Raw genomic sequence first — 172,083 nt, 5'->3', positions numbered from 1 at the left:
GCGGACGCCGTTCAGGGCGCCGAAGTAGTGGTCGAAGCTGCGGTTCTCCTGCATCAGCACCACGACGTGCTTGACGTCGGCGATGCTGCCGGTGGGCCGGTCGGCGGCCGGAGCGGCGCTCGCGGACGCGCCCGGCAGGCCGACCACGGCGGCGGCGCCGGCGGCCGCGGTGGCGCCGACGAAGGAACGACGGGAGAGATCGGACATGGCGAACTGGCCTCTCGGGGCGGTGGGAGGGAGCGGGGCGGGGCGCGAGGCCGTCAGAGCTGGAAGGTGGCGACCGCGGCGGCGCTGTCGGAGGGCCACTGGTTGGCGGCGACGGCGGCCGGGTCGGCGCCGGTGGCGGGCCAGTCGGCCACCAGGGTGTGGGCCTCGACCAGCTTCAGCGGGCCGGCGTACAGCACGTAGTCGATCCGGTCCTGCGGCTCCGGCTTGCTGCCGCGCTGCTTGCGGACCGGTGACCAGGTGGCCCCGGGCGCCTTGACCGGGTTCCGGTTCTCCTCACGGAAGCTGTCGGTCAGGCCGGCGCCCTGGAGGGCCACCGTGACCGGCCAGTCGAGCGCGCCGACGCCGCTGTGCTGTGCGGCGGTGGCAGCCGTCCAGTCCAGGTGCGACGGCGAGGCGAGCGCCCCGGCGAGGACCACCGCGGTGCGCCCGGCGGTGTCCGCCCGGACGGCGGTGGCGAGGGCCCTGGCCTGCTGGAGGCGGACGGAGGCGTTCTCGGTGGCCGTGATCTGCGCGGCGCTCCGGCCGTCCTGGGCGGCGTACGGGCCGTAGTCCGCCTCGTCCAGGTGGGCGGCCCAGACGCGGACGCTCCGGCCCCCGGGGAGCTGGAGGGTGGCCCCGGCGGCGGGCAGCGCGGCCGTGACCGGGGTGACGGCGGTGAGCGGGTAGCGGCTGAGGATGCCGACGCTGCCCGCGCTCTGATAGGCGTACCAGCCCAGTGCGGTGGCCAGGCTCTGGGCGGCCGTCCCGGCCGTCTCCTGGAGGGCCAGCACGTCCAGGCCCTGGGTCAGCACCACGCGCAGCTGCTTCTCCAGGGCGTCGGTGAACGCGGCACCCGCCTCGGCGAGGTTCCAGCTCGCCACCTTCAGCCGGAGCGGGCCGGCCGGGTCGGTCACCGGTATCTGCACGGTGACGGTGTCGGTGGCGCCCGCGCCGTCCTTGACACCGACGACGACCACCTCCGGGTTCTTCGGCGCGGTGGCGGGCGCGGTACCGGTGAGCGTGCCGTCGGAGCCTACGGAGGCCCAGGCCGGGCCGCTGATCTTGCGGAAGACGGCGGTGCCCGCCGGATTGCCGGCCGGGCGGGACCAGAGGCCGCCGAGCTTGACCGAGACGGCGCCGCCGGGCGCCACGGCCGCGGTGGTCAGCGCGTCGACGGCGCTGTGCGGGCGGACCACGGCGGGCTTGGGCCGGAAGGTGAAGGGCGCGGACTGCGCCAGGACGCCGTAGCCGTCCTTGGCGAGCAGATAGGCGGTGTAGGGGCCGCCGGTGAGCGCCGAGGTGTCGAGCTGCACGTCACCGGCGGCGGCCGCGGTGTACTTCCAGACCAGCGAGCTGCCGGTGCCGGGCTTCCTGCTGCCGTCGTAGATGCCGACCCAGTTCTTGGCGTCGGGGGCGTCGGTGCTCCATTGGAAGGTGAGCCTGTCGCCTTCGACCGGGTTGGCGGATGAGCTGAGCGTCAGGGCGCTGCCTGCGGCCACGGTGGTCCTGTCCGCCGCGCTCGGGAGGCCGGTCCGCCGGGGGGCGCGGCCGGGTCCGTCCGCGGCTGGTCACGGAGGTTGGAATGAGGGGGCCGACAGTTGGCTGTACAACTGTGGGCGGCCCCCATTCATCCCAAGGTCGGCGACCGTGACGTGAACGACGCATGACGCGATGTCGGGCGCTACGGGAACTCCGGCCCGGGTCGGCCCGGCGGAGCGGATCGGATCGGACCGACTGGCGGGCGGCCGGCGGTGGTCAGGCCGCCCGGGGCGCGCCCGGGGGGCCGCCGTGGGTCGCTTCGACGAACTCCTTGAAGTCGTGCAGGTCGTCGATGACCTGACGGTCGACGAAGCCGAGCGCCTCCCCGATCCGCTCCAGCAGACCCTGCGGTTCGACGTCCAGCTGGAGCATGATCCGCGTGCTGTCCTCGCCGAGGCGGTGGAAGGTCACCACGCCCGCCTGCCGGACCTCGCCGGCCACCGCGGCCCAGGCCACCCGCTCGTCCGGCACCACCTCGGTCGTCCTGGCGTCGAACTCGCGGTGCGCCCCGGCCACACCGACCACCCAGTGCGTGAGCTCCCCGGCCCGCCGCTCGATGCTGACCACACCGCGCATGAAGAGCGGGAAGTCCTCGACCTTCCGCCACTGTTCGTACGCCACCGCGAGCGGCACGTCGACCAGGATCGACTCCTCGATCTGCGTCATCACGTTTCCCTTCTCCGCCGAGCTCCCGACCGCCGGGCCGGCGGCCGGTCGCCGGGGCGCCTGCCCCGACCGCGCCCGGGTATGCCCCGATCCGGACGATCCGTCAGGACACCACGCGCCCGGCCCCACCCCACGTGCCGGGCGGTTCCCCACGGGGGCGGGGCGCGGGAGGAGCCGGCGCGGCCGGGCGGGTGTGGACGGCGGGGTCGGCGGGCAGACGGAGCCCGCCCCGCGGACCGCCCCCGCCGGGCACCGCCCGAAGAAGGGATCCGCACCGTGGGGTGGAGCCTCGTCCGCCTGATCGTCGTCGCCGCGTCGGCCGCCGTCGCCGCGTTCGTCCTGAACCTGCTCTCGGAAGCCGTCGCACGGTTCCTCGCCGCGCGGGGGCGCACCGGCGCCACACCGTCCCTGCTGCGCGGCTGCCGTCCACCGCTGCTGGCGGCCACCGCCTGCGGGCTGATGCTCGCCGGGGAGCCGTGGGCCCGCGCCGCCCCGGCCGTGCACGGCGCCGTCCGGCACCTGCTGGTGCTCGCGACCATCGCCTCCTGCGCCTGGCTGGCAGCACGGCTGATCGCCCTGCTGACGAGCGGAGCGATGCAGCTCGCCGGCCGGCGCCGCGACCCCGCCTGGGCCGGCCGGGCCCGGACCCAGGCCGGCCTGCTCGGCCGGATCTGTCAGGCCGCCGTCGCCGTGGTCGCTCTGGGGGCGATGCTGATGACGTTCCCCGCCGTCCGGGGGCTGGGGACCAGCCTGCTCGCCTCCGCCGGGCTGGTCGGCGTGGTGGCCGGGATCGCGGCGCAGAGCACGCTCGCCAACCTGTTCGCGGGCATCCAGATGGCCTTCGGCGACCTGATCCGGATCGGCGACGTCGTGGTGGTCGCCGGCGAGTGGGGGACGGTCGAGGAGATCACGCTCACCTCGGTGGTGATCGCCACCTGGGACCAGCGGCGGCTGGTCATGCCGATGTCCTACTTCGCGGGCCGCCCGTTCGAGAACTGGTCGCGGCGCACCAGCAAGATCACCGGGACGGCGCTGTTCCACCTGGACCACCGCACACCGATGCCCGAACTGCGGGCGGAGTTCGAGGCGTTCCTGGCCAAGAGCTCGCTGTGGGACGGCGAGGGCAGCGCCCTCCAGGTGGTCGACACCACACCGACCACCATCGTGGTGCGGGCCCTGATGACCGCGCCGGACGCCGACGCCGCGTTCGAGCTGCGCTGCCAGGTCCGCGAGCACCTCGTCGGCTACCTGTGCGAGGCCCACCCCCACGCCTTGCCCCGGGTGCCGGTCGCCCCCGCCGCGGAACGGGACGAATCCCACCCGCAGGACCCGACCGGATAGGACCCGGCCGCACAGGCCCTGGCCGTGCAGGAGCCGGCCGCACAGGAGTCGTCACGTCTTCTTCGCACAATCACCACACGCCGGAGGGGCATCGGCCCGGCGATCCCGGGTACAGGGGGACGGACCGTCGCGGAACCGATGAAAGGACCGACATGGCTCCGTCCAGTGATGCTCTCCTCGCCCCCGCGTACCCCTCCGTCCAGGGCCAGGCCCGACCGAGCGCCGTACGGACGGGAGCCGCACCCGCCGCTCCCGCAACGCCCGGTCTCCCCGGTCCGTCCGTGACCGCAGAGATCACCGAGAGCACCGCCATCCCCGAGATCGCCGAGCCCAGCGAGGTCCCTCCGGCCGACGCGCGCGAACTGACCCGGACCCTGCTGGCCCGCCTCGACGAGCTGGAGGAGGGCACCCGGGAGTACTCCTACGTCCGGGCCACGCTGATCGAGCTGAACATCTCCCTGGTCCGCTACGCCGCCCGGCGCTTCAACTCCAGCCGCGAGCCGCAGGAGGACCTCGTCCAGGCGGGCGTCGTCGGCCTGATCAAGGCGATCGACCGGTTCGACTCCCGGCACGGCGTGGAGTTCACCACCTTCGCGGTGCCGACCGTGCTCGGGGAGATCCGCCGCCACTTCCGCGACACCACCTGGGCCGTCCACGTGCCGCGCCGGCTCCAGGAACTGCGGCTGGCCCTGGCCAGGGCCCAGGAGCAGCTCACCCAGCGGCTCGACCGGGCACCGACCGTCGCCGAGCTGGCCGCGCACCTGTCGCTCTCCCCGGAGGAGGTGACCGAGGGGCTCGCCGCCGCCAACGGCCACACCGTGGGCTCGCTCGACCTGGGCGCCGACTCCTCGGAGGACGATTCCAGGGGCGCCCTGGTCGACCGGCTCGGGCGGGAGGACGGCCGGCTGGAGAAGGTCGAGAGCCTCGTCTCCCTGAAGCCCCTGATCGCCGCCCTCCCCGAGCGCGACCGGCTCATCCTCTCGATGCGGTTCACCGAGGAGCTCACGCAGTCCGAGATCGGCGCCCGGCTGGGCGTCTCCCAGATGCACGTCTCCCGGCTGCTCGGTCGGATCCTCGGCCGGCTCCGCGCCGGCCTGGACCAGGACTGATCCGAGCACCCCCGGTGGCCGGGGCGTCAGCCCTCCTGCAGGGCGTGCGCCTTGGCCGCGGGCTTTCCCCCGCGTATGGTCGAAGGGCACTCTCTGGAGGGGAAAGACAACCACGATGCCAGTCGAGGACGAGCAGTACCGGATCGCGGCGGCCGCGAGCACCATGCCGCACGCGCTGACCGTGGACATACGGCGGACCGACGCCGAGGCAGCGGTCTGCGCGGTGGCGGGTGATCTCGACATCGACAGCCTCTCCCCCGCCGAGAAGGCGCTGACCTCCCTGGTCGACCAGCGCACGCCCCTGGTCGTGGTCGACCTGGAGGGGGTCGGGTTCTGCGACTCCTCGGGCCTGAACCTGTTGCTGAAGACCCGCCTGGCCGCCTCGGCCGCAGGCGTCGAGTTCCGCCTCGCGGCGGTCGCCGCGCCGGTCGCCCGCGTCCTGGAGCTGACCGGAGCCGGCGCCGTGTTCTCCATCCACGATTCGGTCGGCGCGGCTCTCGTCCGTTGAGCCCGACCGTGCGCACCGGCCCGCTCCGCCCGCCTACGACCACGGGCGGGCAGTCGAACAGCCGTCACAGGAATAACCCGGCGCTGTCCGGGAATCCGATCGGACGATGTGCCACAGCAACCGCACGAAGGGGTGAACCGCATATGACGAGGGGCCGGGGCACCCTGGACGACAACCGGTCCGGCGCCACGCTGCCGGAGGCCGGCCAGCGCCGGCGACTGCGGCTGGCCGGCCTGCCCAAGCCGGTGGCCCGCTCCCGCGCCTTCACCCAGCAGGCGCTCGCCGACTGGGCGTGGCTGACCCCGGAGAGCGGCGCGGACCCTGACGTGGCCGACGACGTCGTGCTGCTCGTCGCGGAGCTGGTGGCCAACGCGATGATGCACGGGGGCGGCCCGCTCGAACTCGTCCTGGACGCGTCCGCGGACCGGCTCCGGGTCGAGGTGAGCGACGGCGAGTCCGCGCTCCCCGAACCCCGCCTGCCGCACCGGCCCGGCCTGCCCGGCGGCCACGGTCTGTTCATCATCCAGCGGGCCGCCGACCGCTGGGGCGCCGAGCGCCATGAGCAGGGCAAGGCGGTCTGGGTCGAGATCGACGCCCGCCGGCTCGCCCCCGGGCGCTGATCGGCTCGGCGGACCACGACCACGGCCCGGGCGGTCTCTCCGCCCGGGCCGTGGTGTTCCTCGTGGAGCTCTTGGTGGAGCTCTTGGTGGAGCTCTTGGTGGAGCTCTTGGTGGAGTGCGCACCGGAGTGTTCGCGCCGGTGCCTGTTCGCCTGCGCTCAGCCGGCCTCGTCCACCAGGCCGGCCACCGTGTCGGGCCAGCTGAGCAGGTGGTGCTCCGTCCCCGGGGCGACCACCTCGTACGTCCGGCGGAGGAAGTGCACGAGATCCCGGGAGGACAGCACCAGGACCGCGCAGCCCTCGTCCCCGTGGAACTCGACGGCGACCACCCCGGGCGCCCACGGCCGAACACGCAGATCCCCCAGACCGGACGGCTTGCGCAGCCCGCCGCCGAACAGCTCGCGAGCCGCCGTCCAGGACAGTGAACTCTCCAGTCCGAGCGAGGCATTGGCCCCGAAACCGAGCGACAGCGCGAACGGGTCGGCCGGGTCGTAGCGCAGCCCCATCAGCACCGGCCGGGGCTCCTGGCCGACGAGACAGGCCTCGATGACGTCCTCGACGATCTGGGGCACCGTACGTCCCCCCTCTCTTGGCGGCAGTGGTGCCCGCCCGGCTACCCGCAACCGCGGGGACCATGCGTGGCCGGACCGGTGGGAATGCCTGGGACGAATGGAGTTGACGGTCGGTCGGATCCCATCGCGGGTGGTGCCCACCACCGCCGCTTCGAGTGTCGGCCGACCGACCGACGCCCTGACGAACGGCCGGTAGAGACCTCCGGTCAGTCGAGGCCCCGGGCGTGGCGGAGCCGGACGGAGATCGCGTCAGGGTCGACGATCGGCGGCGGGTAGTCGGCCGGTGGCCGCTCCAGCCGCCACGGGCGGTGCACGGAGCGACCGGGGAGACCCGCCAACTCGGGCACCCAGCGCCGGACATAGGCGCCGTCCGGATCGAGCCGGTCCGCCTGGGCGAGCGGGTTGAGCACCCGGTTGGGCCGGGTGTCCGTACCGGTCCCGGCCACCCACTGCCAGTTGAGCTGGTTGTTCGCCAAGTCGCCGTCGACCAGCAGGCGCAGGAAGTGGCGGGCGCCCGTGCGCCAGTCCTTGTAGAGGGTCTTGGTCAGGAACGAGGCCGTCACCAGTCGGGCCCGGTTGTGCATCCAGCCCTCCTGGGCGAGTTGGCGCATGCCCGCGTCCACCAGCGGAAAGCCGGTACGGCCCCGGCGCCAGGCCTCGGACTCCGCGTCGTCGGGCAGCCAGCGGTCCCCCTTGGACCGGTAGTCGCCGTGGGCCGCGTCCGGGCGGGCGGCCAGCACCTGGTGGTGGAAGTCCCGCCAGGCCAGCTGCCGGACGAACGCCTCGGCGCCGCTGCCGCCCCGCCGTTCGGCGGACGCCACCAGTTCGATGGCGGAGACGCAGCCGAAGTGCAGGTAGGGCGAGAGGCGCGAGGTACCGTCGGCGGCGAGGTCGTCGTGCAGTGCCTCGTAGCGCTCCAGGGCGTAGCCCTGCCAGAGCTTGCGGCCGGGGCGCTCGCCGCCCGGCGGCAGCCCCGGTGAGTCCGGCGTGACGGCGGGCACGGGCTCGCTCGCGACGCCCTCGGGCGTGCGCAGCACCCGGGGAGCGCGGTGCACCGTCCGGCGCGGGGCCTGCTGCCAGGCGCGGAAGTACGGTGTGAAGACGGCGTAGTGGTCCTTGCCAGCCGGGCTGACGGCGCCGGGTACGGCCACGGTCAGCACGCCGTCGTGGACGTGCAGGCGGGGGCCGAGGAGTTCGCGCAGGGCCTGCTCGCGGCGGTGGGCGAAGGCGCTCACGCCGGCGGCGACGTGCACCGAGACGGCGTCCACCTCGGCGGCCAGCCGGGCGGTCTCGGCCGCGGCCGCGCCCCGGCGCAGCACCAGTCGGCCGCCGAGGGGGCGCAGCGCGGCATCGAGGTCGGTGAGGCAGTCGGCGAGGAAGGCCGTCCGGTTGGGCACGGCGAAGCCGGCGGCGGCGATGTCGGGGTCGAGGACGAAGAGCGGCACGACCTCGTCGGCGGCTTCGGCGGCGGCGCGGAGCACGGGGTTGTCGTGCAGGCGCAGGTCCTGGGTGAGCAGGGCGATGGAGACGGTCATGAGTGGTGGTCCGGTGATCGTGGTGGTGGGTCTGGACTGGGTCGGCGGGTCGGTGGCCGGGGGTCGGCGGGTCGGCCGGCCCCGGCGGGACAGGTGAGCCTCCCACCCCGGCGCTCCGCGCGGGGCGCGGCGCGCCGCGTGCGCGCGGTCCGGCCGGCGCCGGATTCGCCTCCGGCGCCCGGGAGCACCGGGCCTCGGGCCTCGGGCCTCGGACGACCACCGGACGGGTCCGCCTTCTCGGGGGTGGGCCGGGGCCGCGCCGCCGGGGTTGCCTTCAGACAGCGGGATGCCACTCCACCAGGACGATCGTGGCGTCGTCGGAAAGCCGGTGGTCCTGGCGCTCCAGCAGCGCGTGGACCAGCCGTCGAAGGGCCTCCGGGGCGGCCTCCCCGGCCGCCGTGGCCTGGACGATCATGTCCGTCAGCCGTTCCTCGCCGAACAGCTCACCGGTGGCGGAGCGCGCTTCGGTGACACCGTCGGTGTGGATGAGCACGCGGTCCCCGGGCTCCAGCCGGACCTCGTGGACGGTGCCGGGCGTCCGCTCGTGGCCGGCGAGCCCGAGCGGGAGGTCGGCGGGCCGTTCGAGCGCGGCCGGCACCACGCGCTGACGGCGGATCAGCAGGGGTGCCGGGTGCCCGCGGTTCACCCAGGTCAGCCGACCGTCGGAGGTGTCGAGTTCGGCGAAGACGCCGGTGAGCAGCCGCTCCGGGAACCACCGGTCCAACTCCCGGTCGATCACGGCGGCGATCTCCGCGAGCCCGCCACCGGCCCGGCGGACCGTCCGACCGGCCGCGATCGCCAGCGCCGACGACCCGCCCGAGGCGAGGTCGTGGCCCATCGCGTCGACGACGGCGATCCGCAGCCGGTCCCCGCTGAAGCTGTGGTCGAACGCGTCGCCGCCGATCTCGTAGGCGGGCTCCAGCACCGCGGTCGACGTCACGTGCCGGGTGCCGACCGTACGCGGCGGCATGAAGGCCCAGGCCAGCTCGGCCTGGAGGGTCATCGGAACGACGCGCACGGTGTCGACCAGGTCATCCACGAAGGGCAGCCTGGCCACCACGATCAGGCCGACCAGCGAGGCGAGCGCCAGGCAGTGCCCGAGGTCGACGCTCCCGCCCGGGGGTACCTCGACGCGGAGCACGCCGATCCGCTCGGCACCGTCGAGTATCGGCAGCCACAGCAGCCGGCCGGGCCCGTCGTCGGCCGGCGCGGACTGTACCGCCCCCGTGCGGTACGCGCGGCCCGCCGGGCTCCCCTCCAACGGGAGCGCCCCGCTCACCGGCCCTCCGACGGCCGAGGGATCGGAGTGCCGGCGCGGACCGGGGTGGGTCGGGGCGTCGGCGACCGGCCCGGCGGCGGTCGCGGCGTCGGCGGTCGCGGCGTCGGCGGTCGCGGCGTCGGCGGTCGCGGCGTCGGCGGTCGGACCGGCGGGAGCACCGACGCCGTCGGCCGCCGGAGGGCTCAACGGCGCGAGGTGCACCTGTCGTACATCGGCCAGCAGGACCACCGCGTCGGTGAGCCCCATCGTGCGGGCCGCGTCACGGACGGCTGTCGCGAGCTCACCGGGGCCGATCCGGTGGGAGGCCTCCAGCAGGCCGGCCATCGCCCGGCCGAAACCGATGTCGTCCATGGCCGCCGCCTTCCGCCGAGACCGTTCTGCCCCCGACCCCCGGCACCCGCCCCCCGGCACCCGCCCCCCGGCGCCGGTCGGTGTCCGGTCGCCTGCCGTCAGGCGAGGGCCAGGAAGAGCTTCTCCAGCTCCGCCTCGCTCATCGGCGGGGCGTCCCCGTCGGCGACGGCCATGCACTGGCGCATGCCGCCGGCCACGATCTTGAACCCGGCCCGGTCCAGGGCCCGTGAGACGGCCGCCAGCTGGGTGACGACGTCCTTGCAGTCCCGGCCCGCCTCGATCATCGCGATCACACCGGCCAGCTGGCCCTGGGCCCGGCGGAGCCGGTTCAGGACGGCACCGACCGCTTCCTCGTCCACCTGCATCTCAGGGCCGCCTTCCGCTGTCACGACGAGCTTCCAGCGTACCCCGTGGGGTATGGCGGCCGACGGGCCCGATCTTCCGGCGGCGGGGCAGGACCCTCAGCGCCTGGCCAGTCGGCGCTCGCCGCCGGCACCGGGGGCGTAGGCGAGTTCGTAGTGCGCGAAGACCGCCGGTTCGTCCTCGGCGGGCAGGATGTCGTCCGTCCCGATCGAGGGCGCCTGCTTGACCACGCCCTTGGCGAACGCGACCCGCACGTACCCGGGCCCGACCACGGCGCCGTCGAGCGGGACGAACACCAGCCGCCGGCGGGACGGCAGGCCGACCGTGACGGTGGCGAAGAACGGCTGGTCGCTGGCCGTCTCCACGTACACCGACTCCAGCGTGCCGATCCGGTGGTCCTTCTCGTCGACCACGGCGTGGCCGCGCCACTCCCTGATGTCAGCCGTTCCGATCACCACAGCCTCCCGTTGTCGCCGGTTCCGTCCTCGGACGCCCGGGATCTCCCCTCGGACGCCCGGGATCTCCATCCTGCGCCGGGACGGCCCGAGCCGCCCGGCGAGGACGGCGGCGCCCGACCGGCCGGAGGAGGGGTACGCGGCGGTGCGCGGCGAGCGGGCGGCCGGTGGCCGGCCCGAACGTCCACCCGCCGCTCCGGGTCGGCCCCGGCCGGTCACCCCCGCTGTCCCGCGCCCGGCGCCGTCAGGCTCTCGTTCCAGCTGGTCCGGACGGCAGGCGCCGGATCATTGCTGAGCCGGGTCCTGGTCCGCCCGGAGGCCGAGGGTGCGCCAGCCGTGGGTGATCTCGTCGCGGAGCGCACCCGCGTCGGGCTCGGTGCTGCCCGGGCCGTACCGCGCCGTCAGCAGGTCCAGCAGCGCGCCGCCGTCGCCGGGCCGGGCCTGCGGGTCCGCGGTCAGCGCGCGGCCGACCACGGCCGCGAGGGCCGGGTCGAGCGCCGCGAGGGCCGCCAGGGCCGTCGGCTCCGGGCCGGTGTCGACGATCCGGCGGATCACGGCCCCCGTACTGGCACCCGCGAACGGACTCCCCCCGTGCGCCGCGCACACCACGCAGCACGCCCAGGCCCAGACGTCCGCCGCCGGGCCGACCGGCCCGTCGCCGAACTGCTCGGGCGCCATGTAGGTCAGCGTCCCCGGGCCACCACCGGTGCGGGTCAGCCGGGTGCCGTCGACGATGGCCGCGATGCCGAAGTCGAGCAGCCGCGGCCCGGCCGTCGTCATCATGATGTTGGCCGGCTTGAGGTCCCGGTGCACCAGCCCCAGCCGGTGCACTCCGCGCAGGGCCACGGCCAGCGCGAGCGCCAGCGCCCGCAGCGCCTCGGGCGAGCGGATCGGCCCCTGCTCGCGCAGGTGGACGTCGAGCGGGCGGCCGTCCAGCAACTCCATGGCCAGGTAGGGGCGCCCGGAGTCCACACCGGCGTCGAGCACCCGGGCGGTGTAGGCGCCGGACACCATCGCCAGCACCTCCGCCTCGCGCTCGAAGCGCCGCAACAGCTCGGCTTCGCCGAGGAGTTCCGGGTTGATCGTCTTCAACGCGACCTGGGTGGCCGAGCCCTCGCGGCGGGCCAGGTAGACCGTCCCCATGCCACCGGACCCGATCCGACCGAGCAGCTGGTACCCGCCGATCGTCCGCGGCTCGTACGGGTACAGCTCCTGGTGGGCGATGTGCCCGACCGGTGGGGTGTGCCCGACCGGTGGGGTGTGCCCGGCAGGTGCGACGCGCCCGACCGCCACGGCCGGCGCGACCTGCGGCGCCGGAGGGGCCGGCACGGACCAGGGCGCGTCGACCGGGGCGGCCGGCATCGGCACGAAGGGCGCGGGCCGACCGACGGGCGGAGCACCGGGCGCGAGGTGAGCCGTCGAGCCGGCGCCGAGGGCCCAGGGGCGCCTACTGGTCACGAACGCGATGATCTGGAACATCAGCGCACCCTCGACGACTCCGATCGGCAGCACCAGCGCACCGGCGGCCACGCGCAGGACGAACCCGCCGATCAGCCGGACGGTACTGCCGGGGGACGTCCCGACCCCCGGGGGCATGCCGATGGTCAGCAGGTTGCGCTGCGTCAGGATCCAGAGGAACACCCAGCAGAGCAGGGCGGCCACCGCCGGAATGAGGAAGACCGGCTGCTCGATGAGGTAGTAGACGTCGAAGAACTGGGCGAGGGCCAGCGGGCTCTCCGAGACGATCGACGGCATCATGTACCGGAAGTTGTTGTCGCCGACCGTCGAGTTCAGCAGGACCACCAGGCCGACCGCGCCCAGGAGGACGAGCACCTGCTCGCCGACCGCCGCCGCCGTCAGTCCCGCCGGCACCGCCGGCCGCCCGGCCGGGCGGCCGAGAGGACCGACCGCACGGTAACGGGTGGCCTGCTGAGCGCGTAGCAGGAGCGGGATCGACACCACCCGCAGAGCCAGCGTCACGCCGCCCAGGATCAGGATGATCAGGCCCAGCGGAGTCTCCGTGTAGCTCTCCATGAACGCCCCCCGTTGTGCCGTTCGTCGGTCAAGCAGACCGAGTATAGGCCGCGTTGCGATCACGTCGACCGAGCTGCGCGAACGGCACGGGCGGGTCGGGCGGGGTGGGCGGGCGGGGTGGGCGACCGCGACGGGGGCGGCCGCCCGGTTCACCGGCTGACCCCGGCTCGTCCGGCCCTCGTCTCAGCCCCCCATGGTGCGCACGTCGAGCAGCGGCGGATCGAGCGGCCAGGGCAGCGCCGCACCGGTCACGCTCGCCGCCAGTCGCAGCGCGCCGAGCAGCGGCGGGCCGTCGGGGTGGTGCGGTCGGGCCGCCGGGAGACGGTCGTTCAGGGCTGCCAGCGCCGCCTGGCGCAGGCGGGTCAGGGCGAACAGGCCTCCCGTCAGGGCCACCTGCGGCGCCGACAGAGCGGCGGACCGCGCGGCAGCGGCCGCCGCGTCGGCGAGCTCCTCCCCCGCCCGCCGTACGATCGCGCCCGCGACCCCGGTCCACGGTGCTCCTTCGCTCGACGGTGCGCGTGTGCCGCCAGGATCCGGTGCGGGCACACTCGGCCTCCCCACGGTGTCACCCCGTGGTGTGTCCGAAGTGTGCCACCGCCACTCCCGAAAAGCGTGCCTCGTTCGTGGACGGCGGGACGGGCGGAGCCGGGGGCTGCTGCCGGTCCGCTCGACGGACGGTCCCGCTGATCGCCGTTGCCGCCTGAAGGCTCAGACGTTCGAGTCCGGATCGAGGCAGGCCTCCACCTTGAGGCAGGCCTCCAGCCTCGCCCGCCGGTGCCGGGACAGGTGGTCACCGAGTGGGGTCTGCCGCGGGCTGTGTTCGCCGTCGCAGATCCAGCTCCGCTCGTCCGTGTCGAACGACCAGGGGTGGGCACGCCACAGCGGGTGGCCCCCGAGCAGGCGCCGGGCCAGCGGCCCGCACCCGTCAGGGGCGCCTTGGGCGATCAGCGCCTCGGCGACGGCGTCCAGGGCCTCGGCGGGGACTGCGGAGTCGCCCAGCACCGGCAGGAGCAGCAACAGCCGGGCGTGTGGATCGGTCACCCCGACCGCTCCGTTCGGGGCGGGGAGGATCGCGGCGAGCTCCGGCCAGCACAGGCCCGGGCCGGTGTGGTCCTGATCCGTGCTGGCCAGGACCACATCGGGGCTGCCCGGGTGGACCAGGAAGCAGTCCGTGCTCGTGTACTCCTCGCCGCTGTTGTAGTGCACGACGATCGAGAAGCCGTTCTCCAGCGGGACCGTGAACATCGGCCAGGCCGACCTGTCGTGCAGCTGCTCCAGCACGGCACCGGCATCGGCGGCGTCCACGCCGAAGGCCTCCGGCGACTCGCCCTCGCACAGGTCGACCAGATGCGCGGCCCAGAACCCGGGTTCGCCCAGCAGCGGGAGACCATCCACCACGGGAGCCGAGGAGTACAGGTGCCGCGCCATCGCCATGCCCCGATTCTGACGCACGGCGATCCGACACGACCACGGGCGCCTGACGCACCCCGGCGCGCGGGCCCGGAACCCGCCGCCGTCCGCTCCCCCGGGTCGGGGCTCGGACGGCGGCGACGCACCACCGGCGGGGCGTTCAGGCGCAGCAGCGGGCGGTTCAGCCGCGCTTGACGGCCACGCCGCCGTACATCGCGATGTCCTGGTCGCGCACCGGCGCGGCGTCCGCGTCCGGCCGCCAGTGGTGGACCAGGGTCACCCCCGGGTCGAGCAGCTCGAAGCCGTCGAAGAAGGCGAGCGTCTCCTTCTTGTCCCGGATCTGCAGGGGGATGCCGCGCGCGTTGTATTCGCGGCCGACGCCGCCCACGCCCACCGGGTCGGTGTCCCCCGTGAAGACGGTCAGGGCCAGGAAGCTTCCCGGGGCCAGCTCGTCCATGAAGCGGCGCACGATGCCCTGCGGGTCGTCCTGGTCGAGGACGAAGTGCACGATCGCGATCAGGGAGAGCGCCACCGGCTGCGACAGGTCGAGCACCTCGCGCAGCTGGGGGGCGCCCATGATCGAGTCGACGTCGCGGAAGTCGGCGTCGATGTAGGAGGTGCGGCCCTCCTCGGTGCTCGACATCAGGGCGCGGGCGTGGGTCAGCACGATCGGGTCGTTGTCGACGTAGGCGACGCGGGCCTCCGGTGCGATGCCCTGGGCGATCTCGTGCACGTTGGGCGAGGTCGGGATCCCGGTGCCGATGTCCAGGAACTGGCGGACCTTGTGCTCCTCGGCGAGGTGGCGGACCACGCGCTGCATGAAGGTGCGGGTGGTGCGCATCGAGATCGGCAGGGCCGGCCACGCCTTGACGGACGCATGGGCCGCGGTCCGGTCCGCCTCGAAGTTGGTCTTGCCGCCGATGAGGTAGTCGTACACCCGGGCCGAGTGCGGGACGTCCATCCGCAGGTCCACCCCCGGCCAGCGCTCCCCCTGCCGATTCCCTGACATCCACCCCATGCCTGACATCCTCGCCCCTCCCGCTCCCCGTTCACCTGGGGAAACAGCTCCGGCCGCCCCGCTGGCGGGCCTTGGTGCGCATGGTAACGGTGCCGGCGGAACAGCACGGTTGCCGGGGGCCGGACAGAGCTCCGTCGGCGGGGGCCAACGCCCGGCGGCCGCACCCTCGGTGGTGCCCCGTCAGCCTGTGGCGGCCGACCCGGGGCACTGTGGGTGCCCCGGTGCTGCCCCGACGGTGCCCCGGTGCTACCCCGGCGCTGCCCGGTGCGAGGCACGGCCGCTGCCCGGTCGGACGGGCGGTGTTGCCCGGCCGAGGCGCCCGGCGGGGCGGCCTCAGCGGGAGCGAACGCAGCGAGGGCGAACGCAGCGAGGGCGAACGCAGCGAGGCGGACTCAGCGGGGCGGGCGGGCGACCGGGACCAGCCCGGACTGGTAGGCGATGGCGACCAGTTGGGCCCGGTCGCGGGCGTCGAGCTTGGACATCGCACGGTGGACATGGGTCCGGACCGTGAACGGGCTGACGTACATCCGCTCGGCGATCTCCTCGTTGGCCAGGCCGGTGGCGGCCATCGCCATCACCTCGCGCTCGCGGGCGGTGAGCGCCGACAGCCGCTCGGGGTCGACCGCGCCGACGCCGACGGACCCGGGCTGGGCGAGGAACTGGTCGATCACCGCGCGGGTGGCGGCGGGCGAGAGCAGGGCGTCCCCGGCGGCCACCGTGCGCAGGGCGGCGAGCAGTTCCTTCGGGTCCGCGCCCTTGCCCAGGAAGCCGCCGGCGCCCGCCCGCAGTGCCTGGGCGACGTACTCGTCGATCTCGAAGGTGGTGAGGATGAGCACCCGGGTGCCGGTGAGCTCCTCGTCGGCGCAGATCGCGGCCGTCGCGGAGAGGCCGTCCACGCCGGGCATCCGGATGTCCATCAGGACGACGTCGGGCCGGGTGGCGCGGGCGAGCTCCACCGCCTCGCGGCCGTCGGCGGCCTCCCCCACCACCTCCATGTCCTCGGCCGCGTCGATGAGCACCCGGAAGGCGCCGCGCAGCAGTGCCTGGTCGTCGGCGAGCAGTACGCGAATGGTCATGCGTGGTCCTTGTCGTCTCGGGCGCCGGTGCGCAGGGGGAGTTCGGCGGAGACCAGGAAGCCGCCGTCCGGTCGGCGGTCGGCCCGGAGCCGGCCGCCCACGGCGCCGGCGCGTTCGCGCATGCCGATGAGCCCGTAGCCGGCGGCGCCGGCCACCGCCGGGGCGAGGCGGGGCCCGCTCGGCACGGGCCCGCTCCTGGCCGGCGTGGCGTTGGCGACGGTGAGTGCGACCCGACTGCCGGAGTACGCGAGGGTGACGTCGGCGCCGGCGCCCCGGGCGTGCTTGGCCACATTGGTCAGGGACTCCTGGACGATCCGGTAGGCCGTCAGATCGACTCCAGGGGAGAGCGGACGCGGCTCGCCCTCGACGGCGAGGCGGACCGCCAGGCCGGCGCGTTCGAAGGAGTTGATCAGGTCGGGCAACTGGCCGAGCCCGGGGGCCGGCTCCAGCGGGGCCTCCGGATCCTCGGCGCGGCGCAGCAGCCCGACGGTGGCCTTGAGCTCCTGGAGCGCGGAGCCGGTGGCGTCGGTGAGGTGGCTGAGCATCTCGCGGGCCTCGGCGGGGTGGGTGTCCATCAGGTGCACGGCGATGCCGGCCTGGGCGTTGGCCAGGGCGATGTGGTGGGCGACGACGTCGTGCAGGTCGCGGGCGATCCGGATCCGCTCGTCGGCGACCCGGCGGCGGGCCTCCTCCTCCCTGGTCCGCTCGGCCCGTTCGGCACGCTCCTCGATCGCGGCCAGGTGGGCGCGCCGGTTGCGGATCGAGTCGCCGACGGCGCCGGGCAGCACGACCCAGGTCGCGACGCCGATCTTCTCGGCCAGTGGCGCGTCGGAGTCGATGACCAGGGCGGTGCCGGTGAGCGCGACCGCCGAGACGGCCGTGGCGACACGGGCGGTCAGCCGGTCGGTTCGTACGGCGAGGAAGTAGAGCGCGGCCAGGAGCGGCAGGATCAGGGCGGGACTCGGCTTGACCGCGGTCAGCTCGATCAGGACCCCGCTGCCGAGCGTCACCGCGGCCACCGTGCGCGGGTGGCGCCGGTGGGCGAAGAGCACGGCGCTGGAGAGGGCCGCCAGGGCCAGCGGCAGCGGTTCGGGGTGGCCGTAGCGGCCCGTCCCGTCGACCGTGGTGCCGGCGGCGGTCAGGAGGAAGAGGGTGAGCCCGGCCACCGCGTCCAACAGGCGGGGGTGGTGGCGGGCGTGGCGCCGCAGCCAGGTGTCGGTCATCTCGTGTTCTCTGGATCCGGGGGTGGTGGCGGCGCCCCCGGGCGGGCTCCTGCCGACTGCGGCCACCCGCCCCTGCCGGGCGGCGGGGGTGGGCGGTCGGGGCCGCCGTCGCGGACGACGGGGGCCCCGACCAGGTCGAACGAATCAGACGCCCACGAAGTGCCTGGCCGGCTCCGGCTCCGGTGCCCGGGTCTGCAGCCGGGCGCCCTCGACGTCGATGTCGGGCAGGATCCGGTCCAGCGGGCGCGGCAGCCACCACGCCCGGCGGCCGAGCAGTGCCAGGGCGGCCGGGATGATGGCCATCCGGACCACGAAGGCGTCGAAGGCGACGGCTGCGGCAAGGCCGAGCCCCATCATCTTGACCATCGGCTCGGCCATGCCGATGAAGCCGGCGAAGACGCTGATCATGATGAACGCGGCGGCCGTGACGACCCGGGCGTTGTGCCGGAACCCGGTGACCACGGCCTCGCCCGGCTCCTCCCCGTGGACGTAGGCCTCGCGTATCCGGGTGACCAGGAAGACCTCGTAGTCCATGGCCAGGCCGAAGACCACCCCGACCATGAAGATCGGCATGACGCTCATCACCGGGCCGGTCTGCTCCACGCCGATCAGATCGGCGAGCCAGCCCCACTGGAAGACCGCGACGACGGCGCCGAGGGCGGCGGCCACCGAGAGCAGGAACCCGAGCGCTGCCTTGAGCGGCACGAGGACGGAGCGGAAGACCACCAGCAGCAGGACGACCGCCAGGCCGACGACGACGGCGAGGTAGGGCACCAGCGCGTCGCTGAGCTTCTGCGAGACGTCGATGTTCATCGCGGTCGCGCCGCTCACCAGGACGGTGGCGCCGGTGGCGGACTTCAGGCCGGCCGAGCGGTCGCGGATGGTGTGGACGAGCTCCTCCGTCTCGGCGGCGCTCGGTCCGGTGGACGGCACCGCGTTGATCAGCGCCGTGTCGCCGGCCTTGTTGAACACCGGCGGCGACACCGACACCACGCCCGGCAGGCCGGCCACCTCCTGACCGACCCGCTCGGCGGCGGCCTTCGGGTCGGCGGCGCCCTTGGCGTCCACCAGCACGGTGAGCGGGCCGTTGAAGCCGGGGCCGAAGCCCTCGGAGAGGTGGTCGTAGGCCCGGCGCTGGGTGGTGGACGTCGGCTGGGACTCCTCGCCCGGCAGACCGAGCCGCAGGTCGAGGGCGGGCAGGGCGAAGATGCCGAGGCCGATGACACCGCTCAGTAGCACCGCCACGGGGCGGCGCAGCACCAGGCGGGCCCAGCGGGTGCCGCCGTTGGCCGGCCGCTCCCCGGCGGGGACGGCCTCGACGAGGACGGGGCCGGCCGGTGCCCGGCGGGAGCGGCCCCGGCGGGCGGCGGTGCGCCGGGCACGGCGCGGCAGTACCCGGCCGCCGAGGAATCCGAGCAGGGCCGGGACCAGGGTGAGGGCGACCAGCACCGCGATCACCACCGTGCCGGCGGCCGCCATGCCCATCTTGGCGAGGATCGGGATCCCCACCACGGAGAGCCCGGCCAGCGCGATCACGACGGTGAGCCCGGCGAAGACCACGGCGGAGCCGGCCGTGCCGACGGCCCGACCGGCCGCCTCCCGGGGCTCGTACCCGTCCAGGAGCTCGGCGCGGTAGCGGGAGACGATGAAGACGGCGTAGTCGATCCCGACCGCGAGGCCGAGCATCATCGCCAGCGTGCTGGTCGTGGTGGACAGGCCGAGGGTGCTGCCGAGGGCGGTGATGGCGGCGATGCCGAGGCCGACGCCGACCAGTGCGGTCAGCAGCGGCAGCCCGGCGGCTGCCAGCGATCCGAAGGTGATCACCAGGACGACCGCGGAGAGCGCCATGCCGACGGCCTCCGTCGTGCCGCCCGCCTCCCCGCCGCCCAGCAGTGCGGAGCCGCCGATCTCGACCGTGAGACCGGCGTCCCGCCCGTGCTGCGCCGCCTGCTGGAGGGCGTCCGTGGCGGCCGTGGTCAGCGAGCCCGGCTTCGCGTCGTAGCTGACCGTCGCGTAGGCGGTCGAGCCGTCCTTGGAGACGGCGCCCGCCTGGAACGGGCTGACCGCGCCGGTGACCTGCTCGCCGTGGGCGAGCTCGGCGACCGTCCGCTCCACGGCCTGCTGGTTGCTACCGGCGGTGATCTTCTGCCCGGAGGGGGCGACGAAGACCAGGCGGGCCGACGCGCCCTCGGCGGTGCTGCCGGGGAAGCGCTCGTCCATCAGGTCGAAGGCCTGCTGTGCTTCCGTGCCCGGCATCGCGAAGCCGTCGTCGGGTGCCGCCGGTGCCTTGGCGGCCAGAACTCCGGCGGTCGCCAGCAGGGCGACCCAGAGCAGGGCCATCAGGCGGCGCCTGAGGAAGGCCCATCGGCCCAGGCGGTACAGGAATGTGGCCACGGGAGAGCAGACTCCTTCGGATGACGTGCACGGGTGCGGCCCGGGCACGGGGCCGCGGCACGGCCCGGGTCGCCCGGAGCATGGCCATCCTCGGTCGGCGGGGGCCGCCGCGTCGTCATCGCTGTGCAGGCCGTTCACGTAGTCCGTGCGCAGTAGCGCACTACCCGGACGGCGGAGTCGCGGTCCGCTGTGGGGAGCAGCGGTCGGGCCTCCCGGGCCCTTCCGGCCGCCCGGTTGGGGGCGGCGGCGCCCGCCGGGCCTGCCCTGGCCGACGGGCCGGTGACCGCGCGGTCACCCGGGCGGGCGGTGACGACGGGCCGGGAGCGGGCGGGCGAAGTAGCGTGATGTGCCTGGCCCGACCGTCATGTCCGGTCCGGCCGGAACCGACCCGTCCGATGACCTGTTCATCCTGCTGCCGGAGGTGGCCCCATGGGCGTTCCAGCCGCTCGCATCGTGTTCGACGAGAGCGACCGCACGGCCGTCGCGGACGCGGTGACGGAGATCCTCGCCACCGGCGCGCTGACCCTCGGCCCGTGGACCGAGCGGTTCGAGCAGGCCTTCGCGGCCGAGCACGGCGCCTCGCACGCCGTCGCCGTCGCCAGTGGCACCGCCGCGCTGGAGATCATCCTGCGCACCGTCGACGTCCGGGACCGCGACGTCGTCGTCCCGGCGGTCACCTTCTACGCGACCGCCGCCGCCATCGTGCACGCCGGCGGGCGCCCCGTCATCGCCGACGTGGACCCGATGACGTTCGCGCTCTCCCCCGACACGCTGGAGGCGGCCCTCACCCCGGACACCGCCGCCGTGGTGCTGGTGCACATCGGCGGTCTGATCACCCCCGAGGTGGACGACCTGCGCGCGATCTGCGACCGCCGGGGCATCCCGCTGGTCGAGGACGCCGCCCACGCGCACGGCAGCGGCTACGGCGGGCGCGCGGCCGGCTCGTTCGGCCTGGCCGGCGCCTTCTCGTTCTACCCGACCAAGGTCACCACCAGCGGCGAGGGCGGCATGATCCTCACCGAGTCGCCCGAGCTGCGCGACGAGGCGCGGATCCACCGGGACCAGGGCAAGGGGTCGTTCACCACCAACCACCACGTCCGGTTCGGCGCCTCCTGGCGGCTGAGCGAGCTGAACGCCGCCGTCGGCGCGGTGCACCTGCGCCGGCTCAAGGAGTTCGTGGAGACCAGGCGCCGGGTGGCCCAGCGCTACGACGCGGCGCTCGCCGGGCTGGACGGCCTCCGGCCGACGGTCGAGCCGGTCGGCTGCCGCGGCAACTACTACAAGTACGTCGCGCTGCTCCCGGCCGGCGTCGACCGCGCGGCGTTCAAGCGGGCGGTGGCCGAGGAGTACGGGGTGCGGCTCTCCGGCGAGGTGTACGACCTGCCGCTGCACCTCCAGCCGGTGCTGGCCCCCTACCGGCGCGGGCCGCTGCCGGTCGCCGAGGACCTCTGCGCGCGGCAGATCTGCCTGCCCGTGCACTCCGACATGACCGAGGACGAGACCGACCAGGTGATCGAGGCGGTCTCGGCCGTCCACCACCGGTTCGCGGGATGACCGGGACGACCGGAACGACCGCGACGACCGCGACGACCGCGACGACCGCGACGACCAGCGTGCCCGGCACGACCGGAGCCACCGGGACGTCCCCGGAGCGGCCCCGCCCCGCCCCGTCCACCCGCACCGCCCAGAGAGTCCCCGCCGCCCGGCCGGCCAGCCCGGCCCGGACGGCGCGGGAGAAGGCCGGACAAGGAGAGAGAACGTGCGCGTAGCCGTCACCGGGGGATGCGGATTCATCGGCTCACACGTCGTGGACCGGCTGCTCGCAGCCGGCCACGAGGTGCTGGCGGTGGACACCACCGACAAGTACCTCAACACCGACGCCGAGCACGCCCGCATCGACATCCTCGACCTGCCCGCCCTCACCGCCGCCCTGGACGGCTGCGAGGTGGTCTTCCACCTCGCAGCGATGGCCGATGTCGAGCACGTCGCCGCCGACCCGGTCCGGGCCGTGCGGATCAACATCGACGGCACCGAGAGCGTCCTGGAGGCGGCCCGGCGCAGCGGTCTCAGCCGCACCGTGCTGGCGAGCACCGTCTGGGTCTACGGCGCCGCCCTCACCGACGACCAGCTGGACAGCGGCGAGCAGGAGCTGGACGAGCACGTGCCCATCGAGCTGGAGCACAGCGGGCACCTGTACGTCGCCACCAAGCTGGCCGCCGAGATGCTGGTGCACAGCTACCGGGAGCTGTACGGGCAGCACTTCACCATCCTGCGCTACGGCATCCCGTACGGGCCGCGGATGCGGGACGAGCTGGTGGTCGCCCGGTTCGTGCAGGCCGCGCTGGCCGGACGGCCGATCACCATCGCGGGCGACGGCCGGCAGAGCCGCAACTTCGTCTACGTCGAGGACCTCGCGGACGCGCACGTGCGTGCCCTCTCCCCCGCCGCCGAGGACCAGACCTTCGCGCTGGAGGGATCCACCGCCGTCTCCGTCCGGGACATCGCCGACACCGTCGACGAGTTGCTCGGCCCGGTCACCATCTCGCACATCGAGGCCCGGACCGCCGACTACGCCGGGCGCCGCATCTCGGCCGCCCAGGCGAAGCGGCTGCTCGGCTGGTCGCCGCGGACCAACTTCGCGGACGGCCTGCGGCGGTACGCGGACTGGTACCGCGGCGAGGGCGGCCCCGCCGCCGGCGCCTCCTGAGGCGGCGCCCCGGTGCCGCACGCCCTGCTGGTCTCCGGCTCGCTCGGGCAGGGCCACGACGTGATGGCCCAGGCCTGCGCCGACTCGCTGCGGGCCCGCGGCTGGACCACGGCCACGGTGGACGCGATGGCGCTGCTCGGGCAGCGCGCGGGCGCGACCGGCGAGGCGGTCTTCCGCCGGCTGCTCGACCTGCCCGGGGTCTACGACGCCTTCCACTTCGCGGCGCTGCGGCCCGGCGCCCGCCTCGCCCTGCTGGCCGACGCCGCGGCCCGGACCCGGCTGGTCCCGGCCCTGCGGGAGCTGGTCGCGCAGCAGCGGCCGGAGCTCGTGGTGTCGGTGTTCGCCACCGCGACCTCGGCGGTGAACCGGCTGCCCCGGCGGGCCGGCGGGCCGGCGTTCCGGCACCTGGTGCTCTGTACCGACGTCACGCCGCACCGGCTCTGGGTGCAGGAGGGCACCGACCTCTTCCTGGTCACCTCCGAGGTCGCGGCGTGCGCGGTGCGGCGCTACCGGCCCGAGGCCGGGATCGCCGTGCTGCCGGCGCCGCTGCGGGCGCCGTTCTACCACCCGCCGACCCGTACGGCGGCGCGGCGCGAGTTCGGGGTGCCGCCGGACGCGCGGTGCGTGCTGCTGATGTCCGGCTCCTGGGGGCTGGGCCCGCTCGCCCGCACCGCCGCCGACCTGGCCGACGCCGGACCGCACGTGCTCGCCGTGGCCGGGCGCAACGGCGAGCTGGAGCGCCGGCTGCGCCACGCCGCCGGCCGCCGCCCGCACCTGCACCCGTTCGGCTACACCGAGCGGATCCCGGCGCTGATGGCCGCCGCCGACCTGGTGGTGACCAGCTCCGGCGACACCTGCAGCGAGGCCCGGGCGCTCGGCCGCCGGCTGCTCCTGCTGGACGTCGTCCAGGGCCACGGCCGGGACAACCTCCAGCACGAGCTGGAGCTCGGCCACGCCGACGTCACCTCGGCCCGCCCGGCCGACGTGGTCCGCACCGCGCTCGCCGCACTGGACCGCCCGGCGCCGCCGCCGTCCGCCGGCGCCTCCCCGGCGGGCTGGCGGACGGGGTTCGGGGCCGCCCTGGCCCGGGTCGGGCTGGCGTAGCCGCCCGGCGGGGCGGTCACCGCACCCGGTGCCGGTCCGCCGCGCGGCCCGGCACTCCGTGGTCGCGCAGGGGGCCGAGGGCGAGCCCGTGGTCCCGGCAGTGGACGGCGAGGAGGGGGAGGGCGGCGAGCGTGGCGCGCCAGGAGTCGGGGGCGGAGGTGCAGTCGGAGTCGTGCAGCAGGAGGGTGGCGCCGGCGACGAGGCCCGGGCGGGCGGTCGCGTGGACGGAGGCGGCGGTGGCGTGGTCGGTCCAGTCCCGGCCCCAGGCCGTCCAGAGCACGGTCCGCAGGCCGAGCCGGCGGGCGGCCAGCGCCGGGCCGGCCGTCAGGACGCCGTAGGGCGGGCGGTACCAGAGCGGGCGGGCGGCGCAGAGGTCGGTGACCGCCTCCGTGGCGCGGCGCAGCTCGCGCAGGTCACGGGCGGGGGCCGGGTACCACTGGGGGCGGTGGTACCAGCCGTGCACGGCCACCTCGTGACCGCGGGCCACCAGCTCGCGGCCGAGCTCCGGGGCCCGCTCCAGCATCGTGCCGAGCAGGAAGAAGGTGGCCCGGACACCGAGCCCGTCCAGGGCGTCGAGGACGTACGGGGTGCTGCGCCGGTCCGGGCCGTCGTCGAAGGTCAGCGCGACGTGCCGGGGGGTGTCGCCGTACCCGGCCGTGCGGCGGGCGAGCGTCCGGCGGACGGGCGGCAGGCGGACGGCGGACGGGGCGAGGTGGAGCAGCTCGGCGCCCGCCGCGGCGAGGACCGCCCGGCGGGCCGTTCGCGCCCCGTCCATCCGTGCCGCCCCGGTCAGCCGAACCTGGACGCCATGCGCCGGAACACCCCCGGAGCGGCGCCGTGGACGCGTGCGGCGAAGCCGAGCCAGCGCGGGACGAAGGGCCGGTCGCAGGACGTGGTGATCGTCCCGATCACGGCGTCGGCGACCCGTTCGGGGCTCACCGGGCGGGGCCGTTCACGCTGGTAGGGGGTGCCGCGGCGGGCGAAGAAGGGGGTGTCCACCGGGCCCGGCAGGACGATCCGGACGCCGACGCCGGTGCCGCGCAGCTCGTACCAGAGGCTCTCGGCGAACATCGCCAGCGCGGCCTTGGTGGCCGCGTAGGCGGCCTCGTCCCGCACGCCGACCTCCCCGGCCATCGAGCCGAGCAGCACGATCCGGCCGCGCCGGCGCTCCAGCATGCCGGGGAGCAGCAGACGGACCAGTCGCAGCGGAGCGGCCAGGTTGACCTCGATCATCCGGTCCAGGGTGTCGGTGGGGGTCCGGGCGAAGGGCCCGCGCCAGCCGAGGCCGGCACTGGCGACCAGGACGTCGACCCGGCCGGCGGCGGCCAGCGCCGCCTCGGTGAGGCGTTGCGGGCCGTCCGGTTTGGAGAGGTCCTCGGGCAGGGCCCGGCCGCCGGTGCGGGCGGCGATGCCGTCCAGCCGGGTGCGGTCGGTGCCGGAGAGCAGCAGCTGCCAGCCGGACGGTGCCAGCCGGACGGCGGTGGCCGCGCCGATGCCGGAGGAGGCGCCGGTGATCAGCGCCACCGGCGGCTCGGCCGCGGGCCTCCGGAGCCGGTCGGGCCGCCGGGGCCGGTGATGGCCTTCGTCCACCATGGCTGCTCCCGTCCACTGCACACCTGGCCGTCCGTTTTGTCCGGCAAGTCACCTTCGCACGGGGGCGCCGTCCGGGCTACCGGGGTGGCAGCGCCGCCTCCTCGGCCCGGCCCTCGGCCCCCGCCGCGGTCGGCCCCAGCTCGGCCTCCACCTCGCCGAACCGGGAGAGCACGAAGGTGCCGCCGACCGCCACCGCGAAGCCGGCCAGCGCGCACCAGGCGTAGCCCGGGCGCGCCGCGTCGCCCAGGGCGACCACTCCGACCAGCGCCGGGCCGAAGGTCTCGGTCACCGTTCCGGCCGCCGTCGCCGCCGTCACCGTGCCGCGCTGCAGCGCGAGCGCGTACGCCAGGTAGCCGCCGAGGCCGCCGAGGGCCAGCCCGTACGCCGCCGGGTCGGTGAGGACGCCGGCCACCCCGTCGACGTCGAGGACCCGGACGGCCAGGCTGGTCACCCCGAAGCCGATGCCCGCGAGCAGGCCGAGACCGGCCGCCGCGACGTTGCCGTCCCGGCGGGCCAGCACCAGGGTGAGCAGGAGCATCAGGACCGTGGTGGCGAGCAGGGCCCAGTGGAAGGCCGGCGCGGCGTACTCGCGGCCCTCGCGCCCGGAGCCCAGGGCCAGCAGGGTGAGTCCGACCACCACCGCGACGATCCCGGCCACGTCGCCGCGCCGCAGCCGGGCGCCGAGCAGCCAGACGGCGGCGAGCGCCGTCACCGCGAGGCCCGCGTTGGTGACCGCCTGGACCAGGAAGAGCGGCAGGCTGCGCAGCGCGACGACGCTCAGCGCGAAGCCCCCGATGTCCAGCGCCGTCCCCAGCAGGAACTGCCAGGAGCGGACGAGAGCGGCCAGCAGCCCGACCCGCACCCGGTCCGCCCGCGGCGCCGATCGCGCGCCGCGCGCCTGGAAGACCGAGCCGAAGCCGAAGCAGACGGTCGCGACCAGGGCGGTGGTGAGTCCGAGCAGCATGACTCTCCTCGGGGCAGGCTCCACGACCAGTCTGGGCCGACCCGCGCCCGTCCGCACCGGGGGTGGGAGGCGCGGGGAGCCCGCCGCCGGGCCGCTACGGCTTGACGGCCACGGCCGCGTAGCCGGACGCCTCGACGTCGGTGACGGCGATGTCGTCGGGGTCGGCCGGCCGCCACCGCGGGACGGGGACCAGACCGGGGGCGAGGACCGTCCAGCCGGCGAGGAACCCGGCGAGTTCCTGGTGGGTGCGGGCCTGGAGCGGCGTGCCCGCGGAGTGGTAGATGCCGGTCACGCGGGCGATCTCCTCGGGCGCGAGGTCGGCGGTGAGATGGGAGATCACGAGGGCGCTGCCGGGCGCGAGGGCGGCCTTCAGGTGGTCGACGATCGCATGGGCGCGGCGGGCGCCGGAGCCGTCGGGCGCACCGGGGCCGTCGGGGATGAAGTGCAGGACGGCGTTGAGGGAGAGGGCGACGGGGCGGGCGAGGTCGATCGCATCGCGCAGACTCGGCGCGGCGAGCAGGGCCGCCGGGTCCGCGAGATCGGCCTCGACGTAGGCGGTGCGGCCCTCGCGGGCGCCGGTGAGCAGGGCCTGGGCGTGCGAGAGCACGATCGGGTCGTTGTCGACGTAGACGATCCGGGCCCGCGGATTCACCGCCTGGGCGATCTCGTGCAGGTTCGGCGAGGTGGGGATGCCGGTGCCGATGTCGAGGAACTGGTCGAGACCGGCCTCGGCGAGGACCCGCGTCGAGCGGTGCACGAAGGCCCGGTTGGCGCGCGCGGCGGAACGCACCCAGGGGAGGACGGCGAGCGCCCGCCCGGCCGCCTCGCGATCGGCGGCGAAGTTGGTGAAGCCGCCGAGGAAGTAGTCGTACATCCGCGCCGAGTGCGGCACGTTCAGTCGTAGGTCGACCCCGTCGTAAAGGCTCATCGCTCTCCCCCGCCGCAGGACTCACCGATTGCTGCCCACGCTACCCGGCGGCCAATCACCGCCCCGTCCGGTCGAGTTCGGCGGGGCCGATGATCCGCACATCGGACGTGATGACAGTCGGTGCTCGCAGTGCAGCCCGGAGTGACGGAACTGATGGAATGAGCGCGGCAGGCACGGAGTCCGCACCCTCAGGCGGCCGGCGATCGGTCGGCGACCGCGGAAGGCAGGTTCGATGACGATCGACAGGAGTGTCCGCACGCTCGGGCACCGGGGAGGTCCCGCACCGGCGGGCACCGGTGCGGGCGGCGGCCGGGGGGACGGTCCGGACCCCGGCCGCGAGGACGTCGGAGGTGACGGGTACACCGGCCCGGAGAACGCCAACATCCGCCTGGAGCTGGCCTACTCGGCGTTCTGCGAGACCCACGAGCCGGCCTGGCGGGCCCTCGCCCTGACCCGGATAGGCAACCGTGCGGACGCGGCGCTGATCGTCGAGGCGGTGAAGGAGGACCTCGCCCGGTACTGGGCCCAGGTCCTGCGGTTCGAGGAGCCGGCCGCCTACGCGTGGCGGCTGGCGAACCAGCACGTCGCCGACTGGGTGGCCGGCGAACAGCAGGTCGAGGTGGAGGCCGCCACCTTCGCGGCGGTGATCGGTGCCTTCAAGGACGTCGCGAACGGACTGTTGCACAGCGAGGCCGACGAAGTCCGGCTGTACGCGGCGATCCTCGAACTCCCGGACCGGCAGCGGGACGTGGTCGTCCTGCGCTACCTGCTCGGCCTGCACGTCAAGGTGATCGGCGCCTACCTGGGCCGGCCCGTCGCGACCGTCCACTCCAACCTCCGGCACGCCCGGGAACGGCTGGCCAAACGGCTCGGTGTGCGCGAACTGCCGGACCGCGGAGGCGAGCAGTGATCCCCCGGCACGGCGCCGAGGCGCCCGGCGCACCGGCCGGCCCGACGGGCGCCGGCCCGCCCGCCACCGGCCCGACGGCCGCACTGCGCGTCCCCCGGCCCGAACGGGCGCACGCCGAACGGATCGCCGTGCTGCGCCAGGCCAGGCTGACGGCGGCCCCCGCACATCTGCCGTCCGAGCACGAGCAGGCCGCCTTCGAGCTGGGGCTGGTGGTCGCCCTGGTGCTGGGCGCCCCGAACGCGTCCCGTGGCCTGGATCTGCTGGTCAACGCGCGGCGGATCCAGCCGGAGGGGGCCGAGGTGTTCGCCGCGCTGCTCTACGCCACCGGCCGCGAGGAGGGCGCCGAGTACTGGTGGCGCTTCGCGGCCGGGTCAGGCAGCGGCACGGCGGCGTACTGCCTGCACCTCTACCACCTCCGGTTCGGCGAGACGGACGACGCCGACTACTGGCGGGCCTGGTCGGACCAGCTCGCCACCGCCGAGGGCCCGCCACGGCCGCGCCCGCTGCCGGCCGGCCGGGCGCCGCTGCGCGCGGACCGGCCGCTGCTGCCGGACGCCGTGCGGCGCGACATCCTCTCGCGCTGCCACCGCGGGCTGGCGCCGCAACTGCCGCCGGCGCTGGTCGAGGTGGTCGACCGCCTGCCGCTGCAGACCGACCCGGAGGAACCGGGCGACGTGCCCAGCCCGTGGGGGCTGACCTCGGGAGCGACGTCCGTCTGCTCCTGGGACGGCGCGCAGGAGTGAACCGCGCGGTGGACGCGCCACCCCCGTTCGGGTGAGTCGCTCAGGGTCGCGCTCCGTCCACCGGGGCTCCCGGTGGACGGAGCGCGCCGCCGCGGTGGGGCCGCGTCGCTTCCGGGCGCTCAGCCGGGCGGCGCGAGCCGGCCCTCGACCTCCGGGGACCTGCCGGCGCCCTCGGCGACCACCGGCAGCTCGCCCCAGGGCGGCGGCCCGGCACGGTCGGCCGCGGCGGCGTGGACGACGTAGTGGTGCGGTGCCATCACGGTGTCGCGGCCGGGCAGGGCCCCGATCACCGTGCGGTGGGCGACGAGCGGGGTGAGCCCGGGGTCGGCGGTGGCGATCCGGGCGACCAGGCGGCCGTCGTCGAACTCGACCCGGGTGGCGGCGCCGAGGACGTCCGCGACCAGCGCCCGGACGGCGTCCAGGTCGACCCAGGAGCCCTCGATCCGCCGCCACTCGCCGGCCCGGACCGCGCCGCCCAGGCCGGTCAGGGCGGGCAGTTCGGCGAGCGGGACCGGTCCGCGCGCGGCGGCTTCGAGAACGGCGGGCACCGCGAGCGCGAAGCGGCCGGTCTGCTCGCGGTCGAGCACCTGCGGGCAGGCGACCAGCGCGAACTCCAGGCTGCCCGAGGTCCGCAGGATGTTGAACATCGCCCGGACCGCGACCGGCTGGTCGGGCAGCCAGGTCAGTTCGGGGTCGCTCGTCGGGGCCGGGCGGGCGTCGGACATCGCCTCGGGGATGGTCAGACTGAGGTCGTTGACCACGACCTGGCGGGCGAAGCGGGAACCGCGCAGGTGGGCGATGTCCTCGATCAGCTGCCAGACCTTGCCCGCCTGGAGGGTGCTGTGCCAGTAACCGGCCAGCGAGGCCGCCTTGGCGCGGCCGATCAGCTCGTCGAGGTCGCCCGCGTCGGTGTCCAGGGCGAGCAGGGCGTCCTGGGCGAGCGTGCCGATGTGGTCGGCCATCACGGCGCGCTGCCGGTTCGCGGAGAGCGCCGACAGGACGAGGTCGGTCCGGTCCGCCCGCCGGGCCACCAGGGCCGCGAAGACGGCGAGCAGGACGACGGAGGGGCTCGCGCCGGTGCGCCGCGAGGTGGCGGCCAGGTCGGCGGCGGCCGTCCTCGAACGCAGCACGACGGCGGCGACGCCGTTCGGCGGGCCGGTGATCCCGGAGTCGGCGAAGACGGCCTGCGGGGCGGTGGTCAGGACCTTCCGCCAGTGCCGGAGCGCGGCGGCGGCCTTGCGGCGGCCCTGGTCGCTCTGCTCCAGCGCCGCCACCTCCAGCGGGGTCCGGGCGGTGACGGGCGGGAGCTCCTTGCCCGCGGCGAGGTCGAGCCAGTCCTGGATGAGCAGGGCCGTCGCGGCGCCGTCCGCGCCGGCGTGGCAGACGACCACGACCAGCCGGAGCACCCGGTCGTGGTCGGTCAGCAGGGTGAACCGGAGCCGGGGCCCGGCCGCCAGGTCGAACGGGACGGCGACGTCGGCCCGGCCCACCTCGTCGGCGAACGCGTCGATCCCGGCGGGCCCGCCGGCGCCGTCGGCCGCCGGGCCGTCCACCGCGCGCACGGTGACGGTGAACTCGCCCTCGCCGCCCACCAGCTGGCGCTCCGGGAAGGCGTCCGGGCCCGGGCCCGGCGGGAAGGCCGTCCGCAGTGATTCGTGCCGCTCGACGAGTCGGCGCAGGGCGTCGAGCGCGCCCGGCAGGGTCGTGCCGTCGGGGACCGGCCAGACGGACTCCTTGTTGATCTGCTCGGGTCTGTCGCGCCGGATGCAGCGGATCATGTTGTCCTGGCCGAGGGTCAGCGGCCCGAAGCCACTGCTCGCGCCGGCGTACCGGACGGTGATCCGCCGGCTGGTCTCTGTCACGTCGTACGCGCCCTTCGGCCGGCCTGGGGTATCAGCGGAGTGCGGGTCGGGACGCTACCAGCGACCCGACGGGGTGGTACAGACCATGGGTCCGTAATGCCGACGGATCGTCAACTTCCTTGTCAGGCAATCTGATTGGCACATGACATGGCGCTCCACCGGTGCCTGCGGAGCCGGAACGGCCGGTCGCCGAGCAGCGCCACGGCGGCACGGAACGGCCCGGGCACCGGAGCGTCGTCGACCACACAGGGGGCCTCGCCGAGCGCACCCGGGCGGGCCAGGCGCAGCGGCGCCGGGCCCGCCAGCGGCAGCCCGAAACCCTGCACCAGCCGCCCGCCGTAGGCCTTGACGCAGGCCTCGCGGCGACACCACAGGGTGGTGAAGCGCTCGGCCAGCACGGCGGATGAGTCGGACCCGGCGAGGAACTCGGCCTCGGCGCCCGGGAAGTAGCGCTCGGCGACCCTGGTGGCCACCCGCGCGTCCCGGATCTCCTCGACGTCGACGCCGACCGGCCGGCCCCCGGTCAGGGCCAGGACGGCCAGGGCGCCGGAGCCGGAGTAGCTGACGCCGATCCGCTCGCACCCCGCCGCCGGTTCGGGCTTGCCGTGCGGGCCGTACCGCCAGACGAGTTCGGCGGGGCGCAGGCCGAGGCGCTCCGCGACCAGCAGCCGGACGACGCCGTGCACCACGGTGAAGCGGCGGCCGAGCACGGGGTCGCGGGCGGGGGCGCCGGCGCGGTCGTGGCCGGTGGCGCGGGCGAGTTCGGCAGGGTCCAGCAGGCCACGGAGCTCCCGGACGACCTCGTCCGGCTGGTCGGTGGGGATGACCCAGAGGTCGACCTGGTCGATCGCCGCCGGGGTGTCGGCCGGATCGGCGGTCACGGACCGGCCCGGAGGGTCAGCGTGCTCAGGACCCCCAACCTCGCATCGACGCCGACGGCGAGCACCGGCCGCCGCTGCGCCTGCCACGCGGGCAGCAGCTCGGCCAGCTCCGCCCAGAGGCCGGTGAACGGCCGGCCGGACGCAGCGGTGAGCACCGCGTCGCAGCCCTCGTCGACCGCCAGGCCGGAGTCCAGCAGCACGGCGGCGTCCGCCCCCAGCGCCGGCGCCCTCTCACGGACCACTTTGGCCACCATGTCGCCATCGACCGAAGACAGTTGACTGATCGTCAATTCCGCCCCGGCGGTCTCGTCGAGGACCAGGACGACGACGCTGTGCCGCTCGGGCAGCTCCACCGGCGCCGCGGCCCGGTAGTGCAGCGCGGTCTGCTCGGCCAGTACCACCACCGCGCGCCGACAGGCCCCGGTGCGCTGGTACTCGGCAGCCACCCGCAGCGCGCTGAAGGCCACCGCCGACCCCTGGTCGCAGAGCGCGAAGGCCAGCGGCGAGCCCGGGCAGGACCGGCTGAGCGCCAGGGAGCTGGGCGCCCCCGGGCGGACGTCCGGCGAGTCGAACGCCAGGATCAGCAGGTCCACCGGCACGCCGTCGGCGAGCGCCTCCCCCAGCAGGCCCTCGGCCAGCTCGGCATAGGAGTGGCCGACACCCTCGGCCAGGAGGTCCTCCCGCACCGGCAGGCCGTACGGCCGGACCAGGTCCGTGACGAACACCCGCAGGTCCGGGTCGAGCGAGGTCTCGGACCTGCCGTCGAAGGACCGGGCGAGGATCCGGGTGACGCCGAGGGCCGACGGAGGCGACGCGGAAGCGGCGGCCACCCGGTCAGTCCTCGGGGATGATGTGCCCGGCGACGTAGTCGGCCAGCCTGGTCACCGAGCGCAGGTCGTCCTCGCCGATCTGCTCGACGTCGACCTGGATGTCCAGCGTCTCCTCGACCTCCAGGATCAGCTCGATGGTGCCGGCCGAGGTGAGGCCGAGGTCGTCGAACAGGCAGGCGTCCTCCGGGATCTCGGGGAGGTCGCGCTTGAGGACGCGCGGCAGCAGCTCGCCGATGCTCCGCAGGATCCGGTCGCGCAGCTCGGTGTCAGTGGTCTGGACCGCGGGTTCTGACATGGATGTCCCGTCCCGTCGTGCATGAGAGGTGAATGGGTGCGGCGGGCGGAGGCGTGGTCGTCCTCGCCCTGCCGATGCGTCGCCGGGGCACGCCGAGCCGACGATGCGTCAGTGCTCGACGGCCATGGCGGAGAAGGTGGCTCCGACACCGGCGGCGGCGATCAGGTAGCGGTCGCCGCGGCGGAGCAGCCCCCGCGTGGTGGCGGTGTGGAGATTGATGAGGCTGTCTGCAGCGAAACTGTGCCCGACCGAGCGCACGTTGTCCAGCACCACCTTCTCCACCGGGAAGCCGATCCGCCGGCAGATCATCCGCCAGGAGGCCTGGTTGACGTTGTGCGGAAGCACCAGGGCGAGGTCGGAGAGGTCCAGACCTGCCTCGTCCAGGGCGGCCTCGATCGCCTCGATCATCACCACCGGGTACTCGCGCTGGTAGCGGGCCAGCAGGTCCGCGTCCTCGGCCAGACGGCCGTCGAACTCGGGCCGGTGGCGGACGGCGTAGGAGAGCACGCGGTTGCGCTCGCCCGTCGCCCTGACCAGGCAGGCGGCCGCCCCCTCGGCGAAGATCCCGGTCTCGGGCACCACTTGGGCGTCCTTGGTGAAGGTCTTCTCCCCGGCCAGCACCAGCGCCAGGGCCTCCGGGTCGGCCACCCCGGACAGCAGCCGGCCGGCCAGGTCGACGGCCAGCAGACCCACCGCACAGGCGTGGTGGGTCACGGTGAAGGCCGCGGCATGGGCGAGGCCGTAGCGGCCCAGCAGGTCGTGCAGCGGGTTGAGCGGATAGGGCACCGCCACCGGCATGCTGCGCGCGTGGATCACGAAGCGGACGTGCCGTTCGCGTCCGCGCAGCTCCGGTAAGGCCTCGACGGCGGCGCCGAGCAGGTCGGGCAGCTTCCCGTCCGGGTCCAGCCGCAGCTGGTCCAGGCCGTGGAAACGGCGGAAGAGTCGAAGTTGACGTGGGGTCAGGCCGATTCGCTCGCCCACTGCCTCAATGGGCACGGTGTGGTGGGGGAGGTGAACGGCCACTGCCTCCAGTGCGGTCACGCGGGCTAGTATTCCGACGCCCGACGGGTCGCACAAGTGATCTCGGGCCCTTCGCAGACTCATCCGCCCCCGTGCCGTCGAGCAGGTGGAGCCCCCCCATGACCGATCGTGAACCCCCCGATTCCGCCGCCCCGGTGCGCCCGGAGCTGATCGCCCTGCTGGTCGAGGCCGCCGGCGCGCCGCCCGAGTGGGCCGCGCTGGTCACCCCGGATGCCCGGCTGGACGCCGATCTGATGCTGGACGAGTACGAACTGACCGCGCTCGATGCCCTTCTGTGCGGGCACTTCGGGGCACCGTCCGGCCTCGCCGCACTGCGCGCCGGGCTGGACCTGGCCGGGCTCGAAGCCCTGACCGTCGCCGATGTGCAGCGACTGCTGCCCGCCGAGGAGCCCACCCGATGAGCCGATTCCTGCTGGTGGTGCCACCGTTGACGGGCCACGTCAACCCGGTCGTCGGAATCGCCGACGAGCTGGCCGCGCGCGGCCACGAGGTGGCGTGGACCGGCACCGAGTCGGTGCTGCGGCCACTGCTCGGGCCCGAGGCGGTCGTCCTGGGGACGGGCACCCGGGCGTTCCGGGCGCAGGGCGGGCACGGACTGGCCGCCCTGCGCTCGCTCTGGGAGGGCTTCATCGTCCCGTACGCGCGCTTCACCGCGAAGCCGCTGGACGCGGCGGTGCGGGAGTTCCGGCCGGACGCACTGCTGGTCGACCAGCACACACCGGCGGGGGCGCTGGTCGCGCACCGGCACGGCCTGCCCTGGGCCAGCCTGGCGCCGGGTGCGATGGAGCTGGGGCGCCCGTTCCGGGCGTTGCCGCAGGTCGAGGCCTGGATGACCGGGCTGCTCTCCGGGCTCTGGCGGCGGGCCGGGCTGCCGGAGGAGGAGTACACCGACCCGCGCTTCTCCCCCGCCCTGGTGCTGGCACCGACCGGGCCCGCGCTGACCGGTCCGACGCCCTTCCCGGCGCACTACGCGCTGGTCGGGCCGGTGCTCGCCGAGCGGCCGGCCGATCCGCACTTCCCCTGGGAACGGCTGGAGCCGGGCCGGCGGCGGGTGCTGGTCACCATGGGGACACTGGCCGGCGACCTCGGCGCGGACTTCCACGCCCGGGCCGTCCGGGCCCTGGAGCTGTGCGGTGGCGACGTCCAGCCGGTGATCGCCGCACCGGCCGCCCTGCTGCCCGAACTGCCCCGCCACGCGGTGGCCGTGGAGCGGGCGCCGGTGCTGGAGCTGATGGCGCGCGGCGCGCTGGACGCGGTGCTGTGCCACGGCGGGATGAACACCGTCGGCGAGGCGCTGGCGCACGGACTGCCGCTGGTGGCGGCGCCCATCCGGCACGACCAGCCCTTCGTCGCGGCGCAGGTCGCGGCGGCCGGCGTCGGGCTGCGGGTGCCGTTCGCCCGCGTCACGCCGCAGGGGCTGGCGGCCGCGCTGGGAAAGGTTCTTGACGCACCGGAGCACCGCGGGGCCGCCGCCCGGGTGGGCGCGGCGCTGCGGGCCGGCGGCGGGGCCGTGACGGCCGCCGACCGGCTGGAGGCGCTGGTCGGAGCCGGGGCAGAACCATCGAATCCATTGGTCTAGGCCATTGTATCCGGGGCGCCGCAGACCCTAGTGTGGCGCGAAGCACCGCTTCCCAGGTGCCCCGGCCACCCATCCCCGCACGGACCGTCCAGCCCTGTGTGCGCTGGCCGTCGTCGACGTGGCAACCCATCCCCGCACGGGAGTTCTGGTTGATCGAGACCAAGGGACTTCGCAAGTCCTATCCGTCCAAACAACGCGGCCAGGCCGCCGTCGACGCCGTTCGCGGCATCGATCTGGACGTGGCCGCAGGTGAGATATTCGGCTTCCTCGGGCCCAACGGCGCCGGCAAGACGACCACCTTGCGCATGCTCGCCACGCTCATCCGACCGGACGGCGGCGCGGCCCGGATCGCCGGCGCCGACCTGCTCTCCGACCCGGCCGGAGTCCGCCGACGGATCGGCTACGTCGCCCAGGGCGGCGGCACCGCCGACACCGTCACCGCCCGCGAGGAGCTGGTGCTGCAGGCCCGGATGCACGGCACCCGCAAGGCACGGGCCCAGCAGCTGGCCGAAGAGGCCCTGAAGGCCTTCGGGCTCACCGAGTTCGGTGACCGCGCGTGCCGCACCTACTCGGGCGGCCAGCGCCGCCGGCTGGACATCGCGCTGGGCGTCATCCACGCGCCCCAGGTGCTCTTCCTCGACGAGCCCACGGTCGGCCTCGACCCGGCCAGCCGGGGACAGGTGTGGGCCGAGATCCGGCGCCTGAAAGCCGAGGGCCTGACCGTCGTGGTGACGACGCACTACTTGGAGGAGGCCGACGCGCTCTGCGACCGGGTGGCGATCGTCGACCACGGCGGGATCGTCGCCGAGGGCACGCCCGAGACCCTGAAGCGGGAGATCTCCGGGGACGTCGTCCTGGTCGGCCTCGCGGCCGGCGAGACCGAACGCGCCACCAAGGCGCTGCGCGAGGAGCCGTACCTGCGCCGTCTGGAGGCGCAGGGCGACGACGGCCTGCGGCTCTACCTCGACGACGGCGCGGCCGCGATCCCGCGGCTGCTGCGCGCCCTGGACGGCGCGGGCGTCGTGCCCGGCACCGTGCAGCTGCAACGGCCCAGCCTGGACGACGTGTTCCTGGCCCGGACGGGCCGTTCCATCGAGCAGTCCTGAGCGCTGGGGCGTGTCTGACAATTCCCGCCGCGCGCGCGGCGTTGGGGCACGCACCTCGCTGCGTTGTCGTCGGTCGCCGATGGCCCCCAGCCTTCGGCCGGGAGGTGCCCCCACCGCGTCTACTCCCTCCTCCGCCTTGCGATGCACGCACCCCAACGCCGCGCGCTGATCCGACGCGAATTGTCAGACACGCCCTGATCCCCGAGAGGCCCTCATGAAGCTCGCCCGCGACACCTGGCTGGTCTTCCAGCGACAGCTGCTGCTCATGTGGCGAACCCCGATCTGGATCGCCGTCGGGCTGATCCAGCCCGTCTTCTATCTGCTGCTGTTCGCACCACTGCTCAAGAAGGTGCTGGCGCCGATGGGCGCGACCACCTACGCCGAGGCCTACCAGATCTACGTACCGGGCCTGTTGGCGGTGCTCTGCATCTTCGGCGGGCTGTACACCGGCTTCAGCCTGCTCGGCGAGCTGAAGGCCGGCATCATCGAGCGGTCCCGGGTGACCCCGGTCAGCCGGCTGGCCCTGCTGCTCGGCCGGGCGCTGCGCGAGACGGTGGCGCTGCTCGTCCAGGCCGTCCTGATCACGCTGATCGCGCTGCCGTTCGGGCTGCGGGTGGCACCGCTGGACCTGCTGCTGGCGTACCTGCTGCTCGGCCTGCTGGCCCTGATGACCTCGGCGATCTCCTACGGCATCGCCCTGGTGCTGCCGGCCGACGAGGCGATGGCCCCGGTGGTGAACACCCTCGCGCAGCCGATCGCGCTGCTGTCCGGCGTCCTGCTGCCACTGGCGCTGGCACCGGTGTGGCAGCAGACCATGGCCAAGTGGAACCCCTTCTACTGGGCGGTGGAGGGCATGCGGGCGCTCTTCTCCGGCCATGTCGGGGACAGCGTGGTCTGGCAGGGGCTGCTGGTCGTCGTCCTGATGACGGTGGCGTCCGTGTACTGCTCGGCCCGGCTCTTCTCCACCCGGGTGCGCTGAGTCCGCAGCACGGTGGGGGCGCGAGGGCGGGGCCGGGGCTTCTCCAAGCCCCGGCCCCGCCCTCGTGCCGTCGCTATCGCGCCCGGGCCGCCGTCGCCCGGGCCTCGGCGTGGATGAAGCGGGCCAGGTCCGCCACTCCGTCGACGATCTGACGCTCGGTCAGCGAACTGACGGAGAGCCGGAGCCGGCGCTCTCCCCCGCCCGCCGGGTAGAAGGGCGCCATCGGCGTCCAGAGCACGCCGTGGTCCCGGGCGCAGCGCTCCATGGCCGCCTCGTCGGCCGTGAAGGGGACGGTGAGTACGGCGAAGAAGCCACCCTCCGGCTCGTTCCAGGACAGGCCCAGCCTGCGGCGCTCGGCCGCGGGGAAGTGCCGCTCCAGCTCGGCCAGCAGCGCCGCCATGTTGGCCGCGTAGTAGGCCGTCGCGCGGGCGTTGGCGGCCCGCAGCCGGCAGTCGTGCCGCAGCAGCATGCCGCCGATGACGGCCTGGCTGAGCGCCGGTGTGTTGACCGTCGTCATGCTCTTCAGCTTCGCCAGCTCGTCCGCGAGCAGCGACCGCCGGCCACCGGGCCCGGCCACCTCCTGGTCCGCGACGACGTAGCCGAGCCGGGCGCCGGGGAAGCAGGTCTTGGCGAACGAGCCGAGGTAGACCACCTGGCGGCGCCGGTCCAGCGCCTTCAGGGTGGGCCGCTCACCGGGGTCGCGGGCGAAGAAGCCGTACGGGTTGTCCTCGACGACCAGCAGCCCCTCCTCGGCGGCGGCGTCCAGCAGCCTCGTCCGGGCCGGGACGGACATGCTGGTGCCCGAGGGGTTGGCGAAGTCGGGGACGACGTAGAGCGCCCGCGGGCGGCGGCCCCCGGCCCGGACGGCCCGGGCCGCGGCGCGGACGGCCTGCGGGTCGGGTCCGCCGTCGGGGCCCTCGGGGACGGGGACGGTGGTCAGGTCGAGCAGCCGGGCGGCGCCGGTGACGCCGACGTAGCAGGGGGAGCTGACCAGCAGGACGTCTTCGGGGCCGGCGCAGAGGGCGCGCAGCGTCAGCAGCATGCCCTCCTGGGCGCCGACGGTGAGCACCAGGGACTCGGGGGCTACGACCAGACCCTCGTCGTTGGCCAGGGTGCGGGCGACCAGGTCGGCGATGACGCCCTTGGTCGGGCCGTACTGGAACAGCGTGGTGCGCACGGCGTCCCGGTCGAGGCCCCGGGCGGCGAGGTGGTCCAGATAGGCGTCCAGGTGACCGTGGACGTCCTCGGGTTCGAAGAAGCCCTCGTAGGGGCGGCCGGGGGCGAAGGAGACGGCCCGGGGGTAGCGGGTGGTGACCTCGTTGAGGAAGGTCATCGCGTCCAGCAGCGGATCGGACAGCGAGGCGTGCAGCCCGGCCAGCGCGAGGGGTTCGACCACGGGGGCGGCGGGCTCGGCGAGCGCTCGGCCGGCCGTCACCGCAGGGCCTCGCGCAGCCGCTCGGCGGCGTACCGCTGGGCCTCCCCGGCCGCGTCCAGCACGCCCGTCATGGCGAAGAAGCCGTGCGGCATGCCCGCGTACCGGCGCGACTCGACCGGGACGCCGGCCGCCCGCAGCGCCTCCGCGTAGCGCTCCCCCTCGTCGCACAGCGGGTCGTACTCCGCGGTGATCACGGTGGCGGGCGGCAGCCCGGCCAGGCTCGGGGCGCGCAGCGGGGAGGCGAGCGGGTGGTCGCCGTCGGCGGGGTCGGCCAGGTAGTGCCCCCAGTACCACGCCACCGAACGGCGGTTGAAGAGCAGCGGGTCGTCGTGCTGCTCCCCCGCCGCCGCGGAGGCGGCCCGGTGGTCGGTGTTGGGGTAGACCAGCAGTTGGTGGCACAGGGCCGGGCCGCCCTCGTCGCGGGCGAGCAGGGTGAGGGCGGCGGCGAGGTTGCCCCCGGCGCTGTCGCCTCCGACGGCCAGCCGGGCCGGGTCCAAGCCGAGGCCTTCGGCGTTCCCGGCCAGCCAGCGGGCGGCGGCACGGCAGTCGTGGACGGCGGCGGGGAAGGGGTGCTCGGGGGCGAGGCGGTAGCCGACGGAGGCGGTGACGCAGCCGACGGCGTTGGTCAGCCGGCGGCAGATCGCGTCGCTGGTGTCGGGCGAGCCGAGCGTCCAGCCGCCGCCGAAGAGGTAGAGCAGCGCGGGGAGTTGCCGACCGGGCGGCTCGGGTCGGTAGAGCCGCAGGGCGAGTTCACCGCCGGGGCCGGGGATGCGGTGCTCCTCGACGGCCGCGACGGGCTCGGGGGTGCCGGCGGCGGCCCGGATGTCGGCGAGGTCGGCGGCGCGGGCCTGGGCCGGGGTGAGGCTGTAGAGCGGGGGCGTGCCGGCCCGTGCGCGGCGCTCGCGCAGGGCCTGGGCCTGGGGGTGCAGCGGCATGGTGATCCCATCGGACAGCGGGGGTCGGGCGATCCGGCTCAGCGGTCGGCCTCGACGTAGATCGTCTCGTCGGTGCGGAACGCGGTGTCGAGGTCGGCGACGTCGGCGCGGACGCCCTGCCGGTAGGCGCAGTGGCGGATCCGGTCGGCCTCGAAGCCGGCCAGGGTGAGGACGTGCCGCAGCTCGTCCAGGTCGTAGATCCACTGGTGGCCGTAGTGCCGGAAGATCTGGTTGACCAGGAAGGCCGGGCGCGGTGGCATCGGCGGGCCGAACCCCATGGTGGTGAGGCGCCGGCGGTGCTTCGCGAGGAAGCCGTCGTCGGTCGCGTAGCCGACCAGGTACCGGGCCAGGTCGGGGGTGGTGATCCGCAGGACGCCGCCGGGGCGCAGCACCCGCCGGACCTCGCGCAGCCAGCCGACCGCGACCGGCATGGTGACGTGCTCGATCAGGTGCTCGGCGTAGACCCAGTCGACGGCGGCGTCGGCGAAGGGCAGCGGCCGGCCGATGTCGAGCTGGGTGAACCAGCGGTCGCCGTCGACGCGGTAGAGGGTGCCGGGTTCGGTGGTGGCGTCGGGGCTGCGCAGCGCGGTCAGGTCGGTGCCGAGGCCCTCCGGGTGGGCCGTCCGGAATGCGGCGAACTCGACACCGGTGATGCCGAGTTCCCGCAGGCCCTGGTGGTCCTGCGGGAGCCCGCCGGCGGCCGGTTCGAGCTTCCGGCAGGTGGCGACGTCGGCGCTGACCGCGTCGAGGCGGACGGCGAGGTCGTCCGGGTCGTCCCAGTCCCAGCCGGGGAAGGCGTCCTGGTTCTTCATGTCGTGTCTCTCTGTCGTGCGGTGCGGAGCTTCGGGGCCTCGGCTTGGGGCTTCGGTGCGGGGGCACCTGCGCTCGAAGCGGCCGCGAGGCCCCGGCGGGGGGGGTCGCGGCGGGGGCGCGTCAGGCGGTGGGCCAGGGCGCGAGGGCGGTTCCGTCCAGGTCGGCGAGCGTGGGGCGGCCCAGAAGGGCCAGGGTGTGCTCCAGTTCGTCGCGGAGCAGGTCGAGCACGCGGAGCACGCCGGCCTCGCCCTCGGTGGCGAGCCCCCAGAGGACGGGGCGGCCGACCAGGACGGCACGGGCGCCGAGCGCGAGCGCGACGGCGATGTCGGTGCCGCTGCGGACGCCGCCGTCGAGCAGCGCCGGGACGGAGGGCGGGAGGGCGGCGACCACCTCGGGCAGCGCCGCGAGGGCGGGCAGCGCACCGTCCAGCTGGCGGCCGCCGTGGTTGGAGACCACCACGGCGTCCACCCCGTGCTCGACGGCGAGCCTGGCGTCCTCGGCGGTCAGGATGCCCTTGAGGACCAGCGGGAGGCGGCTGCGCTCCCGCAGCCAGGCCAGGTCGGACCAGGTCAGACTGGGGTCGAACTGCTCCAGCGCGTGGTCGGCGATGCCGGAGGAGCCCGCGTCGGCGCGGTGGCTGGCGGCCATCAGCGCGGGGTCGAGGTTGACGGCGCGGATCTGCGGCGGGACGGCGAAGCCGTTGCGCAGGTCGCGCAGCCGGCGGCCGATCCGGGGCGCGTCCACGGTCAACATCAATGCCGTGAAGCCGGCCTCCTCGGCCCGTTCGACCAGGGCGGCGAGCGCGTCGCGGCGGCGCAGCCAGTAGAGCTGCAGCCAGAGCGGGCCGGTGGCCGCGGCCGCGATCGACTCCAGGGTCCGGCTGGCGAAGATTCCGGCGACCAGCAGCGCGCCGGCCCGGCCCGCTGCCCGAGCGGTCGCGGTTTCCCCGTCCGAATGGACCAGTCGGTGGTAGGCCATCGGGGCAATTCCGACCGGCATCCGCAGCTCGGTTCCGAGCAGTGGGACGGCGGTCGAGCAGGTCGAGACGTCGACGAGCGTGCGGGGCCGCAGTGCATAGTGGCCGAACATTTCCCGGTTGCTCGCCAGGGTGCGTTCGGCTCCGCTGCCACCCTCGATGAAGTCCCATATTTCCGGTGGTAGTTGGTCGAGCGCCGTGCGCTCCAACCCGGCCAGCGTGAGTGGTCCCACGGGCATCCTCGTTCCCGGACGGCCGCGCTCGGACCAGTCCCGCTTCGGCAGCGTAGGAGGTGCGAGCCGGATTGGTATAGACCTTGATTTGACCAAACGTCTGTGCAAAGGTCTGGCAACGGAATTGACCGTATTGGTTGAGAACGGCGTCCATGTCAAATCTCCTCTGTGTGGAGTGGCGTTGACCGGCATTTCCCCCTCTTCACTTCCGCCCTCTTCACCGCCGCACGCCGACGCCCCGGACGACTGGGTGACCCGGTACCTGCTGGCCGGCCCGGAGGGCGAGGAGTGCCTGCGCTTCGGCACACCCGTCGACCGCGCCACCCTGCGCGCGCTGGTCGACGAGCAGGCCGCACGGCTGGCCGCGGCCGGCCTCGGCCCGGGCGGCACGGCGGCGTTGCGGCTGCCGCCCTCCCTGGGCTTCGTCGCCGTGCTGCTCGCCTGCTGGCAACTGCGCGCCCAAGTGGCCCTGCTGGACCACCGGCTGACCGACCACGAGGTCGACCTCGCGGTCGAACGGCTGGCCCCGCAGGTGCTGGTAGGGTCCGAACATCGGTCCTCGGCGGCGCTGCGCGGCTTCTCCGAGATCGAGCCGGTGGCCGTCCGGCTACCGGACGGGCGGCCTGCCCGGACCGGCCACGCGCTGGTCCAGCTCAGCTCCGGGTCCACCGGCCCGGCCAAGGTCATCGCCCGTACCGCCGGTGATCTGATCCGCGAACTCGGCTGCTACCAGCGGCTGGTGGACTTCCCCGGCGAGGGCGAGCGGGTGGTGCTGCTCTCCTCGGTGGTGCATGTGCTCGGGCTGGTCGGCGGACTGCTGAACAGCCTGCACGCCCACGCGCCACTGACCGTGCCGGAGCGGATGACGGCGGCGGGCATTCTGGCCGCCGTCGCCGAGGAGGACGAACGGCCCACCACCGTGATCGGCGTCCCCTTCCACGCCGAACTGCTGGCCGGTGCGGCCGCGCCCCCGGCGCTGCCGCGACTGCGCCGGATGGTGGTGGCCGGGGAACTGGTCCGCCCGGGCCTGCCGGCCGCCTTCACCGCCCGGTACGGCGTGCCGCTGGGGACCATGTACGGGATGACCGAGCTCGGTGTCATCGCCACCGACCTGGACGGCGCCCTGCACCCGGCGAAGCTGCCCGTGCACGGAATGGAACTTCGGCTGGTGGCAGGCGAGTTGCAACTGGGGACGGCCGCCTCGCCGTACCCGGGGCTGGACGACCCGACCCGCTGGTCCGACGGCTGGCTGCGCACCCGCGACGCCGCCGAGCTGGACCGGGCCACCGGACTGGTCACCGTCCTCGGCCGGCGGGACTCCCAGGTCTCGATCGGCGGACTGAAGGTGGACCTCACCGAGGTGGAACTGGCCCTGGCCGCACTGCCGCAGGTCCGCGAGGCCGTCGTGGTCTTCGACGAGGGCGCCATCGAGGCGTACCTCGCCGCCGACGAGGACGCCGACCACGCGCTGGTCCGGGACGGGCTGGCCCGGCGGCTCGCCGCCTACAAGCGGCCCCGCCGGCTGGCCTTCCTCCCACAACTCCCGCGCACCGCCACCGGAAAGCTGCTACGCGACCCGGCCGCCCTGCGGGCGACCGCCGCCGACACGAACCGCTGAACCGCACCGCCGCACCGACCCGCTGAACCGCTGAACCGCTGAACCCGACCCGACCGCCGCACCCGGACCGCCGCCTTCGAACCGACGTGTCCCCTCCTCCCCCGACGATCCGCGCGCCGCAGCGTGCGCGAGTACAGGAGCACACCATGCAGGACCGCATCCGCGAGTTCGTCCTCGCCGCGCTGACCGAGATGCAGTACGACGTCTCCGAGGTCACCGGCGACACCGACCTCGGCCCGGCCGGGCTCGACCTGGAGTCGCTCGCCCTGGCCGACCTCTCGGTGCAGGTCGAGGACGAGTTCGGGATCAAGTTCGACTTCGACGAGATGGAGAGCACCGCGCTGATGACGCTCGACGAGTTCACCGGTGACGTCGCCAAGCGCATCGCAGCCGCCACCACCACCGCGGGCAGCCCCGCGTGACCGAGCCCGTCCTCCCCGACCGGGCCGAGGTCCTGGCGATACTGGCGGCGTTCGGGCAGCGCGCCGCCGACACCGTCCCCGAGGAGCTCGGCTCCCTCGAACTCACGTGGCTGATCGCGGAGTTCGAGCAGCGCTACGGCATCGAGCCGGACCTCGACGACGAACGCTTCGAGGCGATCAGGACGGTGGACGACGCTGTCGACGTGCTCCGCGCGGCCGTCCTCGCGGCGACCGGTGCCCCCGGGGGCACCGCTGCGGCGCAGACCGCAGGGGCCGCGCAGTCATGACCGGCCACGCCCCGCCCGCCGTCCGGCCCGTGGTCACCGGCGTCGGCGTGCTCAGCGCCGCCGGCACCGGGCTCGACGCACTCGTCGACGCGGCCGCCCACGGCAAGACCGCCTTCACCACGGTGACCAGGTTCGACGTGTCCGCGCGCCGGACCACCCGGGCCGCGCTGCTGGCCGAGCCGGTGCCGCTCGCCGACGCCGTCCTCGCCGCCGTGGACCAGGCCTGCCGCCAGGCCGGCCTGCCCGCCGCCGAAACGGGCGGCGACCGCCGGGCGACCGGCCGGGGCAACCGACCCATGACCGAGCCGGACGGCATGCCCGTCCTGCTCGCCCTGCACAGTGATCTGAACACCCGGGCCGTCACCGCCGCCGTGACCGCCGGGGCGAGTGCCGACTGGGACGTCGCGGGCGTCACCCGCGTCTACACCGGCGCCTGCGTCGCCGCCGGCACCGCCGTGGCCGACGCCGCCGCGCTGGTGGCCACCGGCCGCCACCACCGGGTGCTGGTCGCCGCCGGCCACCTGGTGGAACCGGGCGTCTTCGCCGCCTTCGACGCCGGCCGGGCACTGGCCCGCGACGGCGAGCTGCGCCCGTTCAGTGCCGGACGGACCGGCACCCTGCTCGGCGACGCGGCCGCCGCCGTGATCGTCGAGGCCGAGCCGCAGGCCGAGCGGCGCGGCGCGCCGGTGCTCGCCCGGCTGGCCGGCTGGGGCCGGGCCGGCGACGCCCACCACGTCTGCCGCCCGGAGCCGACCGGCGACGGCGTGGCCCGGGCCGTCGGGGCCGCGCTCGCCCGGGGCGGTGTCGCGCCGACCGAGGTCGGCTACGTCAACGCCAACGGGACCGGCTCGCCGCTGGCCGACCGGGCCGAGGCGAGCGCGCTGCACCGGGTGTTCGGCGCCCACACCGGGCGGGTGCCGGTGAGCTCCAGCAAGGCCGTCCACGGGCATGCCCTGGAGGCCTCCGCACTGCTCGAACTCGCCGTCACCATCGGCGCGTTGCGCGACGGCCGACTGCCGGTGAACGCCGGCTGGCTCGGCCCGGACCCGGACGTCGGACTGGACCTCGTCCTGGACGGCCCACGCGCCGGGCGACCGCGCTACGCGCTGACGATCAACTCCGCCTTCGGCGGCGCCAACACCGCACTCCTGGTGGCGGCCCGATGACCGAGCTGCGCGTCCTCGCCGAAGCCCGCTGGCCGGAGCCGGGCCGCCACGACCCGCTCCCGCCGATCCCCGGCTTCACCGCCTCCTCCTTCAATCCCCTGGTGGCCGAGACCGCCGAGCGCTGCCTGCGCGCCCACCACGGCACCGCTCCGGCCCCCGGCCGGACCGCCCTGCTGCTGGCAAGCGCCGGCGGCGACCGGGCCACGGCACGCGCCATCGACGACGCCGCCGCCTCCGGGCAACGGGTGCCGCCGCTGCTCTTCTTCCAGTCCAACCCGAACGCCGTCCTCGGACACATCGCCGCCCGTTGGGGCCTGACCGGCCCGGTGGTGGCGATCAGCCCGGCCGACTCCGTACCGGGCCGGGTGCCGCAGGACGCGCTCGACCTGGCGGCGCTGCTCCTGGCGGACGGCGACGCGGACCAGGTCCTCGTCATCGCCGCCGAGCAGGCGGAGCCCGCCGGCGGCACGGACCGGGCCGCCGCCGTCCTGGTCACGGCCGGCTGACCCGCTCAGCCCGGCCACCCTTACCCACACACCACCGGCCCACCCCGTACGCCCCACCGCCTCCGCGTTCCCCGCACGCCGTGGAACGAGCACCGCCATCGAACGAGCACCGCCGTCGAGCGAGCGCCCGCCGTCGAGCGGGCGGCGCCACCCGCCGTGCCCCGCCGAAGTACGCCCAGCACCATGGGAGGGATTCACCACCGTGAGCATCCGCAGTATCCGCACCCTTCTCGCGGACGACCCCGAGGTCGGCGCCGGCAACGTCCTCACCAGCCGGCTGGCCCTCGGCCTCGGTCTGGACGAGCCGCTGCTGACCTTCGACACACCGGTGGACGACCACGCCGCCTGGCAGTCCTTCACCCTGCGCGAGCTCGACCGGGCCGTCCGGGCACGCGCCGCGGCCCTGCACGGCCTCGGCGTCACCCGCCGCGACCCGGTGGTGGTCTACGCGACGGACGCCGCCGACCACGTGCTCTCCTTCCTCGCGCTGGCCCGGCTCGGCGCGATCCCGGCGCTGCTGAACCCGAACGTGGACGGCGAGCGCGCCGCCCGCTACATCGCCCGGCTCGGCGCCGTCGGCATCCTCGCCGACGCCGCGCACCTGGCCGCCCTGGCCGGCCACGACCCCGGCGCCCCACTGTTCCCGGAGATCGGCACGCTCGGCTCGGGCGACCCGGACGCCGCCCCGGCGCCCTACCGGCACTGGTCCGGCGACCCGGTGGCGATCACCCACTCCTCCGGCACCACCGGGATGCCCAAGGCCGTGGTCCACTCGCACGCGAGCCTGTACGCGGCGATCCGGCACCGCCTGCGCCTGCCCCGCCCGCAGGGCCAGGACCGGATGCTCAGCGCGCTGCCCGCGCCGCACGCCGCCACCCTGATCGCCGTCAACCTCGCGCTCAGCTCGCACACCCGGCTCGACCTGCTCTCCCGGCAGTCCGGCGCCGGTGTGCTGGACGCCATCGAGAGCCGGCGGCCCACCGGGGTGATCGGCTTCGCCGCCACCTGGGCCGAGCTGGCCCACCACGACCTGGCCGAGCGGGAGTTGTCCTCCGTCGCGCTCTGGTGGAACACCGGGGACTGCGCGCACGAGGTGCACATCCGCCGGCTGATCGCCACCGGCAGCCGCGAGTCCGTCACCCGGGAGGGCCGGGTCCGGGTGCCCGGCTCGCTGTTCGTGGACGGTCTCGGCTCCACCGAGATGGGCCACTCGCACTTCTTCATCACGCACGGCCCGGGCACCGAGCGGTACGGCCGCTGCGTCGGCCGCCCGCACGCCTTCGTCGACTGCGAGGTGGTCGGCCCGGACGGCGAGCCGCTCGGCCCCGGCGAGGTCGGCGAACTCGCCACCTCCTCCCCCACCCTGGCACTCGGCTACTGGAACGACTCGGCGACCACCTTCCGCACCCGGATCCGCGGCCGCTTCCTCACCGGGGACTTGATGTACCGGGACGAGGAGGGCTACTACTACCACGTCGACCGGGCCGTCGACTCGGTCGAACTGGGCGACGGCAAGCGGCTGTTCACCGCGATGTCGGAGGAGCGGGTGCTGGCCGCCTGCCCCGACGTGGCGGACTGCACGGTCGTCGCCGTCCGGGACGGCGAGCGGGTGGTCACCGATGTCCTGCTGCTGCTGGCCGCCGACGCCGATCCGGCCGAGGACCGCACCAAGGCGGTCACGGCCGCCCTCGACGAGGCCGCGGCGGCCACCGTCCGCCAGGTCCTGGTGGTGAGCGGCGAGGACATCCCGCTCGGACCGACCGGCAAGGTCCGCAAGGTGCTGCTGCGTCAGCGCTACCTCGACTCGGTGGCCGCCCGATGAGCGCGGCCGCCGGCCGCCCGGGAGCGGTGGTCACCGGGATCGGCCTGGTCACACCGGTGGGCCAGAAGCCGGGAGAGGTCTTCGAGGCGCTCACCGCCGGCCGCTCCGGCATCCGCGCGCTGCCCGAGGGCCACGCCGCGCACGGCTGGCTGACCGCCGCCGGCCTGGCACCCGCCGTGGAGGGGCGCGAGGTGCTGCCGCCGACCGAGACCAGGTGCGTGGACCGGTTCGTCCTGCTCGCCCTCGCCGCCGCCGACGACGCCCTCGCCGACGCCGGCCTGGTGGTCGGGCGGGACGCCGACCCGCACCGCACCGCCGTCGTGCTGGCCACCGGCGGTGGCGGGCTGGAGACCTTCGAGCAGCAGTCGCACAAGCGGCTGGAGCGCGGCCGGCCCGGCGTCAGCCCGTATCTGCTGCCCGGCATGCTCTCCAACATGGCCACCGCCCGGATCGCCATCAAGCACGGGATCCGGGGCTTCAGTTCGGCGATCGTGACGGCCTGCGCGGCCGGCGCCCAAGCCGTGGCCGAGGGGCTGCGACTGATCCGGGCCGGCGACGCCGACGTGGTGGTCTGCGGCGGCAGCGAGTCCTCGCTGCACCCGACGATCGCCGCGGCCTTCACCAATGCCCGGGCCCTGGCCCAGGGTTGGGACGATCCGGCGCAGGCCAGCCGGCCGTTCGACGCCCGCCGCAACGGCTTCGTGCTCGGCGAGGGCAGCGCCGTCCTGGTACTGGAGCGGGCCGAGCACGCGGACGCCCGCGGCGCGGCCGGCTACGCCGACCTGACCGGCTGGGGCGCCTCCACCGACGCCCACCACCCGACCATGCCCCGCCCGGACGGCTCGGGCGCGGCCGACGCGATGCGCGCCGCGATCGCCAACGCCGGCCTGACACCGTCCGACATCGGCTACGTCAACGCGCACGGCACCGGTACCAGACTGGGCGACGTCGCCGAGAGCGCCGCCCTGCGCGCCGTCTTCGGCGAACAGGGGCCGGCGGTCAGCTCGACCAAGGGCGCGACCGGCCATCTCCTGGGAGCCGCAGGAGCGTTGGAGGCAGCGGTGACCGCACTCGCGGTGGCCCGGGGGACGCTGCCACCGACACTCAACCTGACCGATCCCGACCCGGCCTGTGCCCTGGACCACGTGCGCGGCGCGGCCCGGTCCGCACCGCTGGGCGCGGCGCTGAGCAACGCCTTCGCCTTCGGCGGCCACAACCTCAGCCTGGTCTTCGGCCCGGCGTCCACCCGGTCCGCCAAGTAGCGGCCGGCCGCCGGGGTCGCGCCCCGGCCCGCCGTGCGGCACCCCGCCGGAGCCGGCCCGGCCCGGTGGGTCGCCCGGGCCGGGCCGAGCCCCGGCCACCCATCATTCGCCACCCCCGGGGAGTACCCGTTGTCCATCCAGTCCATCACCCATGTCGAGTTCCACTGCGCGGACGCCGACAAGACCGCGGCCGGCCTCTGCGCCGACTTCGGCTTCGTCCCCGATGAACAGAGCCGCGCGGAACAGTCACCCGGTGCGCTCACCTCCGCCGGGCCCGCCGCCGACCTCGCCGCCGACCCGCACGGCGTGCGCACCGTCCCGCTGCGCCAGGGCGGCATCCGGCTGCGGCTCGTCTCCGCCGCCGACCCCGCCCACCCGGTCGCCCGGTTCGTGGCCGTGCACGGCGACGGCGTCGGAGTGATCGCGCTCGGCTGCACCGATCCGCAGGCCGCGCTGGAGCGCGCCGAGCGGCACGGCGCCCGCGTACTGGACCGGGCCGGCGGGCTGGTGGCCGGGTTCGGCGACGTCGCCCTGCGGTTCGTCCCCGACACCTCGGCGGACCCGGCACCCGCGCAGCCCGCCGCCGGCGCCCTGCTGGACGCCCTCGACCACGCCGCGATCTGCGTCCCGGCCGGGGAGCTCGCCCCCGCCGTCAAGTTCTGCGAGGCCGCGCTCGGTCTCCACCGGATCTTCGGCGAGTACATCGAGGTCGGCGAGCAGGCGATGGACTCCAGCGTGGTGCAGAGCGCCTCCGGCGAGGTCACCTTCACCCTCATCGAGCCCGACACCACCCGCCGGCCCGGCCAGATCGACACCTTCCTGGCCGACAACGCGGGCGCGGGCGTCCAGCACCTGGCCTTCCGCACCGGCGACATCGCCACCGCCGTACGCACCATCCGCGACCGCGGGGTGGAGTTCCTCAGCACCCCGGGCGCCTACTACGACGCGCTCGCCGAGCGCTTCGGCGGAACGGCCATCCCGGTCGACACACTGCGCGAACTCGACGTGCTGGTCGACCAGGACCACGGCGGGCAGCTGTTCCAGATCTTCCTCCGCTCGACCCACCCGCGCCGCACCTACTTCCTGGAGCTGATCGAGCGTCAGGGCGCGGGCACCTTCGGGACCGCCAACATCAAGGCCCTGTACGAGGCCGTCGAGCGGCAGAACTCCACCGCCTCCGTCTGAGCAACTCCCGCCCCGCAGAAGGAGGCCACCGCATGACCACCGCACCCGAGTTCCGACTGACCGACGCCGAGCGCGCACTGCTGCCCACCCCCGAGGAGGTGGCGGGCTACCTCGAACACGGCTGGTACCTCTCCCGCCGGCTGTTCAGCGACGAGGAACTGGACACCCTGCAGGACGCCACCGAGAAGTACTACGAGGGCCACCGGGACCGCGAACTGCCCGTCCGCCCGCCGAACCTCGCCGCCTGGGAGCCCGCGCACGGTCCGGTCCAGCGGCACAACGACTACGTGCACTACGAGAGCGACGCCATCGGCGCGATCCTGCGCAAGCCGCTGCTGGGCGCCGTCGCCGCGCTGCTCGCCGAGGCCGAGGAGATCCGGGTCTTCCAGGCGACGCTGATCTACAAGCCGCCGGTACCCGAGGAGCCGACCAACCAGGTGCCCTGGCACTTCGACAAGCACTACTGGCAGACGTCCAGCTCCGACCGGATGCTCACCGCCTTCCTCCCGTTCCACGACTGCCGGGAGGAGAACGGCACCATCACCATGATCGACGGCAGCCACCGCTGGCGCGAGCTGGACTCCGGCGAGGACTCCACCCGCCACTTCGCCCACCGCGACCGCTCCGAGCTGGAGTCGATCCTGACCGCCAACGCGCACCACAACGGGCAGCAGGTGCGCAAGGTCCCGATCGAGATCCCGCGCGGGCACGTCAGCTTCCACCACTGCCGCACCTACCACGGCAGCGGCGCCAACCTGTCCGACGCCCCGCGCCGCGCCGTCTCGCTCCACCTACAGGACGGGGCGAACGAGTACCGCCGCCACGTCCGAACGGACGGCGCCACCGTGGTCTACAACCACGACGTGGTGGTCCGCCGCACCGCCGACGACCGGCCGGACTACGCCGACCCGGAGATCTGCCCGACGCTGTGGCGGGGCACCCCGTGACGGCGGCGGCCGGCGCCGGCACGGACGACCCGGCGGCGCGGGGCGGCACCGGGACGGCCCCGCTCGGCACGCCCGCGCAGCGGTACCGGATGCTGCGGCTGATCCGTGGCTTCGAGGAGCTGGCGCTCGGCCTGGTGAAGTCCGGGGTGATCACCGGCGGCATCCACCCCTACATCGGCCAGGAGGCGGTCGCGGTCGGCGTCTGCGCCGCGCTGGGCCCGGGTGACCGCCTCACCTCCACCCACCGCGGGCACGGCCATGTGCTCGCCCGGGGCGTCGACCCCCGCCGCCTGCTCGCCGAACTGGCCGGCCGGGTCGACGGGTTGAACCGGGGCCGGGGCGGCTCGATGCACGCCGCCGACCTCTCGCTGGGCATCCTGGGCGCCAACGGCATCGTCGGCGCCGGTGCGCCGATCGCGGTCGGCGCCGCCTGGGCCGCCCGCCGGGCCGGCGACGGCCGGGTGGCGGTCTCCTTCTTCGGCGACGGCGCGCTCAACCAGGGCGTGCTGCTGGAGTCGCTCAACCTGGCCGCCATGTGGCGGCTGCCGGTGGTCTTCGTCTGCGAGAACAACGGCTACGCGACCACGCTGCCCGCCGCCACCGCCGTCGCGGGCACCGCCGTCGGCCGGGCGGCCGCCTTCGGCATCCCCGCCGTCACCGTCGACGGGATGGACACCGAGGCCGTCCGGGCCGCGGCCGAGGAGGCCGTCGCCCGGGCCCGGTCCGGCGGCGGCCCGGGCTTCCTGGAGTGCCGCACCTACCGTTTCGAGGGCCACCACACCATGGAGCGCCGGATGAAGCTGCGCTACCGCACCCCGGAGGAGGTCGACGAATGGCGGGCCCGCGACCCGCTGCCGCGCGCCGCCGCGGCGATCGGCGCGGCCCGCGCCGCCGAACTCGACGCGGCGGTGGCGACCGACCTGGCGGAGGCCGAACGATTCGCGCTCGCCTCTGAACTCCCGGACCCGGAGGGCGCGTTGGACTACCTCTACGCCGACGGACGGCTACCGCGGGCGGGGGCGACGCTGTGACCCGGCTCTCCTACACCAAGGCGCTCAACCGGGCCCTGGCCGACGAGTTGGCCGACGACCCCGCGGTCTGCGTGTTCGGCGAGGACATCGGCGCCGGCCTGGCCGGACCGACCCTCGGGCTGCTCGACCGGTTCGGGCCGGAGCGGATCGTCGACACCCCGCTCTCCGAACAGGCCTTCACCGCGATGGCGATCGGCGCGGCCCTGGCCGGGCGGCGGCCGGTGATCGAATTCCAGATCCCCTCCCTGCTGTTCCTCGTCTTCGAGCAACTCGTCAACCAGGCGCACAAGTTCTCCCTGATGACCGGCGGCCAGGCGGGTGTCCCGCTGACCTGCGTCGTCCCCGGCTCGGGCTCCCGGGACGGCTGGGCGGGCCAGCACTCCGACCACCCGTACAGCCTGTTCGCGCACGCCGGGGTGAAGACCGTGGTGCCCGCCACGCCGACCGACGCGTACGGCCTGCTGCGCTCCGCCGTGCGCGACCCGGATCCGGTGGTGGTGTTCGCACCGGCCGCCGCGCTGGCGGTGCGCGAGACCGTCACCTGGACGCTGGAGCCGGTCCCGCTCGGCTCGGCGCGCGTGCACCGGCCCGGCACCGACGTCACCCTGGTCGCCGTCGGCCACCTGGTGCACGACGCGCTGGCCGTCGCGGCGGAGCTCGCGGACGAGGTCTCGGTCGAGGTCCTGGACCCGCGCACGCTGTACCCCTTCGACTGGGCGGCGCTCGCCGCCTCGTTGGAGCGCACCGGCCGGCTGGTGGTGTTCGACGACTCCAACCGCAGCTGCGGCATCGGCGCCGAGGTGCTGGCGACCGCCGCGGAGGAGATGCGGCTGATCGCCCCGCCCCGCCGGATCACCCGCCCCGACGGCGCGGTCCTGCCGTTCGCCCCCGCCCTCGACCGCGCCCTCCAGCCCGGCCGGGAGCAGCTGCGGCACGCCCTGCGCGCCGTCATGAAGTAGGCCGTGTCCGGCCGCCACGAAAGCGGCCCGGTGACTGCGTGACCCCTGTCCGGCGCGCACACCTCGTGGCAGAATCCCGTTCCCCCCGTGAAGGAGCTTCACATGTCCAACAACCGTTACCACTGGGACCGTTCGCACCCCGGCCTGACCGGTCTGCAGGAGGCCATCGACCCGCTGCGCCGCGAGGTCGTCGGCCACACCGTCTACGGCGGCCTGACCAGCATCGGGCATGTGCGCACCTTCCTGGACCGGCACGTCTTCGCCGTCTGGGACTTCATGTCGCTGCTGAAGAGCCTGCAGCGCGAGCTGACCTGCGTCGACGTGCCCTGGGTCCCGAACGGGCCGACCGCCAGCCGCCGGCTGATCAACGACATCGTGCTGGTGGAGGAGAGCGACGAGCTCGGCGACGGCTTCACCAGCCACTTCGAGCTGTACGTCGAGGGCATGCGGCAGGCCGGCGCCGACCCGGCCCCGGTCGAGGCCTTCCTGGAGCTGCTGCGGGCGGGCACCCCGGTGCCCGAGGCGCTGAAGACCGCCGGGGTGCCGCAGGCCGCCGTCGACTTCACGGCGACCACCTGGGAGATCATCGAGAACGCGCCGGTGCACTGCCGCGCGGCCGCGTTCGCCTTCGGCCGCGAGGACCTCATCCCCGACATGTTCGCCCAGGTCATCAAGATCGATGACCCGGACGGCGCGCTCACCGTCTTCAAGGACTACCTGGCCCGGCACATCGAGGTGGACGGCGAGCAGCACACCCCGATGGCGATGCAGATGCTGATCGACCTCTGCGGCGAGGACGACGCCAAGTGGACCGCCTGCGCGGAGACCGTCCGGCTCGCGCTCAGGGCCCGGGTGCAGCTCTGGACGGCGATCGAGGAGGCCTTCCCGGCCTGACCGGTACCACCGCCCGATCAGGGGGAGACGGCCCGTCGGCCTCTCCCCCGTCGGCGTTGACCCGGTGTGGAAGCCGGTTCTTCAAGGGCCGGTGCCTCAGAGCACCTTCGGCACGGCGGCGACCAGCGCGGGCAGTACGTCGGCCGGGTCGCGGAAGCGGTGCAGCGCCGCCCGCCCCTGGGCGCCGCGCAGCCGGGCGGCCAGCCGGGCCGGGAGCACCGCCGTGGTGAGCGAGCCGACCCCGTGGAAACCCTCGACCGTCCAGGAGACCCACGGCAGCGGGTAGTTGGCGGCCGGGCTGAAGAACACCGGCCGGTGCCCCTGGAAGGAGATCTCGTACGCGCCGAACCGGCTCCAGTTGGAGAAGCTGAACCGGCGGTGCTCCGGGTCGAAGCCGAGCGGTACGCAGTCACGCAGCCGGGACCGCCCGATCGCCTCCAGGAAGCCGAGGTTGGAGCGGAGGTTGAGGTGCTGGTCGGCGAAGCCCTCCAGCGCCGTCCTGAGCGCGGCCGCCAGGGCCGGCGCCCCGTCCTGCGGCGCGTGCGGCAGGTGAACGTCGCCCAGCAGGTTGCCGACCAGGGTGGGCGGCAGGCCGAGCGGGCGGCGCGCGTTGACCGGGACGGTCAGCCAGCGGGTCTCGCCGTCCTCGTCCAACGCCCTGACGGTGCCGACGACATGGGCGCAGAGCACGTCGCCGGCGGAGAGTCTTCGGCCCGCCTGCGCACTGAACTCCGCCTGCATCCGCGCGATTTCGGCCTCGCCGAAGTACAGCTGGACGGTCCGGTTGGCGCGCGGACCGGCCGCCACCTCGCGGGCCAGCGCGGCGGCCTCGGCCGGGCCGGGCAGCCGGAACCCGGGCCGCCCGCAGTCCTCGGCGGGCAGCACCTTGTCCAACAGCGCGTCCTGGTCCTCGACCAGTTCGGCCTCGGGCAGTTCCTCGCCCTCCACCGCGGCGGACCAGGCCCGCATCAGCAGCATGAAGCTCTGGAGGTCCCCGATCGCGTGGTGCCAGGAACAGCCGAGCACCGTGCCGCCGGCCGAGGGCCGGGTGATCCGGACGGTGAGCAGCGGGACGCCGCCGGCCCGGGCGGCCGGGGCGTCCACCGGGTCGACCAGGGCGGCACCGGCCGAGGTGACCCGGCCCATCGCCTCGGCGAGCGTCCCGTCGACGTCGTAACTGTCCATCGGCACACCGGAGTCGTCGCAAACGGCGGTCAACTCGTCGCCGACGGTGCGCAGCCGGCCGGCGAAGACCGGGACCTGCGCCAGTGCCCGGGCGAGTCCGGCGGCGAGGCGGTCCTCGTCGAGGGTCTGCTCGAAGAAGAGGACCACCGAGACCGAGAGGTCGGCCAGCATGGTGTCCATCAGCCCGCAGCGCAGGAGGGTCCCCGGGGCCCGGCGGGCCCGGACGAGCCGGGAGTCGCGCAACTGCGGCCAGAGGCTCATCGGTCCATCCAGGGGCTCGCGGGGGCGGTCCGGATCGTTCCGGACGGCGGGGCAACCACTCCGGGCTGTGGGGCAACGGCTCCGGACGATGGGGCAAACGATAGGGCAGCGGCCCGGTCCGGATCCAGTGGTCCAGTCCACTTACCTGATCCGGTCCGTCGCCGGGCCGTACCGGAGGGCCGGGGCGCCCCGGCCGGGCTAGAATCCGAACCATGGGAGAGCGCGCAGGCGCGCCCGTCGCGCCGCCTCTGGTACTCGTCACCGACCGGGATTCGCAGCTGATCGATCCTGGCCGGTCGTACCACGTCGGCCGTGACCCGACCAGCGAGATCGTCCTCGACGACCCGCGGGTCTCCTGGCACCACGCGGTGCTGCACACCAGCGACGGCCACTGGCTGCTGGACGACGTCGGCAGCACCAACGGCACCTTCACCGACGGCCGCCGGATCGAGCACGAGGACATCGGCCCGGGTACCCGGCTGCGGTTCGGCAGCCCCGCCGACGGCCCGTCCGCGACCTTCGCCGGGCTGCCCGCGGCCGCCGGCGAACGGCCGTCGCTGATCGCCCCGCAGGCCTCCGGCGTGTTCCGGCAGCCCAGTGCGATCATCCGGCTGCCGGGCCGGACGATGCGGATCGGCCGGGCCGGCGACAACGACCTCGTCCTGGACGACCTGGTGGTCTCCCGCCACCACGCCGAGCTGCGCACCCTCCCCGACGGTGGCCACGAGATCGTCGACCTCGGCAGCCACAACGGCACCTACCTCAACGGCAGCCCGGTGCACCGGGCGCCGGTCGGCCCGGTCGACATCGTCGGCATCGGCCACTCCGCGTTCTGCCTGTCCGGCGACGAGCTGGTCGAGTACACCGACACCGGCGAGATCTCGCTCGACGTCCAGGACCTGGTCGTCCGGGTCGGCCCCGATCACCGGGTGCTGCTGGACGGCGTCGGCTTCCCGCTCGCCGAGAAGGCCCTGCTCGCGGTGGCCGGCCCGAGCGGCGCCGGCAAGTCGACCCTGCTCAACGCCCTCACCGGGCTGCGCCCCGCCGACGAGGGCACCGTCCTGTACGACGGGCGCGACCTCTACCGGGACTACGCCGAACTGCGCCGCCGGATCGGCCTGGTGCCCCAGGACGACATCCTGCACACCCAGCTCAGCGTCCGCCGCGCGCTCTCCTACGCGGCCGAACTGCGCTTCCCCGGCGACACCACCAAGGCGGAGCGCGAGGCCCGGGTCGACGAGGTGATCCACGAACTCGGCCTGGACAGCCGGGCCGACCTGGTGATCTCCAGTCTCTCCGGCGGCCAGCGCAAGCGCGTCAGCGTCGCCCTGGAACTGCTCACCAAGCCCTCGCTGCTCTTCCTGGACGAACCGACCTCCGGGCTGGACCCGGGCATGGAGCGCTCGGTGATGACGATGCTGCGCGGCCTGGCCGACGACGGCCGCACGGTCGTCGTGGTCACCCACAGCGTGCTGAGCCTGTCCGTCTGCGACCGGCTGCTGGTCCTGGCCCCGGGCGGCCGTACCGCCTACTACGGCCCGCCGGGCGAGGCACTGGACTTCTTCGGCTACACCGAGTGGCCGGAGGCCTTCGAGGCGTTCGAGAACGAGGACCACGCCGCCTGGCAGCGCCGGTTCCGCGAGTCCCCGCAGTACCAGCGGTACGTGGCGGCCGGTGCGGTGCAGGCCGTCCCGGCCGCGCGCCCGGCCGCGGCCGCCGGCAGCCCGTTCGGGCCGGAGAAGCCGCAGGGCTGGTTCTCCCAGCTGGCCACCCTGGTGCGCCGCTACACCGCCGTGCTGGCGGCCGACCGGCTGTTCCTCACCGTGATGATCGCCCTGCCGTTCATCATCGGTGTGATGTGCCGGGCGATGGCCGGCTCCCGGATCTCCCCCGACAACGCCATCAACGTGGTGCTCACCCTCTGCATCGGCGGCCTGCTCACCGGCTCCGCCAACGCGGTGCGCGAGATCGTCAAGGAACGCCCGATCTACCAGCGCGAACGGGTGGTCGGGCTCTCCAGATCGGCGTACCTGGTCTCCAAGGTGGTGGTGCTCGGCACGATCACGGTGGCCCAGGCGGCCGTGCTGACCACCGTCGGCCTGGCCGGGGTGGACCTCAGCCCGACGCTGCCCACCGGGCTGCAGGTGCACAGCGGAGTCGTGCTGCCACCGCTGGTCGAGCTGATCCTGGCCGTCGCGATGCTCTCCTTCTCGGCGATGATGCTCGGCCTGCTGGTCTCGGCACTGGTCCGCAAGGAGGAGGCCACCATGCCGATGCTGGTGCTCCTCTCGGTGGTGCAGATCGTCTTCAGCGGAGCCATGCTGAAGCTGCACGGCGTGCCCGGCCTGGAGCAGTTCGCCTGGCTGGTGCCGTCGCGCTGGGGTCTGGCCGCGATGGCCCAGACCGTCGACCTGCACGCGGTCTTCCCGACCGTCATCACCGCGGATCCGCTGTTCCGCCCCGGCCGCACCAGCTGGCTGCGCTGCCTGGGCATCCTGGTGGGCCTCTCGGTGGCGCTGGGCGGCGCCGTACTGGCACTGCTGCGCCGGCAGGAGCCGGCGATCATGCGGAAGTGATCACGTGGAAGTGATCCTGCGGAAGTGAACCGCCCCCCGATGGACGGAGCCCATGGACGAATTCGCGTTCCGCCCGACCCATGTGGCCCCGCCCGACGGGATGGCCACCTGGGCGGCCCCGGACCCGGCGCAGCCGGCGGCCCGGCTGGACCCGCTGCTGCCCGTCCGGCTGATCGGCCTGCAGGGCGACTGGGGGCACGTGCTCTGCTCCAACGGGTGGACCACCTGGGTGGACGGCCGGCTGCTGATCAACCTCCCCGACGCGCCGCCGGACGCCACCGGCCCGCCGGCCCGGACGGCCGACCCCAGGCCGGCGCTGGCCGAGGCCGAGGGCGCGCTGGCCCGCTACCGGGCGCTGCTGGAGGACCTCGCCGCCGGCAGCGCGGACCTGGAGACCTTCCGGGACCGGGCCCGCGGCCTGCGGATCGGACTGGTCGTCGACGGCGAGGCGCTCTGGCTGTTCGACCAGGTGCACGACCGCTGGTGCTACTGCGACGGCCTCCAGTTGCAGACGTACGCGGCCCCCGGACGGCCGCAGGCCACCCCCGGTGCGGCAGCCGGCCCGAAGCCCGGTGCGGCGCCCGGCCCGGCGGCCCCCGACCCGACCGGGAGCGAGTACGAGCCGACCCGGACGGGTGAGCCGTGATCCCCCCGGAACGGCCCGGCGGCGGGAAGCCCGCCGAGCAGCCGGCACTGCCCGACTCGCACACGACGGAGGCCCCGGGCCTGCCGTCCGGCATGGTCGGCCGGCGGGTGGCCGGCTACCGGCTGGAGGCGGAGATCGGCCGGGGCGGCATGGCCGTGGTCTACCGCGCGAAGGACCTGCGGCTGGGCCGGACGGTCGCGGTGAAGCTGCTGGCACCCGAGCTCGCCCGCAACGAGGTGTTCCGGCAGCGGTTCATCCACGAGTCGGAGGCCGCCGCCGCGATCGACCACCCGCACATCATCCCGGTCTTCGAGGCGGGCGAGGCCGACGGCATCCTGTTCATCGCGATGCGCTTCGTCGAGGGCGGCGACCTGCGCGACCTGATGAACCGGGGCGGCGCGTTCCCGGTCGAGCGGGCGGCCCGGCTGGCCCTGCAGATCGGCTCCGCGCTGGACGCCGCGCACGACCACGACCTGGTCCACCGGGACGTCAAGCCCGGCAACGTGCTGGTCGCCGCGGGGACGGACAGCGAACACCCGGAGCACCTGTACCTGGCCGACTTCGGCCTCACCAAGAAGTCGCTCTCGCTCAGCGGTCTGACCAACGTCGGCCAGATCGTCGGCACCCTGGACTACGCGGCGCCCGAGCAGATCTCCGGGCGGCCGCTGGACGGCCGCTGCGACCAGTACAGCCTGGGGTGCGTGGTCTTCGAGATGCTCGCCGGGACGCCGCCGTTCCGCCGGGAGAGTGATCTCGCCCTGCTCTGGGCCCACCTCAACGACCCGCCGCCGACGCTGCGCGACCACCGCCCCGACCTGTCCGCCGGGGTGGACGCCGTGGTGTCCCGGGCGCTCGCCAAGTCGCCCGAGCAGCGGTTCACCAGCTGCCTGCAGTTCGTGGCCGAGCTGCGCGCCGCCGGCTCCCGCACCCGCGGCCCCGCCGCCGCGTGGCAGGCGGACGGACCGCCCACCCAGGCGCTCCCGGCCGTCGGCCCGGGCTCGCCGGGCGCCTCGCCCGGCGTCCCCGAGCCGCCGCCCTGGGCGACCCCGGTCGTCTTCCCCCGGGCGCGGTGAGGCGCCGGTCGGCCCGGGGCTCGGCGGCCGGTCTCAGCCGCCGGTCTCAGCCGTCGTCCGCCGCGATCTCGCCGCGCCGGCCCCGACCGGCCGCCAGCAGTGCGCCCAGCAGGCCCGCGACCAGGCCCCAGCCGGCCGCCAGCGGCACCGCCGTCCAGAGCTGCGGGCTGAGCGCGAGCGATCCGCCGCCCAGGTCCGAGACCGGGTTGGTGTCGCCGAGGACGGAACCGAGGAGATCGCCCAGGCCGCCCTCGCCGACGCCGACGCCGAGCACCGAGAGGCCGTAGGCGGCGGAGACCCGTGACCAGACGCCCACCAGCAGCATGGTCACGGCCGCCGCCGCACCCAGCCGGACGGCGTGCTGCCAGAGCCGGACCCCGCGCGGCGAGCGGTAGGCGGCGACGAAGCCCGCCGCCAGCAGCAGGAGGGCCGCCAGCGGCAGCAGCCACCAGACGCGGGCGTCCTGCTCCGCGAGGGTGCCCAGATCGATGGTGGCCTCCTGCCCGTCCGGCGCGCGCATCACGTCGGCCAGCACCTGCGGGACGGGCAGGCCGAGCCCCCCTACCAGGTGGCCGTGCCACTCGGCGCCCAGCCCCAGCCCGAGGGCGAGCCAGACCAGGTTGGGCAGCGCCAGCAGGAGGACGGCCAGCGTCGCCTTGGCATTGCCGTGCACCACGGCGGTGAGCAGGCCCGCCACCAGTCCCAGCGCCACGCAGACGAGCAGGACCAGCAGCATCGCGAACGCGGCCGGCCGGACGGCCTGCTGGAACGGCACCAGGCCGCGCGGCAGCGGCGCCCGCCGGGAGACCGCGAAGGTGATGGCCAGCACCACCAGCAGCCAGAGCAGCCCGAGGCCGATGGTGGACCCCGCCTCCGCGTGGAAGCCGATCTCGGGCGTCAGCCCGAAGGCGCCACCGAGCTGCTCGGCGAGGTCGTTGCCGAGCGGGACGACGAAGGTGTGCCGGGCGGCGAGGGTGACGAACACCAGGGCCACCACCCAGACGGCGGCCGTCCGGGCCACCCGGCCGAGCAGCTCGGTGCCGCCGGCGACCGCCCGGAAGCGCAGCTGGCGCAGGAACACCTCCGCCATGACCAGGGCGCCGACCAGTCCGACGCTCAGCGGCATCGCGGTGATCCCCGCGTCCGCCTGGGCGAAGGCGCCCGCGCCGCCGTCGAGCTGCACGGAGCCGCCGACCGCGAGCGCCAGCGCGCCGGCCAGGACGGAGGGGAACCCACCGCCGGGAAGCCTGTCGACACCGGCGGCCCAGAGGCCGAACGCGGCCACCGCCGCCATCGCGGCGATCCCGGCGAGGACGACCGCGAGCGCGTCCAGCCAGCCGCGCAGTACGCCGGGCGGGCCGGGCGCCGTGGTGGTGGGCTCCTGAGGCATGCGGGCTCCTCGTCGACTCGGGTGCCCCCCTCGCGTCTGGGTCCAGCCTCACCCAGGACGGGGCGGCGCGCGCTGCGTACGCACGGCGACCCGGCGGCGGCGTGCTGTTGCGGCGGATGCCCGGCGGGGGCAGAAATGGAAGCCAGTGGCAGGAGCCATCTGTGCCGGCCGTTTCGCCGGCCGCCCGCGAAACGGAGCCTCGATGAGTTCCCAACCCCCCTCCGGGCCGCCGTTCGGACCGCCGTCCGGCCCCCCGTCCGGCCCGCTCTCCGGGCCTCCGTCGAGCGGCCCCCCGAGGCCGCCGTCCGTTCCCCCGTCCGGGCCTTCCGGGCCAGGGGGCTCATCGGGGGGCTCCTCCGGCGGTGCGCCGGGTGGGCCGTCCGGCGGGCGTCCGACGCCGTGGTGGCGCTCCGGCAAGAAGCTGGCGGTGGTCGCGGGCACGGCGGTGGTGGCCGTGGTGGCGACGGTGCTGATCGTCAGCAGCAACAGCGGCGGCGGCCCCGCGAGCGACGCCATCCCGGCCGCCAACGAGGTGGCGCTGCAGTCGCCGGGCGATTCGGGGCCGGCACCGTTCACCCAGTCGGTGGAGACCACCGCCGTCTCCGCTCCGGCGCCGACCTCCGCGGCCCCCGCCAAGCCGACCGGCACCACGAAGACCACCGCCCCCGGTCAGCCGACCGGTACCACCGCCCCGGCCTCGCCGGCCGGCATCCACAGCGTGCAGGGCTCGTCGGCCGGGCTCTACGCCGGGGCGATGTCCAAGCCGGCCTGCGACAAGGAACAGCTGGTCTCGATGACGTCGACCGGGGACTCCGGGCGTGCCTGGGCCTCCGCCCAGGGGATCGAGCAGTCCTCCACCCCCGGCTACATCCGCTCGCTGACCTCGGTCTATCTGCGGGTGGACACCCGGGTGACCAACCACGGGTACAAGGGCGGGGTGGCGGTCGCCTACCAGTCGGTGCTGCAGGCCGGCACCTCCGTCCTGGTGGACGCGCAGGGCGTGCCGCGGGTGCGCTGCGGCTGCGGGAACCCGCTGAAGCCACCGGCGCTGGTGTCCGACGCCAAGTACACCGGCAAGTCCTGGACAGGCTTCCAGCCGTCCTCGCTGGTCATCGTCGCGCCGGCGCCGAAGCCGGTGACCGCGTTCGTCCTGGTGAACATCTCCACCGGCGGCTGGTTCGCCCGGCTGACCGGGCAGATCACGGTGGAGGACCGGCCGGTCCAGCCGCCGAGGGAGCTGGCACCGGGCATTCCGCCGGCCGCGCCGATGCCGCCGGTCTCGCCGTCCGCATCCGTGTCGGGCTCCACCTCGGCCAGTACCTCGGGTTCGGCCTCGGCCTCGACCTCCGGTGCCAGTTCCGGCTCGACCTCCGGCTCGACCGGGCCGTCGACCGGGTCGGCCTCGTCCTCCAGCTCCTCCGGTTCGCCGTCCGGGCCGTCGTCCTCGGCGAGCACCGCGTCGGCCACGTCGTCGACCTCGTCGGCCGGCGCCTCCTCGTCCTCGCCCCCGGGCACCTCCGGACCGCCCTCGACGAGCGCGGCACCCTCCTCGGCGAGCGTGACGCCGTCCACGGCGACGACCACCGCGAACACGGCGACGGCGACGGCGACGGGCACCACGACCGCGGCATCACGGTCGGCGGCCGCGACGGCGACCTGTGCGACCCTCTCGCCCTCGACCCTCCCGCCCTGCGTCACTCCCTCGGGCGGCACCTCCAGCTGACCCGACGACTCCCCCACGGTGGCGGGGCGCCTCGGTCCATCGAGGCGACCCGCCGCCTTTCCGTGCCCACCGACCAGTAAAGTTGGATAATCAAACGCACCGACGCTAGGGTGAGTCGCGATGTCAAACCCACTGGCCCGCCAGCACCCTGGAGCCCTCGTGACCGCCCCCCGCCCCACGGCGACCCGCACCCCGGAGGTGCCCGATGCCGCGCACTGACCGCAGCGGGACCGTCCTGCTGGCCGCCTGCCTCGGCCTGTTCACCGTCTTCGTCCAGACCACCCAGACCATCGGCACCCTCGGCGCCGTCCGCACCGACCTCGGCCTCGACTCCGCCGACCTGGTCTGGATCCCGAGCGTGTACACCCTGGTGGTGGCGTCCGTCGTGCTCGGCGCCGGTGCCTTCGCCGACCGCTGGGGGCGGCGGCGGATCTTCCTGCTGGGCGCGCTCGCGATGGCCGCCGGCGGGGTGGTCCTGGTGTTCGCCGACAGCCTCGCCGGCGTCCTGGCCGGGCAGGCGGTCGCCGGCCTCGGCGGCGCGCTGATCACCCCCAGCTCGCTCGCCCTGGTCACCGGCGCCTTCCCGGACCCTCGCCGGCGGGCCGGTGCGATCTCCGCCTGGGCCGCCGCCTCCGGCCTCGGCCTCGCCCTCGGGCCGATCACGGCCGGGCTGGCGCTGCGCTGGTCGACCTGGCACACCGCGTTCTGGCTCGGCCCGGTGATCGCCGCGGTCGCCGTCGCCGCCGCCCTGTTCGGCGTCCCCGAATCCCGCGCCGAGGGCGTCCGGCTGGACTGGCCCGGCCAGCTCCTCGCCACCACCGGGCTCGCCCTGCTGATCTACTGGCTGATCGACGGCGGCCACCACAGCTACCTCGGCGGCGCCCCGCTGGCCGCCGCGATCGGCGCGACCGTCCTGCTCACCGCCTTCGCCGCGGTCGAGCTGCGCCGCGCCCACCCGCTGCTCGACCTGCGACTGATGCGCGACCCCTCGTACAGCGCCGCGCTGCTGCTGGCCGGCACCGTCCTGTTCGGCTTCGTCGGCCTCTCACTCCTCCAGGTGCTCTGGCTGCAGCAGGTGCGCGGGCTGACCGCACTCCAGGTGGGTGTCCAACTCCTCGCGGAGTTCGGCACGTTCATCCTCGCCTCGGTGGCCGCCGGAGTACTCGGGCCGCGCTTCGGAGCGGCCCGGCTGATCGTCACCGGACTGCTGCTGGCGGCCGCGGGCGCCGCCCTGTTCGCCACCGTCGGACCGGGCGACGGCTTCGGCGGCTACGCCCTGGCGCTGATGGTGTTCGGCTTCGGCTGCGGCCTGGCCAACGCGCCCTCGACCGCACTGGCGGTCGGCCACGTGCCCCCCGGCAAGGAGGGCGCGGCGGCCGGCACGGTCAACGCCGCCCGCCAGGTGGGCGCGGTGCTCGGCACCAGCATCCTCGGCACGCTGATGACCAGCCGCTTCGAGGAGCGACTCGCCACCCTCGGCCGCCCCCGGCCGCAGGACGTGGCCCAGGCCTTCACCGACGCCGTCGGCCGCGCCGCCTCGGTGGGCGCGGCCGTCCTCCTCGCCGGCGCCGTGGCGGGCGGCCTCCTGCTCACCCTCGCCCACCGGCGAAGGGCCGCCGTCGCGGTGGCGGTGCCCGCCCCCGCCCAGGGGGACATCGAGGCGGCCACCGGGCCCGTCGCAGGCATGCGAAGAATCTGATGGTTCGTCAATAATACGACTGACAGCGCCCGTTGACGCCCCACATTGGCCAGCGCCGGTCGCCCCCGCACCGTCGGGCGGCGACCGGTTCTCGCGGTTCGCCCCAGGGCTACCCCAGCCGGGCCGGGCGCAGGGTGCGCGACCAGGCGAGGAGGGCCAGCAGGCTGAAGGTCGCGCCGAGCAGGCAGACGGCGAGCCAGCCGGCCGCCGCGTACACCGCCGTGGAGGTGATCGCGCCGAGGGCGCTGCCGATCGAGTAGAACACCATGTAGCCGCCGATCAGCCGGCCGCCGGCGGTCGGATCCAGGGCCAGCACCGTGGTCTGGTTGGTGACGTGGACGGCCTGGACGGCGAAGTCCAGCAGGATCGCGCCGAGCGCGAGGGCCCAGAGCGACTGCCGGGTGAGTGCGAGCGGCAACCAGGAGAGTGCCAGCAGGGCGAGGCCGGCGCCGACCGCCCACCGGCCGAGCCCGCGGTCGTGCAGCCGGCCGGCCGGTGCCGCGGCCAGTGCGCCGGCCGCGCCGGCCAGGCCGAAGGCGCCGATGGCGGCGGGCGAGAGCGACAGCGGCGCCTCGCTCAGCGGGAGCGCGACGCAGCTCCACAGGGTGCTGAAAGCCGCGAACACCAGCAGGGTGATCAATCCCCGCTGCCGGAAGACGGGTTCACGCAAGGGCAGTCGGGCGAGCGAGCGGAGCGCCTGTCGGTAGCCGAGCGCCCCTGGCCGAGGGACGGTGCGGGGCAGGGCTCGGCGCAGTGCCGCGGCGATCAGCAGGGTGAGCACGGCGGACAGCGCGTACACGGCGCGCCACCCGGCGAGGCCGGCCAGCGTACCGGCGATGGTCCGGGCCAGCAGGATGCCGAGGACGACGCCGCCGGTCACCGTGCCGACCACCCGCCCGCGTTCGCCGTCCGGGGCGAGCACCGCGGCGAACGCGACCAGGGACTGGGTGAGCACCGCGAGCAGCCCCACCGCCATGAGCCCGGCCAGCAGGGCGGCCGCACTGCCCGCCGTGGCGACCGCGGCGAGTGCGAGCGCGAGCAGCAGGGCCTGCCCGGTGACCAGGCGGCGCCGCTCCAGCAGGTCGCCGAGCGGCACCAGCAGGATCAGGCCCAGCCCGTAGCCGATCTGCGTGCACGTCACCACCGCGCCGACGGCGGCCCGGCCGATGGCGAGTTCGTCGGCGATGGCGACCAGCAGGGGCTGGGCGGCGTACACGTTGGCCACGGCGGCCCCGCAGGCGAGGGCGAACAGCAGCGTGAGGGGGCGGGTCAGGACCCGCGACGGATTCTGGTTGCATGATGCTACCGACATGGCGGCACGGTAGCCCGCAGCGGTAGCATGTTGCAACCGGCTGCGGCGGCAGTCGGCGTCAAGGGGTCGAACAGGAGGCCGGAGATGGTGAAGCGGACCAGGTTCGACGAGAGCCCGTGCCCCGTCGCGCGCTCGGTGGACGCGATCGGCGACTGGTGGTCACTGCTGATCGTCCGCGACGCCTTCGACGGCAGCCGCCGGTTCGGCGAGTTCCAGCGCAGCCTCGGCGTCGCCAAGAACATCCTCAGTGCCCGCCTGCGCGCGCTGGTCGACGCCGGGATCCTCGCCGTCGAGCCCGCCTCCGACGGCAGCGCCTACCAGGCGTACGCGCTCACACCGAAGGGCGAGGACCTCTTCCCGGTGGTCGTGGCGCTGCGGCAGTGGGGCGAGCGGCACTTCTTCGACCCGGGCGAGCCGCACTCCGAGCTGCTCGACCGGCGCGACGACCGGCCGCTGCGCGACCTGGCCGTCCTGGCCGCCGACGGCCGACCGGTGCGACCGGCGGACACCGCCGTCCACAAGGTGCCATCCCCCGAGGAGGAATGACGAACGGTCAGGCGCCGCCGGGGCGGATCTTCGCCAGCCCGCGGTAGCGCTCCGGCTCGACGACGGCGGACAGGCCGTTGAGCAGCAGCCGGGTGCCGCCCCGGAGGTGGGCGGTGTCCTGGCCGCCGTCACCGCTCAACACCAGGTACGCGTACTGCTCCGTCCAGTCGAGCCGGGATCCGGCGCCCTCGGCGGCGAGTTCGACCGTCACCAGGGAGACCCAGCGGCGCAGGCCGTCCACATGGGCCTCGTAGACGTAGACGATGCGCCGGTCGGGCACGATGTCGTGGAACCGGGACCGGTACTCCAGCCGCTCCTCGATGTCCCCGGAGACGAACAGGTTGGCCGCCACCTCGCTGCCGCCGACCCGGAAGTCCAGCGCGTGGGTGGCGTTCTTCGAGGAACCGGGGAGGCGGAACCAGCGGGTGCGCAGCCCGGGGTCGGCGAACGCCGCGAAGACCTGCTCCGGCGACGCCGAGAAGCCGACCTGCAAGGCGAACGAGCCGTGCACGACCTGCGGTTCTCCGTCGGTCGGGGACGTGTCTTCGCTTGTGTGATCAAGGTGGCCAGAGCTCACGCGGCGACACTACCACGCAGGCCGATCACCACTCGGCCGGTCGGGCGGCGGCCTCGTCGTGTCGCCGCCCGAACGGCCTGAATGACCGTCAATTTCCGTTGTCCATACGGTCAGATCCAGCCGTCGAGGGACGTCAGGAAGCCGTCCAGGTCGTCCCGGTGGATGCAGTGGCCGGTGTCCGGCACGTACCGCACCTCGAAGCCGCTCGCGCGCAGGCTCGCGGCCAGCTCGTCCGGGACGAGGTGGTGGTCGCCGGCGCCCTGGACCAGCGACGGCACGATCGGCCGGGCGGGGACGTAGTCGTGGGTGCTCTCCAGCCAGTCGACGGCCCGGACGTCCCACCGCGCGTACCCGGCGAGCTCGGCGTCGAGGTCCTCGGGCGCCCAGCGGGGGAACATCGGGCGGATCGCGTCGGCGGTCGCCACCTTGGTGAACTGGGCGAACTCCCGGATCTCGGCCACCGACTTCTCGCTGAACCGCCAGGCCGGGTCGCTGTAGACCACCTTGGCCGGGCGCAGCCCCTCCACCGCCAGCGACAGCACCGACGCACCGAACGAGTGGCCGATCACGAGGTCGGCACCGGCCGGCAGCGACTCCACCAGGTCGGCGGCGAGCAGCTCCGGCGTGTACTCCTCGGCGTGCGGGCTGTCGCCGTGGCCGCGCAGGTCGGGCATGATCACCCGGTAGCCGCGGTCGGCCAGCCGGGGCGCCACCCGGCTCCAGGTGTCCGCCGACGAGATGATGCTGTGGACGAGCAGCGCGACCTTGTCGCCGTCGCCGACTTCGTGGAGCTTGAGCCTCATGGGCCGGATCTTCCTCTCAACGCACGGTCCGAACGGGCCGGATGGGTCGAACAACCGAACAGGCCGGGACGCCGCGTCAGCGGTCGGCGGCGGTCAGGTGCATCAGGGCCTGGGCCGCCAGGCGGTAGCCGAAGGCGCCTAGGCCGACCACCACGCCGCCGGCCAGCGGGGCGATCACCGACTCGTGCCGGAACTGCTCGCGCGCCCACACGTTGCTCAGGTGCACCTCGACCCAGGGCCGCGGATAGCTGGCCAGCGCGTCGCGCAGGCTCCACCCGGCGATCATCAGGGCGCCGGGGTTGACGACGGCGCCGACGCTGCTGAGGCGGTGCTCGTGGATGGCGCGCACGAGGTCGCCCTCCGAGTCGTGCTGGATGGAGCGGACCTCCCAGCCCCGGCCGCTCACCTCCTCGGCGACGGCCTTCTCGATGTCGGCCAATGTGTCGGTGCCGTAGATCTCCGGCTCGCGCTGGCCGAGGATGCCGAGGTTGGGGCCGTTCAGGAGAAGCATCGTGCTCATGAGTCACCTCGCTGGTCGGAGACGCGGATCCCACCGGGTGCCCGGCCGGGGGTCGGCGCCGGATCGGTGGTCCGTGCAGGATCGGTGGTCCCCGCCCGGCCGGCGGTCCGCGCCGGGCCGGCGTGCTTGTCGCCCAGGACGAGTTCGGCCTCGGCGACCTCCTCGGCACGGGTCATCGCGTACCGGAGGATGGGCGGCGCCATCAGCGAGGTCACGATCGCGACGAGGACGATGATGGTGTACGTCTCGGTGTTCAGGACGCCGAGCCGCAGGCCGGTCATCGCCACGATCACCTCGACGACGCCGCGGGAGTTCATGCCGGCACCGAGCGCCAGTGCCTCCCAGCGGTTGAGCCGGCTGAGCCTGGCCCCGATGAAGGCCCCCGCGAACTTGCCGAAGACCGCCACGGCGAGCACCGCGACCGCGGCGCCCAGGACGACCGGGCGGCCCAGCGCGGTGAGGTCCATCCGCAGGCCGGCGGTGGCGAAGAAGAGCGGGGCCAGGAAGGCCAGCACCGTGGTCCGCAGCGGGGCCAGCTTCTCCGTGTCCAGCTGGCCGCTGGTGCCGATCAGGACCCCGCAGACGAAGGCGCCGAAGATCGCCTCCAGGTGCATCGCCTGCGTCGCCGCCGCGCTGAACAGCACCATCACCACGGCGGTGGCGATCGTCGGCGCCGGGCTCTCCGAGCGCCCGGCCGCCCGCAGCGCCATGCCGACCAGCGGACGGCCGATCAGGAAGGCGAAGACCACCACCCCGATCGGGTACAGGATCGCGGTGGTGACGACACCGGCGGTCAGCCCGGCGGTGGCCATCGCCGAGACGACGGACAGCAGGAACCAGCCCACCACGTCGTCGACCACGCCCGCGGCCAGGATGAGCTGGCCGATGTCCCGGTGCAGGAGCTTCATGTCCAGCAGGGTCTTGGCGATCACCGGGATCGCGGTGACGCACATCGCCACGCCGAGGAAGAGCGCGAAGACCGCCGGGTTCGCGCCGCTCGGCAGGAACGAGCGCGGCAGCAGGTAGCCGGTGCCGATCCCGAGGCCCAGCGGCAGCAGCAGACCGGCGATGCTGACCCGGGCGGCGGTGAGACCGCGCCGCCGCACCAGGCCGAACTTCAGCTCCGCGCCGGTGACGCCGACCAGCAGCAGCACACCGAGCTGCCCGGCCGCGTCCAACAGGTGCATCTGGTCCGGCTTCTGCGGCAGCAGCCAGTCGGAGAAGCCGGGCAGCAGCGGTTCGAGGATGGAGGGCCCGAGGATCACCCCCGCGCACAGCTCGCCGGCGACGGCGGGCAGGTTGAAGCGCTGGGCCAGCCGTCCGAGGAGGAGCGCCAGCAGCAGCAGCGCGGCTATTTGGAGGAGGAACACCAGGAGCGAATGCTGGCCGATCGTCGGCACGGGTGCGGCGATGAGCATGTCGACCTATTCCGGGAGGTGGTTCAACGGTTGGTGGGGACGCCCTGCCCGGTCAGTCGCCGGGCCACGAGTTCGATCACCTGGGCGCTCCGGTCGGCGAGGAAGAAGTGGCCGCCCTGGAGGACCTCCAACTCGGACGCCCCGGTGGTGTGCTCCTCCCAGGCACGCGCCTCGTCGATCGACACCCGGGGGTCGGCGTCACCGGTGAGGACCGTCACCGGGCAGTCCAGCCCCTGGTCGGGGTCGTGCCGGTAGCGCTCGACGGCGGTGTAGTCGCTGCGGATCGCCGGCAGGATCATCGCCAGGACCTCCGGGTCGGCCAGCATGACCTGGCTGGTGCCGCTCAGCGCCTTGAGCTCGGCCACGACCTCCGCGTCCGACCCGGTGTGCACCCGCTCGTCGCGGTAGCGGGACGGCGCGCGCCGGCCGGAGGCGAACAGCCGTACCGGCGCGGGCAGTCCGGCCCGGCGCATGCGCAGCGCCACCTCGTAGGCGAGCACCGCGCCCATGCTGTGGCCGAACAGGGCCAGCGGCTTGTCGTCCAGGTGCCGCAGCGCCGCGAAGATCTGGTCCGCGAAGTCGGGGATGTTGTCGATGCCCGGCTCCTGGTGCCGGGTCTGGCGGCCCGGGTACTGGACGGCCAGCACCTCGATCCCCTTCGGGGCGAGCGCCCGCGACACCGGGAAGAAGAAGCTCGCCGACCCGCCGGCGTAGGGCAGACAGACGAGCCGCACGGCGCTGTTCGGCACCGGGTGGAAGACACTGACCCACTTCTCGTAATGGGCCGTCGCTTGAGCCATGCCGAAAGTTCCCTTCGGGCAACGGTCCGTGGCACGTTCCCCAGCACAGGCCGATCGGCGATGGTGGCGGACTCCGCACGGGTCCTCGGATTGTTCGGGACCTCGGCAGAATAGGCCCGTCCGGGCCCGTCGTGGTATCCCCCGACCTGATAGCCCGGGCCGGACGTTGACGCTTTCGGCGGGTCGCGATAGTAGTCTTCCGATGTTCCTGCCAGGGCTGTCGCGCCCCGTTGCCGCGCACAGCCGCCGCGGCGTCCGAGCCGAGCACCTCCCCCGCTTCTCCGCCGTGGTCCCACCGCCGTGCCCATCCGCCGTGCACCGGTCCGCACCGGTCCGCCGCCTCCCTGCGATGAGGGGTCCCTATGCCCAAGGTGTCACCGCACGAGCCCTCGACCGGCCCGACGGACGCGGACGTGGTCGTCGTCGGCAACGGACCGATCGGGGCCGCGCTGGCGGTCCTGCTCGCCCAGCGCGGCCGGCGGGTGACCGTGCTGGAGCGCCGGCGGCGCCCGTACACGCTGCCCCGGGCGACCAGCTTCGACGGGGAGACCGCCCGGCTGCTCGCCGCCTGCGGGATCGGCCCGGACCTGGGGCGGATCACCGAGCCGGCCTCCGGCTACCAGTGGCGGACGGCGAGCGGCGAGACCCTGCTGGACATCGAGTTCAGGCCGCAGGGCCCCTACGGGTGGCCGGATGCCAACACCATGCACCAGCCCGCCCTGGAGGAGTTGCTCGCCGCCCGGGCCGGGCTGCTGCCCGGGGTCACCGTGCTGCGCGGCCGGCAGGCCGTCGGCATCGCCGACCGGGGCGACCGGGTGGTGGTGACGGCCGAGGACGAGGACGGCGCGGTGCAGACGCTCTCGGCCCGCTGGGTGGTGGGCTGCGACGGCGCCAACAGCTTCGTCCGGGAGCACCTCGACGTCCCCGTGACCGACCTCGGATTCTCCTACGAGTGGCTGCTGTGCGACGTCGAACTGCGGGAACCGCAGGCCTTCGTGCCGACCAACGTGCAGATCTGCGACCCGGCCAGGCCCACCACCCTGGTCGGCAGCGGCCCCGGGCACCGGCGCTGGGAGTTCATGCGGCTGCCGGGCGAGCGGGCCGCCGAGCTGAACCGCGAGGAGACGGCGTGGCGGCTGCTGGCCCCGTTCGGGGTCACGCCCGACACCGCCACCCTGCTGCGCAGCACCACGTACATGTTCCAGGCCAGGTGGGCCGAGCGGTGGCGGGTGGGTCGGGTGCTGCTGGCCGGTGACGCGGCGCACCTGATGCCGCCGTTCGCCGGGCAGGGCATGTGCTCGGGCATCCGGGACGTGGTCAACCTGTCCTGGAAGCTGGACCTCGTCATGAGCGGCCTCGCCGAGGAGGCGGTGCTGGACACGTACACCGAGGAGCGACGGGCGCAGGTCCAGGAGTCGATCCTGGCCTCGGTCCAGCTGGGCCGGGTGATCTGCGTGACGGACCCGGCGGCCGCCGCCGAGCGGGACGCCACGGTGCTGGCCAACCGGCGCGGCCGGGGGCCGACCCGGCCCGAGCCCGCCAAGCCCCTCACCGAGGGCCTGCTGTACCGCGGGGGCGCGGAGGAGCCGGCCCGGCCGGCCGGCGAGGTCGTGCCGCAGGGGACGGTGGACGGCCCCGGCGGCAGCGGCCCGTTCGACGAGGTCGTCGGGCGCGGTTTCGTGCTGCTGCTCGCGGCCGGGGCGGACGCCGGGCTCGGTGCGGAGCGGCTCTCCTTCCTGGCCGGCCTGGAGGCGTTCGTGGTGCGGCTGCTGCCGGGTGGACAGGGCGGTGCCGGGAGCGACGCGGCGGCGGACCCGGGGGTGGTCGAGGTGGTGGACGTGGACGGCGTGTACGGGGCGTACCTGGCGCGGTACGGGGCGAGCGCGCTGATGGTGCGCCCGGACTACCACGTGTTCGGCGCGGCCGAAGGCCCGGAGGGTGCGGCCGCGCTGGTGGACGACCTGCGGGCCCGGCTGACGGCCCCCGTGCCGGCGGGTGCGGCGGGCCACCGGAGTTGACGTGACGGCGGCCCGTCCGGACCGAGCGGTCCGGACGGGTCGTCACTGCAGGTCGCCACCACGCCGCCGGAGCGGCCCTACTGCCGGCGGGCGAGCAGGACGGCACCGCGCAGCGAGGAGAGGCCGCCCAGCCGGGCCGGGGCGACCGGCAGCCGGGGCAGGCCGGGCCGGGCCAGCGCGGCGAGGTGCTCGGCCACCCGGTCGACGAGTTCGGGGACGCCGGCCGCGAAGCCGCCGCCGAGCACGGCGAGCCGGGGGTGGAGCAGCTCGGCGACGCCCACGGCGGCGACGGCCAGGGCGCGGCCGGTCCGGTCGAGCGCCGTGACGGCCCACGCCTGCCGGTCGCGCAGCCCCGCCCGCAGGTCGTCGAAGTCGACGGGCGCGCCGCGCAGGTGCGCGGCGCGCGCGAGGGTGGCCGGTCCGGAGGCGGTCGCCTGCAGGCACCCCCGGCGGCCGCAGACACAGACCGGGCCGTCCAGTTCGACGACCAGGTGGCCGAGTTCGAAGGAGCCGCGGTCCGGTCCCGGGCAGAGCCGGCCGCCCAGGACGAGGCCGCCGCCGATGCCGGTGCCGACACCCAGGTAGAGCAGGTCCTCGCAGCCCGCCGCCTCGGCCTCGGCGAGGGCCGCCAGGTCGCCGTCGTCCGCCCAGGCGACGGCCGCCCCGGGGAAGAGCGCGCGCAGGGCCGGGCCCAGTGGCAGACCGGTCCACTCCGGCCGGCTGGGCCAGGCGGTGACGCGCTCGTCCGGGCCGACGGTGGCGGGCATCGCGACGCCGACGGCCCGGAACGGCTCGCCCGTCCGGGCCGTCAGCGTGCCCACGCTCGCGGCGAGTCGGGCCAGGTCGTGCTCGGCGCCGCGGCCCGCGCCCCAGGCGAAGGCGGTCTCCTCGGCCGGGCCCGTCGCCGACTCCGCCCGGAGGGCGACCTTGGTGCCGCCGACGTCGATGCCGAGGTAGCGGGGCCCGCCGTCGGCGCGCCCCTCACCGGCCCGGTCGGTGCCGCGCTCCGGTGCGCTGTCGCGGGTCCGCATCGTGTGCCGCCTCCGGTGCGGTCGGGTCAGCGCCCGGTGAGGGCCGGGCAGAGGGCGAGGAGCTCGGCCGGGCGGCGCAGCACCACGTCGGGGCCGGCCGCGAGCAGCTCCGCCTCGTCCGGGCCGGCCCAGAGGGCGGCGGCGGAGGCGACGCCGGCGCCGCGGGCGCTGGCCAGGTCGGTCGGCGCGTCACCGATCATGATGGCCCGCTCGGCGGGCACGTCCAGCAGTTCCAGCGCGCGCAGCACGATGTCGGGGGCGGGCTTGGGCCGGGCCACCTCGTCGGAGCCGATCACGTGGGCGAAGTACGGGAGCAGGCCCAGGCCGTCGAGCAGGGAGCGGGCCCGGTCGCCGGCCTTGCCGGTGGCGATCGCCATCCGCAGCCCCCGGTCGCGCAGTTCCTGGAGCAGTTCGACGACGCCGTCGAAGACCTGCACCTGGTGCGCGAGCCGGTAGCTCTCGCGGACGAAGGGCGCCTCCATCTCCAGCGGCAGGCCCATGATCCGCATGATGTCGGGGAAGTAGCGGCCCTGGTGGCGCTGGTACTCCTCGAACGGCGCCGGGCCGTCCCCGACGACCTCGGCGTAGGCGATGGCGAAGGCCTGGCCCATCACCGCGAAGCTGTCGACGATGACCCCGTCCAGGTCGAAGACGACCGCCTGCCGGGGGTGTGCTGCAAGGTCCGTGGTCGTGGCGGACCCGGGTGCCGATGGTGCGGTCATGAGGTCCTCACCTCCTCGTGGGCGGCTGCGGGCCGGGCGGATCGCGCCCGGCCGGCAACGCGGGCCGACTCGTAGAAACTCTCGATGAGCTGGACGGTGCCGCGCGCCTGCGCGATGGCCCGGCCGCGGTTGGCGGGGTCGGCCAGCAGCGCCCCGAGGCCGTCCAGTTGGCGCCGGTACTCGGCCCCGATCGGCTCGGCGGGCACGGGGATCCGACGGGTGGCGCCCTCCTGCGTCAGGGTCAGGACCGGCTCGGGCTGCCGGTTGGGGCTGAAGCCGAACGTGCAGCTCAGCTCCGCGCTGCCGCCACTGCCCTCGACCAGGATCCGCGAGACGTCCAGGGCCTCGTGCGAGGCCCAACTGGCCCGCAGTGAAACGGAGATGCCGTCCTCGCGGACCAGGAAGCCGCGGGCGGTGTCCTCGACGTCGCCCGCGAGCGCGTCGGCGGGCCGGTCCTGGCGCCAGGCGGCGGACCACGCACCGACGTTGACGAAGTCGTCGGAGGTCGCGCCGACCACCTGGGCGAACTCCGCCGGGCCGATCAGGGAGGCCAGGGCGTCCAGCAGGTGCCAGCCGAGGTCGACCAGCACGCCGCCGCCGGACTTGCTGCGCTGGGTGAACCAGCCGCCGGCCTTCGGCACGCCGCGCGAGCGCACCCAGGCCAGGTCGACGTGGCGCACCCGCCCCAGGTCGGGGACGAGCCGGGCCAGTTCCCGGACGTCGGCGCGGTGGCGGGCGGCGCTGCCGGCCAGCAGCATGCCGCCGCCGCGCTCGGCCTGCGCCAGGGTGTCGGCCTCGGCGGTGGTCAGGCAGACCGGCTTCTCCAGGAAGACGGAGAGACCGCGCCGCAGCAGGGCCGCGGCCACCTCGGCGTGCAGGTGGTTGGGCACCGCGACGACGACGACGTCTACGTCGCGGGTGTCGAGGGCGTCCACCGCCGCGTGGGCGGGAATGCCCGTCGCCCCGCCGACCGCCGCCCGCAACGCCGGGTCGGGGTCGACGACGGCGACCACGTCGAAGTCCTCGTGCGTCCCGAGCCGCGGGAGCCAGAGCTCCCGGCCGGCCCAGCCGAGTCCGACGACGGCGGCGCGAAGCCTCACAGGGCTGCCACTGCGTCGGCGATGATCGCGGCCGTGGCGTGCAGGGCCTCCTCGGAGGCGAGCAGGACCCGGTGGTGCAGCCAGACGCAGTCCCGGCTGATGGCCTCGGTGTTGGGGCAGCGCTCGGCGACCGCCTCCGGGGTCTCGTCGGGGGCGGCGGTCTCCCAGAACGCGTCGGTGCGGTAGATCGCGCGGAACGCGGCGAAGGCCGGCAGGCCGGCCTCGACCAGGCGGTCCACGAGCTCGTTGCGGCCCTCCTCGGTGATGCCGGGGATGCGGAACATCGCCATGTAGTGCGAGTTGCGGTCGGCCCGCGGGTCGCTGCCCTGGGGGACGACGCCGTCGATCGCGCCGAGCAGGCCGGACAGCAGGGTCCAGCGCTGCTCGCGCAGCTCCGTCTGGGCGTCGAGGCGGCGCAGCTGGGCGCGGAGCACGGACGCCGAGAACTCGTTGAGCCGCATGTTGGTGCCGGCGATCTGGTGGAAGTACCGGCGGTCGGTGCGCGGGCGGCCGCAGCTGTGGCGCAGGAACGCGGCCTCGTACAGCTCCGATTCGGGGAACAGCAGGGCGCCGCCCTCGCCGGCGGTCATCAGCTTGCCGTTCTGGAAGCTGAAGGCGGCCACCGAGCCGAGCTCGCCGACCCGCTTGCCCTGCCAGCGCGCGCCGTGCGCGTGCGCGGCATCCTGGAGCAGCGGCACACCAGTGTCCTCGGAGAGCTTGCCCAGGGCGTCCATGTCGGCGATCAGCCCGGCCATGTGCACGGGCATGATCACCCGGGTGCGCGGGGTGACGGCGGCGGCCGTCGCCGCGACGTCGATGTTGTACGTCCCGGGGTCGACGTCGACGGGGACGGCGACCGCGCCGAGCCGCTGGGCGGCCTGGGAGGAGGAGATGAAGGTGAAGGCCGGCACGATGACCTCGGTGCCCGGACCGGCGCCCAGACACTGCAGCGCCAGCTCCAGGGCGTGCGTGCCGTTGGTGACCGCCAGGGCGTGCGGCGCGCCGTGGTACCCGGCGAACTCGCGCTCGAAGGAGTTCACCTCGTCCCCGCCCATGCGCCACCACTGGCCCTGCTCCAGAGCGCGTATCAGGCCGCTCCGCTCGTCGTCGTCGTACTGCGGCCAGGAGGGGAATTCCGGTGCCGGTCGCGCGTTCATGTCTCTCCAAATCTCCGCTACGAACTGGTCTCCGCTTTTGGACTGCCTGGCGGGATTAAGCGGGCGGGGCGCGTGGCCGACGGAACAGCGGAACAATGGCCCCTGGGATTTCACGCAAGGTATTGCGGCCTCACAGTAGGCGCCACCCTCGGCGCCCCGCATCCCTCGTTCTGGTAGTCGTCGGTCCCGACCTGCTGATCGACGGTCAGCGCAGCCCGAAGAATGCGCGGTACTCGTCCACTTGACCGTTCAGCATGTGGATTCCGTGGTGGACGTCGAGCCCCAGGGCGGCCGCCTGCCGCAGGAGCGGCGTCTCGCTCGGCTTCATGATGATGTCCGCCACCACGCCGCCGGGGGCGAGGGCGTCCGGCCGGAACGGCAGTGGGTCGCCCGGGCGCAGGCCCAGCGGGCTGGCGTTCACCGCGATGTCGCTGTCGCGCAGGGGCGGTTCGGCCGCGGCGCGGACCCGGCCGGGCCAGTGCTCGGCCAGCCGTGCGACGAGCGCGGCCAGCCGCGGCCCGTCCGGGTCGGTGACGGCGAGCCGCTGCGCGCCGGCCGCGAGCAGGGCGGCCGCGATGGCGCTGCCCGCCCCGCCGGCGCCGGCCAGCGCGACCCTGCGGCCGCGGACTTCGTGGCCGGCCCGCGCCAGGCCCGCCACGAAGCCGGAGCCGTCGAAGTTCTCCGCGAGCCAGCCGCCGTCCGGCTCGCGCCGCAGGACGTTGGCGGTGCCGGTGATCTCCACGGTGCGGCTGCGCCGGTCGGCGAGCCCGGCGGCGGCCGCCTTGTGCGGCACGGTGACGAACAGGCCGTCGAGGTTGCCGATGTGCTGCAGCCCGCGGACCACCGTCGCCAGGTCGCCCGGCCGGGCGTGCACGGGGACGAGCACCGCGTCGATGCCCAGCCGGGCGAACAGCGGGTTCAGCAGCCCGGGCGACTGGACCTGGGCGACCGGGTCGCCGAGCACGGCGTACAGGCGGGTGGCACCGCTGATGGGCGTGCCCTGTGGGGCGGCGGCCCGCGGAGTGTCGGTCATCGTGGCCTCTCGGGGCGGGGTTCGGTGCCCGGCGCGCACTGCTCGGCGAACCGTCCGGCGAGGAGCCCGGCGACGGTGAAGGCGAGTTCCATCGACTGCTCGGCGTTCAGGCGGGGGTCGCAGGCGGTCCGGTAGCGGCCGGGCAGGTCGTGCTCGGTGATCCCCCGGGCACCGCCGAGGCACTCGGTGACGTCCTCGCCGGTCGCCTCCAGGTGGAGGCCCCCGGGGTGGGTGCCGAGCCGCCGGTGGACGTCGAGGAAGCCGGCGATCTCCTCGACGACGTGGTCGAAGTGACGGGTCTTGTACCCGTTGTCCGCGGTGCGGGAGTTGCCGTGCATCGGGTCGCACTGCCAGACCACCTGGTGGCCGGAGGCGGTGACCTTCTCGACGATCGGCGGGAGCACCTCGCGCACCCGGGCGTGCCCCATCCGGCTGATCAGCGTCAGCCGTCCGGGGGTCCCGTGCGGGTCGAGCCGGCGCACGTACTCGACCGCCTGCTCGGGGGTGGTGCCCGGGCCGATCTTCAGCCCGATCGGATTGGCCAGCAGCTCCGCGAAGGCGATGTGCGCGTCCTCCGGGCCGCGGGTGCGCTCCCCGATCCAGAGGAAGTGCGCCAGCCCGCTGGAGAGCAGCGGCTCGGGCCCGTCGTCCGCCACCCGGAGCAGGGCGCTCTCGTAGTCCAGCAGCAGAGCCTCGTGACTGACGTAGATCTCGCTCTGCCGCGCCGTCCGCCCGCGGGCCCCGAGCCCGTCCAGGAGGCGCAGGCCGCGGCCGATCTCCTCGACCGCCGGCGCGTGGCGGCGGCCGGCGGGCGAGCTGCGGACGAAGCGGAGGTTCTCGGCGTGCAGGGCGTGCGGGTCGCCCAGGTCCTCCCGGCAGAGCCGGCGCGCGACGGCCATCGTCCGGGCGGCGTCGGCGTGGGCCAGCAGCATCCGCTCCGGGTCCGGGGTGCGGGCGGCGAGGGTGGGCTCGACGCCGTTGACGATGTCACCGCGGTAGACCGGCAGGCCCTGCGCGTCGACCTGCTGGGAGCGCGGTTTGGCGTACTGTCCGGCGGCCCGGGCGACCGGAACCACCGGCAGGCCGGTGGCGTGGGTGAACACCAGCGCCATCCGCTTCAGCAGGCCCAGGTTGGCGCGCAGGTGCGACTCGGTGTTGTCGGCGAAGGTCTCCGCGCAGTCCCCGCTCTGGAGCAGGAAGGCCTCGCCCCGGGCGACGGCCGCGAGCCGCTCGGACAGCCGCGCGGTCTCGGCGGGCGCCACGATCGGGGCGGCGTCGCGCAGCCGGCCGACCACCTCCCGCGCCCGGGCCCGGTCCGGCCAGCGGGGCTGCTGCGCCGCGGGTCTGGCCAGTGCGGCGGCGAGGCGGTCGGCGAGCAGCCGCTCCACCGGGCTCCCGGTCCGCTCCGGCGCCCGCTCGGCGGGCGGCCGCCGTGGTGAGTACCTCATGCCACCGCCGCTCCCGTCCCTGCGGGCCCGTCGGCGCCGTGCCCGACGAGCCGGGCGAGCGGTTGCCTCGGCATCCGCGCCAGCGCCTGTGCGACGGCCCGCTCGGGCACGTCGTGGACCAGTTCCGCCCCCGCGGGGCCGTCCAGGACGAAGGCGAGCCCGCTGAGGGCCTTCTTGTCCCGCCGCATCAGGCGGACCAGTTCGGCCGGCTCGACGCCCTCGGGCAGTGCGCCGGGCAGGCCGTAGGAGGCGACGACCTCCCGGTGCTCGTCCACCCGGGCCGGGTCGATCCGGTCCAGGACGCCCGCGAGCAGGCCCGCGAAGACCGTGCCGATGGCGACCGCCTCGCCGTGGCGCAGCGCGAAGTCGGTGGCCACCTCCAGGGCGTGGCCCAGGGTGTGGCCGTAGTTGAGCAGGTGCCGCAGGCCGGTGTCGCGCTCGTCGGCCGAGACGATGCCGGCCTTGAGGGTGACGCTGGCGGCGATCCGGTCGGCCAGCGCGAGGGGGCGCAGGTCCCCGGCGCCGATGAAGTGGCAGCGGGCGATCTCGCCGAGCCCGTTGAGCAGTTCGCGGCGCGGCAGGGTGGACAGGTAGTCGGTGTCGCAGAGCACCGCGGCGGGCTGCCAGTAGGCGCCCACCAGGTTCTTGCCGGACGGCAGGTTGACCGCCGTCTTGCCGCCGACGCTGGCGTCCACCTGCGCCAGCAGCGTGGTCGGCAGGTGCACGACGGGCACCCCGCGGTGGTAGAGCGCCGCCGCCAGGCCGACGACGTCGGTGGTCGTCCCGCCGCCGCAGGAGACCACGGCGTCGGAGCGGGTGAGCCCGAACCGCACGAACTCCGCGCAGAGCGCCTCGACGGTGGCGAGGTTCTTGTCCGGCTCACCGTCCCGGGCGGGCAGCAGCAGGGTCTCGACACCGGTGTCGGGCACCCACTCCGCGGGCCGCGCCGACACCACCGCCACCCGGCGGGCGCCGAGGCCGCGGATGACCTCGGCCAGCGAGGAGCGCACTCCCGGGCCGATGAGCACGTCGTACGAACGGTCGCCGATGCGCACCGGAACTTGTTCTCTCACGCCGCTTCAACCTGTTCTGTGGAACGTGGAACACCGACTTCTCGGTGCTGCGCCCGTGGTGGGCCGCGTGCCCGGGTGGTGCGCGCGCCCCGGGGTCCCGCCCGGGGTCCCGGCGGCGGTCGGCCGCCGGTACCCCGGGCGTGCGGGGGGCGCTGCGGCCGTTACTGGCCGGTGGTCACCCGCAGGATGCGGGCCTCGGCCCGCTCCTTGCGGTCGTGCTCGTCGAGCTGCGGGTAGGACGGGCAGCCGAACACCCGCTGGAACGGCGCGAAGGTGTCCCACTCCGGACGCCGGCGCATCTCCTGCGCGACCGCGTTGTGCTCGCTCCAGAAGTCGCCGCCGATCAGCCGGATCAGGTAGCGCTCCAGCGCGTCGCGCGAGGTGGTCCGCCCCGCGTCGGCGGCCACCGAGACCAGCTCGCCGTCGTAGAAGGCGTGGATGAGCCGGATGTAGGTGTCGTACCCGGTCTTGAAGTAGTTCGAGTACTCGTCGATCAGGCGGTCGGCGTCGGCCGGGGCCTTCAGCGCCGCGTCGATCGTCTCGGCGGCGCGGGTGGCGGTGGCCGTCGCGACGAGCACCCCGCCGGAGAACATCGGGTCGCCGAAGCAGCCCGCGTCGCCGACCATGACCCAGCCGGGACCGGTGACGGTGTCCGCGTGGTAGCAGTAGTCGGTCTCGATCTTGAGGTCCATGCTGGGCGTGGTGCCGGTCAGCCGCGCGGTGATCCGCGGCACCCGGTTGAGGTGCTCGTCGAACGCCGCCTCCGGCGTGCTCGCGCGGAACACGTCGCGCGGCATCACGGTGCCGACGCTGATGACCTCCTTGGAGATCGGGATCGCCCAGACCCAGCCGTCGTTGTGCGCGCCGACCTGGATGTCGCCCTCGGCACCGAGGTTGTGCTTCTCGTCGAGGCCCTCGTAGTGCCGGAACACCCCGACCATCCGGAGCTTCTCCAGCGTCTTGCGGAGCCCGAACTTGTTGGCGATGCGCCCGGCCCGGCCGCTGGCGTCGATCACGTACGACGCCCGGACCTCGTGCTCCTCGCCGTCCTTCTCGTACGTGACGCCGACCATCCGGTCGCCGTCCATCAGCAGCTCCTTGACGCCGGCGCCGAGGTGGACCTCGGCGCCCGCCTTGGCCGCCTCCTCGACGAGCATCGCGTCGAACCTGGCGCGCTCGACCTGGAAGGCGCGGTCGAAGCGACCCTCGCCCTGCTTGCTGAAGTCCGCGCGGAAGACGCCGGAGAAGAACTTCTTCTCCGTCGGGTCGATGAATTCGCCACCGAACTTCGGGACGTATCCCCTGGTCTCCAGCGCCTCACGCAGACCGATCCGGTCGAAAAGGCCCATCATGTAGGGCAGCAGGGACTCGCCTATGTGGAAGCGCGGAAACTCGTCGCGCTCCAGGAGCACCACGGAATGGCCCTGCTTGGCCAGGACAAAGGCGCTGACCGCGCCGGCCGGGCCGCCGCCGATGACAACCACATCGGCCGAGTTCTTCGCCATTGGATTCCCTTCGTGAATTCGTCGTACATCGCCTGCGAATGGTGTTCCTGCGGGTCAGGGGAGGTCCCCGGACACGATGGTGCCGACGAGCACGCGGTGCTCGTCGTCGTCGACGACGGTGCGCACCCGCTCCCGTCCGTCCCGGACCGTCAGGTGCCGCCGGCCCTTCAGGACGACCTGGCCGTCCTCGAACGCCCGGCCGTAGAGAACGCCCTGCATGTCCCCCTCGGGGGGCGGGGCCGGATTCCCCCGGGCACGGTCCTCCAGCTCCTTCCAGTCGCTCCACCGCCGGGGCAGCAGCTTGAAGGTGTAGACGACGCTCCAGCGGGTCACCCGCCCGCGCCGCTGCAACGCGAAATCGCCGTCGCCCTTGTCCACCAGCCGGTACTGGCAGCCGAACTGGGTCTGCACCGCGTCGGTGACGAGCAGTGGTTCGAGGTAGGACGGCCCCGGGTAGCCCACGTCGACCAGCCACTCGGCGCCGTCCAGTGCCACCCGGACGAACATGTGCTCGACCTCGGTGCCGAAGTTCTCCCTGCCCTCGGCGGTACTGGCCGCCATCAGGGAGACGTCGTAGCCCAGGGCGCCCAGCAGCCGGAAGAACAGCCGGTTCAGCTGGAAGCAGGTGCCGCCCCGCCCCTCGGCGACGGCCGTCTCGAACACGGCGTCCTCGTCGAGGTCGACGAGGTTGACGCCGTCGGTGAAGTCCTGGGCGGCGATGTTGTACGGGATCGCCATCAGATGCCGCTTGTGCAGCGTCCGCAGCGTCTCGATGTCCACGCCCGTCCGCCCGTCGCACCCGATGTGCCGGAGGTAGGCGTCCGCGTCGAACATGTCGTCAACTCCTCTCTTGTTCCCGGGCCGGACAGGGGCCGGATCAGGGTGGGTGGTGGGCGGCCACCGGGGCCGCCGGTCGGTCGTGACGGCTCAGAGCGAGATGGCCGCGACGCCCCCCGCGCCCTCGCCGAACATGCGTTCCTGCATGTGCGCGACAATCATCCCCGGCGTCGGATGATCGAAAACAAGTCCGGCCGAGAGCTTTCGTCCCATCAGTTCGCCCAGCCGGTTGCGCAGTTCGAGCGCGGTCAGCGAGTCGAAGCCGATCTCGAAGAGCCCCTGGTCCACGTCGATGTGGTGCGAGGCGCTGTACCCGAGGACGAGGGCCACCTGGGCACGGACGACGTCCAGCAGGACCGTCGTCCGCTCCGCCGTGGGCAGCCCGGCCAGCTGCTCGGCCAGCCGGCGCCGCTCGTCACCGGAGACCGCGGCCCGGGCCAGCTGCCGGCTCGCACGCACCAGCCCGCGCAGCAGCGGCGGAGCCTCGCGCCCGGCCGCGGCGTCGGCGCGCAGGGCCCGCAGGTCCAGCTTGGCCGGCACCAGCAGCGCCCGGTCACCGCGCAGCGCGGTGTCGAACAGCGCCATGCCCTCGGCCGGCGTCATCCCCAGCAGGCCGCCGCGCCGGTTCAGCCGGCTGCGGGTCAGGTCGTCGGTGTCGGCCGCCATGCCGGAGTCCTGCTCCCACAGGCCCCAGGCCAGCGACAGCGCCGGCAGACCGGCCGCCCGGCGCCGGGCCATCAACCCGTCCATGTAGGCGTTCGCCGCCGCGTAGGCACCCGTGCCCGCGCCCAGGAACACCGCCGACACCGAGGAGTAGACCACGAACGCCTCCAACTCCGGTGCCAGCTTGCGGGTCAGCTCGTCCAGGTGCTGCGTCGCGGTCACCTTCGCCGCGAACACGCGCTCCAGCCGCTCCCGGTCGACCTCCCCGATCACACCCGCGTCGAACAGGCCGGCGGCGTGCAGCACGGCGGTCAGCCGGCGACCGTCACGCTGGACGGCGGCCAGCAGCTCCGCCACCGCGTCCCGGTCGGTCACGTCGCAGGCCGGCACCGAGACCGATTCGGCACCCAGCTCGTACAGCTCGGCTACCAACTCCTCGGCCCCGGCGGCCGCCAGGCCGCGTCGGCTGGTCAGCACCAGATGACGGATGCCGTGGTCGGTGACCAGGTGCCGCGCCAGCACCGCGCCCAGCGACCCCGTACCACCGGTGATCAGCGCCGTCCCCGCCGGATCCAGCACCGGCTCCGCACCCCGCACGACAACCGCCCGGGCCAGGCGCGGCACGTACAGCGCCGCACCGCGCACCGCGACCTGCGGCTCCCCGACGGCCAGCACCGGGCCGAGCAGCGACTCGACGTCCACCGGGTCGGCGGCGTCGGTGTCCAGCAGGACGATCCGGTCCGGGTTCTCCGCCTGCGCCGCGCGGACCAGGCCCCAGACGGCGGCGCCGGCCGGGTCCGCCACCGTCGCGTCGCCGCCGGCGGGCACCGCGCCCCTGGTCACCACCACCAGCCGGGTCTCCTCCAGCCCGGCCCCGGCCAGCCAGGTCTGGACGACCTCCAGCACCCGGTCCGTCACATCCAGCGGGCTGTCCGCGTCACCGCCGGTGACCGCCTCCAGGATCGCCGTCTCCGGGACCTCCGCCCCGGACAGCGCGTCCTCCGCGAGCGTGGCCACCTCCTCGGCCGTGGACAGCCGCACCCAGGACGGCGACCCGGCGCTCCCGGCCCGCGGCACCTCCGTCCAGTCCACCCCGAACAGCGAGTCGCCGCCCGTGCGGCCCGCCGCCGCGCCCAACTGCTCGGCGGACACCGGACGGAACACCAGCGAGTCCGCCGTCAGGACCGCGCCACCGGACTCGTCGACCGCCTCCAGCGACAGGGCGTCCGGCGCCGGCTGGGCCACCCGCACCCGCAGCGACGAGGCTCCCGCCGCGTGCAGGGCCAGCCCGTTCCAGGCGAACGGCAGCATCGTGCGGTCGTCGCCCGTGCTGAGGAACGCCTTCGCGTGCAGGGCGGCGTCCAGCAGCGCCGGGTGGATGCCGAACCCGGCGGCGCTGCCCCGCTGGTCCTCCGGCAGGGCGATCTCGGCGAAGACCTCGTCGCCGCGCCGCCAGGCCGCCCGCAGGCCGCGGAACACCGGCCCGTAGACGTAGTCGTGCTCCAGCAGGCCGGCGTAGAACTCCTCCGGGCCGATCTCCACCCGCTCCGCGCCGGGCGGCGGCCAGGCGGTGAAGTCGAACCGGGAGCCGGCGGCCCTCGCCGTGGCGGTGAGGACACCGGTGGCGTGGCGGGTCCACGGCTCGCCGACGGCCTCCTCGCGGGTCGAGTAGACGGCCACCGTGCGGGAGCCGCTCTCGTCCGGGCCGCCGACGGTGACCTGGACCCGGACGCCGCCCTGCGCGGGCAGGATCAGCGGGGCCTCGATCACCAGCTCCTCCAGCGTGCCGCAGCCGACCTCGTCGCCGGCCCGCACCGCCAGCTCCACCAGACCGGTACCGGGCAGCAGGACGACGTCGCCGACGGCGTGGTCGGCCAGCCAGGGGTGGGTGCGCAGCGAGAGCCGGGAGGTGCAGAGCACCCCGCCCGTCTCCGGCACCTCCACCACCGCGCCCAACAACGGATGGTCGACACCCGCCAGGCCCAGGGAGGTCGCGTCGGTGGCCGCCGTCGTCCTTTCGAGCCAGTAGTGCTGGTGGTCGAAGGCGTAGGTCGGCAGGTCCACCTCGGCGGCGCCGGCGCCGGCCGGCAGGACGCCGGTCCAGTCCACGGCGACGCCCCGGACGAAGAGTTCGGCCATCGACGTCAGTAGCCGGCGCGGCCCGCCCTCCTCCCGGCGCAGCGAACCGGTGACCAGGGCCTCGGCCTGTGCCTCGTCGACGATCTCGTTGATCGGCTGGACGAGCACCGGGTGGGCGCTGGCCTCCACGAACACCGTGTGGCCCTCGCCCAGCAGCGCGGCCACCGCCGGCCCGAACCGCACCTGGCCGCGCAGGTTCCGGTACACGTAGCCGCCGTCGATGACGCCGGCCTCGCGGATCCACTCGCCGGTCACCGTGGAGAAGAACGGGATCCGCGGCGCCCGGCCGCGGATGTCCGCGAACGCCTCCGCCAGCGTCTGCTCCAGGGCCTCGGCGTGCCGGGTGTGGGAGGCGAAGTCCACCGCGACCCGGCGCACCCACACCCCCTCGGCGGTCAGCGCTTCGACGGCCTCGTCCAGCACGTCGAGATCACCGGCGACCACGACCGACCGGGGGCCATTGACCACCGCGACCTCCAGCCGGCCCGACCAGCGCTCCAGCCGGGCCGCGGCCTCCGCCTCGGAGAGCGCCACCGACGCCATGCCACCACGCCCGGCCAGCTGCCCGGCGATCACCTGGCTGCGCACCGCGACGATCCGCGCGGCGTCGTCCAGGGAGAGCGCGCCGGCCACGCAGGCCGCCGCGATCTCGCCCTGCGAGTGGCCGACCACCGCGTCCGGCACCACCCCGACGGACGCCCAGACGGCCGCCAGGCCGAGCATCACCGCGAAGCTCGCCGGCTGCACCACGTCGGCCCGGTCCAGGATCTCGGCGGGCGCCTCGCCGCGCAGCACCTCCTCCAGCGACCAGTCCACCCACGGGCTCAGGGCCCGGCCGCACTCCGCGATCCGCTCCGCGAACACCGGCGAGGAGTCCAGCAGTTCACGACCCATGCCGGCCCACTGCGCGCCCTGGCCGGGGAACACCAGCACCGTCCGGCCCGCGCCCGAGGACCCGGCGCCGCCGGTCACCACCGCCGGGCTGCCCTCGCCGCGCGCCAGCGCGGCCAGCGCGGCCGACGCCTCCTGCGAGGAGCCGGCCACCACCACCGCGCGCTCGGACAGCAGCGCCCGCCGGGAGAGCAGCGCACCGGCCAGCGCCGCCGGGTCGACCGCCCCCGCGAGGGCCGTCAGCCGCCCGGCCTGGCCCGCCAGCGAGACGTCGCTCTTCGCCGACACCACCAGCGGCACCACGGTGTCGGGCGCGGCGTCGGCCGCCGTCGCCACCTCGGCCTCGACCGGTGCCTGCTCCAGGATCACGTGCGCGTTCGTCCCGCTCAGGCCGAAGGAGGAGACCCCGGCCCGGCGCGGCCGGTCGGTCTCCGGCCACGCGCGGGCCTCGGTCAGCAGCTCGACGGCGCCCGCCGTCCAGTCCACCTGCGAGGACGGCGCGTCCACGTGCAGGGTCGCGGGCATCACGCCGTGCCGCAGCGCCTGCACCATCTTGATCACACCCGAGACGCCCGCCGCCGCCTGCGCGTGGCCGATGTTGGACTTCAGCGAGCCCAGCCAGAGCGGACGCTCCGGGTCGCGACCGCGGCCGTAGGTGGCCAGCAGTGCCTGCGCCTCGATCGGGTCGCCCAGCACCGTCCCGGTGCCGTGCCCCTCCACCAGGTCGACATCGGCGGTCGACAGGCCGGCCGCGGCCAGGGCCTTGCGGATCACCCGCTGCTGCGACGGGCCGTTGGGCGCGGTGAGGCCGTTGGACGCGCCGTCCTGGTTCACCGCCGACCCGCGCAGCACCGCGAGCACCCGGTGGCCGTTGCGCCGCGCCTCGGAGAGCCGCTCCAGCACCACCACGCCCGCACCCTCGGCCCAGCCCGTGCCGTCCGCCGCGTCCGCGTAGGACTTGCACCGGCCGTCCGTCGCCAGCGCCTTCTGCCGCGAGAACTCCATGAACATGCTCGGGCTGGACATCACCGTCGAGCCGCCGGCCAGGGCCAGCGAGCACTCCCCCTGGCGCAGCGCCTGGGCGGCCAGGTGGATCGCCACCAGGGAGGAGGAGCAGGCCGTGTCGACCGTCACCGCCGGGCCCTCGAACCCGAACACGTACGACACCCGGCCCGACGCCACGCTCGCGCCGGCGCCGGTCAGGGCGAAGCCGCCCAGCTCCGCCGGCACGTTGCCACCGGCGTAGTAGTCGACGCCCATGATGCCGTTGAACACCCCGACATCGGTACCCTTCAGCGAACCCGGATCGATGCCGGCCCGCTCCATGGCCTCCCACGAGGTCTCCAGCAGCAGCCGCTGCTGCGGGTCCATCGCGAGCGCCTCACGCGGCGAGATCCCGAAGAAGACCGGGTCGAACAGCGGCGCCTCGTGCAGGAAGCCGCCCTGGCTGACGTAGGAGGTGCCCTCGCTCTCCGGATCGGCGTCGAACAGTTCGTCCAGGCCCCAGCCGCGGTCGGAGGGGAACAGCGACACGCCGTCCCGCCCCTCGGTGACCAGCTGCCACAGGTCCTCCGGGGTGGCCACGCCGCCGGGGAGCCGGCAGGCCATGCCGACGATCGCCACCGGATCGGCCGGGTCGTGCACGGCCGCCACGGGGACGACCGGGCCCGCCGCGACCGCCGTCCCGTCGAACTCGCCGTCCAGGTAGCGGGCCAGGGCGAGCGGGGTGGGGTAGTCGAACACGGCCGTGGCGGGCAGGCTCAGGCCGGTGGCCTCGCGGAGGCGGTTGCGCAGTTCGACCGAGGTCAGCGAGTCGAAGCCGGCGTCCTTGAACGCCCGCTCCGCCGCGACGTTCGCCGCGCCCGCGTGGCCGAGCACCGACGCGACGTGCGTACGGACCAGCTCCAGCAGCAGCGCCTCGCGCTCGGCGACCGCCAGCCCGGCCAGCCGGGCGGCCAGCCCGCTGCCGCCGCCGGCCGCGGCGGACCGCGCCGACTGCCGGCCGGGACGGACCAGGCCCTGCAGCAGCGACGGCACCCCGGTACCGGCCGTGGCGGCCGCGCGCAGGGCCCGCAGGTCGAGCTTGACCGGCACGAGCAGCGCCCGGTCGCCGTACAGCGCGGTGTCGAAGAGCTCCATGCCCTCCGCCGCCGTCAGCGGCTGGGCGCCACCGCGCCGGTTCATCCGGCTCCGGGACAGCTCGTCCAGGTCGGCGCCCATGCCGTCGGCCTGCTCCCACGGGCCCCAGGCCAGCGACAGCGCCGGCAGACCGGCCGCCCGGCGCCGGGCCATCAGGCCGTCCATGTAGGCGTTCGCCGCCGCGTAGGCACCCGTGCCCGCGCCCAGGAACACCGCGGACACCGAGGAGTACGTGATGAACGCGTCGAGGTCCGGGGCGAGTTCGCGGGTCAGCTCGTCCAGGTGCCGCGTCGCGGTCACCTTCGGCGCGAACACGCGCTCCAGCCGCTCCGGGGCGACCTCGCCGATCACACCGCCGTCGAAGACACCCGCCGCGTGGACCACGGCGGTCAGCCGGCGACCGTCACGCCGGACGGCGGCCAGCAGCTCCGCCACCGCGTCCCGGTCGGTCACGTCGCAGGCCGGCACCGTCACCGACTCGGCGCCCAGCTCGTGCAGCTCGGCCACCAACTCCCGGGCACCCGACGCCTCCAGGCCGCGCCGGCTGGTCAGCACCAGATGACGGATGCCGTGGTCGGTGACCAGGTGCCGGGCCAGCACCGCGCCCAGCGACCCCGTGCCACCGGTGATCAGCGCCGTCCCCGCCGGATCCAGCACCGGCTCCGCACCCCGCACGACCGCCGCCCGGGCCAGGCGCGGCACGTACAGCGCCGCACCGCGCACCGCGACCTGCGGCTCCCCGACGGCCAGCACCGGGCCGAGCAGCGACTCGACGTCCACCGGGTCGGCGGCGTCGGTGTCCAGCAGGACGATCCGGTCCGGGTTCTCCGCCTGCGCCGCGCGGAGCAGACCCCAGACGGCGGCGCCGGCCGGGTCGGTCACCGCGGCGTCGCCGCCGGCGGGCACCGCGCCCCGGGTGGCCACCACCAGTCGGGAGCCCTCCGGACCGGCCCCGGCCAGCCACGCCTGGACGACCTCCAGCACCCGCCGGGTCAGCGCGAAGGGGGTGTCGTCGGCGCCGCCGGTGACGGCCTCCAGCCAGCCGGCCGCCGGCGCCCCGCCGGCCTCCGTGCCCGCGAACAGTGCCGCCACGTCCTCCGGGGTGGCGACCCCGACCGGGGCCGGGCCGGCTTGCGCCACGGGCGGAGCGGCGAGCTCGGCCCACTCCACCCGGAACAACGCATCGGTGCCCGGCGTACCGGCCGCCGCCTCCAACTGCTCGGCGGAGACGGCCCGCGAGACCAGCGAGTCCAGCGTCAGGACCAGCCCGCCGGCGTCGTCGACGGCCTCCAGCGACAGGGCGTCCGGCGCAGGCCGGGCCACCCGCACCCTGACCGAGGACGCGCCCGCCGCGTGCAGGACGAGCCCGTTCCAGGCGAACGGCAGCCGCACCACCGGCTCCTCGCCCGTCTCGGCGCCGCTCAGCGCGGCCGCCGCGTCCAGCATGCTGGAGTGCAGCGCGGCGTCGAGCAGACCGGGGTGGATGCCGAAGCGGGCGCCCTGCTCCCGCAGTTCCTCCGGCAGGGCGACCTCGGCGAAGATCTCGTCACCGCGCCGCCAGACCGCGCGCACGCACTGGAACGACCGGCCGTAGGCGTAACCCGCCCGGGCCAACAGGTCGTAGCCGCCGGTGAGGTCCACCGGCTGCGCGCCGGACGGGGGCCAGGCGGTGAAGTCGAACGCGGGCGTGGCGGTGCCGACCGTCGTCGGCAGCAGCGTGCCGGTGGCGTGGCGGACCCAGGCGTCCGTGGCGTTCTCGGCGTCCACCGCGTCCTCGCGAGCGGAGTACACCTCCACCGTGCGGGCGCCCCGGTCGTCCGGACCGCCGACGGCGACCTGGACCCGCAGGCCGCCGTGCTCGGGGACCACCAGCGGGGCCTCGATGACCAGTTCGTCCAGCGCACCGCAGCCGACCTCGTCGCCGGCCCGCACGGCCAGCTCCACCAGACCGGTGCCCGGCACCAGGACCACTCCCCCGACGGCGTGGTCGGCCAGCCAGGCGTGCGTCCGCAGGGAGAGCCGGGAGGTGAACACCAGCCCGTCGGACTGCGGGAGTTGGACGATCGCACCGAGCAGCGGGTGGTCGGCCTTGCCCTGGCCGAGCGAGGCCACGTCGGTGAGCGGGGTGGCCGGGAGCCAGTAGTGCTCGTGCTCGAACGCGTAGGTGGGCAGCTCCAGATGGGTGGCCGTGAAGCCGGCGGGCAGGGTCTTCGCCCAGTCCACCTCGACGCCCCGGACGAAGAGTTCGGCCACCGAGGCCAGCAGAGTGTGCGCCTCGGGGCGGCCGTCGCGCAGGGCGGCCACCGCCACCGCGCGGCCGTCGACCGTCTCGTCCACCACACCGCTGAGCGCGGCACCCGGGCCGAGCTCGACGAACAGCGCGTCACCGAGCTCGGCCGCCGCGGCGATGCCGTCGGCGAACCGGACCGGCCGGCGGACGTGCTCCACCCAGTAGGCCGGGTCGGCCAGTTGACCGGGCTCGGCCGGACGGCCGGTGACGTTCGAGATGATCGGGAACCGCGCCTCACCCCAGGTCACCTCGGCCAGGACGGCCGCGAACTCGGCCAGCATCGGCTCCATCAAGGCCGAGTGGAAGGCGTGCGAGACCGTCAGCCGCTTGACCTTGCGGCCCTGCGCCTTCAGGCTCTCGGCGGCCTTCAGCACGGCCGCCTCCTCGCCGGAGAGCACCACCGACGACGGCCCGTTCACCGCCGCCAAGTCGACGCCGTCACCGAGGAGTTCGGCGATCTCCGCCTCGGTGGCGGCCACCGCCACCATCGCACCGCCGGACGGCAGCGCCTGCATCAACCGGCCACGCGCGGCGACGACCGCCGCCGCATCCTTGAGCGAGAGGACCCCCGCCACGTGCGCGGCCGTCAGTTCGCCGATCGAGTGACCCAGCACCGCGTCCGGGCGAACGCCCCAGGACTCCACCAGCCGGAACAGCGCCGTCTCCACGGCGAACAGACCCGCCTGGGTGAACACCGTCTGATCCAGGGAGCCCGCCGTACCGAACACCACATCCTTGACCGAGTACTCCACCCAGCCCGCCAACTGCCCGTCCAGCGCCGCGCACGCCGCGTCGAACGCCTCCGCGAACACCGGGTACCGCTCCGCCAACTCCCGACCCATGCCCACCCGCTGGGAACCCTGCCCCGGGAAGACGAGGACCACCTTCCCCGGACCGCCGGACGGCGACGCGCTGCCGATCGCCCCGGTGGGCGCGGACTCGCCGCGCGCCAGTGCGGCCAGGCCCGCCAGCGTCTCCTCGCGCGAACCGGCCACCAGGACCGCGCGCTCGCCCAGCACCGCCCGCTGGGCGATCAGCGCACCCGCCACCGCGACCGGCGAGCCGGCCCCGGACGCCCCGACCCCGGACGCCTCGGCGCTCTCGACGAAGGCCGCCAGCCGCCCGGCCTGGCCGGCCAGAGCCGTCGCCGAGGCCGCCGACAGGACCAGCGGAACCACCGTGTCGGGCGCGGCCTCGACCGCGACCGGCTCCTCCTCGGGAGCCTGCTCCAGGATCAGGTGCGCGTTGGTGCCGCTGACACCGAACCCGGACACACCCGCCCGGCGGGGCCGACCGGTCTCCGGCCACTCCTGCGCCTCGGTCAGCAGCCGCACGGCACCGGCCGACCAGTCCACCTGCGAGGACGGCGCGTCCACGTGCAGCGTGGGCGGCATGACGCCGTGCCGCAGTGCCTGCACCATCTTGATCACGCCCGAGACGCCGGCGGCGGCCTGGGTGTGGCCGATGTTCGACTTCAGCGACCCGAGCCGCAACGGCCGCTCGGCGGGCCGGTCCTGACCGTAGGTGGCCAGCAGCGCCTGCGCCTCGATCGGGTCGCCCAGCACCGTGCCCGTGCCGTGCCCCTCCACCACGTCCACATCCGCAGTGGTCAGCCCCGCGTTGGCGAGGGCCTTGCGGATCACCCGCTGCTGCGACGGACCGTTCGGCGCCGTCAGACCGTTGGAGGCGCCGTCCTGGTTCACCGCGCTGCCGCGCACCACCGCGAGCACCCGGTGACCCTTGCGGCGCGCCTCGGAGAGCCGCTCCAGGACCACCACACCCGCGCCCTCGGCCCAGCCGGTGCCGTCCGCCGCCTCCGCGTACGCCTTGCAGCGGCCGTCCGAGGCCAGGCCGCGCTGGCGCGAGAAGTCGATGAAGAGACCGGGCGTGGCCATCACGGTCGCACCGCCGGCCAGCGCCATCGAGCACTCGCCGCGGCGCAGCGCCTGCGCGGCCAGGTGGATCGCCACCAGCGAGGACGAACAGGCGGTGTCGAGCGTGACCGCCGGGCCCTCGAAGCCGAACACGTACGAGATCCGGCCGGACGCGACACTGGCGGCCGCTCCCGTCCCCGTGAAGCCCTCCAGCTCGGGCGGCACGCTCCCGCCGGCGAAGTAGTCGACGCCCATGATGCCGTTGAACACCCCGACGTCGGTGCCCTTCAGCGTGGCCGGGTCGATACCGGCCCGCTCCAGCGCCTCCCACGAGGTCTCCAGCAGCAGCCGCTGCTGCGGGTCCATCGCCAGCGCCTCGCGCGGCGAGATCCCGAAGAAACCCCCGTCGAACAGCCCGGCCTGGTGCAGGAAGCCGCCCTGGTCCACATAGGAGGTGCCGCGGTTCTCCGGGTCCTCGTCGAACAGGCCGTCGAGGTCCCACCCCCGGTCGGTGGGGAAGGCCGAGACGCCGTCGCGGCCCTCACTGACCAGGTTCCAGAGCCCCTCGGGGCTGTCGACACCACCGGGCAGCCGGCACGCCATACCCACGATCGCCACGGGCTCACTGGAGGCGCTCACGAGTTGGCGGTTCCGCTTCTTCAGCGAGCCCACCTCTTCGAGCGACTTCCGTAGCGCCTCGACGAGCTTCTCGTATGAAGTACTCACTTCACTGCCCCCATCACGTTGTACCGCATCAGCTTTCGAGGCCCTCGTCGTCGTCGCCGCCGAGCGCCAGTTGAACGAGGTCGTCGACGTCCAGGTCGGCGAGAGTGCCCGGCCGGTCGTCCTCGTCCGGCTCGCCGGCCGCCGCCGCGCCGGTGTCGAGCGCGGCCAGCCTGACCAGGGCCTCCATCAGGCCCGCCTCTCGGAACCGGGCCATCGGGAGGGAGACCAGGGCGTGCCGCAGACGGTCCTCGTCCACTTCCGGCCCGCTCGCCGCACCGTCCGGGAGCAGTTCGCCGTGCACGTGGCGGGCCAGGGCGAGCGGGGTCGGGTAGTCGAAGACCACGGTGGCGGACAGGTTGAGGCTGGTCGCCTCGCGCAACCGGTTGCGCAGCTCGACCGAGGTGAGCGAGTCGAAGCCGGCGTCCTTGAACGACGTCCCGGCCACCACCCCGTCGGGCCCGGCATGCCCCAGGACCAGCGCGACCTGGGTCCGCAGGAGGTCCACGAGCACGGCCTCCTGTTCGGCCCGGGCGAGCCCGGCCAGCCGGCGGACCAGACCGTCACCGCCGTCACCCGACGCGGCCCGGGCCACCTGGCGGCCGGCGCGGACCTGACCGCGCAGCAGGGGCGGCACTCCCGCGCCCGTCGCGGCGTCGGCCCGGATCGCCCGGAGGTCCAGCTTGATCGGCACCAGCAGCGCCTCGTCCGCGTCCAGCGCGGCGTCGAACAGGGCGGTGCCCTCCTCCGGCCCGAGCGCGAGGATGCCGCCGCGGCGGTTCGTCCGGGTGCGGCCGGCCGCCTCGGCTCCGGTGGTCATCCCGGTGGCGCTCTGCTCCCACGGGCCCCAGGCCAGCGACAGCGCCGGCAGGCCGCCCGCCCGGCGCCGGGCCATCAGCCCGTCCAGGTAGGCGTTGGCGGCCGCGTAGTTGCCCTGCCCGGCCGAGCCGAACAGGCCGGAGGCGGAGGAGAAGACGACGAACGCGTCCAGATCGGGGGCGAGTTCGCGGGTCAGCTCGTCCAGGTGGCCGACGGCTGTCACCTTGGGCGCGAAGACGCTCGCCAGCCGTTCCGCGTTCAGCGCCCCGATCACACCGTCGTCCAGGACGCCCGCGGTGTGCACGACGGCCGTCAGCGGGCGTTCGCGGACCACCGCGGCGAGCAGCGCGGCCAGCGCGTCGCGGTCGGCGACGTCGCAGGCCGGCACGGACACCGATTCGGCGCCCAGCTCGCGCAGCTCGGCCACCAACTCCTCGGCCCCGGCGGCCGCCGGGCCGCGCCGGCTGGTCAGGACCAGGTGCCGCACGCCGTGCCGGGTGACCAGGTGCCGGGCCAGCAGGGCTCCCAGCGACCCCGTACCACCGGTGACCAGGACCGTGCCGTCCTGGCGGAACGCCGGCTCGCTGCCCCGTGCTTCGCCACCGGCGGCCCGGACCAGACGCGGTGCGGACAGCACCGTCCCGCGCACCGCGACCTGCGGCTCGCCGAGCGCGAGGACCGGGCCGAGCACGCCGGTGTCCGGTTCGCCCGCCGTGGCGGGGTCCAGGTCGAGCAGGACGATCCGGTCGGGGTTCTCCGCCTGGGCGGCCCGGACCAGACCCCAGACGGCGCTGCCGGCCGGGTCGGTCAGTGCGGCGTCGCCGCCGGCGGGCACCGCGCCCCGGGTGGCCACGACCAGCCGGGCGTCCGCCGGGCCGGGCACGACCAGCCAGGCCTGCAGGACGTCGAGCACCCGGGAGCCGAGCTCCAGCGCGTCGCCGCCGGTGGCCGTCAGCACGACCGCGTCGGGCACCCCGCCCCGCTCGGCCAGGGCGGCCACCTCGGCCTCGGTGGCGACGGACACCCGGCTCGGCGCCGGTGCGAGGGCCTGCGCCGCCGGGGGCAACGCCGTCCACTCCACCCGGAACAGCGAGTCGCCGCCCGGCGCACCGGCCGCAGCCTCCAACTGCTCGGCGGAGACGGCCCGGAACACCAACGAGTCCAGTGTCAGGACCGGCCCGCCGGTCTCGTCGGCGGCCTGGAGCGACACCGCGTCGGGGCCGGACGGTGCCACCCGCACCCGCAGCGCCGAGGCGCCGACGGCGTGCAGGACCAGCCCGTTCCACGCGAACGGCAGGACCGTCCGGGGCTCGTCCGCCCCCGAGGGGGCGCCGGCCGGCTGGACGAACCCGTTGGCGTGCAGGGCGGCGTCGAGCAGTGCGGGGTGAATGCCGAAGCGGTCCGCCTCCTCGCGGTGCCCGTCGGGCAGCGCGATCTCGGCGAAGACCTCCTCGCCGCGCCGCCAGACCGCCCGCAGGCCCTGGAACGCCGGGCCGTAGGTGTAGCCGAGCCGGATCAGGTCGGCGTAGAAGCCGTCGACATCGACCTCGACCGGTTGGGCGCCGGGCGGCGGCCAGACGGTGAGGTCGGCCTCCGGTGCGGCGGCGCCGGCCTTCGCCGGCGCCAGGGTGCCGGTGGCATGGCGGGTCCAGGCGTCCTCGGCGTCCTCGCGGGCCGAGTACACCTCGACGGTGCGCGTGCCGCTCTCGTCGGGGCCGCCGAGGGCGACCTGGACGCGGACGCCGCCGTGGTCGGGGACCACCAGCGGGGCCTCGATGACCAGTTCGTCGAGCGTGCCGCAGCCGGCCTCGTCGCCGGCCCGGACGGCCAGCTCCACCAGACCGGTGCCCGGCACCAGGACGACGCCGCCGACGGCGTGGTCGGCGAGCCACGGGTGCGTGCGCAGGGAGAGCCGGGAGGTGAAGACCAGCCCGTCGTTCTGCGGCAGGTGCATTACGGCGCCGAGCAGCGGGTGGTCGGTCCCGGTCAGGCCCAGGAAGGCGGCGTCGGTGGCCGGGGCGGTCTGCAACCAGTAGTGCCGGTGGTCGAAGGCGTAGGTCGGCAGCTCCAGGTGAGCGGTCGGGAGACCGGCTGGCAGGGTCTTCGCCCAGTCCACCTCGACGCCCCGGACGAAGAGTTCGGCAACCGCAGCCAGCACGGTCGCCGTCTCGGGGCGGCCGTCGCGCAGCGCCGAGACGCAGACCGCTTCCTCGCCGGCGGACTCCGCCACCACACCGCTGAGCGCGGCACCCGGGCCGAGCTCGACGAACAGCGCGTCACCGAACTCGGCCGCCGCCGCGATGCCGTCGGCGAACCGGACCGGCCGGCGGACGTGCTCCACCCAGTAGGCCGCGTCGGCCAGTTGACCCGGTTCGGCCGGTCGGCCGGAGAGGTTCGAGATCACCGTCAGCTTCGGCTCGCGCCAGGTCACCTCGGCCAGGACGGCCGCGAACTCGGCCAGCATCGGCTCCATGAGCGCCGAGTGGAAGGCGTGCGAGACCGTCAGCCGCTTGACCTTGCGGCCCTGCGCCTTCAGGCTCTCGGCGGCCTTCAGCACGGCCGCCTCCTCGCCGGAGAGCACCACCGACGACGGCCCGTTCACCGCCGCCAAGTCGACGCCGTCACCGAGGAGTTCGGCGATCTCCGCCTCGGTGGCGGCCACCGCCACCATCGCGCCACCGGCCGGCAGCGCCTGCATCAACCGGCCACGCGCGGCCACGACCGCCGCCGCGTCCTTGAGCGAGAGGACCCCCGCCACATGCGCGGCCGTGATCTCACCGATCGAATGACCCAGCACCGCGTCCGGCCGGACGCCCCAGGACTCCACCAGCCGGAACAACGCCGTCTCCACGGCGAACAGACCCGCCTGGGTGAACACCGTCTGGTCGAGAGAACCCGCCGTACCGAACACCACGTCCTTGACCGGGTGCTCCACCCAGCCCGCCAACCCCGCGTCCAGCTCCGCACACGCCGCGTCGAACGCCTCCGCGAACACCGGGTACCGCTCCGCCAACTCCCGACCCATGCCCACCCGCTGCGAACCCTGCCCCGGGAACACCAGCACTGTCCGGGCCGTGTCGGACGCCGTCCCGCTCACCAGCACGGGGCTGCTCTCACCCCGCGCCAGCGCGCTGAGCCCAGTCACCGCCTCGTCGGCGGACCCGGCCAGCACCACCGCACGCTCGGAGAGCAGCGCCCGCTGCGACAGCAGCGCCGCGGCGATGTCCGCCGCCCCGGCCCCGGCGGTCTCCACGAAGGGGGCCAGCCGGTCGGCCTGGCCGGTCAACGACCCCACGCTCTTCGCCGAGAGCACCAGCGGCACCACGCCCGCAGGCTCGACGGCAGGCCACTCCACCTCGGCCTCGGCCGGGGCCTGCTCCAGGATCAGGTGCGCGTTCGTGCCGCTGACACCGAATCCGGACACACCCACCCGGCGCGGCCGACCGGTCTCCGGCCACTCCCGCGCCTCGGTCAGCAGCTCCACCTCGCCGACCGACCAGTCCACCTGCGAGGACGGCGCGTCCACGTGCAGCGTGGGCGGCAGCACACCGTGGCGCAGCGCCTCCACCATCTTGATCACACCGGCGACACCGGCCGCCATCTGGGTGTGGCCGATGTTCGACTTCAGCGAGCCCAGCCAGAGCGGACGCCCCGGCTCCCGGTCCTGGCCGTAGGTGGCCAGCAGCGCCTGCGCCTCGATCGGGTCCCCCAGTACCGTGCCCGTGCCGTGTCCCTCCACCACGTCCACCTCGACCGGCGACAGCCCGGCGTTCGCCAGCGCCCTGCGGATCACCCGCTGCTGGGACAGGCCGTTCGGCGCCGTCAGACCGTTGGACGCACCGTCCTGGTTCACCGCCGATCCGCGCACCAGCGCGAGCACCCGGTGACCCTTGCGGCGCGCCTCGGACAGCCGCTCCAGCACCACCACGCCCGCGCCCTCGGCCCAGCCGGTGCCGTCCGCCGCGTCCGCGTAGGACTTGCACCGGCCGTCCGTCGCCAGGCCGCGCTGGCGCGAGAACTCCACGAAGGTGCCGGGGGTGGCCATCACGGTCGCGCCGCCGGCCAGCGCCATCGAGCACTCGCCCTGCCGCAGCGCCTGCGCGGCCAGGTGCATCGCGACCAGCGAGGAGGAACACGCCGTGTCCACGGTGACCGCCGGGCCCTCGAAGCCGAACACGTAGGCGACCCGGCCGGAGGCCACGCTGCCCATGCCGCCGGTACCGGTGAAGCCCTCCAGCTCGGCGGGCACCGTGCCGCCGGCACCGTAACCCTGGCCCATCACGCCGGAGAAGACGCCGACGTCCCGGCCCTTCAGGGAGAGCGGGTCGATGCCGGCCCGCTCCAGCGCCTCCCAGGACGTCTCCAGCAGCAGCCGCTGCTGCGGGTCCATCGCGAGCGCCTCGCGCGGCGAGATCCCGAAGAAGCCGGCGTCGAACTGCCCGGCCTCGTAGAGGAATCCGCCCTGGCTCACATAGGAGGTGCCGGCCTTTCCGGGGTCGGAGTCGAACAGGCCGTCCACGTCCCAGCCGCGGTCCTCCGGGAAGCCGGACATGGCGTCCCGGCCCTCGCTGACCAGCCGCCACAGGTCCGCCGGGCTGCCGACGCCACCGGGCAGCCGGCAGGCCATGCCCACGATGGCGATCGGCTCGTCCGGATCGGCGGGCGCGACCGTCGGCGCCGTCGCGGCGGTCTCGGCGGCCACATGACCGAACTCGGCGTGCAGGTAGCGGGCGAACGCGAGCGGGGTCGGGTGGTCGAAGACCACCGTCGCGGCCAGCTTCAGGCCGGTCGCCTCGCGCAGCCGGTTGCGCAGCTCGACCGAGGTCAGCGAGTCGAAGCCGGAGTCCCGGAACGCCGTCCCGCTCCGGATCGCCTCGGGCCCCGCGTGCCCGAGCACGGTCGCCGCGTGCGTGCGCACCAGCTCCAGCAGCAGCGTCTCCTGCTCGGCCGCCGCCAGCCCGGCCAGCCGGCCGGCCAGCCCGCCGCCGCCGTCGCCCGAGGCCGCCCGCACCAGCTGCCGCCCGGTCCGCACCAGGCCCCGCAGCAGGGTCGGGATGTCGCGGCCGGCCGCGGCGCCGGCGCGCAGCGCCCGCAGGTCCAGCTTGGCCGGGATCAGCAGCGCCTCGCCGGTGCGCAGCGCCGCGTCGAAGAGTTCCATGCCCTCCTCGGCCGTCATCGCCAGCACGCCGCCGCGCCGGTTCATCCGGCTCCGCGTGAGGTCGTCCATGCCGGCGGCCATACCGCCGGCGGTCTGGTTCCACAGGCCCCAGGCAAGCGAGGTCCCGGCCAGGCCGGCCGCCCGGCGCTGGTGGGCCAGCGCGTCGAGGAAGGCGTTGGCGGCCGCGTAGCTGCCGGTGCCCGCGCCGAGGAACACGGAGGAGACGGAGGAGAAGACGACGAACGCGTCCAGGTCGGGGGCCAGTTCGCGGGTCAGCGCGTCCAGGTGCTGCGCCGCGGTCACCTTCGGGGCGAAGACCTGGGCGACCCGCTCGGGGTCCAGGGTGCCGATGACGCCGGCGTCGGCGATGCCCGCGGTGTGCACGACGGCGGTCAGCCGGCGTCCGTCGCGCTGCACGGCGGCCAGCAGGGCCGCCACGGCCTCCCGGTCGGTCACGTCGCAGGACTCCACCGAGACCGCCGTCGCACCGAGCTCGGTCAGTTCGGCGACCAGCTCCGCCGCACCCTCCGCCGCCGGTCCGCGCCGGCTGACCAGCACCAGATGGCGGATGCCGTGCCGGGCGACCAGGTGCCGGGCGAGGATCCCGCCCAGCGAACCCGTGCCACCGGTGATCAGGACGGTGCCCTCGGGATCGAGGCCCGCCCAGGGCGCGGTGGCGCGCTCACCGCCATCGCCGGTCCCGGCGGCCGATGCCGCCCGGACGAGCCGGGGAACGGACAGCGTCGTTCCCCGCAGGGCCAGTTCGGGCTCCCCGGCGGCGAGCACCGCGCCCAGGACGGGGGCCGGGTCGTCACCGTGGGCGGCGGGGTCGGGATCGAGGTCGAGCAGGACGATCCGGTCGGGGTTCTCGGTCTGGGCGGCGCGGATCAGGCCCCACACCGCGCCGCCGGCCGGGTCGGTGACCGCGCCGTCCGCGCCGGCGCCCACCGCGCCCCGGGTGGCCACGACGAGCGGGACCGCCTCCAGGCCCGGAGCGGCCAACCAGGCCTGGACGGCCGCCAGCACCCGGTTCGTCAGGACGAGCGCGGCGTCGACGCCGTGACCGCCGTCCGCGAAGGCGTCCAGGACCACCAGGGCGGGGAGCTCCGGGGTGTCGGCCAGCGCGGTGATCTCGCCCGCTCCGGACACCGTCACCCAGGCCGGCGGCTCGGCCGCCGCCCCCGTGGACGGGAGCAGTTCGCTCCACTCGACCCGGAACAGCGCGTCGTCGCCCGCCGTGGCCGTCGCGGTCGTCAACTGCTCGGCGGTCAACGGCCGCAGCTCCACCGCGTCCGCCGTCAGGACCAGGCCGCCGGCCTGGTCGACCGCCTCCAGCGACACGGCGTCGCCGCCGTGCGGTGCGATCCGCACGCGCAGCACGGTGGCGCCGACGGCGTGCAGCGCGAGCCCCTGCCAGGCGAGCGGCTGCCAGACCCGGGCGCCGCTCGCGGCGCCGTCGGCCACGGCGGTGTCCCGCAGTGCCGGGTGCAGGGCGGCGTCGAGCAGGGCGGGGTGCAGGCCGAACCGGCCGGCCTCCTCGCGGCCGTCCTCGTCCACCGCGACCTCGGCGAACGTCTCCTCGCCGCGCTGCCAGAGTCCGCGCACGCCCCGGAAGACCGGGCCGTGCTCGTAGCCGTGCCGGCCGAGACCGGTGTAGAGGGCGTCGACGTCGACGGGCCGGGCCCCGGCGGGCGGCCAGACGGTGAAGTCGGCCTGCGGGCTGCCGGTCTTCGTCGTCGCGGTGAGCGTGCCGGTGGCGTGGCGGGTCCAGGTGTCGCTGCCGGTGTCGCCGGCGGCGTCCTCGCGGGTCGAGTAGACGGCGACGCTGCGGGCGCCGGTCTCGTCGGGGCCGCCGACGGTGACCTGGACCCGGACCCCGCCCTGTTCGGGCAGCAGCAGCGGGGCCTTGACGACCAGCTCGTCGAGGGTGCCGCAGCCGAGCTCGTCGCCGGCCCGGACCGCCAGTTCCACCAGGGCGCTGCCCGGGAGCAGGGCCGCTCCCCCGACCACGTGGTCGGCCAGCCAGGGGTGCGTCCGGAGCGACAGCCGCGAGGTGCCGAGCAGGCCGCCCGTCTCGGGGACCTCCACCACCGCGCCCATCAGCGGGTGGTCGGCGGCCGCCTGGCCGAGCGAGGCCGCGTCGGCGGCGGGGCCGAGCTGGAGCCAGTAGTGCCGGTGGTCGAAGGCGTAGGTCGGCAGCTCGACCCGGGTGGTGCCGGTGGGCAGGACGCCCGTCCAGTCCACGGCCACACCGCGCACGAAGAGTTCGGCCATCGAGGTCAGCAGCCGGCGCGGCCCGCCCTCCTCGCGGCGCAGTGTCCCGGTGACCAGGGCCTCGGCCTGCGCCTCGTCGACGATCTCGTTGATCGGCTGGACGAGCACCGGGTGGGCGCTGGACTCGACGAACACCGTGTAGCCCTGGCCGAGGAGTTCGGCGACGACGGGGCCGAAGCGGACCTGGCCGCGCAGGTTGCGGTACCAGTAGCCGCCGTCGAGCGCGCCGTCCTCGTCGACCCACGCGCCGGTGACGGTGGAGTAGAACGGGATCTGCGGGGCCTGACTGCGGATGTCCGCGAAGGCCTCGCCCAGCGTGTTCTCGATCGCCTCGACGTGTCGGGTGTGGGAGGCGTAGTCCACCGCGACCCGGCGTACTCGTACGCCGTCGGCCGCGAGGACGTCCAGGGCCTCGTCGAGGGCTTCGGCGTCACCGGCGACCACGACGGAGCTCGGGCCGTTGACGGCCGCCACCTCCACCCGGTCCGCCCAACGCTCCAACCTGGCCAGCGCCTCGGCCTCGGAGAGCGCCACCGAGGCCATCCCGCCACGCCCGGCCAGCTGCCCGGCGATCACCTGACTGCGCACCGCCACGATCCACGCCGCGTCCTCCAGGGAGAGCGCACCGGCCACGCAGGCCGCCGCGATCTCACCCTGGGAGTGACCGACCACCGCGTCCGGCACCACACCCACGGACGCCCAGACGGCGGCCAGACCGACCATCACCGCGAAGCTCGCCGGCTGCAGCACGTCCACCCGGTCCAGCAGCTCCGCCGGAGCCTCCCCGCGCAGCACCGCCTCCAGCGACCAGTCCACCCACGGGTCCAACGCGACCGCACACGCCGCCACCCGCTCCGCGAACACCGGCGAGGAGTCCAGCAGTTCACCGCCCATGCCGACCCACTGCGAACCCTGCCCCGGGAACACCAGGGCGAGCTTGCCCGCCCCGCCCGAGGTCCCCGTCACCAGCCCCGGAGCCGACTCGCCCCGCGCCAGCGCACCCAGCCCGGCCAGCGCCTCGTCCGTCGAACCCGCCACCACCACCGCACGCTCGCCGAGCACCGCCCGCCCGGTGGCCAACGCTGCGGCGACATCGTCCACCGCCGGTCCGTCGGCGCTCCCGAGGAACGCCGCCAGCCGCTCGGCCTGGCCCGCCAGCGAGCCGGCCGAGGCCGCCGAGACGACCAGCGGCAGCACGCCGCCGGGTGCGGCCCGGACCGCGTCCGGCTCGGTCGCCGGCTCGACGGGGGGCTCCTCCAGCACCACGTGCGCGTTCGTCCCGCTGACGCCGAAGGAGGAGACCCCGGCCCGGCGCGGCCGGCCGGTCTCCGGCCACTCGCGCGCCTCGGTCAGCAACTGCACCGCACCGGCCGACCAGTCCACCTCGGAGGAGGGCGCGTCCACGTGCAGGGTCGCGGGCATGACGCCGTGGCGCATCGCCTGCACCATCTTGATCACACCGGCGACACCGGCCGCGGCCTGGGTGTGGCCGATGTTGGACTTCAACGACCCGAGCCACAACGGGCGTCCGGGCTCGCGCTCCTGGCCGTAGGTGGCCAGCAGCGCCTGCGCCTCGATCGGGTCGCCCAGCACCGTCCCGGTGCCGTGCCCCTCCACCACGTCCACATCCGCCGGGGTGAGCCCGGCCGCCGCCAACGCCTTGCGGATCACCCGCTGCTGCGAGGGACCGTTCGGAGCCGTCAGGCCGTTGGACGCGCCGTCCTGGTTCACCGCCGACCCGCGCAGCACGGCCAGCACGTGGTGCCCGTTGGCCCGAGCGTCGGAGAGCCGCTCCAGCAGCACCATGCCCGCACCCTCGGCCCAGCCGGTGCCGTCCGCCGCGTCCGCGTAGGACTTGCACCGGCCGTCGGCCGCCAGCGCCCGCTGCCGGGAGAACTCCATGAACATGCCCGGCCCGGCCATGACCGTCGCCCCGCCGGCCAGCGCCAGCGAGCACTCCCCGCGCCGCAGCGCCTGAGCGGCCAGGTGCATCGCGACCAGCGAGGACGAGCAGGCCGTGTCCACCGTGACCGCCGGGCCCTCGAACCCGAACACGTACGAGATCCGGCCGGACGCCACACTGCCGGTGGTCCCCGTCCCGGTGAAGCCCTCCAGCTCCGGGGGGACCGGACCGCCGGTCGCGTAACCCTCGTTGATCACTCCGACGAAGACGCCGACGTCCGAGCCCTTCAACCCCGCCGCGTCGACGCCGGCCCGCTCCAGCGCCTCCCACGAGGTCTCCAGCAGCAGCCGCTGCTGCGGGTCCATGGCGACCGCCTCGCGCGGCGAGATCCCGAAGAAGCCCGCGTCGAAGAGCCCCGCCTCGTGGAGGAAGCCGCCCCGGCTCACGTACGAGGTGCCGCTCTTCGCCGGGTCCTCGTCGAACAGGCCGTCCAGGTCCCAGCCGCGGTCGGTCGGGAAGCCCGACACGCCGTCCCCGCGCTCGGCGACCAGCCGCCACAGGTCGTCCGGGCCCGCCACCGCGCCCGGCAGCCGGCAGGCCATGCCCACGATCGCGATCGGCTCCGACTTCTCGGCCTCCAGCTCCAGCACGCGTTGCTGGGAGCGGCGCGCCTCCGCGAGGACGCGCTTGAGGTAGTCGCGAAGCTTGCTTTCATCCGCCATCGAAGTTCGGCTCCTAGAGGGCTGTGGCGTCGGGTGTTCTGCGAGGTCGCGGGGTTTCCGGTGGCGGCTAGCTGCCGAACTCCGTGTCGATGAGGTCGAAGAGGTCGTCGTCGGAGGCGGTGTCGTAGTCGATCTGGTCCTCGGCGGGCCCGGCGGCGTTCGCCGTCGACCAGGTGGCCAGCAGGCCCTGGAGCCGGGTGGCGACCTGGGCGCGGGCCGAGTCGCCGGCCGGGGTCTCGGCCAGCATCGCCTCCAGCCGGCTCAGCTCGACCAGCAGCGGGTGCGAGGTGGCCGCGGCCTCGGCGGCCGGGTCCAGCCGGTCGTACAGGTAGTGCGCCAGCGCCAGCGGCGTCGGGTAGTCGAAGACCACCGTGGCCGGCAGGCCCAGCCCCGTCGCCTCCCGGAGCCGGTTGCGCAGTTCGACGGAGGTCAGCGAGTCGAAGCCGGCGTCCTTGAACGCCGTCTCCGGCCTGACCTGCTCCGCCCCGGCGTGGCCGAGGACGGTCGCCACCCGGCCCCGGACGAGGTCCAGCAGAAGCGCCTCCTGCTCGGCCGGCGCGAGCCCGGCCAGCCGGCGGGCCAGCCCGCCGCCACCGTCGCCGGCGGCCGCCCGGACGGCCTGTCGGCCTGTGCGGACCAGACCGCGCAGCAGCGGCGGGACACCACCGCCGAGCGCGGCGTCGGCGCGCAGCGCCCGCAGGTCCAGCTCGACCGGCACCAGCAGCGCCTCGCCGGCGCGCAGGGCCGCGTCGAACAGTTCCGTGCCCGCCTCGGCGGTCAGGGGCCGGACACCCCCGCGCCGGCCGCTCCGGTCCTGGCCGGGCCCGTCGGCGGAGCCGTCCGTGCCGGTCGCCTGCGCCCACACGCCCCAGGCCAGCGACGTGCCGGGCAGGCCCGCCGCGCGGCGCCGGTGCGCCACCGCGTCCAGGTAGGCGTTGGCCGCCGCGTAGCCGCCGGTGCCCGCGCCCAGGAAGACCGACGCGGCCGAGGACATCAGGACGAACGCGGCCAGCTCCGGGGCCAGTTCACGGCTGAGCTCGTCCAGGTGGCGGACGGCGGTGACCTTCGGCGCGAAGACCCGCGCCATCCGGTCCGGGTCGACCTCGCCGATCACTCCGGCGTCGAAGACCCGGGCGGCGTGGACGATGCCGGTCAGCGGGTGCTCGGCCGGGACGGCGGCCAGCAGGGCGGCGACCGCGTCCCGGTCGGTGACGTCGCACGCCACCACCGACACGGCCGCGCCCGCGGCCCCGAGGTCGGCGGCGAGCTGCGCCGCGCCGTCGGCGTCCGGCCCGCGCCGGCCCGCCAGGACGAGGTGGCGGACGCCGTGCCGCGCGACCAGGTGGCGGGCCACCAGGGCGCCGAGCGACCCGGTGCCGCCGGTGATCAGGACCGTGCCGTCCGGGTGGAACGCCGGCTCGCCGCCCGTCGCGTCGCCGCCGGTGGTCCGGGCCAGGCGCGGCACGTGCAGCGCCGTCCCGCGCACCGCGACCTGCGGTTCGCCGAGCGGAAGCACCGAGCCGAGCACGGCGTCCGGGTCGGCCGCCGTGGCGGGGTCCAGGTCGAGCAGGACGATCCGGTCGGGGCTCTCCGCCTGGGCCGCGCGGACCAGGCCCCAGACGGCGGCGCCGGCCGGGTCGGTCACCGCGGCGTCGCCGCCGGCGGGCACCGCGCCCCGGGTCTGCACCACCAGCCGGGAGTCCTCCAGGGACTCGTCGGCCAGCCAGGACTGCACCACCGCCAGCACCCGGGAGGCCAGGGAGAGGACGGCGCCCTCGCCCTCGCCGTCCGCGACGGCCGCCAGGAGCACCACGGGAGGGACGTCCCCCGCGGCCGTCAGGGCCGCGAGGTCCGCCGCCGTCGTCACGTCGGCGCGGCGCGGCGCCGTCCCGGCGCTCTGCAGCGGTGCCGGGGGCAGCACCGTCCAGTCCACCCGGAACAGCGCGTCGTCGCCCGCCGTGCCCGCCGCGGCTGCCAACTGCTCGGCGGCCAGCGGTCGCAGCGTCACCGAGGCCGCCGTCAGGACGGGGCCGCCGGCCTCGTCGACCGCCGCCAGCGCCAGCGTGTCGGGCCCCTGCGCGGTGATCCGCACCCGCAGCGCCGAGGCGCCGACGGCGTGCAGGGCCAGCCCGTGCCACTCCAGCGGCTGCCACGCCTGCTCGCGGTCCGCCGCGCCCGCGTCCCGCAGGGCGGGGTGCAGGGCGGCGTCGAGCAACGCGGGGTGCAGACCGAACCGGCCGGCACCGTCCCGCTGCGCCTCGGGCAGGGCGACCTCGGCGAACACTTCGTCGCCGCGCCGCCAGACCGCCCGAACGGCACGGAACGACGGCCCGTACTCGTGGCCGTGCCCGATGAGCTCGGTGTGGATGCCGTCGACGTCGACCGGCTCCGCACCGGCCGGGGGCCACGCGGCGGTGTCGAACGGCGAAGCAGCGCCCACCGTCGGCGCCACCGCGAGGGTGCCGGTGGCGTGGCGGGTCCACGACTCCGTGGCGTCCTCGGCGTCCTCACGGGCCGAGTACACCTCGACGGTGCGCGCGCCGCTCTCGTCGGGGCCGCCGACCGCGACCTGGACGCGGACGCCGCCGTGCTCGGGGACCACCAGCGGGGCCTCGACGACCAGTTCGTCGAGCGTGCCGCAGCCGACCTCGTCACCGGCCCGCACGGCCAGCTCCACCAGACCGGTGCCGGGCACCAGGACGACACCGCCGATGGCGTGGTCCGCCAGCCAGGCGTGCGTGCGCAGCGACAGCCGCGAGGTGAAGACCAGCCCGTCGTTCTGCGGCAGGTGGACCACCGCGCCCAGCAGCGGGTGGTCGGCCCGGCCCTGGCCGAGCGAGGCCGCATCGGTGGCGGGGGCGCTCCGGAGCCAGTAGTGCTCGTGGTCGAAGGCGTAGGTGGGCAGCTCCAGGTGGGTGGCCGGAAGGCCGGCTGGCAGGGTCTTCGCCCAGTCCACCTCGACGCCCCGGACGAAGAGTTCGGCGACCGAGGCCAGCAGGGTGTGCGCCTCGGGACGGCCGTCGCGCAGCGCCGCGACGCAGACCGCGTCCTCGCCGGCGGACTCCGCCACCACACCGCTGAGCGCGGCACCCGGGCCGAGCTCGACGAAGACCGCGTCACCGAGCTCGGCGGCCGCCGCGATGCCGTCGGCGAACCGGACCGGCCGGCGGACGTGCTCCACCCAGTAGGCCGGATCGGCCAGTTGACCGGTCTCGGCCAGGCGGCCGGTGACGTTCGAGACAATCGGGAACCGCGCCTCGCGCCAGGTCACCTCGGCCAGGACGGCCGCGAACTCGGCCAGCATCGGCTCCATGAGCGCCGAGTGGAAGGCGTGGGAGACCGTCAGCCGCTTGACCTTGCGGCCCCGCGCCTTCAGACTCTCGGCCACGTTCAGCACGGCCGCCTCCTCACCGGAGAGCACCACCGACGACGGCCCGTTCACCGCCGCCAAGTCCACTTCGTCACCGAGGAGTTCGGCGACCTCGGCCTCGGTGGCGGCCACCGCCACCATCGCACCACCCGAGGGCAACGCCTGCATCAACCGGCCACGCGCGGCCACGACCGCCGCCGCATCCGCCAGCGACAGCACCCCCGCCACATGCGCGGCCGTGATCTCACCGATCGAGTGGCCCAGCACCGCGTCCGGGCGAACGCCCCAGGACTCCACCAGCCGGAACAGCGCCGTCTCCGCCGCGAACAGACCCGCCTGGGTGAACACCGTCTGGTCGAGAGAACCCGCCGTACCGAACACGACATCCTTGACCGGGTGCTCCACCCAGCCCGCCAACTGCGCGTCCAGCTCCGCACACGCCGCGTCGAACGCCTCCGCGAACACCGGGTACCGCTCCGCCAACTCCCGGCCCATGCCCACCCGCTGCGAACCCTGCCCCGGGAAGACGAGCACCGTCCGGGCCGAGCCCGATCCGGTCACCACGCCGGAGGTCAACTCCCCGCCCGCCAGGGCCCGCAGGCCCGTGAGCGCCTCCTCGGAGGAGTCCGCCACCACGACCGCTCGCTCGTTCAGCAGCGCCCGCTGCGCCACCAGCGCGGCGGCGACACCCGGCGTCCCGACCCCGGCGGTCTCGACGAAGGCGGCCAGTCGCTCGGCCTGACCGGCCAGCGACCCCGCGCTCTTCGCCGACAGCACCAGCGGTACGGCACCCGTCGGCTCGACGGCAGGCCGCTCGGCCTCGGCCTCGGTCTCCTCCGGCACCTGCTCCAGGATCAGGTGCGCGTTCGTCCCGCTCAGCCCGAACGAGGAGACGCCCACCCGGCGCGGCCGACCGGTCTCCGGCCACTCCCGCGCCTCGGTCAGCAGCTCCACCGCACCGGCCTCCCAGTCCACCTGCGAGGACGGCGCGTCCACGTGCAGCGTGGGCGGCAGCACTCCGTGCCGCAGCGCCTGCACCATCTTGATCACCCCGGCCACGCCCGAAGCCGCCTGCGTGTGGCCGATGTTGGACTTCAGCGAGCCGAGCCAGAGCGGACGCTCCGGGTCACGGCCGCGACCGTAGGTGGCCAGCAGCGCCTGCGCCTCGATCGGGTCGCCCAGCACCGTGCCCGTGCCGTGGCCCTCGACCGCGTCGACATCCGCCGTGGTCAGGCCCGCGTTCGCCAGGGCCTTGCGGATCACCCGCTGCTGCGAGGGTCCATTGGGCGCCGTCAGACCGTTGGACGCGCCGTCCTGGTTCACGGCCGACCCGCGCACCACCGCCAGGATCCGGTGGCCGTTGCGGCGTGCCTCGGACAGCCGCTCCAGCACCACCACGCCCGCGCCCTCGGCCCAGCCCGTGCCGTCGGCGGCCTCCGCGTAGGACTTGCACCGGCCGTCCGAGGCCAGACCCCGCTGGCGCGAGAACTGCACGAAGGCGCCGGGGCCGGTCATGACGGCCGCGCCGCTGGCCAGGGCCAGCGAGCACTCGCCCGACCGCAGCGCCTGCGCGGCCAGGTGCATCGCCACCAGCGAGGACGAGCACGCCGTGTCGACCGTCACCGCCGGGCCCTCGAACCCGAACACGTAGGACACCCGGCCCGACGCCACACTGCTGCCGGCGCCGGTCGTGACGAAGCCCTCCAGCTCGGCGGGCACATCGCTGCCCGAGCCGTAGCCGGCGCCCATCAGGCCGGAGAAGACCCCGACGTCGGTGCCCTTCAGCGTGGCCGGGTCGATACCGGCCCGCTCCAGCGCCTCCCACGAGGTCTCCAGCAGCAGCCGCTGCTGCGGGTCCATCGCCAGCGCCTCGCGCGGCGAGATCCCGAAGAAACCCCCGTCGAACAGCCCGGCCTCGTGCAGGAAGCCGCCCTGGTCCACGTAGGAGGTGCCGGCCTTGTCCGGGTCGGCGTCGAACAGGCCGTCCAGGTCCCAGCCGCGATCGGACGGGAACCCGGACATGGCGTCCCGGCCCTCGCTGACCAGCCGCCAGAGGTCCTCCGGGCTCGCCACGCCGCCGGGCAGCCGGCAGGCCATGCCCACGATCGCGATCGGCTCGCCGGGATCGGCCACCGCCGCCGCCGGCACGGTCGCCGCTGCCGAGGCCCCGGTCCCCGTCGTCTCACCGAACTCGTCGTGCAGGTGGCGGGCGAGGGCGAGCGGGGTCGGGTGGTCGAACACGACCGTCGCGGGCAGCTTCAGGCCGGTCGCCTCGCGCAGCCGGTTGCGCAGCTCGACCGAGGTCAGCGAGTCGAAACCGGAGTCGCGGAACGCCGTGTCGGTCTTCACACCCTCCGGTCCGGCGTGCCCGAGCACGGTCGCCGCGTGCGTGCGGACCAGCTCCAGCAGCAGCGCCTCCTGCTCGGCCGCCGCCAGCCCGGCCAGTCGGCCGGCCAGCCCGCCCGTGCTGTCGCTCGCCGCGGCGGACCGCGCGGTCTGCCGGCTCACCCGGATCAGACCCCGCAGCAGGGGCTGCACCTCACGGCCCGCCGCCGCGTCGGCGCGCATGGACCGCAGGTCGAGCTTGATCGGGACGAGCAGCGCCTCGTCGGTGCGCAGCGCCGCGTCGAAGAGGTCCAGGCCTTCGTCCGACCCCAGCGAGCGGCTGCGGCTCCGGCTCGCCCGGGCCTCCTCCGCTGTGTCGAGGTGGGCGGTCATCGCGGTGGCCTGCTCCCAGAGGCCCCAGGCCAGGGAGACCGCCGGCAGGCCGTCGGCGCGGCGCCGGTGGGCGACCGCGTCCAGGTAGGCGTTGGCCGCCGCGTAGTTGCCCTGACCGGCCGAGCCGAAGACCCCGGCGGCGGACGAGAACAGCACGAACGACCGCAGCTCCGGCGCCAGTTCACGCGTCAGCTCGTCCAGGTGCCGCACCGCCGTCACCTTCGGAGCGAACACGTACGCCAACCGATCCGCCGTCAGCGCCCCGAACACACCGTCGTCCAGCACGCCCGCGGCGTGCACGACACCGGTCAGCGGGTGCTCGGCCGGCACCGCGGCCAGCAGCGCCGCCACCGAATCCCGGTCGGTCACGTCGCTCGCGACGACCGAGACGGCGGCCCCGAGTTCGGCCAGTTCGGCCACCAACTCCGGTGCACCCTCGGCCTCCGGACCGCGCCGGCTGACCAGCACCAGCTGCCGGACACCGTGCTCGATGACCAGTCGCCGCGTCAGCAGGCCGCCGAGGGTTCCGGTGCCGCCGGTGACGAGAACCGTGCCCGCCGGGTCGAAGGCCCCCTCCGTGACGACGGCCTCGGCGGCACGGACCAGGCGCGGCGCGAACAGCGTCGTCCCGCGCACGGCGACCTGCGGCTCACCGGCCGCCAGCACGGCGGCGAGCAGCGGCTCGACGTCCGTCCCGGGGGCGGTGTCGGTGTCGAGCAGCACGATCCGGTCCGGGTTCTCCGCCTGGGCGACCCGGATCAGCCCCCAGACCGCGGCACCCGCCGGGTCCGTCACCGCGCCGTCGCCACCGGCGGCCACGGCGCCCCGGGTGACCACGACCAGCTGCGCCGCGTCCAGTCCCCGGGTGGAGAGCCAGGCCTGCACGATCTCCAGCACCCGGCCGGTCAGCGCGAGGGCGTCGCCACCGGCCGCCTCCAGGACGACGACGGGCGGCACACCCGAGCCGTTGGTCAGCATGGCCACGTGGTCCGGGGAGGCCACCGGCACCCACGCCGGCGGCAGTTCCAGGCCCGGAGCGGTGGAGCCGGGGAGCTCCGTCCACTCCACCCGGAACAGTGCGTCCGGGCCCTCGTCGGCGCCCGCCGCGCCCAACTGGTCGGCGGACACGGCCCGCGAGACCAGCGAGCGGAGCGACAGGACGGGCCCGCCGGTCTCGTCGGCGGCCTCCAGGGAGAGGGTCCGCGCATCGGACTGCAGCAGACGCACCCGCAGGGCCGAGGCGCCGGCCGCGTGCAGCTGCAGCCCGTTCCAGCCGAACGGCAGGTGCACCTCGGACTCGTCGCCCGTCCGGTTCTCTCCCGCCGGGTCCCCGAGCGCCACGTCCAGCATGACGGGGTGCAGGGCCGCGTCGAGCAGTGCGGGGTGGATGCCGAACCGGGCGGCACCGTCCCGCTGGTCCTCGGGCAGCGCGATCTCGGCGAAGAGCTCCTCTCCGCGCCGCCAGACCGCCCGCACGCCCTGGAAGGTCGGCCCGTACCCGTAACCCGCCTGGGCCAGCAGGTCGTAGCCGCCGGTGACACCCACCTGCTGCGCGCCGGCGGGCGGCCAGGCCCTGAAGTCGAACGCCGGGCCGGCGTCGGACGCCGCCGTCAGCGTGCCGGTGGCGTGGCGCGTCCAGGTGTCGCCGCCGGTGTCGCCGGCGGCGTCCTCGCGGACGGAGTAGATGCCGACGCTGCGGGCGCCGTTCTCGTCGGAGCCGCCGACGGTGACCTGGACCCGGACGCCGCCCTGCGCGGGCAGCACCAGCGGCGCCTCGATCACCAGCTCGTCGAGCGTGCCGCAGCCCACCTCGTCGCCGGCCCGCACGGCCAGCTCCACCAGAGCGGTGCCGGGCACCAGCACGGCGCCGCCGACGGCGTGGTCGGCCAGCCAGGGGTGGCTGTGCAGGGAGATCCGGGAGGTGCAGAGCACGCCGCCCGTCTCGGGGACCTCCACCACCGCGCCGATCAGCGGGTGGTCGGCGGTGGACTGGCCGAGCGAGGCCGCGTCGGTGGCCGGGGCCGTCTGCAGCCAGTAGTGCTGCTGCTCGAAGGCGTAGGTCGGCAGGTCGACCCGGGCGGTGGCGGCAGCGGCGGGCAGGACGCCCGTCCAGTCCACGGCCACGCCGCGGACGTGGAGTTCGGCCATCGAGGTCAGCAGCCGGCGCGGCCCGCCCTCCTCGCGCCGCAGCGTCCCGGTGACCAGGGCCTCGGCCTGTGCCTCGTCGACGATCTCGTTGATCGGCTGGACGAGCACCGGGTGGGCGCTGGCCTCCACGAACACCGTGTGGCCCTCGCCCAGCAGCGCGGCGACGGCCGGACCGAAGCGGACCTGACCGCGCAGGTTGCGGTACCAGTACCCGCCGTCCAGCACGCCGGCCTCGCGCACCCACTCGTTCGTCACGGTGGAGTGGAACGGCACCAGCGGGGCCTGGCTGCGGATGTCCGCGAAGGCCTCGCCCAGGGTCTCCTCGATCGCCTCGACATGGCGGGTGTGGGAGGCGTAGTCCACCGCCACCCGACGCACTCGCACCCCGTCGGCCGCCAGCACCTCCAGCGCCTCGTCGAGGGCCTCGGCGTCACCGGCGACCACGACGGAGCTCGGGCCGTTGACGGCCGCCACCTCCACCCGGTCCGCCCAACGCTCCAACCTGGCCAGCGCCTCGGCCTCGGAGAGTGCCACCGAAGCCATCCCGCCACGCCCCGCGAGGCTGCCGGCGATCACCTGGCTGCGCACCGCCACGATCCGCGCGGCATCCTCCAGCGAGAGCGCACCCGACACGCAGGCCGCCGCGATCTCACCCTGGGAGTGACCGACCACCGCGTCCGGCACCACACCCACCGAGGCCCAGACGGCAGCCAGACCGACCATCACCGCGAAGCTCGCCGGCTGCAACACGTCCACCCGGTCCAGCAGCTCCGCCGGAGCCTCCCCCCGCAGCACCGCCTCCAGCGACCAGTCCACCCACGGGCTCAGGGCCCGGGCGCACTCCGCGATGCGCTCCGCGAACACCGGCGAGGAGTCCAGCAGTTCACGACCCATGCCGACCCACTGCGAACCCTGCCCCGGGAACACCAGCACCGTCCGGCCAGCGCTGGACACACTGCCCGTCACCAGCCCCGGAGCCGACTCGCCCCGCGCCAGCGCGCCCAGCCCCGCCAACGCCTCGGACCGCGAACCGGCCACCACCACCGCACGCTCGGCGAGCGCCGCCCGCCGGGTCGCGAGGACGCCGGCCACGGCGGCCTGCGACACCGGTCCGGACGCCTCGACGAAGGCCGCCAGCCGCTCGGCCTGACCGGCCAGCGAACCGGTCGACGCCGCCGACACCACCAGCGGCACCACGCCGTCGGGCGCGGCCTCGACCGCGACCGGCTCCTCCTCGGGCGCCTGCTCCAGGATCAGGTGCGCGTTCGTGCCGCTCAGCCCGAACGAGGAGACGCCCACCCGGCGCGGCCGGCCGGTCTCCGGCCACTCCCGCGCCTCGGTGATCAGTTCCACCGCGCCGACCGACCAGTCCACCTGCGGCGTCGGCTCCTCGACGTGCAGGGTGGGCGGCAGCACACCGTGCCGCAGCGCCTCCACCATCTTGATCACGCCCGCGACACCGGCCGCGGCCTGGGTGTGGCCGACGTTGGACTTGACCGAGCCCAGAAAGAGCGGAAGCTCGGCCGGGCGGCCGCGGCCGTAGGTGGCCAGCAGCGCCTGCGCCTCGATCGGGTCGCCCAGCGAGGTGCCCGTCCCGTGTGCCTCCACCGCATCCACGTCGGCGGTGGACAGGCCCGCGTTGGCCAGGGCCTTGCGGATCACCCGCTGCTGCGAGGGGCCGTTCGGCGCCGTCAGACCGTTGGAGGCGCCGTCCTGGTTCACCGCGCTGCCGCGCAGCACGGCGAGCACGTGGTGCCCGTTGCGCCGCGCCTCGGAGAGCCGCTCCAGGACCACCACGCCCGCGCCCTCGCCCCACCCCGTACCGTCCGCGGTCGAGGAGAACGCCTTGCACCGGCCGTCGGGGGCCAGCGCCTTCTGTCGCGAGAACTCCACGAAGGTGTGCGGCGTCGCCATGATCGTCGCGCCGCCGGCCAGCGCCAGCGAGCACTCGCCCGACCGCAGCGCCTGCGCGGCCAGGTGCATCGCCACCAGGGACGACGAGCACGCCGTGTCCACGGTGACCGCCGGGCCCTCGAAGCCGAACACGTAGGACACCCGGCCCGACGCCACGCTCATCGCGGAGCCGGTCGCGGTGAACCCGCTCAGCTCCGGCGGGATGACGCCGCCGATCCCGTAGCCCTGGGTCATCACGCCGGAGAACACGCCGACGTCCCGACCCTTCAGCGAGTCCGGGTCGACCCCGGCCCGCTCCAGCGCCTCCCAGGACATCTCCAGCAGCAGCCGCTGCTGGGGGTCCATGGCGAGCGCCTCACGCGGCGAGATCCCGAAGAAGCCCGCGTCGAAGAGCCCCGCGTCGTGCAGGAAGCCGCCCTGGTCGACGTAGGAGGTGCCGATGTTCTCCTGGTCCTCGTCGTAGAGGCCGCCCACGTCCCAGCCGCGGTCCACCGGGAAGCCGGACACCGCGTCGCGGCCCTCGCTGACCAGGCGCCACAGGTCCTCCGGGGTGACCACACCGCCGGGCAGCCGGCAGGCCATGCCGACGATCGCGATCGGCTCGTCGAGGTCGGCCGCGACCACCGTGGGGACGGCGGCGGCAGCAGCGGTGTCGCCGAGCTCCTCGCGCAGGAAGCGGGCGAGCGCCACCGGTGTCGGGTAGTCGTAGACGACGGTCGTGGGCAGGTTGAGCCCGGTCGACTCGCGGAGCCGGTTGCGCAGTTGGACGGAGGTGAGCGAGTCGAAGCCGGCGTCCTTGAACGCCTTCTCCGCCTTGACGTTCGCCGCACCGGCGTGCCCGAGCACGGTCGCGACGTGCGTACGGACCAGCTCCAGCAGCAGCGTCTCCTGCTCCGCCGCCGCCAGCCCGGCGAGCCGGTCGGCCAGCCCGGAGGCGCTCCGGACGGCCCGTCGGCCGACGGGCACCAGGCTCCGCAGCAGCGACAGGACCCCGCGCCCCGTCGCGGCCTCGGCGCGGACGGCCCGCAGGTCCAGCTTGATGGGCACGGTCACGGCCCGGTCGGCGCGCAGGGCCGCGTCGAAGAGCTCCAGCCCCTCCGCCGGGGCGATCGCCAGGAACCCGCCGCGGTTCACCCGGTTCTGGTCGGCCTCGGTGAGGTGCGCGGCCATGCCGCCGGCCTGCTCCCAGAGGCCCCAGGCCAGCGAAGCGGCCGGCAGGCCGTCGGCGCGGCGCCGGTGGGCGACCGCGTCCAGGTAGGCGTTGGCCGCCGCGTAGTTGCCCTGCCCGGCCGAACCGAAGACCCCGGCGGCGGACGAGAACAGCACGAACGACCGCAGCTCCGGCGCCAGTTCACGCGTCAGCTCGTCCAGGTGCCGCACCGCCGTCACCTTCGGAGCGAACACGTACGCCAAGCGCTCCGCCGTCAGTGCCCCGATCACACCGTCGTCCAGCACACCCGCGGTGTGCACGACGCCGGTCAGCGGACGCTCGGTCGGCACCGACGCCAACAGCGCCGCCACCGACGCCCGGTCGGTCACGTCGCAGGCGGTGACCGTCACCGCCGCACCGAGCCCGGTCAGCTCCGCGGCCAACTCCGGTGCGCCCTCGGCCTCCGGACCGCGCCGACTGGCCAGCAGCAGGTGCCGGACACCGTGCTCGGTGACCAGGTGCCGGGCCAGCAGCGCACCCAGCGAGCCGGTGCCGCCGGTGACCAGGACGGTGCCCTCGGGGTCGAAGGCCGCCTCCGTCGCGACGGCCTCGGCGGCGCGGACCAGGCGCGGCGCGGACAGCGTCGTCCCGCGCACGGCGACCTGCGGTTCACCGGTGGCCAGCACGGCGGGGAGGAAGGCGTCGACGTCGGTGTCACTGTCGACCAGCACGATCCGGTCCGGGTTCTCCGCCTGGGCGACCCGGATCAGCCCCCAGACCGCGGCACCCGCCGGGTCCGTCACCGCGCCGTCGCCACCGGCGGCCACGGCGCCCCGGGTGTGCACCACGAGGCGGGAGCCTTCGAGGTTCGGCGCGGCCAGCCAGGCCTGCGCGACCTCCAGGACCCGGCCGGTCAGCGCGAGGGCGTCGCCGCCTGCCGCCTCCAGGACGACGACGGAGGGCACCGGCGCACCGTCGGTCGGGGCGGTCAAGCCGGCCACCTCGGCCGCGTCGGCCAGGGCGGTCCACTCCACGGCGGCCGGGCCGGCGGCCGAGGGCAGCTCGGTCCACTCCACCCGGAACAGCGCGTCGCTTCCCGTCGCTCCCGCCGCGGCGGCCAACTGCTCGACGGCGACCGGACGGAGCGTCACCGAGTCCGCCGCCAGCACGGCGGCGCCGGTCTCGTCGGCGGCCTCGAACGACAGCGTGCCGGCTCCGAGCCGGGCGAGTCTGACCCGCAGCGCCGCCGCGCCGGTGGCGTGCAGCACGAGCCCGTTCCACCGCAGCGGCTGCCACGTCCGGTCTCCGTCGGCCGCCACGGTGTCCCGCAGGCCCGGGTGCAGGGCGGCGTCGAGCAGCGCGGGGTGGATGCCGAAGCGGTCGGCCTCGTCGTGCTGGTCCTCGGGCAGGGCGATCTCGGCGAACAGCTCCTCGCCGCGCCGCCAGAGCGCGCGCAGGCCCTGGAAGGCCGGACCGTAGGCGTAGCCGTGGGCGACCAGGTCGGGGTAGAGGTCGGCGATGTCGGCCGGCTGGGCGCCGGCCGGGGGCCAGGCGGTGAAGTCGAACGCCGGCTCGGGGTCGCCGGCCGTGGTCGGCGCCAGGGTGCCGGTGGCGTGGCGGGTCCAGGCGTCCGTGGCGTCCTCGCGGGCCGAGTACACCTCGACGGTGCGCGTACCGCTCTCGTCGGGGCCGCCGACCGCGACCTGGACCCGGACGCCGCCGTGCTCGGGGACCACCAGCGGGGCCTCGATGACCAGTTCGTCCAGCGTGCCGCAGCCGACCTCGTCGCCGGCCCGCACGGCCAGCTCCACCAGACCGGTGCCCGGCACGAGCACGGCGCCGCCGACGGCGTGGTCGGCCAGCCAGGCGTGCGTCCGCAGGGAGAGCCGGGAGGTGAACACCAGCCCGTCGGACTGCGGCAGTTGGACGACCGCGCCCAGCAGCGGGTGACCGGCGCCGGTCAGGCCCAGCGCCGCCGCATCCGTCACGGTGGCCATCATCCTGAGCCAGTAGTGCTCGTGGTCGAACGCGTAGGTGGGCAGCTCCACACGAGCGGCGCCGGCACCGACGGGCAGGGTCTTCACCCAGTCCACCTCGACGCCCCGGACGAAGAGTTCGGCCACCGAGGCCAACAGGGTGTGCGCCTCCGGGCGGCCGTCGCGCAGGGCGGCCACCGCCACCGCGCGGCCGTCGACCGTCTCGTCCACCACACCGCTGAGCGCGGCACCCGGGCCGAGCTCGACGAACAGCGCGTCACCGAGCTCGGCCGCCGCGGCGATGCCGTCGGCGAACCGGACCGGCCGGCGGACATGGTCCACCCAGTAGGCCGGGTCGGCCAGTTGACCGGTCTCGGCCGGACGGCCGGTGACGTTCGAGATGATCGGGAACCGCGCCTCGCCCCAGGAGACCTCGGCCAGGACAGCCGCGAACTCGGCCAGCATCGGCTCCATGAGCGCCGAGTGGAAGGCATGCGAGACCGTCAACCGCTTGACCTTGCGGCCCCGCGCCTTCAGACTCTCGGCCGCCTTCAGCACGGCCGCCTCCTCGCCGGAGAGCACCACCGACGACGGACCGTTCACCGCCGCCAAGTCCACTTCGTCACCGATAAGTTCGGCGACCTCGGCCTCGGTGGCGGCCACCGCCACCATCGCTCCGCCCGAGGGCAACGCCTGCATCAACCGGCCACGCGCGGCCACGACCGCCGCCGCGTCCTTGAGTGAGAGGACCCCCGCCACATGCGCGGCCGTGATCTCACCGATCGAGTGACCCAGCACCGCGTCCGGGCGAACGCCCCACGACTCCACCAGCCGGAACAGCGCCGTCTCCACGGCGAACAGACCCGCCTGGGTGAACACCGTCTGGTCGAGAGAACCCGCCGTACCGAACACGACATCCTTGACCGGGTGCTCCACCCAGCCCGCCAACTGCGCGTCCAACGCCGCACACGCCGCGTCGAACGCCTCCGCGAACACCGGGTACCGCTCCGCCAACTCCCGGCCCATGCCCACCCGCTGCGAACCCTGCCCCGGGAAGACGAGCACCGTCCGGGCCGGTCCCGAGCCGCCGCCGGTCACCAGCGCGGCATCGGACTCCCCGCGCGCCAGCGCGCCCAGCCCGGCCAGTGCCTCCTCGCGCGAGCCCGCCAGCACCACCGCGCGCTCGTTCAGCAGAGCCCGCTGCGCCACCAACGCGGCGGCGACGTCCGGCAGTTCCTGCTCCGACACCTCGACGAAGGCGGTCAGCCGCTCGGCCTGACCGGTCAACGACCCCGCGCTCTTCGCGGAGATCACCAGCGGCACGGCGCCGGCGCCCGGCGCGGCCTCGCCCGCCAGCGGCTCCGGCTCCTCCTCGGGCGCCTGCTCCAGGATCAGGTGCGCATTGGTGCCGCTGACCCCGAAGGAGGAGACCCCGGCCCGGCGCAGCCGGTCCACCTCCGGCCAGGGCCGGCTGCGGTCGAGCAGCTCGACCGCGCCCGTGGTCCAGTCCACCTGCGAGGACGGCGCGTCCACGTGCAGGGTCGCGGGCATCACGCCGTGGCGCAGCGCCTGCACCATCTTGATCACACCCGAGACGCCGGCCGCGGCCTGGGCGTGGCCGATGTTGGACTTCAACGACCCGAGCCACAACGGGCGCCCGGGCTCGCGCTCCTGGCCGTAGGTGGCCAGCAGCGCCTGCGCCTCGATCGGGTCGCCCAGCACCGTGCCCGTGCCGTGCCCCTCCACCACGTCCACATCCGCCGGGGTCAGCCCGGCCGCCGCCAACGCCTTGCGGATCACGACCTGCTGGGAGAGCCCGTTGGGCGCGGTCAGGCCGTTGGACGCGCCGTCCTGGTTCACCGCGCTGCCGCGCAGCACGGCCAGCACCCGGTGGCCCTTGCGGCGGGCCTCGGACAGCCGCTCCAGCACGACCACGCCCGCGCCCTCGGCCCAGCCGGTGCCGTCGGCCGCGTCCGCGTAGGACTTGCACCGGCCGTCGGAGGCCAGGCCGCGCTGGCGCGAGAACTCCACGAAGGTGTGCGGCGTCGCCATCACGGTCGCACCGCCCGCGAGCGCCATCGAGCACTCGCCGCGGCGCAGCGCCTGCGCCGCCAGGTGGATCGCCACCAGCGAGGACGAGCACGCCGTGTCGACCGTCACCGCCGGGCCCTCGAACCCGAACACGTACGAGATCCGGCCCGACGCCACGCTGCCGGCCGCACCCGTACCGGCGAAGCCCTCCAGCTCCGGCGGCACGCTGCCGCCGAAGAAGTAGTCGACGCCCATGATGCCGTTGAACACCCCGACGTCCGCGCCCTTGAGCGAGGCCGGGTCGACGCCGGCCCGCTCCAGGGCCTCCCACGAGGTCTCCAGCAGCAGCCGCTGCTGCGGGTCCATGGCGAGCGCCTCGCGCGGCGAGATCCCGAAGAACTCGGCGTCGAACTTCCCGGCGTCGCGCAGGAATCCGCCCTGCGCGACGTAGGAGGTGCCGGCCTTGTCCGGGTCGTCGTCGAGCAGCGCGTCCAGGTCCCAGCCGCGGTCGTCCGGGAACGCCGACACGCCGTCCCGGCCCTCGCTGACCAGCTGCCACAGGCTGTCGGGGCCGGTGACGCCGCCGGGCAGCCGGCAGGCCATGCCCACGATCGCGACCGGCTCGTCCGCGTTCCGCTGGACCTGCTTGCGCAGGTCGTGCAGTTCGGCCGTGACACGCTTGAGGTACTTGAGGATCTTCTCGTCCGTGGCCATCTTCAATTCCTCACCGGGGGTTGGGCAGACCGTGAAGGCGTGGTGCTCAAGAGATTCCGAGTTCGTCGTTGATGAAGTCGAGGACCTCATCGGCGGAGGCGGACTCCAACTGCTCGGCCACCGTGGACTCTTCGGTCTGCTCGACTCCGTTGAACCTCGCCACCAACCCCTGGAGGCGGAGCACGATGCTGGATTTCTTGGACTCGTCGGACAGCAGTCCGGCGATCAGTGACTCGATGTCCTCGATCTTCGCGTTCACCATCGACAGCGCGTCGTCGGTGGTGCCGAGTTCACCGTGCAGGAAGCGGGCCAGGGCGAGCGGTGCCGGGTAGTCGAACACCACGGTCGCGGCCAGCTTCAGACCGGTGGCCTCGCGGAGGCGGTTGCGCAGTTCGACCGAGGTCAGCGAGTCGAAGCCGGCGTCCTTGAACGCCGTCTCCGGGCCGACCTGGTCCGCCCCGGCGTGACCGAGGACGGTCGCCACCTGGCTGCGGACGAGGTCCAGCAGCAGGGCCTCCTGCGCCGCCGGTGCCAGGCCGGCGAGCCGGCGGGTCAGCCCGCCGCTGTCGCCGGCAGCCGTTCGCGCCAACTGCCGTCCGGCGCGCACCAGACCGCGCAGCATCGGCTGGGCCGTGCGGCCGGCGGCCGCGTCGGCCCGCAGCGACCGCAGGTCCAGCTTGATCGGCACCACCAGCGCCGTGTCGGTCCGCAGGGCCGCGTCGAACAGCCGCATGCCCTCGGCCGGGCCGATCGGCAGGACTCCGCCGCGGCTCATCCGGGCCTGGTCGGCGGCGCCCAGGTGGGCGGTCATGCCGCTGATCTGCTCCCACAGGCCCCAGGCGAGGGACGTGCCGGGCAGGCCCGCCGCGCGCCGCCGGTGCGCCAGTGCGTCGAGGTAGGCGTTGGCCGCCGCGTAGTTGCCCTGACCGGCCGAGCCGAACAGGCCGGACGCGGAGGAGAACACCGCGAACGTCGTCAGGTCGAGGTCGCGGGTGAGTTCGTCCAGGTGGCTGACGGCCGTCACCTTCGGACCGAACACGTACGCCAGCCGCTCCGGCGTCAGCGCGCCGATCACACCGTCGTCCAGCACACCGGCGGTGTGCACGACGCCGGTCAGCGGGTGCTCGGCCGGCACGGCGGCCAACAGCGCCGCCACCGACTCCCGGTCGGTCACGTCGCAGGCGGTGACCGTCACCGCCGCACCGAGCCCGGCCAGTTCGGCCACCAGCTCCGGCGCGCCCTCCGCCTGCACACCGCGCCGGCTGGCCAGCACCAGGTGCCGGACACCGTGCTCGGTGACCAGGTGCCGCGCCAGCAGCGCGCCGAGCGAGCCCGTCCCGCCGGTGACCAGGACGGTCCCCTCGGGGCGGAACGCCGCCGGTGCCTGGGCGGCCTGCCCGGCCTGTGCCCTGGTCAGGCGCGGCACGGACAGCGCCGCCGCCCGCACCGCGACCTGCGGTTCGTCGGCGGCCAGGACGGCGCCGAGCACGGTGGTGAACGGTTCCTCGGTGTCCGGGTCGAGGTCGAGCAGGACGATCCGGTCCGGGTTCTCGGCCTGGGCGGTGCGCAGCAGGCCCCAGACCGCCGCTCCGGCGAGGTCGGTGACGTCGGCGTCGGTGCCGGCCGGTACCGCGCCCCGGGTGACGACCACGAGTCGCGAGTCCTCGAAGGCCTCGTCGGCCAGCCAGGCCTGGACGACCTCCAGTGCCGTCGCGGTCAGGGCGAGCACCTCGTCGGCGCCGCCGCGGCCGTGGGCCTCCAGGACGGCGACGGCGGGTGCCTCGCCGGCCAGGGCGGCCACGTCCTCGCCGGTGGCGACCGGCACCCAGGACGGCGACGGTTCGGCCGCCCGCGGCGCCGTGGTCGGCGCGCTCCACTCCAGGCGGAACAGCGCGTCGCGGCCCTCGTCGGCGGCGGCCGCGGTGTCCAGCTGCTCGACGTCCACCGGTCGGAAGGTGACCGAGTCCACCGTCAGGACGGCGCCGCCGGCCTCGTCGACCGCGGTCAGCCCGAGCTTGTCCGGCCCCTGCGGTGCGATCCGGACCCTGACGGCCCCCGCGCCGGCGGCGTGCAGGACGAGCCCGTTCCAGGCGAACGGCAGCACGTTGTGGCCGTCGTCGGGCTGGGCGAACGCCTGGGTGTGCAGGGCCGCGTCGAGCAGGGCCGGGTGGATGCCGAAGCGGGTGGCCTCGTCCCGCCGCTCGTCGGGCAGGACGACATCGGCGAAGAGTTCCTCGCCGCGCCGCCAGACCGCCCGCAGGCCCTGGAACGCCGGGCCGTAGGCGTAGCCGTGGCGGGCGAGGTCGTCGTAGAAGCCGGCGACGTCGAGGTCCACGGCCTCCGCGCCGGCCGGCGGCCAGACGGTGGTGTCGAATCCGGGTGTCCGCGTGCGGTCGGCCGGGGCCGCCGTCAGGGTGCCGGCCGCGTGCCTGGTCCAGGCGTCCGGGCCGATCTCACCGGCCGCGTCCTCGCGGGCCGAGTAGACGGCGACGGTGCGCGTGCCGCTCTCGTCGGGGCCGCCGACGGCGACCTGGACGCGGACGCCGCCCTGCTCGGGCACCACCAGCGGGGCCTCGATGACCAGTTCGTCGAGCGCGCCGGCGGCCACCACATCGCCGGCCCGCACCGCCAGCTCCACCAGACCGGTACCGGGCACCAGGACGACGCCGCCGACGGCGTGGTCGGCCAGCCAGGCGTGGGTGCGCAGCGACAGCCGCGAGGTGCAGAGCACCCCGCCGGTCTCGGGCACCTCCACCACCGCGCCGAGCAGCGGGTGGTCGGCCGTGACCTGGCCGAGCGAGACCGCGTCGGTGGCCGGGGTGGTCTGCAGCCAGTAGTGCCGGTGCTCGAAGGCGTAGGTCGGCAGCTCCAGGTGGGCGGTCGGGAGGCCGGCTGGCAGGGTCTTCGCCCAGTCCACCTCGACGCCCCGGACGAAGAGTTCGGCCACCGAGGCCAGCAGGGTGTGCGTCTCGGGGCGGCCGTCGCGCAGCGCCGCGACGCAGACCGCGTCCTCGCCGGCGGACTCCGCCACCACACCGCTGAGCGCGGCACCCGGGCCGAGCTCGACGAACAGCGCGTCGCCGAGCTCGGCGGCCGCCGCGATGCCGTCGGCGAACCGGACCGGCCGGCGGACATGGTCCACCCAGTAGGCCGGGTCGGCCAGTTGACCCGGTTCGGCGGCGCGACCGGTGACGTTCGAGATCACCGTCAGCTTCGGCTCGCTCCAGGTCACCTCGGCCAGGACGGCCGCGAACTCGGCCAGCATCGGCTCCATGAGCGCCGAGTGGAAGGCGTGCGAGACCGTCAGCCGCTTGACCTTACGACCCTGCGCCTTCAGAGCCTCGGCCGCCTTCAGCACGGCCGCCTCCTCACCGGAGAGCACCACCGACGACGGACCGTTCACCGCCGCCAAGTCCACTTCGTCACCGAGGAGTTCGGCGACCTCGGCCTCGGTGGCGGCCACCGCCACCATCGCGCCACCCGAGGGCAACGCCTGCATCAACCGGCCACGCGCGGCCACGACCGCCGCCGCATCCGCCAGCGACAGCACCCCCGCCACATGCGCGGCCGTGATCTCACCGATCGAGTGACCCAGCACCGCGTCCGGCCGGACGCCCCAGGACTCCACCAGCCGGAACAACGCCGTCTCCACCGCGAACAGACCCGCCTGGGTGAACACCGTCTGATCCAGGGAACCCGCCGTACCGAACACCACATCCTTGACCGGGTGCTCCACCCAGCCCGCCAACTGCCCGTCCAACGCCGCACACGCCGCGTCGAACGCCTCCGCGAACACCGGGTACCGCTCCGCCAACTCCCGACCCATGCCCACCCGCTGCGAACCCTGCCCCGGGAAGACGAGGACCGTCCGGACCGTGTCGGACACCGTCCCGGTCACCACCGCCGGGCCGTTCCCGGCCCGCGCCAGCACACCCAGCCCGGCCGCCGCCTCGTCGGCGGACCCGGCCAGCACCACCGCACGCTCGGACAGCAGCGCCCGCTGCGACAGCAGCGCGGCGGCGACGTCCGGCGCCCCGGTCCCGGCGGTCTCGACGAAGGCGGTCAGCCGCTCGGCCTGACCGGCCAGCGACCCCGCGCTCTTCGCCGACAGCACAAGCGGTACCACACCCGCAGGCTCGACGGCAGGCCGCTCGGCCTCGGCCTCGGCCGGGGCCTGCTCCAGGATCAGGTGGGCGTTCGTGCCACTGACACCGAAGGCGGAGACCCCGCCGCGGCGCGGCCGACCGGTCTCCGGCCAGGCCCGCGCCTCGGTCAGCAGCTCGACCGCGCCGGCCTCCCAGTCCACCTCTGTCGAGGGCGCCTCGACGTGCAGGGTGGGCGGCAGCACCGCGTGCCGCAGCGCCTCCACCATCTTGATCACACCGGCGACACCGGCGGCCGCCTGCGCGTGCCCCAGGTTGGACTTGACGGACCCGAGCCAGAGCGGGCGCCCCGGCTCGCGGTCCTGACCGTAGGTGGCCAGCAGCGCCTGCGCCTCGATCGGGTCCCCCAGCACCGTCCCGGTGCCGTGCGCCTCGACCGCGTCCACCTCGACGGTGGACAGGCCCGCGTTGGCGAGGGCCTTGCGGATCACCCGCTGCTGCGAGGGGCCGTTGGGCGCCGTCAGACCGTTGGACGCACCGTCCTGGTTCACGGCCGACCCGCGCACCACCGCGAGCACCGGGTGCCCCTTGCGACGGGCCTCGGACAGCCGCTCCAGCACCACCACGCCCGCGCCCTCGGCCCAGCCGGTGCCGTCCGCCGTCGAGGAGAAGGCCTTGCAGCGGCCGTCGGGCGAGAGCGCCTGCTGGCGGGAGAACTCCACGAAGGTGTGCGGGTTGGCCAGCACGGTCGCGCCGCCGGCCAGCGCCATCGAGCACTCGCCCTGCCGCAGCGCCTGCGCGGCCAGGTGGATCGCCACCAGGGACGACGAGCAGGCCGTGTCCACGGTGACCGCCGGGCCCTCGAAGCCGAACACGTAGGACACCCGACCGGAGGCCACGCTGCCCGCGGAGCCGGTCGCGGTGAAACCGCTCAGCTCCGGCGGGATCTCGCCGCCGAACCCGTACCCCTGACTCATCACGCCGGAGAAGACGCCGACGTCCGTGCCCTTCAGCGCCGCCGGGTCGATGCCCGCGCGCTCCAGCGCCTCCCAGGACGCCTCCAGCAGCAGCCGCTGCTGCGGGTCCATCGCGAGCGCCTCGCGCGGCGAGATCCCGAAGAAGCCGGCGTCGAACAGCCCGGCCTCGTGCAGGAATCCGCCCCGGTCGACGTAGGAGGTGCCGACCCGGCCCGGGTCGGCGTCGAACAGGCCGTCCAGGTCCCAGCCGCGGTCCTCCGGGAACGGCGAGAGGGCTTCCCGGCCGTCGGCGACCAGCCGCCACAGGTCCGCCGGGCTCGCCACACCGCCGGGCAGCCGGCAGGCCATGCCGACGATGGCGATCGGCTCGTCCGGGTCGGCGGCCAGGACGGTCGGCGCCGCCGCGCCCGCCGCGGCGGCCACGAGGCCGAACGCGCCGTGCAGGTGGCGGGCCAGGGCGAGCGGGGTCGGGTAGTCGAAGACGACGGTGGTGGGCAGGTTGAGGCCGGTGGCCTCCCGCACCCGGTTGCGCAGTTCGACGGAGGTGAGCGAGTCGAAGCCGGCGTCCTTGAACGCCTTCTCCGCCTTGACGTTGTCCGCCCCTGCGTGGCCGAGGACGGTCGCCACCTGGCTGCGGACGAGGTCCAGCAGCCGCTCCTCCTGCTCGGCGGCCGACAGCCCGGCCAGCCGGTCCGCCAGCCCGCCGCCGCGCTGTGCGGCCGCGGCCCGCACGGCCTGCCGGCCGGCCCGGACCAGACCCCGCATCAGCGGCTGGACGGCGCCGCCGGACGCCGCGTCGGCGCGGGCGGCCCGCAGGTCGAGCTTGATCGGGACCAGCAGGGCCCGGCCGGCGTGCAGGGCCGCGTCGAACAGGGCCAGGCCCTCGGCCGGGCTCAGCGCCAGGACGCCGCCGCGGCTCATCCGGGCCTGGTCGACCTCGCTCAGGTGCGCGGTCAGGCCGGTGCTCTGCTCCCACAGGCCCCAGGCCAGCGACACACCGGGCAGCCCGTCGGCCCGACGGCGGGCCATCAGGCCGTCGAGGTAGGCGTTGGCCGCCGCGTAGTTGCCCTGGCCGGCCGAGCCGAACAGGCCGGCGGCGGAGGAGAACACCGCGAAGGTGGTCAGGTCGAGGTCGCGGGTCAGCTCGTCCAGGTGGCGCACCGCCGTCACCTTGGGGGCGAAGACGCCGGCGATCCGCTCGGGCGTCAGCGCGCCGATCACACCGTCGTCCAGCACACCGGCGGTGTGCACGACGCCGGTCAGCGGGTGCTCGGCCGGCACGGCGGCCAGCAGCGCCGCCACCGACTCCCGGTCGGCGACGTCGCAGGACTCCACCGTCACCGCCGCACCGAGCCCGGCCAGTTCGGCCACCAGCTCCGCCGCACCCTCCGCCTGCACACCGCGCCGGCTGACCAGCACCAGGTGCCGGACGCCGTGCTCGGTGACCAGGTGCCGGGCCACCAGGGCGCCCAGCGAGCCGGTGCCGCCGGTGACCAGGACGGTGCCCTCCGGGCGGAAGGCCGGGTCGGTGCCGGTCGGGTCGCCGGCGGCGGCGCGGACCAGCCGCGGCGCGGACAGCGCGTCACCGCGCACGGCCACCTGCGGCTCACCGGTCGCCAGCACGGCGGCGAGCAGCGGTTCGACGACCGCGGCGGAGGTGACGTCGGTGGCGGTGTCGGTGTCCAGCAGGACGAGCCGGTCCGGGTTCTCCGCCTGGGCCGCGCGGATCAGGCCCCAGACGGCCGAGCCGGCCGGGTCGGTCACCGCGGCGTCGCCGCCGGCGGGCACCGCGCCCCGGGTCACCAGCACCAGCCGGGAGTCCTCCAGGCTCGGTGCGGCCAGCCAGGTCCGGACGAGTTCCAGGGTCCGGTTGGTCAGTGCCAGGGCGTCGCCGTCCCGGCCGATCGCCTCCACCAGCGCGACCACCGGGGTGGTGACGTTGTCGGCGAGGATCTGCACCTCGTCCGCGTGGAACAGCGGCACCCACGGCGGCAGCGAACCGTTGCCGGCGGGCGCCGCGGGCAGCTCGGCCCACTCCACCCGGAAGAGGGCGTCGGGGCCGGCGTCCGCGGCCGCGGCCGAGAGCTGCTCGGCGGAGACCGGCAGGAAGGAGAGCGCGTCCAGCGTCAGGACCGGGCCGCCGGTCTCGTCGGCGGCCTCCAGGGACAGCCCGCCCTGGTCGGACGGCGCGAGCCGCACCCGCAGCGCCGAGGCGCCGACGGCGTGGAGCGTGAGGCCGGTCCACTCGGACGGCTGCCACAGCCGCTGCCCGCCCGCGGCCTCGTCCGCCACGGCCGCGTGCCGCAGGCCGGACTGGAGGGCGGCGTCCAGGAGTGCCGGGTGGATGCCGAACCGGCCGGCGTCGGCGTGCTGGTCCTCGGGCAGGACGACCTCGGCGAAGACCTCCTCGCCGCGCCGCCAGAGGCCCCGGACGCCCTGGAAGGCCGGGCCGAGGGCGTAGCCCAGACGGAGCAGGTCGTCGTAGAGCTCGTCGGCGCCCGCCTGCCGGGCGCCGGTGGGCGGCCAGACGACGAGGTCGCCGTGGGCCTCGGTACGGGCCGCCGTCGCCGGGGAGAGCCGGCCGGTGGCGTGCCGGGTCCACGCGTCGGCGCCGGTGTCCTCGTCGGCGTCCTCGCGGGTGGCGTAGACGTCGACGCTGCGGGCGCCGTTCTCGTCGGGGCCGCCGACGGTGACCTGGACCCGGACGCCGCCCTGCTCGGGCAGCACCAGCGGCGCCTCGATCGCCAGCTCGTCGAGCGTGCCGCAGCCCACCTCGTCACCGGCCCGCACCGCCAGTTCCACCAGCGCGGCGCCGGGGACGGGGACGGCGCCGCCGACGACGTGGTCGGCCAGCCAGGGGTGGGTGCGAAGCGACAGGCGCGAGGTGAAGGCCAGCCCGTCCGACTGCGGCAGCCGGACGACGGCGCCGATCAGCGGGTGGTCGACGGTGGCCTGGCCGAGCGAGGCCGCGTCGGTGGCCGGGGCGGTCTGCAACCAGTAGTGCCGGTGGTCGAAGGCGTAGGTCGGCAGGTCGACGGGGGTGGTGGCGGCGCCGTCGGGCAGGACGCCCGTCCAGTCCACGGCCACGCCGCGGACGTGGAGTTCGGCCATCGAGGTCAGCAGGCGGCGCAGGCCGCCCTCGTCGCGGCGCAGCGAGCCGGTGACCAGCACGTCGGCCGCGGCCTCGTCGACGATCTCGTTGATCGGCTGGACGAGCACCGGGTGGGCGCTGGACTCGACGAAGACGGTGTGGCCCTGGCCGAGGAGTTCGGCAACGGCGGGACCGAAGCGGACCTGGCCGCGCAGGTTGCGGTACCAGTAGCCGCCGTCCAGTACCCCGGCCTCGTCGACCCACGCGCCGGTGACGGTGGAGAGGAAGGGCACCAGCGGGGCCTGACTGCGGATGTCCGCGAAGGCCTCCGCCAGGGTCTCCTCGATCGCCTCGACATGGCGGGTGTGGGAGGCGTAGTCCACCGCGACCCGACGCACCCGGACCCCGTCGGCCGCCAGCACCTCCAGCGCCCCGTCGAGGGCCTCGGCGTCACCGGCGACGACCACCGAGGTCGGGCCGTTGACGGCCGCCACCTCCACGCGGTCCGCCCAACGCTCCAGCCTGGCCAGCGCCTCCGTCTCGGAGAGCGCCACCGAGGCCATCCCGCCGCGCCCGGCCAGCTGCCCGGCGATCACCTGGCTGCGCACCGCCACGATCCGCGCCGCGTCGTCCAGGGAGAGCGCACCGGCCACGCAGGCCGCCGCGATCTCACCCTGGGAGTGGCCCAGCACGGCGTCCGGCAGCACACCCACGGACGCCCAGACCGCGGCCAGACCGACCATCACGGCGAAGCTCGCCGGCTGCAGCACGTCCACCCGGTCCAGCAGCTCCGCCGGGGCGTCCCCGCGCAGCACGTCCTCCAGCGACCAGTCCACCCACGGGCTCAGGGCCCGGGCGCACTCCGCGATGCGCTCGGCGAACACCGGCGAGGAGTCCAGCAGTTCACGGCCCATGCCGGCCCACTGCGAACCCTGCCCCGGGAAGACGAGCACCGTCCGACCCGCGCCGGCCGAGCCGAGCGAGCCGCCCGTCACCAGCGCGGGGGCGGACTCGCCCCGGGCCAGCGCGGCCAGCCCGGCCAGCGCCTCGTCCGTCGAACCCGCCACCACCACCGCGCGCTCGGACAGCAGCGCGCGCCGGGACACCAGCGCGTTCGCCGTCGCGGGCAGCGGCACCGCGTCCACGGTGTCGAGGAAGGAGAGCAGCCGCTCGGCCTGGCCGGCCAGCGAACCGGTCGTGGCCGCCGACACCACCAGCGGCACCACCTCGGCGCCCGGCGGCACCTCGCCGGCCGCCGGCTCGACCGCCGCCACCTCGGCGGACTCCTCCAGGATCAGGTGCGCGTTGGTGCCGCTGATCCCGAACGAGGAGACCCCGGCGCGGCGCGGGCGGCCGCCGCCGGCCCAGTCGCGCGGCGCGGTGAGCAGCTCCACCGCGCCGGCGGTCCAGTCCACCTGCGGCGTCGGCTCGGTCACGTGCAGCGTGGAGGGCAGCACGCCGTGCCGCAGCGCCTGCACCATCTTGATCACGGCCGCGACACCGGCCGCGGCCTGGGTGTGGCCGATGTTGGACTTCAGCGAGCCGAGCCAGAGCGGACGCTCCGGGTCACGGTCCCGGCCGTAGGTGGCCAGCAGCGCCTGCGCCTCGATGGGGTCGCCCAGGGCCGTCCCGGTGCCGTGCGCCTCCACCACGTCGATGTCCGAGGCGTCCAGGCCCGCGTTGGCCAGGGCCTTGCGGATCACCCGCTGCTGCGACGGACCGTTCGGCGCCGTCAGACCGTTGGAGGCGCCGTCCTGGTTCACCGCGCTGCCGCGCAGCACGGCGAGCACCTGGTGCCCGTTGCGCCGCGCCTCGGAGAGCCGCTCCAGCACCACGATGCCCACGCCCTCGGACAGGATGGTGCCGTCGGCGCCCGCCGAGAACGCCTTGACCCGCCCGTCGGCCGCGAGGCCGCGCTGGCGCGACATGCCGAGGACGCCGACCGGCGAGCCCATCACGGCGACGCCGCCGGCCAGGGCCAGCGAGCACTCGCCCGAGCGCAGCGCCTGCGCGGCCAGGTGGATCGCCACCAGCGAGGAGGAGCAGGCCGTGTCGACCGTCACCGCCGGGCCCTCGAAGCCGAACACATAGGACACCCGGCCCGACGCCACGCTGCCCGCGGTCGCGGTGGTCACGAAGCCTTCGAGCTCGGCGGGCATGCTGGTGAGGGACTCGACGTAGTCGTGGATGGAGACACCGGAGAAGACGCCGATGTTGCCACCGCGCGCCGTGCCGGGGTTGATGCCGGCGCGCTCCAGGGCCTCCCAGGAGGCCTCCAGCAGCAGGCGCTGCTGCGGGTCCATCGCCAGTGCCTCGCGCGGCGAGATCCCGAAGAACTCGGCGTCGAACTCCCCCGCGTCGTGCAGGAATCCGCCCCGGTGCACGTAGGAGGTGCCGGGCTTCGCCGCGTCGTCGTCGAAGAGGCCGTCGAGGTTCCAGCCGCGGTTGTCCGGGAAGCCCACCATGCCGTCGCGGCCCTCGTGCACCAGGCGCCACAGGCCCTCGGGGTCGACGACGCCGCCGGGCAGCCGGCAGGCCATGCCGACGATGGCGATCGGCTCGTCCGGGTCGGCCGCGACCACCGTGGGCGCGGCGGCGGCACCGGCCGCGGTGTCGCCGAGCTCCTCGCGCAGGAAGCGGGCGAGCGCCACCGGCGTGGGGTAGTCGAAGATGAGGGTGGCGGGCAGCTTGACCCCGGTCGCGGCGCTCAGCCGGTTGCGGAGCTCGACCGCGGTGAGCGAGTCGAAGCCGATGTCGCTGAAACCGCGGGTGCCCTGGGCCAGTTCCTGGCCGTTGAAGCCGAGCACGGCGGTGGCCTCGGCCTGCACGATGCCCAGCAGGATGCTCTCCTGCTCGGCCTCGGACTTCCCGGCGAGGCGGCGGACCAGCCCGCTGCCGTCACCGGCGGCGGCCCGCGCCAGCCGGCGCCCGCTCCGCACCAGGCTGCGCAGCATGTGCGGGACGGCGCCGCCGGACGCGGTGTCGGAACGCAGTGCCCGCAGGTCGAGCTTGATCGGGACCAGCAGCGCCTGCTCGGCGTGCAGGCCGGTGTCGAAGTGTGCCAGGCCCTCGGCCGGGGTCAGTGCCAGGACGCCGCCGCGGCTCATCCGGGCCTGGTCGACCTCGCTCAGGTGCGCGGTCAGGCCGGTGCTCTGCTCCCACAGGCCCCAGGCGAGCGACACACCGGGCAGGCCGGTGGCCCGACGCCGGGTCATCAGGGCGTCGAGGTAGGCGTTGGCGGCGGCGTAGCTGCCCTGGCCGGCCGAGCCGAGCAGCGCGGCGGCGGACGAGAACACCACGAACGCCCGCAGCTCCGGGGCGAGTTCGCGGGTCAGCTCGTCCAGGTGGCGCACCGCCGTCACCTTGGGCGCGAAGACGCCGGCGATCCGCTCGGGCGTCAGCGCGCCGATCACACCGTCGTCCAGGATGCCGGCCAGGTGCACGAGGCCGGTCAGCGGGTGTGCGGCCGGGACGGCGGTCAGCAGCGCCGCCACCGCCTCGCGGTCGGCGACGTCGCTCGCGACGACCGACACGGAGGCCCCGAGCCCGGCCAGTTCGGCGGCCAGGTCGTCGGCGCCCTCGGCGTCGGGGCCGCGGCGGCTGGCCAGCACGAGGTGGCGCACGCCGTGCCGGGTGACCAGGTGGCGGGCGACCACCGCGCCCAGCGAGCCGGTGCCGCCGGTGACCAGGACGGTGCCCTCGGGGTCGAAGGCCACCGGCGCGTCGGCCCCATCGGCCTCCTCGGCCGGGGCGGTCTCGGCGCGCACCAGGCGGGAGGCGGACAGGACGGTGCCGCGGACGGCGACCTGCGGCTCGCCGGAGGCCAGCACCGCCCCGAGGACGGGGCCCGCTCCGGTGGCGGCGGCGGGGTCGAGGTCGACCAGGACGATCCGGTCCGGGTTCTCCGCCTGGGCCGCGCGGACCAGGCCCCAGACGGCGGCGCCGGCCGGGTCGGTGACCGCGGCGTCGCCGCCGGCGGGCACCGCGCCCCGGGTCGCCACGACCAGCCGGGCGTCCGCCAGGCCCGGGGTGGCGGTCCAGGCCTGGATCGCGGCCAGCACCCGGCAGGTGAGCGCCAGCGGGTCGGCGGCGGCGTCGTCACTGCTCGCGTCGAGGACGGCGACCGCCGGGACGCTCTCGCGGGCGGCGAGCGCGGCCACGTCCTCCGGGCCGGACAGCGGGGCCCAGACCGGCGCGGCCGTGGCGCCCTCGGGCGCGGGCAGCTGGGTCCACTCCACCCGGAACAGCGAGTCCCGGCCGTCGTGGCCCGCCGCGCTGCCCAACTGCTCGGCGGAGACCGGCAGGGAGACCAGCGAGTCCATCGTCAGGACCAGCTCGCCGGCCTCGTCGGCGGCCTGGAAGGACAGCGCGTCGGTGCCCCGGGGGGCGACCCGCACCCGCAGCGCGGAGGCGCCCAGGGCGTGCAGGACCAGCCCGTTCCAGGCGAACGGCAGCACGTTGCGGCCGTCCTCCGGGTTGGTGAACGCGTTGGTGTGCAGGGCGGCGTCCAGCAGGGCGGGGTGGATGCCGAACTTGTCGGCGTGCTCCCGCTGTTCCGCGGGCAGCACGGCCTCGGCGAAGAGCTCCTCGCCGCGCCGCCAGACCGCCCGCAGGCCCTGGAACGCCGGGCCGTAGGAGTAGCCGCGGACGACCAGGTCGGTGTAGAAGTCCTCGATCTCCACGGGCTCGGCGCCGGCCGGGGGCCAGGCGGCGAAGTCCACGGCGGGCGTGGTGCTGCCGCTCGGGGCGGTGGCCGACAGCAGACCGGTGGCGTGCCGGCTCCACTCGCCGTCGCCGTCCTCACCGGCCGCGTCCTCGCGCAGGGAGTAGACGTCCACCGTGCGGGAGCCGGTCGGGCCGGGGCCGCCGACGGCCACCTGCACCCGGACGCCGCCCTGCTCGGGCAGCACCAGCGGGGCCTCGATGACCAGCTCTTCGAGGATGCCGCAGCCGAACTCGTCGCCCGCACGGACCGCCAGGTCGACGTAGACGGTGCCGGGGACGATCACCACGCCCTGCATGGCGTGGTCGGCGAGCCAGGGGTGGGTGCGCAGCGACAGGCGGGAGGTGAACACCAGCCCGTCCGACTGCGGCAGCCGCACCACGGCGCCGAGCAGCGGGTGGTCGGTGCCGGTGAGGCCCAGCGAGGCGGCGTCGGTGGCCGATCCGGTCAGCTGGAGCCAGTAGTGCTGGTGGTCGAAGGCGTAGGTCGGCAGGTCGACCACGGCCTCGGCGGCACCGGCGGGCAGCAGGGCGGTCCAGTCCACCGCGACGCCCCGGACGAAGAGTTCGGCCATCGAGGTCAGCAGCCGGCGCGGCCCGCCCTCCTCGCGCCGCAGTGAGCCGGTCACCACGGCCGACGCGTCGGCGGCGTCGACGATCTCACTGATCGGCTGGACGAGCACCGGGTGGGCGCTGGACTCGACGAAGACGGTGTGGCCCTCGCCCAGCAGCGCGGCGACGGCCGGACCGAAGCGGACCTGACCGCGCAGGTTGCGGTACCAGTAGCCACCGTCCAGTACCCCGGCCTCGCCGACCCACGCGCCGGTGACGGTGGAGTAGAACGGGATCTGCGGGGCCTGGCTGCGGATGTCCGCGAAGGCCTCGGTGAGGGTCTCCTGGATCGCCTCGACGTGCCGGGAGTGGGAGGCGTAGTCCACCGCGATGCGGCGCACCCGCACGCCCTGGTCCTCCAGGGCGTCGAGGACCTCGTCGAGGGCTTCCGCGTCACCGGCGACCACGACGGAGGTCGGGCCGTTGACGGCCGCCACCTCGACCCGGTCCGCCCAACGCTCCAGCCGCTCGACGGCGTCGGTCTCGGAGAGCGCCACCGAGGCCATCCCGCCGCGCCCGGCGAGGCTGCCCGCGATCACCTGGCTGCGCACCGCCACGATCCGCGCCGCGTCCTCCAGCGACAGCGCACCCGACACGCAGGCCGCCGCGATCTCACCCTGGGAGTGACCGACCACCGCGTCCGGCACCACGCCCACCGACGCCCAGACCGCGGCCAGACCGACCATCACCGCGAAGCTCGCCGGCTGCAGCACGTCCACGCGCTCCAGCAACTCGGCCGGGGCCTCCCCGCGCAGCACGTCCTCCAGCGACCAGTCCACCCAGCGCTCCAGCGCGGCCGCACACTCCGCGACCCGCTCCGCGAACACCGGCGAGGAGTCCAGCAGTTCACGGCCCATGCCGACCCACTGCGAACCCTGCCCCGGGAACACCAGGGCGAGCTTGCCCGCCCCGCCCGAGGTACCCGTCACCAGCCCCGGAGCCGACTCGCCCCGCGCCAGCGCACCCAGCCCGGCCAGCGCCTCGTCCGTCGAACCCGCCACGACCACCGCGCGCTCGCCGAGCACCGCCCGCCCGGTGGCCAGGGCCCCTGCCGTGCCGGCGAGGGAGAGCGTCTGCGACGCGTCGAGGAAGGAGACCAGCCGCTCGGCCTGGCCGGTCAGCGAGGCGGTCGAGGCGGCCGACACCACCAGTGGCACCACCGCGTCCGGCACGTCCCCGGTGGCGACCGGCTCCTCCTCGGGCACCTGCTCCAGGATCAGGTGCGCGTTGGTGCCGCTCGCGCCGAAGGAGGAGACCCCGGCCCGGCGCGGCCGGTCGGTCTCCGGCCACTCCCGGGCCTGCGTCAGCAGCTCGACGGCGCCCGCCGACCAGTCCACCTGCGGGGTGGGCGCGTCGACGTGCCGGGTGGCCGGCATCACGCCGTGCCGCAGCGCCTGCACCATGTTGATCACACCGGCGACACCGGAGGCCGCCTGGGTGTGGCCGATCACCGACTTGACCGAGCCCAGCCGCAGCGGGCGGTCGGCGGAGCGGTCCTGGCCGTAGGTGGCCAGCAGCGCCTGCGCCTCGATCGGGTCGCCCAGGACGGTGCCGGTGCCGTGGCCCTCGACCATGTCGATGTCGGCCGCGGAGAGGTTGGCGCTGTCCAGCGCCTTGCGGATGACCCGCTGCTGCGCCGGGCCGTTGGGTGCGGTCAGACCGTTGGACGCGCCGTCCTGGTTGAGCGCGGAGCCCCGGATGACCGCCAGGACGCGGTGGCCCAGCTCCCGGGCCCGGGAGAGCTTCTCCAGCAGGACGACACCGGCGCCCTCGGCCCAGCTGGAGCCGTCGGCGCAGGCCGCGTAGGACTTGCAGCGGCCGTCGAAGGCCAGGCCGCGCTGGCGGGCGAAGCCCACGAACCCGCCCGGGGTCGCCATCACGGTCGCACCGCCGGCCAGCGCCATCGAGCACTCGCCGCGGCGCAGCGCCTGGGCGGCCAGGTGGATGGCGACCAGCGACGAGGAGCACATGGTGTCGACGGTGACCGCCGGGCCCTCCAGCCCGAGCGAGTAGGCGACCCGGCCGGAGGCGACGCCACCGGCCGTGCCCAGGGCCCGCTCCAGGCTGAGGAAGCCCTCGTATCCGCTGAGGTCCGGGGCGTAGTCCTGGTGCACGATGCCGGCGAACACGCCGATGTCGGTGCCCCGGACGGAGTGCGGCGCGATGCCGGCCCGCTCCAGCGCCTCCCAGGACACCTCCAGCAGCTGCCGCTGCTGCGGGTCCATGGCGAGCGCCTCGCGCGGCGAGATGCCGAAGAAGCCGGCGTCGAACTGGCCCGCGTCGTGCAGGAAGGCGCCCTCGCGCACGTAGGTGGTGCCGGGGTTGTCCGGGTCCGGGTGGTAGAGGCCTTCGAGGTCCCAGCCGCGGTCCTCGGGGAAGGCGGTGTACACGTCGGTGCCGTCGGTGACGACCCGCCAGAGGTCCTCCGGGGTGCGGATCCCGCCCGCGTAGCGGCAGGCCATCGACACGATGGCGATGGGCTCGGCAGGGGCTTCGAGGAGCTTCTGGTTCTCCTGCTGAAGCCGTGCGTTCTCCTTCAGCGAGGCACGAAGTGCGTTGACGATCTGCTCGTCCGGCGTCGTCATGTTCCTACGTCCTCCGTGTCAGTCCGCTGTCAGTGGTCAGCTGGTCGTACCGGGTCATCAGGGCCATCCGGATCGTCCGGGTCAGTTCGTCTTGCCCAGGGCGCGCTGCACGAGGTCGGCAACGTCCATGGCGTCGATCAGGTCGTCGTCGGCCGCGGCCGGTTGGGCCGCCGCCGCGTCGGGCGCGGCGTCCTCGGTCTCGACGAGGGCGAGCAGGGTGTCCAGGAGGCCCGCCTCCTTGAAGCGGGCGAACGGGACGTCCGCGAGCGCGCGCCGCAGGTCGTCCTCCCGCCCGTCGAGGTCGTCGCCGGCGTCCCGCAGGAGCTCGGAGCGCAGGTAGCCGACGAGGGCGTCCGGGGTGGGGTAGTCGAAGATCAGGGTCGCCGGCAGCCGCAGCCCGGTGGCCACGTGCAGGCTGTTGCGGAGGTTGACGGCGGCCAGCGAGTCGAAGCCGACCTCCTGGAAGGCCTGCAGCGGGCCGATGCTCTCGGCGCTGCTGTGGCCCAGGACGGTCGCCGCGTGGCCGCAGACGAGCTTCAGCAGGATCCGGCCCTGCTCGGCCTCCGCCACCGCCCGCAGCGAGTCCACCAGCGAGGACGTGGTGTCGCTGTTCCCGGCGTCCGGCTGGGAGGCCCGCAGGGCGGCGTCGGCCTCGGGGAGGTCGGCGAACAGGGGGCTGACCCGGACGGAGGTGAACGCCGGGATGAAGGCGTCCCAGTCCATGTCGGCCACCGTGACGAACTTCTCCTGGGCCTCCACCGCCTGCTCGAAGGCGGTCATCGCGACCTGCGGGGCCATCGGCAGGACACCCCGGCGGCGCAGCTGGGTGAGGGTCGCCTCGTCCATGCCCGCGCCGACCTGGTCGAGGGCGCCCCAGGCGATCGACGTGGCCCGCAGGCCGCGCCCTCGGCGCCACTCGACCAGGGCGTCGAGCACGGTGTTGGCCGCGCCGGAGACGCCCTGCCCGCCGCCGCCCCAGACGCTGGCGATCGAGGAGAAGACGACGAACGCGTCGAGCGGGGTGTCGGCGAACAGCTCGTCGAGCCAGAACGCCGTGTCCACCTTGGCGGCGAACACCTCGGCGAGGTCCGCCGCGCCGGTGTCGGTGACGGAGCCCGTCCAGGGCAGGTCGGCCGCGTGCAGCACGGCGGTGAGCGGCTGCTCCGCGGGCGTCTCGGCGACCAGCCGGGCGAGTTCCTCCCGGTCGGCGTCGGCGCAGGACAGCACGGCGGTGTCCGTGCCCAGCGCGGCGAGTTCCTCCCGCAGCCCGGCCAGTGCCTCCTCGGGGGTCCGGGGGCCGGTGGTGACGATCAGCCGACGGGCGCCGGAGCGCGCCAGCCAGAGCGCGGCGTGCCGGCCGAGCCCCTCGGCGCCGCCGGTCACCAGCACGGTGCCGCTCGGCTGCCAGCCGCCGCCGGCGGCGGGCTCCGGCGCGGGCTTGCGGACCAGTCGGCGGCTGTAGACGCCCGAGCGGCGGACGGCGAGCTGGTCGTCCCCGGCGGCGCCGTTCAGCGCACCGAGCAGGTACTGCGCCGTCCGGGCGTCGTTCGCCGCGGGCAGGTCGATCAGACCGCCCCACCGGTCGGGGAACTCCAGGGCCGCGGCCCGGCCCAGGCCCCACAGCGCGGCCTGGGCCGGTGCGGTGAGGGTGTCCTGGATACCGATGTTGACCGCGCCCCGGGTGAGGCACCAGAGCGGCCGGCCGGCCCCGGCGTCGCCGAGGGCCTGGATCAGCGCGAGGGTCGCCACCGTGGCGCTCACGTCCGGCGCGGCGGTCCCGGGGTCGAGCGCGAGCAGGGAGAGCACGCCGGTCACGTCGTGCTCGGCCAGCAGGGTGGTCAGGCGCTCCGCCAGGCGGGCGCGCGTGGCTCCGGCGGCCTCGACCTCCAGTGTGACGAGGTCGAGCCCCTGCCCGGCCAGCGCCGCCGTCAGGTCGTCGACGGGTGCCTCAGCCGGAACGACAACCAGCCAGCGTCCGCCCGGCACACCGGCGGCCTCGCGTTCGAGCGGCCGCCAGGTGACGTTGTAGCGCAGCTTCTCGGCGCTCGACCGGCGGCGCCGACGGCCGCGCCAGTCCGCGAGGACCGGGACGACCGTGCGCAGCGCGTCGCGCTGGTCGGCCGAGGCCAGGTCGAGCAGGTGGGCGAGCGAGTCGGCGTCCGTCTGCTCGACGGCGGCCCAGAAGTCGGAGTCCGCGCCTTCGGCCGCCGAGGCGAGGTCGTCGGGCGTCTCGCCCTCCTGCAGCCAGAAGTGCCGGCGGTCGAAGGCGTAGGTCGGCAGCTCGACGGGGGTGGTGCCGGCGCCGTCGGGCAGCACGCCGGTCCAGTCCACGGCGACGCCCCGGACGAAGAGTTCGGCCGTCGAGGCCAGCAGTCGGCGCAGGCCGCCCTCGTCCCGGCGCAGCGTGCCGCCGACGACGGAGCGCAGCCGGACGCTGTCGTCCGCGGCGGTGTCGAAGATCTCGTTGATCGGCTGGACGAGGACGGGGTGGGCGCTGGACTCGACGAAGACGGTGTGGCCCTGGCCGAGGAGTTCGGCGACGGCGGGGCCGAAGCGGACCTGGCCGCGCAGGTTGCGGTACCAGTAGCCGCCGTCGAGCACGCCGGCCTCGTCGACCCACTCGCTCGTCACGGTGGAGTAGAAGGGCAGCAGCGGGGCCTGGCTGCGGATGTCCGCGAAGGCCTCGGCCAGTGTGCCTTCGATCGCCTCGACATGTCGGGTGTGGGAGGCGTAGTCCACCGCGACCCGGCGTACTCGTACGCCGTCGGCCGCGAGGACGTCCAGGGCTTCGTCAAGGGCCTCGGCGTCACCGGCGACGACGACCGAGGTGGGGCTGTTGACGGCCGCCACCTCCACCCGGTCCGCCCAACGCTCCAACCTGGCCAGCGCCTCCGCCTCGGAGAGCGCCACCGAGGCCATCCCGCCACGCCCCGCGAGGCTGCCGGCGATCACCTGGCTGCGCACCGCCACGATCCGCGCCGCGTCCTCCAGGGAGAGCGCACCCGACACGCAGGCCGCCGCGATCTCACCCTGGGAGTGACCCAGTACGGCGTCCGGAACCAGACCCGCCGAGGCCCAGACCGCGGCCAGACCGACCATCATGGCGAAGCTCGCCGGCTGGAGCACGTCCACCCGGTCCAGCAGCTCGGCCGGGGCCTCCCCCCGCAGCACCTCCTCCAGCGACCAGTCCACCCACGGGTCCAGCGCGGCCGCACACGCCGCCACCCGCTCGGCGAACACCGGCGAGGTGTCCAGCAGTTCACGACCCATGCCGACCCACTGCGAACCCTGCCCCGGGAAGACGAGCACCGTCCGGCCCGGGCTCGACACGCTGCCCGTCACCAGCCCCGGAGCCGACTCGCCCCGCGCCAGCGCACCCAGCCCCGCCAACGCCTCGGACCGCGAACCGGCCACCACCACCGCACGCTCGGCGAGCACCGCCCGCCGCGAGACCAGCGCCCCCGCCACGGCGGCGAGGGGCGCCGCCTCCGACGCCTCGACGAAGGAGACCAGCCGGCCGGCCTGGCCGGTCAGCGAGGCGGCACTCTTGGCCGACACCACCAGTGGCACCACGCCGTCGGGCGCGGCCTCGGGAACGACCGGCTCCTCCTCGGGCCCCTCCTCCAGGATCACGTGGGCATTGGTGCCGCTAGCGCCGAAGGAGGAGACCGCGGCGCGGCGCGGGTGGCCGTTGCGCGGCCACTCCCGGGCCTCGGTCAGCAGCTCCACCGCCCCCGCCGCCCAGTCCACCTGCGGCGTCGGCTCGGTCACGTGGAGCGTCGCGGGCATCACGCCGTGCCGCATCGCCTCCACCATCTTGATCACACCGGAGACACCCGCCGCCGCCTGGGTGTGGCCGATGTTGGACTTCAGCGAGCCGAGCCGCAGCGGCCGGTCCGCGGGCCGGTCCTGGCCGTAGGTGGCCAGCAGCGCCTGGACCTCGATCGGGTCACCCAGCGAGGTGCCGGTGCCGTGGCCCTCGACGACGTCCACCTCGGCCGCGGTCAGGCCCGCGTTCGCCAGCGCCCGGCGGATCACCCGCTGCTGCGAGGGGCCGTTCGGCGCGGTCAGGCCGTTGGACGCGCCGTCCTGGTTCACCGCGCTGCCGCGCAGCACGGCCAGCACGTGGTGACCGTTGCGCCGCGCCTCGGAGAGCCGCTCCAGCACCACCACGCCCACGCCCTCCGCCCAACCGGTGCCGTCGGCCGTCGCGGAGTAGGCCTTGCAGCGGCCGTCGGCGGAGAGGCCGCGCTGCCGCGAGAACTCCAGGAAGGCGTCCGGGCTGGACATCACGGTCGCCCCGCCGGCCAGGGCCATCGAGCACTCCCCGCGCCGCAGGGCCTGCGCCGCCAGGTGCATCGCCACCAGCGAGGACGAGCACGCCGTGTCCACGGTGACCGCCGGGCCCTCGAACCCGAACACGTAGGACACCCGGCCCGAGGCCACGCTGGACGACGTACCGGTCATGACGTAGCCCTGCACGTCGTCGGGCACCTGCCGCAGCCGCGTCACGTAGTCGTGGTGGACGATGCCGGTGAAGACGCCGATGTCGCGGCCCCGGGTGGAGAGCGGGTCGATGCCGGCCCGCTCCAGCGCCTCCCAGGACGTCTCCAGCAGCAACCGCTGCTGCGGGTCCATCGCCAGCGCCTCACGCGGCGAGATGCCGAAGAGTCCGGCGTCGAACTGGGCCGCGTCGTGCAGGAATCCGCCGACCCGCGTGTAGCTGGTGCCGGGGTGCGCCGGGTCCGGGTGGTACAGCTTGTCGACGTCCCAGTCCCGGTCGCCGGGGAAGGCGGAGAGCCCGTCGCGCCCCTCCGCGACCAGCGTCCAGAGCTCCTCGGGGGTGGTCACCCCGCCCGGCAGCCGGGTGCTCATGGCGATGATGGCGATCGGCTCGTCCGGGTCCGTCGCGGCCGCGGTGGGCGCCGGGGCGCCCGTCGCCCGCTCGCCGAGCAGTTCGGCGCGCAGGTGGCCGGCCAGCACCGACGGGGTCGGGTAGTCGAAGACCAGACTGGTGGGCAGCGACAGGCCGGTGAAGTCGTGCAGCCGGTTGCGGAGCTTGACGGCGCTGAGGGAGTCGAAGCCGAGCTCGCGGAAGGGCTGGTCGCCGTCGAAGGACTCGGCGCCCTGGTGGCCGAGGACGACGGCGGCGCTCTCCCGCACCAGGTCCATCAGCAGGCGGTGCTGTTCCGCGGTGGCGAGGTCGGCGAGGCGGTCGGCCATCGAGCCGCCTGCCGCCGTACCGCGCCGCACCACGCGCCGGGCCAGCGGGGCGCCGGCCGGGGCCGGGTCGGACCCGGTCACCTCGGCGGGAGCGGCGGCGCCCCCCAGCGTCAACGGCCCGAAGGCGGCGACCGGTTCGCCCGCCGCGTCGGCCAGCTCCACCAGGTGGCCCCCACCGCCGGCCGGGGTGATCCGCAGCCGCAGCGCGGCGGCGCCCTCCGCGTAGACCGCGAGGTCGGCGCAGGCGGTCGGCTCGCGGTCGCCGGCGGCGTCACCGCCGGCGTGGGCGGCCAGCACCTTCAGCGCGGTGTCGATGAGCGCCGGGTGGAGCGTGAACGCCGCGGCCTCGTCGGCCCGTTCGGCGGGCAGCTCGATGTCGGCGAGGAGCCGGCCGTCCCGCTGCCAGAGCCGGCGGACGCCGGCCACCTTGGCGGCGGGCCCGGCGGTGTCCTCGGCGTCGTCGGCGGACGGCCAGCCGCGCAGGTCGAAGGCGGGCTGCGGCAGGCCGGGCGCCAGCAGGGCGCGGGCGTGGCAGGTCCACCGGTCCTCCTCCCGGCCGGCCGGCCGGGAGTGCACACCGGCGCGGCGCAGGCCGTCCCGGCCCGGGGCCTCCACCGCCACCCGCACCTGGAGGTGCCCCTGCGCGGGCAGGGTCAGCGGCGTCTCGACGGTGATCTGCCGGACGGCTCCGCTGGCGGCCTCGCTGCCGGCCCGGACGAGCAGGTCCAGCAGGACGGCCGTCGGCACGGCGGTGTCGCCGGCGCCGGCCGGGTCGACCAGCAGACCGCGGCTGCGCCGGGTGAGCCGCCCGGTGAGCACGACACCGCTGCCGCCGTCCCCGGGGACCTCGACGACCGTGCCGAGCAGCGGGTGGCCGGTGCTGCGGGCGCCGAGCGCCTCGGCGTCCACGGCGGCGCCGCTCTCGACCCAGTAGCGCTCGTGCTGGAAGGCGTAGGTGGGCAGTTCGGCCCCGACCGCCGCGGCCGCTCCGAGCTCTGCGTCCGGCCGGCCGGGGACGGCGGGCAGGGCGACGGGCAGGACGGCGGGCCAGTCCACGTCCACGCCGCGCACGTGCAGTTCGGCGAGCGCGGTGAGGACGGCGGTGTCCTCGGGGGTGTCGGTGCGCAGGGTGGCGAGGCAGCCCCGCGCCTGCGCGCCGAGCGTGCCGAGCGCCATGGCGGTCAGCACCCCGCCCGGCCCCAGTTCGAGGTAGGTCACCGCGCCCTGGTCGCGCAGCGACCCGACCGCGTCGCCGAACCGGACGGCGCCGCGCACCTGGTCGACCCAGTACGCGGGGGTGCCGAAGTGGCCGTCCTCGGCGAGCTCACCGGTGAGGGTGGAGACGACGGGGACGGTGCCCGGCCGGTACCGCAGCCGGGCCGCGACGGCCTCGAACTCCGCCAGCATGGGCGCCATCAGGGGCGAGTGGAAGGCGTGACTGACGGCGAGCCGCCGGGTCTTGTGGCCGTCGCGGGCCAGCTCGGCGGCGACGGCGAGCACCGCGTCCTCGGCGCCGGAGAGCACCAGCGCGTCGGGGCCGTTGACCGCCGCGATGCCGACCACGCCCGCCGCGCCGGCCAGCAGCGGCGCGACGTCGGCCTCGGTGGCCTGGACGGCGACCATCGCGCCGCCGGCGGGCAGCGCCTGCATCAACCGCCCGCGGGCGGCGACCAGTTCACCCGCCGAGGCGAGGTCCAGGATGCCGGCGGCGTGGGCGGCGGTGATCTCACCGATCGAGTGGCCGGCCAGGAGGTCCGGCCGCACGCCCCACGAGGTGAAGAGCCGGAACAGCGCCGTCTCCAGGGCGAAGAGACCGGCCTGGGTGTACATCGTCTCGTCGAGCAGCGCGCCGTCCGCCGTACCGGGGTCGGCGAAGACGACCTCGTGCAGCGGTCGCGCCAGGTGGCCGTCCAGGTGCCGCTCGACGGCGGCGCAGGCAGCGGCGAAGGCGTCCCGGAAGACGGGGAACGCCTCGGCGAGCCGGCGGCCCATGCCGGCCCACTGGCTGCCCTGCCCGGTGAAGAGGAAGGCGAGCTTGCCGTCGGCGTCGGCGGCGTTGCCGACGACCGTCCCGGCGCCGGGCACGCCGTGTTCGAGGGCGCGCAGGGCGTCGGACAGCTGCCGGCGGTCGCCCGCCAGCACCACGGCGCGGTGGTCGAGCCGGGCCCGGGCGGTGGCGAGCGCGCGGGCCGTCCCGGCGAGCGGGAGGTCGGCGCGGTCGTCGACGAAGCGGGCGAGCCGCCCGGCCTGGCCGCGCAGGGCGGCCGCCGTCCTGGCCGACACGGGCACCGGCACCGGCACGGGCAGCGCCGTGACGGCGTCGGCCTCGTCCGGCCGCGCGGGCTCCGCCGCGACCACGGCCTCGGCGGGCGCCTCCTGGACCAGGACGTGCGCGTTGGTGCCGCCGATGCCGAAGGAGGACACCCCCGCGCGGCGCGGGCGGCCGGTCTCCGGCCACGCCCGGGCCTCGGTCAGCAGCTCGACGGCGCCCACCGACCAGTCCACATGGGTCGAGGGCCGGTCCACGTGCAGGGTCCGGGGCAGGACGCCGTTCCGGATGGCCATCACCATCTTGATCACACCGGCCACCCCGGCCGCGGCCTGGGTGTGGCCGATGTTCGACTTGACCGAGCCGAGCCAGAGCGGCCGGTCGGCGGGCCGGTCCTGACCGTAGGTGGCCAGCAGCGCCTGCGCCTCGATCGGGTCGCCCAGCACGGTGCCCGTGCCGTGCGCCTCCACCGCGTCCACCTCGACCGGCGACAGGCCGGCGTTCGCCAGCGCCTTGCGGATCACCCGCTGCTGCGACAAGCCGTTCGGCGCGGTCAGGCCGTTCGACGCGCCGTCCTGGTTCACCGCGCTGCCGCTGATCACCGCCAGGACCTGGTGCCCGCGCCGGCGCGCCTCGGAGAGCCGCTCGACGAGCAGCACGCCCACGCCCTCGGCCCAGCCGGTGCCGTCCGCGCCGTCCGCGAAGGCCTTGCAGCGGCCGTCCGGGGCCAGCCCGCGCTGCCGGGAGAACTCGACGAAGGTCTCCAGGTTGCCCATCACCATCACGCCGCCGGCCAGCGCCATGGTGCACTCGCCGCGGCGCAGCGCCTGGGCGGCCAGGTGCAGGGCGACCAGCGAGGAGGAGCAGGCGGTGTCGACGGTGACGGCCGGTCCCTCGAAGCCGAACTGGTAGGCGACGCGGCCCGAGAGGACGCTGCCGGAGCCGCCGGTGAGGCGGAAGCCCTCGACCCCGGCCGCCTGGTGCATCCGGACGGTGTAGTCGTGGCTGTTGACGCCGACGAAGACGCCGATGTCCTGCCCGCTCAGCCCGGTGGGGTCGATCGCGGCGCGTTCGAAGGCCTCCCAGGAGGTCTCCAGCAGCAGCCGCTGCTGCGGGTCCATCGCCAGCGCCTCGTTCGGGGAGATGCCGAAGAAGGCGGCGTCGAACCCGGCGGCGTCGTCGAGGAAGGCGGCGTGGCGGACGTAGGTCTTGCCCGCGCTGTCCGGGTCGGCGTCGTAGTGCCGCTCGATGTCCCAGCCGCGGTCCTCGGGGAACTCGGTGACGGCGTCGACGCCGTCGGCGACCAGCCGCCAGAGGTCCTCGGGGCTGTGCACCCCGCCCGGGAGGCGGCAGGACATCGCCACGATCGCGATCGGCTCGTCGGGGTCGGCGGGCGCGGAGTGCGGGGCGGCGGCCGCGCCCTCCGGGGCGGTGGTGCCGAGGAGCCTGGCGCGCAGGTGCTCGGCGAGGGCCACCGGCTTCGGGTAGTCGAAGACGATGGTCGAGGAGAGCGTGAGACCGCTCGCGGCGGCCAGCCGGTTCCGCAGCTCCACGGCGGTCAGCGAGTCGAAGCCGGCCTCCTTGAAGGCGCGGTCGGCCCGGACGGCGTCGGGGGCGGCGTGGCCGAGCACCTGGGCGGCGTGCCGGCGCACCAGGGCCACCAGCTCCTCCGTCTGCTCGTCCGGGCCCAGACGGGCGAGGCGCTCGCGCAGGGAGGCGGTGTCCGCGCCGGTGGCGGCCCGGGCGGTCCGGCGCCCGGCGGGTGCCAGGCCGCGCAGCAGCGGTGCGACGGGGCCGCTGCGGGCCGCCGTGCGCAGGGCGGGCAGGTCGAACCTCGCGGCCACCAGGGCCGCGGGCGTCCCGGCGTCGGCGCGCAGCGCGGCGTCCAGCAGCGCCATCCCCTCGGCGTCGGACAGCCCGACCATGCCCAGTCGCCGGGTGCGGTGCAGGTCGGCGGAGCCGAGGTGGCGGGTCATGCCGCTGGCCTGGCTCCAGTAGCCCCAGGCCAGCGAGACGGCGGGCAGGCCGAGCTGGCGGCGGTGCTGGGCCAGCGCGTCCAGGCAGGCGTTGGCCGCCGCGTAGTTGCCCTGCCCGGGGTTGCCCAGGACGCCGGCGGCGGAGGAGAACAGCACGAAGGCGGCGAGGTCCAGCTCCCGGGTCAGCTCGTGCAGGTGCAGGGCGGCGTCCAGCTTCGGCCGCAGCACGGTGTCGACCCGTTCCGGGGTGAGCGCCGTGACCACGCCGTCGTCCAGGACGCCGGCGGTGTGGACGACGGCGGTCAGCGGGTGTTCGGCCGGCACCGCCGCGAGGAGGGCCTCGACCTGGGCGCGGTCGGCCGTGTCGCAGGCGGCGACGGTGACGGTGGCGCCCAGCGCGGTGAGCTCCTCGCGCAGCGCCTGCGCGCCCTCGGCGGCGGGGCCGCGGCGGCTGACCAGCAGCAGGTGCCGGACGGCGTGCGCGGTGACGAGCTGCCGGGCGACGAGGGCGCCGAGCGTCCCCGTCCCGCCGGTGACCAGGACGGTACCGGCGGGGTCGAGCTCCCGGGCCCGGCCGGGCGCCTCGGTGCGGTCGGCCGCCTCGGCGGAGCGCTCCGGGGCGGTGGCGCGCACCAGGCGGGGCACCTCGGCCACACCGGCCCGCACCCGGACCCGCGGTTCACCGGCGGCCAGCACGGCCGGCAGCAACGCCTGTGCGGTGTCGTCGAGTTCGACCAGCACGATGCGGTCCGGGTGCTCGGACTGCGCCGAGCGCAGCAGGCCGGACACGGCGGCGGTGGCGAGGTCGGCCCCGTCCCCGGCGACGGCCACGACCAGCCGGGACTGCGCCAGGGCGGGTACGGACAGCCAGGCCTGGAGGGCTGCCAGCGCGGCGGCCACGGCGGCCCGGGGGTCGCCGGCCGGGTGCTCCACCGCGTACCGCAGGACGTCCGGGGCCGGGCCGTCCGACGCGGCCAGGGCCTCGATGTCCCCGGCGGTCGTGACCGTGGCCGTGGTGGTAACGGCGGCCCGGTCCACGGCGGGCAGGGGCAGCTCGGACCACTCCAGGCGGAACAGCGCGTCCTGGGTCGACTCCCGGGCGATGCCGTCCTGTTCGGGCGAGAAGGGGCGGGCGAGTACCGCTTCGGCGATCAGCACCGGTCCGCCGGCCGGATCGCCCAGCTCCAGGCGGGCCCCGTCCTCCGGCGTCCCGGAGGTGCGGACCTGCACCTCGGAGGCGCCCGAGGCCAGCAGGGTCACCCCGCGCCACTCGGCCGCGAGCGTGCCCTCCGGAAGGATCGTGCGGACGGCCGCGTCCAGCAGCGCCGGGTGCAGGCCGTAGCGGTCGGCGGGGCCGGCCGCGTCGTCCAGGGAGACCTCGGTCGCGGGGCCGCCGGCGGACGGGGTGGCCTGCGCGTCGGCCGGAGCGGGCGACAGCGTGCCGTGGGCGTGGCGCGTCCACTCCGCGTCCAGCGGCGCGTCGTCCGCGCGGGAGTACACCTCGACGGTGCGCCGCCGCGCGTCGTCGGCCTCCCCGACGATCATCTGGACGGACCGGCCACCGCGCAGCGGGAGCACCACGGGCCGCTCGACGGTCAGTTCCGCGACGGTCGGGGTGGCGACCTCGTCGCCGAACCGGACGGCCAGCTCGACCAGGGCCGCGTTCGGCACCAGGACGGCGTCGCCCACCACGTGCTCGGCCAGCCAGGAGTGTGCGCCGAGCGACCACCGCGAGGTGGTCATGAAGCCGCCCGAGCCGGGCACACCGACGATCGCGCCGATCAGCGGGTGGTCGGCGGTGGCCTGGCCGAGCGAGGCCGCGTCGGTGGCCGGGGCGGCCTGGAGCCAGTAGTGCCGGTGGTCGAAGGCGTAGGTCGGCAGGTCGACCCGGGCCGTGGCGGCATCGGCGGGCAGGACACCGGTCCAGTCCACGGTGACGCCGCGGACGAAGAGTTCGGCCATCGAGGTCAGCAGCCGGCGCGGCCCGCCCTCCTCGCGCCGCAGCGAGCCTGCGACCAGGGCCTCGGCCTGGGCCTCGTCGACGATCTCGTTGATCGGCTGGACCAGCACCGGGTGGGCGCTGGCCTCCACGAACACCGTGTGGCCCTCGCCCAGCAGCGCGGCAATGGCCGGGCCGAAGCGCACCTGGCCGCGCAGGTTGCGGTACCAGTAGCCGCCGTCCAGCACGCCGGCCTCGCGCACCCACCCGCTGACGACCGTCGAGTAGAACGGAATCCGCGGGGCCTGGCTGCGGATGTCCGCGAAGGCCTCCGCCAGGGTCTCCTCGATCGCCTCGACGTGCCGGGTGTGGGAGGCGTAGTCCACCGCCACCCGGCGCACCCGGACCTCGTCCGCCGCCAGCGCGTCCAGGGCCTCGGTCAGTGCTTCGGCGTCACCGGCCACGACCACGGAGGACGGGCCGTTGACGGCCGCCACCTCGACGCGGTCCGCCCAACGCTCCAGCCTGGCCAGCGCCTCCGCCTCGGAGAGCGCCACCGAGGCCATCCCGCCGCGCCCGGCCAGCTGCCCGGCGATCACCTGGCTGCGCACCGCCACGATCCGCGCCGCGTCCTCCAGGGAGAGCGCACCCGACACGCAGGCCGCCGCGATCTCACCCTGGGAGTGACCGACCACCGCGTCCGGCACCACACCCACCGACGCCCAGACGGCAGCCAGACCGACCATCACCGCGAAGCTCGCCGGCTGCAACACGTCCACCCGGTCCAGCAGCTCCGCCGGAGCCTCCCCCCGCAGCACCTCCTCCAGCGACCAGTCCACCCACGGGCTCAGGGCCCGGGCGCACTCCGCGATGCGCTCCGCGAACACCGGCGAGGAGTCCAGCAGTTCACGACCCATGCCGACCCACTGCGAACCCTGCCCCGGGAACACCAGCACCGTCCGGCCAGTGCTCGACACGCTGCCCGTCACCAGCCCCGGAGCCGACTCGCCCCGCGCCAGCGCGGCCAGCCCCGCCAACGCCTCCTCCGACGAACCCGCCACCACCACCGCACGCTCGTCCAGCAGCGCCCGCCGCGAGACCAGCGCGCCGGCCAGCGCCGCCGTGTCGCCCGCCTCCACGAGGGCCGTCAGCCGCCCGGCCTGGCCCGCCAGCGAGGCGGCGCTCTTCGCCGACACGACCAGCGGCACCACGCCCGCAGGCGCGGCCTCGACCGCGACCGGCTCCTCCTCGGGCGCCTGCTCCAGGATCAGGTGCGCGTTGGTGCCGCTGACGCCGAAGGAGGAGACGGCGGCCCGGCGGGGGCGGCCGGTCTCCGGCCACTCCCGCGCCTCGGTCAGCAGCTCCACCGCACCGGCCGACCAGTCCACCTGCGAGGAGGGCGCGTCCACGTGCAGCGTGGGCGGCATGACGCCGTGGCGCAGCGCCTGCACCATCTTGATCACGCCCGAGACGCCGGCGGCGGCCTGGGTGTGGCCGATGTTCGACTTCAGCGATCCGAGCCGCAGCGGCCGCTCGGCGGGCCGGTCCTGACCGTAGGTGGCCAGCAGCGCCTGCGCCTCGATCGGGTCCCCCAGCACCGTCCCGGTGCCGTGCCCCTCCACCACGTCCACATCCGCCGTGGTCAGCCCCGCGTTCGCCAGCGCCTTGCGGATCACCCGCTGCTGGGAGAGCCCGTTGGGCGCGGTCAGGCCGTTGGAGGCGCCGTCCTGGTTCACCGCCGACCCGCGCAGCACGGCCAGCACGTGGTGCCCGTTGCGCCGCGCCTCGGAGAGCCGCTCCAGGACCACCACGCCCGCGCCCTCGGCCCAGCCGGTGCCGTCCGCCGCGTCCGCGTAGGACTTGCACCGGCCGTCGGCCGCCAGCGCCCGCTGCCGCGAGAACTCCACGAAGGTGTCCGGCGTCGCCATGACCGTCGCACCGCCGGCCAGCGCCAGCGAGCACTCCCCGCGCCGCAGGGCCTGCGCCGCCAGGTGCATCGCCACCAGCGAGGACGAGCAGGCCGTGTCGACCGTCACCGCCGGGCCCTCGAACCCGAACACGTACGACACCCGGCCCGACGCCACACTCGACGCCGTACCCGTGGCGACGAAGCCCTCCAGCTCCGCCGGCGCCGCACCACCCGCGCCGTAGCTCTGGCCCATCACGCCGGAGAACACCCCGACGTCCGCGCCCTTCAGCCCGGCCGGGTCGATACCGGCCCGCTCCATGGCCTCCCAGGAGGCCTCCAGCAGCAGCCGCTGCTGCGGGTCCATCGCCAGTGCCTCACGCGGCGAGATCCCGAAGAAGCCCGCGTCGAACAGCCCTGCGTCGTGCAGGAAGCCGCCCCGGTCGGTGGTGGAGGTGCCGGCCCGCTCCGGCCCCCCGGAGAACAGGCCGTCCAAGTCCCAGCCGCGATCGGACGGGAACCCGGACAGGGCCTCCCGGCCCTCGCTGACCAGCCGCCACAGGTCCTCCGGGCCGGTGACGCCGCCGGGCAGCCGGCACGCCATGCCGACGACGGCGATCAGCTCGTCCGGGTCGGCGGGCACCGCGCGGCCGGCCGTCTCCGGGGCCTCCCGGAGGCCGAGGGTGCGGGCCCGCAGGTGGGCCGCCAGCGCCTCCGGCGTCGGGTGGTCGAAGCTGACGGTGGCGGGCAGGCGCAGCCCGGTGCTCTCGGTCAGCCGGTTGCGCAGCTCGACGACGGCGAGCGAGGTGAGGCCCAGGTCGCGGAAGGCGCGGCCGGCCGGGATCGCCCCGGTGCCCGGCCGGCTCAGCACGGCGGCGGCCTGGGTGCGGACCAGTTCTTCGAGCAGGGCGAGCTGCGCGCGCTCGTCCAGGCCGGACAGGCGCTCGCGCAGGGCGGCGGTGACGGCCTCGTCGGGTCGGGCCGCCGGGGGCGGCGTCGCGGCGAGGGCGCGACGGACCGCCGGGACCGGGCCGTCCGGGGCGATCGGGCCGGGCCGCAGCGCCACCAGCGCCGGGGCTCCGCTCTCGATCAGCAGGTCGAACGCGGCGAGCCCGTCGCGCAGCTGCCGGGCCTGGTCGCCGGTCGCCGGGGGCTCGGTGCTCCAGGCCAGCGTCGAGCCGGTGCGGCCGCGCAGCCGGCGGGTGTGCGCCAGCGCCTCGGTCAGCGCCTCGGCGACGGCCGTCTCCGGGGCCCCGGCGGAGCCCAGCGTGGCGGCCGTACCGGTGACGGCGACGAAGGCGACCGGCTCGGTGTCGGCCGTGAGCTCGTCCAGGGCCAGGGCCAGTGCGGGGTCGGCGGCGGCGTGCACGACGGCGGTCACCGGGCGGCCGAGGCCGGCCAGCGCGGTCCGCAGGACGGTCCGCAGTGCGGCCGGGTCGGTGGCGTCGGCGCTCACCCGGGTGAGCTCCACCTCGGGGGCGAGGTCGGTTCCGGCCGGTTCGGGGCGGTCGCCCGCCACCGGGGTGTCGACCAGCAGCAGCCGCTCCACCCGGTGCGCGGTGGCCAGGTGGCGCACCAGTGCGGCGCCGGCCGCCGTGTCGGACCCGGTGACCACCACGGTCGCGCCGAGGCCGGCCGGACCGGCGTCGCGCGGACGGTCGGCGAGCGGGACCCGGACCAGTCTGGGGACCAGCAGCTCCCCGGCCCGCACCGCGAGTTGGGGTTCGCCGGAGGCGACGGCGGCGAGCAGGACACCGGCGTGCTCCGAGTCGGCTTCGAGGTCCGAGCCGGCTTCGAGGTCGAGGACGGTCACGGCCTCGGGCCGGTCGTGGCCGGCCTGGGCCGACCGCGCGACGGCCCAGAGCGGCACGCCCGCGAGGTCCGGCGCGCCGTCCCCGGCGGTGGCGGCGACCGCGCCGCAGGTGAGGACGATCAGCCGGGCCCCGGCCGGGACGGGCCGGAGGGCCGGCAGCCGGCCGTCGGCGCCGGTGGCGGGCGGGGCGAGCACCGTCACGCCGGGAGCCGGCTCGCCGGCCGCCACGGCGGCGCCCAGGGCCGCGAGGTCGGGGTGGTGCCGGGCGTCCAGGCCGGCGGCCCGCAGGCCGGCGACGAGCGCGCCGGCGGGGCCGACCACCGCCCAGCCGGGCGCGGCCGGTCCGGCGGCCTCGGGGGCGTCCGAGGGGGGCGCGGTCGCCGCCGGTACCCAGACCGGTGCCAGCACGGCGTCGTGGTGTCCGTCGGCGGCGTAGCGCAGCCGGGCGGGCTGCTCCGCCAGCAGGCGCCGGACGATCTTCCCGGAGGCCGTGCGGGGGATGCCGGCGACCTCGTAGACCCGCTCCGGCAGCTTGTAGGCCGACAGCCGGTCGCGGCAGCGGTCGATCAGCGCGGCGGTGTCGAGGCCGGCCGGCCCCGGGACGACCCAGGCGACGGGCACCTCGCCGAGGGTGTCGTGCGCCACCCCGGCCACTCCGGCGTCGGCCACGCCCTCGACGGTGCGCAGGACGGCTTCGACCTCGTCGGGGTGGATGTTCTCGCCGCCGCGGATGACCAGGTCCTTGAGGCGGCCGCAGATGGTGAAGTAGCCGGCCTCGTCACGCCGGGCGAGGTCGCCGGTGTGGAACCAGCCGTCCTGGACCGCCGCGGCGGTGGCCTCCGGGCTGTTGTGGTAGCCGACCATGACGTTCGGTCCGCTGACCCAGACCTCACCCTCCTCGCCGGCCGCGACGTCCCGGCCGGTGCGCGGGTCGACGATCCGCACCCCGACACCCGGCACGGGCAGCCCGCAGGAGCCCTCGACGCGCGCGGCGTCCGGGGGGTTGATGGTGATCGCCCCGCAGGTCTCGGTGCTTCCGTAGGCGTCGACCAGCGGCACCCCGAAGCCCTCCTCGAAGGCGCGGCGCAGCTCGGAGCCGGTGACGGCGCCGCCGACCAGTCCGATCCGCAGGTCGGGCAGCGACAGGCCGGTCCGTCGGGCGGTGCTGACCAGGTGGTGGTAGGTGGTGGGGACGCCGGCCAGGAAGGTGGAGCGGTCCTCGCGGAGCGCGGTCAGGATGTCGTCCGCGGAACTCCCGTCCATGATCCGGGCGGTGGCGCCGGCCACCGGGACGGAGAGCACGCAGGCGATGTGCGAGAGGCTGTGGAAGAGCGGTAGCGGCCACAGCACGCGGTCGTGCTCGGACAGGCCCGGCACGGGCACGTAGCAGGAGGCGACGGACCAGAGGCAGTTGCGCTGGGTGGACAGCACGCCCTTGGGCCGGCCGGTGGTGCCCGAGGTGTAGAACATCCAGGCCACCTCGTCCAGGCCGAGGTCGTCGGGGGCCTCGGTGGTGGGCTCGGTGACGGCGAGTTCGTCGAAGGAGAGGGTGCCCGCCGGGGCCGCCGCCGGGCCGGTCACCAGGACGCAGGGCCCGGCGGCCGGGGTCGGCAGTAGCCGCAGGAACGTTTCTGCATGACCGGTGTCGGTCAGGGCGAAGACCGCGCCGCTGTCGCTCAGCAGGTACTCGGTCTCGGCCGTCGTGGCCCGCGGGTTGACCGGTACACCGATCCCGCCCGCCCGCACGACGGCGAGGTAGCCCTCCACCATGGCGACGGAGTTGCCGAGACAGAGGGCCACTCGGTCGCCGCGCCGGACGCCGAGGCCGGCCAGGTGACCGGCCAGCCTCCGCGTCCGTGCTTCGAGCTCTCCGTAGGTGACCGCGTGCCGGTCGTCCTCGAAAGCGATCTTGTCCGTGAGACGGACCGCGTTCTCCCGGAGGATGACCGGGAGCGGGGTGATCAGATCGGGGCGCACCTTACCGCGAACTCCTTCCGGAGAGCAGGGAGTTACCAGGAAACGGGCAGAGACTTCACAGCGAAGACGGACCCGTGGGTCCGCAGCGGGACGTCGTCCGCCGGCACCGCCAGGCGCAGGTCGGGGAAGGCCTCCAGCAGGGCGCGCAGGCCGACCCGCAGCTGCAGGCGGGCCAGGTTCTGCCCGATGCACTGGTGGACGCCGTAGCCGAAGGCCACGTGGCCCGCGGTGTCCCGGCCGAGGTCGAGATCGGCGGGGCAGCCGAACTTCGCCGGGTCCCGGTTGGCAGCCGGCAGCGAGACGGTGACCGTCTCGCCCTTCTTCACGGTGTGGCCGCCGAGTTCGAGGTCCTCCAGGGCGGTCCGGAAGATCTCGTACTGGTTGACCGTGATGTAGCGGAGGATCTCCTCCACCGCGTCGTCGATCTTCGAGGGATCGGCCCGCAGGGCGGCCAGCTGCTCGGTGTGGTGCAGCAGCGCGAACACACCGACCGTCAGCGCGCCCTCGGTGGTCTCGTAACCGGCGAACAGCAGCAGGGCGGTGATGTTGCCCAGCTCCTCGTCGCTCAGCTCCCCGGAGGCGATGAGCCGGCTCAGGATGTCGTCCCCGGGCTCCGCCTTCTTGCGCGCGATGGTCTCGTGGATGAAGGCGCCCACCTGGGCGAACGCCGCCATCGACTCCTGCGCGTCACCGAACGGGTTGTTCATGACCGCCGGCGCCTCGGCGTAGCGGTCCCGCTCGCTGTAGGGCAGGCCGATCAGGTCCGACAGCACCCGCAGGACCAGCGGGTTGGCGAAGGTCTCCAGCAGGTCGGCGGAGTTGCCGTGCTCGCGCATGACCTTGATCTGCTCCGCGGCCACGGCCTCGACCTGCGGCGCGAGCTGGTTGATCCGGCGGCCGGTGAACTCACGCGTCAGCAGGCGGCGGAACCGGGTCTGCTCCGGCGGGTCCATGTGGATGAACATCCCCGGCATGGCCGGGAACTGCGGTACCGGGCCACCGTACTTGGTGACCGGGAAGTGCCCGATCTCCAGGTTGTGGCTGAACTTCGGGTCGCTCAGGACCTGCCGGGCGAGCTCGTGGCTGGTGGCGATCCACCCGACGTGCCCGTCGGGGTAGACCATCCGCGCCAGCGGGCGCTCCTTCCGCAGCTCGTCGAAAATCGCCGGAGGGTCGAACTTGTCAGCCCGCGACCAGGCTTCCTCGTAAGAGATCGCCTCGCTCATGACGCACCTTCTCCGTTTCGGGTCGAAAATATCCCTGCGCACGAAAACGGCGGCCCCGCCGCTTCGGTGCGGAGCCGGTTCCCGGTCGATTCACCGGGCCCGCGCAGGTGTGCGGACCCGGCGAATCACCCGGGCGAATTCGGCAAGAGCCCGCCGCGACGTGCCCGCCGGCCACGAATGGCAGCAGTGAAATCAGAGAGCCAGCTTCTTGAGCGTCTCGTTGGCGTTCGCCAGGGACTGCTCGCCCAGCGGCTTGAGCGCCGCCATGGCCGGCACGATCGCCGCGAGGGTCAGCTCGGCGTGCACGAACTTCAGGTTGTCCGCGAGGCCGATCGAGCTCAGCACGGCGCGCAGGTACGGCTCCTGGTGGTCCCAGCCCTCCCGCGGGGTCCCCGGCGCGTACGAGCCGCCGCGGGCGGTGACCACGATGACCGTCTTGCCGCTCAGCGGGCCCGACTCGGCGCCCGGGGGCACCATGTGGGCCGGGCTGACCAGGAGGTCGATCCACGACTTGATCGTCGACGGGATGGCGTAGTTGTACATCGGCACGCCGAGCACGATGGTGCTCGCCTCGCGGACCTCGGCCACCACCGCCTCGGTGAGTGCCTTCTCCTCCGGCGCCAGCCCGTGGTCACGGCTGGGGTCCAGGAGGGATTCGCGCACCGCGTGGGTGATGTGCGGGACCGGCTGGGCGGCGAGGTCCCGGTAGGTGTAACCGTCGCCGGGGTGGTTCTGGCGCCACTGGGTGGCGAAATACGACGACAACTGCCTCGTCGTGGAGCCGGTTGCGCGGATGCTCGAATCAATGTGGAGAAGAGAAGACACAAAAGGCCCCTGGATTGTCCTGAGCGATTCACCGAGAACTGCTTTTCCAACTCTCTTCGAGTCTAAGGAGAAGCGCCCCGGACGGGCATCCCTCAGTCTGGTAGCGCGGGTGGCCACCGGCCCCGCGGGGAACCGCAGGGCGGGCCCGCGCGCCGGTGCCGACGGTCCGGACGACGCATCGCGGAAGTCCTACCGGACGCACGGGTTCCACGAACGTCCGCGAACCGTCGGCACCGGCGCGCGGGCCTCACACGGCCAGCCGCCCGGCCGGAGTCTCGGTCACGAATGCGGACTCGGCGCCCAATTCGGTCGTCCGCTCCTCCACGAGCCGGTTCCAGGTGCCGGCCAGCTCGACCCGGGAGGCGACGTCGAGCTTGCGGAAGATCTTCTTGAGATGGAACGCAACGGTGTGCGGCGACATGAAGAGCTGCCGGCCCACCCGACCGTTGGTGAGGCCCTGACTCACCAGCTCGGCCACCGCGTACTCGGTGTCGGTCAACTGACTGACCTTCATCCTGGTCCGGCTCGGGCGCCGCGAGAACTGGCCGCTGTTGCCTTCGAGTTCCCTCAGCTTGCTGCGCACCCGCAGCACGTCCCGGGAGGCACCGACGGCGAGGTAGTCGTCCGCCGCCCGCTTCAGCAGCTCGACGGCCTGGTCCTGCTCCGAGCGGCGGGCGAACCGCACCGCGCTCGCGTCCTCCAGCGCGGAGGCCTGCGCCCACCGGTCCAGGTGCAGGCCGGACGCCCGCTCCAGGGCCGACGCGTTCCGCTCGAACAGGCCGATGGCGTGCGCGGAGGCCGCCTGGACGCTGCGGAAACTGGGGTTGCGCGCCGCGAGCTCATTGACCTGGGTGACCGTCCGGACGGCGATCTCGTCGTCCCCCAGCCGCTGGGCGGCCCGGACCAGCCAGGCGGCGGCCGCCGGCTGCGACACCAGCAACTCCCGCGCCAGCGCACCGTCGTGCACCAGGCCCTTCAGGAGGTGGGCGATGCTCTCCGTCCCGTCCCGGGCCTCCAGCACCTGCGCGACGGCCCAGGCGCACTGCCCGGCCATCAGATTCGCGTGCCCGAGCAGCGCGTGGTCCCGCAGCCGGTTCGCGTACTGGAGGGCCGTGGTGAGGTCCAGGCGCCTGGTCGTGCTGACGGCCATCACGAGGAAGCCGCTCGGGGTCAGCGCCCGGTTGCCGGCCTGCTGGGCCAGTCGGAGACCGGCCTCCGCCGACGCGACCGCCCCGTCGAGGTCCCCCTTCGCCAGGTCGAGCTCCGCCTCGCACAGCAAAAGTGCAGCGCGCTTCTCAACTTGGTTCGAACCGTGGACAGGTGACGTGTCGTCGGCGAGCATGTTGGTGGCCGCCCCCAGACCGCGGACGCGGGTCAGCAGCGTCGCGTGCCAGATTCTCACCTTCAGTGTGCATGCGCCCGGCGCTCCGGCCCGCGCCCGACTCGTGGCGGCGGCAGCCAGATCCATGCTCCTACCGAGCTGGCCGTCGAGCCACGACTGTGCGGAACGCGCCGCCAACTGGACGACTTCATCGGATAACTGCAGGGAAGGACCGGGCGTCGTGGAAGTCCGAATTGACACTGTATCCTCCGACTCGGAATCGGTGACGCCCTGAACTGCCCGGCTGCTCGACGGGCATCGTCGGGTGCCACTCGATTCGACATGGGAATGTGGGGGCCTGCAACACGATCGTGCCGGTTGTGCCTGGTCGGTCACGGACAGGCGGCGGTCTGGCGTTCGGCGGCGGATCGTGGGGTCCACCGCCTTTCGGCTCCGGCAGCCGATGACCGGCGCGCCGCCCGAAGGACGGACGAACCGGTTCCGGAAAACCGACAGATCGGGACATCGGTCAGCAACCCCCCTCCACGGAGCCGGCGTTCGGCTCCAGGAGGACCTGCCGGTGCCACCTGGGGCGCTGACGCGAGATTGACCACTGCGAGACGGAGCGCCGGCCGCCGAGTGGGCAGCGGCACACGGCCGACGAGCCGGAAGAGCCCGGGCCGGTCACGCGGCGACGGGTGCGACCACGACGTCGACAGGGCTCCGAACAGCCGCCCGACCGTCGGACGAGGTCCGCGGGGGGAGACGGAGGAACGAGGACACGACGACCGAGCCGTCGCCGGTCACCCGCGAGAAGTCGGGCAGCGAGCACCATCCGATCCGTAAGAGGCTTTCCCCGTGAGCATCCTGGAACGCCGTCGGGCGACCGGGGCCGCCATGGCGACCCCGACCACCGTGACAGGCGAGGACGACACCTCGCCGGCGGCCTCCCACGAGCATGCCCAGAACACCGAGGCGTTGGAAAGGTCTGGCCACATCGTGGAACAGTCCGTCTCGCCGCCGAACCTGTTCAGACATGTCGCGACCCACCACGACGCGTGACTCGACCCGCACGACGCATCTCACCCCCCTCGGCCCGCAGCCTCACCCGCTGTGCGACACACCAGGCCGGGGCGCGACCGTGCCCACCGTGCGGGCCCCTCGCCCCCCGGCCCCCGCCGGTGGGACGCGCTCGGACGCACCCTCTCCTGGCCTGTCCATGCCGAATCAGACTCTACGTCATGCCGAACACGATCGAGTGATGATCGTGATCATTTCCGTGATGGAAGTGACCACCGTGACACCGCGTTCCCCGAGGTACGCGACGGGCGGCCGGCCGGTCGGAGCCGGGTCGACGGCCGGCGCGGGGCAGCCCGCAGCGGCCGAACGGCTCAGCCCGTCACGGCGAGTTCGGCCACCACCGCACGGTGATCCGTACCCGGAACACGGTGCTCGGACACCGCCACCGCAGTCAAGGCTTCCCCATGGAGAACGTGGTCGATCTGGATCATCGGCGGCAGGTGGGGGAAGTCCGCGTTGTCCTCCGGCCAGGTGGGCGAACCACCCCGGCCCAGCTCCGCGTGCGTGTCCGTCAGACCGGTCGCGAGCAGGTCGCGCATCGGCGCGTGATCGAGGGTCGCGTTGAAGTCGCCCAGGAGGACGGCATTGCGGGTGCTCCCCTCGGCCGCCGCCCGCAGATCCTCGAAGTCCGCGGACCAGCGCCCGGCGTCGCCCAGCGGGTAGTAGGTGTGCACGGCCGTCAGCCGAACGGTCCGGCCGCCGACCGACACCTCGGCCGCGACCTGCGCCCGGGCCGCCGCCGGGGCCGAGTCGCCGAGCGGCGCCAGCGGCAACCGGGAGTACAGCGCGGTGTCGTGGCCCGGCGGCAGTTGCCGGTGGGGCAGCAGCTCCGCGATGCCCGCCCGCTCCAGCGCGGCGGCCGCGGACCCGCGCAACTCCTCCACCGCGAGCACGTCCACCCGCTGCTCGCGCACCAGCCGGACCAACGCCTCGGCGTCGACCTGCCCCAGGTAGGCATTGCTGGTGGCCACCCGCAGACGCGGCGCGTCGGCGGCGACCGTGCCGCCCTCCGGCACGAACCTCGGCACCAGCCAGCAGAGCTGGACCACCGCCAGCAGCCCGGCCAGACCCGCCGCCCACCACGAGCGCAGGGCGAGCAGCACGCCCAGCACCACCAGGGTGCCCACCGCCGCGTAGGGCAGCAGCACCACCGGCAGCGCCAGCGCCGTCCCGTCGTCCCACCCGCCCAGCCGGGTCGCGACCAGCACCGCCGGCAGCACCAGGCCCGCCCCGCAGAGCCCGATCAACGCCCTCCGCGTCCACCGCCACCAGGTCCGCCCGGCCACCCGCTCCCCCACGCGCTCCTCCGTCCCCCTCGACCGCCCGACCGGACCGGTCGACCACGTGCGTGACCGCCCGTCGGCTCCGCCGGAAGACGCCCCGGGCCGCGCTCCGGTTCCGGCCGGGACGGCCGCCGGGCGCGCGGGGCCCCGCGATGCACGACGCCACCGGGCGGCCGGGGCTCCCGCCCCGGTCCTGACGGACCCGGACGGCCGGCGCCGGAGCGAAACCGTGCGACACCGCGCCGGCCGGGGGCGAAGAATGGCCCGATGACCCTCCGGATCGACGTACCCCGCCCCGACGACGCCGCGCCCGTGGCCCGGATGCAGTTGAGGGCCTGGCTCCAGACCTACCCCGACGAGGCCGCGGGGATCGACGAGGAATGGATCCGTGAGCACCGCGCGTCCACGGTGACCGCGGAGGGTGTCGCCCGGTGGCGGGAGTTCGTCGAGGACGCCGCGCGGCAACCGGATCTGCTGTTCTGCCGTGTCGTCCGCTCCGGGGCGGAGGTCGTCGGAGTCCTCTGCGGGCGACGGGACGAGGTGGTCACCCTCGGGCCGATGTACCTGCTGGCGGAAGCCCAGGGGCAGGGCGTCGGCGGCCGGCTGATGGACGACTTCCTGAGCTGGGCGCAGGACGCCCCCCTGCGCCTCTGGGTGACCGAGTACAACGAGCGGGCGATCCGCTTCTACGAGCGGTACGGGTTCAGGGCCACCGGTGAACGTGAGCTCTGGCGGGGCCGGCTGCCCAACGTGCGCATGACCCGCGCCGGAGGGTGACTCCCGGCCCGCGCGACCGGACCCGCGCGGGGGAGACGCGCGGGTCCGGTCGGCGGGGTCCTCGGAGCGGGATCAGGCGGCGGCGAGGTGGGCCGTCCACTTGGCGCGCCAGGCGAGGGCGTCGGCGACGGCTTCCTCGATCGTGCGCCGCGCCGTCCAGCCGAGCAGCTCGCGGGCGGTGTCGACGGCGGCGTAGCAGCCGATCACGTCGCCGGGGCGGGGGTCCGCCTCCCGGACGTCGAGTTCGGCACCGACGGCCGCTTCGAAGGCCGCGATCAGCTCGCGGACGGTGGTGCCCTCGCCGGTGCCGATGTTGATCACCCGGTAGCGGTCGTCGGCCGCGGGCTCGACGACCTCGTCGAACCGGGTGAGCGCTGCGACATGGGCCTCGGCGACGTCCTGCACGTGGATGTAGTCCCGGATGCCGGAGCCGTCCCGGGTCGCCCAGTCCACACCGGTGACGGTGAACGGCACACCGTCGGCATGGGCCTCGATCAGCTTGCCGAGGGCGTGGCTCGGGTTGAGGTCCTGCAGCCCGGTGCGCAGCTCGGGGTCGGCGCCGACCGGGTTGAAGTAACGCAGCGCGATGACGCGGACGGCCTCGGCGCCGTCGCCCCGGGTCCAGTCCTGCAGGACCTGTTCCATCAGCTGCTTGGTCCGCGCGTAGGGGCTGTTGGCGGCGACCGGGCAGCTCTCGTCGACCCGGGCGTCCGGGGTGGGCGCGTAGATGGAGCCGGAGCTGCTGAAGACGACCCGGGTGCAGCCGTTGCGCTGGAGGCCCTCCAGCAGCTCGACGGTCTTGGCGACGTTCTCCCGGTAGTAGAACAGCGGCCTGGCGACCGACTCGGGCACGACGATCCGCGCCGCGCAGTGCAGGGTGGCGTCGATGTCGGGGTGCTCGGCGAAGATGCGGTCCAGCAGCGCGGCGTCGGCGATGTCCCCCTGGTAGAAGACGCGGCCCTCGACGAACTCCGGCCGGCCCTTGGAGAGGTCGTCCAGGACGACGGGCGTGATGCCCCGGTCGAGCAGCGCGGAGGCAACGGTGCTGCCGATGTATCCCGCGCCACCGGTGATCAGGACCTTCTTCATACGCGAACGCTCCCTTTCCCTCGTCGCACGCCTCGGTGGCGTCCGGTGAGAGTGGGGACGGCGATGCGGAGGCGGTGGTTCCACCGAACTGCGGATCCACCGGCCGGCGGGTCGGCGACGGCGGGTCAGCGACGGCGGGCCCGGCGGCGGAGCCCGAAGCCGACGGCGACCAGGACGACGGCGGCGACGGCGGTGGCGACGGCCGCCCAGGTGGCGGTCGCCGAGCCGGTGTCCTCGGCGGTGCTCCGCGCCGAGCCGACGGCCGGTCCGGTGGAGGCGGACACGGCCGGGGGCGTCCGCGCGGACGTCGGCGCGGGCGGCGCGGGTACGGGTGCGGAGGTGCCGGTGGGCCCCACGGTGGGCCCGGCCGTCGGGGCGCCGGTGGGCGTGGGCAGGGTCGGGTCGGAGATGACCGCCGCCTCGACGTCGAGTTCGCGCTCGCCGTGCCCGAGGGAGGGGAACGCGCAGTCGACGGCGATCCGCCAGTGGCCGGCCGGCAGCATCTCCCGGGTGGTGTACGACCCCGGGTGGCCGGGGACGGCGACCAGGCGCCAGGGGCCGGCCGAGCGGCCGTCGGCGGAGGTCGCGGCGAGCGTCCCGGCGAACTCCTCGGTGACCGGGTCGTGGTCGTTCTCCCAGGTGGCGACGGCGGTGACGTGCCCGTTGTCCTGGCCGGTGACCTCCAGGTGGACGGTGTCGCCGTGGGCGGCGGCGGGCACCGCGGCGGGTACGAGGACGACCGCCCCGGCGATGGCGAGGGCGGCGGCGAACGGTCTGGCGCGCATGGTGGGGGCTTCCTCGTGGGGGTGGCCGGGTGCGGCCGCCGCTGCTGCGCGACGGCCGCACCCGGACGGGTGGCACGAACGGGTTCGGCGGGAGCGACCCGCCGTCAGCTGGTCTTCTGCAGCGTCCAGGACTGGTAGGCCTGGCCGTTGGGCTTCTGCAGTTCGAGCAGCCAACCACCGTAGTACCAGCGGTTGCTGACGCCCAGGACCAGGGTCGAGCCATCGGCGCTCAGGGTGTACCCGCCGCCCGACGGGGTGAGCCGCCACTTCTGCGCGGCCGCGCCGGAGCAGGGCTGCTGCGCGAGGTACTGGCCGGCCACCGGGTCACCGCCGAGCTGGAGGCACTTGTCCGAGCGGGCGGACTTGATCCGCACGGCACCCGAACCGGCGTCCTCGAAGCTCCACTTCTGGTTGGCGTAGCCGGTGCGCTGGTAGGCGATGGCCACCGTGCCGTCGTTGAGCGAGCTGCCCCACAGGTCGGCGGCCTGGCCGGTCAGGCCGTTCACCATCGTGTAGCGGCCGCCCGGCTGGGGCTGGCCGCCGTCGGCGAGGGTACGGAAGGTCGCGGCGCGGCCGGGCTTGGAGACGGCGCCCGCGCCGTCCCGGACGGCGACGGCGATGCTGTACGAGGTGGCGGGCGCCAGCCGGACGAGGCCGACGACGGTGGAGCGGACGGTGCCGATGGTCTGACCGTTCAGCAGCACGTCGTATCCGGCGGCCGACGGGACGGCCGGCCAGCTCAACATGGCCGAATTCTGGGTGATCTGACTGGCCGTCACATCAGGACCGGTGGTCCCGGCGGTGGGCGAGGCGGTCGGGGACGGCGTGGGCGAGGCGGTCCGGGTCGGCGAGCCGGTGGGCGACGGCGTCGTGGTGGCCGTCGGGCTCCCGGTCGGGGTCGGCGTCGGCGTCCCGGTCGGCGTGGCGGTCGGGCTCGGCGTGGCGGTGCGGGTCGGCGAGGCCGTCGCGGTGGCCGTGGGGCTCGGGTTGGGGTTCGGACCGGTGCCGCCACCCGCGATCAGGAAGCGGTTGTTGGCGACGTTCCAGTGCGTGGCCAGGTAACTTCCGGCCGTGGGGGCGGTGTTGTAGTAGTCGTCGTGGTGGCAGTCGAGCCGGGCGTCACTGGCGTTGTCCGGGCAGACCGTCTTCATCGCCGGGTAGTACGGGGTGTCCGAGTAGCACATCAGGTCCCACTCGTCGACGCAGTGGCCGCCCTTGCTGGAGTTGGGCGCGCTGTTGCTCACCGCGCCCAGGTTGTGGCCGAGCTCGTGCGCCGCGGTGTGACCGCCCCAGCAGCCGGAGTCGGTCCGGCCGTACGAGGGGCCGAAGTTGCTCTGGTTGTCCTGCCCGGGCCGCTCGTCGCCCGCGAAGGTGCCGATGCCGCAGTAGACCTTGGCATCGGTGAACATCATGTACTTGCGGTCCTTGCGGTTGAACCCCTGCGCGGCCAGCGCGCGGTTGCTCGCGTTGAAGTCCTGGATCTCCGAGTCCGAGACCTGCACGTTCAAAACCGAGGCGGTGCAGTCGGGTTCGGTGACGAAGCGGACGTGCCGCACGCCGCCGGTCTCCTGGGCACTGGCGTTGTAGATGACGTCGACGTCCGCGGCCCACTTCTTGAACGAGGCCAGGTACTGGGCGAACCGGTCGTTGCCGGGCGCGTGGACGTACACCACCTGGACCCGGTTTCCGGCGCTGCCGTCACCCTCGCAGACGACCGCGGGGCCGCCGGCGGCCGCGGCCGGCTGGGCGGCCGGCGCTCCGGCGGGGGCGCCGACGTCACCCAGGAGGGCCTTCTGCCCCGCGTCCAGGACCGGCGCCGCACCCTTCAACAGATCGGCCGCGGAGGGCGGTTGGGCGTCCGGAGCCGGGGTGAGCACCGGCGCCTGCGCGGCCGCGGCGGCCACCGGCGGGACGTCCTTGCGGATGTCCACGTCCTTGGGCGGCGCGTCCGGGCCGTGGCTGCACAGCTCCCCGCCCGGCACCTCCAGCGAGCCGGCGCACCGGTCGCCGGCCGGCAGGGTCAGACCGGCGTAGACCAGGCCGCGCTCCGGCTGGTCCTTGGGTATCTCGCGCAGCGGCGCGGCCTTCTTCTCCTGCTGCGGGGCGGGCGCCCTGGTGGCCCCCTCGGCGGTGCCGGTCTCCCCCGGTCCGCCGTCCTCGGTGACCACTCCGGCCGTGCCCGCCTCCGCCCGGTCGGCCGAACTGTCCACCGCCGCCGCAGCGGTGCGGTCCGCGGCCGGTTCGAGCGCGGTGTTGATCCCCAGTGCGCCCGCGACCAGCCCGGCCACGACCGCCGCGGCCAGGAGCGCCGTCCGGCGCCCCGACCCGCCGCGCCGCCGCCGGCGGTCCGTACTCCGGTGCTCGCTGCTCCGGTGTCCCATCGCGTTCGTCTCCTCTCCTCGGTACGACGGCCCGCCCACCGCACGACGCGGCGGCCGAACCTTCCGACACCTGGGAGAGCGGACCCGGCCGGCCGGGATAACAGAAACCTCCTTTCGAAATTCGCGCATGTCTGCGACACCGCCCCGGACGACCGGTGAACGGGTCGGTGCCGCCGTCGAACCGACCGCCCGGCGTGCCGAACGCACCGGCGCGGAGCGGCAGTCGGACCAGCCCGGCCGGACGGTCGCCGGTACACGAAAGACCCCGGCCCGGCCGGTCCGAGCGGCCCGACCACTGCCCCGGCCGGTGCTCGCCCGGGGCTCCGTGGTCACCCGTGCGGGGGAAAGAACGATGGTTGCCCTTTGAACAGTTGCGCCCGCTGGCCAGAATGGGCTACCCCGGTCGACTGATCGGTGACCGTTGGCCGATGGGCCCGAGACCGGCGACCGACCGCCGGTGGGTCCGAGACCGGTGGTCGACGAGCGAAGGCCGAAAGGGTGGAGCATGGAGCCGGGTTCGCTGAGCTCCGGTCGGAAGCACGACCCCGCCGGCGGACCGCCGTCCCGTGCTCCGGCCCTCCGCGCGGGCGCCCCCGTCCCGCACCCCGCGACCGCGCCGGCGGCCCGGCCCGGAGGCGGCCGGCCCCCCGGTCCGGCGTTCCAGCGCGGGACGATCCGCTCCACCCACGCGCTCGCCCCCCGGACGGTCACCACCGCCCGCTACCGCACGGAGGCACCCCGATGATCCCCCGGCCGCCCGGCGCGCTCCCGCTCGTGGGGCGCCCGGTGCCGTTCCTGCGCCACCCACTGGCCTCCCCACACCCGCTGTTCCGCCACGGCCGCCTCGTCCTGGTCCCCCCGGGCGCGGTGCGGCCGCGGCCGGCCCGCCGCCGCGCCCCCGCCCGCACCGCCGGGGCGCGGTGAGCACCGCCGTCGTGCTCGGCGGCGGCCTGGCGGGGCTGCTGGCCGCCGCGGCCCTCGCACCGCACGCCCGCCACGTCACCGTCGTCGAACAGGACACCCTCCCCGACGGGCCGCATCCACGCCGGGGGCTGCCGCAGGGCGACTTCAGCCACATCCTGCTCGGCGGCGGCGCCGACGCCCTGGAAGCCCTCCTCCCGGGCACCGTCGACGCGTTGCTCGCCGCCGGGGCGCACCGCCGCTCCATCCCCTCCGGTCTGCTGATGCGGCTGGGCCCGGGCTGGCTCCAGGCCTTCGAGTCCTCCGCCTACCTGATCGCCTGCAGCCGGCACCTGCTCGACCACACCGTCCGGCAGCGGCTGCGCGACCGCACCGCCGTCACGATCCGCGAGGGCACCTCCGTGATCGGCCTGACCGGCGACGCGGCCCAGGTCCGCGGGGCGCTGGTCGAGAACCCGGACGGCTCGCGCGAGAGCCTCCCGGCCGATCTGGTGGTGGACGCGACCGGCCGCCGCTCCCAGGCCCCGCGCTGGCTCCGCGCGCTGGGCTCCGCCGGTCCGCGCGAGATGACCGTGGACGCCGGACTCGCCTACGCCGCCCGCCTGTTCGACGCGCCGTGCGGCAACCAGGGCTTCCCGGTGGTCAGCATCGTGCCCGTCCCGGGCCGACGCACGCCCGGGCGGGGCGCCACCGTCGTCCCCATCGAGAACGACCGCTGGATCATCACGCTCTCCGGCACCCGAGCGGGCGAACCGTCCCGCACCGAGGCCGAGTTCCACACCTTCCTGAAGGGCCTCGCCCACCCGATCGTCCACGACCTCGCCCGCACCGCCCGCCCCATCGGTCCGATCCGGACCTGCCGCGGCACCCTGAACCGCCGCCGCTGCTACGAGAACGGAACCCCGGCGGGCTTCGCCGCCACCGGCGACGCGCTGGCCGCCCTCAACCCGGTGTACGGGCACGGCATGGCGGTCGCCGCCCAGTGCGCCGTCGCCATCCGGACCACCCTCGACGCCGAGGGCCTCCACCCGCACGTCAGCGCCGCCGTCCAGCGGCGGATCGCCCGCGCCGTCGACGCCCCCTGGAGCATGGCGGAGGACCAGGACCGCGGCTTCCCGGGTGTCCGGTCGAACGGTCCGCCCGCCCGCCGGCCGGCCACCCGGGTCGCCCGCTGGTACACCGAACGCCTGCTGCGCGCGGCCCTCACCGACCCCGCCGTCTCGGCGGCCTACTTCGACGTCTTCTCCCTCGCCGCACCCGCCACCCGGTTGACCGCTCCCGCCGTGGCCCTCGCCACCCTGCGCCCCCGCCGGTCGGCCCCGCCGACCGTCACCGCGGCGATCGCCCGGTTCCCGCAGGTGGCCGAACTGACCGGCCCTTACTGAGGACCGGCCGAGGGCCGCCGACGGCCCGCCCCGCCCACCGGCCGGCGCCGGCCGGATGCCGGACGAGCACCCGGTCGCACGGCGGCGCCGGGCGGCGTGCTCGCGGGGCACGCGCTCCCCGGCAGGGGGCGGCGGCCACCCGGCCGGCCCGGCGTCACTCCGACCACCACGGCAGGCCCGCCGCCCAGCGTCCCACCCACCCCGCGAAGCCCGGCTCGCCCTCCAGCTCGCCGTACGCGGTGCCGTAGGGGACGGCGCCCTCCCCGGTGATCAGCCAGACCTCGCCGCGCCCGGGGCCCGAGACCACCAGGTGCCAGTACATGCCGCAGCCGTCCGTGCCCAGCACGATCGAGCCGTGGTGGAAGACCCGCTCCAGCAGCGCGTCCGTCTCCTCGTCGGAACGCGGATCGTCCTCCCAGTGCCAGGCGGCGGTCAGCGGGAACGGCTCCGCCAGGGCCTGCGGCGGACGGTCGGCGCCCCAGTCGGCCGGCAGCGCGGCGGCCGGTATCAGCCCGTAGTGCGGCGGGCCGTCCGAACAGCCGTCACAGATCTCGGCCACGACCGTGCGGTACGGCTCGGGCAGCACGATGCCGTGCGCCGCCTCGAAGGCCCGCACCGCGCCCCAGCCGAGCGGCGGTGTCCGCAGAGCGGGCCCGGCCCGGTCACCGGCGGGATCGGCGGCCGGGCGGGCCGCGAAGGCGGCGCGTAGCAGGGCAAGCTCCTCGGGCGAGGCGTGGTCCGTCATGCCGTCATGGGTACCAGAGGGGTACGACAACACCGGGGCCGGGCCGCACCGGGGCAGCACCGGGCCGTTTCCGCCCCGCGCGGCTCAGGCCGCGACGCCCAGGCTCCCGGCGCCGAGGCGCTGGGCGCCCTGCGCGTGCATGGTGGCGAGGGAGGCCGCCAAGCGGTCCGGGTCGCCCGCCAGCCAGAGGCGCAGCCCGGCGGCGAGCGCGGTGCTGGCGGGGGCGACCCGCAGCCCGGCGGCACGGGTGACCCGCTCGCCGAGCAGCGGGAGGAGGTCCGCGACCGGCACCGGCAGCCAGAGGGTGACGGCGCAGGGCGCGGGCCGGGCGAGGACGCGGAGCAGGCCCAGCACGCCCGCGTCGCCGTGCAGGGCGGGGATGACGTCCAGCAGGCCGTCCACCGCGACCTCCGAGACGTCACTGCCGTGGCCGCGCGCCAGTTCGCGCAGCAGGGCCCGCTCGGCTGCGGAGATCCGGACGGTCAGCATGACTTCTTCGCAGTCCATGGTCCCAGTTCCCGTCTTGCGCTAGGGGGGTGTGCCGGTCGGGTGCTCGTCTGCTCGTCTGCTCGTCACTCGTGCGGTGCGGTGCTGTTCCGGGGCGGGGCGGTGCCGTGCGGGCCGGCGCCGATCCATACCTGCCCCTCAACGGGCCTCCGCTACCGGCGTGATCAAGCCGTAATGACCGTCGTAACGGCGGTAGAGGACCCGGCCGCGCGCGTCACCGGGGTCGGTGTGGAAGACGAACGGCCAGCAGGTGAGCCAGAGCCGGCGGGCCGCCTCGGCCGGGTCCAGCCGGGGCGCGGGGTGCGTGCTCTCGGTCAGCGGGAGCCCGGAGCCGCCGAAGCGCGCGGCGCTGTGGGCCCGGACCAGCCGGAGGCCGCCGTTCGCGGCGCTGCGGTGGACGACGCTGTCCTGGCCGGTGAGCGCGTCGACGAAGAGGTGGAACCGGTGGTCCAGGGCCAGCATGACGCGGGCCGCCTCGTCCGGGGTGCGGCGGTCCGGCGTGACCGATTTCCGCCGGACGATCTGCCGTTCGGCCAGCGGGCGCGGCGCGTACTGCGGCCGGTAGGCGCTCTCGTACACGGCGGCCAGTCCGATGTCCCCCTGCTCGCGCAGCCGCGCGGCGCGGCCGGCCAGCGTGCCGAGCGCGACGTCCACCGCCTCGACCCCGGTCGCGGCGGCCAGCTGCACCCGGACCGGACCGGCGCCGTCCAGCTCGATCACGCTCTGCGCCACGACCGGCCGGGTGAGCGAGCGGTGGCGCAGGCGGGTGAGCCGGACCCGGGCCGCGTACGCACCCGGGCCGAGGGCCGCGCTCAGCTCCAGCGCCCGGGCCCGGGCGTACTCGGCATCCGCGCGGGGCAGTTCGCCGCGTATCTCCACCCGCACGTCGGGGGCCGGGCGGTGGCGCGGACGGGTCATCAGGGTCCTCCTCGGTTCCGGACCATGCTGGACCGGCCGGACCCCTCCGGCCGAGGGCCGAAAGACCTTGTCCTGGAGGCAAAGCCCGGTACCACCGGCCCGGGTCCGAACGGCCGGGTCGGACCGGTTCCGCGGTCCGCACGCCCCGGTGCCCGCACGCCCCGCGGCCCGGCCGCCGGGCCCGCGCCGCGGCCCCCGCACCCGCGAACGCCGCACGCGGATCCCACCCCGTGCGCTCCACCGATGGAGTGATCCACCGGGGTACGGCGCAACGCCCCGCCGGACCGGCGCGTTTCCCATGGCGTGCGCCCTCTGACAGTGGTGCGCGCGGGGTCCGCGCCGGCGGAGCCCTCGGTTCCCCCCGGTCGCGGCGACGACTCCGGCGGTGCCGCCGCGCCGGTCCATCTGGTGAGAGGTGATGTCATGGTCCTGACGACCGAGACGCGTAGAACGACCGTTCCCTCCAGAAGCACCCCACGGAGAACCCCCTCGGCCCCTCCCCCGCTCGCGCCGGGCGCCCTGCCCGGCGTCGGCCACGCCCCCGCGCTGCTACGGGACCCGCTCGGCTTCCTCGGCTCGCTCTCCCGGCACGGCGGCGTGGTGCGGATCCGGCTCGGTCCGCGCACCGTCTGCGTCGTCACCGACGCCGGCCTGGTGCACACGCTGCTGGTCGCGCTGGCCCACGACTGCCCGCGCGGCGCCGTCCAGGACACCCTCAAGACGGCCTTCGGCGACGGTCTGCTGATGTCCGAGGGCCAGGCGCACCGCGACCGCCGCCGGACCATCCAGCCCGCCTTCGGCCCGGAGCGGACGGGCGAGTACCTCGCGGTGATGCACCAGGTCGCCGAGGAGCGGGCCGGCAGCTGGCGGGCGGGCCAAGTCCTCGACGTCGCCAAGGAGATGAACCACCTCGCGCTGGAGATCGTCACCCGCACGCTGTTCGACGCCCGGCTGAGCGAGGACGCCACGCTCGCCTTCCACCGGGCGCTGCCCGACATGGTGAAGGGCCAGATCGTCCAGTCGCTGTACCCGCACCCGGCGCTCGCCCGGCTTCCGCTGCCGGTCAACCGGCGCTTCGACGCCGCCGTCCGGGTACTGAACCAGGTCGTCGACCAGGCCGTCAACGGCGGTGCCCGGTCCGGCGGTTCGTCCGAGGGCGGCTGTCCGTTCGGCGGTTCCGCGGGCGGCGGCCGGCCCCCCGGCGCCCCGGACCGCACCCTGCCCGCGCTGCTGCGCGCCGCCGTCGACCCCGCCACCGGCCGGCCCCTCACCGAGGCGGACGTGCGCTCCGAGGCGATCACCATGTTCGGCGCGGGCACCGAGACCGTCTCCACCACGCTCACCTGGCTGATCGACGAGCTGCTGCGCCACCCCCGGGTGGAGGCCCGCGTCCTGGCGGAACTGGACGAGCACCTCCCGGCGGGCACCGTCCCCACCCCCGAGGCGCTCGCCCGGCTCACCTACACCCGCAGCGTCACCCAGGAGGTGGTCCGGCTGCACGCGCCGAACGCCTTCCTGATGCGGACGGCGCGCGTACCGGTCGAACTCGGCCGGTACCGCGTCCCGGCCGGCACCGAGCTGCTGTACAGCCTCACCGCCCTGCACCGCGACCCGCTGCTCCACCCGGAGCCGCTGCGCTTCCACCCCGGCCGCTGGCGCGAGGGCGGCGCGGCGGCGACCGCCGGGCGGCAGGCGTTCCTGCCGTTCGGCGCGGGCAAGCACAAGTGCATCGGCGAGGCGTTCGCCTGGGCGGAGCTGACCGTGGCCGCCGCCGCGATCCTGCGCCGCTGGCGGCCGACGGCGGTGGCGGGAGCCCGGGCCCGCGAGGTGGTCTGGACCACCGTCCAGGCCCAGGACCTGCACGTCCACCTCGCCCCACGCGACGACGGCCCACCGCGCCACCCTGACCGCCAGGACCACCACGGCCACCCTGACCGCCAGCACCGGTCCGAGCGGCCGGAACAGCGCGGGGCCGCGGCGAGGTCCGACAGTGCCACCACCCGGCTCCCGGGCGTCCGGACCGCGGAGCTCCCCCGGCCGGCGCCTCCGACCCACCCGGCCACCCGGCCGCCCGCCCCCACCACCGGGCTGCGCCGGCCGGGCGAACTCCGCGCGTCCACCGCCCGGCACGCCGACTGGGTGGTCGGCCACGGCCTGCTCACCCCGTCCGACCTGCCGCGCTACCAGGCCTACGCGCTCCCCGAGCTGATCGGCCACGCCTACCCCCGGGCCCGCGGCGCCGAACTCGATCTGCTCGTCGACGTCCTGGGCTGGTTCACCATCCTCGACGACCGCTTCGACGGTCCGCCCGGCCGCCACCCGGACCGGGCCCGCGCCCTCGTCGACCCGCTGCTCGCCGTCCTCGCCGACGCCGACCCCGCAGCCGACCTCACAGCCGCCCCCACATCCGCCCCCGGCGACGACCGACTCCTGCACGCCTGGCGGGAGCTGTGGCTGCGCCAGCAGGACGGCATGTCGCCCGCCTGGCGCGCCCGGAGCGCCGCCGAGTGGCGGGCCTGCCTGGACACCTTCCTCGCCGAGTCGGCGCACCGCTCCCGGGGCACCTCCCCGGGCCTCCCGGCGACGATGCGGCTACGCCGCCATGCCAGTTGCCTCTACCCGTTCATGAACATACTGGAGCGGGTCCACGGCGCCGACGCGCCCGCCCGGCTGCACGCCGAGCCCGAACTGCACCGCCTGCGCGCGCACACGGCCGACGCCGCGACGCTGATCAACGACCTGTACTCGCTGGAGCGGGAGGAACGCCAGCCGACCGCCGCCTTCAACACCGTGCTGACCCTCCAGCGCGTGCGCGGCTGCACCCGCCGCCGGGCGGTGCTGTCGGTCCGCGCCCGGGTCGCGCGCCTGCGGGAGGAGAGCGCGGCACTGCGCCGCGGCCTGCTGCGCCGCCACCCGTCCGGCGGCTGGTACCTGGACGGCACCCGGGAGCTGGTCGACGGCGTCCACGCCTGGACCAGCACCAGCCACCGCTACCTCAGTGACGGTCGCCGAGGGTGAACAGCAGGAGCACGAACCCCGCGAACAGGTGCGTGGCGAAGATGTAGATGCCCGCACGGATCAGCATCGCCTTGCGCCTGCTCTTCTCGTCGCTGGTGCCGCTGGCCATGGCGGGGTGCTCCTTCGGTCGGGGGGCGGGTGGGTGATCGAACTGCCGGCCGGCGGCGCCGGGCCGCCCGGCGCTCATCCGCTCGTCACCCGCTCGGCGCGGGGGCCGGGGCCGCCGGGGCCGCCGGGGGCGCCCGGCCCCCGCAGCTCCGTGAGCAGCGCGCCCTGGTCGGTGATCAGGTCGGTGAGGATGCGCCGGGCGGCGCGCAGCAGTTCGGCGACGTCCGGCGTGCTCAGCGCGTACACGACGGTGTTGCCCTCGCGGGTGGCCGCGACCAGCCGGGTGCGACGCAGCACCGCGAGCTGCTGGGAGAGGTTGGACGGCTCGATATCGATCTCGGCCAGCAGCTCGCGCACCGGTCGCGGCCCGTCCTGGAGCAGTTCCAGCACCCGGATCCGGACGGGGTGCCCGAGGGTGCGGAAGAACTCGGCCTTGGCCTGGTACAGCGGGACCGCCATCGTCCGCTCGCTCCCTGGTGCTCGGTGGTGCCGCCCCTCGCGGCCGTACTCGCCCGGCGCCGGGCGGGTGGTCCCGCCGGCCGCCGGGACCGGGAAGCATCATCCTGGCAGATGAAGAATTCTTCAAGTCGTCATCATCCTGAGCGTCACCACCACGCTCCGGACACGGGTCGGGGGGGGGGGGGGGGGGCCCCCCCCCCCCCCCCCCCCCCGCACCCGGCGGGGAAAAGCCGGCCACCAACGCCCCCCGGGGCCGGGGCCGGGGGCGCCGGGGGTTGGCC

General features: G+C 75.1%; 97 protein-coding genes and 1 pseudogene. 36 read left to right on the top strand and 62 right to left on the bottom strand.

Translation table 11 applies throughout. From position 1 onward, the window contains the following. The 3 genes from ACFVYI_RS10175 to ACFVYI_RS10165 all read right to left on the bottom strand — a co-directional run. Positions 1–207, bottom strand: a 207-nt coding sequence (locus ACFVYI_RS10175) for an alkaline phosphatase family protein (protein ID WP_387882995.1), incomplete at its 3' end; no start/stop codon positions are given. Positions 208–260: 53 nt separating this feature from the next. Continuing rightward, on the bottom strand, positions 261–1,706 hold the full coding sequence (locus ACFVYI_RS10170) for an endonuclease/exonuclease/phosphatase family protein (protein ID WP_387882993.1): 1,446 nt from the start codon (positions 1,704–1,706) through the stop codon (positions 261–263). A gap of 256 nt (positions 1,707–1,962) precedes the next feature. Then, complete coding sequence (locus tag ACFVYI_RS10165) at positions 1,963–2,412, bottom strand: SRPBCC family protein (RefSeq protein ID WP_387882991.1); 450 nt, start codon at positions 2,410–2,412, stop codon at positions 1,963–1,965. A 276-nt stretch (positions 2,413–2,688) separates the two neighbouring features. Here ACFVYI_RS10165 and ACFVYI_RS10160 point away from each other — a divergent pair, with 276 nt between their 5' ends. The 4 genes from ACFVYI_RS10160 to ACFVYI_RS10145 all read left to right on the top strand — a co-directional run bounded on the left by ACFVYI_RS10160 (position 2,689) and on the right by ACFVYI_RS10145 (position 5,990). Continuing rightward, positions 2,689–3,753 (top strand): mechanosensitive ion channel family protein, encoded by a 1,065-nt coding sequence (locus tag ACFVYI_RS10160; protein WP_387882989.1) that lies wholly within the window; start codon positions 2,689–2,691, stop codon positions 3,751–3,753. Between the two features lie 152 nt (positions 3,754–3,905). Continuing rightward, positions 3,906–4,862 carry a SigB/SigF/SigG family RNA polymerase sigma factor gene (locus ACFVYI_RS10155; RefSeq protein ID WP_387882986.1) on the top strand — a complete coding sequence of 319 codons (957 nt, stop codon included), beginning with the start codon at positions 3,906–3,908 and terminating at the stop codon, positions 4,860–4,862. Positions 4,863–4,977: 115 nt separating this feature from the next. After that, positions 4,978–5,370 carry an STAS domain-containing protein gene (locus tag ACFVYI_RS10150; protein ID WP_387882984.1) on the top strand — a complete coding sequence of 131 codons (393 nt, stop codon included), beginning with the start codon at positions 4,978–4,980 and terminating at the stop codon, positions 5,368–5,370. 143 nt (positions 5,371–5,513) lie between these two features. Beyond that, positions 5,514–5,990: an ATP-binding protein gene (locus ACFVYI_RS10145; protein WP_387882981.1), complete on the top strand. Its 477-nt coding sequence runs from the start codon at positions 5,514–5,516 to the stop codon at positions 5,988–5,990. Between the two features lie 157 nt (positions 5,991–6,147). Here ACFVYI_RS10145 and ACFVYI_RS10140 read toward each other — a convergent pair whose 3' ends face one another. The 12 genes from ACFVYI_RS10140 to ACFVYI_RS10085 form a co-directional block, all read right to left on the bottom strand. Beyond that, a complete protein-coding gene (locus ACFVYI_RS10140) occupies positions 6,148–6,561 on the bottom strand; it encodes an SsgA family sporulation/cell division regulator (RefSeq protein WP_387882978.1) in 414 nt (137 codons plus the stop codon). Between the two features lie 206 nt (positions 6,562–6,767). Then, positions 6,768–8,096: a cryptochrome/photolyase family protein gene (locus tag ACFVYI_RS10135; protein WP_387882975.1), complete on the bottom strand. Its 1,329-nt coding sequence runs from the start codon at positions 8,094–8,096 to the stop codon at positions 6,768–6,770. 274 nt (positions 8,097–8,370) lie between these two features. Beyond that, complete coding sequence (locus ACFVYI_RS10130) at positions 8,371–9,726, bottom strand: PP2C family protein-serine/threonine phosphatase (protein WP_387882973.1); 1,356 nt, start codon at positions 9,724–9,726, stop codon at positions 8,371–8,373. A 98-nt stretch (positions 9,727–9,824) separates the two neighbouring features. Next, positions 9,825–10,091 (bottom strand): metal-sensitive transcriptional regulator, encoded by a 267-nt coding sequence (locus tag ACFVYI_RS10125; RefSeq protein WP_387882970.1) that lies wholly within the window; start codon positions 10,089–10,091, stop codon positions 9,825–9,827. Between the two features lie 96 nt (positions 10,092–10,187). After that, positions 10,188–10,544 carry a PRC-barrel domain-containing protein gene (locus ACFVYI_RS10120; RefSeq protein ID WP_387882967.1) on the bottom strand — a complete coding sequence of 119 codons (357 nt, stop codon included), beginning with the start codon at positions 10,542–10,544 and terminating at the stop codon, positions 10,188–10,190. A gap of 285 nt (positions 10,545–10,829) precedes the next feature. Beyond that, entirely contained in the window at positions 10,830–12,578 is a 1,749-nt protein-coding gene (locus ACFVYI_RS10115; protein WP_387882965.1) for a serine/threonine-protein kinase, read from the bottom strand. 183 nt (positions 12,579–12,761) lie between these two features. After that, the gene (locus ACFVYI_RS10110) at positions 12,762–12,971 is read right to left on the bottom strand and encodes a hypothetical protein (protein WP_387882963.1); all 210 of its coding nucleotides are present in this window, start codon (positions 12,969–12,971) and stop codon (positions 12,762–12,764) included. Positions 12,972–13,286: 315 nt separating this feature from the next. Continuing rightward, a complete protein-coding gene (locus ACFVYI_RS10105; protein ID WP_387882961.1) occupies positions 13,287–14,012 on the bottom strand; it encodes a hypothetical protein in 726 nt (241 codons plus the stop codon). Between the two features lie 157 nt (positions 14,013–14,169). Continuing rightward, entirely contained in the window at positions 14,170–15,015 is an 846-nt protein-coding gene (locus ACFVYI_RS10100) for an SAM-dependent methyltransferase (RefSeq protein ID WP_387882960.1), read from the bottom strand. Between the two features lie 383 nt (positions 15,016–15,398). Further along, positions 15,399–16,082, bottom strand: coding sequence for a response regulator (locus ACFVYI_RS10095; protein ID WP_387882958.1), 684 nt, complete (start codon positions 16,080–16,082; stop codon positions 15,399–15,401). Continuing rightward, positions 16,079–17,305, bottom strand: coding sequence for a sensor histidine kinase (locus ACFVYI_RS10090; RefSeq protein ID WP_387882956.1), 1,227 nt, complete (start codon positions 17,303–17,305; stop codon positions 16,079–16,081). The genes ACFVYI_RS10095 and ACFVYI_RS10090 overlap by 4 nt, the downstream gene beginning before the upstream one ends. A 144-nt stretch (positions 17,306–17,449) precedes the next feature. After that, positions 17,450–19,699 (bottom strand): MMPL family transporter, encoded by a 2,250-nt coding sequence (locus ACFVYI_RS10085; RefSeq protein WP_387882954.1) that lies wholly within the window; start codon positions 19,697–19,699, stop codon positions 17,450–17,452. A 429-nt stretch (positions 19,700–20,128) separates the two neighbouring features. Between ACFVYI_RS10085 and ACFVYI_RS10080 the strand changes: the two genes are divergently transcribed. From ACFVYI_RS10080 to ACFVYI_RS10070, 3 genes are all read left to right on the top strand, one after another. Then, a complete protein-coding gene (locus tag ACFVYI_RS10080; protein WP_387882951.1) occupies positions 20,129–21,253 on the top strand; it encodes a DegT/DnrJ/EryC1/StrS family aminotransferase in 1,125 nt (374 codons plus the stop codon). Between the two features lie 205 nt (positions 21,254–21,458). Then, positions 21,459–22,406, top strand: a complete 948-nt coding sequence (locus tag ACFVYI_RS10075) for an NAD-dependent epimerase/dehydratase family protein (RefSeq protein ID WP_387882949.1) — start codon at positions 21,459–21,461, stop codon at positions 22,404–22,406. A gap of 12 nt (positions 22,407–22,418) precedes the next feature. Next, positions 22,419–23,510, top strand: a complete 1,092-nt coding sequence (locus ACFVYI_RS10070) for a hypothetical protein (protein WP_387882947.1) — start codon at positions 22,419–22,421, stop codon at positions 23,508–23,510. A 16-nt stretch (positions 23,511–23,526) separates the two neighbouring features. Here the strand turns inward: ACFVYI_RS10070 and ACFVYI_RS10065 are convergent, their stop codons facing one another. The 4 genes from ACFVYI_RS10065 to ACFVYI_RS10050 all read right to left on the bottom strand — a co-directional run bounded on the left by ACFVYI_RS10065 (position 23,527) and on the right by ACFVYI_RS10050 (position 26,995). Then, positions 23,527–24,285, bottom strand: coding sequence for a polysaccharide deacetylase family protein (locus ACFVYI_RS10065; protein ID WP_387882945.1), 759 nt, complete (start codon positions 24,283–24,285; stop codon positions 23,527–23,529). A gap of 14 nt (positions 24,286–24,299) precedes the next feature. Beyond that, positions 24,300–25,103, bottom strand: a complete 804-nt coding sequence (locus ACFVYI_RS10060; protein ID WP_387882943.1) for an SDR family NAD(P)-dependent oxidoreductase — start codon at positions 25,101–25,103, stop codon at positions 24,300–24,302. 76 nt (positions 25,104–25,179) lie between these two features. Then, the gene (locus tag ACFVYI_RS10055; protein ID WP_387882941.1) at positions 25,180–26,067 is read right to left on the bottom strand and encodes a hypothetical protein; all 888 of its coding nucleotides are present in this window, start codon (positions 26,065–26,067) and stop codon (positions 25,180–25,182) included. A 94-nt stretch (positions 26,068–26,161) separates the two neighbouring features. Continuing rightward, a complete protein-coding gene (locus ACFVYI_RS10050; protein ID WP_387882939.1) occupies positions 26,162–26,995 on the bottom strand; it encodes an SAM-dependent methyltransferase in 834 nt (277 codons plus the stop codon). 232 nt (positions 26,996–27,227) lie between these two features. Between ACFVYI_RS10050 and ACFVYI_RS10045 the strand changes: the two genes are divergently transcribed. Together ACFVYI_RS10045 and ACFVYI_RS10040 are read left to right on the top strand one after the other, a co-directional pair. Beyond that, a complete protein-coding gene (locus ACFVYI_RS10045; RefSeq protein ID WP_387882937.1) occupies positions 27,228–27,905 on the top strand; it encodes an RNA polymerase sigma factor in 678 nt (225 codons plus the stop codon). Next, entirely contained in the window at positions 27,902–28,648 is a 747-nt protein-coding gene (locus tag ACFVYI_RS10040) for a hypothetical protein (RefSeq protein ID WP_387882935.1), read from the top strand. Before ACFVYI_RS10045 ends, ACFVYI_RS10040 begins: the two co-directional genes overlap by 4 nt. A gap of 119 nt (positions 28,649–28,767) precedes the next feature. Here the strand turns inward: ACFVYI_RS10040 and ACFVYI_RS10035 are convergent, their stop codons facing one another. From ACFVYI_RS10035 to ACFVYI_RS10015, 5 genes are all read right to left on the bottom strand, one after another. After that, positions 28,768–30,510, bottom strand: a complete 1,743-nt coding sequence (locus ACFVYI_RS10035; protein WP_387882933.1) for a condensation domain-containing protein — start codon at positions 30,508–30,510, stop codon at positions 28,768–28,770. 122 nt (positions 30,511–30,632) lie between these two features. Continuing rightward, on the bottom strand, positions 30,633–31,391 hold the full coding sequence (locus tag ACFVYI_RS10030) for a 4'-phosphopantetheinyl transferase family protein (RefSeq protein ID WP_387882930.1): 759 nt from the start codon (positions 31,389–31,391) through the stop codon (positions 30,633–30,635). Then, on the bottom strand, positions 31,388–32,221 hold the full coding sequence (locus tag ACFVYI_RS10025; RefSeq protein WP_387882927.1) for a hypothetical protein: 834 nt from the start codon (positions 32,219–32,221) through the stop codon (positions 31,388–31,390). The genes ACFVYI_RS10030 and ACFVYI_RS10025 overlap by 4 nt, the downstream gene beginning before the upstream one ends. A gap of 4 nt (positions 32,222–32,225) precedes the next feature. Beyond that, a complete protein-coding gene (locus ACFVYI_RS10020) occupies positions 32,226–32,516 on the bottom strand; it encodes an acyl carrier protein (RefSeq protein ID WP_387882925.1) in 291 nt (96 codons plus the stop codon). A gap of 108 nt (positions 32,517–32,624) precedes the next feature. Further along, positions 32,625–33,497, bottom strand: a complete 873-nt coding sequence (locus tag ACFVYI_RS10015) for a 3-oxoacyl-[acyl-carrier-protein] synthase III C-terminal domain-containing protein (RefSeq protein ID WP_387882922.1) — start codon at positions 33,495–33,497, stop codon at positions 32,625–32,627. Positions 33,498–33,655: 158 nt separating this feature from the next. Here ACFVYI_RS10015 and ACFVYI_RS10010 point away from each other — a divergent pair, with 158 nt between their 5' ends. The 4 genes from ACFVYI_RS10010 to ACFVYI_RS09995 all read left to right on the top strand — a co-directional run bounded on the left by ACFVYI_RS10010 (position 33,656) and on the right by ACFVYI_RS09995 (position 37,221). Next, positions 33,656–33,958, top strand: a complete 303-nt coding sequence (locus ACFVYI_RS10010) for a hypothetical protein (protein WP_387882920.1) — start codon at positions 33,656–33,658, stop codon at positions 33,956–33,958. Continuing rightward, positions 33,955–35,136 carry a glycosyltransferase gene (locus ACFVYI_RS10005; RefSeq protein WP_387882918.1) on the top strand — a complete coding sequence of 394 codons (1,182 nt, stop codon included), beginning with the start codon at positions 33,955–33,957 and terminating at the stop codon, positions 35,134–35,136. The genes ACFVYI_RS10010 and ACFVYI_RS10005 overlap by 4 nt, the downstream gene beginning before the upstream one ends. Positions 35,137–35,285: 149 nt before the next feature. Further along, positions 35,286–36,242 carry an ATP-binding cassette domain-containing protein gene (locus ACFVYI_RS10000; RefSeq protein ID WP_387882915.1) on the top strand — a complete coding sequence of 319 codons (957 nt, stop codon included), beginning with the start codon at positions 35,286–35,288 and terminating at the stop codon, positions 36,240–36,242. A 214-nt stretch (positions 36,243–36,456) separates the two neighbouring features. Further along, positions 36,457–37,221, top strand: coding sequence for an ABC transporter permease (locus ACFVYI_RS09995; protein ID WP_387882912.1), 765 nt, complete (start codon positions 36,457–36,459; stop codon positions 37,219–37,221). Positions 37,222–37,294: 73 nt separating this feature from the next. On the opposite strand, the gene ACFVYI_RS09990 is transcribed toward ACFVYI_RS09995, so the two are convergent. The 4 genes from ACFVYI_RS09990 to ACFVYI_RS09975 all read right to left on the bottom strand — a co-directional run bounded on the left by ACFVYI_RS09990 (position 37,295) and on the right by ACFVYI_RS09975 (position 41,619). Next, positions 37,295–38,656 (bottom strand): PLP-dependent aminotransferase family protein, encoded by a 1,362-nt coding sequence (locus ACFVYI_RS09990; protein WP_387882909.1) that lies wholly within the window; start codon positions 38,654–38,656, stop codon positions 37,295–37,297. Next, positions 38,653–39,591 (bottom strand): alpha/beta hydrolase, encoded by a 939-nt coding sequence (locus tag ACFVYI_RS09985; RefSeq protein WP_387882907.1) that lies wholly within the window; start codon positions 39,589–39,591, stop codon positions 38,653–38,655. The genes ACFVYI_RS09990 and ACFVYI_RS09985 overlap by 4 nt, the downstream gene beginning before the upstream one ends. A 38-nt stretch (positions 39,592–39,629) precedes the next feature. Beyond that, a complete protein-coding gene (locus ACFVYI_RS09980) occupies positions 39,630–40,403 on the bottom strand; it encodes a class I SAM-dependent methyltransferase (protein WP_387882905.1) in 774 nt (257 codons plus the stop codon). Between the two features lie 121 nt (positions 40,404–40,524). Next, positions 40,525–41,619 carry an alpha-hydroxy acid oxidase gene (locus tag ACFVYI_RS09975; protein WP_387882902.1) on the bottom strand — a complete coding sequence of 365 codons (1,095 nt, stop codon included), beginning with the start codon at positions 41,617–41,619 and terminating at the stop codon, positions 40,525–40,527. Between the two features lie 244 nt (positions 41,620–41,863). Between ACFVYI_RS09975 and ACFVYI_RS09970 the strand changes: the two genes are divergently transcribed. The 12 genes from ACFVYI_RS09970 (at position 41,864) to ACFVYI_RS09915 (ending at position 53,712) form a co-directional block, all read left to right on the top strand. Further along, positions 41,864–43,231, top strand: coding sequence for a class I adenylate-forming enzyme family protein (locus ACFVYI_RS09970; protein ID WP_387882899.1), 1,368 nt, complete (start codon positions 41,864–41,866; stop codon positions 43,229–43,231). A 146-nt stretch (positions 43,232–43,377) separates the two neighbouring features. Further along, positions 43,378–43,653 (top strand): phosphopantetheine-binding protein, encoded by a 276-nt coding sequence (locus ACFVYI_RS09965; RefSeq protein ID WP_387882897.1) that lies wholly within the window; start codon positions 43,378–43,380, stop codon positions 43,651–43,653. Further along, entirely contained in the window at positions 43,650–43,940 is a 291-nt protein-coding gene (locus ACFVYI_RS09960) for an acyl carrier protein (RefSeq protein WP_387882894.1), read from the top strand. Before ACFVYI_RS09965 ends, ACFVYI_RS09960 begins: the two co-directional genes overlap by 4 nt. Then, the gene (locus tag ACFVYI_RS09955) at positions 43,937–45,106 is read left to right on the top strand and encodes a beta-ketoacyl synthase N-terminal-like domain-containing protein (RefSeq protein WP_387882892.1); all 1,170 of its coding nucleotides are present in this window, start codon (positions 43,937–43,939) and stop codon (positions 45,104–45,106) included. The genes ACFVYI_RS09960 and ACFVYI_RS09955 overlap by 4 nt, the downstream gene beginning before the upstream one ends. Next, a complete protein-coding gene (locus ACFVYI_RS09950) occupies positions 45,103–45,612 on the top strand; it encodes a beta-ketoacyl synthase N-terminal-like domain-containing protein (RefSeq protein WP_387882890.1) in 510 nt (169 codons plus the stop codon). Before ACFVYI_RS09955 ends, ACFVYI_RS09950 begins: the two co-directional genes overlap by 4 nt. 202 nt (positions 45,613–45,814) lie before the next feature. Further along, positions 45,815–47,434 carry an AMP-binding protein gene (locus ACFVYI_RS09945; RefSeq protein ID WP_387882887.1) on the top strand — a complete coding sequence of 540 codons (1,620 nt, stop codon included), beginning with the start codon at positions 45,815–45,817 and terminating at the stop codon, positions 47,432–47,434. After that, positions 47,431–48,696 (top strand): beta-ketoacyl-[acyl-carrier-protein] synthase family protein, encoded by a 1,266-nt coding sequence (locus ACFVYI_RS09940; protein WP_387882884.1) that lies wholly within the window; start codon positions 47,431–47,433, stop codon positions 48,694–48,696. The genes ACFVYI_RS09945 and ACFVYI_RS09940 overlap by 4 nt, the downstream gene beginning before the upstream one ends. Positions 48,697–48,825: 129 nt before the next feature. After that, the gene (locus ACFVYI_RS09935) at positions 48,826–49,881 is read left to right on the top strand and encodes a VOC family protein (RefSeq protein ID WP_387882882.1); all 1,056 of its coding nucleotides are present in this window, start codon (positions 48,826–48,828) and stop codon (positions 49,879–49,881) included. 32 nt (positions 49,882–49,913) lie between these two features. Next, on the top strand, positions 49,914–50,828 hold the full coding sequence (locus tag ACFVYI_RS09930; protein ID WP_387882880.1) for a phytanoyl-CoA dioxygenase family protein: 915 nt from the start codon (positions 49,914–49,916) through the stop codon (positions 50,826–50,828). After that, positions 50,810–51,859: a thiamine pyrophosphate-dependent dehydrogenase E1 component subunit alpha gene (locus ACFVYI_RS09925; RefSeq protein ID WP_387882879.1), complete on the top strand. Its 1,050-nt coding sequence runs from the start codon at positions 50,810–50,812 to the stop codon at positions 51,857–51,859. The genes ACFVYI_RS09930 and ACFVYI_RS09925 overlap by 19 nt, the downstream gene beginning before the upstream one ends. Then, positions 51,856–52,818: an alpha-ketoacid dehydrogenase subunit beta gene (locus ACFVYI_RS09920; protein WP_387882877.1), complete on the top strand. Its 963-nt coding sequence runs from the start codon at positions 51,856–51,858 to the stop codon at positions 52,816–52,818. The genes ACFVYI_RS09925 and ACFVYI_RS09920 overlap by 4 nt, the downstream gene beginning before the upstream one ends. A 102-nt stretch (positions 52,819–52,920) precedes the next feature. Beyond that, positions 52,921–53,712, top strand: coding sequence for a DUF3050 domain-containing protein (locus ACFVYI_RS09915; protein ID WP_387882875.1), 792 nt, complete (start codon positions 52,921–52,923; stop codon positions 53,710–53,712). A gap of 96 nt (positions 53,713–53,808) precedes the next feature. Here the strand turns inward: ACFVYI_RS09915 and ACFVYI_RS09910 are convergent, their stop codons facing one another. Beyond that, positions 53,809–55,158 carry an acyltransferase gene (locus ACFVYI_RS09910; protein WP_387882873.1) on the bottom strand — a complete coding sequence of 450 codons (1,350 nt, stop codon included), beginning with the start codon at positions 55,156–55,158 and terminating at the stop codon, positions 53,809–53,811. Between the two features lie 212 nt (positions 55,159–55,370). Between ACFVYI_RS09910 and ACFVYI_RS09905 the strand changes: the two genes are divergently transcribed. The 3 genes from ACFVYI_RS09905 (at position 55,371) to ACFVYI_RS09895 (ending at position 59,453) form a co-directional block, all read left to right on the top strand. Further along, the gene (locus ACFVYI_RS09905) at positions 55,371–57,734 is read left to right on the top strand and encodes an FHA domain-containing protein (protein ID WP_387882871.1); all 2,364 of its coding nucleotides are present in this window, start codon (positions 55,371–55,373) and stop codon (positions 57,732–57,734) included. Between the two features lie 52 nt (positions 57,735–57,786). After that, positions 57,787–58,380, top strand: a complete 594-nt coding sequence (locus ACFVYI_RS09900) for a hypothetical protein (protein WP_387882868.1) — start codon at positions 57,787–57,789, stop codon at positions 58,378–58,380. A gap of 92 nt (positions 58,381–58,472) precedes the next feature. After that, a complete protein-coding gene (locus ACFVYI_RS09895) occupies positions 58,473–59,453 on the top strand; it encodes a serine/threonine-protein kinase (protein WP_387882998.1) in 981 nt (326 codons plus the stop codon). A 46-nt stretch (positions 59,454–59,499) separates the two neighbouring features. Here the strand turns inward: ACFVYI_RS09895 and ACFVYI_RS09890 are convergent, their stop codons facing one another. Then, entirely contained in the window at positions 59,500–60,843 is a 1,344-nt protein-coding gene (locus ACFVYI_RS09890; protein ID WP_387882866.1) for a streptophobe family protein, read from the bottom strand. A 427-nt stretch (positions 60,844–61,270) separates the two neighbouring features. Between ACFVYI_RS09890 and ACFVYI_RS09885 the strand changes: the two genes are divergently transcribed. Continuing rightward, positions 61,271–62,566, top strand: a complete 1,296-nt coding sequence (locus ACFVYI_RS09885) for a DUF6777 domain-containing protein (RefSeq protein WP_387882864.1) — start codon at positions 61,271–61,273, stop codon at positions 62,564–62,566. A gap of 205 nt (positions 62,567–62,771) precedes the next feature. Further along, entirely contained in the window at positions 62,772–64,265 is a 1,494-nt protein-coding gene (locus ACFVYI_RS09880) for an MFS transporter (protein WP_387882862.1), read from the top strand. Between the two features lie 109 nt (positions 64,266–64,374). On the opposite strand, the gene ACFVYI_RS09875 is transcribed toward ACFVYI_RS09880, so the two are convergent. Next, positions 64,375–65,577 carry an MFS transporter gene (locus ACFVYI_RS09875; protein WP_387882860.1) on the bottom strand — a complete coding sequence of 401 codons (1,203 nt, stop codon included), beginning with the start codon at positions 65,575–65,577 and terminating at the stop codon, positions 64,375–64,377. An 84-nt stretch (positions 65,578–65,661) separates the two neighbouring features. Here ACFVYI_RS09875 and ACFVYI_RS09870 point away from each other — a divergent pair, with 84 nt between their 5' ends. Beyond that, positions 65,662–66,123, top strand: a complete 462-nt coding sequence (locus ACFVYI_RS09870; RefSeq protein ID WP_387882857.1) for a winged helix-turn-helix transcriptional regulator — start codon at positions 65,662–65,664, stop codon at positions 66,121–66,123. A gap of 7 nt (positions 66,124–66,130) precedes the next feature. Here ACFVYI_RS09870 and ACFVYI_RS09865 read toward each other — a convergent pair whose 3' ends face one another. The 5 genes from ACFVYI_RS09865 to ACFVYI_RS09845 all read right to left on the bottom strand — a co-directional run bounded on the left by ACFVYI_RS09865 (position 66,131) and on the right by ACFVYI_RS09845 (position 70,241). Then, positions 66,131–66,634 (bottom strand): SRPBCC domain-containing protein, encoded by a 504-nt coding sequence (locus ACFVYI_RS09865; RefSeq protein WP_387882855.1) that lies wholly within the window; start codon positions 66,632–66,634, stop codon positions 66,131–66,133. 176 nt (positions 66,635–66,810) lie between these two features. Next, positions 66,811–67,503: an alpha/beta fold hydrolase gene (locus ACFVYI_RS09860; RefSeq protein WP_387882853.1), complete on the bottom strand. Its 693-nt coding sequence runs from the start codon at positions 67,501–67,503 to the stop codon at positions 66,811–66,813. A 76-nt stretch (positions 67,504–67,579) separates the two neighbouring features. Further along, complete coding sequence (locus tag ACFVYI_RS09855; protein ID WP_360628464.1) at positions 67,580–68,023, bottom strand: type II 3-dehydroquinate dehydratase; 444 nt, start codon at positions 68,021–68,023, stop codon at positions 67,580–67,582. Next, on the bottom strand, positions 68,020–69,441 hold the full coding sequence (locus tag ACFVYI_RS09850; protein WP_387882851.1) for a cation:proton antiporter: 1,422 nt from the start codon (positions 69,439–69,441) through the stop codon (positions 68,020–68,022). Before ACFVYI_RS09850 ends, ACFVYI_RS09855 begins: the two co-directional genes overlap by 4 nt. Positions 69,442–69,464: 23 nt before the next feature. Beyond that, on the bottom strand, positions 69,465–70,241 hold the full coding sequence (locus ACFVYI_RS09845; protein WP_387882848.1) for a thioesterase II family protein: 777 nt from the start codon (positions 70,239–70,241) through the stop codon (positions 69,465–69,467). Between the two features lie 362 nt (positions 70,242–70,603). On the opposite strand from ACFVYI_RS09845, the gene ACFVYI_RS09840 reads away from it, so the two are divergent. Then, positions 70,604–72,259 (top strand): bifunctional 3-(3-hydroxy-phenyl)propionate/3-hydroxycinnamic acid hydroxylase, encoded by a 1,656-nt coding sequence (locus ACFVYI_RS09840; RefSeq protein WP_387882846.1) that lies wholly within the window; start codon positions 70,604–70,606, stop codon positions 72,257–72,259. A 77-nt stretch (positions 72,260–72,336) separates the two neighbouring features. Here ACFVYI_RS09840 and ACFVYI_RS09835 read toward each other — a convergent pair whose 3' ends face one another. The 17 genes and pseudogenes from ACFVYI_RS09835 to ACFVYI_RS09755 all read right to left on the bottom strand — a co-directional run bounded on the left by ACFVYI_RS09835 (position 72,337) and on the right by ACFVYI_RS09755 (position 156,427). Beyond that, positions 72,337–73,290 carry an ROK family protein gene (locus tag ACFVYI_RS09835; RefSeq protein WP_387882843.1) on the bottom strand — a complete coding sequence of 318 codons (954 nt, stop codon included), beginning with the start codon at positions 73,288–73,290 and terminating at the stop codon, positions 72,337–72,339. A 26-nt stretch (positions 73,291–73,316) separates the two neighbouring features. Then, positions 73,317–74,012, bottom strand: a complete 696-nt coding sequence (locus ACFVYI_RS09830; RefSeq protein ID WP_387882842.1) for an HAD-IA family hydrolase — start codon at positions 74,010–74,012, stop codon at positions 73,317–73,319. Further along, positions 74,009–75,112 carry a Gfo/Idh/MocA family protein gene (locus ACFVYI_RS09825; protein WP_387882839.1) on the bottom strand — a complete coding sequence of 368 codons (1,104 nt, stop codon included), beginning with the start codon at positions 75,110–75,112 and terminating at the stop codon, positions 74,009–74,011. The genes ACFVYI_RS09830 and ACFVYI_RS09825 overlap by 4 nt, the downstream gene beginning before the upstream one ends. Continuing rightward, the gene (gene rifK, locus ACFVYI_RS09820) at positions 75,109–76,269 is read right to left on the bottom strand and encodes a 3-amino-5-hydroxybenzoate synthase (protein ID WP_387882838.1); all 1,161 of its coding nucleotides are present in this window, start codon (positions 76,267–76,269) and stop codon (positions 75,109–75,111) included. Before rifK ends, ACFVYI_RS09825 begins: the two co-directional genes overlap by 4 nt. A gap of 205 nt (positions 76,270–76,474) precedes the next feature. Then, entirely contained in the window at positions 76,475–77,302 is an 828-nt protein-coding gene (locus ACFVYI_RS09815; protein WP_387882836.1) for a shikimate dehydrogenase family protein, read from the bottom strand. Further along, complete coding sequence (locus ACFVYI_RS09810) at positions 77,299–78,750, bottom strand: 3-deoxy-7-phosphoheptulonate synthase (RefSeq protein ID WP_387882833.1); 1,452 nt, start codon at positions 78,748–78,750, stop codon at positions 77,299–77,301. Before ACFVYI_RS09810 ends, ACFVYI_RS09815 begins: the two co-directional genes overlap by 4 nt. Continuing rightward, entirely contained in the window at positions 78,747–79,823 is a 1,077-nt protein-coding gene (locus ACFVYI_RS09805; RefSeq protein ID WP_387882830.1) for a 3-dehydroquinate synthase family protein, read from the bottom strand. The genes ACFVYI_RS09810 and ACFVYI_RS09805 overlap by 4 nt, the downstream gene beginning before the upstream one ends. A 161-nt stretch (positions 79,824–79,984) precedes the next feature. After that, positions 79,985–81,328: an NAD(P)/FAD-dependent oxidoreductase gene (locus tag ACFVYI_RS09800; protein WP_387882827.1), complete on the bottom strand. Its 1,344-nt coding sequence runs from the start codon at positions 81,326–81,328 to the stop codon at positions 79,985–79,987. Between the two features lie 54 nt (positions 81,329–81,382). After that, positions 81,383–82,162 carry an arylamine N-acetyltransferase gene (locus tag ACFVYI_RS09795; protein ID WP_387882825.1) on the bottom strand — a complete coding sequence of 260 codons (780 nt, stop codon included), beginning with the start codon at positions 82,160–82,162 and terminating at the stop codon, positions 81,383–81,385. Between the two features lie 93 nt (positions 82,163–82,255). Beyond that, a pseudogene (locus ACFVYI_RS09790) lies at positions 82,256–92,872 on the bottom strand (type I polyketide synthase); the annotation flags it as partial. Between the two features lie 43 nt (positions 92,873–92,915). Next, the gene (locus ACFVYI_RS09785; RefSeq protein ID WP_387882822.1) at positions 92,916–103,760 is read right to left on the bottom strand and encodes a type I polyketide synthase; all 10,845 of its coding nucleotides are present in this window, start codon (positions 103,758–103,760) and stop codon (positions 92,916–92,918) included. A 67-nt stretch (positions 103,761–103,827) separates the two neighbouring features. Then, positions 103,828–119,781, bottom strand: a complete 15,954-nt coding sequence (locus tag ACFVYI_RS09780) for an SDR family NAD(P)-dependent oxidoreductase (RefSeq protein ID WP_387882820.1) — start codon at positions 119,779–119,781, stop codon at positions 103,828–103,830. A 46-nt stretch (positions 119,782–119,827) separates the two neighbouring features. Continuing rightward, the gene (locus ACFVYI_RS09775) at positions 119,828–135,871 is read right to left on the bottom strand and encodes a type I polyketide synthase (protein ID WP_387882819.1); all 16,044 of its coding nucleotides are present in this window, start codon (positions 135,869–135,871) and stop codon (positions 119,828–119,830) included. Between the two features lie 81 nt (positions 135,872–135,952). Continuing rightward, positions 135,953–152,974, bottom strand: a complete 17,022-nt coding sequence (locus tag ACFVYI_RS09770; protein ID WP_387882817.1) for a type I polyketide synthase — start codon at positions 152,972–152,974, stop codon at positions 135,953–135,955. 32 nt (positions 152,975–153,006) lie between these two features. After that, on the bottom strand, positions 153,007–154,200 hold the full coding sequence (locus tag ACFVYI_RS09765) for a cytochrome P450 (protein WP_387882815.1): 1,194 nt from the start codon (positions 154,198–154,200) through the stop codon (positions 153,007–153,009). Between the two features lie 192 nt (positions 154,201–154,392). Further along, positions 154,393–155,025, bottom strand: a complete 633-nt coding sequence (locus ACFVYI_RS09760; protein ID WP_387882812.1) for an FMN-dependent NADH-azoreductase — start codon at positions 155,023–155,025, stop codon at positions 154,393–154,395. A gap of 247 nt (positions 155,026–155,272) precedes the next feature. Then, entirely contained in the window at positions 155,273–156,427 is a 1,155-nt protein-coding gene (locus tag ACFVYI_RS09755) for a response regulator transcription factor (RefSeq protein WP_387882809.1), read from the bottom strand. A gap of 777 nt (positions 156,428–157,204) precedes the next feature. Here ACFVYI_RS09755 and ACFVYI_RS09750 point away from each other — a divergent pair. Further along, positions 157,205–157,408, top strand: coding sequence for a hypothetical protein (locus ACFVYI_RS09750; RefSeq protein ID WP_387882807.1), 204 nt, complete (start codon positions 157,205–157,207; stop codon positions 157,406–157,408). Between the two features lie 329 nt (positions 157,409–157,737). On the opposite strand, the gene ACFVYI_RS09745 is transcribed toward ACFVYI_RS09750, so the two are convergent. Then, a complete protein-coding gene (locus ACFVYI_RS09745; RefSeq protein ID WP_387882804.1) occupies positions 157,738–158,724 on the bottom strand; it encodes an endonuclease/exonuclease/phosphatase family protein in 987 nt (328 codons plus the stop codon). A gap of 252 nt (positions 158,725–158,976) precedes the next feature. Here ACFVYI_RS09745 and ACFVYI_RS09740 point away from each other — a divergent pair, with 252 nt between their 5' ends. Then, positions 158,977–159,486, top strand: a complete 510-nt coding sequence (locus ACFVYI_RS09740; protein ID WP_387882801.1) for a GNAT family N-acetyltransferase — start codon at positions 158,977–158,979, stop codon at positions 159,484–159,486. 72 nt (positions 159,487–159,558) lie between these two features. Here the strand turns inward: ACFVYI_RS09740 and galE are convergent, their stop codons facing one another. From galE to ACFVYI_RS09725, 3 genes are all read right to left on the bottom strand, one after another. Then, positions 159,559–160,575 carry a UDP-glucose 4-epimerase GalE gene (gene galE, locus ACFVYI_RS09735; RefSeq protein ID WP_387882798.1) on the bottom strand — a complete coding sequence of 339 codons (1,017 nt, stop codon included), beginning with the start codon at positions 160,573–160,575 and terminating at the stop codon, positions 159,559–159,561. Between the two features lie 125 nt (positions 160,576–160,700). Beyond that, the gene (locus tag ACFVYI_RS09730) at positions 160,701–161,360 is read right to left on the bottom strand and encodes a hypothetical protein (RefSeq protein ID WP_387882795.1); all 660 of its coding nucleotides are present in this window, start codon (positions 161,358–161,360) and stop codon (positions 160,701–160,703) included. Positions 161,361–161,464: 104 nt separating this feature from the next. After that, positions 161,465–163,741: an RICIN domain-containing protein gene (locus ACFVYI_RS09725; RefSeq protein WP_387882793.1), complete on the bottom strand. Its 2,277-nt coding sequence runs from the start codon at positions 163,739–163,741 to the stop codon at positions 161,465–161,467. Between the two features lie 920 nt (positions 163,742–164,661). Between ACFVYI_RS09725 and ACFVYI_RS09720 the strand changes: the two genes are divergently transcribed. Beyond that, positions 164,662–166,047, top strand: a complete 1,386-nt coding sequence (locus ACFVYI_RS09720) for an NAD(P)/FAD-dependent oxidoreductase (RefSeq protein WP_387882791.1) — start codon at positions 164,662–164,664, stop codon at positions 166,045–166,047. Between the two features lie 154 nt (positions 166,048–166,201). Here ACFVYI_RS09720 and ACFVYI_RS09715 read toward each other — a convergent pair whose 3' ends face one another. The 3 genes from ACFVYI_RS09715 to ACFVYI_RS09705 all read right to left on the bottom strand — a co-directional run bounded on the left by ACFVYI_RS09715 (position 166,202) and on the right by ACFVYI_RS09705 (position 168,217). Further along, positions 166,202–166,792, bottom strand: coding sequence for an SMI1/KNR4 family protein (locus tag ACFVYI_RS09715; protein WP_387882790.1), 591 nt, complete (start codon positions 166,790–166,792; stop codon positions 166,202–166,204). A gap of 84 nt (positions 166,793–166,876) precedes the next feature. Beyond that, complete coding sequence (locus ACFVYI_RS09710) at positions 166,877–167,299, bottom strand: hypothetical protein (RefSeq protein WP_387882787.1); 423 nt, start codon at positions 167,297–167,299, stop codon at positions 166,877–166,879. Positions 167,300–167,437: 138 nt separating this feature from the next. Next, positions 167,438–168,217 carry a sigma 54 modulation/S30EA ribosomal C-terminal domain-containing protein gene (locus ACFVYI_RS09705; RefSeq protein WP_387882785.1) on the bottom strand — a complete coding sequence of 260 codons (780 nt, stop codon included), beginning with the start codon at positions 168,215–168,217 and terminating at the stop codon, positions 167,438–167,440. 423 nt (positions 168,218–168,640) lie between these two features. Here ACFVYI_RS09705 and ACFVYI_RS09700 point away from each other — a divergent pair, with 423 nt between their 5' ends. Further along, positions 168,641–171,235 (top strand): cytochrome P450, encoded by a 2,595-nt coding sequence (locus ACFVYI_RS09700; protein ID WP_387882783.1) that lies wholly within the window; start codon positions 168,641–168,643, stop codon positions 171,233–171,235. Here ACFVYI_RS09700 and ACFVYI_RS09695 read toward each other — a convergent pair. Beyond that, a complete protein-coding gene (locus tag ACFVYI_RS09695) occupies positions 171,213–171,344 on the bottom strand; it encodes a DUF6126 family protein (protein WP_360628552.1) in 132 nt (43 codons plus the stop codon). The genes ACFVYI_RS09700 and ACFVYI_RS09695 overlap by 23 nt on opposite strands. Positions 171,345–171,418: 74 nt before the next feature. Next, entirely contained in the window at positions 171,419–171,802 is a 384-nt protein-coding gene (locus tag ACFVYI_RS09690; RefSeq protein ID WP_387882781.1) for an ArsR/SmtB family transcription factor, read from the bottom strand. Positions 171,803–172,083 lie beyond the last annotated feature (281 nt).

This window comes from Kitasatospora sp. NPDC058218, from assembly GCF_042882445.1.
Lineage (GTDB): Bacteria > Actinomycetota > Actinomycetes > Streptomycetales > Streptomycetaceae > Kitasatospora.
The sequence above is the reverse complement of the archived record's forward strand: the minus strand, read 5'-3'. Positions and strand labels throughout refer to the sequence as shown.

Bases quoted from the DNA above. Each gene is read 5' to 3' on its own strand.
- ACFVYI_RS09870 (WP_387882857.1), top strand. From the start codon at position 65,662: ATGGTGAAGCGGACCAGGTTCGACGAGAGCCCGTGCCCCGTCGCGCGC.
- ACFVYI_RS10130 (WP_387882973.1), bottom strand. From the start codon at position 9,726: ATGGACGACATCGGTTTCGGCCGGGCGATGGCCGGCCTGCTGGAGGCC.
- ACFVYI_RS10145 (WP_387882981.1), top strand. From the start codon at position 5,514: ATGACGAGGGGCCGGGGCACCCTGGACGACAACCGGTCCGGCGCCACG.
- ACFVYI_RS09765 (WP_387882815.1), bottom strand. From the start codon at position 154,200: ATGAGCGAGGCGATCTCTTACGAGGAAGCCTGGTCGCGGGCTGACAAG.
- rifK (WP_387882838.1), bottom strand. From the start codon at position 76,269: ATGAACGCGCGACCGGCACCGGAATTCCCCTCCTGGCCGCAGTACGAC.
- ACFVYI_RS09845 (WP_387882848.1), bottom strand. From the start codon at position 70,241: ATGGCTCAAGCGACGGCCCATTACGAGAAGTGGGTCAGTGTCTTCCAC.
- ACFVYI_RS09810 (WP_387882833.1), bottom strand. From the start codon at position 78,750: ATGAGGTACTCACCACGGCGGCCGCCCGCCGAGCGGGCGCCGGAGCGG.
- ACFVYI_RS09740 (WP_387882801.1), top strand. From the start codon at position 158,977: ATGACCCTCCGGATCGACGTACCCCGCCCCGACGACGCCGCGCCCGTG.
- ACFVYI_RS09980 (WP_387882905.1), bottom strand. From the start codon at position 40,403: ATGAAGAACCAGGACGCCTTCCCCGGCTGGGACTGGGACGACCCGGAC.
- ACFVYI_RS09860 (WP_387882853.1), bottom strand. From the start codon at position 67,503: ATGAGGCTCAAGCTCCACGAAGTCGGCGACGGCGACAAGGTCGCGCTG.
- ACFVYI_RS09815 (WP_387882836.1), bottom strand. From the start codon at position 77,302: ATGACCGACACTCCGCGGGCCGCCGCCCCACAGGGCACGCCCATCAGC.
- ACFVYI_RS09795 (WP_387882825.1), bottom strand. From the start codon at position 82,162: ATGTTCGACGCGGACGCCTACCTCCGGCACATCGGGTGCGACGGGCGG.
- ACFVYI_RS09830 (WP_387882842.1), bottom strand. From the start codon at position 74,012: ATGACCGCACCATCGGCACCCGGGTCCGCCACGACCACGGACCTTGCA.
- ACFVYI_RS10165 (WP_387882991.1), bottom strand. From the start codon at position 2,412: ATGACGCAGATCGAGGAGTCGATCCTGGTCGACGTGCCGCTCGCGGTG.
- ACFVYI_RS09955 (WP_387882892.1), top strand. From the start codon at position 43,937: ATGACCGGCCACGCCCCGCCCGCCGTCCGGCCCGTGGTCACCGGCGTC.
- ACFVYI_RS09930 (WP_387882880.1), top strand. From the start codon at position 49,914: ATGACCACCGCACCCGAGTTCCGACTGACCGACGCCGAGCGCGCACTG.
- galE (WP_387882798.1), bottom strand. From the start codon at position 160,575: ATGAAGAAGGTCCTGATCACCGGTGGCGCGGGATACATCGGCAGCACC.
- ACFVYI_RS10010 (WP_387882920.1), top strand. From the start codon at position 33,656: ATGACCGATCGTGAACCCCCCGATTCCGCCGCCCCGGTGCGCCCGGAG.
- ACFVYI_RS09715 (WP_387882790.1), bottom strand. From the start codon at position 166,792: ATGACGGACCACGCCTCGCCCGAGGAGCTTGCCCTGCTACGCGCCGCC.
- ACFVYI_RS10100 (WP_387882960.1), bottom strand. From the start codon at position 15,015: ATGTCAGGCATGGGGTGGATGTCAGGGAATCGGCAGGGGGAGCGCTGG.
- ACFVYI_RS10135 (WP_387882975.1), bottom strand. From the start codon at position 8,096: ATGACCGTCTCCATCGCCCTGCTCACCCAGGACCTGCGCCTGCACGAC.
- ACFVYI_RS10115 (WP_387882965.1), bottom strand. From the start codon at position 12,578: ATGGAGAGCTACACGGAGACTCCGCTGGGCCTGATCATCCTGATCCTG.
- ACFVYI_RS09915 (WP_387882875.1), top strand. From the start codon at position 52,921: ATGTCCAACAACCGTTACCACTGGGACCGTTCGCACCCCGGCCTGACC.
- ACFVYI_RS09900 (WP_387882868.1), top strand. From the start codon at position 57,787: ATGGACGAATTCGCGTTCCGCCCGACCCATGTGGCCCCGCCCGACGGG.
- ACFVYI_RS09710 (WP_387882787.1), bottom strand. From the start codon at position 167,299: ATGGACTGCGAAGAAGTCATGCTGACCGTCCGGATCTCCGCAGCCGAG.
- ACFVYI_RS10065 (WP_387882945.1), bottom strand. From the start codon at position 24,285: ATGGACGGGGCGCGAACGGCCCGCCGGGCGGTCCTCGCCGCGGCGGGC.
- ACFVYI_RS09965 (WP_387882897.1), top strand. From the start codon at position 43,378: ATGCAGGACCGCATCCGCGAGTTCGTCCTCGCCGCGCTGACCGAGATG.
- ACFVYI_RS09895 (WP_387882998.1), top strand. From the start codon at position 58,473: ATGGTCGGCCGGCGGGTGGCCGGCTACCGGCTGGAGGCGGAGATCGGC.
- ACFVYI_RS10155 (WP_387882986.1), top strand. From the start codon at position 3,906: ATGGCTCCGTCCAGTGATGCTCTCCTCGCCCCCGCGTACCCCTCCGTC.
- ACFVYI_RS10125 (WP_387882970.1), bottom strand. From the start codon at position 10,091: ATGCAGGTGGACGAGGAAGCGGTCGGTGCCGTCCTGAACCGGCTCCGC.
- ACFVYI_RS09910 (WP_387882873.1), bottom strand. From the start codon at position 55,158: ATGAGCCTCTGGCCGCAGTTGCGCGACTCCCGGCTCGTCCGGGCCCGC.
- ACFVYI_RS09855 (WP_360628464.1), bottom strand. From the start codon at position 68,023: ATGAGCACGATGCTTCTCCTGAACGGCCCCAACCTCGGCATCCTCGGC.
- ACFVYI_RS09700 (WP_387882783.1), top strand. From the start codon at position 168,641: ATGGTCCTGACGACCGAGACGCGTAGAACGACCGTTCCCTCCAGAAGC.
- ACFVYI_RS09780 (WP_387882820.1), bottom strand. From the start codon at position 119,781: ATGGCCACGGACGAGAAGATCCTCAAGTACCTCAAGCGTGTCACGGCC.
- ACFVYI_RS10105 (WP_387882961.1), bottom strand. From the start codon at position 14,012: ATGGCGATGGCGCGGCACCTGTACTCCTCGGCTCCCGTGGTGGATGGT.
- ACFVYI_RS09985 (WP_387882907.1), bottom strand. From the start codon at position 39,591: ATGCCGCTGCACCCCCAGGCCCAGGCCCTGCGCGAGCGCCGCGCACGG.
- ACFVYI_RS09905 (WP_387882871.1), top strand. From the start codon at position 55,371: ATGGGAGAGCGCGCAGGCGCGCCCGTCGCGCCGCCTCTGGTACTCGTC.
- ACFVYI_RS09995 (WP_387882912.1), top strand. From the start codon at position 36,457: ATGAAGCTCGCCCGCGACACCTGGCTGGTCTTCCAGCGACAGCTGCTG.
- ACFVYI_RS09975 (WP_387882902.1), bottom strand. From the start codon at position 41,619: ATGCCCGTGGGACCACTCACGCTGGCCGGGTTGGAGCGCACGGCGCTC.
- ACFVYI_RS10045 (WP_387882937.1), top strand. From the start codon at position 27,228: ATGACGATCGACAGGAGTGTCCGCACGCTCGGGCACCGGGGAGGTCCC.
- ACFVYI_RS10005 (WP_387882918.1), top strand. From the start codon at position 33,955: ATGAGCCGATTCCTGCTGGTGGTGCCACCGTTGACGGGCCACGTCAAC.
- ACFVYI_RS09775 (WP_387882819.1), bottom strand. From the start codon at position 135,871: ATGACGACGCCGGACGAGCAGATCGTCAACGCACTTCGTGCCTCGCTG.
- ACFVYI_RS09695 (WP_360628552.1), bottom strand. From the start codon at position 171,344: ATGGCCAGCGGCACCAGCGACGAGAAGAGCAGGCGCAAGGCGATGCTG.
- ACFVYI_RS09880 (WP_387882862.1), top strand. From the start codon at position 62,772: ATGCCGCGCACTGACCGCAGCGGGACCGTCCTGCTGGCCGCCTGCCTC.
- ACFVYI_RS09730 (WP_387882795.1), bottom strand. From the start codon at position 161,360: ATGCGCGCCAGACCGTTCGCCGCCGCCCTCGCCATCGCCGGGGCGGTC.
- ACFVYI_RS09835 (WP_387882843.1), bottom strand. From the start codon at position 73,290: ATGCGGACCCGCGACAGCGCACCGGAGCGCGGCACCGACCGGGCCGGT.
- ACFVYI_RS10055 (WP_387882941.1), bottom strand. From the start codon at position 26,067: ATGCTGCTCGGACTCACCACCGCCCTGGTCGCGACCGTCTGCTTCGGC.
- ACFVYI_RS09950 (WP_387882890.1), top strand. From the start codon at position 45,103: ATGACCGAGCTGCGCGTCCTCGCCGAAGCCCGCTGGCCGGAGCCGGGC.
- ACFVYI_RS09725 (WP_387882793.1), bottom strand. From the start codon at position 163,741: ATGGGACACCGGAGCAGCGAGCACCGGAGTACGGACCGCCGGCGGCGG.
- ACFVYI_RS09850 (WP_387882851.1), bottom strand. From the start codon at position 69,441: ATGCTCATCGCCGCACCCGTGCCGACGATCGGCCAGCATTCGCTCCTG.
- ACFVYI_RS09800 (WP_387882827.1), bottom strand. From the start codon at position 81,328: ATGGCGAAGAACTCGGCCGATGTGGTTGTCATCGGCGGCGGCCCGGCC.
- ACFVYI_RS09840 (WP_387882846.1), top strand. From the start codon at position 70,604: ATGCCCAAGGTGTCACCGCACGAGCCCTCGACCGGCCCGACGGACGCG.
- ACFVYI_RS10095 (WP_387882958.1), bottom strand. From the start codon at position 16,082: ATGACCATTCGCGTACTGCTCGCCGACGACCAGGCACTGCTGCGCGGC.
- ACFVYI_RS10060 (WP_387882943.1), bottom strand. From the start codon at position 25,103: ATGGTGGACGAAGGCCATCACCGGCCCCGGCGGCCCGACCGGCTCCGG.
- ACFVYI_RS10150 (WP_387882984.1), top strand. From the start codon at position 4,978: ATGCCAGTCGAGGACGAGCAGTACCGGATCGCGGCGGCCGCGAGCACC.
- ACFVYI_RS10050 (WP_387882939.1), bottom strand. From the start codon at position 26,995: ATGAGCCTTTACGACGGGGTCGACCTACGACTGAACGTGCCGCACTCG.
- ACFVYI_RS09890 (WP_387882866.1), bottom strand. From the start codon at position 60,843: ATGCCTCAGGAGCCCACCACCACGGCGCCCGGCCCGCCCGGCGTACTG.
- ACFVYI_RS10090 (WP_387882956.1), bottom strand. From the start codon at position 17,305: ATGACCGACACCTGGCTGCGGCGCCACGCCCGCCACCACCCCCGCCTG.
- ACFVYI_RS09785 (WP_387882822.1), bottom strand. From the start codon at position 103,760: ATGGCGGATGAAAGCAAGCTTCGCGACTACCTCAAGCGCGTCCTCGCG.
- ACFVYI_RS09875 (WP_387882860.1), bottom strand. From the start codon at position 65,577: ATGTCGGTAGCATCATGCAACCAGAATCCGTCGCGGGTCCTGACCCGC.
- ACFVYI_RS09690 (WP_387882781.1), bottom strand. From the start codon at position 171,802: ATGGCGGTCCCGCTGTACCAGGCCAAGGCCGAGTTCTTCCGCACCCTC.
- ACFVYI_RS09940 (WP_387882884.1), top strand. From the start codon at position 47,431: ATGAGCGCGGCCGCCGGCCGCCCGGGAGCGGTGGTCACCGGGATCGGC.
- ACFVYI_RS09705 (WP_387882785.1), bottom strand. From the start codon at position 168,217: ATGACCCGTCCGCGCCACCGCCCGGCCCCCGACGTGCGGGTGGAGATA.
- ACFVYI_RS10080 (WP_387882951.1), top strand. From the start codon at position 20,129: ATGGGCGTTCCAGCCGCTCGCATCGTGTTCGACGAGAGCGACCGCACG.
- ACFVYI_RS10020 (WP_387882925.1), bottom strand. From the start codon at position 32,516: ATGTCAGAACCCGCGGTCCAGACCACTGACACCGAGCTGCGCGACCGG.